General features: G+C 70.7%; 201 protein-coding genes and 5 tRNA genes (2 of these 206 running past the window's edge). 93 read left to right on the forward strand and 113 right to left on the reverse strand.

The features are described from left to right. Nucleotides 1–32 (forward strand) — tRNA-Arg (locus tag GXW74_RS00825); it begins 45 nt to the left of the window's first position. Between the two features lie 349 nt (nt 33–381). On the opposite strand, the gene GXW74_RS00830 is transcribed toward GXW74_RS00825, so the two are convergent. The 8 genes from GXW74_RS00830 to GXW74_RS00865 form a co-directional block, all read right to left on the reverse strand. Then, the gene (locus GXW74_RS00830; RefSeq protein ID WP_211844369.1) at nt 382–852 is read right to left on the reverse strand and encodes a hypothetical protein; all 471 of its coding nucleotides are present in this window, start codon (nt 850–852) and stop codon (nt 382–384) included. A 16-nt stretch (nt 853–868) separates the two neighbouring features. Beyond that, on the reverse strand, nt 869–1,192 hold the full coding sequence (locus tag GXW74_RS00835; protein WP_211844370.1) for a hypothetical protein: 324 nt from the start codon (nt 1,190–1,192) through the stop codon (nt 869–871). Further along, nucleotides 1,189–1,839 carry a hypothetical protein gene (locus tag GXW74_RS00840; RefSeq protein WP_211844371.1) on the reverse strand — a complete coding sequence of 217 codons (651 nt, stop codon included), beginning with the start codon at nt 1,837–1,839 and terminating at the stop codon, nt 1,189–1,191. Before GXW74_RS00840 ends, GXW74_RS00835 begins: the two co-directional genes overlap by 4 nt. 19 nt (nt 1,840–1,858) lie before the next feature. Further along, nucleotides 1,859–2,644: a C39 family peptidase gene (locus GXW74_RS00845; protein WP_211844372.1), complete on the reverse strand. Its 786-nt coding sequence runs from the start codon at nt 2,642–2,644 to the stop codon at nt 1,859–1,861. Nucleotides 2,645–2,649: 5 nt separating this feature from the next. Next, nucleotides 2,650–2,985 (reverse strand): hypothetical protein, encoded by a 336-nt coding sequence (locus GXW74_RS00850; protein ID WP_211844373.1) that lies wholly within the window; start codon nt 2,983–2,985, stop codon nt 2,650–2,652. Between the two features lie 86 nt (nt 2,986–3,071). Then, the gene (locus GXW74_RS00855; protein WP_211844374.1) at nt 3,072–4,427 is read right to left on the reverse strand and encodes a hypothetical protein; all 1,356 of its coding nucleotides are present in this window, start codon (nt 4,425–4,427) and stop codon (nt 3,072–3,074) included. 571 nt (nt 4,428–4,998) lie between these two features. Continuing rightward, entirely contained in the window at nt 4,999–6,366 is a 1,368-nt protein-coding gene (locus tag GXW74_RS00860) for a transporter (protein ID WP_211844375.1), read from the reverse strand. A 44-nt stretch (nt 6,367–6,410) separates the two neighbouring features. Beyond that, on the reverse strand, nt 6,411–7,460 hold the full coding sequence (locus GXW74_RS00865) for a sigma-54 interaction domain-containing protein (RefSeq protein WP_246522708.1): 1,050 nt from the start codon (nt 7,458–7,460) through the stop codon (nt 6,411–6,413). A 700-nt stretch (nt 7,461–8,160) separates the two neighbouring features. Between GXW74_RS00865 and GXW74_RS00870 the strand changes: the two genes are divergently transcribed. From GXW74_RS00870 to GXW74_RS00880, 3 genes are all read left to right on the forward strand, one after another. Further along, nucleotides 8,161–8,790 carry a Hint domain-containing protein gene (locus GXW74_RS00870; protein ID WP_211844376.1) on the forward strand — a complete coding sequence of 210 codons (630 nt, stop codon included), beginning with the start codon at nt 8,161–8,163 and terminating at the stop codon, nt 8,788–8,790. Nucleotides 8,791–8,856: 66 nt separating this feature from the next. After that, the gene (locus GXW74_RS00875) at nt 8,857–10,029 is read left to right on the forward strand and encodes an acetyl-CoA acetyltransferase (RefSeq protein ID WP_211844377.1); all 1,173 of its coding nucleotides are present in this window, start codon (nt 8,857–8,859) and stop codon (nt 10,027–10,029) included. Nucleotides 10,030–10,274: 245 nt separating this feature from the next. After that, complete coding sequence (locus GXW74_RS00880) at nt 10,275–11,966, forward strand: putative bifunctional diguanylate cyclase/phosphodiesterase (protein ID WP_211844378.1); 1,692 nt, start codon at nt 10,275–10,277, stop codon at nt 11,964–11,966. A gap of 254 nt (nt 11,967–12,220) precedes the next feature. On the opposite strand, the gene GXW74_RS00885 is transcribed toward GXW74_RS00880, so the two are convergent. The 3 genes from GXW74_RS00885 to GXW74_RS00895 all read right to left on the reverse strand — a co-directional run bounded on the left by GXW74_RS00885 (nt 12,221) and on the right by GXW74_RS00895 (nt 14,595). After that, a complete protein-coding gene (locus tag GXW74_RS00885) occupies nt 12,221–12,919 on the reverse strand; it encodes an HD-GYP domain-containing protein (RefSeq protein ID WP_211844379.1) in 699 nt (232 codons plus the stop codon). Nucleotides 12,920–13,011: 92 nt separating this feature from the next. Further along, nucleotides 13,012–14,169, reverse strand: coding sequence for a bifunctional 2-C-methyl-D-erythritol 4-phosphate cytidylyltransferase/2-C-methyl-D-erythritol 2,4-cyclodiphosphate synthase (locus tag GXW74_RS00890; RefSeq protein ID WP_211844380.1), 1,158 nt, complete (start codon nt 14,167–14,169; stop codon nt 13,012–13,014). Between the two features lie 36 nt (nt 14,170–14,205). Next, complete coding sequence (locus tag GXW74_RS00895) at nt 14,206–14,595, reverse strand: DoxX family protein (protein WP_211844381.1); 390 nt, start codon at nt 14,593–14,595, stop codon at nt 14,206–14,208. 144 nt (nt 14,596–14,739) lie between these two features. Here GXW74_RS00895 and dusB point away from each other — a divergent pair, with 144 nt between their 5' ends. The 14 genes from dusB to GXW74_RS00965 all read left to right on the forward strand — a co-directional run bounded on the left by dusB (nt 14,740) and on the right by GXW74_RS00965 (nt 29,628). Next, complete coding sequence (dusB, locus tag GXW74_RS00900; protein WP_211844382.1) at nt 14,740–15,816, forward strand: tRNA dihydrouridine synthase DusB; 1,077 nt, start codon at nt 14,740–14,742, stop codon at nt 15,814–15,816. Continuing rightward, on the forward strand, nt 15,813–16,949 hold the full coding sequence (locus GXW74_RS00905; protein ID WP_211844383.1) for a two-component system sensor histidine kinase NtrB: 1,137 nt from the start codon (nt 15,813–15,815) through the stop codon (nt 16,947–16,949). The genes dusB and GXW74_RS00905 overlap by 4 nt, the downstream gene beginning before the upstream one ends. Beyond that, a complete protein-coding gene (gene ntrC / locus GXW74_RS00910) occupies nt 16,946–18,388 on the forward strand; it encodes a nitrogen regulation protein NR(I) (protein ID WP_211844384.1) in 1,443 nt (480 codons plus the stop codon). The genes GXW74_RS00905 and ntrC overlap by 4 nt, the downstream gene beginning before the upstream one ends. An 18-nt stretch (nt 18,389–18,406) precedes the next feature. After that, nucleotides 18,407–20,731, forward strand: coding sequence for a sensor histidine kinase NtrY-like (locus GXW74_RS00915; RefSeq protein ID WP_211844385.1), 2,325 nt, complete (start codon nt 18,407–18,409; stop codon nt 20,729–20,731). After that, entirely contained in the window at nt 20,721–22,139 is a 1,419-nt protein-coding gene (ntrX, locus tag GXW74_RS00920) for a nitrogen assimilation response regulator NtrX (RefSeq protein ID WP_211844386.1), read from the forward strand. The genes GXW74_RS00915 and ntrX overlap by 11 nt, the downstream gene beginning before the upstream one ends. Nucleotides 22,140–22,149: 10 nt before the next feature. Continuing rightward, nucleotides 22,150–23,022, forward strand: coding sequence for a D-amino-acid transaminase (locus GXW74_RS00925; RefSeq protein WP_211844387.1), 873 nt, complete (start codon nt 22,150–22,152; stop codon nt 23,020–23,022). Beyond that, nucleotides 23,019–23,435: an ester cyclase gene (locus GXW74_RS00930; protein WP_211844388.1), complete on the forward strand. Its 417-nt coding sequence runs from the start codon at nt 23,019–23,021 to the stop codon at nt 23,433–23,435. The genes GXW74_RS00925 and GXW74_RS00930 overlap by 4 nt, the downstream gene beginning before the upstream one ends. Then, nucleotides 23,432–24,091 (forward strand): HAD family hydrolase, encoded by a 660-nt coding sequence (locus GXW74_RS00935; RefSeq protein WP_211844389.1) that lies wholly within the window; start codon nt 23,432–23,434, stop codon nt 24,089–24,091. The genes GXW74_RS00930 and GXW74_RS00935 overlap by 4 nt, the downstream gene beginning before the upstream one ends. Before the next feature lie 91 nt (nt 24,092–24,182). After that, nucleotides 24,183–24,500 (forward strand): RNA chaperone Hfq, encoded by a 318-nt coding sequence (hfq, locus tag GXW74_RS00940; protein ID WP_211844390.1) that lies wholly within the window; start codon nt 24,183–24,185, stop codon nt 24,498–24,500. Further along, a complete protein-coding gene (gene hflX, locus GXW74_RS00945) occupies nt 24,472–25,800 on the forward strand; it encodes a GTPase HflX (protein WP_338148102.1) in 1,329 nt (442 codons plus the stop codon). The genes hfq and hflX overlap by 29 nt, the downstream gene beginning before the upstream one ends. Beyond that, nucleotides 25,797–26,624: an inositol monophosphatase family protein gene (locus GXW74_RS00950; protein WP_211844391.1), complete on the forward strand. Its 828-nt coding sequence runs from the start codon at nt 25,797–25,799 to the stop codon at nt 26,622–26,624. Before hflX ends, GXW74_RS00950 begins: the two co-directional genes overlap by 4 nt. Continuing rightward, the gene (gene greB / locus GXW74_RS00955) at nt 26,621–27,178 is read left to right on the forward strand and encodes a transcription elongation factor GreB (protein ID WP_211844392.1); all 558 of its coding nucleotides are present in this window, start codon (nt 26,621–26,623) and stop codon (nt 27,176–27,178) included. Before GXW74_RS00950 ends, greB begins: the two co-directional genes overlap by 4 nt. Before the next feature lie 383 nt (nt 27,179–27,561). Next, nucleotides 27,562–28,770 (forward strand): hypothetical protein, encoded by a 1,209-nt coding sequence (locus GXW74_RS00960; RefSeq protein ID WP_211844393.1) that lies wholly within the window; start codon nt 27,562–27,564, stop codon nt 28,768–28,770. A gap of 126 nt (nt 28,771–28,896) precedes the next feature. Beyond that, complete coding sequence (locus tag GXW74_RS00965; protein WP_211844394.1) at nt 28,897–29,628, forward strand: class I SAM-dependent methyltransferase; 732 nt, start codon at nt 28,897–28,899, stop codon at nt 29,626–29,628. A gap of 49 nt (nt 29,629–29,677) precedes the next feature. On the opposite strand, the gene GXW74_RS00970 is transcribed toward GXW74_RS00965, so the two are convergent. The 3 genes from GXW74_RS00970 to GXW74_RS00980 form a co-directional block, all read right to left on the reverse strand. Continuing rightward, on the reverse strand, nt 29,678–30,775 hold the full coding sequence (locus tag GXW74_RS00970; protein WP_211844395.1) for an acyltransferase family protein: 1,098 nt from the start codon (nt 30,773–30,775) through the stop codon (nt 29,678–29,680). A gap of 326 nt (nt 30,776–31,101) precedes the next feature. After that, nucleotides 31,102–32,400 (reverse strand): outer membrane beta-barrel protein, encoded by a 1,299-nt coding sequence (locus GXW74_RS00975; protein ID WP_211844396.1) that lies wholly within the window; start codon nt 32,398–32,400, stop codon nt 31,102–31,104. Continuing rightward, nucleotides 32,387–33,892 (reverse strand): sensor histidine kinase, encoded by a 1,506-nt coding sequence (locus GXW74_RS00980; protein WP_211844397.1) that lies wholly within the window; start codon nt 33,890–33,892, stop codon nt 32,387–32,389. The genes GXW74_RS00975 and GXW74_RS00980 overlap by 14 nt, the downstream gene beginning before the upstream one ends. A 405-nt stretch (nt 33,893–34,297) precedes the next feature. Here GXW74_RS00980 and GXW74_RS00985 point away from each other — a divergent pair, with 405 nt between their 5' ends. Beyond that, entirely contained in the window at nt 34,298–34,948 is a 651-nt protein-coding gene (locus GXW74_RS00985; protein ID WP_211844398.1) for a response regulator transcription factor, read from the forward strand. A 109-nt stretch (nt 34,949–35,057) separates the two neighbouring features. Next, complete coding sequence (locus GXW74_RS00990; protein WP_211844399.1) at nt 35,058–35,696, forward strand: helix-turn-helix domain-containing protein; 639 nt, start codon at nt 35,058–35,060, stop codon at nt 35,694–35,696. Here the strand turns inward: GXW74_RS00990 and GXW74_RS00995 are convergent. The 4 genes from GXW74_RS00995 to GXW74_RS01010 are packed head-to-tail and all read right to left on the reverse strand — an operon-like array spanning nt 35,683 to nt 41,688. After that, on the reverse strand, nt 35,683–37,131 hold the full coding sequence (locus tag GXW74_RS00995) for a hypothetical protein (RefSeq protein ID WP_211844400.1): 1,449 nt from the start codon (nt 37,129–37,131) through the stop codon (nt 35,683–35,685). The genes GXW74_RS00990 and GXW74_RS00995 overlap by 14 nt on opposite strands. Continuing rightward, a complete protein-coding gene (locus GXW74_RS01000; protein ID WP_211844401.1) occupies nt 37,128–39,368 on the reverse strand; it encodes a GumC family protein in 2,241 nt (746 codons plus the stop codon). Before GXW74_RS01000 ends, GXW74_RS00995 begins: the two co-directional genes overlap by 4 nt. After that, nucleotides 39,365–40,426 carry a glycosyltransferase family 2 protein gene (locus tag GXW74_RS01005; RefSeq protein WP_211844402.1) on the reverse strand — a complete coding sequence of 354 codons (1,062 nt, stop codon included), beginning with the start codon at nt 40,424–40,426 and terminating at the stop codon, nt 39,365–39,367. The genes GXW74_RS01000 and GXW74_RS01005 overlap by 4 nt, the downstream gene beginning before the upstream one ends. Beyond that, nucleotides 40,423–41,688, reverse strand: coding sequence for a glycosyltransferase family 4 protein (locus GXW74_RS01010; protein WP_211844403.1), 1,266 nt, complete (start codon nt 41,686–41,688; stop codon nt 40,423–40,425). Before GXW74_RS01010 ends, GXW74_RS01005 begins: the two co-directional genes overlap by 4 nt. 279 nt (nt 41,689–41,967) lie before the next feature. On the opposite strand from GXW74_RS01010, the gene GXW74_RS01015 reads away from it, so the two are divergent. Then, on the forward strand, nt 41,968–42,534 hold the full coding sequence (locus GXW74_RS01015; protein WP_211844404.1) for a polysaccharide biosynthesis/export family protein: 567 nt from the start codon (nt 41,968–41,970) through the stop codon (nt 42,532–42,534). A 138-nt stretch (nt 42,535–42,672) separates the two neighbouring features. Next, complete coding sequence (locus GXW74_RS01020; protein ID WP_211844405.1) at nt 42,673–43,410, forward strand: sugar transferase; 738 nt, start codon at nt 42,673–42,675, stop codon at nt 43,408–43,410. A 13-nt stretch (nt 43,411–43,423) separates the two neighbouring features. Here GXW74_RS01020 and GXW74_RS01025 read toward each other — a convergent pair whose 3' ends face one another. Together GXW74_RS01025 and GXW74_RS01030 are read right to left on the reverse strand one after the other, a co-directional pair. Continuing rightward, on the reverse strand, nt 43,424–44,737 hold the full coding sequence (locus GXW74_RS01025) for a DUF4910 domain-containing protein (RefSeq protein ID WP_246522709.1): 1,314 nt from the start codon (nt 44,735–44,737) through the stop codon (nt 43,424–43,426). After that, a complete protein-coding gene (locus GXW74_RS01030; RefSeq protein ID WP_211844406.1) occupies nt 44,734–45,807 on the reverse strand; it encodes an NAD-dependent epimerase/dehydratase family protein in 1,074 nt (357 codons plus the stop codon). The genes GXW74_RS01025 and GXW74_RS01030 overlap by 4 nt, the downstream gene beginning before the upstream one ends. Nucleotides 45,808–46,182: 375 nt before the next feature. On the opposite strand from GXW74_RS01030, the gene GXW74_RS01035 reads away from it, so the two are divergent. From GXW74_RS01035 to GXW74_RS01065, 7 genes are all read left to right on the forward strand, one after another. Further along, nucleotides 46,183–47,076: a helix-turn-helix domain-containing protein gene (locus GXW74_RS01035; RefSeq protein WP_211844407.1), complete on the forward strand. Its 894-nt coding sequence runs from the start codon at nt 46,183–46,185 to the stop codon at nt 47,074–47,076. Between the two features lie 10 nt (nt 47,077–47,086). Then, entirely contained in the window at nt 47,087–48,454 is a 1,368-nt protein-coding gene (locus GXW74_RS01040) for a glutamate-1-semialdehyde 2,1-aminomutase (protein ID WP_211844408.1), read from the forward strand. Next, nucleotides 48,451–49,809, forward strand: a complete 1,359-nt coding sequence (locus GXW74_RS01045; RefSeq protein WP_211844409.1) for an apiosidase-like domain-containing protein — start codon at nt 48,451–48,453, stop codon at nt 49,807–49,809. The genes GXW74_RS01040 and GXW74_RS01045 overlap by 4 nt, the downstream gene beginning before the upstream one ends. Continuing rightward, nucleotides 49,799–51,094 carry a polysaccharide pyruvyl transferase family protein gene (locus GXW74_RS01050; RefSeq protein ID WP_211844410.1) on the forward strand — a complete coding sequence of 432 codons (1,296 nt, stop codon included), beginning with the start codon at nt 49,799–49,801 and terminating at the stop codon, nt 51,092–51,094. The genes GXW74_RS01045 and GXW74_RS01050 overlap by 11 nt, the downstream gene beginning before the upstream one ends. After that, nucleotides 51,091–52,551, forward strand: coding sequence for an oligosaccharide flippase family protein (locus tag GXW74_RS01055; protein WP_211844411.1), 1,461 nt, complete (start codon nt 51,091–51,093; stop codon nt 52,549–52,551). Before GXW74_RS01050 ends, GXW74_RS01055 begins: the two co-directional genes overlap by 4 nt. Continuing rightward, nucleotides 52,548–53,678, forward strand: coding sequence for a glycosyltransferase family 4 protein (locus GXW74_RS28550; RefSeq protein ID WP_211844412.1), 1,131 nt, complete (start codon nt 52,548–52,550; stop codon nt 53,676–53,678). The genes GXW74_RS01055 and GXW74_RS28550 overlap by 4 nt, the downstream gene beginning before the upstream one ends. Nucleotides 53,679–54,001: 323 nt before the next feature. Further along, the gene (locus GXW74_RS01065; RefSeq protein WP_211844413.1) at nt 54,002–54,967 is read left to right on the forward strand and encodes a glycosyltransferase family 2 protein; all 966 of its coding nucleotides are present in this window, start codon (nt 54,002–54,004) and stop codon (nt 54,965–54,967) included. A 58-nt stretch (nt 54,968–55,025) separates the two neighbouring features. On the opposite strand, the gene GXW74_RS01070 is transcribed toward GXW74_RS01065, so the two are convergent. Beyond that, nucleotides 55,026–56,024, reverse strand: a complete 999-nt coding sequence (locus tag GXW74_RS01070) for a glycosyltransferase (RefSeq protein WP_211844414.1) — start codon at nt 56,022–56,024, stop codon at nt 55,026–55,028. 89 nt (nt 56,025–56,113) lie between these two features. Further along, nucleotides 56,114–56,656: a dTDP-4-dehydrorhamnose 3,5-epimerase gene (rfbC, locus tag GXW74_RS01075; protein ID WP_211844415.1), complete on the reverse strand. Its 543-nt coding sequence runs from the start codon at nt 56,654–56,656 to the stop codon at nt 56,114–56,116. Between the two features lie 179 nt (nt 56,657–56,835). Here rfbC and GXW74_RS01080 point away from each other — a divergent pair, with 179 nt between their 5' ends. The 5 genes from GXW74_RS01080 to GXW74_RS01100 all read left to right on the forward strand — a co-directional run bounded on the left by GXW74_RS01080 (nt 56,836) and on the right by GXW74_RS01100 (nt 60,891). Then, nucleotides 56,836–57,009 (forward strand): MBT domain-containing protein, encoded by a 174-nt coding sequence (locus GXW74_RS01080; protein ID WP_211844416.1) that lies wholly within the window; start codon nt 56,836–56,838, stop codon nt 57,007–57,009. A 45-nt stretch (nt 57,010–57,054) separates the two neighbouring features. Next, nucleotides 57,055–58,347 carry a class I SAM-dependent methyltransferase gene (locus GXW74_RS01085; protein WP_211844417.1) on the forward strand — a complete coding sequence of 431 codons (1,293 nt, stop codon included), beginning with the start codon at nt 57,055–57,057 and terminating at the stop codon, nt 58,345–58,347. After that, a complete protein-coding gene (locus tag GXW74_RS01090; protein ID WP_211844418.1) occupies nt 58,344–59,156 on the forward strand; it encodes a glucose-1-phosphate cytidylyltransferase in 813 nt (270 codons plus the stop codon). The genes GXW74_RS01085 and GXW74_RS01090 overlap by 4 nt, the downstream gene beginning before the upstream one ends. Next, nucleotides 59,153–59,806 carry a PIG-L deacetylase family protein gene (locus GXW74_RS01095; RefSeq protein ID WP_211844419.1) on the forward strand — a complete coding sequence of 218 codons (654 nt, stop codon included), beginning with the start codon at nt 59,153–59,155 and terminating at the stop codon, nt 59,804–59,806. The genes GXW74_RS01090 and GXW74_RS01095 overlap by 4 nt, the downstream gene beginning before the upstream one ends. Before the next feature lie 134 nt (nt 59,807–59,940). After that, nucleotides 59,941–60,891, forward strand: a complete 951-nt coding sequence (locus GXW74_RS01100; RefSeq protein WP_211844420.1) for a pirin family protein — start codon at nt 59,941–59,943, stop codon at nt 60,889–60,891. Nucleotides 60,892–61,158: 267 nt separating this feature from the next. On the opposite strand, the gene GXW74_RS01105 is transcribed toward GXW74_RS01100, so the two are convergent. Beyond that, the gene (locus tag GXW74_RS01105) at nt 61,159–62,112 is read right to left on the reverse strand and encodes a hypothetical protein (RefSeq protein ID WP_211844421.1); all 954 of its coding nucleotides are present in this window, start codon (nt 62,110–62,112) and stop codon (nt 61,159–61,161) included. A gap of 6 nt (nt 62,113–62,118) precedes the next feature. Then, a complete protein-coding gene (gene mazG, locus GXW74_RS01110; RefSeq protein WP_211844422.1) occupies nt 62,119–62,934 on the reverse strand; it encodes a nucleoside triphosphate pyrophosphohydrolase in 816 nt (271 codons plus the stop codon). A 143-nt stretch (nt 62,935–63,077) separates the two neighbouring features. Between mazG and GXW74_RS01115 the strand changes: the two genes are divergently transcribed. The 4 genes from GXW74_RS01115 (at nt 63,078) to GXW74_RS01130 (ending at nt 68,704) form a co-directional block, all read left to right on the forward strand. Continuing rightward, a complete protein-coding gene (locus GXW74_RS01115) occupies nt 63,078–65,111 on the forward strand; it encodes a molybdopterin-containing oxidoreductase family protein (RefSeq protein ID WP_211844423.1) in 2,034 nt (677 codons plus the stop codon). Then, nucleotides 65,111–66,511 (forward strand): amidase family protein, encoded by a 1,401-nt coding sequence (locus tag GXW74_RS01120; protein WP_211844424.1) that lies wholly within the window; start codon nt 65,111–65,113, stop codon nt 66,509–66,511. Before GXW74_RS01115 ends, GXW74_RS01120 begins: the two co-directional genes overlap by 1 nt. A 408-nt stretch (nt 66,512–66,919) precedes the next feature. After that, nucleotides 66,920–67,282, forward strand: coding sequence for an effector-associated constant component EACC1 (locus GXW74_RS01125; RefSeq protein ID WP_211844425.1), 363 nt, complete (start codon nt 66,920–66,922; stop codon nt 67,280–67,282). Nucleotides 67,283–67,294: 12 nt separating this feature from the next. After that, complete coding sequence (locus tag GXW74_RS01130; RefSeq protein ID WP_211844426.1) at nt 67,295–68,704, forward strand: caspase family protein; 1,410 nt, start codon at nt 67,295–67,297, stop codon at nt 68,702–68,704. A gap of 82 nt (nt 68,705–68,786) precedes the next feature. Here the strand turns inward: GXW74_RS01130 and dnaE are convergent, their stop codons facing one another. Further along, nucleotides 68,787–72,248: a DNA polymerase III subunit alpha gene (gene dnaE, locus GXW74_RS01135; protein WP_211844427.1), complete on the reverse strand. Its 3,462-nt coding sequence runs from the start codon at nt 72,246–72,248 to the stop codon at nt 68,787–68,789. Between the two features lie 219 nt (nt 72,249–72,467). Here dnaE and GXW74_RS01140 point away from each other — a divergent pair, with 219 nt between their 5' ends. Beyond that, nucleotides 72,468–73,040, forward strand: a complete 573-nt coding sequence (locus GXW74_RS01140; protein WP_211844428.1) for a HupE/UreJ family protein — start codon at nt 72,468–72,470, stop codon at nt 73,038–73,040. A gap of 110 nt (nt 73,041–73,150) precedes the next feature. Here GXW74_RS01140 and GXW74_RS01145 read toward each other — a convergent pair whose 3' ends face one another. Then, on the reverse strand, nt 73,151–73,939 hold the full coding sequence (locus GXW74_RS01145; protein ID WP_211844429.1) for a class I SAM-dependent methyltransferase: 789 nt from the start codon (nt 73,937–73,939) through the stop codon (nt 73,151–73,153). 104 nt (nt 73,940–74,043) lie between these two features. Next, nucleotides 74,044–74,415 (reverse strand): winged helix-turn-helix transcriptional regulator, encoded by a 372-nt coding sequence (locus tag GXW74_RS01150; RefSeq protein ID WP_211844430.1) that lies wholly within the window; start codon nt 74,413–74,415, stop codon nt 74,044–74,046. Nucleotides 74,416–74,519: 104 nt separating this feature from the next. On the opposite strand from GXW74_RS01150, the gene GXW74_RS01155 reads away from it, so the two are divergent. Then, complete coding sequence (locus tag GXW74_RS01155) at nt 74,520–75,140, forward strand: NAD(P)-dependent oxidoreductase (protein WP_211844431.1); 621 nt, start codon at nt 74,520–74,522, stop codon at nt 75,138–75,140. A gap of 382 nt (nt 75,141–75,522) precedes the next feature. Here the strand turns inward: GXW74_RS01155 and GXW74_RS01160 are convergent, their stop codons facing one another. From GXW74_RS01160 to GXW74_RS01180, 5 genes are all read right to left on the reverse strand, one after another. Then, a complete protein-coding gene (locus tag GXW74_RS01160; protein WP_211844432.1) occupies nt 75,523–76,215 on the reverse strand; it encodes an ABC transporter ATP-binding protein in 693 nt (230 codons plus the stop codon). Beyond that, nucleotides 76,208–77,455 (reverse strand): lipoprotein-releasing ABC transporter permease subunit, encoded by a 1,248-nt coding sequence (locus GXW74_RS01165; RefSeq protein WP_211844665.1) that lies wholly within the window; start codon nt 77,453–77,455, stop codon nt 76,208–76,210. Before GXW74_RS01165 ends, GXW74_RS01160 begins: the two co-directional genes overlap by 8 nt. Before the next feature lie 7 nt (nt 77,456–77,462). Then, nucleotides 77,463–78,716: a lipoprotein-releasing ABC transporter permease subunit gene (locus GXW74_RS01170; protein WP_211844433.1), complete on the reverse strand. Its 1,254-nt coding sequence runs from the start codon at nt 78,714–78,716 to the stop codon at nt 77,463–77,465. Between the two features lie 8 nt (nt 78,717–78,724). Continuing rightward, nucleotides 78,725–80,041, reverse strand: coding sequence for a proline--tRNA ligase (gene proS, locus GXW74_RS01175; RefSeq protein WP_211844434.1), 1,317 nt, complete (start codon nt 80,039–80,041; stop codon nt 78,725–78,727). Between the two features lie 402 nt (nt 80,042–80,443). Beyond that, nucleotides 80,444–80,707, reverse strand: a complete 264-nt coding sequence (locus tag GXW74_RS01180; protein ID WP_211844435.1) for a DUF1467 family protein — start codon at nt 80,705–80,707, stop codon at nt 80,444–80,446. Between the two features lie 455 nt (nt 80,708–81,162). On the opposite strand from GXW74_RS01180, the gene GXW74_RS01185 reads away from it, so the two are divergent. Beyond that, nucleotides 81,163–81,900 (forward strand): hypothetical protein, encoded by a 738-nt coding sequence (locus GXW74_RS01185; RefSeq protein ID WP_211844673.1) that lies wholly within the window; start codon nt 81,163–81,165, stop codon nt 81,898–81,900. A gap of 41 nt (nt 81,901–81,941) precedes the next feature. Here GXW74_RS01185 and GXW74_RS01190 read toward each other — a convergent pair whose 3' ends face one another. From GXW74_RS01190 to GXW74_RS01355, 34 genes are all read right to left on the reverse strand, one after another. After that, entirely contained in the window at nt 81,942–82,853 is a 912-nt protein-coding gene (locus tag GXW74_RS01190) for a tetratricopeptide repeat protein (RefSeq protein WP_211844436.1), read from the reverse strand. Nucleotides 82,854–83,328: 475 nt separating this feature from the next. Beyond that, nucleotides 83,329–84,975, reverse strand: a complete 1,647-nt coding sequence (locus GXW74_RS01195; RefSeq protein WP_211844437.1) for a ribonuclease J — start codon at nt 84,973–84,975, stop codon at nt 83,329–83,331. 5 nt (nt 84,976–84,980) lie between these two features. After that, nucleotides 84,981–85,799, reverse strand: coding sequence for a type III pantothenate kinase (locus GXW74_RS01200; protein WP_211844438.1), 819 nt, complete (start codon nt 85,797–85,799; stop codon nt 84,981–84,983). Nucleotides 85,800–85,802: 3 nt separating this feature from the next. Next, nucleotides 85,803–86,534 carry a biotin--[acetyl-CoA-carboxylase] ligase gene (locus GXW74_RS01205; protein ID WP_211844439.1) on the reverse strand — a complete coding sequence of 244 codons (732 nt, stop codon included), beginning with the start codon at nt 86,532–86,534 and terminating at the stop codon, nt 85,803–85,805. After that, on the reverse strand, nt 86,531–87,952 hold the full coding sequence (gene nuoN / locus GXW74_RS01210) for an NADH-quinone oxidoreductase subunit NuoN (RefSeq protein WP_211844440.1): 1,422 nt from the start codon (nt 87,950–87,952) through the stop codon (nt 86,531–86,533). The genes GXW74_RS01205 and nuoN overlap by 4 nt, the downstream gene beginning before the upstream one ends. Nucleotides 87,953–87,956: 4 nt before the next feature. Beyond that, nucleotides 87,957–89,468, reverse strand: coding sequence for an NADH-quinone oxidoreductase subunit M (locus GXW74_RS01215; RefSeq protein ID WP_211844441.1), 1,512 nt, complete (start codon nt 89,466–89,468; stop codon nt 87,957–87,959). Continuing rightward, nucleotides 89,465–91,381, reverse strand: coding sequence for an NADH-quinone oxidoreductase subunit L (nuoL, locus tag GXW74_RS01220; RefSeq protein WP_211844442.1), 1,917 nt, complete (start codon nt 91,379–91,381; stop codon nt 89,465–89,467). The genes GXW74_RS01215 and nuoL overlap by 4 nt, the downstream gene beginning before the upstream one ends. A 4-nt stretch (nt 91,382–91,385) precedes the next feature. After that, nucleotides 91,386–91,694: an NADH-quinone oxidoreductase subunit NuoK gene (gene nuoK, locus GXW74_RS01225; RefSeq protein ID WP_211844443.1), complete on the reverse strand. Its 309-nt coding sequence runs from the start codon at nt 91,692–91,694 to the stop codon at nt 91,386–91,388. Nucleotide 91,695: 1 nt separating this feature from the next. Further along, on the reverse strand, nt 91,696–92,382 hold the full coding sequence (locus tag GXW74_RS01230) for an NADH-quinone oxidoreductase subunit J (protein WP_211844444.1): 687 nt from the start codon (nt 92,380–92,382) through the stop codon (nt 91,696–91,698). 58 nt (nt 92,383–92,440) lie between these two features. Continuing rightward, the gene (gene nuoI / locus GXW74_RS01235) at nt 92,441–92,929 is read right to left on the reverse strand and encodes an NADH-quinone oxidoreductase subunit NuoI (RefSeq protein ID WP_211844445.1); all 489 of its coding nucleotides are present in this window, start codon (nt 92,927–92,929) and stop codon (nt 92,441–92,443) included. 13 nt (nt 92,930–92,942) lie between these two features. Further along, a complete protein-coding gene (nuoH, locus tag GXW74_RS01240) occupies nt 92,943–93,953 on the reverse strand; it encodes an NADH-quinone oxidoreductase subunit NuoH (protein WP_211844446.1) in 1,011 nt (336 codons plus the stop codon). Nucleotides 93,954–93,957: 4 nt separating this feature from the next. Next, nucleotides 93,958–96,003: an NADH-quinone oxidoreductase subunit NuoG gene (gene nuoG, locus GXW74_RS01245; RefSeq protein WP_211844447.1), complete on the reverse strand. Its 2,046-nt coding sequence runs from the start codon at nt 96,001–96,003 to the stop codon at nt 93,958–93,960. A gap of 6 nt (nt 96,004–96,009) precedes the next feature. Continuing rightward, complete coding sequence (gene nuoF, locus GXW74_RS01250; protein WP_211844448.1) at nt 96,010–97,305, reverse strand: NADH-quinone oxidoreductase subunit NuoF; 1,296 nt, start codon at nt 97,303–97,305, stop codon at nt 96,010–96,012. A 3-nt stretch (nt 97,306–97,308) separates the two neighbouring features. After that, entirely contained in the window at nt 97,309–97,932 is a 624-nt protein-coding gene (locus GXW74_RS01255; protein ID WP_211844449.1) for a complex I 24 kDa subunit family protein, read from the reverse strand. After that, complete coding sequence (locus GXW74_RS01260; RefSeq protein ID WP_211844450.1) at nt 97,929–99,155, reverse strand: NADH-quinone oxidoreductase subunit D; 1,227 nt, start codon at nt 99,153–99,155, stop codon at nt 97,929–97,931. Before GXW74_RS01260 ends, GXW74_RS01255 begins: the two co-directional genes overlap by 4 nt. Further along, a complete protein-coding gene (locus GXW74_RS01265) occupies nt 99,152–99,817 on the reverse strand; it encodes an NADH-quinone oxidoreductase subunit C (protein ID WP_408903854.1) in 666 nt (221 codons plus the stop codon). The genes GXW74_RS01260 and GXW74_RS01265 overlap by 4 nt, the downstream gene beginning before the upstream one ends. Continuing rightward, nucleotides 99,810–100,364, reverse strand: coding sequence for a NuoB/complex I 20 kDa subunit family protein (locus GXW74_RS01270; protein ID WP_211844452.1), 555 nt, complete (start codon nt 100,362–100,364; stop codon nt 99,810–99,812). Before GXW74_RS01270 ends, GXW74_RS01265 begins: the two co-directional genes overlap by 8 nt. 8 nt (nt 100,365–100,372) lie before the next feature. After that, nucleotides 100,373–100,741, reverse strand: a complete 369-nt coding sequence (locus GXW74_RS01275) for an NADH-quinone oxidoreductase subunit A (protein ID WP_211844453.1) — start codon at nt 100,739–100,741, stop codon at nt 100,373–100,375. Nucleotides 100,742–100,968: 227 nt separating this feature from the next. Then, a tRNA-Asp gene (locus tag GXW74_RS01280) sits at nt 100,969–101,045 on the reverse strand. A 168-nt stretch (nt 101,046–101,213) separates the two neighbouring features. After that, nucleotides 101,214–101,594 carry a TfoX/Sxy family protein gene (locus tag GXW74_RS01285; RefSeq protein ID WP_211844454.1) on the reverse strand — a complete coding sequence of 127 codons (381 nt, stop codon included), beginning with the start codon at nt 101,592–101,594 and terminating at the stop codon, nt 101,214–101,216. A 122-nt stretch (nt 101,595–101,716) separates the two neighbouring features. Beyond that, nucleotides 101,717–101,788 (reverse strand) — tRNA-Val (locus GXW74_RS01290). Between the two features lie 69 nt (nt 101,789–101,857). Continuing rightward, nucleotides 101,858–102,130: an HU family DNA-binding protein gene (locus tag GXW74_RS01295; protein WP_211844046.1), complete on the reverse strand. Its 273-nt coding sequence runs from the start codon at nt 102,128–102,130 to the stop codon at nt 101,858–101,860. Nucleotides 102,131–102,374: 244 nt separating this feature from the next. Then, nucleotides 102,375–104,780: an endopeptidase La gene (gene lon / locus GXW74_RS01300; RefSeq protein ID WP_211844455.1), complete on the reverse strand. Its 2,406-nt coding sequence runs from the start codon at nt 104,778–104,780 to the stop codon at nt 102,375–102,377. Between the two features lie 140 nt (nt 104,781–104,920). Further along, nucleotides 104,921–106,177: an ATP-dependent Clp protease ATP-binding subunit ClpX gene (gene clpX, locus GXW74_RS01305; RefSeq protein ID WP_211844456.1), complete on the reverse strand. Its 1,257-nt coding sequence runs from the start codon at nt 106,175–106,177 to the stop codon at nt 104,921–104,923. 100 nt (nt 106,178–106,277) lie between these two features. Continuing rightward, nucleotides 106,278–106,925: an ATP-dependent Clp endopeptidase proteolytic subunit ClpP gene (clpP, locus tag GXW74_RS01310; protein WP_211844457.1), complete on the reverse strand. Its 648-nt coding sequence runs from the start codon at nt 106,923–106,925 to the stop codon at nt 106,278–106,280. A gap of 111 nt (nt 106,926–107,036) precedes the next feature. Continuing rightward, the gene (locus GXW74_RS01315; RefSeq protein WP_211844666.1) at nt 107,037–107,828 is read right to left on the reverse strand and encodes an MBL fold metallo-hydrolase; all 792 of its coding nucleotides are present in this window, start codon (nt 107,826–107,828) and stop codon (nt 107,037–107,039) included. Then, the gene (locus GXW74_RS01320) at nt 107,825–109,045 is read right to left on the reverse strand and encodes a hypothetical protein (protein WP_211844458.1); all 1,221 of its coding nucleotides are present in this window, start codon (nt 109,043–109,045) and stop codon (nt 107,825–107,827) included. The genes GXW74_RS01315 and GXW74_RS01320 overlap by 4 nt, the downstream gene beginning before the upstream one ends. After that, on the reverse strand, nt 109,042–109,821 hold the full coding sequence (locus GXW74_RS01325; RefSeq protein WP_211844459.1) for a TatD family hydrolase: 780 nt from the start codon (nt 109,819–109,821) through the stop codon (nt 109,042–109,044). Before GXW74_RS01325 ends, GXW74_RS01320 begins: the two co-directional genes overlap by 4 nt. A 5-nt stretch (nt 109,822–109,826) precedes the next feature. Then, nucleotides 109,827–111,401, reverse strand: a complete 1,575-nt coding sequence (metG, locus tag GXW74_RS01330) for a methionine--tRNA ligase (protein ID WP_211844460.1) — start codon at nt 111,399–111,401, stop codon at nt 109,827–109,829. A gap of 133 nt (nt 111,402–111,534) precedes the next feature. Further along, nucleotides 111,535–112,542 (reverse strand): DNA polymerase III subunit delta', encoded by a 1,008-nt coding sequence (locus tag GXW74_RS01335; protein ID WP_211844461.1) that lies wholly within the window; start codon nt 112,540–112,542, stop codon nt 111,535–111,537. A 325-nt stretch (nt 112,543–112,867) separates the two neighbouring features. Then, on the reverse strand, nt 112,868–113,494 hold the full coding sequence (gene tmk, locus GXW74_RS01340; RefSeq protein ID WP_211844462.1) for a dTMP kinase: 627 nt from the start codon (nt 113,492–113,494) through the stop codon (nt 112,868–112,870). A gap of 43 nt (nt 113,495–113,537) precedes the next feature. Then, nucleotides 113,538–114,746 (reverse strand): D-alanyl-D-alanine carboxypeptidase family protein, encoded by a 1,209-nt coding sequence (locus GXW74_RS01345; protein WP_211844463.1) that lies wholly within the window; start codon nt 114,744–114,746, stop codon nt 113,538–113,540. A gap of 30 nt (nt 114,747–114,776) precedes the next feature. Beyond that, nucleotides 114,777–115,646: a septal ring lytic transglycosylase RlpA family protein gene (locus tag GXW74_RS01350; protein WP_338148103.1), complete on the reverse strand. Its 870-nt coding sequence runs from the start codon at nt 115,644–115,646 to the stop codon at nt 114,777–114,779. Continuing rightward, nucleotides 115,643–116,668 carry a lytic murein transglycosylase gene (locus GXW74_RS01355; protein WP_211844464.1) on the reverse strand — a complete coding sequence of 342 codons (1,026 nt, stop codon included), beginning with the start codon at nt 116,666–116,668 and terminating at the stop codon, nt 115,643–115,645. Before GXW74_RS01355 ends, GXW74_RS01350 begins: the two co-directional genes overlap by 4 nt. Nucleotides 116,669–116,774: 106 nt before the next feature. Here GXW74_RS01355 and GXW74_RS01360 point away from each other — a divergent pair, with 106 nt between their 5' ends. The 4 genes from GXW74_RS01360 (at nt 116,775) to GXW74_RS01375 (ending at nt 119,810) form a co-directional block, all read left to right on the forward strand. Further along, complete coding sequence (locus tag GXW74_RS01360) at nt 116,775–118,175, forward strand: MmgE/PrpD family protein (RefSeq protein WP_211844465.1); 1,401 nt, start codon at nt 116,775–116,777, stop codon at nt 118,173–118,175. Nucleotides 118,176–118,295: 120 nt separating this feature from the next. Continuing rightward, nucleotides 118,296–118,385, forward strand: a tRNA-Ser gene (locus GXW74_RS01365). Nucleotides 118,386–119,379: 994 nt separating this feature from the next. Further along, the gene (locus tag GXW74_RS01370) at nt 119,380–119,646 is read left to right on the forward strand and encodes a hypothetical protein (protein WP_211844466.1); all 267 of its coding nucleotides are present in this window, start codon (nt 119,380–119,382) and stop codon (nt 119,644–119,646) included. Further along, complete coding sequence (locus tag GXW74_RS01375) at nt 119,643–119,810, forward strand: hypothetical protein (RefSeq protein WP_211844467.1); 168 nt, start codon at nt 119,643–119,645, stop codon at nt 119,808–119,810. Before GXW74_RS01370 ends, GXW74_RS01375 begins: the two co-directional genes overlap by 4 nt. 118 nt (nt 119,811–119,928) lie before the next feature. On the opposite strand, the gene GXW74_RS01380 is transcribed toward GXW74_RS01375, so the two are convergent. From GXW74_RS01380 to GXW74_RS01395, 4 genes are all read right to left on the reverse strand, one after another. Further along, nucleotides 119,929–120,180, reverse strand: a complete 252-nt coding sequence (locus GXW74_RS01380) for a GlsB/YeaQ/YmgE family stress response membrane protein (protein ID WP_211844468.1) — start codon at nt 120,178–120,180, stop codon at nt 119,929–119,931. 1 nt (nt 120,181) lies between these two features. Next, nucleotides 120,182–120,940, reverse strand: coding sequence for a hypothetical protein (locus tag GXW74_RS01385; RefSeq protein ID WP_211844469.1), 759 nt, complete (start codon nt 120,938–120,940; stop codon nt 120,182–120,184). 66 nt (nt 120,941–121,006) lie between these two features. Next, complete coding sequence (locus GXW74_RS01390) at nt 121,007–121,336, reverse strand: hypothetical protein (RefSeq protein ID WP_211844470.1); 330 nt, start codon at nt 121,334–121,336, stop codon at nt 121,007–121,009. Between the two features lie 222 nt (nt 121,337–121,558). Next, nucleotides 121,559–122,488 (reverse strand): AraC family transcriptional regulator, encoded by a 930-nt coding sequence (locus GXW74_RS01395; RefSeq protein WP_211844471.1) that lies wholly within the window; start codon nt 122,486–122,488, stop codon nt 121,559–121,561. Nucleotides 122,489–122,758: 270 nt separating this feature from the next. Between GXW74_RS01395 and GXW74_RS01400 the strand changes: the two genes are divergently transcribed. Next, nucleotides 122,759–125,392: an autotransporter family protein gene (locus tag GXW74_RS01400; RefSeq protein WP_211844472.1), complete on the forward strand. Its 2,634-nt coding sequence runs from the start codon at nt 122,759–122,761 to the stop codon at nt 125,390–125,392. Here GXW74_RS01400 and GXW74_RS01405 read toward each other — a convergent pair. Together GXW74_RS01405 and GXW74_RS01410 are read right to left on the reverse strand one after the other, a co-directional pair. Continuing rightward, on the reverse strand, nt 125,295–125,921 hold the full coding sequence (locus GXW74_RS01405) for an NAD(P)-dependent oxidoreductase (protein ID WP_211844473.1): 627 nt from the start codon (nt 125,919–125,921) through the stop codon (nt 125,295–125,297). The two genes, GXW74_RS01400 and GXW74_RS01405, sit on opposite strands and share 98 nt — an antisense overlap. Next, nucleotides 125,921–126,205: a GNAT family N-acetyltransferase gene (locus tag GXW74_RS01410; protein ID WP_211844474.1), complete on the reverse strand. Its 285-nt coding sequence runs from the start codon at nt 126,203–126,205 to the stop codon at nt 125,921–125,923. Before GXW74_RS01410 ends, GXW74_RS01405 begins: the two co-directional genes overlap by 1 nt. A gap of 564 nt (nt 126,206–126,769) precedes the next feature. Between GXW74_RS01410 and GXW74_RS01415 the strand changes: the two genes are divergently transcribed. The 4 genes from GXW74_RS01415 (at nt 126,770) to GXW74_RS01430 (ending at nt 129,778) form a co-directional block, all read left to right on the forward strand. Beyond that, nucleotides 126,770–126,943, forward strand: a complete 174-nt coding sequence (locus GXW74_RS01415) for a hypothetical protein (protein WP_211844475.1) — start codon at nt 126,770–126,772, stop codon at nt 126,941–126,943. Nucleotides 126,944–127,914: 971 nt separating this feature from the next. Next, nucleotides 127,915–128,757 (forward strand): GGDEF domain-containing protein, encoded by an 843-nt coding sequence (locus GXW74_RS01420; protein WP_211844476.1) that lies wholly within the window; start codon nt 127,915–127,917, stop codon nt 128,755–128,757. A gap of 224 nt (nt 128,758–128,981) precedes the next feature. Next, nucleotides 128,982–129,641, forward strand: coding sequence for a DsbA family oxidoreductase (locus GXW74_RS01425; RefSeq protein WP_211844477.1), 660 nt, complete (start codon nt 128,982–128,984; stop codon nt 129,639–129,641). A gap of 61 nt (nt 129,642–129,702) precedes the next feature. Further along, nucleotides 129,703–129,778: transfer RNA gene (locus GXW74_RS01430), tRNA-Val, on the forward strand. Between the two features lie 174 nt (nt 129,779–129,952). Here GXW74_RS01430 and GXW74_RS28555 read toward each other — a convergent pair. The 4 genes from GXW74_RS28555 to GXW74_RS01450 form a co-directional block, all read right to left on the reverse strand. Beyond that, nucleotides 129,953–130,489 carry an ester cyclase gene (locus GXW74_RS28555; RefSeq protein ID WP_338148112.1) on the reverse strand — a complete coding sequence of 179 codons (537 nt, stop codon included), beginning with the start codon at nt 130,487–130,489 and terminating at the stop codon, nt 129,953–129,955. Beyond that, nucleotides 130,374–131,147: a hypothetical protein gene (locus GXW74_RS01440; protein ID WP_211844479.1), complete on the reverse strand. Its 774-nt coding sequence runs from the start codon at nt 131,145–131,147 to the stop codon at nt 130,374–130,376. Before GXW74_RS01440 ends, GXW74_RS28555 begins: the two co-directional genes overlap by 116 nt. A gap of 96 nt (nt 131,148–131,243) precedes the next feature. Further along, complete coding sequence (mfd, locus tag GXW74_RS01445; protein WP_211844480.1) at nt 131,244–134,732, reverse strand: transcription-repair coupling factor; 3,489 nt, start codon at nt 134,730–134,732, stop codon at nt 131,244–131,246. Next, the gene (locus tag GXW74_RS01450) at nt 134,687–134,986 is read right to left on the reverse strand and encodes an FAD assembly factor SdhE (protein ID WP_211844481.1); all 300 of its coding nucleotides are present in this window, start codon (nt 134,984–134,986) and stop codon (nt 134,687–134,689) included. The genes mfd and GXW74_RS01450 overlap by 46 nt, the downstream gene beginning before the upstream one ends. Nucleotides 134,987–135,023: 37 nt before the next feature. On the opposite strand from GXW74_RS01450, the gene recG reads away from it, so the two are divergent. The 7 genes from recG to GXW74_RS01485 all read left to right on the forward strand — a co-directional run bounded on the left by recG (nt 135,024) and on the right by GXW74_RS01485 (nt 143,887). Then, entirely contained in the window at nt 135,024–137,144 is a 2,121-nt protein-coding gene (gene recG / locus GXW74_RS01455) for an ATP-dependent DNA helicase RecG (protein WP_211844482.1), read from the forward strand. Between the two features lie 277 nt (nt 137,145–137,421). Further along, nucleotides 137,422–138,153 (forward strand): ABC transporter ATP-binding protein, encoded by a 732-nt coding sequence (locus GXW74_RS01460; RefSeq protein WP_211844483.1) that lies wholly within the window; start codon nt 137,422–137,424, stop codon nt 138,151–138,153. Beyond that, entirely contained in the window at nt 138,153–138,881 is a 729-nt protein-coding gene (locus GXW74_RS01465) for an ABC transporter permease (RefSeq protein ID WP_246522712.1), read from the forward strand. The genes GXW74_RS01460 and GXW74_RS01465 overlap by 1 nt, the downstream gene beginning before the upstream one ends. A gap of 12 nt (nt 138,882–138,893) precedes the next feature. Continuing rightward, complete coding sequence (locus GXW74_RS01470) at nt 138,894–140,825, forward strand: GldG family protein (RefSeq protein WP_246522713.1); 1,932 nt, start codon at nt 138,894–138,896, stop codon at nt 140,823–140,825. 10 nt (nt 140,826–140,835) lie between these two features. Next, the gene (locus GXW74_RS01475) at nt 140,836–141,906 is read left to right on the forward strand and encodes a DUF4340 domain-containing protein (RefSeq protein ID WP_211844486.1); all 1,071 of its coding nucleotides are present in this window, start codon (nt 140,836–140,838) and stop codon (nt 141,904–141,906) included. After that, a complete protein-coding gene (locus GXW74_RS01480; protein WP_211844487.1) occupies nt 141,903–142,337 on the forward strand; it encodes an NUDIX hydrolase in 435 nt (144 codons plus the stop codon). Before GXW74_RS01475 ends, GXW74_RS01480 begins: the two co-directional genes overlap by 4 nt. A 536-nt stretch (nt 142,338–142,873) precedes the next feature. After that, nucleotides 142,874–143,887: a Bug family tripartite tricarboxylate transporter substrate binding protein gene (locus GXW74_RS01485; protein ID WP_211844488.1), complete on the forward strand. Its 1,014-nt coding sequence runs from the start codon at nt 142,874–142,876 to the stop codon at nt 143,885–143,887. A gap of 146 nt (nt 143,888–144,033) precedes the next feature. Here the strand turns inward: GXW74_RS01485 and GXW74_RS01490 are convergent, their stop codons facing one another. Continuing rightward, on the reverse strand, nt 144,034–144,987 hold the full coding sequence (locus GXW74_RS01490; protein WP_211844489.1) for a Gfo/Idh/MocA family protein: 954 nt from the start codon (nt 144,985–144,987) through the stop codon (nt 144,034–144,036). Nucleotides 144,988–145,207: 220 nt separating this feature from the next. Between GXW74_RS01490 and secD the strand changes: the two genes are divergently transcribed. After that, nucleotides 145,208–147,778: a protein translocase subunit SecD gene (gene secD / locus GXW74_RS01495; protein ID WP_211844490.1), complete on the forward strand. Its 2,571-nt coding sequence runs from the start codon at nt 145,208–145,210 to the stop codon at nt 147,776–147,778. A 98-nt stretch (nt 147,779–147,876) separates the two neighbouring features. On the opposite strand, the gene GXW74_RS01500 is transcribed toward secD, so the two are convergent. The 13 genes from GXW74_RS01500 to GXW74_RS01560 all read right to left on the reverse strand — a co-directional run bounded on the left by GXW74_RS01500 (nt 147,877) and on the right by GXW74_RS01560 (nt 166,318). After that, on the reverse strand, nt 147,877–149,046 hold the full coding sequence (locus GXW74_RS01500) for an iron-containing alcohol dehydrogenase (protein WP_211844491.1): 1,170 nt from the start codon (nt 149,044–149,046) through the stop codon (nt 147,877–147,879). Further along, nucleotides 149,046–149,924 (reverse strand): 3-hydroxyisobutyrate dehydrogenase, encoded by an 879-nt coding sequence (gene mmsB, locus GXW74_RS01505; RefSeq protein WP_211844492.1) that lies wholly within the window; start codon nt 149,922–149,924, stop codon nt 149,046–149,048. The genes GXW74_RS01500 and mmsB overlap by 1 nt, the downstream gene beginning before the upstream one ends. Before the next feature lie 173 nt (nt 149,925–150,097). Next, nucleotides 150,098–151,159 (reverse strand): ABC transporter ATP-binding protein, encoded by a 1,062-nt coding sequence (locus tag GXW74_RS01510; protein WP_211844493.1) that lies wholly within the window; start codon nt 151,157–151,159, stop codon nt 150,098–150,100. Then, nucleotides 151,156–152,151, reverse strand: a complete 996-nt coding sequence (locus GXW74_RS01515) for an ABC transporter ATP-binding protein (RefSeq protein ID WP_211844494.1) — start codon at nt 152,149–152,151, stop codon at nt 151,156–151,158. The genes GXW74_RS01510 and GXW74_RS01515 overlap by 4 nt, the downstream gene beginning before the upstream one ends. Before the next feature lie 52 nt (nt 152,152–152,203). Then, the gene (locus tag GXW74_RS01520; RefSeq protein WP_211844495.1) at nt 152,204–153,637 is read right to left on the reverse strand and encodes an amidohydrolase family protein; all 1,434 of its coding nucleotides are present in this window, start codon (nt 153,635–153,637) and stop codon (nt 152,204–152,206) included. Between the two features lie 14 nt (nt 153,638–153,651). After that, entirely contained in the window at nt 153,652–155,247 is a 1,596-nt protein-coding gene (locus GXW74_RS01525; RefSeq protein ID WP_211844496.1) for an ABC transporter substrate-binding protein, read from the reverse strand. Between the two features lie 26 nt (nt 155,248–155,273). After that, nucleotides 155,274–156,149, reverse strand: coding sequence for an ABC transporter permease (locus tag GXW74_RS01530; protein WP_211844497.1), 876 nt, complete (start codon nt 156,147–156,149; stop codon nt 155,274–155,276). After that, nucleotides 156,146–157,087, reverse strand: coding sequence for an ABC transporter permease (locus tag GXW74_RS01535; protein ID WP_211844498.1), 942 nt, complete (start codon nt 157,085–157,087; stop codon nt 156,146–156,148). The genes GXW74_RS01530 and GXW74_RS01535 overlap by 4 nt, the downstream gene beginning before the upstream one ends. Before the next feature lie 7 nt (nt 157,088–157,094). Continuing rightward, the gene (locus GXW74_RS01540) at nt 157,095–158,732 is read right to left on the reverse strand and encodes an amidohydrolase (protein ID WP_211844499.1); all 1,638 of its coding nucleotides are present in this window, start codon (nt 158,730–158,732) and stop codon (nt 157,095–157,097) included. Then, nucleotides 158,729–159,502 carry a class II aldolase/adducin family protein gene (locus tag GXW74_RS01545; protein WP_211844500.1) on the reverse strand — a complete coding sequence of 258 codons (774 nt, stop codon included), beginning with the start codon at nt 159,500–159,502 and terminating at the stop codon, nt 158,729–158,731. The genes GXW74_RS01540 and GXW74_RS01545 overlap by 4 nt, the downstream gene beginning before the upstream one ends. A gap of 132 nt (nt 159,503–159,634) precedes the next feature. Next, nucleotides 159,635–160,513 (reverse strand): transglutaminase family protein, encoded by an 879-nt coding sequence (locus tag GXW74_RS01550; protein WP_211844501.1) that lies wholly within the window; start codon nt 160,511–160,513, stop codon nt 159,635–159,637. Next, a complete protein-coding gene (locus tag GXW74_RS01555) occupies nt 160,510–162,951 on the reverse strand; it encodes a circularly permuted type 2 ATP-grasp protein (protein WP_211844502.1) in 2,442 nt (813 codons plus the stop codon). The genes GXW74_RS01550 and GXW74_RS01555 overlap by 4 nt, the downstream gene beginning before the upstream one ends. Continuing rightward, entirely contained in the window at nt 162,944–166,318 is a 3,375-nt protein-coding gene (locus GXW74_RS01560) for a transglutaminase family protein (protein WP_211844503.1), read from the reverse strand. Before GXW74_RS01560 ends, GXW74_RS01555 begins: the two co-directional genes overlap by 8 nt. 147 nt (nt 166,319–166,465) lie before the next feature. On the opposite strand from GXW74_RS01560, the gene GXW74_RS01565 reads away from it, so the two are divergent. The 3 genes from GXW74_RS01565 (at nt 166,466) to GXW74_RS01575 (ending at nt 170,081) form a co-directional block, all read left to right on the forward strand. Further along, on the forward strand, nt 166,466–167,770 hold the full coding sequence (locus tag GXW74_RS01565; RefSeq protein WP_211844504.1) for a ferredoxin reductase family protein: 1,305 nt from the start codon (nt 166,466–166,468) through the stop codon (nt 167,768–167,770). A 53-nt stretch (nt 167,771–167,823) separates the two neighbouring features. Continuing rightward, entirely contained in the window at nt 167,824–169,530 is a 1,707-nt protein-coding gene (locus GXW74_RS01570) for an N-acyl-D-amino-acid deacylase family protein (RefSeq protein WP_211844505.1), read from the forward strand. A 290-nt stretch (nt 169,531–169,820) separates the two neighbouring features. After that, on the forward strand, nt 169,821–170,081 hold the full coding sequence (locus tag GXW74_RS01575) for a hypothetical protein (protein WP_211844506.1): 261 nt from the start codon (nt 169,821–169,823) through the stop codon (nt 170,079–170,081). Nucleotides 170,082–170,090: 9 nt separating this feature from the next. On the opposite strand, the gene GXW74_RS01580 is transcribed toward GXW74_RS01575, so the two are convergent. Continuing rightward, the gene (locus tag GXW74_RS01580; protein ID WP_211844507.1) at nt 170,091–171,032 is read right to left on the reverse strand and encodes a 3-hydroxyacyl-CoA dehydrogenase NAD-binding domain-containing protein; all 942 of its coding nucleotides are present in this window, start codon (nt 171,030–171,032) and stop codon (nt 170,091–170,093) included. 100 nt (nt 171,033–171,132) lie between these two features. On the opposite strand from GXW74_RS01580, the gene GXW74_RS01585 reads away from it, so the two are divergent. Genes GXW74_RS01585 through GXW74_RS01595 form a run of 3 tightly spaced genes read left to right on the forward strand, consistent with a single transcriptional unit; the run spans nt 171,133 to nt 173,716 of the window. After that, nucleotides 171,133–171,975: a serine hydrolase gene (locus GXW74_RS01585; RefSeq protein ID WP_211844508.1), complete on the forward strand. Its 843-nt coding sequence runs from the start codon at nt 171,133–171,135 to the stop codon at nt 171,973–171,975. Further along, a complete protein-coding gene (locus tag GXW74_RS01590) occupies nt 171,975–172,850 on the forward strand; it encodes a hypothetical protein (protein WP_211844509.1) in 876 nt (291 codons plus the stop codon). Before GXW74_RS01585 ends, GXW74_RS01590 begins: the two co-directional genes overlap by 1 nt. Continuing rightward, nucleotides 172,847–173,716, forward strand: a complete 870-nt coding sequence (locus tag GXW74_RS01595) for an HpcH/HpaI aldolase/citrate lyase family protein (protein WP_211844510.1) — start codon at nt 172,847–172,849, stop codon at nt 173,714–173,716. Before GXW74_RS01590 ends, GXW74_RS01595 begins: the two co-directional genes overlap by 4 nt. Before the next feature lie 144 nt (nt 173,717–173,860). On the opposite strand, the gene GXW74_RS01600 is transcribed toward GXW74_RS01595, so the two are convergent. Together GXW74_RS01600 and GXW74_RS01605 are read right to left on the reverse strand one after the other, a co-directional pair. Beyond that, a complete protein-coding gene (locus GXW74_RS01600) occupies nt 173,861–174,163 on the reverse strand; it encodes a putative quinol monooxygenase (protein WP_211844511.1) in 303 nt (100 codons plus the stop codon). A 59-nt stretch (nt 174,164–174,222) separates the two neighbouring features. Then, nucleotides 174,223–175,548, reverse strand: a complete 1,326-nt coding sequence (locus GXW74_RS01605) for a D-amino acid dehydrogenase (RefSeq protein ID WP_272877208.1) — start codon at nt 175,546–175,548, stop codon at nt 174,223–174,225. A 74-nt stretch (nt 175,549–175,622) separates the two neighbouring features. On the opposite strand from GXW74_RS01605, the gene GXW74_RS01610 reads away from it, so the two are divergent. Continuing rightward, the gene (locus tag GXW74_RS01610; RefSeq protein ID WP_211844513.1) at nt 175,623–176,075 is read left to right on the forward strand and encodes an Lrp/AsnC family transcriptional regulator; all 453 of its coding nucleotides are present in this window, start codon (nt 175,623–175,625) and stop codon (nt 176,073–176,075) included. Here the strand turns inward: GXW74_RS01610 and GXW74_RS01615 are convergent. Beyond that, nucleotides 176,072–176,995, reverse strand: coding sequence for a dihydrodipicolinate synthase family protein (locus GXW74_RS01615; RefSeq protein WP_246522714.1), 924 nt, complete (start codon nt 176,993–176,995; stop codon nt 176,072–176,074). The two genes, GXW74_RS01610 and GXW74_RS01615, sit on opposite strands and share 4 nt — an antisense overlap. Before the next feature lie 60 nt (nt 176,996–177,055). Between GXW74_RS01615 and GXW74_RS01620 the strand changes: the two genes are divergently transcribed. Genes GXW74_RS01620 through GXW74_RS01660 form a run of 9 tightly spaced genes read left to right on the forward strand, consistent with a single transcriptional unit; the run spans nt 177,056 to nt 184,760 of the window. Further along, nucleotides 177,056–178,198: a 2-methylaconitate cis-trans isomerase PrpF family protein gene (locus GXW74_RS01620; protein WP_211844515.1), complete on the forward strand. Its 1,143-nt coding sequence runs from the start codon at nt 177,056–177,058 to the stop codon at nt 178,196–178,198. 60 nt (nt 178,199–178,258) lie between these two features. Next, on the forward strand, nt 178,259–179,239 hold the full coding sequence (locus tag GXW74_RS01625) for a Bug family tripartite tricarboxylate transporter substrate binding protein (protein WP_211844516.1): 981 nt from the start codon (nt 178,259–178,261) through the stop codon (nt 179,237–179,239). Further along, on the forward strand, nt 179,236–180,087 hold the full coding sequence (locus GXW74_RS01630; RefSeq protein WP_211844517.1) for an amidohydrolase family protein: 852 nt from the start codon (nt 179,236–179,238) through the stop codon (nt 180,085–180,087). Before GXW74_RS01625 ends, GXW74_RS01630 begins: the two co-directional genes overlap by 4 nt. Before the next feature lie 2 nt (nt 180,088–180,089). Continuing rightward, entirely contained in the window at nt 180,090–180,929 is an 840-nt protein-coding gene (locus tag GXW74_RS01635) for an amidohydrolase family protein (RefSeq protein ID WP_211844518.1), read from the forward strand. Then, entirely contained in the window at nt 180,926–181,774 is an 849-nt protein-coding gene (locus GXW74_RS01640; RefSeq protein ID WP_211844519.1) for an FAS1-like dehydratase domain-containing protein, read from the forward strand. Before GXW74_RS01635 ends, GXW74_RS01640 begins: the two co-directional genes overlap by 4 nt. Beyond that, nucleotides 181,771–182,973 carry a CaiB/BaiF CoA transferase family protein gene (locus GXW74_RS01645; protein ID WP_211844520.1) on the forward strand — a complete coding sequence of 401 codons (1,203 nt, stop codon included), beginning with the start codon at nt 181,771–181,773 and terminating at the stop codon, nt 182,971–182,973. Before GXW74_RS01640 ends, GXW74_RS01645 begins: the two co-directional genes overlap by 4 nt. Further along, nucleotides 182,970–183,119 (forward strand): hypothetical protein, encoded by a 150-nt coding sequence (locus GXW74_RS01650; protein WP_211844521.1) that lies wholly within the window; start codon nt 182,970–182,972, stop codon nt 183,117–183,119. The genes GXW74_RS01645 and GXW74_RS01650 overlap by 4 nt, the downstream gene beginning before the upstream one ends. Nucleotides 183,120–183,132: 13 nt before the next feature. Then, complete coding sequence (locus GXW74_RS01655) at nt 183,133–183,507, forward strand: VOC family protein (protein ID WP_211844522.1); 375 nt, start codon at nt 183,133–183,135, stop codon at nt 183,505–183,507. Then, entirely contained in the window at nt 183,504–184,760 is a 1,257-nt protein-coding gene (locus tag GXW74_RS01660) for a BaiN/RdsA family NAD(P)/FAD-dependent oxidoreductase (RefSeq protein ID WP_272877214.1), read from the forward strand. The genes GXW74_RS01655 and GXW74_RS01660 overlap by 4 nt, the downstream gene beginning before the upstream one ends. Here GXW74_RS01660 and GXW74_RS01665 read toward each other — a convergent pair. Genes GXW74_RS01665 through GXW74_RS01685 form a run of 5 tightly spaced genes read right to left on the reverse strand, consistent with a single transcriptional unit; the run spans nt 184,741 to nt 190,663 of the window. After that, on the reverse strand, nt 184,741–187,041 hold the full coding sequence (locus tag GXW74_RS01665) for a xanthine dehydrogenase family protein molybdopterin-binding subunit (protein ID WP_338148104.1): 2,301 nt from the start codon (nt 187,039–187,041) through the stop codon (nt 184,741–184,743). The two genes, GXW74_RS01660 and GXW74_RS01665, sit on opposite strands and share 20 nt — an antisense overlap. Further along, nucleotides 187,038–188,639 carry a zinc-binding metallopeptidase family protein gene (locus tag GXW74_RS01670; RefSeq protein WP_211844525.1) on the reverse strand — a complete coding sequence of 534 codons (1,602 nt, stop codon included), beginning with the start codon at nt 188,637–188,639 and terminating at the stop codon, nt 187,038–187,040. The genes GXW74_RS01665 and GXW74_RS01670 overlap by 4 nt, the downstream gene beginning before the upstream one ends. Nucleotides 188,640–188,683: 44 nt before the next feature. After that, on the reverse strand, nt 188,684–189,289 hold the full coding sequence (locus GXW74_RS01675; RefSeq protein ID WP_211844526.1) for a 2-hydroxychromene-2-carboxylate isomerase: 606 nt from the start codon (nt 189,287–189,289) through the stop codon (nt 188,684–188,686). A 7-nt stretch (nt 189,290–189,296) separates the two neighbouring features. Continuing rightward, complete coding sequence (locus GXW74_RS01680) at nt 189,297–189,926, reverse strand: 3-oxoacid CoA-transferase subunit B (protein WP_211844527.1); 630 nt, start codon at nt 189,924–189,926, stop codon at nt 189,297–189,299. Next, a complete protein-coding gene (locus GXW74_RS01685) occupies nt 189,923–190,663 on the reverse strand; it encodes a CoA transferase subunit A (protein ID WP_211844528.1) in 741 nt (246 codons plus the stop codon). Before GXW74_RS01685 ends, GXW74_RS01680 begins: the two co-directional genes overlap by 4 nt. A 308-nt stretch (nt 190,664–190,971) precedes the next feature. Between GXW74_RS01685 and GXW74_RS01690 the strand changes: the two genes are divergently transcribed. The 8 genes from GXW74_RS01690 (at nt 190,972) to rpmG (ending at nt 201,996) form a co-directional block, all read left to right on the forward strand. Beyond that, nucleotides 190,972–191,181, forward strand: coding sequence for a hypothetical protein (locus tag GXW74_RS01690; RefSeq protein ID WP_211844529.1), 210 nt, complete (start codon nt 190,972–190,974; stop codon nt 191,179–191,181). Nucleotides 191,182–191,377: 196 nt separating this feature from the next. Next, a complete protein-coding gene (locus tag GXW74_RS01695) occupies nt 191,378–192,655 on the forward strand; it encodes a dihydroorotase (RefSeq protein WP_211844530.1) in 1,278 nt (425 codons plus the stop codon). Then, on the forward strand, nt 192,652–193,257 hold the full coding sequence (plsY, locus tag GXW74_RS01700) for a glycerol-3-phosphate 1-O-acyltransferase PlsY (RefSeq protein WP_456306950.1): 606 nt from the start codon (nt 192,652–192,654) through the stop codon (nt 193,255–193,257). The genes GXW74_RS01695 and plsY overlap by 4 nt, the downstream gene beginning before the upstream one ends. Before the next feature lie 514 nt (nt 193,258–193,771). Then, on the forward strand, nt 193,772–194,878 hold the full coding sequence (dprA, locus tag GXW74_RS01705; protein WP_211844532.1) for a DNA-processing protein DprA: 1,107 nt from the start codon (nt 193,772–193,774) through the stop codon (nt 194,876–194,878). Nucleotides 194,879–194,889: 11 nt separating this feature from the next. Continuing rightward, the gene (gene topA / locus GXW74_RS01710) at nt 194,890–197,622 is read left to right on the forward strand and encodes a type I DNA topoisomerase (RefSeq protein WP_211844533.1); all 2,733 of its coding nucleotides are present in this window, start codon (nt 194,890–194,892) and stop codon (nt 197,620–197,622) included. Between the two features lie 419 nt (nt 197,623–198,041). After that, nucleotides 198,042–200,198, forward strand: a complete 2,157-nt coding sequence (rnr, locus tag GXW74_RS01715) for a ribonuclease R (RefSeq protein WP_246522766.1) — start codon at nt 198,042–198,044, stop codon at nt 200,196–200,198. 29 nt (nt 200,199–200,227) lie between these two features. Beyond that, a complete protein-coding gene (locus GXW74_RS01720) occupies nt 200,228–201,709 on the forward strand; it encodes a S41 family peptidase (RefSeq protein ID WP_211844535.1) in 1,482 nt (493 codons plus the stop codon). A 119-nt stretch (nt 201,710–201,828) separates the two neighbouring features. Further along, complete coding sequence (gene rpmG / locus GXW74_RS01725) at nt 201,829–201,996, forward strand: 50S ribosomal protein L33 (protein ID WP_168041378.1); 168 nt, start codon at nt 201,829–201,831, stop codon at nt 201,994–201,996. A 357-nt stretch (nt 201,997–202,353) separates the two neighbouring features. On the opposite strand, the gene GXW74_RS01730 is transcribed toward rpmG, so the two are convergent. Then, nucleotides 202,354–203,727, reverse strand: a complete 1,374-nt coding sequence (locus GXW74_RS01730; RefSeq protein ID WP_211844536.1) for a PleD family two-component system response regulator — start codon at nt 203,725–203,727, stop codon at nt 202,354–202,356. Between the two features lie 116 nt (nt 203,728–203,843). Here GXW74_RS01730 and GXW74_RS01735 point away from each other — a divergent pair, with 116 nt between their 5' ends. Further along, nucleotides 203,844–204,443, forward strand: coding sequence for a class I SAM-dependent methyltransferase (locus GXW74_RS01735; protein WP_211844537.1), 600 nt, complete (start codon nt 203,844–203,846; stop codon nt 204,441–204,443). Between the two features lie 101 nt (nt 204,444–204,544). On the opposite strand, the gene GXW74_RS01740 is transcribed toward GXW74_RS01735, so the two are convergent. Both GXW74_RS01740 and GXW74_RS01745 read right to left on the reverse strand, forming a co-directional pair. Then, nucleotides 204,545–205,186, reverse strand: a complete 642-nt coding sequence (locus tag GXW74_RS01740) for a VOC family protein (RefSeq protein ID WP_211844538.1) — start codon at nt 205,184–205,186, stop codon at nt 204,545–204,547. A gap of 35 nt (nt 205,187–205,221) precedes the next feature. Next, nucleotides 205,222–205,944 (reverse strand): glutathione S-transferase N-terminal domain-containing protein, encoded by a 723-nt coding sequence (locus tag GXW74_RS01745; protein ID WP_211844539.1) that lies wholly within the window; start codon nt 205,942–205,944, stop codon nt 205,222–205,224. Nucleotides 205,945–206,155: 211 nt separating this feature from the next. On the opposite strand from GXW74_RS01745, the gene GXW74_RS01750 reads away from it, so the two are divergent. Then, nucleotides 206,156–206,797 (forward strand): DapH/DapD/GlmU-related protein, encoded by a 642-nt coding sequence (locus GXW74_RS01750; protein ID WP_246522715.1) that lies wholly within the window; start codon nt 206,156–206,158, stop codon nt 206,795–206,797. 13 nt (nt 206,798–206,810) lie between these two features. Here GXW74_RS01750 and GXW74_RS01755 read toward each other — a convergent pair whose 3' ends face one another. The 3 genes from GXW74_RS01755 to GXW74_RS01765 all read right to left on the reverse strand — a co-directional run bounded on the left by GXW74_RS01755 (nt 206,811) and on the right by GXW74_RS01765 (nt 210,119). Further along, a complete protein-coding gene (locus GXW74_RS01755) occupies nt 206,811–207,107 on the reverse strand; it encodes a hypothetical protein (RefSeq protein WP_211844540.1) in 297 nt (98 codons plus the stop codon). Nucleotides 207,108–207,167: 60 nt separating this feature from the next. Next, nucleotides 207,168–208,505, reverse strand: coding sequence for an NAD(P)/FAD-dependent oxidoreductase (locus tag GXW74_RS01760; RefSeq protein ID WP_211844541.1), 1,338 nt, complete (start codon nt 208,503–208,505; stop codon nt 207,168–207,170). Nucleotides 208,506–208,934: 429 nt separating this feature from the next. Further along, the gene (locus GXW74_RS01765) at nt 208,935–210,119 is read right to left on the reverse strand and encodes a pyridoxal-phosphate-dependent aminotransferase family protein (RefSeq protein WP_211844542.1); all 1,185 of its coding nucleotides are present in this window, start codon (nt 210,117–210,119) and stop codon (nt 208,935–208,937) included. 158 nt (nt 210,120–210,277) lie between these two features. Here GXW74_RS01765 and GXW74_RS01770 point away from each other — a divergent pair, with 158 nt between their 5' ends. The 3 genes from GXW74_RS01770 to GXW74_RS01780 are packed head-to-tail and all read left to right on the forward strand — an operon-like array spanning nt 210,278 to nt 214,778. Beyond that, on the forward strand, nt 210,278–211,264 hold the full coding sequence (locus GXW74_RS01770) for a quinone oxidoreductase family protein (protein WP_211844543.1): 987 nt from the start codon (nt 210,278–210,280) through the stop codon (nt 211,262–211,264). After that, nucleotides 211,264–214,209: an FAD-binding and (Fe-S)-binding domain-containing protein gene (locus tag GXW74_RS01775; protein ID WP_211844544.1), complete on the forward strand. Its 2,946-nt coding sequence runs from the start codon at nt 211,264–211,266 to the stop codon at nt 214,207–214,209. The genes GXW74_RS01770 and GXW74_RS01775 overlap by 1 nt, the downstream gene beginning before the upstream one ends. Then, the gene (locus GXW74_RS01780; protein WP_211844545.1) at nt 214,206–214,778 is read left to right on the forward strand and encodes a DUF924 family protein; all 573 of its coding nucleotides are present in this window, start codon (nt 214,206–214,208) and stop codon (nt 214,776–214,778) included. Before GXW74_RS01775 ends, GXW74_RS01780 begins: the two co-directional genes overlap by 4 nt. A 42-nt stretch (nt 214,779–214,820) precedes the next feature. On the opposite strand, the gene GXW74_RS01785 is transcribed toward GXW74_RS01780, so the two are convergent. Further along, nucleotides 214,821–216,413, reverse strand: coding sequence for a tetratricopeptide repeat protein (locus GXW74_RS01785; protein WP_211844546.1), 1,593 nt, complete (start codon nt 216,411–216,413; stop codon nt 214,821–214,823). Nucleotides 216,414–216,757: 344 nt separating this feature from the next. Here GXW74_RS01785 and GXW74_RS01790 point away from each other — a divergent pair, with 344 nt between their 5' ends. The 5 genes from GXW74_RS01790 (at nt 216,758) to GXW74_RS01810 (ending at nt 220,825) form a co-directional block, all read left to right on the forward strand. Continuing rightward, complete coding sequence (locus tag GXW74_RS01790; RefSeq protein ID WP_211844547.1) at nt 216,758–217,507, forward strand: DUF1194 domain-containing protein; 750 nt, start codon at nt 216,758–216,760, stop codon at nt 217,505–217,507. Nucleotides 217,508–217,781: 274 nt separating this feature from the next. After that, complete coding sequence (locus GXW74_RS01795) at nt 217,782–218,357, forward strand: pyridoxamine 5'-phosphate oxidase family protein (RefSeq protein WP_211844548.1); 576 nt, start codon at nt 217,782–217,784, stop codon at nt 218,355–218,357. Further along, entirely contained in the window at nt 218,354–218,602 is a 249-nt protein-coding gene (locus GXW74_RS01800) for a DUF3253 domain-containing protein (protein WP_211844549.1), read from the forward strand. The genes GXW74_RS01795 and GXW74_RS01800 overlap by 4 nt, the downstream gene beginning before the upstream one ends. A gap of 5 nt (nt 218,603–218,607) precedes the next feature. Further along, nucleotides 218,608–219,039 (forward strand): DUF1499 domain-containing protein, encoded by a 432-nt coding sequence (locus GXW74_RS01805; protein WP_246522768.1) that lies wholly within the window; start codon nt 218,608–218,610, stop codon nt 219,037–219,039. Between the two features lie 10 nt (nt 219,040–219,049). After that, nucleotides 219,050–220,825 carry an ABC transporter ATP-binding protein/permease gene (locus GXW74_RS01810; RefSeq protein WP_211844551.1) on the forward strand — a complete coding sequence of 592 codons (1,776 nt, stop codon included), beginning with the start codon at nt 219,050–219,052 and terminating at the stop codon, nt 220,823–220,825. An 80-nt stretch (nt 220,826–220,905) separates the two neighbouring features. On the opposite strand, the gene GXW74_RS01815 is transcribed toward GXW74_RS01810, so the two are convergent. Then, nucleotides 220,906–221,892 (reverse strand): Bug family tripartite tricarboxylate transporter substrate binding protein, encoded by a 987-nt coding sequence (locus GXW74_RS01815; protein WP_211844552.1) that lies wholly within the window; start codon nt 221,890–221,892, stop codon nt 220,906–220,908. Between the two features lie 66 nt (nt 221,893–221,958). On the opposite strand from GXW74_RS01815, the gene GXW74_RS01820 reads away from it, so the two are divergent. Further along, entirely contained in the window at nt 221,959–222,708 is a 750-nt protein-coding gene (locus tag GXW74_RS01820) for an aspartate/glutamate racemase family protein (RefSeq protein ID WP_211844553.1), read from the forward strand. A 268-nt stretch (nt 222,709–222,976) separates the two neighbouring features. Here the strand turns inward: GXW74_RS01820 and GXW74_RS01825 are convergent, their stop codons facing one another. From GXW74_RS01825 to GXW74_RS01850, 6 genes are all read right to left on the reverse strand, one after another. Next, nucleotides 222,977–223,810 (reverse strand): flagellin, encoded by an 834-nt coding sequence (locus GXW74_RS01825; RefSeq protein ID WP_211844554.1) that lies wholly within the window; start codon nt 223,808–223,810, stop codon nt 222,977–222,979. A 155-nt stretch (nt 223,811–223,965) separates the two neighbouring features. Beyond that, nucleotides 223,966–224,721 (reverse strand): cold-shock protein, encoded by a 756-nt coding sequence (locus GXW74_RS27810; protein ID WP_338148106.1) that lies wholly within the window; start codon nt 224,719–224,721, stop codon nt 223,966–223,968. A 108-nt stretch (nt 224,722–224,829) separates the two neighbouring features. After that, the gene (locus tag GXW74_RS01835; RefSeq protein ID WP_211844555.1) at nt 224,830–226,092 is read right to left on the reverse strand and encodes an NAD(P)/FAD-dependent oxidoreductase; all 1,263 of its coding nucleotides are present in this window, start codon (nt 226,090–226,092) and stop codon (nt 224,830–224,832) included. Beyond that, nucleotides 226,089–226,739, reverse strand: a complete 651-nt coding sequence (locus tag GXW74_RS01840) for a 2-hydroxychromene-2-carboxylate isomerase (protein WP_211844556.1) — start codon at nt 226,737–226,739, stop codon at nt 226,089–226,091. The genes GXW74_RS01835 and GXW74_RS01840 overlap by 4 nt, the downstream gene beginning before the upstream one ends. A gap of 5 nt (nt 226,740–226,744) precedes the next feature. Continuing rightward, on the reverse strand, nt 226,745–227,149 hold the full coding sequence (locus tag GXW74_RS01845) for an AtzH-like domain-containing protein (protein WP_211844557.1): 405 nt from the start codon (nt 227,147–227,149) through the stop codon (nt 226,745–226,747). 87 nt (nt 227,150–227,236) lie between these two features. After that, nucleotides 227,237–227,493: the end of a class I SAM-dependent methyltransferase gene (locus GXW74_RS01850; protein WP_211844558.1), read on the reverse strand. It continues 460 nt past the right edge of the window; only the last 257 of its 717 coding nucleotides appear in the window; its start codon lies beyond the right edge, outside the window; the stop codon is at nt 227,237–227,239.

Below are 227,493 nucleotides of genomic sequence, written 5' to 3' on the forward strand. Positions count from 1 at the left end.
GGTCGGGGGTTCGAATCCCTCAGGGCGCGCCAATTCATGCGGCTCATCTATTGAATTCACAAAATGGTCCCGTCGGAGCCTCGTCCGGCTCCGAGGATGGCTCCCACACCGTGCGGGTTCGTCCGATTCCCGGATGGGCTTGGCCGCGTTCGCCACGTGGAAGGTCGTTGTCCCCGTTGTCCCGCCCGGCGGCGCGCCCCGGCGAGGCGACTCCATGGGGCCGGCTCGGCCTCCTGCCGGTTGCCGGGCGATCCGAAGCCGCCCCATTGCCCTGATTCCGAAGTCCGGCGGGCATTGTTCCCGGGCCACTTGGCCTTGTTCTCCGTGGCCCGCCTGTCGGCTTCCTTCACAGCAGATGCAGCAGGCCTCGCGGGCAGGACGCTATACGCCTTCCGGATTGCCGCGCTGCAGTTCGAAGCGCGTCGGGGAGATCTCGCCCTCGACGTCGATCGCCACCAGGGACTGGCCGAGCTGGAAATAGGCGAAGCAGGTGTCCCGCCCGCCGGCGATCCGTTCCCAGCGGGAGCAGACCTCGTCGCCGCGGATGGAAACCGTGCCGCGATCGCTTGCGCGTTGGCCCTGCACCCCGGTGAGGCGGAGCCGTTGGGACCCGTCCGCGGCGATGTACACGAGCAGCCGGCTGCCATTCGGAAGCCGTCGGTCGAGCGTATTGCCGAACACCATTTGTCGGAACTCGGCGCCGGTCAGGCGCCGGCCACCGACCACCTGCGGCACGTCGCGCGATGCGGCGGCACCGGGCGCAGGCGCGCTTGCCGGCTCCGGCACGGCGGCGCAGCCCGCGACCAGGAGAAGCAGGAAGCCGGCGGGAAAGGCTGCGATGTTCGTTCTCACGGATTCCTGGCTCCGTTCACTTCGACGCGCGGGAGGTGGAGGTGACTATTCCGTCCTGCGGCAGCGGCGGGCGCGGCGGCCGGGCGATCTCGTCCCACAGCCTGATGCTGGGCCCGGTGCGCGGCGCCGTGGTCGATGGGTGCGTCAGCTGGCCACCGCGCATGCTGCGCAGCGTCAGCGGATCCAGCGGGACCAATCCTTCAAGCCCGCTGATCGGCAGCACGGAGCGATCCGCATCCTGCGCGCGCGCCGGGCCGGCCTGGACCAGCCCGGCGGCGAGCAGCATCAGCGCGGCCATGCCGCGCAGCAGGTCGAGCGTCGAGGTGATCCGGCCCTTCATCGGCCGAATCTCTCGCGCCGGTTAAGTCCGCTCTGCAGCATCGTCCGCGTGGATGCATTGTTCAGCATCCCGCGCAGGCCGGTGACGTCGATGCCGATTTCCGTCCGCCGCTGCACGACCTGGCTGTCGGCGCTGTTCTGCAGGATGCCGACGACGCCGCCGCCACCGCCGATCTGCGTCGTCACGCGCGTCGCGCCGGCATTCAGCACATCCGTGACGACCGTCGGCGTCGCCTGGCTGAGGGAAAGTGCGCCGGTATGGCCATGCGCATCGGTCACCTGCACGACCGGCGTCGGGCCGCCGCCCGTGATCATCGTTTGCGGCAGGGTCAGGCGCTGCACGATCGCGCCGCCGAGCCGCGTTTCGATGTCGAAGCCGAAGGCCACGCTGAGCCCGCCGGGCAGGGCGAAGCCGCCGCGCATCTCCTCAAGTTCGCTTGCGGCAAGCGGCGCGGCGGCCAGGGTGAGCGCCGGCGCAGCGGGCGCGAGGTCCGGTGCCGGCTGCTGCCCGAGTCCGAGGCCGAGACCACCCGCGTAGAACGCGAAGAGATCGCGCGGCCCCTCGCCGGGGCTTCCCGCCGAGGCCGGGACGGTGCCGGTCAGCGCCAGACTGAAGGCGGCAGCGCCGAAGAGGCGTGATGTCCACATCGATCGCTCTCCTTCCGGGTCAGAAGAACCAGCGTACGGGTGGCTGGCCGCTATTATAGAGGATCGGCGGCGGCATGCCGAATCCCCGTTGATTGAGGTCCATCGCGTCGCGCACCAGTTCGCCCGGCGCCCGGGGCCGCACACCCCAGTCCTGCGCGAGATTGAAGCTGGCCTGGCCGACTTCCGGACGGTCGAGAATGACGAAGAGGACGCCGTTCCAGCTCTCTTCGAAACGGACGCGCGGCATGCTCCGCGTGCCGAGGTTGGGATCGGCGAGCAACACCCGGTCTCCGCTGACGCCGCGCACAACGACGAAATGGCGGTAGCCGTTGGTGTCAATCAGCGCGATCGCCGGCACACCCGCCTGCGCCAGGCGATCGAGCGGCAGGCGGTAGCCGTTGGAGCGCAGGCCTATGCCGGTAAGGTAGTTCTGCATGTCGAGCAGGGAGAAGCCGGCGGTACGGATCCGCTCGGTATCCCCTCGATCGATCATGCTCCGCAGCACCTCGTCCTCGGTCGTCGGCACGCCGTAGTGGTAGGTGAGCAGCGTGGCGAGCGCGGCCGAGCCGCAGGAGAAGTCGAAGCGCTGCCGGATGGTGCGGGCGAAGCGGCGCGCCCGGATGCTGGCCATCGGAACGGCAAGGTTCGGGCCACCTGTCGTCGCTTCGGTAAGTGGAACGCCGATCGGTGCCGTGCCGGTGGCGTCCGTGGCCGGCGTGCGCGCCGCCCCGCAGCCGAGCAGCAGCAGCGGCAAGCCGAGCAAGGCCGCAATGAACCGCATGGCTCGCGCCCGTTCGCGCCGCATCGCCGTCAGCGGACGGAAATGCTGATGCTGGTCGCGGCCTGGAACACCGTGTTGTTGCCGGTGTTCTGGAACACGGTCGTGACGCCGGCGTTGCCGTTCAGCGAGCCGGAGATGGTGTTGCCTCCGGTGACGCTGTTGGCGCCGACCTGGTTGCCCTGCAGCAGCGCCTGGTTGGCGGCTTCGGCGTCGAGCCCGGCGCGTCCCGTGGCGGCGGCGAGTTCCTCGGCGCCGAGCGGGGCAAGGCCGGCGAAGCGGTCGGGCAGGCGCGCTGGTTCGGAGGCGATGGCCTGCCCGGCAAATACCGCGACGGTCAGCGTCGCTGCCGCGATGGCCTTGATCATGGAATTCCTCCCTCCGGAGATGCACTCGGTCACTGCACGCAGGTCGCGCCGGCGGCCGAAGCCGCCGGCGCGTTCATGCCGAAGGATCAGCGGTTGTAGATCGCGCCGATCGCGACCGCGTTCTGGCCAAGGCTGTTGGCACCGGCGTTCTGGTTCACCTGCGCCACGCCCGTCAGGCCGTTGAAGGAATTGGTCAGGCTGACCCGGGCGGCACCGCCGCTCGCGCCAGCATGGTTGTACGCGACGCTGCCGAAGTTGCCGGCCGCGGCGATGGTGGTGGAGAGGTCTTCCTGCGCGCAGTTGCAGTACGTGATGGCGGCCAGGCCCGTCGCGTTCTGCTGGGCGCTGTTCGCCCCTGCGTTCTGGTTGACGTTGGCCGCGCCGATGAAGCCCCGGAAGGCGCCATCCATGGTGGCCGCGGCACGGTGTTCATAGTCGCGCGAAGAGTTGCCAACCACGGCGCCGATATTCGCGGCGATCGCCCAGGCGTCGCGGTCCTGCCGCTGGCCCTGGATCTGATCCACGGCCGCCACGGCGGTCGCGTTCTGTTGCAGGCTGTTGGCGCCGGCGTTCTGGTTCACCTGCACCACGCCCGTCGCAGTGGCGAAGGAGCCATCCATGTCGACGGTGGCCACGCCGCCGCCGCCGCCACCGTGGCCATGGCCGCCACGACGGCTCGGACCATCATGATGCCCGCGCCGGCCTTCCTCGCCGTTCTGGCTGCTGTTGCCCCCCACCGTGCCGACATTGGCGGCGACGGCATTGGCGTTCGCGTCACCGAAGCTGCCGCCACGACCGTGGCCATGGCCGTTCCGCGGGGTTTCCTGCACGACGCATTCGCAGCCTTCGATGTAGGCCACCGCGACCGCGTTCTGTTGTGCGCTGTTGGCGCCGGCATTCTGGTTCACGTTGGCGACGCCGCGCATGCCGCTGAAGCCGCCGGTCATGTTGACCCGTGCGCCATGATCATCGCGGGTGCCCGCGCGGTTGCGGCTGACGTCGCCGATGTTCACCGCGAGCGCCGCGGCGTAGTAGTCCTCGATCGTCCGCTGGCTGTGATGGCCGCCACGGCGGTCATCCCGCCGGTTCCCCTCCGCATAGGCGCCGCCGCTCACGACGAGCAGGCCCGCGGTGGCCAGAAGAAGCTTGCGCATGCCGTTTACCCCTTCGATCGATTGTTGTGGGCGGCCACCCGCCGGCGCGGATCGACCGTCGCGTGGCGGCAGGGCGGGGGAACGACGCATTCCGCATCGCTGCAAAGGGCTGACGTTCTCCCGCACGCCTCCGGCGCGCAGGCATGGGCAACGCAACGCCTGTGCCACGGGGTGCAGCGCCAGGGCGCGGTCCGCGAAGGCCAGGTTTTCCGGGGGTTTGCGGGAGGCGCCGCGTCGCCACGGCGGCGCCTGGAAACCACGGCGCGAGAAACCGGCCGGGATCATCATCGGCCTGGGCGAAAAGCGTAAACACGAAGTTGTCAGCGTTAACGTATCATTTACGAATTAATCACGCAGCGCAGGCGGCGCTCGTTTTCACAAATTGGTGATCTCAGGCCTCTCGTCGCAGGCCGCGCCTGCCGGCCTGACACCGGCCCCGCAGCGGCCATGCGCGCTTGCGCCGGTCGTCGCCGCGGCGCCGAGCGGGCCACAGTCTTCCACGCTTGGTTCGCCGTGGCCGCGCCGCCCCGACCGGTGCCGGCCCCTGTCTGCCTCGCCGGGTCTCGTACCGGCCAGCCTGTCGGCTGATCCGGCATGAGGGTCCTGGTCTGGCGCGCAGCCGCCACACCAGCCCTGCGCGCGCTGATCGGCGCGCAGCCGCCACACCAGCCCTGCGCGCGATGCCGTTCGCCTTGCTGATGTCCTCATCGGCAAGGCTCGGCGATATCGGGCGAGGCTGCGGGGGCGGCGGACGTGCGCGAACAGCCTTCGGCGCCCTGTGTGGCGCGCAGGCCCGCCGCGGCGCCGCGACGCGCCGCAGGCCCGGCTCCGTGGAGGCCGCTGCCTCGCGCGGCCGCCCTCAGAGGCTGAAGCGGATCGGCACGCGGAAGATGAGCCGTGCCGCCGGGGCGCTTTCCGTCGTGCCGATCTGCACACCGAGGTTGAAGCTGACCCGCTCGGAGGCCCGGTAGGACAGGCCGAAATTGAAGCTGCCGATATCGAGGCCAGAACCTGCGATCCGGCTGCCGCCGGCGCTGGAGGAGAACACCCAGACCTGTTCGTAGCCGAGGCTCAGCGAGGTGCGCTCGTTGAGCGCGAAACCGACGCCGAAATTCATCCCGATGCCGTCGCCCGGATCGAGGTCGGTGGGGGTCGAGGGTCCGCCCGCCGGATCCTGCACGTCCACGGTCCGCCCGATGTTCCAGATGTAGCGCAACCCGCCGAAGAACACCGCGGGGTCGGTGGCCCATGCGACGGTGACCCCCGGCTCGACCGACCAGAAGCCTGTTCCTGTCGGCAGTTCCCGCGCGAGCCCGCGCAGGAAGGCGCCTTGCGGGTCGTTGACGGTGTAGATCGGCACCTCGAACGGGCTGCGGCCGGTGTCGCTCTTGACCCGGAGGTTGGCGATGAAGATCGGCCAGTCCTGCTGCCCCGCGTTGATCTGGTAGCTGGCGCCGAACTCGATGTCGCCGATGCCGCTGCCCGTCGGGCCGACGGTGATCGGGGAGGCGGTGATGTCCGCCGGCGCGGTCTGGATCGTGCTGCTGCGGTAGACGTAGGGGAAGCGCGCGTTCACCTCCAGCCGGTCGGTGATGCCGTAGCGCAGCGTGAGCGCCGCGACGGTCGCGCGTTCTATGTCGCGGCGGATGTCGACGGTGCCGAAGGTGATGCCGGGGATGATGGAGAAGCCGTTCACCGCCGCCACGGTGTTCTGCGAGTAGAGGTAGTTGATCTCCGGTTCGAGCGAGATCGAGCCGCGCGGCGTCAGGATGCCGCCCACGCGCGCGAGCGTCGGGTCGGTGGCGAGGACGCGCTGCTGCTCCTGCCGGCGTGCCGCCTCGGCCTCGGCGGCGGTCGAAGGGCGCTGGCCGTCGCGCGCCGCGGCGGGCCCTCCGGTCGGCGGCGGGGCGGGTGCCGGCTGCACCACGGCCTGGTCCTCGCCCGCCGGTCGCGCGGCGGTCGGGCGGGGCGGGCGCCGCGGAGCGCCCACCGCTTGGCGCAGCCCGTCGATTTCCCGCGCCTGGGTGTCGATCAGCCGCTGCTGCCGGGAGAGCTGGTTGGCCTGCTCCTGGATCTGGCGCTGCTGGCGCTCGAACATCTCCCGCAACTGTCGCAGTTCGTCGGCCGAGGCGCCCTGGGCGAGAGCCCCCGGCGGTTGAAGCATCAGCGCGCCGGCGATCAGTGTCGCGGCACCGGGCCAGCCCGGCCGAATCCCCGTGGTCGCCATTCCCGCCGTCCTCCTCACCCCCGCTCGGCCCCTTGCCGGCACCGTCAGCGGCGCGCGGCGAGTCCGTTGCGTTCCAGCATACGGTAAAGCGTCACGCGCGAAACCTTGAGACGGCGTGCACACTGGGCGACGCAGTGCCCGCTCTGCGAGAGCGCCTCGATCAGCCCCTCGCGTTCCTCGGGCGAACCCGGGCGCGGGCGGCCGCGGCGCGGCGGCATCGCCGGGCGCTCCGCGATGGCGTCCTCCGGCATCGGGTCCAGCACGAGGTCCTCGCGGCGCACGATCCGGCCCTGCGACATCACGACCGCGCGGCGGATCACGGCGATGAGCTGGCGCACATTGCCCGGCCAGGCGTAGTCGCGCATCGCCTGCAATGCGGCCGGCTCGTAGCCTTCGACGTTCCGCCCGAAGTCGCGCGCCACGCGGTCGAGAAAGACCCGCGCAAGCAGGTCGATGTCACCGCTCCGGGCACGCAGCGGCGGCATTTCCACGGTCAGCACGGCGAGGCGATAGAAGAGGTCCTCCCGGAAATGATGGGCCTGCATGGCCGAATGCAGCGGGACATGAGTCGCCGAGACGATGCGCGTATCGACCGGGATCGGCTTGCGGCCGCCGAGGCGGGTGATCGTGCGGTCCTGGAGGAAGCGCAGCAGGTGCCCCTGGATCTCCGCAGGCAGGTCGCCGATCTCGTCGAGGAACAGGGTTCCGCCCTGCGCGAGCTCGATGTGCCCGATCCGACGGTCCACCGCGCCGGTGAAGGCGCCCTTCTCGTGGCCGAAGAGTTCCGAGTTCACGAGGCTGAGGGGCAGGGCCGCGCAGTTGATCGCGATGAAGGGACCGGCGGCGCGCGCCGAGCGTTCGTGGATCGCACGGGCCGCGAGTTCCTTGCCCGTGCCGCTCTCCCCGGTGATGAGGACGGGCGCGTCCACGGTGGCGAAGCGGCGCAGGCGTTCGAAGACCTCGAGCATGGCGGGGCTCGAGCCCACCATGAAGTTGTCGCCCCCGACGGGCTCGGCCTCGGTGGGGTAGAGGCCCGGTGCGCCGGTCGCCGCCTCCTGCCGCCGCGTCTCGAGCGCCCTGACCAGGGCGCCCATCAGCGCGCGATCGCGGGATGCTGCTCCGACAAGAAGCTCCGCCAGCTCTGCCCGGGGGAGCTGGGCGACAAGCGCGGCGTCGAGGTGCGCCGACCCGGCACCCTCACGCGGTGTAGCGAACGACCTTGCTTCGTTCGTCGGCATCGACGGCGTCTCCGTCCCCGATGGCGCGGGTTGTCATCAATCGCATGTGAACCTGTGCGACGCCGTGAGGTGCGACACAGCACGCGGACGACCAGACCGAGACCATCCCGGTACGATTTCCGGGAGCAGATCACCTCAAGGCGACGTGATGCAACCATCAAAAAAAAGACTGGTTCGTTTGAGAGAGATGACAAGCGTTGTGAGATAATTGCGTAGTCGGGTGAGGCACGCATTCCAGGCGTCTTGGCGGATTTCAAGGAGCAACGCGAAGGCGCCATATCTATTCTTGAGGCATATCATGTAATTTCGCCTAAGAGTTTATGTTGCTTCCACTAGCGCCCGCGGCAGGGCTTCGGCCGCGGGGTTCCTCGATGGCCGCACTGGCAAGGTGGGGCGCCATGCAGGCTGCCGCTGCGCCGCCCCGCCCGTGGGCTCCAAGGGTGATCGCAATGGCGGCGCGATGCACGGCGCATCGCCGGCGACCGGCTGGACCGGTTGACCCGCGCCCGGCTCCGCCCGACCCTGCCGGCAGGTTGCCCCGCCGCGAGGAGAACACGTGACCGACGCTTCGCCCCCTCGCGGCCTGCCGATCGGGACCCTGGTGCTCACGCCGTCCGGCCCCACGGCGGTGGAGGACCTGGCGCCGGGGGCCGTGGTGCTGGCCGTCTCAGGGGGGGCGGCCCCATTCCAGACCGTGGTCGAGGTCAGGCGCGTCCGGATCGAGGGGCCGGTCATCCGCATCCGCGCGAGCGCGCTCACGGACGGCGCACCGCACGAGGACCTGCTGCTGCCGCCGCGCCACGCCCTGCTGCTGGACGGCACGCTGATCGCGGCCGGAAAGCTGGTGGACGGATACGGGATCCTGTGGGAGGCGCCCGACGCACCGCTCGAGGCGATCGACCTCGTGCTCGCCGCCCACGATGCCGTGCTGGCCGGAGGGGCCGCGGTGGAAACCGCGCCGGCGGCGGATGCGCCGCCCTGCGCCCCGCGCAGAGAGCCCGACGGCGCACTGCGCGCCTTGCTGTCCTGGCGGGCGGAGGTGCTCGGCCTGGCTCCGTTGCCCGCGCCGCCCGCTGCCGCCGCGGCGCTGGTATCCGTCGCGGCGGGCACGCTGCGCGACCGCCTCGCCGGATCGCCGCTCGCTCCGGTGACGCCGCCCGCGCCACCGCTGCCCGAACCCGGCTGACGCCGCGCGCATGGCGGCGGCGCGCGGGCCTGCCTACATTGCCCTCGTCCAACCGGAGGATCCGCCATGACCGAGGCTTGCATCGTGGGCTGGGCCCACAGCCCCTTCGGCAAGCGCGAGGACGCGCCCGACCTCGAGACCCTGATCGCCGGCGTCGCGCGCGCCGCCATCGAGGATGCCGGCATCGCGCCGGAGGATGTCGATGCCGGTTTCGTCGGCGTCTTCGGCGAAGGGTTCACCCCCCAGGGCTTCCCGGCCTCGCTCGTGCTGCAATCCGTGCCCGAGCTCCGCTTCAGGCCGATCACCCGCTACGAGAATGCCTGCGCGACCGGCAGCGCCGCGATCCATGGCGCGCGGGATTTCCTCGCCGCCGGCCGCGGCCGCTTCGCGCTGGTCGTCGGGGCCGAGAAGATGACCTCGACCCCCGGGCCGAAGGTGGGCGACATCCTGCTGACGGCGTCCTACCGCAAGACCGAGCAGGACATCGACGGCGGCTTCGCCGGCGTCTTCGGACGCATCGCGGAGGCCTATTTCCAGCGCCACGGCGACCAGTCCGACGCGCTCGCCGCGATCGCGGCGAAGAACCACCGGAACGGCGTGGACAATCCCTGGGCCCAGATGCGCAAGGATCTCGGCTACGAGTTCTGCCGCACCGAGAGCGAGAAGAACCCCTATGTCGCCCGCCCGCTGAAGCGGACCGACTGCTCGCTCGTCTCCGACGGCGCCGCCGCGCTGGTGATGACCGATGCCGAGACGGCGACGGCCATGGCCAAGGCGGTGCGCTTCCGCGCCGCGGTGCAGGTCAACGACTTCCTCCCGATCGCCGCGCGCGACATCATCCGCTTCGAGGGCGCGCGCACGGCCTGGGCGCGGGCCTATGAGCAGGCGGGCATCGCGCTGTCCGACCTTTCCTTCGTCGAGACGCATGACTGCTTCACCATCGCCGAGCTCATCGAATACGAGGCGATGGGCCTGACGCCCGAAGGGCAGGGCGCGCGGGCCGCGCTGGAAGGCTGGACCCGCGCAGACGGCCGGCTGCCGGTGAACCGCTCGGGCGGGCTCAAGTCGAAGGGCCACCCGATCGGCGCGACGGGCGTGTCCATGCACGTGCTGGCGGCGATGCAGCTTACCGGCAGCGCGGGCGCCATGCAGCTTCCGAAGGCGGAACTCGGCGGCGTGTTCAACATGGGCGGCGCGGCCGTGGCCAACTACGTCTCGGTGCTCGAGCGGGCGAAGTAGCCGTCCCGCGCCGGCAGGCATCGCGACGCGCCCGGGAGCGCCGTTCCGGGCCGGTGGGGTCGGCGCGGCGGCTGGTCCGGCCGCGGGGCCGTCGGGTGCCGCCGGGCGCGTTGTGCCGCCGCCGAATGCAGGCGCCGGCATCCATCTTTTGTTCACTTCCCTGCCGCCAGAGTGACGCCTCGGACCAGGGTCGGCAGCGCCGATCCCTGCGTTCCCCGGGCCCGGATGGAGGCGGACGGATCGCGATGGACGGGATGGCGGAGGCGGGCACCGCGACGCGGACCCCACGGGCGCCCGGCAAGGAGCAACTCGCCGCGGCCGCGCTCGAAACCCTGCCCGAGGGCGTCCTCAGCTTCGATTCCAACCTTCGCATCGGGCTGGTGAGCGGGCGCGCCAGCGTGCTGCTCGGCCTCGCCCGCACCGGCCGCCAGGCGCGCGGCCTCGCCGAGATGCTGGAGGCGAGCCCGCGGCTCGACCGCGATGCGGTCGCGGCGCTGATGGCCGCCTGCCTCGACGCCACCACGCCGGACGGGGATCGGGAGGCGAATCTCCGCCTCGAGGGCGCGCCGGGGCTGCGCTTCGGCATCCGTCGCGCGACGCCCGGCACCTGGATCCTCAGCATCGTCCCCGATACGGCGCTGGCTGGTGGAGGCGGGACGGACCCGCTCACCGGGCTTGCCGACCGCGCCATGTTCGAGGCGCGGCTCGCTGCCGCGCTCGACCGTCCGTCGCGCCGGCGCGGCGGCTGCGCCGTGCTGCTGTGCGACCTCGAAGGCATCCGCGCCGTCAACCAGGTGCTCGGCCACGCGATCGGGGAGGACCTGCTGCGCGCCGCCGCGCGCCGCCTGCAGGCCGCGGTGCGCGACGGAGACCTCGTCGCCCGCATGGCCGGGGAGGAATTCGCCGTGCTGCAGAGCGAGGTCGCCGATCCCTCCCAGGCCGCGTCGCTCGCAGGGCGGCTCGTGGACCTGCTCGGCCGCCCCTACCTCATCGCCGGGGAAACCGTCGTCGTGGCGCCGCGCGTCGGCATTGCCGTGGCGCCCTCCGACGGGAGCGAGGCGCCGCTGCTGCTGCGCCGCGCCGCCATGGCCCGGCACGAAACCCCGCTCGACAGCGACGGTGCCTGGCGCCGCTTCAGCCCGGAGATGGACACGCGCTGGCAGGAGACCCGCGCCCTGGAGGCGGCGCTCCGCCGGGCCGCCGCCGAAGGCGAGTTCGAGCTCCATTTCCAGCCGCAGGTTGCCCTGCCCGGCGCCCGCCTCACCGGCTTCGAGGCGCTGATCCGCTGGCGCCATCCGGAGCGCGGGCTGCTGACCCCGGTGATCTTCCTGCCGGTGGCCGAACGGCTCGGCCTGATGCGCCGCATCGGCGCCTGGGTACTGCGGGAGGCCTGCCGCGCCGCCGCCACCTGGCCGGCGGAGCTGCGGGTCGCGGTCAACATCTCACCCTGCCAGTTCGAGGACGGGATGCTGCCGGCGACGGTGGCAGCCGCGCTGGAGGCGAGCGGCCTGCCGCCGGGGCGGCTCGAACTCGAGGTGACCGAGACGGTGCTGCTGGCCAGCGCCGATTCCGCGCTCGGTCAGTTGCAGGCGCTGCGGGAACGCGGCGTCGGCATCGCCATGGACGATTTCGGTACCGGTCATTCCTCCCTGACGCAGTTGCGCGTCTTTCCCTTCGACCGGCTGAAGATCGACCGCTCCTTCGTCAAGGATCTGCCCTGCGGCAGCGATGCGATGGCGATCGTGCGCGCGGTGACGGGACTCGGGCGCAGCCTTGGCATGGCCGTGACGGCCGAAGGGGTCGAGACGCCCGCGCAGCTCAGCGCCCTGCTCAACGAGGGCTGCGATGCCGCCCAGGGCTATCTGTTCGGCCGGCCGGTGCCGGAAGCCCAGGTGGGGACGGCGATCGAGGCGCTCTCGGCCGGCGCGGCGGCGTGATGCCGGGTGCGCGCAGCCGGATCGGCTGCCATTCGCCCTGGCTCACGGCATCCCCCCGGATCCTCTGCTCTGGCGGGCATCTTCACCCGATCAGGTGATTCCACCTGATCGGGAACTGCTCCGACGTCCGGACATTGCTTTCGGCGGACCGGCTGTCCGGCCGCTTTCCCGCACAGCGGCGGGCGCGGCCACGCGCCGCGGCGAAGACCGGCCGCGCAAGGGCTACGCTCTGATGCGTCCGGCCCGACGCCGGCTCAACGCGGCATCGCGGCAACCGCCGCCGCCTGGTCGCGCAGCGCCTTGAGCACGCAAGGATCGAACTGCGCCGGGCTGATGCGGCCATCGCCCTCGAGCATCCGGCCGAGTGCCTCGTCGTGGTCCTGCGCGTCCTTGTAGGGGCGCTCGGAGCGCAGGGCGTCGTAGACATCGGCCACCGCCACCAAGCGCGCGGCGAGCGGGATCTTCTCGCCGGCCAGCCCGGACGGGTAGCCGCTGCCGTCCCACCGTTCGTGGTGCGCGAGCGCGATGGTGGCCGCGAGACGCATCCACGGGCTGGTGGCATAGGCGAGGATGCTGGCGCCGAGCAAGGTGTGGCGCTCCATCACGCGGCGCGCCTCGGGGTCGAGCACGTGGCGGTGACCGAGCACGCCCTCCGGCAGCGACATCTTGCCGATGTCATGCAGCGCGGCGGCGCGTTCCAGCAGTGCCTGCTGTTCCTCGGAGATGCCGAGCGCGGCCGCGAGCATCGCCGCGAGGCGCCCCACTCGGAAGGGATGCTCCCGGCCTTCCGGGTCGCTCGCGAGGCTGCGCCAGACGAGACCTTCCAATGCCTCGTCATGGGCGGAACAGACGCAGGCCAGCCGGTCCGGCGCCTTGACTGCGGGTGCGTATCCCCGTCCGCAGCGCGGACAGATCGAGGGCGTCTCGACCGGGACCAGGGAAATCGCGTTCATGCCTGCCGCCATCGGGCAACTCTGCCCTGATCGATGCTGCAACTTAGGCATCCCGAATGTCTCGGAAAAGACGCAGGCTCACGAAATTTCGCTCATGACGCGGATATCACAGGCACCAGCACCACGGCCGCCGCCTGGGCGGCGATGCCCTCGCCGCGGCCTGCGAACCCAAGGCGCTCCGTCGTGGTCGCCTTGACCGAGACGGCATCGAGCGAGGCGCCGAGAAGCTCTGCAAGCCGCGCCCGCATCGCCGGGGCGTGGGGCGCGATCTTCGGCCGTTCGCAGATCAGCGTGACGTCGGCATTGACGAGCACGCCGCCGCGCGCGGCGATACGACCCGCGGCGTGGCGCAGGAAGCGCGCGCTGTCGGCGTCCTTCCATTCGGCCTCGGAGGGCGGGAACCAGCGGCCGATGTCGCCTTCCGCCAGCGCGCCGTAGATCGCGTCGCACAGCGCATGGATGCCGACATCCGCGTCCGAATGGCCGGAAAGACCGAGCGGGAAGGGGATGGTGACGCCGCAGAGGATCAGCGGCCGGTCCTCGACCAGGCGGTGCACGTCGAAGCCCGTGCCCATGCGCGGGATGAGGCGGGCGGCGAGCTGGGCTTCCACGCGGGCGAGGTCCTCGGGCCAGGTGATCTTCACATTGCTCTCGCCGCCCGGCACCAGGACGACGGGCGCCCCTGTCGCCTCCAGCAAGGCGGCATCGTCGGTGGCGCTGCCGTCGCCCTGCCGATGGGCGGCGAGCAGCGCCGCGAACCGGAAGGCCTGCGGAGTCTGGGCGCGGAACAGGCCCTCGCGCGGCACGGTCTCGACGATGTGGCCCGCGCTGCCGCGCTTCAGCGTGTCCGTCACCGGCTGGGCGGGAATCGCGCCCGGGGCGGCCTCCAGCGCCGCGCGCAGGGCCGCCAGCGTGCCGGGCGGGATGACCGGGCGGGCGGCGTCGTGCACCAGCACCGCTTCGGGCGGGTCGGCGGTGAGCGCCTCAAGCCCCGCGCGCACGCTCGCCGCCCGGGTTGCACCGCCGGCGACCGGCGGCAGCACGGGCAGGCCGGCGAGCAGGGCAGCGACGCGCGCTTCCTCGCCATCGGCGACCACCGGCAGGACGCGCCGCACCAGACCGTCGCGCAGCAGCGCCTCGGCGGCGTGGCGGATCACGGGGCGGCCGAGCAGCGGCAGGTACTGCTTCGGCACCGGCGACCCGAATCGGGTGCCGGTGCCGGCGGCCATCAGCAGGGCGTCCATCGTCATCGGCGGTTCCGGCCCGGGAAGGGGCCGCGCGATAGACTATTTCCGCCGGTTGTCCAATGCGAAAGCGCCGCCGCCGGCGAACACCAGGTAGAGGAAGAGGAAGCAGTAGAGGATGGCGGCATCGCCGCCGTTCAGCACCGGGAAGACGCTGCGCGGCGCGTGGGAGATCCAGTAGGCGGCGGCCATCAGCCCCGAAAGCACGAAGGCGACCGGCCGGACATAGAGCCCGACGACGAGCAGCGCCCCGCCCGCGATCTCGAGCAGCCCGGCGACGCCATACATCGAAAGCAGCGCGGGGCCCGCCCCGCCATTGGGGCGCGCCGGGAAGCCGAAGAGCTTCTGCGTCCCGTGCTCGAAGAAGATCAGCGCCGCGACGATGCGGAGCAGGCCCAGCGCATGGGGCGCCCAGCGGTCGAGAGAAGGCATGGAAGGATGGCATCCCGGTCTTGTTGCAGATCAACACATGACTTCTCATTTGCCGCCCTTCAATACGTGCCGTGTCCGTTTCGGCGGCAGCGCCGGCCGGCCGGAGTTGCCGGATGGGCGTGCAGAGCCTATTTTGCTCAAATCATGAGCAACGCATCCGAGGCCGGGATTCCCCCGGCCGGCCTGACGCCGATCGAGCTCGGCGGCGCCGCCATTCCTGCCCCGGTGATCCTCGCCCCGATGTCGGGGGTGACGGACCTGCCCTTCCGGCGGCTCGCCCGCGCCCTCGGCGCGCCGATGGTGGTCAGCGAAATGATCGCGTCCCAGGCCATGGTGCGCACCAACCGGCAGACCCTGAAGATGGCGGAGGTGGACGGATTCGGCGGCCCGGCCTCGGTGCAGCTCGCCGGCTGCGACCCCGCGACCATGGCCGAGGCGGCGCGGCTGGTGGTCGACCGGGGGGCCGCGATCGTCGACATCAATTTCGGCTGCCCGGTGAAGAAGGTGGCGGTCGGACAGAGCGCCGGCTCGGCGCTGATGCGCGATGAGATCGCCGCCGCCCGCATCCTGGAGGCGACCGTGCGCGCGGTGGCCGTGCCGGTGACGCTCAAGATGCGCATGGGCTGGGACCACAACAGCCTGAATGCGCCGCGCCTCGCGCGCATCGCCGAGGAGTCGGGCATCCGCCTCGTCACCGTGCACGGCCGCACGCGGCAGATGTTCTACTCCGGCACGGCCGACTGGGACTTCATCCGCCAGGTGAAGGAGGCGGTGCGCATCCCGGTCATCGCCAATGGCGACATCGTCACGGTCGAGCACGCCGAGGAGGCGCTGCGACGTTCCGGCGCCGACGGGGTGATGATCGGCCGCGGCTGCTACGGGCGGCCATGGTTCCCGGCCGTGGTGGCGGCGCGGCTCGCCGGCCGCGCGGCAGAGGAGCCGCAGCTTGCCGAGCAGAAGCGCATCCTTCTCGAACACTACGAGGACATGCTGCTGCATCACGGCCGCGACCCCGGGGTGCGGCTCGCGCGCAAGCATGTCGCCTGGTACTCGAAGGGTCTGCCGGGATCGGCCGAGTTCCGTGTCCAGGTGAACCGCTGCGAAACGCCCGAGGCGGTGCGCGAACTCGTCCATGCCTTCTACGACCCGCTGGTCGAGCGCGGCGTCGAAGTCGTGCGCGACGCCTTCCGGGAGGCCGGCGAGGACCGGATGGCGGCATGAAGGGCGGGCTGCTGCGCCGCGCCGCGCGCCCTTCGACCTGGCGCGGCCGCGCCGCGCCGGACGCGGCGGCGATCCTCGGCGCCATCCCGGTGCCGGTGGTGGTGCTCGACGCGGCGAACCGCTTCATCAGCGTCAACGCGGCGGCCGAGCAGTTCTTCAGCAGCTCGGCCGCCTCCCTCGCGCAGCTCGGGCTGGCGGAACTGCTGCCGGCGGACAGCCGTCTCTTCGCGCTGATCGAGCAGGTGCGACGGCTCGATGCGCGCGTCTCCGACCACGACCTGGCGCTGGAAAGCCCGCGCCTTGCGCGGCGTGGCGTCAGCGTGCATGCCGCACCGCTGCCGGAACTGGCCGGTGCCGTGGTGCTGACGCTGCAGGATGGCTCGACGGCGCAGATGCTCGACCGCCAGCTCAATTTCCGCGGCGCGGCGCGTGGCGCCTCGGCGATGGCGGCGATGCTGGCGCATGAGGTGAAGAACCCGCTCTCGGGCATCCGCGGGGCGGCGCAGCTCCTGGAACAGAATGCCGGGGAGGGCGACAGGGAGCTCTGCCAGCTCATCCAGGACGAAGCGGACCGCATCCGCGGCCTGGTCGACCGCTTCGACATGTTCTCCGAGCGGCCGGTCGAACTCGGGCCGGTGAACATCCACCGGGTGCTCGACCATGTGCGGCGGATCGCCGAGAGCGGCTTCGCCTCCCATCTGCGGATCACCGAGGAATACGACCCTTCCCTGCCGGCGGTCTGGGGCAATCGGGACCTGCTTGTGCAAATTCTGCTCAATCTGGTGAAGAATGCGGCAGAAGCTGTCGATCCGGTGGGCGGTGAAATCGTGCTCTCCACTGCCTACCATCATGGCGTGCGCATTGCGGTGCCCGGTTCTGCCGACCGTGTGCACCTGCCACTGCAGATGAGCGTGCGCGACAACGGCCCTGGAATCGCCGAGGAAGTCCGCGGCACACTTTTTGAACCCTTCGTCAGCACGAAGCGGGGTGGGCAGGGGCTCGGCCTCGCTCTCGTCGCGAAGCTGGTCGCGGACCAGGGCGGGCTGATCGAGTGCGACAGCAGGCCCGGGCGGACCGTGTTCCGGCTTTCGATGCCCACGCCACCGCCGGGAAGCCTCGGGACCGCGCAATGACTGACGCCCGTACCATCCTCATCGCCGATGACGACCGCGCCATCCGCACCGTGCTGAGCCAGGCGCTCGGCCGGTCCGGCTACCAGGTGCGGGCGACGTCATCGGCTGCCACCCTCTGGCGCTGGGTGGAGGATGGGGAAGGGGACCTTGTGATCACCGACGTGGTGATGCCGGACGAGAACGGCCTCGACCTCGTCCCCCGCATCCGCCGCGTGCGCCCCGAGCTGCGCGTGGTGGTGATGAGCGCGCAATCGACCTTCGCGACGGCGGTGAAGGCGACCCAGCGCGGCGCCTTCGAATACCTGCCCAAGCCCTTCGACCTGAAGGAGCTGCTCGCGGTGGTGGAGCGCGCCCTCGCCGCCCCGGCCGAGCCGGTCGTGCCGGTGCAGGAGGGAGAGGGCGAGAAGCTCCCCCTGGTCGGCCGGTCCCAGGCGATGCAGGAGATCTACCGCACCGTCGCACGCCTCACGACCACCGACCTCACGGTGATGATCACGGGCGAGAGCGGCACCGGCAAGGAACTGGTCGCCCGCGCGCTGCACGACTACGGCAAGCGCCGCACCGGGCCCTTCGTCGCCATCAACATGGCGGCGATCCCGCGCGAGCTGATCGAGGCGGAACTCTTCGGCCATGAGCGCGGCGCCTTCACCGGCGCGCTCAACCGCGGCATCGGGCGCTTCGAGCAGGCGGCCGGCGGCACGCTGTTCCTCGACGAGATCGGCGACATGCCGCCGGAGGCGCAGACCCGTCTGCTGCGCGTGCTGCAGGAGGGCGAGTTCACCACCGTGGGCGGCCGCCAGCCGATCAAGGCGAATGTGCGCATCGTCGCGGCGACGCATCGTGACCTGCGCCAGCTCATCCGGCAGGGGTTGTTCCGCGAGGATCTCTTCTACCGCCTCAACGTCGTACCCATCCGCCTGCCGCCGCTGCGCGAGCGCATGGAGGACATCCCGCTGCTGGCGCGCCACTTCCTCGACCGCGCCAAGGCGGCCGGGCTGCCGGGCAAGCAGCTTTCGACCGAGGCGATGGATGCGCTCAAGGGCCACGCCTGGCCGGGCAATGCGCGCGAGCTCGAGAACCTCATGCGCCGCCTCGCGGCCCTGTATCCGCAGGAGGTGATCGGCGCCGACGCCGTGGCGGCCGAGCTCGCGGAGGCCGTGCAGCCGGCCGGCCCGGACGGCCAGGCGCAGCCGGCGACGCTCGAACAGGCGGTGGAACGCCATCTCCAGACCTTCATGGCGGCGCACAAGGACGGCATGCCGGTGCGCGACCTCTATGAGCGTGTCCTCGCCGAGGTGGAGCGGCCATTGCTGCGCCTCGCCCTGGGTGCGACAAGGGGCAACCAGATCAAGGCGGCGGCGATGCTTGGCCTCAACCGGAACACGCTGCGCAAGAAGATCCGCGAGCTCGAGCTGCCCGTGGTGCGCGGCCTGTCCTGACCATGCCCGGGCCCTGACATGCTGGGCCTGTTCCGCAACCGCGGCGCGCGGCCGGCCGCGCGCACCCAGAGGCACCCCAAGGAGGTGGAGCCCGCCGCCTCCTCCTGGGTCCGGCGCGCGGGGGAGCTGCTGCAGGGCGGCGGCATGACGATCGGCCTGGCGCTGGTGGCGCTGGGGCTGGGGCTTGCGACCTTCGCCGTGCTGTCGGGCGGCACGCCGCTCGGGCCGACCGGCCCGGGGCAGGTGGTCGGCGTCATCCTGGCGAACCTCGCCGTGCTGCTGATGCTGGTCGCCTCGCTGGCGGCGCGGCTGGTGCGCATGTGGGTGGAGCGCCGGCGGGGCTCCGCCGGGTCGCGCCTGCACGTGCGCCTGGTGCTGCTGTTCGGCGTGGTGGCGGTGGGGCCGTCGATCCTGGTGGCGGGCTTCGCGGCGCTGTTCTTCAACCTCGGCATCCAGTCCTGGTTCAGCGACCGGGTGCGCGACACGCTGGAGGCCTCCCTCGTCGCCTCGCGCGCCTATCTCGAGGAGCACCGCAACACCATCCGCGCCGATATCCTGGCGATGGCGAACGACCTCAACCGCGCGGCGCAGATCTACCTGCCCGACAACGGCCTCGCCTTCGCGCGGCTGCTGGCGACCCACACGGCGATCCGCGGGCTGACGGAATCGGTCGTCTTCGAACCGACGCTCGGCCAGGTGATGGCGACGGCGGGGCTGACCACCGGGGCGGTGGTGGACCCGCCGCCCTCCTGGGCGCTGGAGCAGGCGCGCGCCGGCGAGGTCGCGGTGCTGCCGGGCGAGGCCGGCGAAGGGCGGGTGCGCGCCATGGTCGCGCTCAACATCCCGCCGGGCCTGATGCTGATGATCAGCCGTCCGCTCGACCCCGGCGTGCTCGATCACATGCGCACGACGGAGCTGGCCTTCCAGGAATACGACCGGCTCGACCGCAACCGCGGTGACCTGCAGATCACCTTCTTCCTGATCTTCGCGATCGCGACGCTGCTGGTGCTGCTCGGCGCCGTGCTGCTCGGGCTGCTCATCGCCAACCGCATCGCGCGGCCGATCTCGCGCCTGATCACGGCGGCGGAAAGGGTGCGCGCGGGGGACCTCTCGACCCGCGTGCAGGAAGGCGAGGCGGATGACGAGGTCGCCAGCCTGTCGCGCGCCTTCAACCGGATGACGAGCCAGCTCGGCGCGCAGCGCGCGGAGCTGATGGAAGCCTACCGGCAGATCGACGAGCGGCGCCGCTTCACCGAGACGGTGCTCTCGGGTGTCACCGCCGGCGTCATCGGGCTCGATGCCGAGGGGCGGGTGAACCTGCCCAACCGTTCCGCCTCGGCGCTGCTCGGCGTCGATCTCGACGCGGCGATCGGGCTGCCGCTGCAGGGGGTCGCGCCGGAATTCGCGTCCCTGCTCGCCGACGCAAGGGCGCAGCCGGACCGCGCGCACACCGCGGAGATCCGTACCGGCCCGCCGGCGGCGCGGCGCACCCTGATCGTGCGCCTCGGCGCGGAGACGCAGGGCGGGCGCGTCGAGGGCTACGTCCTCACCTTCGACGACATCACCGAATTGCTGTCGGCGCAGCGCAAGGCGGCCTGGGCGGATGTCGCGCGGCGCATCGCGCACGAGATCAAGAATCCGCTGACGCCGATCCAGCTTTCCGCGGAGCGGCTGAAGCGGCGCTACCTCAAGCAGATCACCGACGATCCCGATACCTTCCGCCAGTGCACCGACACCATCGTGCGGCAGGTCGGCGACATCGGGCGCATGGTGGACGAGTTCTCCGCCTTCGCACGCATGCCGCAGCCGGTGATCCGGCCGGAAGACCCGAACCGGCTCCTGCGTGAGGCGCTGGTGCTGCAGCGCGACGCGCATCCCGAAATCACCTACGGGACGACCTATGCGGACCCGGCGCCGACGGTGCCCTGCGACCGCCGGCTGATCGGCCAGGCGCTGACCAACCTGCTGCAGAACGCGGCTGACGCGGTTGCCTCCCGTGCCGCCGAGGGGGCGGGGTGCATCGAGACACGGGTGGAGGCGACCCCCGATCATGTGATCATCACCGTCACCGATGACGGAGTCGGGCTGCCGAAGGAGGAGGACAGGGACCGCCTGACCGAGCCCTATGTCACTCACAAGCCGAAGGGAACCGGGCTTGGCCTTGCCATCGTGAAGAAGATCATGGAGGACCATGGGGGGCGGCTGGCGCTGGAGGACCGGGAAGACGGCCCCGGCGCGCGGGTCGCGCTGATCCTGCCGCTGCGCGCCGCCGGCGCGGGGGGCGAGGCCTCGGCCGATTCGTCGAGGGCCGGCGAGGGAGCGAAGGTTGCGCATGGCGCATGAGATCCTGATCGTCGACGACGAGCCGGACATCCGGGCGCTCATCGAGGGCATCCTCTCGGATGAGGGCTACGAGACGCGGCAGGCGCACAATTCCGATGCGGCGATCGCGGCCTTCCGGGCGCGGCGGCCGTCGCTCGTCGTCCTCGACATCTGGCTGCAGAACTCGCGGCTGGACGGGCTCGGCATTCTCGAGGCGCTGCACAGCGAGGAACCGCAGGTGCCGGTGGTGATGATCTCCGGCCACGGCACCATCGAGACCGCGGTGCAGGCGATCCAGCAGGGCGCCTACGACTTCATCGAGAAGCCGTTCAAGTCCGACCGGCTGCTGCTGATCGTCTCCCGCGCGCTGGAGGCGGCGCGGCTGCGGCGCGAGAACAGCGAATTGCGCCTGCGCGCGGGACCGGAGACGGAGCTGGTCGGCGGATCGGCGCCGCTGTCGCAACTGCGGGGCGCGATCGAGAAGGTGGCGCCGACCGGATCGCGCGTGCTGATCACCGGGCCCGCCGGCGCAGGCAAGGAGGTGGCGGCGCGGATGATCCATGCGCGCTCCCGCCGCGCCGACGGCCCCTTCCTGGTGCTGAACTGCGCCACGCTGAATCCCTCGCGCTTCGAGGAGGAGCTGTTCGGCGTCGAGGCCGGCGCCGACCCGCTGGCGCATCCGCGCCGCGCCGGCGTGCTGGAACGCGCCCATGGCGGGACGCTGCTGCTGGACGAGATCGCCGACATGCCGCTGGAGACCCAGGGCAAGATCGTGCGCGCGCTGCAGGAACAGGGCTTCGAGCGCATCGGCGGCGGCACGCGGGTGAAGGTGGATGTGCGCGTGCTCTCCACCACCAACCGCGACCTCGCTGCGGAGATCGCCGCCGGACGCTTCCGCGAGGATCTGTACTACCGCCTCGCCGTGGTGCCGTTGCGCGTGCCCGCGCTGCGCGAGCGGCGGGAGGACGTGCCGGTGCTGGCGCGCCATTTCATGGGCCGTTCAGCCGAGACCACCGGCATGGCCTCGCGCGAACTCTCGGAAGACGCGCTCGCCGCCATGCAGGCCTATGACTGGCCGGGCAATGTGCGGGAGCTGCGCAACCTCATCGACTGGCTGCTGATCATGGCGCCGGGCGAGGCGAGGGAAGCGATCCGCGCCGACATGCTGCCCCCGCAGGTGGGCGCGGCCGCGCCCGCGGTGCTGAAGCTCGACCGCTCCAGCGAGATCATGACCCTGCCGCTGCGCGAGGCGCGCGAATTGTTCGAGCGGCAGTACCTGGAGGCGCAGCTCCTGCGGTTCGGCGGCAATATCAGCCGCACGGCGAATTTCGTCGGCATGGAGCGCAGCGCGCTGCATCGCAAGCTGAAGTTCCTCGGCGTCCAGGCCGAGGACCGGGCGAGCCCGGTCGGCTCGGTCGGCAACGCCTGAAGGATCCCGGATGTCCCGCATCGCCTACGTCAACGGCCGCTACCTGCCGCAGCCCGAAGCCAGCGTGAACGTCGAGGATCGCGGCTACCAGTTCGGCGACGGCATCTACGAGGTCGTCCATATCTACGACGGCCGCACCATCGATGAGGACCGCCATCTCGACCGGCTGGAACGCAGCCTGCGCGAGATCAGGCTGCCCATGCCGATGTCCCGCGCGGCGCTTCGGCTGGTGCTGCGGGAGGTCGCGCGGCGCAACCGCGTGACCGAAGGGCTGCTCTACATGCAGGTGACGCGCGGCGTGGCGCGGCGCGACCATGCCTTCCCCTCGAAGCCGGTGCCCCCGGCGATCGTGGTCACCATCAAGCGCATCCCGCCCTATCCGGCGGCGGTCGATCACTGGGGCGGCAGCGCCATCACCCATCCCGACCTGCGCTGGGCGCGGCGCGACATCAAGACGGTGAATCTCCTGCCCAACTGCCTGGCGCGCCAGGCCGCGCGCGAGCAGGGCGCGATCGAGGCGGTGCTCTACGACGAGGCGACCGGGATGGTGACGGAAGGGGCGGCGACCTCCTTCTGGATCGTGGACGAGCACGGCGTCATTCGCGCGCGGCCGCTCGGCCACGAGATCCTGCCCGGCTGCACGCGCGCCGCGCTGCTCGCCGAACTCGCCGAGGCCGGCATCGGCATCGAGGAGCGCGCCTTCTCGCTCGACGAGATGCGCCGGGCGCGGGAGGCCTTCATCACTTCCGCGACGTCCTTCGTGAGGCCGATCGTGAAGATCGACGGCGCGCCGGTCGGGGACGGCAAGGTCGGGCCCGTGGTGCGGCGGCTGTTCGACATCTTTGCCCGCCACGTGAAGGGCGGGCTGAAGAACGCGGCGTGAGCGAGCGGGCCGCCAGCAACGCCGAGGTCGTCCGCGCCTTCTACGCGGAACTGTGGGAGAAGGCGGACCTCGCCCGCCTGCCGGCGCTGATGCATGACGACGTCGCCTTCCAGGGCACCTTCGGGCAGACCATGCATGGCCACGATGCCTTCGCGGCCTATGTGCGGAGCGTGCGCCATGCCTTCTCCACCTACCGCTGCGAGGTGGTGGACCTGCTGTGCGACGGCGAGCGCGTCGCCGCGCGCGTGCGATTCTCCGGGCGGCACGATGCGGGCTCCTTCCTGGATTTCGCCCCGACCGGCCGGGACCTGGCCTGGGAGGGCGTCGGCTTCTTCACCCTGGGAGCCGGGCGCATCCGGCATCTCTGGGTGATGGGAGACATGCTCGGCCTGCTCGGGCAGTTGCGGACGTGAGCATCGCGCGACGCCCCACCGCGATCCTGTGGGACTGGGACAACACGCTGGTCGATGGCTGGGCGGCGATCGAGGCCGGGCTGAACGCCGCCTTCCGCGCCTTCGGCCTGCCGGAATGGGACCGCGCCCAGGTGTTGGGCAACGTACGGAAGTCGCTGCGCGAATCCTTCCCAGCCCTGTTCGGCGCCGAGTGGGAGAGGGCGAGGGACATCTTCTACGCCGAGGTCCGCGCGCGGCACCTCGCGGTCGTCGCGCCGATGCCGGGCGCCGCGGCGGCGCTTGTCGCGGCGGGGCGGGTCGCGCCGCAGGGGGTTGTCTCCAACAAGCAGGGGCCGCTGCTGCGGGCGGAGGCCGCGCATCTCGGCTGGGCGGGACATTTCGGCGCGCTGGTGGGCGCCGGCGACGCGGCACGGGACAAGCCCGACGCGGCGCCGCTGATGATGGCGCTCGAAGCCCTCGGCGTGCCGCCCTCCCCGGAAGTCTGGTACGTGGGCGATACCATGCTCGACATGCAGGCGGCGCGCGCCGCGGGCTGCCGCGCCGTGCTGCTCGGCGACGCGGCGCATGACGGGGGCATTGCCGCGGCGGCGCCGGATGACTCCTTCGCGGACGGCCATGCGCTGGAGGCAGTGCTTCTTTCCCTTGCCAATCGCTGACGGCGCGGCGAAAACTGCCGCGCCGGCGGCCGGAAATGGTTTTCGCCGGTCCGCCCCTGGTCGGTGACCAGCAAGAAGAAGGACCGGTCAGATGGCCGCCGAGAAGTCCCAGAACGTGCAGGACGTGTTCCTGAACCACGTTCGCAAATCCAAGACCCCCGTGACGATCTTCCTGGTGAACGGCGTGAAGCTGCAGGGGATCATCACCTGGTTCGACAATTTCTCCGTGCTGCTGCGGCGGGACGGGCATACGCAGCTCGTCTACAAGCACGCGATCTCCACCGTGATGCCCGGCGCGCCGATCATGCTCTTCGACGCCACCGCGCAGGCCGGGGCGCAGCCCGCCGCGCCGGTTTCGGAAACCCGCATGACGTTGACGCGTGAGGTGGCTCCTGGCGGCAACGACTGAGGCCGACGGCGGCCAGCCGACGCGGGCCGCCGTCATCCTGCCTTTCGAGAAGCCCAGCCGCGTCGCCATCGGCGACGCGGGCGGGCACCGTGCGGCCGAGGCCCGGCTGGCCGAGGCCGTCGGCCTCGCCGCCTCGATCGGCGTCGCCATCGTCCATTCGGCGATCCATCCGCTGCGCGAGCGCCGGCCCTCGACCCTGCTGGGGGAGGGCCAGGTGGCGATGGCGGGCGAGGCGCTGAAGGCGCAGGACGTCGAGCTCGTCGTCGTCGACGCGGCGCTGACCCCGGTGCAGCAGCGCAACCTCGAAAGGGCCTGGGGCTGCAAGGTCATCGACCGCACCGGCCTGATCCTCGAGATCTTCGGCGAGCGCGCGCGCACCAAGGAGGGCGCGCTGCAGGTCGAGCTCGCGCATCTCGAATACCAGCGCACGCGGCTGGTGCGGTCCTGGACCCACCTGGAGCGCCAGCGGGGCGGCTTCGGCTTCCTCGGCGGCCCGGGCGAATCGCAGATCGAGATCGACCGCCGGCTGATCGGCGACCGCATCGTCAAGCTGAAGCGGGAGCTGGACCAGGTGCGCCGGACCCGCGGCCTGCACCGCAAGGCGCGGGAACGCGTGCCGTATCCGGTGGTCGCGCTGGTCGGCTACACCAATGCCGGCAAGTCGACCTTGTTCAACGCGCTGACCGGCGCGGGCGTCTATGCGCAGGACCAGCTCTTCGCGACGCTCGATCCGACCATGCGCGCCATCCGCCTGCCCTCGGGGCGGACGGCGATTCTGTCGGATACGGTCGGATTCATCTCCGACCTGCCGACGCAGCTCGTGGAAGCCTTCCGCGCGACGCTCGAGGAGGTCGCCGCCGCCGACATCATCCTGCATGTGCGCGACATCGCCCATCCCGACAGCGCGGCGCAGCGCGCCGATGTGCTCGGCGTGATGGAGGAGATGGCCGAAGGGCCGAATGCGAGCCTCGATGCCGACTGGCAGTCGCGCGTGCTGGAGGTGCTGAACAAGGCCGACCTGCTGGGCGGCATCGACTCCGTCGCTCGGCGCGCGCCCGGCGCGGTGCCGGTCTCGGCACTGACCGGGGAGGGGCTCGAGGAGCTGCGCCGCGCCATCGACGCCCGCCTCGCCGCCGGGCTCGAAACCGTGGAGGTGACGGTGCCGCCGGCGGATGGCGCGCGCCTCGCCTGGCTCTACGCGCATGGCGAGGTGCTGACGCGCCAGGACGCCGAGGACGGCATCCATCTGACGGTACGGCTTTCGCCCGCCAACCGCGCCCGCTTCGAGGAACGCGCATGATCGGCGCATCCCGCGCCGCCGATGTCGCCGCGCTGCTGCGGGAGGCGGCGCGGGCGGAGATCCTGCCGCGCTTCCGTCGCCTGGCGCAGGGGGCGGTGCGCGCCAAGTCCGGCCCGCTCGATCTGGTGACGGATGCCGACGAGGCCGCCGAGCGCGTGATCGAGGCGGGGCTGGCGAAGCTCTTCCCCGGCTGCGCGGTTGTCGGCGAGGAAGCGGCTGCGGCGGATCCGGCGGTGATCGACCGGCTCGCCTCGGCGGATCTCGCTTTCGTGGTGGACCCGGTGGACGGCACGGCGAACTTCGCCGCCGGCCTGCCGGTCTTCGGCACCATGGCGGCCGCGGTCGCCGGCGGCGAGGTGATCGCCGCCTGGATCCACGACCCGCTCGGCGACGACACGGCCATCGCGCTGCGGGGGGAGGGGGCCTGGATCGCCGACGGCGAGGGGCGGCACATGGCCGACCTCCGCGTCGCCGCGCCGGCGCCGCTGGAGCGCATGCTGGGTGCCATTTCCTGGACCTTCCTGCCGCCGTCCCTGCGCGGCCAGGTGACGTCGCGGTTTCCGCTCTTCGCCGGCGTCGTCGGCTACCGCTGCGCTGCGCATGAATACCGCTGGTGCGCCGGCGGGCACGGCCATGTGCTGTTCTACAACCGCCTGATGCCTTGGGACCACCTGCCGGGCTGGCTGATCCACCGCGAGGCCGGCGGCCATTCCGCGCGCTTCGACGGGTCCGCCTACCTGCCGGTGCATCGCGACGGCGGGCTGATCTGCGCCCCCGACCGTGCCTCCTGGGAAGAGGTGCGGCACGCCCTGCTCGACCCGTGAGCGAGGATGACGAGGACGGGGATGACGGGCCGCCCGGCCTGCCCCCCGGCACGCCCTTCTACATGACACCCGAGGGTGCCGCCGCCCTGCGCGAGGAACTGCGCGCCCTGTGGGAGGATGAACGGCCCAAGGTGGTGGAGGTGGTCTCCTGGGCTGCCTCGCTCGGCGACCGGTCCGAGAATGCGGACTACCAGTACGGCAAGCGCCGGTTGCGGCAGATCGACGGGCGCGTGCGCTTCCTGCGCAAGCGGCTGGAGCGCGTCCAGGTGGTCGATCCGGCGGCGCAGGCGAAGCGCGACCGGGTCTTCTTCGGCGCGACCGTGACCTATGCGCGGCTGTCCGACGACGCCGAGGTGACCATCCGCATCGTCGGGGTGGACGAGGCGGATGCGGAGCGTGGCGATATCTCCTGGGTGGCGCCCGTGGCCCGCGCGCTGCTCGGCGCACGCGTCGGCGACCTCCGCAGGCTGCGCATACCAGGTGGCAACGAGGAGATCGAAGTGGTGGCGATCGCCTACCCCGTGCGGGGTGAGCCGCCGGAGCGGCTTCCGTAGGCTCCGGCTCGCTGCGACCTTCCCGCCTCTTCTTCCTGCGAGCATCTTCACCCGATCGGGTGCGTCCACCTGATACCAGCGGCACGAGTTCTTGACTCGTGCCGAGGCCGCGAACGCGGCCCGCCGGCAGTCCGGCGAAGCCAAGCAAACCGGAGGTTTGCGCCCGGCGTCTGAGGGCACGAAACGGCCGATGCCAGCGGTCGCGAATAGCGGCCGTTGGTATGATCGGAATCGGCTCTGGCCGCAGGACCGCCGGCCTGCTGCGGCGGCTGCCCGCCGCGGTGGAGGCGAAGCATCGACAAGTTTTCGCCGGACGTGACGGCGGCCGGATCGGGCCGCCTCTAGAACGATCCTGCGTCCCACCGTGGCCGGAGGATCGAACCGTGTCGAGCCAGCCTCTGCCTCGCCTGGCCGCGCTGCATCGCCTTCGGACCCTTCTCCCCTCCGACGAGCAGCTGGTCTGGCTGACGTCGCTCGGCCTTGGCCTGCTAGCGGTGGTTGCTCTTCTTGAGCGCCATGTCTGGGGCGATACCAGTCCGATCTTCTGGGACCTGCCGGTCTATGTCGCGACGAGCGAGGCGCAGGCGCGCGGCCTCGATCCCTATGCGCCAGAGGTGATGCGGCTGCTGGGGCTGCCGGACTACCTCTTCGTGAACTCGCCGCCGATCGCGACCTGGCTGCTCGGGCTGGCCGGCGGAACGCCGCTGCGACCGCATCTCGGTGCGCTGCTCGCGCTCGCGCATGTCGGCGCCTTGCTGGCGATGCCGCTGGTGCTCGGGCGGGTGTTCTTCGGGCACGGCATGGCGGGCTTCGCCCTTGCCGCAGCCGCCTTCCTCACGATGTTCGCGGGCGCAGGCATCACCTCGGTCAGCGCCGCGAACCTCGGCACGGTCCTGCACGCGGTCATCCTGCTCGCCCTCGCGCCCGGGCTGCTGCGCGGCCGGTGGGCGGCCTTCTTCGTCGCGGTTGCGCTCGCGTCGCTCTTCAAGCCCTTCTACCTCGCCTATTGCCTGCTGCCGGCGGCAGCGAACGGCTGGAACTGGCGCCATGCGCTCGTCGGGGCGGGCATCTCGGCAACGGTGCTGGTCGCCCATGCGGCCTCGGCCCTGATCGCTCCCGAGGCCTTCTCCGGCTGGATCGCCAATCTCCGGGCGGCCATCCTCGTGCAGGGCGATACGGGCACCAACCTTCTCGGGGCGCGCGCGTTGCGCGATGGCGGCGCTCTCCGCTACCTGGTTCAGGCGGCCGTCATCGTCGCCTTCCTCGCCGTGGCGCTGCTCGGCAGGATCCGGGGCCGCGCGCTTTGGGCGGCGCTCCTGATCGTCGTGCAGTTCGTCAACCCGCGCATGATGGTCTACGATCTCGCGGTTGCCGCGATCCCATTCGCCTTCCTCGCGGCCCCGTTCATCCCCGCAGGCCGCGGCCCGCTGGCGCGGATCGGCATCGCCGTCGGGGCGGTGTCGGTCGTGCAGTTCGCCGCCTACAACGGACGATTGCTCGACGGATCTCTGCTGTTTCCGTTGATGGCGCTGGCCCTCGTCCTCGCCGCGTGTTGCGCGGGCAGAGCGGCAGAGGAACGCGCTGGCAGCTGAGGCGAGCCCGGCCGATCGGAGCCGGTCCCGCGGCGAAGGACCGACAAGTTTTCCTCGCTCGCCTCGGCGACCGAGGGGTCCCCAGCCTACAAGGAGCGGGCCTCTCCGCCATGGAAGGATCGCGCCGTGACGAGCCCGCCCATCCCTGACACCGCCTTGCAGCAGGGGTTCTGGAACCGTTGGAATACCGAGACGCGGGAACAGCGCCGCGACGAGGTTTCGTGGCGCCAGCAGCGCGAGGTCCTTGGCTGGCTGCAGGCCCTCGACCGGCGTGACCTCGACATCATCGATGTCGGTTGCGGCGCCGGATGGCTGACCGAGCATCTGCTCCCCTTCGGCCGGGTCACCGGCACCGACCTGTCGGACCAGGTGCTGGCGCGCGCGGCGACGCGCATCCCCCAGGCCAGGTTCGTGCCGGGCGACTTCATGGCGCTCGACTTCGGCGAGGCAGCCTTCGACGTGGCGGTGAGCCTCGAGGTGCTGTCCCATGTCGCCGACCAGCAGGGCTTCCTGCGGCGCGTGGCGCGGCTTCTGCGCCCGGGCGGTCACCTCATGCTGGCGACCCAGAACAGGCCCATCCTCGAACGCAACCGGATCCCGCCGCCCGAACCGGGGCAGTTGCGCAGATGGGTGGACCGGCGCGAACTGCGCGCCCTGCTCGAGCCGGAGTTCGAGGTATTGCGGATCCACACCGTGACGCCGCGCGCCGACCGGGGCCTGCTGCGCATCGCGAATTCATACAAGCTGAACCGGATGGCGAGGCTGGTCGCAGGCGACGGTTTCGAGCGGCTGAAAGAGCGATGCGGGCTCGGCTGGACGATCATGGCCTTGGGCCGGCGCCGCCCCTCCGCCCATTGACCGCGCGACCGGACAGATCGGGAAGCGTTCTCGCGCCGCGACCGAGCGTTCACGGCAGCGTGGCCGAGCCCTGGGCCATGCCGACGCGCGGTGCACGCGGCGCCTCGGAGGGGCTGGCAGGGGCCGGGGCGCGCCGGGCGCGCAGCGCCGCCTGGATCGGCATGTCCACCCGGTGATGGAAGACGGCACCGAGGATCAAGGCCACGGCCGCGCACATCAGCGCCGCCCAGTTGCCGAGTGCCAGGTCGAGACGCGCGATGGCGATGACGAGGATCGTGATCACCGAGAAGTGGGTCAGGAACAGCGAGTACGAGATGCTGCCGATCGCTGCGAGCGCGCTCGGCCCGCGCCATCTGCCCGCGCCCTCGAGGGTCGTCGCGGCGACCAGCATGACGCCGGCGGCGAGGTCGAGCAGCGGGATCGGCACGCCGCGGGTGTCGCGCTCGCCGGTTCCTTCCCAGATCACGCCGGCGGCGAAGAGAGCGGCGGCCGCCACGAAGACGAAGGACATCCCTCTCTCCCGCGACAATGCCGCCATGCGCCGCTGGGCGAGCGCGAAGATCATGCCGATGCCGAGGCCCAGGCTGCGGGAGTTGAGATAGTTCGGCACCTCCGACGGCCCGGCATCGTGGCCCGCCAGCATCATCGCCAGGACCGTGCCCTGCCAGGCGATGATCATGCCGAAGCCGAGCCGGCGATGGACAAGCACGAGCGCGACCAGAAGGCAGAACAGCGCCTCATGGACGAGGAACCAGCTGACGTTGAGCAGCGGCCGGTTGTCCTGCGGCAGAAGCAGCAGGCTCGCGAGGATCCGATGCGGCTCCAGCTTGGCTGCCTTGTCCGCCCCGCCGAAGCCGGCGAGGTAGACGGCCAGCGCCATGAGGCTGACGATCCAGAAGGCCGGAAGCAGGCGACGCGCGCGCTGGCCGAGGAACGCCGCGGCGCTGCGCCGCTCCACGCCATCGAGCAGGTAGAGGCGCGTCATCACGTAGCCGCTCAGGACGAAGAGGAAATCGACACCGCGGGCGCCGCCATGGAACAGGCCGCCGAACGGTGCCGCGGCGCTTCGCGCCACGAAGACGTCATCGACATGATAAAGGAGCACCATCAGGCTCACGATGCCGCGCATGGCATCGAGCGTGGTCAACCGCCCCGGCCGCACAGATGCGCTCCTGCGATCTTCCGCCAGCATTGCCGTTTGCCCCCGGCCCCGCCTGCCAAGGCACCTTAACGAGGAACGCAGGCACAACCGACGTCGCCGTGGAAAACTAATCCGGGCACCGGCGGGAGATGACGGCAGGCATGCACGCAGCGGGAGCGCCCATGCGGCGCGCGACGCAGGCCGCGCAACAATCCTCGTCAACGCGCAGCCAGAGGTCACATGCCATGCCATGCGACCTTCGGAGGCGCCGACGCCGATCCGACGGGCGACCTGCTCCGGCCGCCACAGCCTCGGCACCTGTGCCGGAGGCCCTACAGCGCCACCCGCATGCGCAGGAACACCACATTCTCCTGGTATTCGGCGAGCCCGCCGGTGTGCTGCACGCGGTTGACGTACTGGTAGTCCAGCGTCAACGCCAGGTTCCGGTTCATCAACCACATCGCCTGGGCTCCGAGGACGAGGTCCGTCCCGCGTTGCGTCGGCTGCTGGTACTCCTGGCCATTCAGCCCGACGATCCCGGAGATCACGATGTTGCGGTAGAGCTCGTGGTCGACGCGGAGTTGGCCATAGTTGCTGACGTAGCTCGCGGTGTTCGAGCGGATCGATTCCTGGATGCTGCGGCTGGCTGAAAGGTTCACCGTCGTCAGCGCTGTGACATTCCAGGTGACCGCGATGTCGACCGCCGGGCTGTCGAGCGGCTTGAACTGGGCGCCCGAGTATTCGCGCCGTGCATAGCCAACCGCGATGCGGGCCGACCAGACGCCGTCGAAATCGTACTTGAAGCCGACGAGCGCGGCGTAGGTCTGGCTTTCCCGGTCGCTCGCCTCGGCGGCCCTGTAGTCTATGTCCTGGTAGCGCAAGCCGAGGGTCAGGCTGCGACCCTGGACGAATTCGTAGGCGGTGTCGAAGCGGACCGTCAGGCTGTCGTAGTCGGAGCCGGAGGCGTTCCCGCCCGGTCCCGAGACGTTGTCGTAGCGGTACATGCCGTAGGAGGCGGAGAGGCCGAGCGTCACGCGATTGAGCGTGGTCGTGCCGCCGAGGCTGAGCTCGTCCACATTGTACGGGACCGGCTGCACCAGGCCGGCCTGCTGCACGTCGACGCTCTGGGGATCGAGGTGCAGCCGACGATGCGCGTAGCCGGCGGAAAGCGATGCGTTGGCGGCGAGGTCGTAGCGCCCGGAAACTCCGACGTTCCAGTCGGTCCAGTCGAAATTGCCCTCGTTGAAGTAGGTCCGGTTCAGGATGCCGGCCTCGACGCCGAGATGGTGCTGCGTCCATTCGCTGACGATCGCGCCCTGTGCGCCGAATTCGGCGAACCCGTCCGCGAGCCGCGATGTGCTGGTGCCGAGCAGGTTGTCGTCGTAGCCGACCCCGGTCGTGGCCGAAGCATCGAAGCGGAAGCTGCCGAGCCTGACGCCGGCCGGATCGACCTCCGGTCGCGACCGCCCCATGACGGTCGAGCCGCGGTCGGGTGTCGGGCCCATGCTCGCCTCATCCTGCGCCGAGGCGGTTGCCGACCAGGCGAACAGCGCCAGCAGGGCCGGGATGACGGCGGCAACGCGGCCTTGCGCCGGGGCAGGCGGGCGCATGGCGGGGCTAGCGCTGCGCATCCATGCTTCCGCGCGACAATGCCCCGCCCTTGGGAGCGCCTGGCTCGGCCGGAGTGGCAGGTGAGTCGGCATCGGGGGGCACCTTTCCGTCCGAGGCGGGGTGGAGAAACAGGCTCGCGCGCGTACCGCTGCCGACGGCGCTCTCGATCCGCAGTATGCCGCCGGAACGCTCGGCGAACTCGCGCGCCAGGGCAAGACCCAGACCGGTGCCGCGTCCGCGCGGCTTGGTCGTGAAGAAGGGCTCCATCGCCCGCGCCAGGGTCTCCGCATCCATCCCGACGCCAGTGTCCGTGATGTCGATGCGGATCCACTCGCCGCCCGGCAGGTCGTTGGCGACATTCGACGCATCAGGGCTTCCGACCAGCGCGGCGGAGATGGAGAGCACGCCGGACCCCGCCTGCGCCATGGCGTCGCGGGAATTGGTCGCGAGGTTGATCAGCATCGCCTCAAGGTCGCTGGAATCGGCCAGCACGGGCGGCAGGCAGGGCGGCAGGTCGAGGCGCACGGTGAAGGTCTCGCCGATGAGTTCCTGCATCACGTCGGCGATCTCGGTCAGCAGCGGGACCACGTCGATCGGCACGGGCTGCCGCGCGCTGCCGCGGGCGAGGGCGAGAAGGCCCCGCGCGCCGGTCGCCCCGCGCCGCGCCGCCGCGCGGGCACGCTCGATCAGCCGGGCGAGCGTGGCCTTGTCACTGAGCGAGTCAGGCATGGCGCGCAGGTAGAATTCCACGGCCTGCATCACGTTGCCGACCTCGTGCGCGACCCCGGCGGTCAGCCGGCCGAGCGTCTCGAGGCCCTGACGCTCGGCGAGGGTCCGGATGGCCGCGTCATGGTCCCGCCGCGCACGGGCAAGTGCCGCATCGAGGTATCGCCGCTCCGCCGCGCCGCGAAGAACGAGCGCAACCAGCGCCCCCAGGACCCCGCCGAGCAGGGCAACCAGCCAGGGCAGCAGCGAGCCCCCAGCAACGACCGGCACGGGGACCGCGGCCAATGCCGTGAAGCGTGTCGTCCCCACCGGCCGCCACGCCAGAGCCGTGGCGAGGCCGCCGACAGTCGCTGCCACGACGGTCCGCCCGCTTGGTGCCTGGCCCGCCGGAACCTCGCCGAAGGGCCATGGCGCGCCGGCCGGCGTACCCGAGAGCGGCAGAACCTCGGCGGGCCGCGAGCCGGTCAGGCCGATCGCAGATGGCAGCGGCTGCGCCGCCAGGATGTCGATCGGCAGGCCGGCATTCATCGCCGAGCCCTCGGGCCCGGCGGCGCCCGGCAGGGCCCGCTGAAGCAGCAGGCGCAGGCGCGGGGCCTGCTCCGGCGCAGGCGGCATGTCCGCATGTCCGATGGCTTCATCGAGGAGCTGGGCCGCCGTCGCCGCCGTCCGTTCCGCCTCGGCAAGCGCGACCGCGCGGGCGATGGCGCCGCGATGTTCGTTCACATATGCGTGGACAAGGATGAAAGCGAGCAGGGCGCCTCCGCCGGCGGCGAGCCCGACGGCCATCCACCGCCACCGCGGCCGGCGGGGCTGAGGTCGCGGCCTGGGCATCAGGCCCCCACCTCGGGGGCGAGGTGCGGGTCGGCGAGGTCAGCGCGCGGGACCATCCAGAAAATACGAATTTGCCCGAAAATTCGGCACGATGCGGCGCATGGAGGCAGGCGCGTCTCGCCGAGGCCGCCGAGGATGCCTTTGCAGGTGTGGAGGATAGTTCCAGCCTTCGTCATTGCCTCGTCAGGTGCTCACAATTCGTTTACCGATTAAAATGACACCGCCTCCTTGCTCGGGGCAAGGCAATCGTCCAAACAAACCTGCACCAAATCCTGGCCAAATGCCAAAAAAAATGGATAATAGACGGCAGGATTTCATTCGCTTTCATGGCTATCTAGCCAAGTTGTCGAGGGTTTTGTCATGGACACAACCAAGACAGTACATGTTATTGATGACGATGATCTTTTGTGCGAATCGGTGGCCAGGTTACTCGCGCTAAACGGGTATTCGGTCCATCAACACTCCTCTGCGGATGCGTTCCTCGCCTTCCAGGCCCAATGCGATCCCGCCACGCCGGCCATCGTTGTCAGCGACGTCCGCATGCCGGGATGCAGCGGCGTGGGCCTTCTCAAGGAGTTGCGCCGGCGCGCCGCAGGCAATGGCCGCACCCTGCCGGTTATCCTGGTGACCGGTCATGCGAGCGTCCCGCTGGCGGTGGAAGCCATGCGCGACGGCGCGGCGCATTTCCTCGAGAAGCCGGTCGATCCGGATCTGTTGCTGGCGACCGTCCGTGCCGCCTGCGAAAGCCTCGTGCAGGAACGGCCGCATGACGATGCGGCCCAGGCGCGCCTGAAGGACCTGACGCCACGCGAGCGCCAGGTTCTTGCCGCCTTTGTCGCGCGCGGGTCGAACAAGGCGGTGGCCAACGCTCTCCGCATGAGCCCCCGCACCGTCGAGGTCCATCGCACGCGCATCTTCCGCAAATCGGGCGCCACCTCGGTGACCGAGCTGGTGCGGATCGCGATCGAGGCCGGTGTCGTCGATCCCTTGCCCGGACCCGCTCACCAATGAGACGGGGTGAGCGAAATCACGCTGCATTCACGTCCGGGATATCCCGTATGGCGGTGCAGCATCGCAATGACTACCGTCCATTTGCTCGCAAGAGCGACCCCATCCCCCAATGGAGGCCGCCGTGCTGATCCGTCAGGATGTCACCGCAATCCCGCGCGATACGCGCACTTCCACGCGCACAATCGCCGTCGAACGGCGGTTGCGCCGTAGCGAAGCACTGCGGCCGCCCGAACGGGGCGACCTGGTCGCGCTGCGTGTCCTGGAGGGGTGCCTGCGCGTCTGCCATCCGCTGCTCGACGGGCGCCGGCAGATCACCGACTTCCTGTTCCCCCAGGACCGGATCAGCCTGATGGAAGTACGATGCCACAATGGCAGTATCGAGGCGGTCACATCTGCGCGCGTCAGCCTCTTCCCCTCGGACGGGCTGGACGGCGACGACGGCATGCACGCCGATCACTATCGGGCACGCCTCGGCGCCATGCAGGCACGCCTCTTCATGCTTGGGCACAAGAATGCGCGGGAGAAGCTCGCGGCCTTCCTGCTCGAGATGTCCGACCGCATCGGGGGAGGGGAGGACACCTTCCGCCTCGCGATGTCCCGCTACGACATCGCCGACTATCTCTGCCTCTCGCCGGAGACCGTGTGCCGCAACTTCACGCTGATGGTCTCGGACGGGCTCCTCGCCCTTCCGGACTCCCAGACGGTGCGGATCCTCCACCGCGCGCCGCTCGAATTCATCGGCCGCTGATCAGCCCCGGTTCCATGTAGCCGGGAGGCACCGCGCCCTGTGCCGCCACGCGGCGGCGGGCGGCGGTGTCGAGCCGCATCCGGATCACGGCAGCCGTCATCGCCCCGATCTGGGCGAAGAAGATCGGCGTCGTGATCATCGGTGCCGAGAGCAGCGCGGCAAGCAACTGCCCGGCCAAGGCCGCGCCGAAGGCATCGACGACGACGCGCGCGGGGTGGTCGGCCGGCGCCGTGGCACGCGCCAGGCGGGCGGCCCGGCGGAGCCGTGCGACGAACCAGACCGTGGCGATGGCGCCGAGCACCCCCGCGCCCGAGAGCAGCCCCGGGACAGCGCTGGAGGCGCGCGTGCTGCCCCAGCCGATCCCGAGCCCGCCGCTTTCGAGGAAGGCGCTCCAGGCGGCCTGGTTCATGGCCCCGCGCTCCGCGTAGGACTCGCTCTCTCCCTTGTTCAGCGTCATGACCACGACCTGCTCGACGACATCGAGCAACTGCGGCCGCATGGCCAGCAGGCCGGCCGCCAGCACCACGAAGGCCACTCCCGGCAGGGCGAGCCGGCGCAGCAGCCGCCTCAGCTCCACCTTCCGCCCGCGGAGCGCCGCCGAGCCCAGCAGGGCCGGCAGCCCCAGCACCAGCGCAGCGATGCCGGTGGTCGAGGTGCAAAGGAAGGCGGTGACGAGCACCAGGACCAGCAGCACGTCGGCGCGCATCACCCGGTGCCCGCGCAGGCACAGCGCGACACAGGCGAAGGCGACGCCCACCAGGTAGAAGGCGAAGGCGGAGGGCTCGGCGAAGGAGGATTGCAGCCGCGGCAGGGAGCCGAGGCTCTGTTCCACGATCCCCCAGCTCGGATTCGATTGCAGGAGCTCCTTCGGATAGGGGACGCCCACGGTGCGCGATGCGAACTCCCAGGCGGCGATACCCACCGCCAGGTAGCCGCCGAAGAGGTAGGCGCGCACGACCGCATTCCAGACCGCCCCGGCGCGCCCCAGGGCGAGGGCCGTCCCGCAGGCGAGCGCGACATTCGCCGCGAGATAGAGCACCTGATTGGTATTGCCCTGGCCGGGCGCCAGCGGCAGGGGTTCCGGAATCGGGCCGCGGAACTTCTGCGGCCAGACGATGATCCGTCCGGCGAAGGCATCGGGCAGCAGGACCGCCGTCACCGCGGCGTAGGCGAAGAGCAGCAGCAGCGGCGCCATGAGGTACAGCGTCGGAAGCTCCGCGACGCTGCGCCGGCCCGTGAGGTATTGCGCGCCCACCAGCGCCACCAGCATGGCCGCCGGAACAAGCCCGGGCTGCAGGCCGAAACCTCCCAGGATGAAGGCCGCCGCCGCCTCGAAGATGCCCGCGACCAGCACCAGCTGGATGAGCCGGCCGGCATCCCCGGCCCAGCGCAGGCAGAGCGCGAGGACGGTGAGCCCGACCAGCGTCGCGCTCACACCCGCCCGTCCTCCGGGTGGCCGTAGTAGCCCTGGTGGTGGCGGAACAGGTAGCCAAGGCCGTCATTCGACTGCCGCGCGAAGTGCCTCATCTTGACCTGTGTCATGACGGCGCCGATGACATGCGCCCCGCTGCCGCGCAGCAGCCGCAGGGCGTCGCGCGCCGCCGCGCGCGGCGTCCGCTCCCAGCGCACCGCGAGGATGGTCGCATCGGCGATCCGCGAAACCAGCAGCGCATCCGCGGCAGGCAGGACGGGCGGCGTATCGACCACGACGAGGTCGAAGGTCTTCGCCGACCATTCGAGAAGCTGCGACAGCCGCGGCGAGGCGAGGAGTTCCTGCGCGTCTCCCCTCCAGGTGCCGGCCGGCAGCACGTGCAGTCCCTTCTCAACCTCCCGCACCACGTCCCGACCGTCGCCGACGAGGTTGCCGGCCAGGATCTCCGACAGCCCCGGCCCCCGGCCAAGGGAGACCTCGCTCGTCTCCAGCGGATTGCGCAGGTCGGCGCCGACCAGCAGCACGCGCGCGCCGCTGCGCGCGGTGTTGCGCGCCAGGCTGAGGGCAAGGGCCGACTTGCCCTCCCGCGGCAGCGCGGAGGTGACCGTCACGATCCGCGTGCGACGGTCGTTGCCGAGGACCTGGAGCACGCCGCGCAACCGCGATACGGAAGCGTTGTACTGCGCCGCCGCGACGCTCGACCCGCGGAGCAGCGCGCGCTCGCTGATCTGCGGCATGACGCCGATCGAGGCCACGCCGAGAGCCGATTCCAGCGCATCCGGGGTGGAGAACCCCTCGCGCAGGCGCTCGAGCAGGAAGACCAGCGCGCAGCCGAGGATCAGCGACCCGCCGAAGGCGAGGACGAGCATCCGCCCACGTCGCGGCCCGCTCGGCGTGCCCGAGGGGATCGCTTCGGACACGAGCTCGGCGTCCGCCTCCTGGATGCCCTGTGCATTGGCGAGCTGCGTCGCGCGCGTGAGGAAGCTCTCGTAAATGGCGCGATTGGCCTGGGCCTCCGCCTGCATGCTCTGCAGCCGGACCTCGGCCACGTTGTCCTGCGCCACCACGCTGCGGAGCGCGGCGAGGCGCTCGCGCAGCGAGGCTTCCTGCGCGCGGGCGGCGGCGACCTCGCTGCGCAGCCCGGCCAGTGCGTTCGCCATCTCCTCCCGCAGCCGGCGTTGCAGTCCGGCGCGCTGCGAGCGCGCGGCCATCAGGTCCGGCGCCCGCGGCCCGAGCGAGGAGGCGAGCTGCGCCTCCCGCGCCGAGGCCTGTGCCTCCTGGTCGCGCAGGGTGCGGATGATCGGCGAGTTCATCACCTCGGGCAGGGCATCGGCGCGGCCACCGCTGCGCACCGCCGCCTCGGCCTCGGCGAGCTGGCCCTCCTTGCGCAACCGCTCGGTCTCGGCCGTGACGAGCTGGCGCGCGATGTCGTCGAGCTGCTGGCGATTGATCGTCTGCGACGGCGCGGTGCCGCTGCGCGTGCCGATCATCTCCGTCAGCCCGTGCTCGATCCGATAGGATTCGATGGCGCGCTCGGAGGCGCGCATCCGGTCGGCAAGCTCGGCGAGGCGGGCGCTGAACCAGGAATGCGCGCGCTCCATCGCCGCCGCCTTCTGCCTGCGACGGAACTCGAGGAGTTCCTCGGCCAGCGCGTTCACGATGCGGGCGCTGAGCTCGGGCGAACGCGTCTCGATCCAGATGATCAGGACATGCGATCGGGATTCGTTCTGAACGCCGATGCGCGCGCTCAGGATCGCCGCCGCGGTCTCCTTCGGGTCGTTCGACTCAGGCCACTGGACGGCGTCCGGGAAGAGCCCGAAATTCTCGTTCAGCACCCTCGCCAGCCTCGCGAAGCGCCCCGGTCCGCCCTGGAACTCTGGATCCGTCGCAAGGTCGAGCCGCTCCACGATCCGGCGCGAGATGGCGGGCGAGCGCAGGATGTCGATCTGCGTCCGTATGACGTTCTGGCTGCTCGCATCCGGGGATATGGCCTGCAGGTCGCTCACCTGCGTGTTCCGCGGCTCGATGAGCACGGAGGCCTCGCCGCGATAGGTCGGCGCCGCGCGGCTCAGCCAGACGAACATCGCGCCCATGCCGAGGCAGACGATCACGATGATGATCCAGGCGCGCCGCCAGAGCACTGCCATCAGACGGCGCGCGGGCGCGCCGAGCGGCTCCTGCTCCTGCACCAGCTCGGGCAGCGGACCAAACGGCACGAGGCGTGTTTCAGGCAGGTTCATCGGCGGCCGGCTCGCTGGTTCGTGGCGTCGCCTGGCTCGAATCCGTCCCGCATGCCGCCATGGGTGATTCCGTGGCCTGCGCCCCGCGCGACGCCCTGAGCGCGCTCCGCCGGCTGTTGCGGCCCGTCGCGCCCCGGCCGGCGAAGCCTGACGGAGTCCACGGAGGGGTTCTCCAGCGCGGTGCCGAGGAGCAGCATGCGCTCCGGGAAGGCCCGGCCGCGCATCACGTCGAGGAGGCCGACCATGTTGCCGCGCAGCCGGCCTCGCCGGTCGACCCAGGGTTCGGGCCACAGCACGCGTACCAGGTTCGCCGCGATGTTGCGCGCCGTCTGGCTGATGGCGCGGCGGATCGTGTAGGCGGGAACGCGTCGCGCGACGTAGAGCGGGTTCACCACCTGCGAATAGCCGAGGCGCACGCCGGCGGTGCGCCCGCCCTTGGTGCCGAGGTGCACGCCGCGCGCTCCGTCGAGCCGGAGCACCTTGCCGTGGGCACCGAGCCGGCAGCAGAACTCCGCATCCTCCTGCCAGCCATAGAGCGGCAGCCGCTCGTCGAAGCGCAGCCGGTGTCGCTCGACCGTGGCCAAGCGCAGCGCCATGTTGCAGCCGTATGCGTTGGCGATCGGGCTGGTCGCGTGCGGGTCGCCCGCGAAGTGATCCTCGGCGAGAATCCTCCGGCCGTCCGCCACCGTCAGGCCGGGCGTGGTGGCGCCGTCGCTGAGCACGACGCCGGTCGCCGCGACGACTTCCGGATCCGCGCCGAAGAGGTTCTCCATGGCCGCGAGGTAGTCGCGCCGCATCAGGAAGTCGTCGTCGAGGAAGACGAGCAGATCGCAGCCGCGGGCGTGGTCGATGATCCGGTTGCGCTGCCGCGTCAGGCCCGGTTCCGACTGCACGAACTCGACGTGCGGGAGTTGCCTCGGGGCGTGCCCGGCGTCTTCCGGGCGCGCGCAGCAGACGATGATACGCTCCGGCTGGCGGGTCTGCATCGCGAGATCGTTCAGCGTCTCGAGAAGGATCGGCGCGCGTCCGCTTGTCGGGATACCCAGGGCGATCCTCATCGGCGGTCTCCTTCGACGTGTTGCCAGGCTGTGGCTACGCCGGCGGGCATCGCTGTCGGCGGCGCGGAGGGGCCGTGCAGCCTGGCGCCCTGGATGCGGGCGGCGACCACGGCGCGCAGCTGCTCGCGCCGCCGGCACAGTTGCGTCACCGCCGCCGGGGAGCGGCGGGAGAGGGCGAGTGCGGCCTCGTGCGCCGCGACCGAGAGCCGTTCCCAGCGCGCCGGATCCTCGGCGAGGCCGCGCAGCGCCGCCGCCGCGACCTCGATGTCCGGATCGGCCCAGACGCTGCCCTGATAGATGCCGGCGCCGTCGGCCACCGGGACCAGGCGCGCAGGCACGAGCACGGCGTTCGCGTTGGTCATGAAGTCGAGATTGCCGGACCAGCCGGTCGCGACGACGGGAATGCCATGGCCCATCGCCTCGAGCATCGGCAGGCCGAAGCCCTCCGCCCGGTGCAGGGAGAGCAGCACGTCCGCCGATCGGTACAGGCCGGCAAGCGCCGCCGGGGTCAGGAAGTCGCGCAGGATGGAGACATTGGCGCAGCCCGCGGCCGCACGCTCGATCGCGCCATGCTCGCCCGGCGGGCCTCCGAGCTTGAGGACCAGGCGCGCCCGCGGCGAATCCCCGAAGGCCGCGCGGAAGGCGGCGAGGGCACCGGCAGGGTTCTTGCGCTCAAGGCTCGATCGGCTGTCGCCGAAGCTGAGGACGGTGAAGACCCTCGTCGCGTCGCGCCGCCGGCGCGGGGCGGGCAGCACGACGTGCGGCACCACCTCGATCGGGCGGCCACTCAGGCGGCGCAGGCTCTCCTGCGCGAACCTGCTCGGCGTCCAGATCTCGTTGAGCACTCTGTCGAAGCCGTTCCAGTCGGACGGCGGATCCGGCAGCTCCCACGCCCAGTAGCCGATCCGCCAGGCATGCGCGGCAGCGGGCAGCACGGCGGAGAGGAGTTGCGGCGTCTGCGGCCCGCCGCAGTGCACGATGTACGCCGTGGCCGCGTCGTGGCGCACGCGGAAGAGCGGATTGCGCAGCGCCGGGCTCGCGTCCACCAGCTCGGCGTCGATCCCCATGCGCCGCAGCATCTCGCACTGCAGCCGGGCGCCGTTGGCGATGCCGTTCTGGCGCCCGAGGGCCGCGACCACAGCGACGCGGTGGAAGGAGCGTTCCGGCTCCCGCCGTGCGATCGCCATCTGCACGACGGTCGCGCAGGCCTGCGAATAGGCCTGCACCAGCACCGGCTTCAGTGCGTCGCGCCAGCCGCTCATGGCGATGCCCGATCCGAGTGCCTGCCCACCGCCATCACCTTCGAAGCGATCCTGCGCATTGATGGCGTCGCGGCCTGCGCGGCATCAAACCATGCGATGGAAAACTCTTGTCGCGATGTGGGCGAAGGACGCGCGCGGCGACATCCGGCGGTTGTCCGGCGGCCGATGTACGCGCGCCGACGAAGACCTTGGCGCCGCCCATGGATTGCGTTCTATGCTTCGTGATCGGTTCGGCTTGGCCGCCCTTGCCAGCGAGTGTGTGGGAGACGCGCAACCGTGATGCAGAAGCTCTTCAGTGCAGCCCTCCTCGCGGCGAGCCTGCTCCTCTCCGCCTGTGAAGGGCCGGCGGCCGATCTGCCGCCTCTGCCCACGGGCGGGGCCGGCCCCTATCGCCTCGCTGCCGAGGACCAGATCCGGGTGACGGTCTTCGAGGACACGCGCCTCTCCGGCGAGTTCCGGGTCAGCGACTCCGGGACGGTCGCCATACCGCTGCTCGGGCCGGTCCAGGTGCGCGGTCTTACCGTCAGCGAGGCGGAAGCACGCATCCGGCGCGAATTCCAGCGGCGACAGCTGCTCCAGGATCCGGGAGTGGCGGTCCAGATCACCGAGTATCGGCCGATCTTCGTGCTCGGGATGGTCCAGCGTGGCGGTCAGTTCCCGTTCCAGCCGAACATGACGGTGCTCTCCGCCGTCGCGCTCGCCGGCGGGTTCAACTACCGGGCCGTGCAGGACGAGGTGTCGGTCACCCGCGTCGATTCCAATGGCACGAGCCGCGAATACAGGGCCGAACGCCCGTCGCTGCTTCAGCCCGGCGACGTCGTGATGGTGTTCGAGCGCCGCTTCTGACGAAGCACCCGCATCGCGCCGACGCGGCGCGGACAACCAGCGGGTGAGAGTGACGCGAAGTGAGTCGCGCCACTGCCTGGAAGATTTTTCGCCGCGCGACTTTGATGCCTTGGGGTGGTGCAAAGCAGCATCCCTTCCATGGACGGCATCCCCAATACCCCCACGGCGGCGGAACTCGAACGTTCGGTCGCGGCGCCCGCGAATGCTGACCGGCTCGGCACATTCGGCTTGCGCCAGGCGGGGCTTGCGGGCACGCAGAGATCCGAAGGCGCCAAGCGCGCGATGGATGTCGTGCTGACCGGCGGCTTGCTGCTGTTCCTGCTGCCGGTGATGGGCGTTGTCGCCCTGCTCATCCGCCTGGTGTCCGGGCCGCAGGTCATGGTCAGCCACCTACGTGTCGGACGCGGCGGCGCCTTGTTCCGCTGCCTCAAGTTCCGCAGCATGGTCCGCGACGCCGACCGCGTGCTGGCGGAGCACCTGGAACGCGACCCGGCCGCGTGCGCCGAGTGGCGCGAACGGCGCAAGCTGGCGCGTGACCCGCGCGTGACGCGGCTCGGGAACTTCCTTCGCCGCAGTTCGCTCGACGAATTGCCGCAGTTGTTCAACGTGCTGCGCGGCGAGATGAGCCTGGTCGGGCCCCGGCCCGTGGTCGCCGCGGAACTCGCCGAGCACTACCAGGGCGAGGCCGCGGTACTCTATTGCCGCGTGCGGCCGGGACTGACGGGGCTGTGGCAGGTCAGCGGCCGCAGCGGGCTTTCCTACGGCGATCGCGTGCAGCTCGACATGGAGTATGTGCGCCACGGTTCGATCATGATGGACCTGCGCATCCTGGGCCTCACTCCCTGGGCGGTGATCCGCGCGCGCGGCGCCTGCTGACGACACCGCGCCGTCAGGCGGGAACGAGCAATCCCTCCCGTTCCAGGACCTCCGCCGTCGCGGCGATGGTGCCGAAGGGCAGCCGGGCACGATCGGCGATGTCGAGCAGGCTCCTCGATCCGTCCGACTGGTTCAGCAGCCACAGCATCGCGAGGTTGCGCTTCGCCGCATTCGCATCGCCGCCGAGGGCGCCGTAGAGGCCGCGACGACCGAGCTGCGGCTCGCAGAAGGGCAGGGCGTTCCTCAGGCAGCGGTCCTTCTCGATCACCTCGATCGCAGCCTCGATCAGCTCGAGCGAGTGGGCGAGCATCTCCGGCCGCACGAAGTCGAGGTTGTCGGCCGAGGTGTGGTATTCGGGGAACTCGCCGAAAGGGCTCCTCTGCAGCATGCCGACAGGCAGGTCGAAGCCGGGCGAGCAGTACTGCCTTTCGTCATAGCCGTAGGGCGAGAAGTCCCGCACCTGCGCATCGGGCGCGAGGTGGCGCAGCACATGCGCCATCGCGACGTCGATCCCCGCGTCGCCGCGGCGGCTCCGCTTGTAGGTCGGCGCTCCGCAGTCGCCGACGCCGGCGATGACCAGCCCATGGCGGATCCGATCCGTCCGCTCCCGGTTGCGCGCGAGCCAGGTGATGGCACCGATGGTCCCGGGTGCGAAGAGGAAGCGATAGCTGAACCGCGTCCGCCGTCCGGCCATGCGCTCAGCCAGCCGCGCCAGCACCGCCATGCCGGAGCAATTGTCGTTGGCGAGCGAGGGGTGGCAGGAATGGGCGGACAGCAGCACCTCCTCCTCGGTCGCGCCGATATGGAGATGTTCGCCGTAGGTCAGGCTGCCGTCGACGAGCTCGCTGTCGATCCGCGCGTGGTAGGCGCCCTCCGGCAACGCCTCGAGCGCGTCATGCGACATGCAGAAGCCCCAGTTCTCGGCGTAGTAGGAGGTGCGGTAGGGAATGAGGCCGGGCTGGTCCGGCAGGGTGTGGATGTGCCGGCGCAGCTCGTGCAGCGGCAGCACCGCATCGACCGGGCCGCTGTAGCTGACGACGTGCAGCGTGCTGTCGCGCAGGCTCAGCACGCGCCGGCCAAGCGCATCCTCGATGAAGGCGTCGCGGATCCGCCACTCGCGGGGAACGGTCCAGTCGAAGACCTGCGTGCCGCTCGGCACTTCGTGGATGTCGAGCGGCAGGTGACGCGACAGGATCGCGAGGCTGCGCCGCACCCCGTCGCCGGTGATGCTGCGGCAGATCGGAAACAGCTCCGCCACCAGCGCATGAAGTGCCGCGCCGAGGGCCTCCGCCGCAGGCGAGGCCGAGGCGCAGGCCCTGTCGGTCATTCGGCGGCGAGAGGGGCCGCCTGCGCCTGCCCGTCCCCCTGCTGGCGACGCCGCAGGTCAGGCCCCAGCACGCCTTCGGCCACCAGCATGCGGATATGGCCGATGCGCTGGTAGCGTGGCCCCTCGAAGGCCTCGAGGTCGAGGTCGGAGGAACTGTAGGCGGCGTAGAGCTGCTCGGCGCCGCGGCGGACATCCCATTGCGGACGGAAATCCGGCAGGTGCCGAGTGATCTTCGAGAAGTCCACGCGGTAGGAGCGGAGGTCCGGGCCGGCATCGGGCGCGATCTCGATGCGGCAGCCGGGGACGACCTCGGCGACGACCTCGGCGATCTCCCGGATGCGGTAGTTGTGCGCCGTCTGACCGACGTTGAAGGCCTGGTTGAACACGGCCTCCTCGGGCGCGGCGAGGGCCGCGATGAAGGCGCGCGAGATGTCCTCGATATGCACGATGGGCCGCCAGGGCGAGCCATCCGACTTGAGCAGGATGCTCCCCGTCGTCACCGCCCAGGCCACGAGGTTGTTGAGCACGATGTCGAAGCGGATGCGCGGCGACAGTCCATAGGCGGTGGCAGGGCGCAGGAAGCTCGGGCAGAATCCGTCGCCGGCAAGCGCCGAGATTCCCTGTTCCGACAGGACCTTCGAACGGCCATAGGCGGTCACGGGATTCAGCGCGCCGGTCTCGTCCAGCATGCCCTCGCCGGCCTTGCCGTAGTTCGAGCAGGAGGAGGCGAAGAGAAAGCGGCGCACGCCGGCGCGCTTCGCGAGATCGGCCAGCCGCACGCTGCCGCGATGGTTGATCGCGTAGGTGCATTCCTCGTCGAGGTTGCCGAGGGGGTCGTTCGAGAGGGCGGCGAGATGGATCACCGCATCGAAGCCCGCCAGATCGTCCGCCTCCACGTCGCGCACGTCCCTGGCGATGGTCGGGACAGGGACGATCGGCCCGCCGGCCTCGTAGGTGCAGCGCTCGTACAGCCCGCTGTCGAGACCGGTCACGTCATGCCCGGCGTCGAGCAGCATGGGCGTCATCACGGTGCCGATGTAGCCGAGATGACCCGTGATGAGGACCTTCATGATGCCACTCCTCGGGCTTGCGTTGGCTGCAGAGTGCTGCCCGCCGGGGCGCCGGGAGAACGGCCCGATGCAAGAAAGATTTCGCTGGATCGCGTTGTGCTGCCGCTTCGTGGCGTGAACCGCGCCGTGCAAGCCGGGTGCGGCGACAGCCGCAGGTAGAAATTCGCCGCGCCGAACGGCGATGTGGCCGCGTGAGAAGCGCGGCGTGCGCAGCGAACGGGGTCTCTGCGTGCGCAGGATGCAGCCGCGCATCGCTGTTCAACCCTGCGGCAATGACGGATGTCAGTGTCGCCGGCGAGCACTGCGAAGATGGTCCCCTTGCACCGCGCGATGGCTCGATGAGCCGGCGCAGGGGTGCGAGGAGATGGGACGGCCATGGTCCAAGCAGGTCCGGAAACGGGAGTCCGAGGCACCTCCGAGAGCGGCGGCGCCTCCCAGCAGGAGCGCGACGCCCGCTTCAGGACCTTCCGCGAAGGCGCCTTCGTCTCGGCCTTCCTCCGCAACGCGCCGATGCAGCGCTTCTGGCTGTCGGATCTGAGGCGATCCTACCTATTCCTCTATCTCATCCGGGAGTCCGCCTGGATGCGCGGCGGGCAGGTGGGCCGCTTCCCCTTCGCGCTCGTGGCGATGCGCTCGCATCTCTCGATCGCGCGCGCCTCCCAGCTGCTCGAGATCGGCTGCGCCACCGGCGACTTCCGGCGGCAGCGCGACCCGCGGGATGCGCGGCAGTATGTCTTCGAGCCGAGCGAGAAGGCGATCGCGCTCTTCGAGCAACTCGTCGCCGACTTTCACGCGGAGGCGCCCGCGCTGATCGGGCGGCCGCGCCTGCAGGGTTCGGCGAGCCTCGACCGGCGCGCGCAGATGCAGTTCATCGATTCCGTGCTGCGCTTCCTCGGCGGTCTCAACCTCGGGGATCGCGGCGTCGGCAGTCTCAGCTTCATGCTCGCGATGCTCGACCTCCATCTGCACAGCCCCCTCGCCACGACCGACCTGATCCGGCGCGAGGCCGATCGGCTGAACGTGACCTGCGTCACCATCCGCAACCTGCTGCGGCGCGCCGAGGAGCGCGACTGGTTGCGGCGTGACCGGCGCATGCTCTCGCTGAGCGAGCAGGGGAAGCGGCGCATTGCTGCGGCCATGGATGCCTTCGAGTGCCTCGTCGAGGAGGTTCTCGACATCGCCGCGCCGCCTGCCGCGCCAGGGCTGGAGCGGCCGCTCGGATGGCGGCGGGCACCGGGCGCCTGGCGGCGCCTCGACCAGGGAAGGTAAGGACGTGGAGATGGACACCCAGTATCGCAGCTTCGCGACGTCGAGGCGGCTCCGGCGAACCGCGCACCGCCTTGTCCCTGGTGGCTGCCACACCTATGCGAAGGGCGACGACCAGTATCCGGTGCTCGCGCCGGGATTCATCGCGCGCGGATCGGGCTGCCGCGTCTGGGATGCGGACGGCAACCAGTACATCGAATACGGCATGGGCAATCGCGCAGTGGGGCTCGGCCACGCCTGGCCGGAGGTGGTGGAGGCCGCGCGTGAATGGCTCGCGCACGGGGCGAATTTCACGCGCCCGGCTGCGATCGAGGTGGAGTGCGCCGAGCAGTTCCTCGAGCTGATCGCCGGCGCCGAGATGGTCAAGTTCTGCAAGGACGGTTCGGACGCGACGTCCGGCGCCATGCGCCTCGCGCGGGCATGGACGGGCCGGGATCTCATCGCCATCTGCACCGACCATCCGTTCTTCTCCACCGACGACTGGTTCATCGGCACCACCCCGGTCGATGCCGGCATCCCGGAGGTGGTGAAGCGCCTCACGCTCGGCTTCCGCTACAACGACATCGCGAGCGTCGAGACCCTGTTCCGCGACCACCCGGGCCAGATCGCCGCGCTCATCCTGGAGCCGTCCCGGGGCGAGGATCCGGTCGACGACTTCCTGCACCATGTCCGCCGTCTCTGCACGCAGCACGGCGCTCTGCTCGTGCTGGACGAGATGATCACCGGCTTCCGCTGGCACCTCGCCGGCGCCCAGAAGCTCTATGGCGTGGAGCCGGACCTCAGCACCTTCGGCAAGGCCATGGGCAACGGCTTCTCGATTTCCGCGCTCGCCGGCAAGCGGGAGATCATGAGCCTCGGTGGCCTCGAACAGACCGAGCGGCCGCGCGTCTTCCTGCTCTCGACCACGCATGGCGCGGAAACCCACGCCATGGCCGCGGCCATCGCGAACATGCAGATCTACCGGCGCGAGCCGGTGATCGAGCATCTGCACCGGCAGGGCGCCGCCCTGCGCGCCCATGCCGAGCAGGCGATCCGGCGCCACGGGCTGCAGGACCATGTCCGCATCGTCGGCCGCAGCTGCTGCCTCGCCTATGCCACACTCGATGCCGATGGGAGGCCGTCCCAGGCCTTCCGCTCGCTCTTCCTGCAGGAGACGATCCGGCGCGGTGTGCTCATGCCCTCGCTCGTCGTCAGCTACGCGCACCAGGACGAGGACATCGTGCGCACGGTCGATGCCATCGACGGCGCCCTCGGCGTCTATCGCAGGGCGCTGGAGGACGGTGTCGAGCACCACCTGATCGGCCGGCCTTCGCAGGTCGTCTACCGGCGGTTCAACACGCCCGGGGCCGTGCCGGCGGATCTCGGCGCCGCGCGCGCATGATGGCCGTGTTCGGCCGCCGCGCCGCGCTGGGCAGTGCACTCGGCATCGCCGTGTCGCCGGCGGCCCATGCCGAGCCGGCGCCGCCGGCGCCCGCCTTCCCCCTGCGCGTTGCGGCCAGCCGCCGCCACATCGAGGACAGCAACGGACAGCCTTTCCTGCTGCACGGTGACACCGCCTGGTCCATCATTGTCCAGCTGCGGATCGAGGAGGCGGAGGAGTACCTGCGCGATCGGCGTGCGCGCGGCTTCAACACCATCCTGGTCAACCTGATCGAGCACAAATACGCTGCGCGCGCGCCGGCCAACATCTATGGCGATCCGCCCTTCCGTCGCCCCGGGGATTTCGGAAGCCCGAACGAGGCGTATTTCGCGCACGCGGACCGCGTGCTCGAAAGGGCCGCGGCACACGGCTTCCTTGTCCTGCTGGCGCCTGCCTACATCGGCTATCGCGGTGGGGACGAAGGATGGTATCGCGCGATGCTGTCTGCCGGCGAGGCGCGGCTGCGCGCCTATGGCGAATTTGTGGGCCGGCGCTACGGAAACCGCGGCAACATCATGTGGGTACATGCCGGTGACTTCGATCCGCCGGAGCGTGCGTCCGTCCTTGCAGTCGCCGATGGCATCCGGCGGCACGAGCGCATCGCCCTGCACACGGCCCATTGCGCGCCCGAGACCGCCGCGGCCGAGTTCTGGGGCGACATGCCATGGCTCGATGTCGACACCCTCTACACCTATCGCGCGGTCTACCGCGCCGCGCTGCGGGCCGAGCTGCGACGGCCACGCCGCCCCTTCTTCCTCATCGAGAGCACCTACGAGCATGAGCACGGCGTGAATGAGGAAGGGCTACGGACCCAGGCCTACCAGGCCCTGCTCGGCGGCGCATTCGGCCAGGTCTTCGGCAACAACCCGATCTGGCACTTCGGCACGCCTGGCGCACGTGATGCGCCGGTGACCTGGCGCCAGGCGCTGGGCGGCACTGGCACGCGCGGCATGGAACATCTGCTGCGCTTCTTCGCCCGCATCCCGTGGTGGCTTCTGGAGCCGGACATTGCGAATGCCCTGCTGCCCGAGCCCGCCGGCGCTGACGGCTCGCGGCAGACGGCGGCCCGGACGCGGGACGGCACATTGGCCCTGGTGCACGTGCCTTCCGGGGCGGCGGCGACGCTCGCCCCGGGCCGCATGGCAGGACCGGCGCTCACCGGCAGGTGGTTCGACCCGTCGGACGGCACCTACACGGGATCGATGGAGGCACGGGTCCAGGGCGGCGGAGGCGGACGCATCCGCTTCGGGCCCCCGGGACGCAATCGTTCGGGTTTCAGGGACTGGGTTCTGGAGGTGTCGAGCCATGCCGGGTGAAGCTCTCGACACTGCGGGGAACAGCATCGGCCGGAGGGCCGGAGCCAGCACCGGCATCGCTTCGGGGCGCCGCCCGAGGATCGCGCTGCTAGGGCAGTTCGGCGCCGGCAATCTCGGCAACGACGCATCGCTCGAAGCGATGCTCCGGATGATCCGGACGCGCATTCCCGGCGCGGGCGTGACGGTCATCTGCAGCCGGCCGGATATCGTCTCCGAGACATTCGGCCTGCCGGCCGTCGCATGGATCGGTACGCCGCCGCAGAGCAGGCTCCTGCAGCGGCTGAACGGGCTTCTCCTGAAGGTTCCGCACAAGCTTCTCGCGCCGTCGCGGGCGGCCGGCGCGCTCCGTGGCTGCGATGTGCTGGTCGTGCCCGGCACCGGCTTCCTGGACGATTTCGGCGAACGTGCCGCGGGCGGTCCCTTTGCCATCCTCAGCTGGGTCCTTGCCGCGCGGCTGATGCGATGCAGGGTCGTGATGGCCAGCATCGGCGCCGGTCCCATCCATTCGCGCGCGAGCCGGATCCTCATGATGGCCGCTGCACGGCTGGCGCATCACCTGACCTTCCGCGATGCGGCCTCGCGCGACTTCGTGGTCCGCCACGCGCATGTGCGGCGTCCGCTTGCGGTCTATCCCGACCTTGCCTTTGCGCTCCCGGCCGAGTTGCAGGAGCCGCCCGCCGGGGCGCGGCCGCTCGCGCTCGGCGTCATGCGCTACCGCGGGTGGGGCAACGAGGACGGCAGCATCTATCGCACCTACATCGCGAAGCTGGCGCGCTTCGCCCGCGGCGCGATCGAAGGCGGGCGACGGGTTCGCCTGGTCATCGGCGAGGCGGGTGACGAGGAGGCCGTGCGCGACCTTCGCTCCGCGCTTGCCGCAGCCGGCGGCGAGCGCCTGCTCGATGCCACGGAATACGCTGCCGCGCATGACATCCACGATGTCATCCGCCAGATGGCGGGCGCGGAACTCGCCGTCGCGACGCGCTTCCACAACGTCGTCGGCGCCCTGATGGCCGGAACGCCCGTCATCTCGTTGAGCTACGGGGCCAAGAACGACATCCTGCTGACCGACATGGGGCTCGGCGCCTTCTGCGCCCATGTCGAGACCTTCGATCCGGACTGGCTGGCCGAACGTGTCATGGCGCTCGCCGCGGAGCGGGAACGGCACGCCGCCATCATCCGCGAGCGCACGGCGGCGTATCGCACGGCGCTCTCGGAACAGAGCGACGTGCTCTGCGCCCTGATCGGGGGCGGCGGCGCCAATGGCGCGCCGGGACCGACGCGATGAGGCTACGGCGCGCCCTCGCGCTCTCGGCGGCGGATCGATATGTCTCGATGGTGATCGGCGCACTCGTCATCGCGGCGGTCTCGCGCATCCTCTCCCCGGAGGAGGTGGGCGTCACCGTCCTCGGCATGACGCTGTTTGCGCTCGTGGACCTCGTCCGGGACATTCCCACCACCTACCTGGTCCAGCGCCATGAGGTGACCGGCGCAACCACGCGCGCCGCCTTCACCGTCATGCTGGGCATCTCCGCCGTGGCAGCGGCGATCGTCTTCCTCGCCGCTCCCGCCCTGGCGGCGTACCAGGGAGAAGAGGGCCTCACCGGCTTCTTCAGGGTGCTGGCCCTCGCGCTGCTTCTCGGCCCCTTCGAGCGCCCGTTGACCGCGTTGCTCCGCCGTGAGCTGGCCTTCGGCCGCGTCGCCCTGGTCAATGTCACGAGCGTCGTGGCGAACGCTGTCCTGATGGTCGGACTGGCGCTGCTTGGCTTCAGCTACATGGCCTTTGCCTGGGCGCTGGTCGGGTCGGGCCTGGTGACGCTGGTGGTCGCGCACGCTGTCGGCGATCGGCGACACGTGATCGGACTGACGCGCCGCGGATGGACCGAGGCGCTGCGGATCGGGGGAGCCTCGGGCCTCTGGGGCCTGATCTCCCGGCTCACCGATACTGTCCCGCACATCGTCTTCGGCGCGCATGGAATGCTTGCGACAGTGGGCCTGTACGGACGTGCGCAGACCGTGGCCGACATGCCCGGAAAGCTGCTCCTCGCGGCCATCTGGCCGGTCGCACTGCCTGCGCTGGCTGCGCGGCAGAGGGGTGGGGAGGGCCTCAAGGGCCCGGTTCTCAATGCCATCGGCCTGTTGAGCGCCGTGCAATGGCCGGCGCTGCTCGTGCTCGCATGCCTGGCCCATCCGGCGACGCTGATCCTTCTCGGCCCGCAGTGGCTGTCCGTCGTGCCGGTGGTCCAGGTCATGCTGGTCGCGAGGCTCCTCGCGCCGATCGATGTCGTCGTCTATCCCGTTCTCATGGCGCAGGGCAGGACGCTGCGGCTGCTGATGTCGGTCGTGCTTCCGATGCCGGTCTACGTGATGGTGATCGTGCTTGCGGCACCGCACGGGCTGATGGCTGTGGCGCTGTCCTTCCTCGTGCTGGTGCCGCTCTATTCGGTCGTCGGGTACGTCTGCATCCGCGGGCCGCTCGCGCTCGGCCTGGCGGATCTGGCGAGGGCACTGGGCAAGAGCGCGGTGGCCGCGGGCGGCGCCGTCGCCGGACCTGCCGTGGTGCTGGCGATGGAAGGGTTCCGTTTCGACATCTCGATCCCCATGGCGATGCTGTCGGGGATCCTCGCCTGCGCCGGATGGAGTGCGGCGCTCGCCGCGACGGGGCACCCGCTGTGGGCCGAGCTGAAGCGCTCCTTCGACGTCGTGCGGCATCGGACTGCCCCCCACTTCGGAGCAAGACCGTGAACCACATCGCGACGGGATCATGCCCCGAAACCGCGCTGCGCAGCCCGCTCGTTGCGGACATGTCGCTGGCTCTCATCAACCGGACCGGCGCCTACCATGTCTGCCGCGAGATCGCCGACGGCTGCGCCGACCTGATCAGCGCGAGGCGGTTCTGGCGGTTGCGGCGCCAACTGGCACCGGAGCGCAATTTCCGCCGCGTCCTCGCTCGGCTCATGCTCTTCGAGATCGGCCATCCATCGCTGGGAAGCTGGCTGCCGGCGCGGCGGCGGCCGGACGAGGCCGTGCTCTACATGGATCCGCTCTACGTCATGAGCGAGGTGCCCCGGGCGAGCGACATCGTCCTGTGCCACGACATGGGTCCGGTGACCCATCCGGAGCTCTTCGGCGCGCCGACCGAGGAGAGCTACCGGAAGGCGTTCGAACTCATCCGCCTCGGCCGCCCGGGCATGGTGTTCGTGAGCGAGGCGTCGAAGGACGCCTTCACCACTCTCTACGGCACGGACTACCCGTTCCTCGAGGTCATCCCGCTGTTCGTCAGGACCTTGGACAGATCGGATGAAGGGCGGCCGCCGCAGGGGGTGACGAAGCCGTTCCTGCTGACTGTCGGCGCCTTGGACCGCCGCAAGAACCATGTGCGGAGCCTGCGGGCCTTCACCGCTGCCGGCCTCGCCCGGGAGGGCTATTCCTACGTCTTCTGCGGACCGCGCGGCAATGCGGCGGAGGAGGTCCTCGCCGAGGCCCGCGAAACACCGGGCACCATCCGCCTTGGCTATGTCGACGACGCGGAGTTGCACTGGCTCTACCGCAATGCCGCCGGCTTTGTCCTGCCCAGCCTTCTCGAAGGCTTCGGCATGCCCGCGCTGGAAGCGGCCCAGCATGGCCTGCTCTCCGTCGTCGGCACCGGCGCTGCGCAGCGCGAAGCGGTCGGGGAGGGGGCGATCTTCGTCGATGCCTCATCGGTCGACGGCATAGCCGAGGGACTGCGCCAGCTCACGCACATGGATGCCGCCGAGCGCGAAAGGCGCGTCGCCCTGGCGCGGGATCATGCGCGCGCGCTGACGCGGGAACGCTTCATCACATCGTGGCGGAGCCTGCTTGGGGCCACGCCTGCCCACAGCCAGGGGTGACATGGAATGCCGCGGTCGCAGAGCCGTAGGGATACGAAGGCAATGGCCACGCCGCCCGCCCGCCGCACGAATGCGACGGCCATGGAGGCGCGCATCTCCGCGTGCGAGACGCCTGCCACGCGGTCCGCGCCGGCGGGCAGCCCACGCCGCGGCGCCTGCCGGCCTCTCCCACGCCCCGCGGCATGGGCGGAGCCAGCCGTCGCACACCCTGGTCCGCCGAATCGTGCGGGCGCGGATCGCTTTCCATACCTGTTGCGCGCGCGTCGGCTGGAGTCGATCCGGGGCTGCTGGCCCGCACCTGGTGCCCGCGAGGACGACACGCCATGCTGAGCATCGCCATCTGCACGCATGACCGCTCGGCCGATGTGCGCATCTGTCTCGAGCACCTTCATCCCCAGATCGACTTCGCCGCCGCGGAGCTTCTGATCATCGACAGCGGCTGCTCCGCCGCCGAGGCATCCGCACTTGCCCGCGCGACGGAGGCATTCCCCGGCGCCCGTCTCATTCGGATCGCCGTGCCGGGCCTGTCCCGCGCGCGCAACGCCGCGGTGGGCGCCGCGCGTGGCGAGTGGGTCGCCTTCCTGGACGACGACGCCGTTCCCGAGGCCGGTTGGTTCGGCCATGCCATGCGCCTCGTTGCGGCTGCCCCTGACCGCTGCGGGATCATCGGCGGGACCGTCTTGCCCCTGTTTCCCGAGGGCTCAGACCCGCGGATCGGCCGGCGCTGGCGCCAATACCTATCGCTGGTCGAGCAGCCGGATGAGGCTCTGCTGGCGGCGGACGTATCGGTGTGTGGCGCCAATGCGATCTACCGACGCGCTTGCCTCGCCGACTGCGGCGGCTTTCCCGAATCGCTGGGACGGGTCGGAACCCGGCTGCTGAGCGGGGAGGAAAAGCTCGTCCAGGAGATCGCCATGCGTCGCGGCTGGACGGCGGCGCGATCGCACCTGCTGCGGGCCGGACACCGGATCCCGGTCGACCGCCTCGGACGGGACTGGGCCGCGCGCAGGGCCTATTGGGATGGTCTCAGCGACGAACGCATCAGCTTCCTCATCGGCCCCCGTACGACGGGAACCGAGGCAGCCGCGCTTGCGGCCCGCGCCGCGATCCTTGGACTCCTCTATCCCATCGCGCCGGCTGGGCAGGAATTCGACCTGCGCTTCTGGTATGCCATCGGACGCCTGCGCGAATGGCTGAACGGTCCCCCGCGGCAGACCGCAGGTTCCGATGACCCGGTCATCGCGGTCGCGGTGCCTGCGGGGCGCGAGGCCGGCGGCAAGCTGCGCTGAGCGCGGATGGTGACAGGCCCGCTCGCGATGAACTGCCGAGGGTGCCAGGCAGCAACGATCAGATCTTTGCCCGTGACGTCCCGAGGCCGGCCGCGGCATCGGGGAACCGACGACGCGGTGCGCCGACATGCGCGCGGCGGCCCCGTACGGCATGGAGCACCCAATCGGCCAGCGCGGCCGCGAAATCGGGAAGGCCGGCTTCGTCGCCGCGCAGGCGCAGTGCGCGGAGGTGCCGGTCGCAGATCTCCTTGCCGCCGGGCCTGATCCGCAGCATGAGCAGCCGGCGCAGGAAATGGCGCCGGAATGCATCCCTGCAATGCAGGTATTCCCGATGGCCCAGCGCATGGGAGAAGTGCCGGTCCAGCAGGAGCAGCCATTCCGCGTGGTACGAGAGATCACGCCCGCTCACGGTCTGCGTCGTGCTGCCCTCATGCTGTCGCCAGTAGAGCAGCTCCTCGTGGACGAACCCGTACTTGCCGAGCGCACAGGCGCGGATGTTGGCATCCGTGTCGAAGGATATGATCGTCGGATCGTAGAAATCCGCGTCCGGGCGGATGAGCGACCGCCGGAACAGGACGTTCATGCCCGAGAGAACCATGGTCTCCCGGCGGAAGTAGCGCCGGAGCATCTCGTCGCCGGCAAAGATGCTCCGCTCCTTCGGCAACTCCTCGCCGCACAGCCCGTCCGCGCGCCACTGGCAGCCGACGAGCTGCACATCGGGGCTCGACTGGGCCACCTCCACCAGGCGGCCGATCGCATGCGGGGCGAGGATGTCGTCCGCGCAGAGGAGCCAGAAATAGCTCGCCTCCTCGGGGACGCGGCGGACCACGGCGTTCCAGTTGTCGGCCATCGGCCGGGTCGTCGCGGAACGCTCGCTCAGGACCGGCACGCGCCGGCCCTCGAAGCGCGCGATGATGTCCGGCGTCGCGTCCGTGCTGGCATTGTCCTGCACGACGTGAACGAGGTTCGGATAGTCCAGGGCCTGGACGCATTCCATCGTCTTCGCGAGGTACTTCTCGCCGTTGAAGACGGGCGTGGCGATGGCCACCAGCGGCATGGAGGGATCGCAGTCCTCGTGCGCCCAGCCCGGCGACGTCTGGGCAGATCGGCCGGTCCTGCCGCTGGCCGTTCTTGAAGTTCCGACGTTCACGTGTGCACCGCCTCGGCAAAGTCCCGCCAGTTCCGGTCCTTCTCCGAGATCTCGGTGATCGGCAGCGGCCATGCGATGCCGAAGGCCGGATCGTCGTGCCGAACGCCCGTCGCCGCGGCCGGCGCATGGAACTCGGATATCAGGTAGGAAACCTCGGTATCCGGCTCGAGCGTCTGGAAGCCGTGCGCGAAGCCTTTCGGCACGTAGAGGGACCGGCGGTTCGCTGCCGTCAGGTCATAGCCCTCCCAGCGACGATAGGTCGGGGAGCGCGGCCGGAGGTCGATCAGCACGTCGCGGACCGCGCCCTTCGTGCAGGTGACAACCTTCACCTCGGCGTAGGGACCTCGCTGGAAGTGCATGCCGCGCAGGGTTCCGCGTGCCGCCGAGTGGGACAGGCTGTGCTGGACGAAGGCGGTCTCCAGGCCCTGCGCGCCGAACTCGCGCACGCAGAAGGTGCGCGCGAAGAAACCACGCGAATCATGCGCGGGTTCGGGCTCGACGATCACCACGCCGTCGAGAGCGGTCGGGATGAACCGCATGCAGGCCTCTTCGAATGTCCGGCAGGATCCTACGGGTCGCGGGCCGAAGCAGGCCGTGCACTGCGCGAAAACTTCTTCGCCATTCCCCGAGGTTCACCCGTCGCTGCCGGCTGCGGCGCATGCTTCGTCATCGCCGCGACGCGACGAGGCGCGACGACCCCTGCGCGAGGATCGCCGGCATGGTGCCCGAGCAGGTGGTGGCGGGAATGGCCGCAGGCCGCGGCGCGCGTGATGTCACGTCGTGCTGCCGCGCGTGGGTGGTCGGCGCGCTGCAGCCCTCAGCGCGCCTCCGCCCGGAAGGCGGAAAAGTTTTCGGCTGCCGGGCGGGCATCGGGCGCGCCTCTTCGCTCTGATGCTGCAGGCGCGTCGCGCCATCCGAGGCATGTCGAGGCTGCACAATGAACATCGAGACGCGACGGTTCACCATCGACGGGAGCAGCAACGCCCAGGGCTCCTGCCGTCTCTGCGGCATGCCGCTGCGCCGCAGCATGGTGGACCTCGGCATGTCGCCGCTGTGCGAGAGCTTCCGGCGGCCCGAGGAACGCGACACCATGGAGGCGCATTTCCCGCTTCATGCGCTGGTCTGCGAGACCTGCCTGCTCGTGCAGTTGAAGGCGTACGTGACGCCGGAGCACATCTTCCACGAGTACGCCTACTTCTCATCCTACTCCACAAGCTGGGTCGCGCACGCCAAGGCCTATTGCCACGCCATCGCCGCGCGCCTCGGCCTCGGCGCGAACAGCCTGGTCGTCGAGCTCGCGAGCAATGACGGCTACCTGCTCCAGCACTTCCTGCCGATGGGTATCCCCGTGCTCGGCGTCGAGCCGGCGGCCAACGTCGCCGCGGTCGCGCAGGCCAAGGGCATCCCGACGCTGGTGGAGTTCTTCGGCGTCGCCATGGCGAAGCGGATGCTCGAGGAAGGCCGCCAGGCGGACCTCGTCGCCGGCAACAACGTGCTGGCGCAGGTGCCCGACCTCAACGACTTCGTCGGCGGCATCCGCATCCTGCTGAAGCCGGAAGGCGTCTGCACGCTGGAATTCCCGCACCTCGAACGGCTGATCGAGGAGAACCAGTTCGACACGATCTACCACGAGCACTTCTCCTACTTCTCCTTCCACACCATCCTGCGCATGGCCGAGCAGCACCGGCTGAAGGTCGTGGATGTGGAGGAGCTGCGCACGCATGGCGGCTCGCTGCGCGTTCATCTCGCGCGCATCGAATCCACCCGGCCCGTGGCCCCCGCAGTCGCCGCCCTGCGCGCGCGGGAAGAGGCGGGCGGCGTGCGCGACATCGCGACCTACGAGGCCTTCGCCGAGAAGGTGAGGCGCACCAAGCGGCGCCTGCTCTCCTTCCTCATCGCCGCGAAGGAGGACGGCAGGCGCATCTGCGGCTACGGCGCGCCGGGCAAGGGCAACACGCTGCTCAACTACTGCGGCATCGGCACCGACTTCCTGGACTTCACCGTCGACCGCAACCCATACAAGCACGGGCTCTTCACCCCGGGCATGCACATTCCGATCCTGCCCGTCGAGGCGATCGACGAGGCGCGGCCCGACTACGTCCTGATCCTCCCCTGGAACCTGCGCGACGAGATCGTCGCCCAGATGCGCCACATCGGCGACTGGGGCGGGAAATTCGTGGTGCCAATCCCGGAAACGACGATCATCGACCCGAAGGAGATGCCGGCATGAAGGTCGTTCTCTTCTGCGGTGGCCTCGGCACGCGCATCCGCGAATATTCCGAGAACATCCCCAAGCCGATGATCCCGATCGGCCAGCAGCCGATCATGTGGCACGTGATGCAGTACTACAGCCACCACGGGCACAGGGATTTCGTGCTCTGCCTTGGCTACAAGGCGAACGTGGTGAAGGAGTTCTTCCTCAACCACCGCCACGAGACCTTCGCGGACTGCGTCGTCACCGGCGGCGGCGCGCAGGTCGAAACCCTCGGCCGCAAGCGTGACGACTGGCGCGTCACGATGATCGACACCGGCATCTGGCGGAACATCGGCGAGCGGCTCTGGGCGGTGCGCGAGCACGTCCGCGGGGAGGAGATGTTCCTCGCCAACTACAGCGACGGCCTGACCGATCTCGACCTCGGGGAGGTCGTCGCGCGCTTCAAGGCGAGCGACAAGATCGGTTGCTTCGTGGCCGTGCGCCCGCCGCTGACCTACCACCTGGCCGATATAGGCGAGAACGGCGAGGTGCAGGCCTTCCGCAGCTCGAACCGCGCGGACATCTGGATCAACGGCGGCTACTTCGTCTTCCGCAAGGAGATCTTCGACTACATGCGCGACGGCGAGGAACTCGTCCTCGAACCCTTCGACCGGCTGATCCGCGAGGGCAAGCTCATGGCCTACAAGCATGAAGGCTTCTGGCGCTCGATGGACACGCTGCGCGACCGCCAGGTGCTCGAGGACATGGTCGAGCGCGGCGAGATGCCCTGGCTGCCCGGCGACTACGCCGGCAAGCGCCAGCCGAGGCTCGTCGCCGCGGAATGAAGGGGCTGCGCCTCGCCGGGGCAGGGGAGGGGCTCCGGGTCCTCTGCCTCGGCGCCCATTCGGACGACATCGAGATCGGCGCCGGCGGCACCCTGTTGGAATGGCAGGCGCAGGGCATGCGCCTCGATGTCCATTGGTGCGTCCTCAGCGCCATCGGGCCGCGCGCCGAGGAGGCCTCCGCCTCGGCCGCAGCCTTCCTGGCCGGCGCCGCGGCGAGCAAGGTCGAACTGCTGGAATTCCGCGACGGCTATTTCCCCGCGCAGCGGGAGGCGATCAAGGAATGGATGCAGGACCTTGCCCGTCGCCTGCGCCCGGATGTGGTGCTGACCCACAAGGAGGATGACGCGCACCAGGATCACCGCCTGGTGCGCGAGCTGACCTGGAACGCCTTCCGCGACCAGGTCGTGCTGGAATACGAGATCCCGAAATGGGATGGCGATCTCGGCCGTTCCAACCTCTACGTGCCGATCTCCGCCGCGGCGATGGAACGGAAGCTCGCGCTGCTCGACGAGCATTTCGCGACCCAGCGGAGCAAGGACTGGTTCGACCGGGAGACCTTCCTCGGCCTCGCCCGGCTGCGCGGGATGGAATGCCGCGCGCCGGACCGCTACGCGGAAGGCTTCGTGGCCCGGAAGCTGCTGCTCGCGTGAAGGTGCCTGAAGGCGTCTGCGACAGCGCCTGAAGGCGGCGGCCAATCGGGTCTGGTGATGGGGGCCATCAGCACGCCGCCATGGCGGCCGCGGCGCGCCATGCCGATACTCCTGCCCGAGCCAGGAGAGCCGCCATGAGCACCCTCGACGAAGCCGATCCGACCTGCCCCGAGCCGCCGCCGGGCCTCGAGCATGTCATCATCCCCCGTGCCCATGACGTCGGCGGCTTCGAGGTGCGCCGCGCCTTGCCGGCGAAGGAACGGCAGATGGTCGGCCCCTTCATCTTCTTCGACCAGATGGGGCCGGGCGAGTTCCTCTCCGGCAAGGGTCTCGATGTCCGGCCGCACCCGCATATCGGGCTGTCGACCGTCACCTACCTCTTCGAGGGCGAGATCCTGCACCGCGACAGCCTCGGCAGCGCGCAGCCGATCCGCCCCGGGGAACTCAATTGGATGACCGCCGGACGCGGCATCGTGCATTCCGAGCGGACCGATCCGGCGCAGCGCAGCCAGAAGCGGCGGATGTTCGGCATCCAGTCCTGGGTGGCGCTGCCGAAGCATGCCGAGGGCACGACGCCTGGCTTCGCCCACCACGAGGCCGGCGAGCTGCCGCTGGTCGATGACCAGGGCGTGCGCATGCGCCTGATCGCCGGGGAAGGGTGGGGGCTGCGCGCGCCGGTCGCCGTCTCCTCGCCGCTCTTCTACGCCGATGCCGCGCTGTCCGCGGGGGCGCGGCTGCCGTTGCCCGAGGGCCACGATGAGCGCGGCGCCTACGTCGTCGAGGGCAGCGTCGAGGTGGCGGGAACGCAGTTCGAGGCCGGGCGGATGCTCGTCTTCCACGCCGGAGATGCGCTGGCGCTGACCGCCGGGCCCGGCGGTGCGCGGCTGCTCATGCTGGGCGGCGCCGCCATGGACGGGCCGCGCTACCTCTACTGGAACTTCGTCGCGTCCTCGCGGGAGAGGCTCGAACAGGCCAAGGCCGACTGGAAGGCGGGTCGCTTCCCGAAGGTGCCGGGGGACGAGAAGGAGTTCATCCCGCTCCCCGAGGAACGCATCGCGGTGCGGGCGGAAACCCGCCCGGCCTGAGGGACCGTTGAAAAGTCAGGCACCGGCCCGCACCCCGACCCGGCCACCCATTCCCGCATACTGGCATGGGTGCCCGGCTGGGGGTGCGGGCCGATGCCGGACATGGAAAGGCGCCGCAGGGCGCTTTTCCAGGCGGACTTTGAGGGCGCCTGGTGTCCCGGCTCCGACGTCCTGGCCACTCCGGAATCAGGACACTGGCCGCTGTCTTAGGCGGCCTGCTTGTCCGCTTCGCTCGCTGGAGATCCGGCGAACCGCCCAGGCAGGAGACTAGCGCCAGCCGAGGGCGAAGACGGCGGTCTGATCCGGCCCGTTGCGCCGGCACCGGGCGCCGAGGAAAGGCGCCCCGGTCGCGTTGACCGCGCGCACCGCGTCACGGAAGGGGCTGCAGGCCAGCCGGCCGGCGATCTGCCGTTCGGTTTCCGGCAGCCCCGCGGCCCCCTCCGGCCAGACGGCGCGCAACAGCCGCCGGGCCTCGTCGGCGTGGCCGGCATAGATCAGGCAGACGGCGATCCGGGCGGCCTCGACACCCGGATGGCGGGCCCGCCCGCCGGGGCGCGCCGCCCAGTCGGCCGCACGCAGCGCGGTGATGGCCGCCGCACTGTCCGGGTAGGTGGCGAAGCGTTGCTCCGGCGGCGGCTGATCCTCCGGCGCCGCCATGTCGGTGCAGGCGGTGCCGAGCGCCGCCGTGACCGGGCGCCGCATGGCCGCCGTGTCAGGCTCCAGGGCTCGGCCCGTCCATCGGAAGGGGACCGTAGGGCTGAGGTCTGCCGCGAGGCTGACCGGGGCCTCCCAGAAGTCGAAGACCGCATCGGAGAGCAGGATTGCCGGCCCGCCCGGCGGCGAGAGCCGGACCTCCTCCGGCTCCCGCTTGCCGAAAGGCAGGGATGCGACATGTGCCAGCCCCTGCGCGCCCTGCCGGAACAGGTGCAGGGTCCAGCAGCAATAGGCGCCGCCGGTCCAGCCGGTAACGCCGAGGGCGGTCTCGTTCTCTCCGATCGGGACTGGCGCGCCGTCCCGGAAGGTCTCGAAGCGCTGGGCGCGGGCCTGCCAGGGTGTTCGGCCGCGGCGCGAAAGGCGCAGCACTTCGCCGTCCATCGCCTGGGGCACCACCAGGACCCGGCCGGCGGCGCCGGCATCGATCAGCGTGCGCCGCGGCTGGGCGGAAGCCTCAATCAGTGAGAAAAGCCCCAGGAACAGGCAGAAAGCGACCGCAAGGCGCATCTGATCTCAAGCCTTCCGGCGCTCAGCACGCTTGGCTGCCAGCCACAGATCCTCCATCCGACTCAGATCCGTATCCGCAGGAGTCTTTCCTTCAGAAACCAAGTATTGCTCAATGTATCCGAAGCGTCGGACGAATTTACGGTTGGCCCCGCGCAGGCATTCCTCAGGGTCCAGGTCGAGCTTCCGCGCCAGGTTCGCCAGCACGAAAAGCAGATCCCCGACTTCGTCCCGCAACGCCGCAGGATCCGCATCCTTGGCATGTTCTTTCAACTCGGCCCTCAGCTCGGCCGCTTCCTCCTCGAGCTTGTCGAGCACCGAGGCAGCATCCGGCCAGTCGAAGCCGACCCGCCCCGCGCGCTTCGTCAGTTTGGCCGCGCGGGTCAGCGCCGGCAGGCCAACCGGGATGCCCGCCAGGGTGCCTCCCTCGGCCCGCGCAACGCGCTCGGCCGCCTTCTGAACTTCCCAGGCGGCGTTCTGCTGATCCGTGGTGCGCGCCTCTTCCTCGCCGAAGACATGCGGATGGCGCCGGATCATCTTGTCCGCAATGGCGCCGGCGACCTCCCCGAAGGCGAACCAGCCGCGCTCTTCGGCCATGCGCGCGTGATAGACGACCTGAAACAGCAGGTCCCCGAGTTCGTCCAGGAGCCTCGCGGGGTCGCCGGAGGCGATGGCCTCCTCCACCTCATAGGCTTCCTCGATGGTGTAGGGGGCGATGGTCGGGAAGTCCTGCTCCTGGTCCCAGGGGCATCCGGTCTCGGGGTGGCGGAGCCGGGCCATCACCTCCAGCAGGCGGGCGAGGGCGGCTTCGGGGTCCTGCGGCATTGCGGCTCCGTGGGGCTGATCCTGCCTGTCCTCACCCGGCCGCCGCCGTTCGGCAAGCCCGCGGGGTGGTGTTGCAACGCCGCAAGCCACGGCGGAGAGTGACGCCCCGAAGCATGCCGCGCCGAGGAAGGACCCTGCGCCCGATGTCGAAGGTTCGTGTCGTCTGTGGGCATGACTGCCCGGACATGTGTTCCCTGCTGGCGGAGGTTGAGGACGGCCGCATCACCCGGATCCAGGGCGACCCCGAGGACCCCTACACGGCCGGATTCGCCTGCGCCAAGGTCAACCGGGACATGGAGACGGTGCATTCCCCGGATCGCCTCCGCACCCCGCTGCGCCGCACCGGGCCCAAGGGCAGCGGGCAGTTCGCCCCCATCACCTGGGATTCGGCGCTCGATGAGATCACCACCCGGTGGAAGGCCATCATCGCCGAAAGCGGGCCGCAGGCGCTGCTCGGCTATGCCTATTCCGCCCATCAGGGGCAGATGAACCGGCGGCTGGTCGGCGGTCTCTTCCACGCTCTGGGCGCCAGCCGGCTGCAGGCGGGCACGGTCTGCGACACCTGCTGCGAGACCGCCTGGGACCTGACGCTCGGCCCGGTCGGCGGGACGGACCCGGAAAGCGTGGTCCATTCCGACCTGGTCATCGCCTGGGGCTGCGACCTGATGGCGGTGAACGTCCATTTCTGGGCGCTGCTCGAGAAGGTGCGCAGGACCGGCGTGAAGCTGGTGGTGATCGACCCGCGCCGCAGCCAGACCGCCGCGCGCGCCGACTGGCACCTGCCGATCCGCATCGGCACGGATGCCGCGCTCGCCTGCGGCATTGCCCATATCCTGCTGCGCGACGGCAAGCTGGACCGCGACTACATCGCCGCGAACACGCTCGGCTTCGACCGCTGGGCGGCGGAGGTGCTGCCCGATTTCCCGCCGGCACGGGTGGCCGGGATCACCGGCCTGCCGGTGGAGGACGTCGAGCGGCTCGCCGCCATGTACGGCGCGGCGAAGGCCTCGCTGATCCGCCTGGGCGAGGGCATGACGCGCCTTGCCCGCGGCGGCCAGGCACTGCGCGCGGTCGCGACCCTGCCGGCGCTGACCGGCGCCTATGGGCGGGAAGGGGGCGGGGCGCTGCTGCTCGCCGCCGCCTCGATGGATTTCCGGTTCGGCTTCGTGGCCAAGCCCTCCGGCCCGGAAACCTCGCGCATGGTCAACCACCTGGCGCTGGGCGAGGCGCTGGAGGAGATGGCCGACCCGCCCATCCGCGGCCTGTTCATCGCCGCCAACAACCCGGCGGTGACCAACCCCGACGTGAACCGGCTGCGGCGGGCGCTGACGCGCGAGGACCTCTTCACCGTGGTCCACGACCCCTTCATGACCGACACGGCGCGCTACGCCGACATCGTGCTGCCGGCCACGACCTATCTGGAAACCGAGGATTTCTACCGCTCCTACGGCAGCTATCGGATGCAGTACGCCCCGGCCGCCGTACCGCCGCAGCACGAAGCCCGATCGAACTTCCGCCTGGCGCAGGAACTCGGGCAGCGCATGGGCCTGACCGACCCGGCCTTCACCATGGCGCCGAAGGAGATCGTCCCGCACTTCTTCCGCGGGGCCACCGGCATCATCGCCGATGTCGATCCCGCGCAGGTCTTCGAGCGGACGGTGAAGGTGAAGCCGCCGGCGGCCCAGGACTTCCGCACGCCCTCCGGCCGGCTGGAGATCTGGTCGGAGGCGCTGGCGCAGCAGGGCGTGCCGGCCATGCCGGTCTGGCAGGAGGACGCGGCCGAGGCCGCCGACGCCGCCCGCTGGCCGCTGCGGCTGCTGACGGCGCCTGGCTACTTCCAGGCACATACGGCCTATGCCGCCTCGCCCTTCCTGCGCAGGCGGGAAGGCGCCCCCTGCGCCATACTGCACCCGCAGGACGCCGCACGCCGCGGCCTCGCGGACGGGCAGCGCGTGCGCCTGTTCAACGACCGCGGGGCGGTCGGGCTGGTGCTGAAGGTGAGCGACGAGGTCCAGCCCGGCGTCGTGCTCGTCCCCGGCCAGCGCCCTGATTCCGAAGCAGTGAACGGTACGGTGAACATGCTCTGCGACGAACGACGGACGGATATCGGGGAGGGGGCCTGCTACCAGTCGACCTTCCTCGACATCGCCCCCTGGACCGCGACGGAGGCCGCCTGATGACCGACCTCGCGACGCTGTCCGCCGTTGAGCAGGCCAGCCTGATCCGTCGCCGCCAGGCTTCCCCGGTCGAGGTCACCCGGGCGGTGCTGGACCGCATCAAGGCCTGGGAACCGCGGATCAACGCCATGGTGGTGCTCGACGAGGAGCGCGCCATGGAAACCGCCCGCGCGGCGGAGACGGCGGCGATGGGCGATGGGCCGCTCGGCCCTCTGCACGGCGTGCCGGTGTCGGTGAAGGACATCACCGCGGTCGCCGGGCTGCCGACGCGGCGCGGCTCCCGCCTGTCCAGCCCCGCGCCGCTCGAGCATGATTCGCCCATGGTTGCGCGCCTCAAGGCGGCCGGTGCGGTCATCCTCGGCAAGACCACCTCGACCGAGCAGGGCTGGACCGCGGTCAGTTCCAACCCATTGACTGGCCATACGCACAATCCGTGGAAGCACGGGCGGACGGCGGGCGGGTCCTCCTCCGGCGCGGCGGCGCTCGCCGGGGCAGGGTGCGGGGCGCTGCACATCGGCACGGACGGGGCGGGGTCGATCCGCCTGCCGGCGCATTTCTGCGGCGCGGTCGGGCACAAGCCGACCTTCGGCCTGGTGCCCTATGCGCCGGTGTCGAACAACGGCTCGCTCTCCCATGCCGGCCCGATCACCCGGAACGTGCCCGATGCCGCGCTCATGTTGGAAGTGATCTCCGGCCTTCATCCATCTGATCATACGACATTACCTGGCAGATTCAGCGCCGCCGATGCCACGGTCACGGACCTGCGCGGCCTGCGCATCGCCTATAGCCCGGACCTCGGCCATGCCCGGGTGGACCCGGAGGTCGTCGAAGCCGTCCATGCCGCCATCCCGGTCTTCGAGGCCCTCGGCGCCCGGGTCGAGGAAGTCACCCCGCCCTGGGGCCCCAAGGGGCCGGGTCTCGAACGCGACCTCTGGGGCCTTGCCATGCTGCCCTTCCTCGAGACCGATCCGGCGCGCCGGGCGGAGCAGGATCCCGGACTGGCGGCCTGCCTCGACGACTATGCCGGCATGACGCTGCAGCAGGCGATCTCGGCCCAGGCGCGGCGCATCGCCTATGCCGCCGAGATCGGCGACTGGTTCGCCTCCGGCTGGGACCTGTTGCTCACGCCGGCGGCCTCGGTCGCCGCCTTTGAAGTCGGCCGGCAGCGCCCGGCGGATTGGCCCCAGCACGCATGGGATTGGCTGGTCTGGGCGGAGTTTTCCTATCCCTTCGACCTCTCGCACGGGGCCGCGGTTTCGATTCCGTGCGGGCGGACCGGGGAGGGGCTGCCGATCGGCCTGCAACTCGCCGGACCGCGCTGCGCCGATGCGCTGGTGCTGCGGGCGGCGGGCGCCTTCCTCGAAGCCCAGCCTTTCGCGCCGGGCTTCGCGACCCTGTGATGCCGGGCAGCGCACCGCCGCGCGGCGGTGCGGCCCGCTCCGGCGGAGGCTCCGGGGGCGACGCATCGATGGCCTGCCCGCACTCGCCCTGACGGCTGCACGGGCCCGGCGCTTCCTCGAAGCCGTCTGGCCCGCCCGGCACGGCGCCGATGGCGGCGTCCCTCCGGCCATCCCCTCGGCCGGGACCTGTGGCCGTTCGAGCCGTTTCCTACGGCGCGTCATCGATGAGGAGGGCGTGGGCGCCGTGCCGGGCGTGGGGGCGGTGCGGTGGTGCCGGCAGTGTCCTGGCATGCCGAAATGCCGCATAAGATGTATTATGGAATTTTTGTGATGCCCGCCGAAGGTTGGCGTTGAAGCGGATCGATAGGACGCCGTATCGTTCCCCACGTCGATGCTGCGGAGGCTGCCGTGCATCCAGATCACGCCCTCACGCTCTCCGTCGAGGCCGATCTGCCGGATACCGGCCTCGCCCGCCTCACCAGGGATCTCCTGCGGGATCTCGCGCGCGCCGGGGTCGATGGCCACACCGCCACAGGAATCGCTGGCCCGGGCGAACGCGGTGCCGTGGCCGATCTCACCGGCATCGTCCTGGACCGTCTCGCCGGCGGCACCGTGACCGCGATCGTCGAATGCCTGAAGGCCTATTTCATACGCGAACCGAGTTTCAGCCTCACCATCCGGCGCCCCGACGGCGCCGAGGTCAAGGTGGAAGCCCGCAACGTCGCCAGCGCCGAAGTGGCCGAGCTGTTCCGCGCCGCCGGGGCGCGGTGATGCGGCACGATCATGGCCCGCCGCCTCGCCTGCCTGATCGGGAACCAGACCTTCCGGCCGGAATCCGGCCTGGAGCCGCTGAAGGGCCCGCGCAACGATGTGGAGGCCCTGGCCAGGGTTCTCGGTGATCCTGACAGCGGCGGCTTCACGATCGAGACCTTCCTCGATCGCCCCAGCGCCGAGATCAAGCGCGCGCTCAACCGCACCCTCAACGGCGCCGAGCGGGGCGACACGATCCTCATCTTCTATGCCGGCCACGGCAAGCTGGACCGCCTGGGCAAGCTCTGCCTCGCCACCGCCGATACCGAGGAAGAGGCGCTCTACGCCACCTCGATCCCGGCGCAGAACCTGCGCGACATGGTGGACCACGCCCGGGCCGACTGCACCGTGCTGCTGCTCGACTGCTGCTACAGTGGCGCCTTCGGGGGCCATCGCGGCGACGTCTCGAGCGAGATCGCCAGCCTCGCGCGCGAAGCGAGCGGCCTCTACGTGCTCACGGCCTCGACCGCGGTGCAGACCGCGAAGGAAGGCGAGACGATCGCCGGCGGCATCACCCTCGGCCGCTTCACCGCCGCGATCGTCGGGGGCATCGAGAACGGCACGGCGGACCGCGACGGGGATGGCCGGATCTCGCTCTCGGACCTGAACCGGCATCTGCGCGACACCCTGCGGGAGCAGACGCCGCAGTTCTGGGCGCAGGAGGCCTCCGGCGATCCGGTCATCGCCCGGGTGCGGATCCTCGAGACGCCCGAGGAGAAGCGCCTCCGCCGGCTCGGCGCCTGGTTCGCCGAGGGCGGAATTCCCGACGCCCTGTTCCCCCGCATGGTGGATGCGGTCCAGGGGACGGGCGAGCCGCACCTGACGGCGCTGGTACGGCGGCTGCTCGATCAGGCGGACGCCAAGCCGGCTGCCCTGGTCGTTGCCTGGAGGGGCGCGACCGAGCCGAGGAAGAGCGATCCCCGGCCGGACCTGCCGCCCCCGGAAACCCCCATGCAGCGGCGCCGGAGCCTGCTCGACCGCTGGTATGCCGAAGGCGCCCTGCGCGAAGGCGAGTACTCCGTCTTCCTCTCTGCCGTCCGCGGCGAAGGGGACCCCGCCCAGGTCGCGCTCGTGCAACGGCAGCTCGACCGGGACGGCGCGAGCGCCAAGGCGCTCCGCGCGGCGTGGACGGCGGCTGCCGCGCCCGTGGCGAAACCGGTGCAGGCCCCGACGGCGGAGCCTGCACCCTTCGCCGCCGCGGCCCCGCCGGCCGAGGCGGCGGTGGCCCGCAGCCGCGGGCGGGACATCCTGATCGCCGTGGGCGCGGGTTTCGCTGCCGCGGTGGTGCTGATGCTGTTCGGGATCATCAGCAGCGATCCGGCCTTCCTGCTCGTTGCCATCCTTGCGGGCGCCGCGACCTACGGCGTGCGGCGCAGCCGCTAGAGAAGATCCCGGCCAATTTGCGCCCGGCGCCTGAGGGCACCAAAAGGCCGATGCCAGCGGTCGCGAATAGCGGCCGTTGGTATCAGATCTCCTCGACCTGCGAGACCCCCGGCAGCACCTTCATCGCCTGCATCACCTTCGGACCGATGTTGAAGCCGCCGGGCAGCGCGACCTCGACCTCCTGGCCGGGGCCCGTCCGCGGCACCAGCACCACCCGGCCACGGCCCCGGCCCTCGCGGGCCAGGATGGCGCGGATCGGCTCCACTGCCTCGGTCTGCTCCAGCCACAGCCGGATGCCGCCGGCGACGCCGTTCGCCGCCTTCTCCAGGGCCTCGACGTCATTGGCGGTCAGGCGCAGCGCCTCGCCCTCCATCCGCGCCTCGGCCGTGACCAGCACGGCGCTGCCTTCCGCCAGCAGCTCGCGTGACCGGTTCAGCACCTCGGAAAAGCAGGTCACCTCAAAGGAGCCCTGGGCGTCCGAGAGCCGCACCCAGGCCATCCGGCTGCCGGTCTTGGTCGTCCGCTCCTTGGCGTTCACCACCGTCCCGGCGAGCTTCAGCCGCGCCGAGCCCGCCCGCGCCCGATCCGCGATCTGCGCCGAGGGCGTCACGCCCAGCCGCTGCAGCGCCTTGCGGTAGGTGTCGAGCGGATGCGCCGAGAGATGGAAGCCGACCGCCTCGGCTTCATGGGCCAGCCGGTCCAGCAGCGGCCAATCCGGCACATCCGGCAGCCGCAACGGCTCATTTCGTTGCGCGTCCGCCCCGAACAGCCCGATCTGGCCGGAGCCGCGCTCCTCGGCCGTGGCCTGGGCACGGCGCAGGATCGTTTCGGCCCCGGCCATCACCTTGGCGCGGTTCTTCTCCAGGCTCTCGAAGGCGCCGGCGCGGGCCAGGTTCTCGATCTGCATCTTGTTGAGCAGCTTCGGATCGACCCGCGCCGCCAGGTCGGCCAGGGATTCGAACGGCCCGCCGCCGTCGCGCGCCTTCACCAGGTCCCGCATGGCGCCCTCGCCCACCCGCTTCACCGCGGCGAGCGCGAAGCGGATCGCCTGCTTGCCCTCCGCCGTCGTCTCCACGCGGAACTCGGCGCCGCTGCGGTTGATGTCCGGCGACAGCACGGGGATGCCGAGCCGCGCCGCCTCCTGCATATGCCCCGCGAGCTTGTCGGTGTTGGACAGGTCGAGCGTCATCGACGCCGCCAGGAAGGCGACCGGATGGTTCGCCTTCAGCCAGGCCGTCTGGTAGCTCACTAGCGCATAGGCCGCCGCGTGCGACTTGTTGAAGCCGTAGTCGGCGAAGCGCTCCATCAGGTCGAAGATCTCGGCCGCCTTGGCGGCGTCGATGCCGCGCTTCTCGGCGCCCTCGCAGAAGATCTTGCGCTGCGCCTCCATCTCGGAGCGGATCTTCTTGCCCATGGCGCGGCGCAGCAGGTCGGCGCCGCCGAGCGAATACCCCGCCAGGTCCTGCGCGATCTGCATGACCTGCTCCTGGTAGACCATGATGCCATAGGTCTCGGACAGGATGTGCATGATCGCCGGGTGCGGCGGCTCCCAGGGCTCGCCGAGCTTGCGCGCGCAATAGGCCGGGATGTTCGCCATCGGCCCCGGGCGGTAGAGCGCCACGGCGGCGACCAGGTCCTCGAAGCGGGAGGCGCGCATCTGCCTGAGGCAGTCCCGCATCCCCTGCCCTTCGAACTGGAAGACGCCGGCCGCGTCGCCCTTGGCCAGCATGGCGTAGGTCTTCGGATCGTCGAGCGGGATCGCCGAGATGTCCACCTCGATCCCCTGCTCGTGCAGGATGCCGAGGGCGCGCTCGATCACCGTCAGCGTCTTGAGGCCGAGGAAGTCGAACTTCACCAGGCTCGCCGCTTCCGCGTACTTCATCGAGTACTGCGTCACCAGCATCGGCGAGCGCGGATCGCGGTAGAGAGGCACGATCTCGACCAGCGGCCTGCGCCCGATCACCACGCCGGCGGCATGGGTCGAGGCATTGCGGTACAGCCCCTCCACCTGCTGCGCGATGTCGAGCAGGCGCGCGACCTGCTCGTCATTGTCGCGCATCTCCTGCAGCTTCGGCTCGCCCTCGATCGCCTGGGCGAGCGTCACCGGCTTGGCCGGGTTGAACGGGATCAGCGAGGCGATCTTGTCCACCTGCCCATAGGGCATGCCGAGCACGCGCCCGACATCGCGCACCGCTGCCTTCGCCTGCAGCTTGCCGAAGGTGATGATCTGCGCGACGCGGTCGGCGCCGTATTCGCGCACCACGTACTGGATCACCTCGTCGCGCCGGTCCTGGCAGAAATCGATGTCGAAGTCGGGCATCGACACGCGCTCGGGGTTCAGGAAGCGCTCGAACAGGAGCCCGAAGCGCAGCGGGTCGAGATCCGTGATCAGCAACGCCCAGGCGGCGACGGACCCGGCGCCCGATCCGCGCCCCGGCCCCACCGGGATGGGCGGCGTCTGCGCCTTCGCCCATTGGATGAAGTCCGCGACGATCAGGAAGTAGCCCGGGAAGCCCATCTTCTCGATGACGCCGAGCTCGTAGTCGAGCCGGTCGCGATAGACCTGCCGCTTCGCCTCGTCCGGTGCGGGGATCATGGCGTCGAGGCGCCGCTCCAGCCCCTCCTTCGCCATGGCGCGCACTGTCTCGGCTTCGGTCATGCCCTCCTTCACCTTGGGGCAGACCGGCAGTTCCGGCTTCTTGCTCTCCGCCATCACCGCGCACAGGCGGGCGATGGCGAGGGTGTTGTCGCAGGCATCGGGCAGGTCGGCGAACAACTCACGCATCGTCGCCGCCGGCTTGAACCAGTGCTCGGGCGTGACGCGGCGGCGGTCGCGCTCGGCCATGGTGCGGCCCTCGGCGATGCAGAGCAGCGCGTCGTGCGCCTCGTACATCTCGCGCCTGGCGAAGTAGACGTCGTTGGTGGCGACGATGGGCAGGTCGCGGCGTTGCGCGAGCGCGAGCAGCCCGCTTTCGATCACCTTCTCCTGCGGCAGGCCGTGGCGGTGCAGTTCGACCGCGAGCCGGTCCGGGAAGGCTTCCCGCAGCGCATCCAGGATGCGCGCCGCCGCATCACGCCGCCCGTCGCCGATCAGCCGGGCCACCGGCCCGAGCGTCCCGCCCGTCAGCAGGAAGATGCCCTGCGCATGTTCCCGCAGGAGGTCGAGCGTGATCGCCGGCCGTCCCGAGGGATCGTCCCGCAGGTAGCCCTTCGACGACAGCTTCTGCAGGTTCTCGAGCCCGGCCGCGTCCATCGCCAGTGCCACCAGCGGGTCGGGGTTCTGCCGCGCGACGTCCGGGCGGTCCGGATCGGCCTCCGCGCGCGTGAGGAACAGCCGGCAGCCCATGATCGGCTGCACGCCCTTCTTCGCGCAGTACTCGGCGAATTCCAGCGCGCCGAACATGTTGGCGCTGTCGGTCAGCGCCACGGCCGGCATGCCGTTGTCCTTCGCCAGGCTGGCGAGCTTGTCCGCCTTGATCGCCCCTTCGCTCAGCGAATAGGCGGAATGGACGTGCAGATGGATGAAGGCGGCGGCTTCGGACATCACATGACTCGCTTGAGCCGCCAGCCTAGCCCAGCGGCGGCCGCGGCGGAACGCGATGGCGCGCCGCGCCGCGCGCAAGCCGATGCTCCCCGCCGGGCCTTGCCTGGCAGGAACATGCTCGCCACCCGCCCTTCGCGGCACGTGGCTTGCTCGCCTTGCGCTGGTGTGGCGCCGCCCTCAGGATCGGCGCCGCACCCGCGCCTGTCCATGGAGCCTGCGATGACCCTGCGCCTGCTGCGCGCCTGCGCGCTGATCCTTCCCACGCTGGCCGCCGGTCCGGCCTTCGCCCACGGCGTCCATACCGAGGGCCTCGGCGCCGGCTTCGCGCATCCGCTGCTCGGCCTGGACCACCTGGTCGCCATGATCGCGATCGGCCTCTGGGCGGCGCAGTCGGACTTCGCGCGCGCCTGGGCGCTGCCGGCGGCCTTCCTCGGCGGCATGGCGGCGGGCATCGGGCTCGGCCTGTTGACGGAGCTGCCGGCCTGGATCGAGCCGGGCGTCGCCGCCACGGTGCTGGTGCTCGGCCTGGTGGTCGCGCTGGCGGTGCCGATGGGCGCGACGATCGCCCTGCCGCTCGCCGCCGCCTTCGGCCTGCTGCACGGCGCCGCGCATGGCGGGGAGATCGGCGGATCGGTGCTGCCGACCGCGCTCGGCATGCTGGCGGCTTCGGCGGTGCTGCATGCGGCGGGCTTCGCGATGGGCCGCGTCGCGGCGGGGCGCGTGGCGGTGCTGCGCGTCGGGGGCGCCGCGATCGCGGCATCGGGCGTGGCGCTGATCATCGCCGCCGGGTGATGCCGCGGCGCCGATCAGGGCCAGGGGCGGCGCCGCGCTCCGGGTCGTCGCCGCTCCTGCAAGGCGGGTCTGCGCCGGCGGCGAGAGGCCTGCGCCCTCCGGTCGGAGGCTCAGGGCTTCAACCCCTTCACCGCATTGGCCGTCGCGGTCGCGGTGATGCCGCCCGCGGGATCGATGGGCAGCCGGCTGCGGACGCGCTCCTTCAACGCCTCCGCCTCGGCGGCCGGAATGCCGGCCATGACCGCGCTCAACGCCGGGCCCTGCACGCTGGTGGTCCAGTAGGTGTCGAAATCCGCGAAGTGCCGCGAGACGGTGATCGGCCGCAGCGCGACGTCGCGCAGGCCGGCGGCCGACCAGAGCGCCCGCATGCTCTCCCGCCGTGACGCCTCGACGGATGGCGGCAACGGCACCGGCAGGCCGGATTCCCGCATCACATCCTGGATCACCGCGATGGGAAACCCCCCGCCCAGCATGTCCCAGGCATAGGCCGCGACCGTGCCGCCGGATGCGACCACCCGCGTCATCTCCGCCACGCCGCGGGCGGGGTCGGGCACGAAGAACAGGACCAGGGCCATGACCGCGGCATCGAAGCTGCCATCGGCGTAGGGCAGGTCCATGGCGCTGCCCTGCCGGAAACGGGCGGGCCGACCGGCGAGCCGATCGCGCGCGTAGGCAAGCTGGTCCGGCGAAGGGTCGATGCCCTCGACCAGCGCCGGTGCGCAACGGTCGAGCAGCAATTCGGTCGAGGCGCCGTTGCCGCAGCCGATATCGGCCCAGCGCAGGCCGGGGGCCGGCGCCACCCAATCGAGGAAGACATCCCCCGCCAGGCGGCTCCAGATCCCCATGAAGCGTTCATAGGCGGCGCCGTCGTTGAAGAGGATCTGGGGAGTCTCGGACATCGCCGCCCTCCTGTGCTGGCGGAGCGTCGCGGCGGCCAGCGTCCGGGATACGAGATGGGGACGGCGCAACCGCCTTCAACGCGTCGTGGTTTCCGGGCAGCGCATCAGGCCGCGGCTGCCTGTGCGGCCTCGAAGGCGGCCCGCGATTCACGGATCGCCTGCTGGTGCCGCGCCGCCCAATCGGCCAGCGGCGCCAGGGCCGCATGCAGCGAGACGCCCCGCGGCGTCAGCGCGTAGGTGACCTGCGGCGGGCGCCCATCGGTCACCCGGCGCGTCACCAGCCCGTCGCGTTCCAGCTGCCGCAATGTCACGGCCAGCATGCGCTGCGAAACCCCGTCGATCACCCGCCGCAGCGCGTTGAAGCGGCACGGGGCCTTGTCGAGCTCGGCGATCACCAGGACCGACCAGGCGTCGCCGACGCGATCGAGCACATCCCGGATCGGACAGTCGTGATTGACGGTGCGCGGGGCGGGCATCGGGTTCCCTCCGGGTAACCATGTGACGCGGAAATGGATCTATCGGAACCAGGTTACCAATCGTAATTGCCCTGCCCGCAACATTCCTGGCAAGGGCAAACCACATGGACATCCTGGTGATCGGCGCGAGCGGCATGATCGGCAGCCGGCTGGCGACGGAGGCGCTCTCCCGCGGCCACCGCGTCACCGCCGCGGCGCGCAACCCCGAGAAGATCGGGGCCCGTCCCGGCCTCACGCCGATGAAGCTCGAGGTGACGGACATCCCGGCGTTGTCCGCCGCCGCCGCGTCGGCCGATGTGGTGATCGCCGCCGCCAGCCCGCGCAGCACCGGCAATCCGGCGGCGGAGGCAATGGGCTACGCCGAAGCGCTGATCGCAGGCCTCGACGGCAAGCGCCTGGTGCTGGTGGGCGGCGCGGGCTCGCTGAACCTGGCCGACGGCAGCCCGGTCGCCGACCACGTGCCCGAGCCCTACAACGCCGAGGCCCGCGCCATGCGCGCCGCCTTCGAGCGCATCGCGGCGAGCGGCATCGACTTCACCGTGCTCGCCCCGGCGGGGATGGTCGCGCCGGGCGAGCGGACCGGGACCTTCCGCCTCGGCGGCCGCACGTTGCTGACGGATGCGGAAGGGCAGAGCCGCATCAGCGCCGAGGACTATGCGGTGGCGCTGCTCGATGAGGTGGAACGGCCGGCGCATCGCGGGATGATCTTCACCGCGGCGTACTGATACGGCGGGCCGGGCATTGTTGGAGGGGTGCTGACACATGGGCGCGAACACCCATGGCGCTGGTGATCGGAGAGGGGCTCTGCCCCTCTCCAAGCCTCACCCCGCCAGGGTGCAGTGCACCCTGGACCGGCCAGTAGCTGGTCCCGGCGTGACTGCCCCTCCGGCACGAAGAAGGGCGCTGCGAGCATGACGCCCGCGGGATATCCCGGGCGCCGGGCAAGGTGCTTCCTTCGTCGCCGCGGAATTCCTCCTCTGCCCGACACCGGGTGATGGTTCCCAAAGGCCTTTCGGCCTTTGGTGGGGTGAGGTCCGGAGAGGGGCAAAGCCTCTCTCCGGCTCCCACCTTCGCGCCAATGGCGCCAGGCCCCTCCGGCTGACGCCTTCAATCGGCCGGCTGTGCCGCCACGACCCGCCCCTCGCTCAGCGTCACGATCCGATCCATCCGCCCCGCGAGGTCCGGGTTGTGCGTCGCCACCAGCGCCGCGACGCCATGTCCGCGCACCTGGTCCAGCAGTTCCGCGAAGACCCGGTCCGAAGTCCCGACATCGAGGTTCCCCGTCGGCTCGTCCGCCAGCAGGATCCGTGGCCGGTTCGCCAGCGCCCGCGCGATCGCGACACGCTGCTGCTCGCCCCCCGAGAGCTTCCCCGGCCGGTGCCCCTCCCGCCCCGTCAGCCCGAAGGCCGCGAGCAGTTCCCGCGCCCGCGTCCTCGCCGCGCCGCGCGCCACGCCGGCGGCCATCTGCGGCAAGGCGATGTTCTCCTCCGCCGTGAATTCCGGCAGCAGGTGATGGAACTGGTAGACGAAGCCGATCGTCGTCCGCCGGATCGCCGTGCGGGCATCGTCCGACAGCGACCCCGCGGCGCGGCCTTCGACGAAGACCTCGCCGCCATCGGGCCTTTCCAGCAGCCCGGCGAGGTGCAGCAGCGTGGATTTGCCGGTGCCCGAGGGCGCCACCAGCGCGACGATCTCGCCCGCCGCCAGGGCCAGGTCGGCGCCGCGCAGCACCGCGAGGTCGCCGGCCCCGGATCGGTAGCGCCGTTCCACGGCGGCCAGCCGCAGCGGGAGTTCACTCATCGCGCAGCGCCTCCACGGGATCCGTCCTCGCCGCGCGCCAGGAGGGATAGAGCGTCGCCAGCAGCGACAGCAGCAGCCCGAGGCCGACCACCTGGGCCACGTCCCAGGGGTCCACCACGGCCGGAATATGGGTGAGGAAGTAGATCTGCGGATCGAAGATCGTGGTGCCCGTCAGCCGCATCAGTGCCTGGCGGATGGTTTCGAGATTGGCGCAGAAGGCGAGGCCGAGCCCGAGCCCGGCCAGCGTGCCGAGCCCGCCCACCGTCGCCCCGCAGAGCAGGAAGATGCGCAGGATCGCCCCCCTGCCCGCGCCCATGGTGCGCAGGACGGCGATGTCCTTCCCCTTGTCCTTCACCAGCATGATGAGGGAGGAGACGATGTTGAACGCCGCGACCAGGATGATCAGCGCGAGGATGAGGAACATCACGTTCCGCTGGACCTCGACGATCTCGAAGAAGCCGCTGTTCGCACCCTGCCAGTCGAGGATGGTGATGCGCCGTCCGGCCAGCGCGCGGCGGATCGCCGATGCGGCGTCCTCCGCCGCGGCCGGGTCGCGCAGATGGACCTCGATCTGGCTCGCCGCGCCGGGTCGCTGGAAGAAGAGCTGCGCGGCCGGCAGCGGCAGGAACAGGAAGCCGCCGTCGTACTCCTGCATCCCGGCCTCGAAGAGCGCGACGATGCGATAGGGGCGCAGCCGCGGCACCGTGCCGAAGACCGTGGTCCGCCCTTCCGGGGAGACCACCGTGATCCGGTCACCCACGCCGAGATCGAGCCGCCGCGCGAGGACGGTGCCGATGACGATCGCATCCTCTCCGCCGAAATCGGCGAGGCTCCCGGCGCGGATATTGTCGGCGATGATGCCGCGCGCGCGCAGGTCCTCCGGTGCGATGCCGCGCACCAGGCCGCCGGCGGACAGCCCCGCGTCCGTCGTCAGCAGCACCTGCCCCTCGAGCACCGGGGTCGCCTGCGCGACCTGCGGCAGGGCGCGGATGCGCGCGGCCGCCTCGGGGTAGTCACGCATCGGGCCTTCCGCGGCGACCACGCCGAGATGCCCGTTCACCGCCAGGATCCGCCCGAGCAGCTCCTGCCGGAAACCGCCCATCACCGCGAGCACGACGATCAGCGTGCCGACGCCGAGCGCGATGCCGAGCAGCGAGAAGCCTGCGATCAGCGACACCGCGCCCTCTCCGCGCGCGCGCAGGTAGCGCGCCGCCACGGCACGCTCGAAGGCGCCGAAGATGCGGGCCTCAGCCATGGCGCAGCGCCTCGGCCGGGTCGATCCGCGCGGCGCGCCAGCTCGGGTACAGCGTCGCCAGCAGCGACAGGCCGAAGCCGGTCGCGACGATCACCGCGACGTCGCGCACCTCGATGACGGAGGGCAGTTGCATGAGGAAGCGCAGCTCGGCGCCGAACAGGCCGGTTTCCTCGAGCCAGGCGAGGCCGCGGCGCAGCGCGGGGAAATTGGCGGCGACGCCGAGGCCGAGGGCGAAGCCCGCCAGCGTCCCGCCGCAGCCGATCGTCGCGCCGCAGAGGATGAAGATGCGCAGCACGGCACCGCGCGGCGCGCCCATCGTGCGCAGGATGGCGATGTCCCGCCCCTTGTCCTTCACCAGCATGGTCAGGGAGGAGACGATGTTGAAGGCCGCCACCACCACGATCAGCGTCAGGATCAGGAACATCACCTGCCGCTCCACCAGCACCGCAGCGTAGATGGAGCTGTTGGCGTTCTGCCAGTCGGCGACGCGCAGCCCCTGCCCCGCGAGGGCCGCGCGCAGTTCCGCCGTGACCGGCGCGACGCGGGACGGGTCGGCGAGCAGGATCTCGACCTGGTTCACCGCCTCCCCGAGGCCGAACAGCGACTGCGCGGTGGCGAGCGGCACGAAGATCGTGCGCCCGTCATATTCCGGCATGCCCATGTCGAAGGAGGCGACCATGCGCAGGCTGCGCTGGCGCGGCGCGGCGGTGAAATCCCCGCCGCGCGCCTGCGGCAGCACGACGGTCAGCGTGTCCCCCGGCATCAGGCGCAGCCGCGCCGCGAGCCGGGCGCCGACCACCACGGTATCCTCCGCCCCGAACTCGGCGAGGTCGCCGAGGCGGAGCCCGCGCCGGATGACAGGACGCGCGCGCAGCGCCTCCGGAGGCAGGCCGCGAAGCTGTGCCGCGGCTGCGCCGCCGCCCGGGCCTGTCACCAGCACCTGGCCTTCCACCGCCGGCGCGGCCTGCACGAGCCCCGCGATCCCGTTCAAGCGGGCCAGGATCGCCTGGGGGTCCTCCAGCGTGCGGCCGCGTTCGGGCTGCACGGTGAGGTGCCCGTTCAGCCCGATGATCCGCGCCATCAGGTCCTGCCGGAAGCCGTTCATCACCGAGGTGACGATGATCAGCGTCGCGACGCCGAGGGTGATCCCGACCAGGGAGAACAGCGCGGTGATCGAGACGAAGCGTTCGCCCTTGCGCGTGCGCAGATAGCGGAAGGCGACGGCGCGCTCGAAGGCGTTGAACATCGGGCCGTTCAGGCCCCGCGGATCTTCGCGATGGCGTCCTCGAGCGAGACCTCGATACGTTCGCCGGTGGCGCGGCGCTTCAGCTCCACCTTGCCGGCGGCGGCGCCGCGCGGGCCGATGATGGCCTGCCAGGGGAAGCCCATCAGGTCGGCATCGGCGAACTTCTCGCCCGCCCGTGCGCTGCGGTCGTCATAGACCGCCTCGTCGCCGAGCTTCGCGTAGAGGTCCTCGCACATCGCATCCGTCGCGGCGTCGCCCGGGCGCAGGTTCAGGATGGCGGCAGCCCAGGGCGCCACCGCGTCGGGCCAGCGGATGCCGGCCTCGTCGTGGTTCGCCTCGATCAGCGCGCCGACCAGGCGCGAGACGCCGATGCCGTAGGAGCCCATCTCCGGGATCACCGGCATGCCGTCCTGGCCCGCGACGGACAGGCCGAGCGGGGCGGAATACTTGGTGCCGAAGAAGAAGATGTGGCCGACCTCGATGCCCCTGCCCTCGCGGCGACGGGCTTCCGGAACCTCCGCCCAGGCGGCCGCGTCATGCATCTCGTCCGTCGCGGCGTAGTTGGTGGTCACGCGCTCGAAGAAGGCCTTCAGCCCCTCGACATCATCATTATCCACATCGGCGCCCGCCCAGTCCGTCGTCTCATAGGCCGCGTCGTAGAAGACGCCGCTCTCTCCGGTCTCGGCGAGGATGATGAACTCGTGCGAGAGCTTGCCGCCGATCGGCCCGGTATCCGCGCGCATCGGCACCGCTGTCAGCCCCATGCGCTGGAAGGTGCGCAGGTAGGCAAGGAACATCTGGCGGTAGGAGTGCTCGCCACCTTCCTTGTCGAGGTCGAAGGAATAGGCGTCTTTCATCAGGAATTCGCGGCCGCGCATCACGCCGAAGCGGGGGCGGACCTCGTCACGGAACTTCCACTGGATGTGATAGAGGTTGCGCGGCAGGTCCCGGTACGACTTGGCGAAGGACTTGAAGATGTCGGTGACCATTTCCTCGTTGGTCGGGCCGAACAGCATCTCGCGCTCGTGCCGGTCGCGGATGCGCAGCATCTCCTTGCCGTAGTCGTCGTAGCGGCCGGATTCCTTCCACAACTCGGCCGGCTGGATGGTCGGCATCAGGATTTCCTGCGCGCCAGCGCGGTCCTGTTCCTCGCGCACGATCTGCTCGACGCGGCGCAGCACGCGCAGCCCGGCCGGCAGCCATGCGTAGATGCCGGCCGAGGTCTGGCGGATCAGACCGGCGCGCAGCATCAGCCGGTGGGAGGCGATCTGCGCCTCGGCGGGGGTCTCTTTCAGCGTCGGCAGGAAAGCGCGGGAGAGGCGCACGGGCGGTCCTTTGCGGCGGGAATCGCCGGGGAACCTAACGGCGGAGGGCCCGGGCCGGAAGGGGCGCCGGCGCTTCCGGTGATTCGGAAGAAGCCTACGTGCAGGGCATGCATCACGACATTTTCGTGCGTCTCTGGGCGGAAGGCGCTAATTTCTGCTTGAGATGCATGCAGGCGCAGCCTAAAAAAAGGGGCCGCGCCCGAGAAGGTCGCGGCCCAAGTTTAGGGAGGAAACGCCAGTCACACGGCAGGAAGAGAACCAATCTCTTCCTGAGGCCAAGGATGGCCGGCCGGGGCATGGCGAACAATGAGATTCAGGCCGACGCAAGGGTGAAAAAAGCGGCGATGAGCCGCTTTTAGCCTTTTCTGTGTGCATTTTACATATTCTCTGCCGATTTTTTGCTCAATCGGACGGCAGCGCGAGCCAGCCCGAGCGGAAGGAGAGCCAATCGCTCTCCACCAGGAACCAGATCCCGACCCAGATCACCACCGTCAGCGCCGTGGTGGCGAGCACCTTCCACCCGAGATTCGCGGCGACCGGCGCCCCCCGCCAGCCGCCCGCCGCGGGGTCGCCCTCCGGATCGGGGCGCGCGCCGATGGGCAGGATGCAGAAAAGCGCCGTCCACCAGACGAGAAGGAAGACGACGATGCCCGTGAACCATGTCATGGAAGATGTATCTGCCCTGGAAGTTGTTGCGTTTCAGGCCGGCATTGCCCGGCTGTCCCGCGGAGCGCATTCGGAGCCGAGGAGTGCCCGATGCCAGGGAACACGTCCATGCCGCTGAGGACTGGTTATCCCGGTCCTGGCCGGAGTCACCGCCCGTGTGGCGCCTGCCGCGGGGCAAGCGGCCTCGCGGCGAACCGGTCGCACCTGTGTCATTTCGCATCGCTTGCAGCGGCCACCCATCGCGCCGCATTCCTTGGCCGCCCGCACCCTACGACGACCTGCCGACGGGCGCGACCCGCGGATCGCCGTGCCAGGCTGACTGACATGCTCCATTCGCGACATCCCGCCGCTTCGCACGGATGCTGCATGATAGGATGCTGAAGAAGGTGGGGTAGCCGCGGCTGGTTTCGGCGCGGAGAGGCCGCCCGCAACTTGAGGAGAAGGAGATCGCCAACATGGCTATCACTCGCAACGCCACGCGGGGCCTGCTGCTCGTCGGGGCCATGACCTTCACTGTTCTGCCCTGTCTCGTGCCGGTTCTCGACGCGGCTGCACATGCCCGCGGTGGTGGCGGCGGTGGTGGCGGCGGCGGCGGTGGCGGCGGCGGCGGTGGCGGTGGTGGCGGTGGTGCCGGCGGCGGTGGTGGTGGCGGTCCAGGTTCCGGTAGCGCCGGCGCCAGCGCTGACAATGGCCACGGCGGTGGCGGCCAGGGAAGCGGTCACGGAAACAGCGGCGGGCATGGCGGTGGCGGCCAGGGTGGCGGCGTTGCCGGCGGGCCAGGTCCAGGCAGCGGCCGCGGCGGTTCCGCAACCGGGATCGGCGGCCGCGGTCCCTCGGAATCCCCGGGGCGCGGCGTTGCCGGAAGTTTCGGCCGGGACACCGATCGCGGCGCGGTCGCCAGCGCGCTTGGCGCCCTCAATGCCGCGCATGCTTCGCCAACGGCCCGTGCCAATGCCGCGCCCAATTCACGCGTCGGGCAGATTGCATCCTATGAGCGGGCGATGCTCGGCGCCTTGGCCATGCCGGCGCGCACGCCGGCGGAAGCGGCCCTGCGTGATCGGGCCATCGCCGATGCGCGAGCCCGGGAACTCGCCGCCGCGGCCAACCGCCCGGTCAGCAGCGTGGTCGTCTCGCGGGTCGACTCCTTGCTCGGACTCCCGCCGAGCGACCCGACGCTTGGTGTCCCGCGATAGGGCTATGCGGCCGGCCGCATAGCCGGCGCGGGGGGAGTGGTTCAGCCTGGTCTGAGACGCTCCCGCAGCCGGGTGATGATCGCCGGATCGTACGGCATCGCGGCCGGGATGCCTTCGCGTCGGGCAAACGCCGTCAGGGCGGCGCGTGTCTGGGGTCCATCGCGGCCGTTCACCGGGGCCGTCCAGAGCCCTTGGGTGGCGAGGCCTGACTGGGCGAAGCGCGCAATCGGCCGATCCACCGGCGGGACAGGGCCGCGCGAAGTTTCACCTGCGAGGCGGCTTTCGGCATGCCTGGCCGCCACGGCAGGAACGCGCCGCTGCAGCGCCTCGCGGTATCGCCTTGCCGCCGCAACGCCGCGTCTCTCGGAGATCCGCAACCGCGCAAGCGCCTCGGCGTCATCCTGCGCCGTGCCCTCCCCGGCCACCTGCAGCAGCGCCATGGCGAAATGCGCTTCGGGATGGCCACGTTCGGCGGCTCGCTGGAACCAGACCGCGGCCCAGGCAGGTTCTCTCGACGTGCCATCGCCGGCTTCGATCAGTTGTCCAAGCCGGAACTGCGCCTCGGCCGTACCCTGTTGCGCCGATCGGTGCAGCCATGGGATCGCCGCCGCGGCATCGCGCCCGCCGTCGGGCCGGAACAGGTGGCTGCTGCCCACCATCAGCTGAGCATCGGGATCACCGAGCGCGGCGGCGGCCTCGATCAGGATCGCGGCGCGCCCAGGATCAGGAACGCCACCACGGGACGGGTTGAGTGCCCGGATTCCGTCACGGTAGAGGCCGGCGCCACGGGAACGCTCCTGCGGCGATGTCGGCGGCGGCGGTGCACTTGGCACCTCGGTCCCGCCACCCATCGAACCGCATCCGACCAGGAGCAGGCCAGCGGCCATGCAGGCCGAAATGATCGACAGACGCGGTGCGGTCATGGCGCGATCCCTGGTCTGATCAAGGATCATGTTGCAGTACGATCCGGAACAGCAACCAGCGGCTCGCTGCTTGCCCGGATCCGCCGGTCGCGTTCGCCAACTGCCGGAAGGCGCAGATGAAGGACGCCGCCGCCCCCCGAACTCCCCATCAAGGGAGACGGCCCTCAGAGACCGTTTGGAAGGTCCGGCAGCGGCCCGCCCCCCCATCCGGCCACCCATTCCAGGATACTGGCGTGGGTGGCCGGGTGGGGGGGCTGGTGCTGGACATGGAAAAGCGCCGCACGGCGCGGTTCCAAACTGATGCGGTGGACTCTCAGCACTCATCATGACCCGGGTATCGGGTTCCAGCGGCCTTTCGGCCTTTGGCTGGGAGCGCCCGAGAGGGGCGGCGTCCCTCCCGGAACCGTCTGCAAGCCATCCGCGCAGACCTGCCGGAACCGCAGCTGTACGCATTGGCCGGCGGCGACGGCTCCGGTCTGCCGATGCCGCAAGGATCTCCGCGGCATCAGACCCGCAGCAGATGGATCTCGACCGTCGGCCGCTTGCGCAGCCGGCGGCCGAGCGCCTTGCGCAGCGCGCTGCGCGCCGTCTCCCGCAACTGGTCATCCTCCCGCCGCAGCGCCACGGGCAGTTCCGAGACGACGCGGCGAAGCTCGGCGGCGATCAGCGCGGGCTCCGGGTCGCCGGTCTCGAACAGGCCGGGGGCGGAGACCTGCGGTTCCCCGAGCACCCGCCCCTGCCCATCCACCGCCAGCGAGGCCATCACCACGCCGTTGAACATCATCCGCCGGCGCGCAGCGATGATCGAGCCATCGAAGGGCAGCAGCCGGTCGCCATCCACCGCGAGCCGCCCGGCGGGCACGCCTTCCACCACCTCCGGACGGTTGCCGGAAAGCCGCAGCACGTCGCCATCCTCGACCAGGAAGGGGATGGCGCCGCATTCGGTGGCGAGCGCGGCGTGTTCCTGCATGTGGCGCCACTCGCCATGCACCGGCACGGAATAGCGCGGCTTCACCAGGGCATAGAGGCGCTTCAGCTCATCCCGCGCCGGGTGGCCGGAGACATGGACCATGTGGTCCTCATCCGTCATCACGCGGCAGCCGCGGCGCACCAGCCCGTCCTGGATGCGCTGGATCGCGCGCTCATTCCCGGGGATGCGGCGGGAGGAGAAGATGACCGTGTCCCCCTCCCCGAGCGCGATGTTGGGGTGGGTGTCCTCGGCGATCTTGGCCATGGCGGAGCGTGGTTCGCCCTGGCTGCCGGTGCAGATCAACAGGAGTTCGTCATCGGGCAGGTAGCCGGCCTCGTCCTCCGGCACGAAGGGCGGGATGGACTTCAGGTAGCCGCATTCCCGCGCCGCCGCCTCGATGTTGCGCAGCGACCGCCCGAACAACGCGACCTGCCGCCCCGCCGCGCGGCCGGCGAGCGCGATCGATTCCATCCGCGCCACGTTGGAGGCGAAGCCGGTGACGGCGACGCGCCCCTTCATCCCGCGGATCAGCGCGGCAAGGTTGCGCCGGACCTCGGCCTCGCTGCCCGAATGGCCTTCCACCATGGCGTTGGTGGAATCGCAGACCATGGCGAGCACGCCCTCCTCGCCCAGCGCGGCGAAGGCGGCTTCGTCCGTGCGGGGACCGACCAGCGGGTCGGGGTCAAGCTTCCAGTCGCCGGTGTGCAGCACCGTGCCGTGCCGGGTGCGCAGCACCAGCGCCTGGGATTCCGGCACCGAATGCGCGACCGGCAGGTACTGCAGGTCGAAGGGCCCAAGGGCGAAGCGTGCCCGCGGCTGCGTCACCACCAGCGGGACCTCCTGGATCATCCCGGCTTCGGTGAGCTTGCGCGTCAGCACGGCCGCGGCGAAGGGCGTCGCGTAGACCGGGCAGCGGAACTGCCGCCAGAGATGCACGACGGCGCCGAGATGGTCCTCATGCGCATGAGTGATCACCAGGCCCACCAGGCGGTCGCGGCGTTCCGCGAGCCAGACCGGGTCGGGAACCATGACGTCCACCTCCGGGTTGTCGCGCCCGGCGAAGCCGATGCCGCAATCGACCGCGAGCAGCGCGCCGTCACAGCGATAGACGTTGAGGTTCATGCCGATCTCGCCGGTCCCGCCCAGCGGGAGGAAGGCGAGGTCGCCGGAAACGGCGTTCATCTGGTTCAGTCGGAATCCGATCGGAGGGGGTCGCGCAATGCGCTGTGGTGGAAGACGGGGGGCGGGTTGCGGTCCGCGAGCAGCCGCAGGCCTTCCAATGTGATGTCGGGGTCTGTCTTTTCTATGACAAGGGTGCCCTCGGCAAAGAGCGGCGCCAGGCCGCCGGTGCCGATCACCTTCAGCGGCCCGCCATATTCGGCCTTGATGCGGGCGACGATGCCCTCGATCAGGCCGACATAGCCCCAATAGATGCCCGACTGCATGGCCGGCACGGTCGAGCGGCCGATGACGGCCTGCGGCCGGCCGATGCCGATGCGCGGCAGACGGGCGGCGGCACGGTGCAGCGCCTCGATCGAGAGGTTGATGCCCGGGGCGATGACGCCGCCCAGATAGGCGCCGTCGGAATCCACCACGTCGAAGGTTGTGGCGGTGCCGAAGTCGATCACCACCAGCGGGCCGCCGTAATGCGTGTGGCTCGCAAGCGCATTGAGCAGGCGGTCGGCGCCGACCTCGTTCGGCTGGTCGACGCGGATGTCGAAGCCCCAGTTGAGCGGCGCGCGGGCGATCAGCGGCTCGGTGTCGAACCAGTCGCGGCAGAGCCGGCGCAGGTTGTACAGCGCCGCCGGCACCACGGTGCCGATCACGCAGCGCAGGATCTGGTTCGGGTTGAGCCCGACATGCTGCAGCAGCGCGAGCAGCCAGACGGCGTATTCGTCCGAGGTGCGGTCGGCACGCGTCGCGATGCGCCAGCGGCCACGCCATTCCTTCCCGTCATGGACGGCGAAGACGACATTGGTGTTGCCGGCGTCGATGGCGAGCAGCATGGGTCAGGCGACCTCTCCGGAAACGATGGCGCGCAGGCGGCCATCGCTGGTGAGCAGCAGGCCGCCATCCTCGGCGAGCCCTGCGAAACGGCCGGTGATCACGTCGGCGCCACGGCGGACGACAAGTTCGGCATCCGGCGCCGGTCCGCGGGCGAGCCAGGCAGCACGGATCGCCGCGAAGCCTTCGGCCTGTTGCCGGTCGCGCCAATGGTCGAGGGCGGCGAGCAGGTCGCCGGCGAAGGCCTCGGGCGCCGGCACCGGACCGCCCAGATCGGCCAGGCAGGCCGTGGCGCGGCCCGGGACCTGTGGCGCATGCGCGAGATTCACGCCGATGCCGAGGGAGAGCCAGGCGATGCCGCCACGCTGGTCGGCCGTCGCCTCGGCGAGAATGCCGGCCATCTTGGCGCCGTTCAGCAGCAGGTCGTTCGGCCACTTCAGCCGGAGCGAAGCGGGGTCCGGCAGCAGCGGCGCGACGGCATCGGCCAGCGCCACGGCCGCGAGCAGCGCCCATTGCGGCGCGTCCCGCAGGGAGCCCGATGGGCGCAGCAGGATCGAGAGGTGCAGATTGCCGACGCGGCTGTCCCAGGCCCTGCCCTGGGTACCGCGACCAGCGGTCTGGCGCCGCGCGAGCACGGCCGCCCCGTCCGGCTCCCCGGCCTCGGCGAGCTGCGCAACCAGGTCCGAGGTGCTCGATAGCTCCTCGTGGACGCGCAGCCGGAAGCGAGGCGGAATCACCCCAGCAGGGCGGCGACGGCCGCCTGCGCGGCGGCGACCAGCGGCGCCGGGTAGAGGAAGAACAGCGTGGTGAAGAGCCCCGAGGCCGCCATCACGAAGGATGTGCTCGCCGGGCGCGCATCGAGCGCCCCGGCGGGCTCGTCGAAGAACATCACCTTCACGATGCGCAGGTAATAGAAGGCCGAGACGACCGAGGACAGCACCCCGACGATGGCGAGCGTCCACAGCCCTGCATCGACCGCCGCCTTGAAGACGAACATCTTGCCGAAGAAGCCCGCCAGCGGCGGGATGCCTGCCATCGAGAACATGAAGACCGCCATCCAGACCGCCATCGACAGGTCGGTCCTGGCCAGGCCGGCGAGGTCGGAGACCTTCTCGACCGCCCTGCCCTGCCGGCGCATTGCCACCAGCACCGCGAAGGCGCCAAGGTTCATCAGCAGGTAGATCGCCATGTAAATGAGCAGGCCGCGCATGCCGGCCTCCGACGCGCTGGCGAGGCCCACGAGCGCGTAGCCGACATGGCCGATCGAGGAATAGGCCATCAGTCGCTTGATGTTCTGCTGCCCGATGGCGGCGAAGGCACCCAGCACCATCGAGAGCAGCGAGGCCAGCACGATCACCTGCTGCCACTGGCCGGCGAGATCCCCGAAGGGGCCGCCCAGCACGCGGGCGAACAGGGCAATGGCGGCAACCTTCGGCGCGGCGGCGAAGAAGGCGGTGACCGGGGTCGGCGCACCCTCATAGACATCGGGCGTCCACATGTGGAACGGCACGGCCGAAACCTTGAAGGCGAGGCCGACGATCACGAAGACCAGGCCGACCACGACGCCGGCGGAGGCCCTGGCCGGATCCGACAGGGCATCGGCGATGCGATCGAAGGACGTCGTGCCGGCGAAGCCGTAGACCAGCGAGGAGCCATAGAGCAGCAACCCCGATGCCAGCGCACCGAGCACGAAGTACTTGAGGCCGGCTTCCGCCGAACGCTCGTCATCGCGATTGAAGGCGGCGACGACATAGAGGCTGAGCGAGAGCAGCTCGAGCCCGATGTAGAGCGTCATCAGGTCGTTGGCCGAGACCATGACCATCATGCCGAGCGTGGCGAAGAGCAGCAGCACCGGATACTCGAACCGGTCCAGCCCCTCCTTTTCGTTGTAGTCGAGCGAGAGCACGACGCCTGCCGCCGCGCCCAGCAGCACCAGCACCTTGGCGAAGCGGGAGAAGGCGTCGGAGACGAACTGCCCGCCGAAGGCGGTGCCTTCCGGGGCGCCGAGCACCAGCACCGCGGTCACCAGGAAGGCGCCCACCGTCGCCATGGCGCTGGCGAAGAAGGCGTTGCGCTTCGGCACGACGCCGACCCCGAGGATGGCGAGGCCCGAAAGCGCCAGGACGAGTTCCGGCAGGGCGAGGGTCCAGTTCATCGGGTCACATCCCCGCCAGGCGGGCCGCGCCGAGCGCGGCTTCGTGCCGTGCCACGAGCGCAGTCACCGAGGCTTCGAAGAAGGAAAGGAAGGATTGCGGCGACACGCCCATCCACACCGCCAGGATAACCAGCGGCGCGAAGACCGCGTGCTCCCGCGGCGACATGTCGAGCAGCCCGAGGAGGTCGTCCTTCGTGACGCGCCCGAAGGCGACGCGCTTGTAGAGGTAGAGCATGTAGGCCGCACCCAGGATCATGCCGAGTGCCGCCCCGAACGCGACCCAGGGGTTCACCTTCCAGGCCGAGACGATCACCAGCAGTTCGCCCGGGAAGCCGGCGAGGCCCGGCAGCGCGACCGAGGCCATGGTGAAGAGCATGAAGATCACGCCGTAGGCCGGCATGATCTTCGCGACCCCGCCATAGCGCGCGATCTCGCGGCTGTGCACGCGGTCGTAGAGCACGCCGACGCAGAGGAAGAGCGCGCCCGAGACCACGCCGTGGGAGAGCATCTGGAACAGTGCCCCCGACAGCCCCTGCACGTTGAAGGTGAAGATGCCGAGGGTGACGATGCCCATGTGGGCCACCGAGGAATAGGCGATCAGCTTCTTCATGTCCTCCTGCGCCAGCGCCACCAGGGAGGTGTAGACGACGGCGACGATGGACAGGACGTAGATGAAGGGCGCGAAATCGGCCGAGGCCTGCGGCAGCATCGGCAGACTGAAGCGCAGGAAGCCATAGGCACCCATCTTCAGCAGCACGCCCGCCAGGATGACCGAGCCCGCCGTCGGCGCTTCCACGTGCGCGTCCGGCAGCCAGGTGTGGAAGGGCCACATCGGCACCTTCACCGCGAAGGACGCGAAGAAGGCGAGGAAGATCCAGGTCTGCAGCGCCGGCGGGATGGCATGCTGGAACAGCGCGGGGATGTCGGTCGTGCCGGCGCGGTACCACAGCAGCAGGATCGCCAGCAGCATCAGCACCGAGCCGAGCAGCGTGTAGAGGAAGAACTTGAAGGAGGCATAGACCCGCCGCTTGCCGCCCCAGACCCCGATGATCAGGAACATCGGGATCAGCACGCCTTCGAAGAAGACGTAGAAGACGATGAAGTCGAGGGCTGCGAACATGCCGACCATCATCGTCTCGAGGACGAGGAAGGCGACCATGTACTCGCGCACGCGAACCTGCACCGACTCCCAGGACGCGAGGATGCAGATCGGCGTCAGCAGGGTGGAGAGCAGGACGAACAGCACCGAGATGCCGTCCACCCCCATGTGGTAGGTGATGCCGAACTCCGACATCCAGTCGAGCCGCTCCACGAACTGGAAGCCGGCATCGGCCTTGTCGAACTGGAACCACAGGATCAGCGACAGCGCGAAGACGATCAGGCTGGTCCAGAGGGCGGTCCAGCGCGCGTTCTCGGCGACGACCTTGTCATCCCCGCGCAGCGCCAGGATGAAGGCCGCCCCTGCCAATGGCAGGAAGGTGAGCAGGCTGAGCAGCGGAAAGCCGGCGGCGTTCATCGTGCGGCACCGAAGACGAGGATGGAGACGAAGACCGCGAGACCCGCGATCATGACGAAGGCGTAGTTGGCGACGCGCCCGGTCTGGATGCGCACCGCGCCCTGCGCCACGTCGGTGGCAAGCGAGGCCGCGCCGTTGGGCACGCCGTCGATGATGCGGGCATCCGCCGTCTGCCACAGCACGCGGGCGAGCGCGCGGGCGGGACGGACGAAGATCGCGTCATACAGTTCGTCGAAGTACCACTTGTTCAGCAGGAAACGGTACACGCCACCGAAAGTCTCGGCGAGCTTTCCGGGCACGCTCGGCAGCAGCATGTAGAGGATGTAGGCGAGCGCGATGCCCGCCAGCCCCACCACGGTCGGCGCGAGCGGCACCCAGGACGGGACCTCGTGCGCGTCGTGCATGATGTGGTTGTGCGGGGCGTTGACGATGGCGCCGTTCCAGAACTGCTCCCAGTGGTGGCCGACGAAGTTCTCGGCGAACAGCGCACCGATGCCGATGGCGCCGGCCGCCAGCACCAGCAGCGGGACCAGCATCACGGCCGGGCTCTCGTGCACGTGCTGCATCGTGTGGTGGTCGGCGCGCGGCTTGCCGTGGAAGGTCAGGATGATCAGGCGCCAGGAGTAGAAGGCGGTGAGGAAGGCGGCGATGATGCCGCAGGCGAAGGCGTACATGCCAACGCCGGAATGCGACGCGAAGGCGGCCTCCAGCACGAAGTCCTTCGAGAAGTAGCCGGCGAAGAAGGGTACGCCCGCGAGCGCCAGGGAGCCGACCCACATCACTGCGTAGGTGACCGGGATCTTCCGCCAGATGCCGCCCATCCTGCGGATGTCCTGCTCGTCCGACATCGCATGGATGACGGAACCCGCGCCCAGGAACAGCAGCGCCTTGAAGAAGGCGTGGGTGAAGAGGTGGAAGATCGCGCCCTGGTAGGCCCCCACCCCGGCGGCGAAGAACATGTAGCCGAGCTGCGAGCAGGTCGAATAGGCGATGATGCGCTTGATGTCGTTCTGCACGCAGCCGATCGTCGCCGCGAAGAGCGCGGTGGAGGCACCGACCACGGTGACCAGCGCGAGCGCCATCGGCGCGTATTCGAACACCGGCGACATGCGCGCCACCAGGAAGACCCCCGCCGTCACCATGGTCGCCGCATGGATCAGCGCGGAGACCGGCGTCGGACCTTCCATCGCATCCGGCAGCCAGGTGTGCAGGCCAAGCTGCGCCGACTTGCCGCAGGCACCGAGGAACAGCAGCACGCAGATCACCTCGTAGGCCGGCAGGCCCGCGAAGGTCGCGTCCTTGTGCTGATCGATGCTGCCGAAGATGGTGGCGAACTCGACCGAACCGAAGGTCCAGAAGGTCAATGCCAGGCCGAGCATGAAGAAGAGGTCGCCGACGCGGTTGACGATGAAGGCCTTGATCGCCGCGGCGCAGGCGCTCTCCTTCTCGTACCAGTAGCCGATCAGCAGGTAGCTCGCGAGGCCGACGCCTTCCCAGCCGAAGAAGAGCTGCACCAGGTTGTCCGCCGTCACCAGCATGAGCATCATGAAGGTGAAGAGCGAGAGATAGGCGAAGAAGCGCGGCGTTGTCGGATCGTGCGACATGTAGCCGACGCTGTAGATGTGGATCAGCGTCGATATCAGCGTCACCATGCCGACCATCACGGCCGACAGCGTGTCATAGCGCAGCGCCCAGGACACCTCGAACCCGCCCACGTCGAGGAAGGTGAAGATATCCACGGTCTGCGGTGCGTGGCCGAGCGCAACCTGGTAGAAGGCGGCCAGGCCGCAGATCGCGGCGAGCACCATGCAGATGACCGTGGTCATCTGCGCGGCCCTGTCGCCCATCCAGCGGCCGAAGAAGCCGGCGATCGCGGAACCCAGCAGCGGGAAGAAGACGGCGCCTGCGAACATCGCTTCAACCCTTCAGGGTCGAGATATCCTCGACCTCGATCGTTCCGCGGTTGCGGAAGTAGATGACCACGATGGCGAGCCCGATCGCCGCCTCGGCGGCTGCCACCGTCAGGATGAACATCGCGAAGACCTGGCCCGTCAGGTCGCCGAGCGCGGCGGAGAAGGCCACCAGGTTCAGGTTCACGGCGAGCAGGATCAGTTCCACCGACATCAGGATGACGATGACGTTCTTCCTGTTCAGGAAGATGCCGAACACCCCGAGGACCAGCAGGATCGCCGAGACGGTCAGGAAATGCGCGAGAGAGACGGCCATCTCAGTGGTGCCCCCCGTGTCCGTGGTGGTGCTCCACCTGCTTCGGCTTCGCCTCCTCGGGCGCCGGCGGGCGGGCGATGCCGATCTCCTTCAGTCCCGCGCCCAGCGGCACGGCGCGGAGGGAAACGGAGCCCGCGCGCGCGACCTGCTCGGCGATGTTCTGCCGGCGCGTGCCCGGCCGCGTCCGGTGCGTCAGCACGATCGCGCCGATCATCGCCACCAGCAGGATCAGGCCGCAGGCCTGAAACAGGTAGACGTAGTCCGTGTAGAGGATCTGCCCGAGCGCCTCGGCATTCGTCACCCCGGCCGGCGCGGGGTTCACCCGCAGCGCCGCCGCCTCCGGCGCGAAGCGCCAGGCGCCGACGACCATCACCAGTTCGAGGAACAGGATGCCGCCGACCACGGCCCCGATCGGCGCGTAGCGCTGGAAGCCCTCGCGCAACTGCGCGAAGTCGATGTCCAGCATCATCACGACGAAGAGGAAGAGCACCGCGACCGCACCGACGTAGACGATGACCAGGATCATCGCCAGGAATTCCGCCCCTGCGATCAGGAACAGCGCCGCGGCGTTGAAGAAGGCCAGGATCAGGAACAGCACGCTGTGCACGGGGTTGCGGCTGGTCACCACCATGACGGCGGATGCGATCAGGATGGCGGCGAAGACGTAGAAGGCGAGAGCGGCGATCACGGGCTCTCTCCTTCCTGGGGCAGTCGGGTCATGGTCGGGTCCTGCTGGGCCGCGGTGGTCAGCGGTACGGGGCGTCGAGGCGGAGCCGCTCGGCGAGCATCGGCTCCCAGCGGTCGCCGTTATCGAGCAGCTTCTCCTTGGTGTAGATCAGCTCCTCGCGGGTCTCGGCGGCGAACTCCATGTTCGGGCCTTCGACGATGGCATCGACCGGGCAGGCCTCCTCGCAGAGGCCGCAGTAGATGCACTTCGTCATGTCGATGTCGTAGCGCGTGGTGCGGCGGGATCCGTCCTCGCGCGGCTCGGCCTCGATGGTGATGGCCTGGGCGGGGCAGACGGCCTCGCACAGCTTGCAGGCGATGCAGCGCTCCTCCCCGTTGGGGTAGCGGCGCAGCGCGTGCTCCCCCTTGAAGCGGGGCCCGAGCGGCCCGCGCTCATACGGGTAGTTCAGCGTCGCCTTCTTCTTGAAGAAGTACTTCAGCGTCAGCGCCATCCCCGAGACGAGCTCGGAGAGCAGGAGGCTGCGTGCGGCGCGGTCGAGGGTTGCCATGGTCAGAGCCCCATCAAGCCGGCAGCCAGCCGGTCAGCTTCAGCACCGCCGCCGTGATGACCAGCCACACCAGGCTGAAAGGCAGGAACACCTTCCAGCCCAGGCGCATGAGCTGGTCGTAGCGGTAGCGCGGGAAGGTCGCGCGGACCCAGATGAACGTGAACAGGCAGAGGCAGATCTTGGCCACGAACCAGATCGGCCCCGGCACCCAGTTGAAAGGCGCGATGTCGATCGGCGGCAGCCACCCGCCCAGGAACAGGATCGTCGTCAGCGACGACATCAGGATCATGTTCGCGTATTCGCCGAGGAAGAACAGCGCGAAGGACATCGAGCTGTATTCGACGAAGAAGCCGGCGACGAGCTCGGACTCGCCTTCCGGCAGGTCGAAGGGCGCGCGGTTGGTCTCCGCCAGCGTCGAGATGAAGAAGATGATGAACATCGGGAACAGCGGAATGGCGAACCACACATTCTGCTGCGCCCGGACCACCTCGGTCAGGTTGAGCGAGCCGACGCAGAGCAGCACGGTCACGATCACGAAGCCCATCGAGACTTCGTAGGAGACCATCTGCGCGGCCGAACGCAGCGCGCCGAGGAAGGCGTATTTCGAGTTCGACGCCCAGCCCGCGATGATCACGCCGTAGACGCCGAGCGAGCTGATCGCGAAGAGGTACAGCACGCCGACATTGATGTCGGCGATCGCCCAGCCGTCGTTCACCGGGATGACCGCCCAGGCCAGCATCGCCAGCGTGAAGGTCAGCATCGGCGCCAGCAGGAAGAGGACCCGGTTCGCGCCAGCGGGCACGATGGTCTCCTTCATCAGCATCTTGATGGCATCGGCGAAGGGCTGCAGCAGGCCGAAGGGACCGACCACGTTCGGCCCCTTCCGCATCTGCATCGCCGCCAACACCTTGCGTTCCGCATAGGTGAGGTAGGCGACGCCGATCAGCAGCGGCACCAGCAGCGCCAGCGCCTTCACGACGGTCAGGATCAGGATCCCGATCGGGTGGGTGAAGAAGAAGTCCATCACGTCACTCCGCCGCCAGCGCCGGTGCCGGCCCGTAGACCGCGGCGCATTGCGCCATCACGTCCGACGCCCGGCTGATCACGTCCGCCAGGTGATAGACCGGGATCGGCAGCGCGAAGGCCATGGTGTTGACCGCGCCGGCATCGCCTGCCGGGCCGGTCGCGTCGGTGCAGCCGCCGCGCGCCACCTCCCCCACTCGCGAGAAGACCGCGCTTGCTTCCGCCAGCCGCGCGCGCAGGGCATCCGCATCGGCATAGGGCAGTGTCTTGCCGACGCCCTCGCTGAAGGCGCGGATGATGCGCCAGTCCTCCTTCGCCTCGCCCGGCGGGAAGATCGCCAGGCGCCCGCGCTGCGCACGACCTTCGGTGTTCACCCAGGTCGCGTCCTTCTCGGTATAGGCTGCGCCGGGAAGGATGACGTCGGCGCGCGCCGCCATCGCATCGCCGTGGTGCCCCTGGTAGATCACGAAGGTGCCCGCGGGGATGCGCGCCGGGTCGAAGCCGTCCGCATTCAGCAGCCACATCGCATCGACGCCGCCGGCCAGCATCGCCTTGAGGTCCTTGCCGCCCTGCCCCGGCACGAAGCCGAGTTCCAGCGCGCCGGCCTGCCCGCCGAACAGGTGCAGCAGGTTGAAGCCGTGCCAGTCGGGCGTCAGCATCCCGGTCTCGGCGGCGATCTTCCAGGCCGCGGCCAGCACCGCCGCGCCATCCGGCCGCTGCAGCGCGCCGCGGCCGAGGATCAGCATCGGCTTCCGCGCCGCCTTCAGCGTCTCGAGGAAGGCCGAACCTTCCAGCGCCGCCAGGTTCCCGCCCAGATGCTGCGCCGGGTAGGTCAGGTCCACGCCACGCGGGCCGACGAAGCCCACGGGGAATCCGCCCGCCGTCCAGCGCTTGCGGATGCGCGCATTCAGCACAGGCGCCTCGCGGCGCACGTCGCAGCCGATGATCAGCAGCGCATCCGCCTCGTCGATGCCGGCGATGGTGGTGTTGAAGCGCCAGAAATCCGGCCGGCTCGCATCGATCGCCGCGAAATCGTCGCGGCAGTCGAGGTTCGCCGAGCCATAGGCCGCCATCAGATCTTTCAGCGCGATGGTGCTTTCCGCATCCGCCAGCGCGCCGGCCACCGCGCCGATCCGCTCACCCGGCAGGGCGGACAGCCTGTTGGCGATCGCCGCGAAGGCTTCCGGCCAGGTCGCCGGCGTCAGCTTGCCGTCCTTCCTCACCCAGGGCCGGTCCAGCCGCCGCCGCTTCAGCCCGTCGAAGGAGAATCGGCCGCGATCGGCCATCCATTCCTCGTTCACCGCCTCATTGACGCGGGGGATGATGCGCAGCACCTCCGGCCCGCGCGCATCGACGCGGATATTCGCGCCGACCGCGTCCAGCACGTCGATGCTGTCGGTCTTCTTCAGCTCCCACGGCCGTGACACATAGGCATAGGGCCGCGAGGTCAGCGCGCCGACCGGACAGATGTCGATCAGGTTGCCGGAGAGCTCGGAGGTCAGCGCCTTCTCGACATAGGTGCCGATCTCGAGGTTCTCGCCACGGTTGGTCCCGCCCAGTTCCGGCGTGCCGGCCACCTCCGCCGAGAAGCGGACGCAGCGCGTGCACTGGATGCAGCGCGTCATCACCGTCTTGATGAGAGGACCGATATCCTTGTCCTTCACCGCCCGCTTGGGTTCCTGGTAGCGCGACCTGTCCGAGCCATAGGCATAGGCCTGGTCCTGCAGGTCGCACTCGCCGCCCTGGTCGCAGATCGGGCAGTCGAGCGGGTGGTTGATCAGCAGGAATTCCATCACGCCGCGGCGCGCATTGCGCACCACCGGCGTGTCGGTGAACACCTTCATCCCGTCCATGACGGGATAGGCGCAGGAGGCGACGGGCTTCGGCGCCTTCTCCACCTCGACCAGGCACATGCGGCAATTGCCCGCGACGGACAGCCGCTCATGGTAGCAGAAGCGCGGGATCTCCTTCCCCGCCGCCTCGCAGGCCTGCAGCACGGAGGCGCCGTTCGGCACCTCGACCTCGATACCGTCAACCGTGACCTTCGCCATCGCCGCTTACTCCGCGGCCATGCGCGTGTGCCGCGCCTTGTAGGCCATGATGCGTTCTTCCATCAGCGGCCGGAAATGCCGGATCAGCCCCTGCACCGGCCAGACGCCGCCATCGGCGAGCGCGCAGATCGTGTTGCCCTCGATGCGCCGCGTGACGTTCTCGAGCAGGTCGATCTCCTCGATCTCCGCATTGCCTTCGACCATGCGGTTCATCAGGCGCATCTGCCAGCCCATGCCTTCGCGGCAGGGCGTGCATTGGCCGCAGCTCTCATGCTTGTAGAAGGCCGCGAGCCGCGCGATCGCCTTGATGATGTCGGTGGACTTGTCCATCACGATCACCGCCGCGGTGCCAAGACCCGACTTGTGCTCGCGCAGCGCGTCGAAATCCATCAGCACGTCGTCGCAGATGTGCTTCGGCAGCAGTGGCGTGGACGACCCGCCCGGGATCACGCAGAGCAGGTTGTCCCACCCGCCCCGCACCCCGCCGGCGTGCCGCTCGATGAGCTCCCGCATCGGGATGCTCATCTCCTCCTCGACATTGCAGGGCTTGTTCACATGGCCCTGGATGCAGAAGAGCTTGGTGCCCGAGTTCTTCGGCCGCCCGAAGGAGCTGAACCAGGAGGCGCCGCGCCGCAGGATGGTCGGCACCACGGCGATGGTCTCGACGTTGTTCACCGTGGTCGGGCAGCCATAGAGCCCGACGGCCGCCGGGAATGGCGGCTTCAGCCGCGGCATGCCCTTCTTGCCTTCGAGGCTCTCGATCAGCGCCGTCTCTTCGCCGCAGATGTAGGCCCCTGCCCCGCGATGCAGGTACAGGTCGAAATCCCATCCCGAACCGGCGGCATTCCTGCCGAGCAGTCCCGCCTCATAGGCCTCGTCGATCGCGGCCTGGAGCACGACGCTCTCGTTGTAGAACTCGCCGCGGATGTAGATGTAGGCCGCATGGGCGCCCATGCCGAAGGCCGCCAGCAGGCAGCCCTCAATCAGCGTGTGCGGGTCGTGGCGGACGATGTCCCTGTCCTTGCAGGTGCCGGGCTCGGATTCGTCGCAGTTCACGACCAGATAGGACGGCCGGCCATCCGACTGCTTCGGCATGAAGGACCACTTCATGCCGGTCGGGAAGCCGGCGCCGCCGCGCCCGCGCAGGCCGGAACTCTTCATCTCCTCGACGATCCAGTCGCGGCCCTTGGCGATGATGCCGGCCGTGCCGTCCCAATTGCCGCGCCTGCGCGCCGCTTCGAGGTTCCAGGGCTGCGCACCGTAGAGATTGGTGAAGATGCGATCCTTGTCGGCCAGAGCCATCGCTTATTCCCCCGCCGCCGGCACGTCGGTCAGCACCAGCGGCCCGCCTTCCGGTGCGCTGTTCAGCCGCCCGATGGAACTGCCCGGCTTCGGCCGCTCGCCGCGCTTGAGCGCCTCGATCAGCGCGACCGTGCGCTCATAGTCGAGGTCCTCGTAGAAATCGTCGTCGACCTGCAGGATCGGAGCGTTCACGCAGGCGCCGAGGCATTCCACCTCGGTCATGGTGAACATCCCGTCCTCGCTGGTGTCGCCATAGTGCTTCACGCCGCCGGCGTCCTTGCAGGCGCGCAGCACCTCGTCCGATCCGCGCAGCCAGCACGGCGTCGTGCCGCACACCTGCAGGTGGTACTTGCCCACCGGCCTGGTGTTGAACATGAAGTAGAAGGTCGCGACCTCGTAGACGCGGATGGGCGGCATGCCGAGGCGTTCGGCCACCGCATCCATGCCCACCCGCGGCACCCAGCCGCTGTCGGTCTGCCGCTTCATCTGCTTCTGCACGACATAGAGCAGCGGGATCACCGCGCTCGCCTGCTTCCCTTCCGGATAGCGGGCGACGATCTTGGCGATCTGCGCCTCGCTCTCCGCGTCGAAGGCGAAGCTCGTCGGCTCCTCATGATGCGTAGTCACCGGTCGATCTCCCCGAACACCACGTCGAGCGAACCGATGATCGCCACGGCGTCGGCCAGCATGTGCCCCTTGGACAGCACCTCCATCGCCTGGAGATGCGCGTAACCCGGCGAGCGGATCTTGCAGCGGTACGGCCTGTTCGTGCCGTCCGCCACGAGATAGACGCCGAACTCGCCCTTCGGCGCCTCCGTCACCGTGTAGGTCGCGCCTTCCGGCACGTGATACCCTTCGGTGTAGAGCTTGAAGTGATGGATGAGCGCCTCCATCGAGCGCTTCATCTCGGAACGCTTCGGCGGCGCGATCTTGTTGTCCTGCACCTTCACCGGACCCGGCTTCATCTGAGCGAGGCACTGGTGAACGATCTTCAGGCTTTCCTTCATCTCGAGCATGCGCACGAGATAGCGGTCGTAGCAGTCGCCGCGCGTGCCGACGGGCACGTCGAACTCCATGCGGTCATAGACGTCGTAGGGCTGCGCCTTGCGCAGGTCCCATGCGCAACCGGAGGCGCGCAGGCAGGGCCCCGAGAACCCCCACTCGATCGCCTGCTCCGCCGTCATCACGCCGATATCGACCGTGCGCTGCTTGAAGATGCGGTTCTCGCTCAGCAGCCGCTCGAGATCGTCCATGAAGGCCGGGAACTTGACGGCCCAGTCCTTGATCCTGCCCTCGAGGCCCGCCGGCAGGTCCTTCGCCACCCCGCCCGGACGGAAGTAGTTCGCATGGTAGTGGCTGCCCGAGACGTTCTCGTAGAATTCCAGCAGCGTCTCGCGCTGCTCGAAGCCCCAGAGCGCCGGCGTGATGGCGCCGCAGTCCAGCGCGTAGGTGGTGATGTTGAGCAGGTGGTTCAGCAGCCGCGACAACTCGGCGAAGAGTACGCGGATGTACTGCGCGCGCTCCGGCACCTCGATGCCGAGCAGGCGCTCCGTCGCGATGGCGAAGGAATGCTCCATGCTCATCGGCGCGACGTAGTCGAGTCGGTCGAAATACGGCAGCGCCTGGATGTAGGTCTTGTGCTCGATCAGCTTCTCGGTGCCGCGATGCAGCAGGCCGACATGCGGATCGGCGCGCTCCACCACCTCGCCCTTCATCTCCAGCACCAGGCGAAGCACGCCGTGCGCGGCCGGATGCTGCGGGCCGAAATTGATGGTGTGGCTGTCGACCTCTATGGCCCGCGTCACGGACTCGGCGGCCTCGCCGGCGGGGATGATCGCCTGGCTGCTCATTCCTTCGGCCCCTCCAGACGGTTGAGGTGAACCTTCTCATCGCCGGGAAGCGTGGTCATGCCTTCCCAGGGGCTGAGGTAGTCGAAGTTGCGGAATTCCTGCGTGAGCTGCACCGGGCCATAGGCCACGCGCTTCAGCTCCTCGTCGTAGCGCAATTCGACGAAGCCGGTCAGCGGGAAGTCCTTGCGCAGCGGATGCCCCTCGAAGCCGTAATCCGTCAGGATGCGGCGCAGGTCCGGCTGGCCTTCGAAGACCACGCCGTACATGTCCCAGGTCTCGCGCTCGAACCAGGTGGCGCTCGGCCAGATGCCGACGACGGAAGGCACGCTTGCCACGCCGTCCGTCGTCACGATCACGCGGACGCGGTGGTTATGGGACAGGCTGAGCAGGTTGTAGACGACCTCGAAGCGCTCGGGCTTCTCCGGCCAATCGACGCCGCAGAGCTCCATGCACTGCTCGAAGGCGAAGCGCGGGTCGTCGCGCAGCAGCAGCATCAGCGGGATCAGCGAGTCGCGCCGTGCGCGCAGCACCAGCTCGGCGCCCCCGCGGGCGAGTTCGACCTCGGTCACCGCGCCGCCGGCAGCGGCGGCGATCGCCAGCCCCAGCGTGCGCAGCGGGTTCTCGGGCGCGGCCTCCGCGGCCGCGATCTCGTTCTCAGCCACGCAGGATGGTCCCCGTCCGCCGGATCTTCTTCTGCAGCTGCAGGATGCCGTACACGAGCGCCTCGGCGGTCGGCGGGCAGCCCGGAACATAGACATCCACCGGCACGATGCGGTCGCAGCCGCGCACCACGCTGTAGGAGTAGTGGTAGTACCCGCCGCCGTTCGCGCAGGACCCCATCGAGATCACCCAGCGCGGCTCCGACATCTGGTCGTAGACCTTGCGCAGCGCGGGGGCCATCTTGTTGGTCAGCGTGCCGGCGACGATCATCACGTCCGACTGCCGCGGCGACCCGCGCGGGATCACGCCGAACCGGTCGAGGTCGTAGCGCGCCATGTAGGCGTGGATCATCGGCACCGCGCAGCAGGCCAGGCCGAAGGTCATCGGCCACAGGCTGCCCGTGCGCGCCCAGTTCACCACCTTGTCGATGTTCGCGACGACGAAGCCCTTGTCCGTCATCTCGTCCGTCACCGCCTTCACCACCGCGTCCTGCGCGGGGCCGGGGGGCAGCGCGTCCTTGTTCCAGGCGATCTCGCCGGTGCCGCTCATCTGCAGCGTCACTCCCAGTCCAGGGCGCCTTTGCGCCACTCATAGACGAAGCCGACGGTCAGCACGAAGAGGAAGCCCATCATCGAGCCGAAGCCAAGCCAGCCGATATCCCCGAGCGCGATCGCCCAGGGGAACAGGAACGCCACCTCGAGGTCGAAGATGATGAAGAGGATGGCGACCAGGTAGAATCGCACGTCGAAGCGGTGGCGCGTGTCCTCGAAGGGCGCGAAGCCGCATTCGTAGGCCGACAGCTTCTCCGCATAGGGCTTCTGCCGCGCCGCGAGGAAGGCGCCGCCGACCATGGCGATAGCGATGCCGCCGGCGATGCCGAGGAAGACGAGGATCGGGAAATAGTCTGCCAGCAAGGGCTGGGTCATGTGCGCCTCGGTTCTCCCCTGCCCTATTCCGGGCATGACAGCGCGGCGCCCGGCCTCATGCCGCAGCGCAGCGCGGCCGGACATTAGCCCTGCTCGCGGCGCTTCGCCATAGGCCGCGGAAGGGTGTTTTCAACCTGACTTGCGATCGAGGCGCGTGGGCCATTGGCGGAAACGAAAGCGGCGCCCGGGTTGCCCCGAGGCGCCGCTTTTCCTTCGTTTCCGTCGCGTGGCGCGAGTGACGGGGCTCGAACCCGCGACCTCCGGCGTGACAGGCCGGCGCTCTAACCAACTGAGCTACACCCGCGTGCCCGCGACAGGTGGCGGGGGATACGGGCTGGCACGGGGATAGTCAAGCGGGTGATTGCGGTGATTCCGCAGGGGGATGGAGATTGTTCGGGCAGCCACGAAAGGCGCTTCCCGGATGGCCTGACAAGCGATGGCCGGCAGCTGGCCATGTCGCCCGCCGCCGCGCTCATCGGCGAGGCCGGCCCTTGCGCCCCGACGCCGGCCGCTGCCGCGCCGCGGCGACGCGCCGAGCGGCTGCCAACGCCGCCCTGGCCCAGGCGACGAGCTCCTCCGGATCGTCCAGCAACCGCTCCGGGACCTGCCAGAAGGAGAGGTCGATACTGTCGCTCCCCTTCTCGTAGCTGAGGGGCGGCGAGGCGGCCGCCTCCGCGAACATCTCCCGGTTGCCGTCGTCGACGCGAAGGTAGAGCACGTCATCGCTGACCATCGCGAGCATTGCGCCTTCGCAGAAGACGCCGCTCTTGCCGAACATGCGCCGCATGGTGAGGCGGCCGAGCGGGGCGAGCTGCTCCCGCAGGAAGGCGGCAAAACTGTCGCTGGCGACCATGGGCGCCTCCGCGGGTGGTGTCGCCTGCGCTGGGCCGCAGCGCGGCGAAGTCCGACGGGTGCAGCTTCCCCACGCCTCCGGGGAGGGAGATTGTCTCCGCGCCCGTGCGGGCGCGGAGACAATGGGCGCTGACGGGTTCGAACCGCCGACATCCTGTGTGTAAGACAGGCGCTCTACCGCTGAGCTAAGCGCCCTCTGCGAGCCCTATAGCACGAAGGGCCGGCCCTTGCGGACCGGCCCTCGCATCGTCCCTGCGGACGAAATCAGTTCACGGCGTCCTTCAGGCCCTTGCCGGCCTTGAAGCGCACCGTCGTGCTGGCGGGGATCTTGATCTCCTCGCCCGTGCGCGGGTTGCGGCCCTTGCCGGCCTTGCGCTTGGAGGTCGAGAAGGTGCCGAAGCCCACCAGGCGGACTTCCTGCTTCTTCTTCAGGGACTTCTGGATCGCCTCGAACACGGCGTCCACGACGTCCCCGGCCTTCGCCTTCGGCAGATCGGCCGCCTCGGCGACGGCGGTGATGAGATCCTGCTTGTTCACCTGGGTATCCCCCTCCGTTGGTGCGCGGATGACAGGTCGGCGAGTCGGCCGACCGGGTCGGGGCGGAGAGTAGGAGCGGCGTTTTCGCACCGTCAACGAGAGACCATCCGATTCGCCGCAGAAAACCGCCATTTTCCGCGCGCCATGCGGCAGGGATGCAACGCTGGCCTGGGTTTTCCACAGAAAACCCCGGCGAAGCCATGCTCCGCCGGGGCTTTTCAGACCTCGCCGAGGTCGCGGCGCGTCAGTGCGGCAGCGCCGATCCGACCGCCCCCTGCTCGCCCCCGCGCGGCGCCGGGCTTTCCTCCGGCTCCGCCCAGGTGATCGGCTCGGGCTTCGTCACCAGCGCCCGGCTGATCACGTCGTCCACGTGGGAGACGGGCACGAGTTCGAGCCCCTTCTTCACGTTGTCCGGGATCTCGGCGAGATCCTTCTCGTTCTCCTTCGGGATGAAGACCGTCTTGATGCCCGCGCGCAGCGCGGCCAGCAGCTTCTCCTTCAGCCCGCCGATCGGCAGCACCCGCCCGCGCAGCGTGATCTCGCCGGTCATGGCGATGTCCCGGCGCACCGGGATTCCGGTGAGAACGGAGACGATCGAGGTCGCCATGGCAATGCCCGCGGACGGCCCATCCTTCGGTGTCGCGCCTTCCGGCACGTGCACATGGATGTCCCGCATCTCGAACATCGTCGGCTTCAGGCCGAAGGTGGTCGCCCGGCTGCGCACGTAGGACATCGCCGCCGAGACGCTCTCCTGCATGACGTCGCCGAGCTTGCCGGTGGTCTTCACATTGCCCTTGCCGGGCAGCATGACCGACTCGATGGTCAGGATCTCGCCGCCCACCTCTGTCCAGGCGAGGCCGGTGACCACGCCCACCATGTCCTCGGCCTCGGCCTCGCCGTAGCGGAACTTCCGCACGCCGGCGAACTTCTCGAGGTTGCGGGCGGTGATCGCGACCTTCTTCGACTTCTTGGAGACGATCTCCTTCACCGCCTTGCGCGCCAGGCCGGCGATCTCGCGCTCGAGGTTCCGCACGCCCGCCTCGCGCGTGTAGTAGCGGATCAGGTCGCGCATCGCCTCGTCGGAGAGCGACCACTCGCCCTCCTTGAGACCGTTCGCCTCGCTCACCTTCTTCATCAGGTGTCGCTTGGCGATCTCGACCTTCTCATCCTCGGTGTAGCCGGGGATGCGGATGATCTCCATGCGGTCGAGCAGCGGCTGCGGCATGCGGAGCGAGTTCGCGGTGGTCACGAACATCACGTCCGACAGGTCGTAGTCGACCTCCAGGTAGTGGTCGTTGAAGGTCGAGTTCTGCTCCGGGTCCAGCACCTCCAGCAGCGCGCTCGACGGATCCCCGCGCCAGTCGGCGCCGAGCTTGTCGATCTCGTCCAGCAGGAAGAGCGGATTGGACGTCTTCGCCTTCTTCATGCCCTGGATCACCTTGCCGGGCATGGAGCCGATATAGGTCCGCCGATGGCCGCGCACCTCGGCCTCGTCCCGCACGCCGCCGAGCGACATGCGCACGAAGTTGCGCCCCGTCGCCTTGGCGATGGACTTGCCGAGCGAGGTCTTGCCGACGCCGGGCGGGCCCACCAGGCACAGGATCGGCCCGCGGATCTTCGGCGAGCGCGACTGCACCGCCAGGTACTCGATGATCCGTTCCTTGACCTTCTCCAGGCCGTAGTGGTCGGCCTCGAGCACCTTCTCGGCCTCGACGATGTCGTTGCGGACCTTGGAGCGCTTCTTCCAGGGGATCGACAGCATCCAGTCGAGGTAGTTGCGCACCACCGTCGCCTCGGCGCTCATCGGCGACATGGTGCGGAGCTTCTTCAGCTCCTGCATCGCCTTCTCGCGCGCTTCCTTCGACAGCTTGGTGGCCTTGATCTTGGCCTCGAGCTCGGCGGTCTCGTCCTTGCCGTCCTCGCCCTCGCCGAGCTCCTTCTGGATCGCCTTGAGCTGCTCGTTCAGGTAGTACTCGCGCTGCGTCTTCTCCATCTGCCGCTTGACGCGGTTGCGGATGCGCTTCTCCACCTGCAGCACGCCGATCTCGCCCTCCATATGGGCGAAGACGCGCTCGAGCCGCTGGGTGACGGACGGCGTCTCCAGCAGTTCCTGCTTCTCGGGGATCTTGAGGCCGAGATGCGAGGCGACGGTGTCGGCGAGCTTCGCCGGCTCCTCGATCTGGTTGATCGAGACCAGCACCTCGGGGGCGATCTTCTTGTTGAGCTTGATATACTGCTCGAACTGGGAAACCACGGTGCGCGCGAGCGCCTCGGCCTCGCGCGGTTCGGCGGTGGTCTCCTCGATCGGCTCGGCGAAGGCCTCGAAGTAGTTCGCGGTCTCCTTGAAGGCGGCGATCCTGGCGCGGCGGCCGCCTTCGACCAGCACCTTCACCGTGCCGTCCGGCAGCTTCAGCAGCTGCAGCACCGTCGAGACGGTGCCGATCTGGTACAGGTCATCGGCGCCAGGGTCGTCCTGGGCGGCGTTCTTCTGCGCGACGAGCAGGATCTGCTTGTCGTCCTTCATCACCGCCTCGAGCGCGCGGACCGACTTCTCGCGGCCGACGAAGAGGGGGACGATCATGTGCGGGAACACCACGATGTCCCTCAGGGGGAGCACCGGGAGGAGTTCGCCGCGGATGGTATCCGTCATGTGACCTCACTGGGGACAGTCGGCACCCGGCCCGCCCAAGGGGCGGCACGGGCGGGGCGCCACGGCATTCCAGGGGATGTTGGGGCCCCGGGGCGCCCGCTCAAGATCTTGACAGGGCGCCGTTGCGCGCCCCGCCGGGTTCATGCCGAGGTCTGTTCGGCCGGCCGCTCGCCGTAGATGAACAGCGGCTGGGCGCGGCTTTCCGCGACCTCCCGGTTCACCACGACCTCCTCGACAGCTTCCAGCCCGGGCAGGTCGAACATGGTCGACAGCAGGATGGCTTCCATGATGGAGCGCAGGCCGCGCGCGCCGGTCTTGCGCTGAATGGCACGGGTGGCCACCGCCTTCAGCGCGTCCTCGGTGAAGGTGAGCTTCGCCCCCTCCATCTCGAACAGCCGGGCGTACTGCTTGACCAGGGCGTTCTTCGGCTTGGTCAGGATCTCGATCAGCGCCTTCTCGTCCAGGTCGTCGAGCGTCGCGACGACCGGCAGGCGGCCGATGAATTCCGGGATCAGGCCGAACTTCAGCAGGTCCTCGGGCTCGACCTCCTTGAGGATGGCGCCGGTGCGGCGTTCATCCGGGTCGCGCACCTCGGCGCCGAAGCCCATGCCTGAGCCCTTGCCGCGCGCGCCGATGATCCGTTCCAGCCCGGCGAAGGCGCCGCCGCAGATGAACAGGATGTTGGAGGTATCCACCTGCAGGAATTCCTGCTGCGGATGCTTCCGCCCACCCTGCGGCGGCACGGAGGCGACGGTGCCCTCCATGATCTTCAGCAGCGCCTGCTGGACGCCCTCCCCGCTCACGTCGCGGGTGATCGAGGGGTTGTCCGACTTGCGGCTGATCTTGTCGACCTCGTCGATGTAGACGATGCCGCGCTGGGCGCGCTCCACGTTGTAGTCCGCGGCCTGCAGCAGCTTGAGGATGATGTTCTCGACATCCTCGCCGACATAGCCGGCCTCGGTCAGCGTGGTCGCATCCGCCATGGTGAAGGGCACGTCGAGGATGCGCGCGAGCGTCTGCGCGAGCAGCGTCTTGCCCGACCCGGTCGGCCCCACCAGCAGGATGTTCGACTTGGCGATCTCGATGTCCGGGTTCTTTCCCCCGTGCGCCAGCCGCTTGTAGTGGTTGTGGACGGCGACGGAGAGCACCTTCTTCGCGTGGTCCTGGCCGATCACGTAGTCGTCCAGGACCTTGCAGATCTCCTTGGGCGTCGGGACGCCGTCGCGCGACTTCACGAGGTGCGTCTTGTGCTCCTCGCGGATGATGTCCATGCAGAGTTCGACGCACTCGTCGCAGATGAAGACCGTCGGCCCGGCGATGAGCTTCCGGACCTCGTGCTGCGACTTGCCGCAGAACGAGCAGTAGAGGGTGTTCTTGGAATCGCCGGACTTGCTCATGCGGTCTCCGTGTTCCCCGGAAGTGCGGGAAACTGCAACAAGAATGTAGCCCCCGAAGGCCCCGGGGAAAAGCGAAAGCCGCCCCGGAGGGCGGGCCCCGTCAAGTCTTTGCCGCCTCCGCGGCCGGCACCGGGCGCTGTTCGACGACGTGGTCGACCAGGCCGAAATCGCGGGCCTCCTCGGCCGACATGTAGCTGTCGCGGTCGAGCTTGCGCTCGATCGCCTCGATCGGCTGGGCGGTGTGCTTGACGTAGATCTCGTTCAGCCGCTGGCGCAGCTTCAGGATCTCGCGGGCCTGGATCTCGATGTCGGCCGCCTGGCCCTGGGCGCCGCCGGAGGGCTGGTGGACCATGATCCGGCTGTTGGGCAGCGCGTAGCGCTTCCCATTGGCCCCGGCACAGAGCAGCAGCGACCCCATCGAGGCCGCCTGCCCGATGCAGACCGTGGAAACCGGGGAACGGATGTACTGCATGGTGTCGTACATCGCGAGCCCGGCCGATACCACGCCGCCTGGAGAATTGATGTAGAAGGCGATGTCCTTCGAAGGGTTCTCGCTTTCCAGGAACAGCAGCTGGGCGCAGATCAGCGAAGAAACCTGATCGAAGACAGGACCGGTGAGGAAGATGATCCGTTCCTTGAGCAGGCGCGAATAGATGTCGAATGCCCGTTCGCCCCGTGCCGTCTGCTCGACGACCATCGGCACCAGGGTGTTGTTGTAGACTTCGACCGGGTCACGATCCCGAAACATGGCGCGTCCTTTCGTCCCGACGGTGCCGAATCAGCCCGCCGTCTTCATGGCGAATGTGGGGCATCCCCCGCGGCCGGGAAAGACCCGCCCGGCGATCCTTCCGGCCCCGCGTCAGACCGGCACCTCGATCCGCATCCCGTCGAAGCCCGGTTCCACTTCCGGCGGCAGGTTGGCGCGCAGCCAGTCATGGTCGAGGTCCGGGCTCATATGCGTCAGCACCGTCCGCCGCGGCCGCAGGCGCCCCACCCAGTCCAGGACCTGGTCCAGGTTGGCGTGCACCTTGTGCGGCCGCCGCTGGAAGCATCCCACGATCCAGGTATCCAGGCCGTGAAGCTGCGCCAGGCTCTCCTCCGGCAGATGCACGAGGTCCGTCGAATAGGCGAAGCCATCGATCCTGAAGCCGAGCGTATCCATCACCGCATGATCCTGGCGGAAGGTCTGCACCCGGTGCCCGGCCATGGTCGCGGCATCCCCGGCACGCAGCGGCATCGGTTCCACTGCCGGCCGGTAGAAGATCGGCCCGGTCGAGGGCAGGAAGGCATAGTCGAAGCGCTGCTTCAGGATGGTCAGCGTCCGTTCCGTCCCGAAGGCCTCGAGCGGCCGCCCGGCGATGCGGTTGAGGATCCGCACCTCGTCCATGCCCATGATATGGTCGGCATGGTCGTGGGTATAGAGGATCGCGTCCACGGTGGGTACGCCGCAGGCGAGCATCTGCGCCCGCAGATCGGGGCCGGTGTCCACCAGCAGCCGCCCGCCCCCGCCGCCTTCGACGACGATGGAAGACCGGGTCCGCCGGTTCAGCGGGTTCGCGGGATCGCAGGCGCCCCACCAGCCGCGCCCGTCCTCGCCCCCGATCTGAGGAACGCCGCCGGACCCGCCGCAGCCGAGAATGGTGACGGTCAGCCCCATGAGGATCCTTGGCCCACCCGGCCGGGTGCCCGTGCCATGGCCGCGATCGCGGCATGGACGGCCTGGTCCTCCAGCGCAAGCCGCGCCGGCAGGCCGGTCCGGAACCAGGCCATGTTGTGTTCCAGCAGGGGGCGCATCTCCCGCAGCATCGCGGCCAGTTCCGACGCGGGCATGGCCATCAATCGATCGAACTCGGCGAGCACGGCATCCATCCGCAGGGCGGGATCCTCGATCGAATCGTAGTCTTCCCGAAGATACGGAGCGAAACTCCTGAAACCCAGGTCTCGCAGCAAGGCGAGGGTACCGGGCTGCCCTGCCACCAGCATCGGCTGCCCCACCACCAACGGCTTCAGGGACTTCTCCGTGAACCGCCGGATCGAAGGACCCACGAATTCGGATTCGGTCACCAGGGAGAAGGCGGTATCACGATACCACTCATCCTCCCAGCCGATGATGTAGTCCCTGCCGGGCGTCTCCGGCAGGGTGAGCGGAAGGGCGGGCCGCAGCGCCTGGAAGGCGGCCAGCCGCTCCGCATGCGTCCGCTGCCAGCGGGCAGGAACCCGTCCTTCGGGCGGGGCCCGGTGGGCGGAGACCAATCCCCGCGCGATCGCCCCACAGGCCTGCAGATGCCCGAGCACGACGATCCGATGCGCGGCATAGCGATGGTTGAGGCACAGGAAGCGCGCGGCTGCCTCCTCCCCCGTCCAGTCGAGCGCGGCCGGCGCGCGATCGGCCGGAAGGCGCTGCGCCTGCCGGGCCATGCGGCGCAGCAGCGCATGCAGCGGCCGGACCTGGATCGGGTTGTCGACGCCCTGCTTTGCCGTCCAATCAAGATAATGTACCGCGTAGTTCATGTTCTGCGTCAATTTGATGCAGCGGCCACTGTCCACGCCCGCGGCGGCGAGCATCCTATGCAACTGCCCGGCGAGCTCGGCATCGAAGGCGCGCCCTTCCAGGGTGCTGTCCAGCACCAGGGCCGCCCCGCCCCGCAGCGCCGCCGCCGTCGCCGGATCGGCGAGCGCCTGGGCGAGGTTCGTGGGCAGGCGCTCGGTGAAGCCAGCTTCCACCGCGATGACCTCGGGCCCGTCGGATGCCGCGACCAGCGCATAGAGGTGCGGCAGGCCGGCCGCATGGCCGGTGAAGCCGCCATGGGGGGCACGGGCATGCACCCTGATCGGCCGGTCTTCCGCGGGGCCGGCGCCCAGCCTCACGCCGGGCGCGCCTTCCTGAACAGCCGGTGGAAATTGTCGGTGGTCAGCGCCTCCAGCTCGGCAATTCCCATCCCGCGCACCTCCGCCAGCACCTTGGCCGTGTGCGCCACCATCCCCGGCTCGCAGCGCTTGCCCCGGAAGGGGACGGGCGCGAGGTAGGGTGAATCCGTCTCCACCAGCAGCCTGTCCGCCGGCATGTCGCGGGCGATGTCGCGGATGTCCTGGCTCCTCGGAAAGGTCAGGATGCCCGAGAAGGAGACATATCCGCCCAGTTCCACCGACTTTTCAGCGAGTTCCCGTCCGCTGCTGAAGCAATGCAGGAGGAAGTCGAAATCACCCCCCTGCTCCCGCTCCTGCCGCAGGATGGCGAGGATGTCCTCATCCGCCTGCCGCGCATGGATGGCGAGCGGCAGCCCGGCCAGCCGGGCGGCGCGTATGTGGCGGCGGAAATTCTCCGCCTGCGCATCGCGCGGTGCCTTGTCATAGAAGTAGTCGAGGCCGCTCTCGCCGATGCCGATGATGCGCGGATGGTCGGCCTCGGCCGCGATCTCCTCCGGCGTGGGCAGCGGACCCTCCCCGGCATTGTGCGGGTGGATGCCGACCGTGCCCCAGACCTCGGGGAAGCGCTCGGTCAGTTCCTTGACCTTGGCGGCCTGGGACATGCGGACGCCGATGGTGACCAAGCGGCCCACCCCGGCCTCCCTGGCGCGGGCGATCACCTGCTCGATCTCGGCCTCGACATAGTAGTCGAGGTGGCAATGGCTATCGACGAGCATCGGTCTCAGGCGGCCTTCGTCTCGATCTTGCGGAACAGCGGCGCCGGCGGCGGCAGGGGCGTGCCCCCCGGCAGCGGCGCCTCCAGCGCGGCGATGTCGCGCGCCTCGGCCGGCACCGCGAGCTGGTCGAGCAGCGCCGACATGGTTTCCGGCATGAAGGGCTGCAACAGCGTCGCCTGGCAGCGCAGGGCGGTGTGCAGGTGCCGCAGCACCGCGGCCATCCGCACCGGATCGGTCTTCTTCAGCGCCCAGGGGGCCTCCTGGGTGATGTAACCATTAGCGTCCCGCACCGAGGCCATGATCGCCTCCAGCGCCAGGTGGAATTCCTGGCGGTCCAGCCGGTCCCGCACCTGGCCCGGCAGGGCCTGCACGCCGGCCAGCAGCGCGCCGCCGACCGCGGCATCGCCTTCGGCCGGCAGCTTCCCCTCGCAGTTCCGCTGGATCAGCGAGAGGGTCCGGTTGGCGAGGTTCCCCAGCGCATCCGCCAGTTCCCCGTTCAGCCGGTTGATCAGGGCCTTGCGGGAAAAGTCTCCGTCCTGTCCGAAGGGCACTTCCCGCAGCAGGAAGTAGCGCACGGGGTCGAGCCCGTACTCCTCCACCAGCGTCACCGGATCGATCACATTGCCCAGCGACTTGCTGATCTTCTGGCCCTCGTTCGTCCACCAGCCATGGGCGAAGACGCGCTTCGCCGCCGGCAGCCCCGCCGCGAGCAGCATCGCCGGCCAGTAGATCGTGTGGAAGCGGACGATGTCCTTGCCCACGAAATGCACATCCGCCGGCCAGAAGGCCCAGCGCGGGTTCGACGTGTCGGGATAGCCCGCGGCCGTGATGTAGTTCGTCAGGGCGTCGACCCAGACATACATCACGTGCTTCTCGTCCCCCGGCACCTTCACCCCCCAGGTGAAGGAGGTGCGCGAGACGGAAAGATCGAGCTTCGGGGATCCTTCGCCGAATTCCCTGAGACCCTGCGCGACGAAGGCGCGGACCTCGTTGCGGCGGCTTTCCGGCTCGATGTCGATGCGCTCCGGATGCCCTTCCGGCAGGTCGTAGCGGCGCAGCAGTTCCGGCAGCCACTTCGACAGGCGGAAGAAGTAGGAGGGTTCCTTCACCCACTCCACCGGTGCACCGGTCGGTGCATACCTCACGCCGTCGCGTTCGGTCAGCTCGTCCGGGCCGTAGAATGCTTCATCGCGAACCGCGTACCAGCCTTCGTAGTCACCGAGGTAGATCTCGCCGCGCTCCGCCAGCACCTTCCACAGCGCGACGCAGGCCGCCTTGTGGCGCGGCTCGGTCGTGCGGATGAAGTCGTCGTTGGAGAAGCCCATCGTGACGGTCAGGTCGCGGAAGGCCTGGCTGACGCGGTCGGTGAAGGCCTGCGGGTCCTCCCCCGCGTCCTTCGCCGCCTTCTCCACCTTCTGTCCGTGCTCGTCCGTGCCGGTCAGGAAGAAGACCTCGTGCCCGTCCAGCCGCCTGAAGCGCGCCAGCACATCGGTCGCGAGCGAGGTGTAGGCATGCCCGATATGGGGCTTGTCGTTGACGTAGTAGATCGGGGTCGTGAGGTAGGTTCTGGGCTTCGCCATCGCTGTCCGGTCCGGACCGGAGAGCTTCCGCTCTGCCCCTGCAGGCCGGCGCCGCTCCGGAACATTGTCTTGTCGCGCTTCCCTGGTCGTCAGGCGCGCCCGCCCGACCCGAAAACGCTCCGCAGCGCTCCGCTCAGGGTCGCGCGAGCCAGGAAAGGCCCGTCAGCACGGCCTGCTTGCGGTCGAGATTCAACCGCTCGGTGTCGTCCGCGAGGTGGCCGAGCCTATCCCACAGCGCGGCCCACACGGCAAGCGGATGGCGGGCGAGCCAGGGCGGCGCCGGCCTGCCGCGCGCGGCCTCGCGCAGCGCCGCGGCGATCGCCCCCCGCAACAGCCCCATGAAGATGCCGAAGGCGCCCCCCGTGCGGTCGAAGGCAAGCCGGTCGGCCAGTGCATGGTCACGCGGCGGCTCGGGCATCTGCAGCGCGTCAAGCGTCGTCTCCACCATCGCCTGCAGTTCGAGGCCGCCGGCCTCGACCAGCGCCACCGCGCGCCCCGGCGAGCCCTGCGCCACCGTCGCCAGCCGCTCGCGCTCGCCCCTCGGCATGTCGGGCAGCAACCGGGCGAGCAGTTGCGCCATCTCCGCCGGTGGCAGCGGGTTGAGGTCGAGCCGCCGGCAGCGGCTCCGAATCGTCGGCAGCAACCGCTGCGGCGCCGAGCAGACCACCAGCAGCACCGTCTTCGGCGGTGGTTCCTCCAGCGTCTTGAGCAGCGTGTTCTGCACCGCCGCCTGGTCGGCGCGCTCCGCCTCGTCCAGCACGACCACGCGCCAGCCGCCCTCGGCGGCGGTCTGGGTCAGGAAGCGCACGGCCTCCCGCGCATCCTCGACGCGCAGGATGCGCTTGGTGCCGCGCTCGCCGGTGTTCGGTTCGAGCGTGAAGCAGTCGGCATGGGTGTCGGCGGCGACGCGGCGGAAGACAGCGCTCGACGGGTCCACGAAGAGCGGCGGGGCGCCCGCCGGCATCCCTGCCAGCAGCCAGCGCGCGAAGCGCCATGCGAGCGTCGCCTTGCCGATGCCGGGCGGGCCGCAGAACAGCCAGGCATGATGCAGGCGGCCGGACCGGGCGGCGGCCTCCAGGGTGCGGGCAGCGTCCTCGTGGCCGACGAGATCAGGGTTGGCGCGCGGTTCCGGCGCGGTCATGGCATGACCGGGATGGCTGGCGCGCCGGTCCTCGATGAAGGCCGCAGGGGCCTTGCCCCTCCGCACCACCCCACCAAAGGCCGGAAGGCCTCTGGGAACCATGACCTGGCGCCGGACGGGAAGGCCATTCCGGACCGGCACGGCCCGCGTCGTGCGCGGGGGCGGGCTTCGACGCTCCTTCCGACCCTGCCGCGCGGTGCCAGGTGACGGTTCCCAAAGGCCTTTCGGCCTTTGGCGGGGTGGCTTGGAGGGGCAGAGCCCCTCCAATACCCTCGCCGATCGCCGAGCCGACGCAGCGCCGCCCCTCCTCGCAACCGCCGCACCATCACAGCCTTGCCCCGACGCGCTCGCGCAGCAGCCCGACCATGTCGTCAAACACCACATCCGCCGCGCGCGACGCGTCCACCACCGCGCAACGCGCGGGCTCGGCGGCCGCGATCGCCAGGAAGCCCTCGCGGACGCGCGCATGGAACGCCTCGTCCATCCGCTCGTAGCGATCGGCGCCGCTGCGTGCCGCCGCGCGCGCCATCCCCGCCGCCACCGGCAGGTCCAGCACCAGCGTCACGTCCGGCGCGAATCCTTCGAGCGCCACCTCCGCCAGCCGCGCCCAGACCTCGCGCTTCAGACCCTGCGCGCCCTGGTAGGCGAGCGTCGAATCCGCGAAGCGGTCGCACACCACCCAGCCGCCGGATTCGAGGAACGGCCGGATCGTGCCGACCAGGTGTTCCCGCCGCGCGGCGAAATGCAGCATCGCCTCCGCCACGCTGTCCCACGGCCCATGGCCGAGCAGCAGGTCGCGAATGCGCTCGGCCCCCGGGGTGCCGCCCGGCTCGCGGGTGCGCAGCACCGGCAGGCCCGCCGCCGCCAGCGCCGCGGCCAGCCGCTTCGCCTGGGTGGACTTCCCCGCCCCCTCCCCGCCTTCGAGGGTGATGAACCTGCCGCGTTGCGTCATGCCGCGAGGATCGCCCGCTCCGCCTCCGGACGGAAGCCGCCACTCAGGAGCCGAAGACCCAGCGCCCGACCACCGCGGGGATGCGGGAGACGATACCGAGCCGCTCGACATCCGCCCCGGCCATGAGCGGTATGGTCATCTCCGGCACGCCCTGCCCGCCCACCAGCATTTCGCCGATCTGCTGGCCGCGCGCCACCGGCGCGGTCAGCGGCGACTGGTAGCGCAGCCGCACCTGGAGGTTGCGCCGCCACTGGCGCGGCAGGGTCAGCACCAGGTCGCGCCCGCCGACCATCGGCACCTTCGACCGCTCGCCGAGATAGACCGGCACGTCCTCGATCGTGTCCTGGGCACGGAACAGCACCACCGCCTCGAACTCGCGGAAGGCCCATTCCATCAGGCGCTCGCTCTCCTCGGCACGGGCGCGCATGGAGGTGAGCCCGTTGACCACCAGGATGACGCGGCGGTCGCCGCGCCTGGCGCTGCCGGTCAGGCCGTAGCCCGCTTCCTCCGTGTGGCCGGTCTTGAGCCCATCGGCCCCGGCAACGCGCGCCAGCAGCGGGTTGCGGTTCTCCTGGGTGATGTTGTTGAAGCGGAAGGAGCGCTCGTTGTAGTAGCTGTAGTAGTCGGGGAAATCGGTGATGATGCGCCGCGCGAGGATCCCGAGGTCGCGCGCGGTCATCCGGTGCTCGGGGTCCGGCCATCCGGTCGCGTTGCGGAACGTGCTGTTCTGCAGGCCGATCCGCCGCCCGGTTTCGTTCAGCAATTCTGCGAACTGGGTCTCGCTGCCGCTGATCGCCTCGGCGAGCACGATGCAGGCGTCGTTGCCCGACTGCACGATGACGCCGCGGATCAGGTCCTCGACCCGGATCTGGGACCCGAGGTCGACGAACATCTTGGAGCCGCCCATGCGCCAGGCGCGCTCGCTCACCGGCAGCGACTGGTCGAGCTGCAGCCGCCCGGCCTTCAACTGCTCGAAGACCACGTACATGGTCATCAGCTTGGACATGGAGGAAGGCGGCATCCGCTCGTCCGCGTTCTTCTCGAGCAGCACCGCGCCGGTGGCGAAGTCGATGACCAGCGCCTGCCGCGCCGCCACGTCGAGCGGGCCGAGCGGCGTATCGGCCGGCGCGCCGGGCGGGCGCGCTGGGGCGGCCGGCCGGCGCGGCTGGCGTTGTGCCAGAGCGGGGGCCGGCAGCGCCGGCGCCAGCACCGCCACGACGGCGCCACCCAGCAGGGCTCGGCGATCGGTCATGTCCGCAACTCCCTCGAATCGGCGGCCATGTCAGTCCACCAGGATGCGCGCACCGGATACGCCGGCGGCCAGAGTCCGCTCAAGCGCGGCGTCGGCCGAAGCAGCATCGGCGAAGGGACCGAGGCGCACGCGGTACTGCTGGTCCCGCCGCGGCCCGAAGGCCTCGACCCGCGCCCCCGGCACCCGGGCCGCCAGCCGCGCCGCAGCATCGGGGCGGGAGAGCGTGCCGGCCTCGACGTACAGCCGCCCGGGATGGGGGGCGCCCTGGGTCACCGTTTCGGGCAACGCGAGGTCGGCAGCGGCGACGGGCGTCACCTCCGCCGCGGCCTGGCGCACCGGGACCGCGGCGGCCACCGTGCCGGCCGCACGGGCGCCGGGCGGCGGAGCCAGGCTCTCGCTCGCCACCGCGGCGCGCGGCGCCGTCTCGATCGGAACCGTCGTCGCCGCGCGGCCGGGCACCGCCTCGGACAGCGCGCGGCTGCGGTCGCCATCCACCGCGACGCGCACCTGTGCCGTGCCGCCCTCCGGCACGCCGAGCAGCGCCGCGGCGCGGGACGAGAGCCCGATCACCCGTCCGGGCTGGACGGGTCCGCGATCGTTCACCCGCACCGCGAGCGACCGCCCGTTCTCGAGGTTGGTCACCAGCACCACCGCGGGCAGTTGCAGCGTGCGGTGGGCGGCGAGCGCGCGACCGTCGCTCCAGGCTTCGCCGTTCGCCGTCTGGCCGCCCCAGCCCGGCCCCGCATGCCGCGCGGCGAGCCCGGTCTCGACCAGCGAAAAATCCTCGCGCGGGTAGGACCAGACGCCGCCCATGCGATAGGGCTCGCCGACCGTGTAGCGCGCGGCCCCGCCCCCGCAGCCTGCCAGCAGCAGCGCGAGGAGGAATGCGGCCCCCCTCACCCCACCCGGTCCGACAGCAGCCCGACCGCAAGGCCGTAGTTCACCGGCGAGTTGTAGCGGCGGATGACGCGCAGGTTGTGATGGCCGAGGAAGACCTGGCCGCTGCCCCGGCTCGGCAGGACGATGCTCGCCTCCGGCCCGTCGGCCGGCAGCGGGTTGCCGTTGGCGTCGCGGAAGCCCATGCGGGCGAAGTCGCGCAGCGGGCGGCGGCTTTCGGTGTCGGCGCCGGAGAGGCTGAAGCCCGGCGGCGGGCGCACTTCCCGCCCCCAGGGCTCGCCGTCCCGCCAGCCGTTGCGCTGGAAATAGTGGGCGATGGAGCCGAGCGCATCGGCCCGGCTGTCCCAGATGTCACGCCGCCCGTCGCCGTCGAAATCCACCGCCAGCCGCTCGAAGTTGGAGGGCATGAATTGCGGCTGCCCCATCGCGCCGGCCCAGGACCCGCGCATGCGATCGGGGCGGATGTGCCCGTCCTCGAGGATCTTCAGCGCGGCGAAGAGCTCGTTGCGGAAATAGGAGGCGCGGCGGCCCTCCCAGGCCAGCGTCGCCAGCGCCTCGACCACGCCGAAGCCGCCGGTATTGCCGCCGAAATTGGTCTCCACGCCCCAGATCGCGACGATGACGCGGGGCGAGACGCGGTAGCGGCCCTCGATCCGGCGCAGCAGCTCGGCATTCTCGCGATAGAGCCGCTGGCCGTTCTGGATCCGCGTCGGCGTCACCATGATGCGGTCGCGGTAATCCTCCCAGGGCAGGCCGCCTTCCGCCTGGCGCCGGTCGAGCTCGATGACGCGGGAGTTGGGCCGTACGCCCGCGAAGGCGGCGGCCAGGGTGGTCTGGGAGACGCCGCGGCGGCGCGCCTCGGTCTTCACCCCTTCCACGAAGCGGTCGAAGGGGACGGAGGAGACCGGTTCCACCATCGGCGCCGGTTCGGGTGCCGGGGCGGTCGCGACCGGCGCGGCCGGCGGATTGGCGGCGGCGCAGCCGGCGAGCGGCGCAGCGGCGAGGAAGAGGCGGCGCGGGATCATGGGCGGTGGGTGCCATGCGCGCGGGGCGGATGCAAACGGCAGATGCATGCCTTGGCGCCTTCGTCCGGGATGTTAAGGTCCGTCGCATACCCGGAGGAACAACGCCATGGCCGCCGTCACGCGCGAACTCGCCGCCTTCACCGCCGCGATCCGCCTCGAATCCCTGCCCTCCGAAGTGCAGGAACGGACCCGTTTCCTGGTGCTCGACCTGGTCGGCAACATGCTGCGCGGACGTCACGATGCCGAGAGCACGGCGCCGCTGCTCGCCGCGGTGCGGGCCCTGGGCCTCGCGGCCGGCTCCGCCGCGGTGTTCGGCGATTCGGCCCGCTACACCCCGGCCGGGGCCGCGCTGGTCAATGGCACCACGGCGCATTCGCTCGACTTCGACGATACCCACGCGGCAGGCACGCTGCATCCCGGCGCGCCGGTCATTCCGGCCGCGCTCGCCGCCGCCGAGATGGTCGGCGCGGATGGCCGCACCGTGCTGGCGGCGATCGTCGCGGGCTATGAGGTGACCTGCCGGCTCGCCCTCTCCCTGCCCGGCGGCGACCACTACGAGCGCGGCTACCACCCGACCGCGACCTGCGGCGCCTTCGGCGCGGCGGCGGCGGCGGCGCGGGTCTTCGGGCTTTCGGCGGCGCAGGTCGAGGACGCCTTCGGCATCGCCCTGTCCCAGGCGGCGGGCAGCCTCCAGTTCCTCAACAACGGCGCATGGACGAAGCGCTTCCAGGTCGGCTGGTCGGCGCTGAACGGGCTGACCGCCGCCTCGCTCGCGCGCGAGGGCTTCCGCGGCGCCGGCGAGGCGCTGGAAGGCCGCGCCGGCTTCCTGCGCGCCTATGCCCCCAATCCGAAGCCCGAGCGCGCGCTGCAGGATCTCGGCACGGCATGGGAGCTGATGGAGACGGCGGTGAAGCCCTATCCGTCCTGCCGCTACGGCCACGCCAACGTGGACGCGGCGCTGGCGCTGCGCGCCGAGCTCGGCCTGAAGACCGAGGAGATCGAGTCCGTGACCATGGGCCTGCCCAACAAGGGCATGCTGCTGGTGGGCGCGCCGACGCAGTACAAGCAGAACCCGCAGAACATCGTGGACGGCCAGTTCAGCGGCCCCTTCGTGGTGGCCTGCGCCCTGGCGCGCGGGCATTTCGGCTGGGACAGCTACGCCTGGCTGCAGGATGCCGACCTGCGCGGGCTGATGAAGAAGATCCTGCCGCAGGAGGATGCCGAGGTGGAGGCCGACTTCCCCGCCTTCATGTCCGGCAAGCTGACGGTGAAGGCGCGCGGCCAGACCTTCGTGAAGAAGGTGAACATCCCGAAGGGCGAGCCGGCGAACTTCCTGACCGAGGCGGAGCTGCGCGCGAAGTTCCATGGCCTCGCCGATGCGGTGCTCGGGGCGGATCGCGCGAGACAACTTGCCGATGCGGTGCTGAACCTCGACAAGGCCGCGGACGTGCATGGCATGCTGCGGCTCGGCGCGCCGATGATGGCGGCACGCCTCGCCGGCGAGTAAGGGGTAAGGGGGAGCGCCCGGCCGGAGGGGAGCAACTCCGGCCGCCCGGGTTGCCGGGAGGTCCGGAGCGGCGATCCTGATGCCCCGCTTGCGGGCCAGGACCGCACGCCCAGGGCACGTGGAGCGGTGGCCGAGTGGTTGAAGGCACCAGTCTTGAAAACTGGCGAACTCGCAAGGGTTTCGTGGGTTCGAATCCCACCCGCTCCGCCATTTTAGCTAGCGAAATCACCGGATTGGACCGAGGTCGCTCGGCCATTCCCACGGTAGTTCCCACATTCGATGCGAGGTGGGGCACGGTCACGTCCGAAGGCAGGCCCCTGCCCTTCGGGCAAGGCTTGCGGCACCATCCTCCCTCCCCCCCCCCCGTTACACGTTGCGTCTTGACCGTGACCAAGCGCCTGAAAGCCCCGGTGGAGCCGGCCGTCCTCGCATGGTGACGGAAGACCACTCCCGCACAGATCGCAGCCACATGCAGCCGGTCGGGGTTGCGGGGGCCCGGAGCGGGTGATGCCGCTGCGCCAGCCACGCGAAGCGGCAGGCGCCGTGCAGGGCTCCCCGGGCATGCACGGCTGGATTCGCCGGCCGCGCTCGGACGGCGGCTCACGGTCCGTCCTATTGCCGCCCTCGCGGAGGAACGCCGGTGCAATACCGCGTACGGCGAGATCGGAATGCTATGCGTAGAACGCCAGCTCAGACCGTCAGGACGCATTGCTGGAAGCCGGTGAACCGACCTCGGCGGCCGGTTTCGGCCGGATCAGCCGCCGCGGCATCGGCTTGTGGCGGGGTATAGACTCGCACGGGTTTGGCGCTCGTCCGGATGCGCGGTGGCCGGAGCCTCAAATCCGGACGCCTGTGGCCGAACCTCGGCCGTGCCCTGACCGTTGCCGCATTCGGGCCCCTCGCCATTTGCTCGCGCGTGCCATGGCGGTGCCGCCCGGCGCCGCATCGCGGCGGGAGCGGCGCGGAGACCTTGGCGCCCGGCTCGCCCTGGCGGCGAGCGCGCCGATGCGAGTGGCAGTCGAGATGCGCGCGTCTCGGCAGGACGGCTGGGGATGCTCTGCGCTGGCGTAAGGACTCGGGGGGTCAGATGGCGGCACGCTGAAGTTGGAGTTGACCCGGTTTCGCGGACACCCCGAGGCTTGAGACGGAGGTGTCCAAGATGCCGAAATTCAGGGTGCCCTAGCCGCCGGAGTTCGGGCGGCAGATGGTGGAGTTGGTCCGATCGGGGCGAACGCCGGAGGACCTCCCGCGCGAGTTCGAGCCGACGGCGCAGTCGATCTGGAACTGGGTGCGGCCGGCCGAGCGCGATGGCGTCGCCCGCAAGGACGGCGGCGTGAGCAGTCCGGAGCGCGAGGAACTGGCGAAGCTCCAGCGTGCGAACCATCGCCTGCGCCAGGAGCGTGACATCTTGGCAAAGGCGGCGGCCTGGTTCGCGAGGGAGAGGACCCCGAACGGGTCTTCGAGTTCATGAGCGCGCACCAGGCCGATTTCCCGATCGCCACCATGGCCCGTGTGCTCGGCGTCTCGTCCTCCGGCTACGACGCGTGGCGCAGCCGGCCGGCCTCGGCTCATGGCAACCGTCGTCTGGCCCCCACCTTGCGGCGTGGGTTTGTGATGGTGCGCTGCCGCGGCTGAAATGGCGGCGGGGTGCTGGATGGATATCCAGGCGGAGGCTGCGAGCACTCCTACGAGAAGTCGTAGGAGCGCAGGCAGCGAGGTGGTGGAGGTGGTGACACTGTGAAGCGGGAGAATCTCATCGCGGCACGATCCGGATGACGACCAGGACCAATACCGCGCCGAGCGTCGCTGCCAGGACCACGCCCAGCATTCCGCTTCCCAGGCCGACCCCGACGGCCGGCAAAAGCCATCCCGCCACCACCGCGCCGAGGATGCCGACGACGATATTGCCTATCAGCCCCAGCGAGCCGCCTCGGACCAGCGTGCTCGCCAGGAACCCGGCCACACCTCCGATCACGATCCAGACGAGGATGGTCAAGAGATCCATCTCAGCCTCCCGTGATGACAGCTTCAGGGATCACGAATCGCTGCCCACCGATGCGGATGTGGAAGTCGTCGCCCTGGCGCCCGACTGTCATGCGCGCACCGGCATCGGCCTGTGATTCATCGTAACGCACCGGTGTCATATCCTCGAAGTAGATCACCCGGCTGCCCCCGTCTGGCCAGAACACCGTCACCTGGCCATTGCCACGCCCGCGCGTACGCTCGACACCGAACCGGCACTGCGCGACCGGCTGGCCTGCATGGCGGGCGCAAGGGATGTGGCCCGTGGCATGGAAGGTCGTGCCCGGCACCGTCGCGTCGTGAGGCCGGGTCGGCGCGGTCGCGGCGCCACCGGTCGCCGAGACCTCGATCCGGTAGTTCGCCCTCTCCCCGCGCCGCGCGGCGGCGCGGTTGAGGAACACCTGGATCAGGTAGTCGCCGTTATGCGCCGTGCGCACTTCCATCCGCGGTCCGCCGGTCTCGCCGATGTAGAGCGCGCTGTCACGCCCCGGCACATGGCCTGGTTCGAAGACGTTGAAGGCGACGGCGTCGTTCCCGGTATGGAGAACGACCCGCAGCATCTGCCCGGACGAGAGCCCGAGAAGGTAGTGCACCGCCTCCCGCCCCGCGACATGGCCCGAGAGGGTCGCCCCGCTCGCGCCATGGGCGAAGTGGACATGGACCACCCGCACCTCGGCCGCCCACGCCGCCGGGGCGAGTGCAACGAGGCTGACCAGCACGGCGAGCCAGATCTTCCGCATCATGGAGCTTCCCTTCCAGCATCGCATCCGCAGGCCGGCCTCGCGCGCGCGGCGAGGCCGGCGTCACCGTCAGGTCGGGCAGTTCGTCATCGGCACCTGGGTGACCGATGTGTAGCGCCCTCCGCCGGTCACCGTGCGCACGCAGGTGCGCGAGCCTTCATGCAGCCAGAACTGGGTGAGGCCTTGCCGGCGCGCGAGGCTGAAGCCGCGCCGCTCCATCTCGCCCTCGCCGCTGGACGCGCGCGCGCCCTGCAGATCGGCGAACTGCGGTGCCGGCGCCGGCGCCGGCGCGGACGCGGCGGGCGGCGGCGTGTGGGCGGGGGGCGGCGAGCCGCCGCAGGCCGAAAGGCCGAGCAGAGCAAGAAGCGTCGGCGCAGCGAGAACGACACGGAGGCTCATGGATGATCCCTTCGGTATGTAACGCCGCGACATGGTGCCCACTCTCGGGCGTATTCGCGATCCGGATCGCGAAAGAAACATCCGATCTGCGATGCACTCCGTGAAGATCGGCGGGCGTCAGCAATCCGGATCGCGAAGACCCCATCCGATCCGCGACGCATGCGGCGAACATCGCAGCCAGGACGCGCCCGCCCGCGTGGCACGCGTGGCGCCCCGGTCGGCCTATCCCCGCCGGCGCCGCAGCGTCTCGGACGGCGTCTCGCCGAACTGGCCTCGATAAGCGGCCGCGAACCGACCGAGATGGACGAAGCCGCTGAGAAACGCAGCGGCCGCCACGCTCGGCACCGGATGATCGAGCAGCAGTCGCTCCCGCGCGCGTTCGAGCCGCGTCGCAGTCAACATCGCCCGCGGCGTCGTGCCCCGGCGGTCGTGGAAGGCCGCCTGCAGGGCACGCAGACCCACGCCGACCTCGAGCGCGAGGCCGTCGAGCGTCAGCGGCTCGTCCGATCGGGCGCGGATGATCTCCTCCGCGCGGCGGACATGCGCCTCGGAGGTGGAAACGCGACGCACGCCGGCAAAGCCGGGAGACAGATCGAATTCGGCGAGAAGATTCAGGATCAGCGCTTCCGAGGCGCGCACGGCCCCCTTGCCGTGCAGCGGACTGTCGTTAGATGCGAGTTCCCCGAGCAGGAAGCGCATGTAGCCCTCCAGGGCCCTGGCACGGGCATCCGCCGCGGCGGAGGGGAACAGGACGCCCGGCGGGCTTTCGCTGCCGGCAGCCCGCCGGTCGCCGCGGGGGGCCACCACGCCGATCGCCTCGAAGGTGGCGGCGCCGGGCGGGCGGACCATCGCGACGCGACGCCCGGGCCGGAAGTAGGATGCCGCGCCGGCCCGCGTTTCGAGAACCCTGCCGCCGGCTTCGACCGACAGCGTGCCGCGGATCGGGGCAATGAAGGCGACGACGCCGCTGTTGCGGGAGACGATGTCGTGGCCGGTCGAGCGCACCCGGGCGATGGTGACCTCGCCCAGCCTCGCCGAGCGGATACCGAGGCGGCCCCGGAGGCCGTCGAGGAGTTGGAACCGCTCGACGCTCTCGGTCAGGACGCCCGTCCCGCCGGGGACAACCATGGTCGTGGTCACGTGGCTCGGCATGGCGGCACCTTAGGCGGGACGATGGGTCCGTATCCACCTCCGTGCGCGTCGGGCGGGCGCGCTTCGCGGCGGCGGCCCTATCGCGTCCAGCTCCGCGAGCCATGGTTCTTCGCGAAGTGGATTGCTGGATCGCGAAACGGATCGCGCGCCGCGATTCCCGCCGATAGGTTGATCGACGACGGCGACGGACCACCGTGGCGCGCCCTCTATGTCGTGCATCGGTTGGGCCGAAGCGCGGCGCGAGGGCACGAAGTTGTGTAGGGGGATTGCATGAACCGCGTGGGACGCCGCGAGCCGTGGTGGTCGGGGTTGCGCCGGCTGGTCCTCGCCAGTTCGGCGCTGGTCGCGCTGCCCATGCTCGCAGCGGCGCAGGATGCGACCTGGACCGGCCCCGGCACCTCGATGCTGGATGCCGCGAACTGGTCGACCGGCGCGGTCCCGACAGGCACCGCGACCTTCGCCGGTGCGTTACCCGTCGTCCCCACCATCGTCGCGTTGACCCCCCTCAGACTGGGCGAGATACGTTTCGCGGCTGGCGCCGGGGCCTACGTCGTCACCCTCGGGACGCTGGGCCCACCCACCTCGGACGGCACGCTCAGGCTGAACGGCGCCGGCATCACCGACCTTTCGGGCCAGGCCAGCTTCGACCTCGCGGCCGGCCTGATCGTGGCGGAGGGCCAGGCGAGCCTCGGGTCGGTGCGCATCGCCAGCGGCACCAACACTGGGCTGCGGCGCGAAATCGATCTCCAGGACAATGCCCGAGGCGGCACGGCGGGACTCGTCAATGTGACCCTGAGCCTGCGCGGCAATGCCTCTGCCGAGCGTCTCACGCTGTTTGGCGAGTTGGTCGCTCGGGATAACGCCACGTTGGGAGATGCGACGATCAACATCATCGCGCTCAACGGCACGACCCGCCCGTCCGTGGTGGCGGGCAACGCCAGCCTTGGCGCCGCGCGCATCACCATCGAGGACGGCCCCAACAACATGCTGCGCGTGGCCCAGAATGCCACGGGCGGCACGGCCGCGGTGACCGTGCGGGGGGCGGGGCAATTCGATCTGAGCCTGATGACGGCTCCGAGCTTCACGATCGGCAGCCTCGCGGGCGATGGCCGCGTCCTGATCGGCACGCACCCCCGTTTCGGGCTGATCATCGACGGTCCCGGCGGCACCTTCGGCGGCACCTTCGAAGGCGGTACGGGCACGACGGCAGAGCAGGTCATCTTCCAGACCGGCACCTACAGGCTTACGGGCACCAGCCCGTTCAGCGGGGCCTACGTCGTCGGCAATAACGGCACCCTGATCGTGAACGGCGATATTAGCGCCGGCGCGCAGTTGCTCGCCGGCTCCGGTACTACGCTTCGTGGCACCGGAACCCTGCCCGCAGCCGTCGTCGGCGGCACGCTGGCCCCCGGGGATGGCGGGATCGGCACCCTGTCGGTCGCGGGGCGCCTGTTGTATGGAACCCAGGCGGTCACCGAGATCGAGGTCAACCCGGCCACCTCGGCCGCCGACCGCATCAACGTCTCCGCAGTCGCGGTCTTGGCCGGCGGGCTCCAGGTCACCTCGCTCGGCGCCGCGCTCCCGACGAATGGCCAGACCTTCACCATCCTTCAGGCCAGCGCGGTGCAGAACACCTACATCGCCGTCGCCGACAACCTCACCTTCTTCGACTTCACGCCGGTCTACACCGCGACGCAGGTCGACCTGGTCGCGACGCAGCTTCCCTTCGCGATCCCCACGGTCACCAACAACGTGCGGAACGTGACGTCGCAGGCCACGGCCCTCGACACCTATACCGCCGCGGTGGCGACCACGCCGCCGTCGGTCGCGCCGCCGGCCAATGCCGGGGTGCCTCAGCGCAATTCGGATTTCGACACCGTCCTGACGGAACTGCTTCGCATCCCGACCGCCGCGCAGGCGACGAATGCGCTGCATTCGATGACGGGCGAGGTCTATGCGTCGTTCACCACGGTCGGGCTCGAGCAGCTCGACCGCTTCCGCTACGCCGCCTTCGACGCGGCGGGCAGCTGCGAGGGCCGTGGCGGCGAGATGCGCGGGCGGTACTGCGCCTGGGCCGATGCCTACTACGTCAGCGCAAGCCTGGACGGGGAAGGCGATCTCGCGGGCTTCGACTACACGCTGGGGGGTATCCAGGGCGGCGTCGAGATGCGGGTGCAGCCCGATGCGGTGGTCGGCTTCACGGTCGGCTATGGCGAACAGCGGATGCGCAACTTCGACTTCGCCTCCCGCCGGCTGACCGGCGATGCGCTGTTCGCCGGCGTCTACGGCAGCTACGGCGTCGGCCCGTGGCAGGCGGTCGGCCTGGTCGGCTACACGCGCTTCGACGTGGATGGCGAGCGTGACATCGCGGTCGGCAGCATCGCGCGGCAGGCGCGCTCCAACTTCGGCGCCGATGGCGTGAACGCGGCGGTGGCGCTGCGCTACCGCGCGGATCTCGGGGGCTTCCGCCTCGAGCCGGAAGTGCTGCTCGCCTTCACCCAGTACTGGCAGGAGGGGTTCACCGAGACCGGCGCGGGCTCGCTGAACCTGCGCGTCAACGGCACGGACGCCAATTCCTTCGTCACCGGCATCGGCGTGCGGGCGTCGACCGAGTTCACCGTCGAGGGCCGCATGGTGCGGCCCTTCGCGGTGCTGCGCTACGAACACGACTGGTTGGCGGGGGAGAAGGAGGACCATCGCGTGAACGCGTCCTTCGCCGCGGTGCCCGAGGCCGGATCCTGGACGGTGTTCGGGCAGAACCGCGGGCGGGAGAACCTGATCGGGCGGCTCGGCGTGGTCGGGGAGTTCACATCCAACGTCGCTTTGTTCGCCACTGCCGGCGGACAGTTGAACTCGAACGGAACCGAATGGGGCGTGGGTGGCGGGTTACGCGTGACCTTCTAGCCCGCCGTAGGCGGGCCCGGGCGACGCGCCGGCGCCGGCGGAACGGATGCAGTCGGGCGCTTGCCACGGCCACGACGCCCTTCGTCGCGCTCCCGATCTCCGGAAACCACGCCGCGGACGGCGGCACCCGTGCGAAGCAGCGCAAATCGAGGTGAAACGCGCGCTGGTTGAGAGTGCGCCTCGACGGCAGTGAACTCCACCACCCCGAGAGCCGCGCGCCAATCGCGCCATAGCCGAGGATGCCGAGCGTCGTGCCCTCGGCGTCGCGGGCGATGCGCGTCGTCTTCTCCCACGCGCCGCCGGCCATGGCGGCGCCGACCGCGGGAAGATCCTTGAGCAGCGGCATCATCAGCGCGAAGGCGTGTTCCGCGATGGCGCGCGCATTGGCGCCGGCGGCACGCGTCACCGCGAGGCCGCGTGCCTCGGCGGCGGTGAGGTCGATGCCGTCCACGCCGGCGCCGTGCCGCGCGGTGACGCGCAGGCTGGGTGCGGCCGCGGTCGCCTGCGGTCGGCGGAGGGCCTCTGCCATCAGGGCAGTGCCGATACCTTGCGCTGCCTCGACGGCAAAACGACAAGCGGGCCGATCAGAGCCCAGCCGTCCTGCGTCCCGATCCGCGCCGCCGAGGCAGCCAGATAGCCAATCACCTCGCCCTCTTCCTCGGCCACGAGCGAGAGGGCGAGAGCGCCCTCTGCGCACAGCTTCTCAACGATGCCCGCCTCGGTTCCGGTGGATTGCGCACGCGTCAGGAGGGCTTCCGTGACAAGCCGGCTGATCGCCGGGATGTCATTGGCGGCTTCGTTGCGGATCAGCATGTCATGCCCCCTGATTGTCGTGTTGCATGCGAAAGGAGGTGCGGCTGCGCTTCGAGATCCGGTACGGACTGCCCGACCGGGAATTCGATCGGCCGTTTCCGCCACAATCGGGCGCAGACAGTCGGGTCGGGGCCGGCAAGGACCAACCGCGCGTCCTCCCGCTCCGGCTCCTTCAGCCGCTTCACCTGGTCCAGCTCCGGCCCACCGAACTCCGCCGCGAGCATGGCAGGTCCGCCCCGTCACCGCGATCGACCGCACCGCTTCGGCCACCGTCCTTTCCTGGCCAGCCAGCACGTCCGCCCGCCGCGGCTTCGCCGCGATGTGCTCCTGCGTGCGCGCCTTCCTGCGCACCATCCCAAATCTCTCCTTGCTGCCGCCGGGCTGCATCACCGGCGGGCCGCTTCTACGGGGCCGGGGCAGTCTTCGCCGGGCGCTGCCCACCAGGCCGGATCCGCGGGATGTTGAAGCACCCGGCCGGGTAAACTCGATCCATTTTGACGCGCTATTCACGCGTCAGAATCGAAGAGCTTGGCTAACTGAATCCCTGGACGCAGGAGGCCAATCGTGGGCGCTGTCGGCACCATCATCAAAGCCCTTGGCGATGACTCGCAGCAGTCGGCGATTTCGGTGCGGGCGGCCGTGCGGATCTATGCCGATACCTCCGATGACGCCAGCCGCGAGGCCCTGCAGCACCTCCACGCCGTCGTCGCGCTGCTGCATCGCATCGACAACCGCTAGGTCAGGGATCGCGCACTCCGGGCTCAACGGCCCGCGACCCGCCGGCAAGGCCGCCCCCTTCGGGCGGGTTCCTGCAGAGTGCCGACGCACGGAGGGCCACCTCGGCGAGACCCCGCGCGCCAATGCCGCGCAGCGCCAGGCGATGGCACGGGGGATCATATCCGGCCTCAGCCTCCGGGCCGATCCGCGAGGTCTGCACCTGCGGCTCACCTTGCCCGAGCACTGTTCGGACGGCGCCTTCACCGCGGCGGCGAAAGGGCCGGCGTGATATCGCAGCCAGCAGGCACCTTCGCCGTCGTCGCATCGCGAGCACCCCCCGCCGCGCGCCTGTGTCTCAGTCATGAACCCGCGGCCGAGCGGGTCGCGCGCGGCCAGGCTGCGGTGGTGCAATCGGCCGGGCGGCGCGGCAGCGACGACGCGCTGGTCCCGTGAGGCGCCCCCACCGGCATCGGCGGATGCGGCTGCACGGAAAGCTCGATTGACGAGCCCGCAGCTTCGGCCCCCGCGACGATGCCGGCACCCCGTCCGGCGCTGCGGTGGAGGGCCGATTCGGTGACCTCGTCCCGGCTGTCCGCGCCCCGGCGAACAACGGCGCCTTCGGCGACGCCGGCGCGCGTCTGCGCCTGATCGAACTGAGTTCATCGACACCGGGGCCAGTGCCCGCAATGCTGCCGCCGTCCAGGACGCTGCGACGCCCGGCGGCATGGACCGGCGATCCGACACCCACTGCGACGCTGCGGACGGCCCGGCGATCCGGCCCCGCGCCTTGTCGTCGACCCGTCCGGCCCTGACCCACGGCTGGAAGGCCAGCGAGGGGACCGCGACGCAACGCCGCTGGAAGGATTGCATGCGCCGGCTACATTCGACCGGCGGCGCCATGCGACCGCTGATCGGGGCTTCCGGGACCGATGCCGCCGCATCGCGGACATGCTGGCCTGCGCCGACAACATTGCTGGGGACGTGACACGACCGTGAGTCTGATTGCCGCGCTTCTGCTCCTACTCCGCCTGATCATCCTGACGACGGCCCTGGCTGTCGCCGCGGTCACCCTCCGCGCCGGCTCGAAATGGCGCCATGACCGGCGGCGCTTCGGGCTCTGCCTGCTCGGCGGCGTCGCGACCATCATCGTGGCGCTGCGGACCTTGGTCGCGCTGGCCGGCACGGCGCCGGCGGACTGGAGCGACTGGCTCCAACTGCTCCCCGATGCGACGCTGCCGGTGCTGCTCCTCGCGCTGCTGGGCAGCATGCGGCGGCAGGAGGCGGCGCGCCGCTCCGCGGCCGCGACCGCGCCCATCAACCCGGACACGGGGTTGCCCAACCGGCCTGCCCTGCTGCACCAGGTCATGCCCGCCGTGGCGCGCTGCCGGCGGGAGGCCGTGCCGTGCTCGGTCATCACCGCCGCGCTCGACGGGACGGCGGAAATCGAAGCCGCGCGCGGCCCCGCCGTCGCGGCGGACCTGCTGCGCGACTTCGCCACGGTCTTCCGCCAGGCCATGCGGGCCGGCGACCTGCCCGGCCATGTCCGCGGGGAGGTGCTGGGCGCGCTGCTGCCGGGCGCATCGGCCGAGGCGGCCGGCGCGCTCGCGGCCAGGCTGCGGGAGGAGGCCTCCGCCAGGCTGCCCCATCCCGCGATGGATGGGCGGATCCTGACGGTGAGCGTCGGCGTCGCCCTGGTCGGCGGCGGGCCCGTCTCGGCGGCCCTGGATGAGGCCTTCGCGGGCAGCGAGAGCGCCCTGGCGGCCGCCCGCGCATCAGGCGGGGACTCCGTGATGACGGCCGATCCGCCGCCGCCGCGCTCCGCGGCTCTTGCATGAGCGGCCGCGGCCGGCGCCGGTGGCCTCGTCCGGCAACCCGGCCGGCTGCCTGGAGCAGATCCCGTCCGGTTCGAATTGCCCTGACGGGTGAAGATGCCCGCTCAACCGGGGCCGGACCGCCCCCCCAGGGGGCGGGCGAGACCTCTCTAGCGTCTTGTTTTTGCGCGCATCTTCCCCGAGCCCGGTGATTCCACCCCGACCGGATCTGCTCTAGTATCGGCTGCGTGAACCTCCTCGCCCCACCGCGCGCCCGGCTACAGATCGAGGTCGTCTTCGACCTCGTCTGTCCCTGGTGCTACCTCGGCACGCGCCGCCTGCGGCGGGCGCTGCGGGCACGGCCCGACATCCTGGCCGAGATCGTCTGGCGACCCTTCCTGCTGAACCCCGACATCCCCGCGAGCGGCCTGCCGCGGCAGGATTTCCTCACGCGCAAATTCGGCGGGGAGGAGCGCGCGCGGCGCCTGCATGCGACGATCACCGAGCTCGGTCGCGTCGAGGGCGTGCCCTTCCGCTTCGAACGCATCCTGCGCATGCCCTCGAGCCTCGACGCCCACCGGCTGGTGCGCTTCGCGGCACGGGAGGGGCTGGCGCAGGCGATGGTAGACACGCTCTTCCACGCGCATTTCGCCGAGGGCGCCGACCTCGGCCACACCGACACGCTGACGCGGCTGGCCGCGCGCCTCGGACTGGATGTCGCCGCCGTACACCGCTTCCTCGATTCGGGGGCGGAGGCGGACGCGGTGCATTCGGAAAACCTCCGCGCCCACCGCCTCGGCATCAACGGCGTGCCCTGCTTCGTCATTGCGGGCCGCCACGCCATCGCCGGCGCGCAGGAACCTGAGGTGCTCGAGCGGCTGATCGACGTCGCCCTGGTCGAGGAATGAACATGCGGGGCCTTGCGCGTCACGCCCACCGCGTCTAAGGAGGCGGCCCCGCCGGGACGGGGGGCGCATAGCTCAGTGGTATGAGCGCCTGCTTGACACGCAGGAGGTCCGTGGTTCGATCCCACGTGCGCCCACCATTTTCCACGCCCCTGGATGGCGGGCGCGGGACCTGCGCTCCCTCTTCACCCTCGCACATCCAGCAGCCTGCCTGCGGCGGCTGCTCGCCACCCGTGCACGCTCCCGGCCCGGTGCCGGTGCCCTGGCCGCCCGCGCGATCCTGCCGACTGCGCTGTGCCTTGCCGGCGCTGCCGTCAGCCGGCGCCCTGCCTGATCTGCTGGAAGAAGGCGAGATCGTCGATCAGGCACCATTGCTCGGCAATGCGGCCGTCAGCGATGCGGAAGATCGAGATCCCGTCGACGCGCACCTTGGCCCCGCTCGGCGGACGATCGAGGAAGGGCCCGTCCTGCGTGCCCGTCGAGACGTAGCGCACGACGATGCGGTCGGCTTCGAACACCACCTCCTCGATCTCCTCCCGCCAATCGGGGAAGGCCGCGCGGATGCGCGCCATGGCGGCGGCGTGCCCGTCGCGATGGCCGGGCGGCTCGCCCAGCCCTTCGGCATGCGGGCGGCGAAGTCCGCGGCGTGGATCTACGGGATCGCCGCGGTGTCCCCGCTGCTCCAGGCCGCGTGCAGGCGCCGCACCAGCGCCAGGGCGGCGTCGCGCGTCATGCTCAGAACCGGTAGCGGAGGCCGAGCACGAAGGAGTTCGCGCCTTCGTACACGCCGTTGTAGGTGCCGAAGATGCCGCTGCGATGCATGTAGCGGAAGGCGACTTCGTATTGCGGATGCTCGGGCAGCGCGAAGGTGAGCTCCGGCGAGAAGAAGTTCAGCCAGCGCGACTGGTTCTCCTCGGGCCGCAGGTCGGTGCCGCGTTCGACGCGCGGCAGCCGGGTCACGTAGTCCGGGCCCATCGACAGGCCGAAGGTCGTGTAGACGTAATCCGTCCAGGGGAAGCCATCGTAGCGCAGATAGACCGCGGCCCAGAACTCGCCGCCTTCGGTGTCGCCGAAGCGGTAGGCGCCGCCGGCCTCCAGGTCGACCATGAAGAAGCGCCAGAAGCGCCCGACCCGGTAGGAGACGGCGCCGCCCGCCAGGGTGTCGTCGCCCCAGGACCCCGACCAGGGCGCGACCATCAGGTCGCGCAGCTTTCCATCCGCCACCGAGGAGCCGACGAAGAGCGTGCCCGCCCAGCGCCGCGCATCGGCCAGGGCGCGCGCACGGTCGGCAGGGGAAAGCCCCGACAGATCGGGCGCTGCGACGGTCGCCGCGACCGGCGCCGCCGGTCCCGGACCCGGCACCGGCGCGGGTTCCGGGACGGGCTGCGCCGGCAGCACCTGCTCGCGCGGCACGGCGCGCCGTTCGGGCGGCGGGCCACCGGCAACGAGCAGGACTGCGGCGGCCGCCAGGGAAGCCAGGCGGACCGCCGGGCGGAATGCGAAGGACATGCGCACGCACCTCGGTCGGAAAGAGGTCCCGCTTAGGGCCCAGCCACTCCGCTGGCAACTGCTCCCGAAACGGTCGGCGCAAACCCCCGCGCGCCGTCAGGCGGCGCGGGCCTGCCGCGCGACGCGCGCCAGGGCGGCCAGCAGGTCGCGCGCGGCCTTCACCCGCTGGGCCAGGTCCATGTCGCGCAGCAGGGCCAGCTTGTGGTCGGGGCGGAGCTTCACCGCCCCCTTCTGCGACGTCACCCAGGCGACGAGCCCGCCGGGGTTGGCGAAGCGATTGCCGCGGAAGGACAGCACCACACCCTTCGGGCCGGCATCGAGCTTCTCCACCCCCGCTTCCCGGCACAGCCGCTTGATGGCGACCACCTGGAGCAGGTTCTCGACCTCGCCCGGCAGCGGCCCGAAGCGGTCGACCAGTTCCGCCGCCATGGCATCGTTCTCGCCATCCGTGGCGAGCGCGCCGATGCGGCGGTAGAGTCCGAGGCGCACCGGCAGGTCGGCGACATAATTGTCCGGAATGAGCACCGGCAACCCGAGGTTGATCTGCGGCGTCCAGTCACGCTCCGATTCCGCGCCGCCCTTCCCTTGCCCCGCCTTGATGTCGGCGACCGCTTCCTCGAGCATCTGCTGATACAGCTCGATGCCGACCTCGCGGATCTGGCCGGATTGCTCCTCGCCGAGCAGGTTGCCGGCGCCGCGGATGTCGAGGTCGTGCGAGGCGAGGGTGAAGCCCGCGCCGAGATTGTCCAGCGTCTGCATCACTTCCAGCCGCTTCTCGGCGGCGGCGGACAGCCGGTGCGACTGCGGCCAGGTCAGGTAGGCATAGCCGCGCAGCTTGCCGCGCCCGACGCGGCCGCGAAGCTGGTAGAGCTGTGCGAGGCCGAACATGTCCGCGCGATGGATCAGCAGCGTGTTCACCGCCGGCATGTCGAGCCCGCTCTCGACGATGTTCGTCGCCAGCAGCACGTCGTGCTTGCCGTCGCCGAACTCGGTCATGATGCGTTCGAGCTCGGTCGGGCTGACGCGGCCATGCGCCTGCACGACGCGAGCCTCCGGCACGATCTCGGCGAGTCGCTCGGCGACCTTCGCCATGTCCTCGATGCGCGGCACCACGCAGAAGACCTGGCCGCCGCGGAAGCGCTCGCGCTGGATCGCCTCGCGCAGCACCACCGGGTCCCAGGGCATGATGAAGGTGCGGACCGCAAGGCGATCGACCGGCGGCGTCGCGATCACGCTCATCTCCCGCACGCCGGTCAGCGCGAGTTGCAGCGTGCGCGGGATGGGCGTGGCGGTCAGCGTCAGCACATGGACGTCGGCCTTGAGCGACTTCAGCGCCTCCTTGTGCTTGACGCCGAAATGCTGCTCCTCATCGACGATGACGAGGCCGAGATTGTCGAACTCGATGCCCTTCGCCAGCAGCGCATGGGTGCCGACGACGATGTTGACGGACCCGTCCTTGAGGCCCGCGCGGACCTCGGCGGCCTCCTTCGCGGTGACCATGCGGGAGAGTTGCGCGATGCGGACCGGGAAGCCCTGGAAGCGCGCGGCGAAGGTGCGCGCATGCTGGCGCGCGAGCAGCGTCGTCGGCACCACCACGGCGACCTGGGATCCGCTCATCGCCGCGACGAAGGCGGCGCGCAGCGCGACCTCGGTCTTGCCGAAGCCGACATCGCCGCAGATCAGCCGGTCCATCGGGCGGCCGGCGGACAGGTCCTCCAGCACATCGGCGATGGCGCGGGCCTGGTCCTCGGTCTCGGCGAAGGGGAAGCGGGCGCAGAACTCGTCCCACAGCCCTTCCGGCGGGGTGGCCAGCGTGCCGTCCTTCATCCGGCGCAGGGCGGCGGTGCGGATCAGTTCGCCCGCCATGTCGCGTATGCGCGACTTGGCCTTGGCCTTGCGGTTCTGCCAGGAGACGCCGCCGAGCTTGTCGAGCGCGACGCCCGCCGTCTCGGTGCCGAAGCGCGACAGGATCTCGATGTTCTCGACCGGCACGAAGAGCCGGTCGCCGCCGTCATAGGTCAGCCGCAGGCAGTCATGCGGCGCACCGCTGACCTCGATGGTGGTCAGGCCCTCGTAGCGCCCGATGCCGTGATCCTGGTGGACGACCAGATCGCCCTCCGCGATCTCGGTGGCGTCGGCGATGAACTGGTCGGCGCGCCGGCGACGGCGCGGCGGGCGGGCGATACGCTCGCCGAGCAGGTCCTGCTCGGCGGTGACCGCGACGCCCTCGGCGACGAAGCCGCGCTCGAGGCCCATGACCACCAGGGCGACCACGCCATCCGGAAGCTTGCGGGCGGATTTCCAGTCCTCGGCCGGGGCGGCGGCGACGCCGTTCTCCCGCAGCAGGTTGGCCATGCGCTCGCGCGAGCCCTTGGTCCAGGCGGCGAGCAGCGGCCGCCGCCCGGCCTTCACCTGCCCCGCCACGAGCACGGCGTAGGCGGCGAAGACGTTCTCGCCGGCCGTGCGCGCATCCGTCAGCAGCGGCCCGGGCCGGCCGCCGGCCTCGATGCCCTCCGCGCCGTCAGCCTTGGTGAAGGGCGAGAATTGCAGCACCGGCCCGGCCGAGAGCATCTCCTCCCAGTCCTCGCGGTCGAGATGCAGGGTCGCCGGCGGCGCGGGGCGATAGGGCACCTCCCCTTCCGCGACGCGCACCGGCACGCGGCGCGCCTGGTAATGGTCGGCCACCATCTCGAATCGGGCGGCCGCGACATCCTCCGCCTGGTGGTCGAGGCTGACCGAGGCGCCCGGGACATAATCCAGCAGCGTCGCCATGCTCTCGTGGAACAGGCCGGCCCAGTGCTCCATGCCCGGATGCTTCCGGCCGGCGCTGACCGAGACGTAGAGCGGGTCCTCCGCCGCCGCGGCGCCGAACAGCTCGCGATAGGCGGAACGGAAGCGGGCGCGCGAGGCCTCGTCGAGAAACACCTCGCCGACCGGGCGCAGGCGCAGTTCGGGCACCACCTTGCCGCTGCGCTGCGTCGCCGTGTCGAAGCGGCGCATGTCCTCGATCTCGTCGCCGAACAGGTCGAGCCGGACCGGGTCGGGCTCGCCGGCCGGATAGAGGTCCACGATGCCGCCGCGCACGGCGTATTCGCCGTGCTCCATCACCGTGCCCGTGCGGTGGTAGCCATTGGCTTCCAGGAATGTGGTCAGCGCCTCCGGTTCCACCCGGCCGCCCTTCTTCAGGTGCAGCGTGGCCCCCTGGAAGGTGGCCGGCGGCGGCACCTTCTGCGCCAGCGCATTGACCGTGGTCAGCAGGATGCGCGGACGCGTCGGCGTCTCGAGCAGCCGCGTCAGGGTCGCGACGCGCTCGGCGACGATCTCGGGGTTGGGGGAGACGCGGTCGTAGGGCAGGCAGTCCCAGGCCGGGAAGCGCAGCACCTCGACCTCGGGGGCGAAGAAGCCGATCGCCTCGGCCATGCGGGCCATGCGCGCGTCGTCGCGGCAGACATGGACCACCGGGGCGTCGGTCTCCGCCCGGCGGCGGCACAGGAGAAGGGCGTCGAAGCCTTCGGGGGCGCCGTGGACCGGAACCGCCCTCACCGTTCCGCCCCCGGCGGCACGCCGGCGCCACTGCGGCCGCATTCCGCCGCCATGCGGCGCAGCATCGGGGTATCCGCCTCGGGCGGGATCGGCCGGCGCCCCGAGAGCCAGTCGGCCAGGTCCACGTCCCAATGTTCCAGCACCGCCTCGATCTCATCGAGCTCGGCGTCGGAGAAGCCCGCCACGTTGCGGGCGACGAAGCCGCCGATCATCAGGTCGGCTTCCTTGGTGCCGCGGTGCAGCGCTCGGAAGACGAGGCGGCGGCGGCGCGGGTCGAGATCCTGGGTGTCTGTCATGTCGGCGCGATCGGTCAAGGCTGGCATATAGAGGCCGATGGGAATCGTGTCAGCCCGCGCAGAGGAGACATCGCCGCAGGTCCCGGATGCGCTGGCGCCGCTGCTGGCGCCGCTCGCCGGGCTGCGCGGCGTGAAGGAGGCCGAGGCCAGGCTGCTCGCCAAGGTCGCGGGTGGCGCGCGGGTGCTCGACCTGCTGCTGCACCTGCCGGAACGCTACCTGGTGCGCCGTCGGATCGAGCGCCCGTCCCAGGCGCTGCCGGACAGCGAGGCACTGATCCCGGTCCTCGTCTCCTCCCACAAGGCGGCGCGGTCGGCGCAGGGCCGGCCCTATGTCCGCGTCCGCTGCGAGGCGGGCGGCGAGCCGCTGACCGCCTTCCTGATGAACTGGCAGAAGGCCTGGGCGGAAAAGGCCCTGCCGGTGGGCACGACACGCTGGTTCGCCGGCACGCTGCGGGAGGAAGGCGAGGAATGGGTGGTGGTCAACCCGCAGGTTTCCTTGCGGGAGGACGGCATTCCGCTGATCCAGCCGGTCTGGCCGCTGACCGGCAAGCTGACCCTGCCGCAGGTGACGCGGGCGATGGGCGCCGCGCTGGCCCTGCTGCCCGACCTGCCGGAATGGCAGGACGCACCCCTGCTGCGGCGGGAGAAATGGCCCGGCTTCGCCCCTGCCCTGCGCAGCATCCAGGCGCCGGAGGCCGATCCGGGCGAGGCCCCGCGCCGCCGGCTGGCCTATGACGAGTTGCTCTCCGGCCAGGTGGCGCTGGGCCTGGTGCGGCGGCGGTCGCGGGTGCGGCCCGGACGAAGCCTGACCGGCGACGGCGCCCTGCGCGCCAGGGCCCTCGCCGCCTTCGGCCACCGCCCGACCGAGGCGCAGCGCCAGGCGATCGCCGAGATCGATGCCGACCTCGCCGCCCCCCACCGCATGCTGCGCCTGCTGCAGGGCGATGTCGGCGCCGGCAAGACGCTGGTCGCCGCCATGGCCATGCTGCGCGCGGCGGAAGCCGGCGCCCAGGCGGCGCTGATGGCACCGACCGAGCTGCTGGCGCGGCAGCATCTGCGGACCTTCCGGCCGCTCTGCGAGGCCGCCGGCGTGCCGGTGGCCCTGCTGACCGGCCATGTGAAGGGCGCGGAACGCCGGCGCGTGCTGAAGGGGCTTTCGGACGGCACGATCCCGCTGGTGCTCGGCACCCATGCGCTGTTCCAGGAGGGTGTCGCCTTCCGCGACCTCGGCCTCGCGGTGGTGGACGAGCAGCACCGCTTCGGCGTGGCCCAGCGCCTGATGCTCGCCGAGAAGGGCGAGGCGGTGGACATGCTGGTCATGACCGCGACCCCCATCCCCCGCACCCTGCTGCTGACGCAATGGGGGGAGATGGCGGTCAGCCGCCTCGCCGGGAAGCCGCCGGGCCGCCAGCCGATCACCACCCGCGTCGTCAGCCAGGACCGCCTGCCGGAGATCGTCGCGCGCCTCGGCGAGGCGATCGCGCGGGAGGAACGCGCCTATTGGGTGGTGCGGGCGATCACCGGCTCCGAGCGGGACGATTCGGTCGCCGCCGAGGACCGCTTCGCGGATCTCTCCGCCCGCTTCCCGGGCCAGGTCGGACTCGCCCACGGCTTGCAGGACATCGCGGTGCGGGAAGCGGCACTCGCCGATTTCGCCGCCGGGCGGACGAAGGTCCTGGTCGCCACCACCGTCGTCGAGGTCGGCGTGGACGTGCCCGAGGCGACCATCATGCTGATCGAGCAGGCCGAGCGCTTCGGCCTCGCCGCCCTGCACCAGTTGCGCGGCCGGGTCGGGCGCGGGTCGCGGCCTTCCTCGTGCCTGCTGGTGCATTCGCCGGGGCTGACGGAAGGCGAGAAGCGCCGGTTGCTGGTGCTGCGCGACTCCGATGACGGCTTCGAGATCGCCGAGGAGGATTTGCGCGCGCGCGGCGGTGGCGATGCGCTCGGCGCGCGCCAGGCCGGGCTGCCGGGGGCGCGGCTGCTCGACCCGCGGGAGGACCCGGAGGAATACGCCCGGCTGGTCGACATCGCCCATGACGACGCCGAGGTGCTGCTGCAGCGGGATCCGGAGCTGACGGGCCCCCGCGGCCAGGCAGCGCGGCTGCTGCTCGCGATCTTCGGCCACGACATCAGCATGGCGCCGCTCGACGCCGGCTAGACGCCGGCTAGACGCCGCAGAGCGGATAGCCGCGGTCGAAGATGCCGCAGCGGCCGCCGCAGCCGGCCGCGGCAAGGAGGATGCCGAGCACCGCGAGTCGCAGGATGGTGGCGCGCATGGCGGTTCCTCCGGGGGCGGACATCATCGATCCGGCGGCGCACCGTCAGCAACCCGGATCGCACGCGCGGGGGGTTGCATCCCGCCTCCGCACGGGTCAAATCGCCCGCCGCCCGAGATGGCTTCCGACCGGACTGCTGCACCACAGGGGAGACCGGCATTGGCCGCGTTGATCGAGATCGAGCGCCTGACCAAGCGCTTCGGCGCCTTCACGGCCGTGGACGACGTGTCGTTCGCGGTCGATCGCGGGGAGGTCGTGGGCTTCCTCGGCCCCAACGGCGCCGGCAAGTCCACGACGATGAAGATGCTGGCCGGCTTCGTGACGCCGACCTCCGGCACCGCGCGCATCTGCGGCGACGACGTGGTGGACCGGCCGGTCGCGGCGAAGCGCCACCTCGGCTACCTGCCGGAAGGCGCGCCGACCTATCCCGAGATGACGGTGACGGCCTTCCTCGGCTTCGTCGCCAGCATCCGCGGCTATCGCGGCTCCGAAGCGACGGACCGCGTGGCGCATGCCATGGGCCTGACGCAGCTCGAAGGCGTGCGGCTGCAACCGATCGAGACGCTGTCGAAGGGCTTCAAGCGCCGCGTCGGCCTGGCGCAATCCCTGCTGCACGACCCGCCCGTGCTGGTGCTGGACGAGCCGACCGACGGCCTCGATCCGAACCAGAAGCACGAGGTCCGCGAACTGATCCGCAAGATGGCGCCGGAGAAGGCGATCGTGATCTCGACCCATATCCTCGAGGAAGTGGACGCCGTCTGCACCCGCGCGATCATCATCGCCCGCGGCAAGGTGCTGGCCGATTCCACCCCCAAGGCGCTGGAGGCCCCGGGCCGGACGCTGGAGCAGGTCTTCCGCGACCTCACCATGCCGACGCCGGAGGCCGCGTGATGGCCGCCCTCACCGTCGCCCGCCGCGAGCTCGCGGGCTATTTCGCCACCCCGGTCGCCTATGTCTTCATCGTCATCTTCCTGATGATGGCGGGCGCGCTGACCTTCACCCTCGGCGGCTTCTTCCAGCGCGGGCAGGCCGATCTCGGGCCGTTCTTCACCTTCGTGCCCTGGCTGTTCCTCTTCCTGGTGCCGGCGCTGACCATGCGGCTCTGGGCCGAGGAACGGCGGCTCGGCACCATCGAGCTGCTGCTGACCCTGCCGCTGCCGCAATGGCAGGCGGTGCTGGGCAAGTTCCTCGCCGCCTGGGCCTTCTGCGCCATCGCGCTGCTGCTGACCTTCCCGCTGGTCCTGACGGTCAACTACCTCGGCAACCCCGACAACGGCGTGATCGCTGCGGGCTATGTCGGCTGCCTGCTGGTCGCCGGGGCCTATCTCGCGGTCGGCGCGGCGATGTCGGCGATGACGAAGAACCAGGTCATCGCCTTCGTGCTCGCCGTCGCCGTGTGCTTCCTGTTCGCCGCCGCCGGCAGCCCGGTGGTGACGGAGTTCCTGTCGCAGCGCATCCCCATGCTGGCGGAGGTCGCGCGCGGCCTGTCCATCACCGAGCGCTTCAACAGCCTGACGCGCGGCGTCATCGCGCTGCGGGACGTGGTGTTCTTCCTCTCCTTCATGGGCTTCTTCCTGTTTGTGAACGCGGTGGTGATCGACCACCGGAAGGCGGACTGAGCGATGAGCGGCATGTCCTCCCCTCGCGCCGGCTCGCGCCGGCTGTGGTCCTCGGCGCTCGGCGTGCTGGCGGCGGCCGCGCTCGCCGTCGGCGTCAACATGCTGGTGGACCGCCTGGCGCCGCGCGCGCGCGTGGATCTCACGCAGCAGCACCTCTACACCCTGTCGGAAGGCACGCGTTCCGTCCTGCAGGGCCTGCAGGACCCGGTCACGCTGCGGCTGTTCTATTCCCGCCGTCTCGGTTCCGCCGTGCCCGCCTACGGCTCCTATGCCGAGCGCGTGCGCGCGATGCTCGAGGAATACGTCGCCATCTCCGGCGGCCGCGTGCGGCTCGAGGTCTTCGACCCCGAGCCCTTCAGCGAGACCGAGGACCGCGCGCTGGCCCTCGGCCTCCAGGGCGTGCCGGTCGACCAGTCCGGCGAGCAGATCTATTTCGGCCTCGCCGGCGTGAACCTGCTCGATGACGAGCGGACCATCCCCTTCTTCCAGCCGGAGCGCGAGCGCTTCCTGGAATTCGACCTGACGCGGCTGGTCTACGAGCTGTCCAACCCGCGCCGTCCGGTCGTCGGCGTCATGTCCTCCCTGCCGCTCAACGGCGACCCGCGCATGATGATGATGATGCGCGGCAGCCCGCAGGCGCAGCCCTATGCGGTGATGCAGACGCTGCGGCAGTTCTTCACCGTGCAGGACGTGCCGCTCGACACCCAGCGCATCCCGGGCGAGGTCCAGGTGCTGATGGTCGTGCACCCGCAGAACCTCTCGGATGCGGCGCAATACGCCATCGACCAGTTCGTGATGCGCGGCGGCAAGCTGATCGTCTTCGTCGATCCGCATTCCGAAGGCCAGGCGATGCGTCCCGGCCCGGGCGGGCAGCCGCCGGCCAACGCGTCCTCCAGCCTCGACCGGCTGCTGAACGCCTGGGGTGTCGAGACGCCGCACGACCAGGTGGTGCTCGACCTGCGTGGCGCCTGGCGCGTGCGCGCCAACCCGACCGACCGCGTGCAGGCGGTGGACTACGTCGCCTGGTTCAACATGCAGGGCGATTCCATCAACCCTGCAGAGGTCGCGACGGCGCAGCTCAACCAGGTGACCGTCGCCTCGGCCGGCCCGGTGCGCCAGCGGGACGGCGCCAACATCGAGTTCGTCCCGCTGCTCACCAGCAGCGACCGCAGCATGCTCGCCAATGTCGGGCGTGTGCGGGAGAACCCGGACCCCGCCCGCATCCTCGCCGAGTTCCGCCCCGACGGGAACCGGCGGGTGATCGCGGCGCGCATCCGTGGCGAGCTCGCTTCCGCCTTCCCCGACGGCGCGCCCCCCGCACCCGAGGGTGCGGAGCGCCCGGCCGACTTCCCCGCCCATCGCGCGCGCAGCGAGGGCGCGGCCAACCTCGTCGTCTTCGCCGATGCCGACGTGCTGGAGGACCGCTTCTGGGTCCGCGTGCAGGACTTCTTCGGCCAGCAGGTCGCCACGCCCTTCAGCGACAATGGCGCGCTGGTGGCCAACATCGTGGACACCTTCTCGGGCGGGGACGCGCTGATCTCGCTGCGCTCGCGCGGCGAATCCCTGCGCCCCTTCACGGTGGTGGACGACATCCGCCGCGGCGCCGATGCGCGCTTCCGCCAGACGGAGCGCGAGCTGACCGAACGCCTGCAGCAGACCGAACGCCGCCTGCGGGAGCTTCGCCAGGGCCAGGGCGGCGAGCGCGGCCAGGGCAGCGCCGTCATCACCCCGGAGCAGCGCGCCGAGATCGACGCGGCACGCGCGCAGATCCTTCAGACCCGCCAGCAGCTCCGCGCCGTGCAGCTCGACCTGCGGCGGGACATCGAGGGCATGGAGACCTGGCTGAAGGTGCTGAACATCGCCGCCGTGCCGCTGCTGCTCGCGGTCTTCGCCATCGGCCTCGGCGTGGCGCGGTCGCGCCGGCGCGCCGCGGCGCGGTCCTGAGGAGGGCGGCATGAACCGTCGCACGCTTCTCCTGCTCAGCGGCGCCGCGGTCGTGGCGGTCGGCGGCGCGCTGCTGCTGAAGCCTTCCGAGGCGCCTCCGCCCTCCCCCGCCGGCGCGGCGCTTGCCTTTCCCGGCCTCGCGCAGCGGCTGCAGGCCGCGGCGAGGATCGTGGCCACGCGCCATGACGGCACGCTCGAGATCGCCCGCCGCGGCGAGACCTGGGTTCTGCCCGCCAAGGGCGGATATCCGGTGCGGCAGGAGAAGGTGCGCGAGCTGCTCACCGGCCTGACCGAGCTGCGCCTGACCGAACAGCGCACCGCGAACCCGGACATGCTGGACCGGCTCGGGCTGGAAGACCCGACGCGCCAGGGCGCCACTTCCACCCTGCTCCGCGTGCTGGATGCGCAGGGCGGCGTGATCGCCGAACTGGTGATCGGCCGGCGCCGCGTGCGCACCCAGGGCAACGTGCCGGAAAGCGCCTATGTGCGCCGCCCGGACGAAAGCCAGGCCTGGCTCGCGGAAGGCCGCATCCCGGTCGATGCCGACCCGCAGCTCTGGCTCGACCGCGACATCGCCAACCTGCCGCGCGAGCGCGTCCGCCGCGTCGCGATTGCCCGTGCCGGCCAGCCGCCGCTGGTGCTGGCCCGCAGCGCCGACCCGGACGGCAAGCTCCAGGTGACCGAGCCGGCCGAGGCGCCGCCCACCGAGGAGACCGCGCTCGACGAGGTCGGCCGCGCCTTCGAGTTCCTCACCTTCCTCGACGTGAAGCCCGAAGCCGAGATGCCCGGCGAGGCGCTTGGCGAGACGCGCTTCGAACTGACGGACAACCTCGCCATCGTGGTCCGCCCGCGCAAGGAGGGCGAGGCGATCTGGATCGCCCTCGCCGCCGAGGGCGACGACGAGGCGGCGCGCCTCAATGCCCGCTGGCGCGGCTGGGCCTACCAGGTCGGCCAATGGAAGGAGAAGTCCTTCGTGCCGCTGCTCTCCGACCTGCGGCGGCAGGAGGAAGCGCCGGCCGAGCCGCCCGAAGCACCTGCCGGAACCGCGGAGACGCCCACCGAGCCGCCGCGCCCGCAGTGACCGGGCGCGAATACCCCGACCGCCCCTGGGTCGGCATCGGCTGCGTCGTCTTCCGGGGCGAGCAGGTGTTGCTGGTCCGGCGCGGCAAGCCGCCGCGTCTCGGCCAATGGTCCCTGCCCGGCGGGGCGCAGCATGTCGGGGAGCGGGCGGAGGAAGCGGCGCGGCGCGAGTTGCACGAGGAAGCGGGGATCGAGGTCGGGCGCATGGCGCTCGCCATCGTCGTCGATGCGATCTCCCGCGATGCCGAGGGGCGCGCGCTCTACCACTACACGATCATCGACTTCGCGGCGGAATGGATCGCCGGCGAGGCCCGCGCCGGCGACGATGTCAGCGAGGTGGCCTGGGCGCTGCCGGCGGAACTGGACAGCTATGCGCTGACGCCGGAGACGCACCGCGCGATCGCGGCGGCACGGCAGGCGCTCGGCGTGTAGGGGGCCTGGGGGCGCAGAGGGGCCCTGCCCCCCACCGAACCACCCCGCCAAAGGCCGAAGGGCCTTTGGAAACCATCGCGCGACGCCGCGCGCCCCGGTCGGCAATGCGCCCCGGAAGCCGGTCCCGTGCACGACGCGGGTTGCGGCGTCTCCTCGAAGCCGCCAGCGGGGGCTTCAGGGCTGGAGCGGTTTCCGTTCGCCTTCGCTCACGGCAACCGCTCCAGCCATTGTTTTGGCGAGCATCTTTGCCCGATTGGGTGATTCTACCTGATCGGGATCTGCTCTAGGACGCCGAAACCTCGGTCGTTGGCTTTCGGAGGCCTATCGGCCAAAGGTTGGCAATGGCCGGTGCCATGCGCCGACCGCACCGCTCCCGCACCGATCCTGCGTCTGCCGCATCCCGCGGCAGCCCGGGCCGAGCCGTGCCGGCAGGCCGGGCAAAGATGCGCGGCACGACGCCGGCAAAGCTCACGGCAGGCTTTCCTCCGCTCCCTTCAAGCGGCAGGTTGCGCCCCCTCAGCCTGCCGGAGTCTCCCATGACCAATACCCCTCGCCTGCCACGCCGAACCGCCCTTCTGTCATCCGCCGGCCTTCTCGCCGCGCCCGCCGTCGCCGATGCCCAGCCGGTCGCCGGCGGTCGCCCCGTGCGCATGATCGTCCCCTTCCCGCCCGGTGGCGCGGTGGACATCACCAGTCGCCTGCTCGCGGAGCGGCTCGGCCCCGTGCTCGGCCAGACCGTGGTGGTGGAGAACCGCGCCGGCGCCGGCGGCCTGATCGGCGCGGATGCCATCGCCAAGGGTGACAGGGACGGCAGCGTGATCGGCCTGATCGGCGTCACCACCTTCTGCGCCCTGCCCTTCATGCACAGCCGCATGCCGTTCGACCCGCAGAAGGACCTCACGCCGATCACGCAGATCACGGACGGCGCGCTGCTCTGCGTGGTGAACGCCGAAACGGCGCGCCGTCGCGGCTGGACGGATTTCCGCGCCCTGATCACCTGGTCCCGCGCGCATCCCGAGGAGGTGCGGATGGGCTCCTCCGGGACCGGCACCTCCTCCCACCTCAACATCGAGGCGATCAACCGCTTCGCGCAGGCCAAGATCCTGCACGTGCCCTATCGCGGCGGCGGCCCGGCCATCAACGACCTGCTGGCCGGCAACATCGACATGATGTTCGACGTGATGCCGGCGCTGATGCCGCATGTGGAAAGCGGGAAGTTCAAGGCGATGGCCGTCTCCAGCGGCAACCGCCTGTCCCTCCTGCCCGAGATCCCGGGCATGAAGGACTTCGCGGATCTCGGCCTCGGCAACCACTCGGTCGAGACCTGGAACGCGGTGGCGACCGCGGGCGGCACCCCGGCCCCGATCGTGCAGCGCCTGTTCGAGGCCATCCGTACCGTCGGCCAGCAGCGCGAGTTCATCGAACGGCTCCGCCCGCTCGGCTATGGCAGCGTGCTCAGCGAGAGCCCGGCCGCGATCGCCCGGCTGATCCAGGAGGAGACGCCGCGCTGGCGGCAGCTCGTGGAGATCTCGGGCGCGCGGGTGGACTGATATCCGCGGTCGCCAGCCGCGACCGCTGGCATGACACAGAGCCTGGCCGGCCCCCGCGCAAGCCGGGGCTGGCCGCTCAGAGACCGTTCGGAAACGCGCCTCGCGGCGCGTTTCCGGGGCCGGTGCCGGACTTTCCAAACGGTCTCTCAGCCGGCGCGGATCGCCGCCTCCACCGCCAGCGCCACCTTGAGCGCCCGGCGCCCCGCAGCGCCGTCCACAACCACCGGCGCGCCGTCCAGGCAGGCAGCGACGAAGGCAGCCTGCTCGGCTTCCAGGCTGTCGTGGTCGGTCCAGGTAGCACGGTCGATGCCGCTGCCCGGCATGGCCGCGACCGCCTCCGCGCCGCCCCGCCGCAGCACGGCGAGCGAACGGGCCAGGAAATCCACCGCCATCTCCCCTTCCGTGCCGAGCACGCGCAGCCGCCGCTCCATCGCCAGGGAGACGCGGGAGGCGGTAAGCACCGCCGCCCGTCTGCCCGGGAAGACCAGCCGCGCCACCGCGAAATCCGGATGCTCCGAGGCGACGGCCGCACCCACCGCTTCGACCCGCTCCGGCTCCCCTCCCGCCAACTCCATCACCAGGTCGAGGTCGTGGATCATCAGGTCCAGCACGACCGAGACGTCCAGGCTGCGCGGCCGGAACGGCGCGGCACGCACCGCATCCCAGGACAGCGCCCGGCCGCCGGTCTCCGCCCCCGTCACCGCACGGAAAGCGGCCGAGAAGCGTTCGATATGCCCGACCTGCAGCACCCGGCCGCGCGCAGCGGCAAGGGCGATCAGCGCATCGGCCTGATCGAGCGTCGCCGCGATCGGCTTCTCGATGAAGACATGCCGGCCGGCGGCCAGGGCCGTTTCGGCGAGCGCGAAATGGAACCGCGTCGGCGCGGCAACGATCAGCGCATCGGCGGCCGCGATCAGCGCGGCGGCCTCCATCGGCACGGTGCCGACCTCCGCCCCGACCGTTGCGGCGCGTGCGGCGTCGGCATCGTGCAGCCCGACCAGGCGCAGGCGCGGATTGGCCGCCGCCTTCAGGGCATGGAAACGGCCGAAATGCCCGACCCCGAGGATGCCGAGGGCGAGTCTGCTGTCCGTGGCGCTCATGCCGGGCCTCCTAGAGCAGATCCTGCCCAGGTGGAATCACCCGATCGGGTGAAGATGCTCGCAAGAACAAGAGGCGGGAGGCGTTGCCGTGGCCCAGGGCGAACGGAAGCCGCTCCAGACCGGAATGCCGGGCATGAAAATCGGCCAGCCCGGCGGGGTTGCATCCCCTGCCCCCCCTCGCCATTGTCCGCCGCCTGAAACCCTGGGGTACTGCCTGCCCATGCTTCACTTCGCCCGCTGGAAAACGGCCGGGATCCTGTTGGTCTGCCTGCTCGGGATACTGGTCAGCGTCCCGAACCTGCTGCCGCGTTCCGCCTTCCCGGACTGGTTCCCTGTCCGGCAGGTGAATCTCGGGCTCGACCTCAGGGGCGGCTCCTACCTCCTGCTCGAGGTGGACCTGAACACGGTGGTCCGCGAGCGCCTGGATGGCATGGTGGACGGTGCTCGCACCCGGCTGCGCGCGGCCAATGTCCGCTACGTGAACCTCTCCGCGGATGCGGCGAACCGGCGCATGGGGCTGCGGGTGCTGGACGCCGCGCAGGTGCCCGCGGCGGTGACGGCGCTGCGCGAGCTGGCGAACCCGGTGACGCTCTCGACCGGCCAATCCGTGCCCGACATCGACATCACCAGCGCCCCGGACGGCACGGTGACCGCGACGCTCACGGAATCCGGCCTGCGCGCCAAGGCGACCGCCGCGGTCGAGCAGTCGATCGAGATCGTCCGCCGCCGCATCGACGAAACCGGCGTGGCCGAGGCGTTGATCGCCCGCCAGGGCCAGTCCCGCATCCTGGTGACCCTGCCTGGTGTCGAGGACCCCAACCGCATCAAGGACCTGCTCGGCCGCACGGCCCGCATGACCTTCCACCTGGTGGACGAGACCGCCGCCATGGCCGCGACGCCCCCGCCCGGCGTCATGTTCCTGCCCGGCGAGCGCGACGGCGAGCGCTATGCCATCCGTCGCCGCGTCGAGGTGGACGGCGCCAACCTGACCAACGCCCGCGCCGGCCAGGACAGCCGCACCGGCGAATGGGTGGTGAACTTCCAGTTCGATTCCGTCGGCACCCGCCGCTTCGCCCAGATCACGCGCGAGAATGTCGGCCGACCCTTCGCCGTCGTGCTCGACGAGAAGGTGATCACCGCCCCGGTCATCCGCGAGCCGATCATCGGCGGCCAGGGCCAGATCAGCGGCAGCTTCAACGCGCGTTCGGCCAACGACCTCGCCGTGCTGCTGCGGGCCGGCGCCCTGCCCGCGCCGCTGACCGTGGTGGAGGAACGCACCGTCGGACCCGAACTCGGCGCGGATGCGATCAGGGCCGGCACCATCGCGCTGGCGGCGGGCACCCTCTTCGTCTTCCTCTACATGGGCCTCGCCTACGGGTTGTTCGGCTGGTTCGCCAATGTCGCGTTGCTGTTCAACCTCGTCCTGATGATCGCCTCGATGTCGCTGATCGAGGCGACGCTGACGCTGCCGGGCATCGCCGGCATCGTGCTGACGCTGGGCACCGCGCTCGACGCCAATATCCTGATCAGCGAGCGCATACGCGAGGAAGTCCGCAACGGACGAACCCCGATCAGCGCGCTCGAGGCCGGCTACACCAAGGCCTCGGGGACGATTCTCGACTCGAACCTGACCAACCTCATCGCCATGGCCTGCCTCTACGGCTTCGGCTCCGGCCCGGTGAAGGGCTTCGCCGTGACCGTCGCGATCGGCACCGTGGTGCAGATGTGGACGGCGACGGTGCTGACGCGCCTGTTCTCCTCCTGGTGGTACCGCCGCACCCGCCCGAAGGAGCTTCCGGTGTTCCAGCGCGCGGGACTCAGCCTGTACGAGCGCCTGCGCCGCCCGCTCTTCCGCATCTTCCCCGACGGCACGCGCATTCCCTTCATGCGGGCGGCGCGGATGGGGCTGATCGTCTCGGCGCTGCTCTCCACCGCCTCGGTGGCGATCGCCTTCAAGCCCGGGCTCGAGAAGGGCATCGACTTCAAGGGCGGCATCGAGATGGAGCTGCGCACGCCGGCCGCCGGCGACATCGCGGCGCTGCGCAACGCGATGGGGGCGCTCAACCTCGGCGACGTCACCCTGCTGCAGTTCGGCGATGCCTCGACCTTCGCGCTGCGCCTGCCCGCCCAGGGCGACGAAGGCGCGGTGCAGAGCGCGGTGAACCGGGTCCGCACGGCGCTCGAGGAAGTCGCGCCCGGCACCCGCATCCTGCGGGTGGAGGCGGTGGGCAACCGCGTCTCCGACGAGCTCTTCGTCGGCGGGATGATGGCGCTCGCCCTCTCCTTCCTGGCGATGCTGATCTACATCTGGTTCCGCTTCGAATGGCAGTTCGGCATCGCCGGCGTGGCGACGCTCGTGCTCGACGTCACCAAGACGATCGGCCTGATGGTGCTGTTCCAGATCGAGTTCAACCTGACGACCATCGCCGGCATCCTCACGGTCATCGGCTTCAGCGCCAACGACAAGGTCGTGGTGTTCGACCGCATGCGGGAGAACCTGCGCAAGTTCAAGACGATGCCGCTCGACCAGCTGGTGGATCTGTCGATCAACGAGACCATGAACCGAACCCTCGGCACCTCCATGACGCTGCTGCTCTCGGCCCTGCCGCTGGCACTGTTCGGCGGGGATACGCTGTCGGGCTTCGCCTGGGTGATGGTCGCCGGCATCGTGATCTCGGCCGGCTCGTCGGTGTTCATCGCCGCGCCCATCGTGCTGTACACGGGGCGGACGCAGTTGCGGCGGGCAGATGCGGAAGCCGCGCCGCCGGCGGGCGGCAAGGCGGTACGGTAGAAGAAGGCCCGGGGGAGAGAACTCCCCCGGGAACCCCCTCCTTCTTTGCCTGTCGGCAGGGCCTGGCCGGCGCGACAGGCCGGCCCATCCTGCGGTGGTCAGCCCGACCAGGCGCGGCGGTAGAGGGCGACGATCGTCTCCGCATCCGGCACCGCCGGGTTGTTCGCGGGGCTGCCCGAGGCCAGAGCCTGGGCGGCCATGGTCGGCAGCAGGCCATCCCACTTCGCGGGGTCGATGCCGTAGGCGGCGGGCGTCGGCACGGCCAGGTCGCGATTCAGGTCGCGCAACTCCTGCAGCAGCTTCGCGCCGGCGGACTGGTCGCCTTCGGCGGCGGTTGCGACGCCCATCGCGCGGGCGGCCTCCGCGTAGCGCGGCAGCGCGGCGTTCAGGCTGTACTCCGTCACCGCCGGCAGCAGCATGGCGTTCGACAACCCGTGCGGCACGTGGAAATGCGCACCGATCGGCCGCGACATGCCATGCACCAGCGCCACCGAGGAATTGCTGAAGGCGATGCCCGCCAGCGTCGCGCCCTTCATCATCGCGGCCCGCGCGACGGCGTTGGCGGGTTCGCGATAGACCATGCGCAGGTTCGGCGCGATCAGGCGCATCGCGCGCAATGCGTATTCGTCGGCCTCGTCGTTCGCGCGCTTGCTGACGAAGGCCTCCAGCGCATGCGTCAGGCTGTCGATGCCGGTATCCGCGGTGGTGCGCGGCGGCACGCTGAAGGTCAGCTCGAAATCCACCACCGCAGCGAGCGGCAGCGCGCCCAGGCCCGCGATCAGCATCTTCTCGTCGCGCTCGGTGTCGGTGATGACGGTGAAGCGCGTCGCCTCGCTGCCCGTGCCCGCCGTGGTGGGAATGCAGATCACCGGCAGCGCGGCGCGGTTGGCCTGCGCCGGCACCTTGAAGTCGCGCATCTTCGCCCCCGCCGGCGCCGCGCCGAGGATGGCCATCGCCTTCGCCGTATCCATCGGGCTGCCGCCACCGAAACCGACCAGGCAGTCGTAGTCACCGGCTCTCATCGCCGCGACGCCGGCCTCGATCACGGTATCGGTCGGGTCCGGCACCGTGTCGGAGAAGACGCCAGGCGCCATGCCGGCGGCACGCAGCGGCGCCAGCGCCTTGTCCACCGTGCCGGAGGACACCATCCACGGATCCGTCACCACCAGCGGCTTCGACAGGCCGAACTGACCCAACACCTCGGCCAGCTTCCCGACCGCGCCACCACCGATCATCAGCAGGCGCGGCGAGACGAAACTCGTGGTCATCAGGCTTTCCCTTCGCGAAGCATGGCGATGATTCCCGAAAAATCCTTGCCCGCCCCGCCGTGCTCCACGAAGCGGCGGAACAGGTCGAGCGCATGCGCGCCGAGCGGCGTCGACGCCCCGACATCCTTCGCCGATGTCTGCGCGAGGCCGAGATCCTTCAGCATCAGCGCGGCGGAGAAGCCGGGCTTGTAGTCGCGATTGGCGGGGCTGGCCGGCACCGGGCCGGGCACCGGGCAATAGGTCGTCAGCGCCCAGGACTGCGCCGAGGATTTCGACGCCACGTCGAACAGCGCCTGGTGGGAAAGGCCGAGCTTCTCGGCCAGCACGAAGGCCTCGCAGGTCACCGTCATGGTCGCGGCGAGGATCATGTTGTTGCACAGCTTCGCCGCCTGCCCGGCGCCGGCCTCGCCGCAATGGACGATGGTGCGCCCCATGGCCTCGAGGATCGGCTTGATCTTCGCGAAGGCGTCGGCCGGGCCGCCCACCATGAAGGTGAGCGTGCCGGCCTCGGCCCCCATCACGCCGCCCGAGACCGGCGCGTCGAGGAAGGGACGTCCGGCGGCCGCCGCGACCTCCCGCGCCGTGGTGACGTCGATGGTGGAGCAGTCGATCAGGGTGGCATCCGCGCGCGCAGCCTTCGCCATGCCGCCCGCACCGAGCCAGGCATCGCGGACATGCGTGCTGGCCGGCAGCATGGTGATGACGAAGTCGGCGCCGGTCGCGGCATCGGCAGCGGAGGCGGCATGGCGGGCGCCGGGCACGGCCTCGATCGCGGCCGGCATGATGTCGAAGGCGGCGACGGCATGGCCGGCCTTGATCAGGTTGCGCGCCATGGGCGCACCCATGTTGCCGAGGCCGACGAAGCCGATGCTGGCCATGAGGTTTCCTCCACGTTTCTGGTGCGGAGGGTAGGCGGGCGAAAGGTCGGGGGGAAGAGAACTTCCCCCCGAGCCCCCCAACCTTCTTTGTCCTTTGGGACCAACTTCGGAAGTCAGTTCCCAAGTGACAAAAAAGGGAGGGGGTTCGGGGGAGGTTCACCCTCCCCCGACCTTCAGGCAGCCCGTGCCTTCGCGTACAGCGCCAACCGCCGCGCCGCGATCTCCGACAGCCCGCCCGCGAAGTCGAGCCCTGCGGCCGGCAGCGTCTCGGCGAAGTGGCAGGCCGCTTCATGCCCGGGCGCGAGGCGTCGCAGCGTCGGAACTTCCTGTCGGCACCGCTCCTGCGCGAAGGGGCAGCGCGTGTGGAAGCGGCAGCCGGCTGGCGGGTTGAGCGGGCTCGGCAGGTCGCCGCCGAGCGGCTTCACCTGGCCGCGCCGCGCCGGGTCGGGATGCGGGATCGCGGCGAGCAGAGCCCGCGTATACGGGTGCCGCGGCGCGGCGAAGAGATCCCGCTTCGGCGCCGTCTCGACGATCTGGCCGAGATACATCACGGCGACCCGGTCGGCGACGTGCTTCACCACCGCGAGATCGTGCGCGATGAACAGGTAGGCAAGCCCGAAGCGCCGCTGCAGGTCCTTCAGCAGGTTCACCACCTGCGCCTGGATCGAGACATCGAGCGCGGAAACCGGCTCGTCGCACACCACGAGCTCGGGCTGCACGGACAAGGCACGCGCGATGCCGATGCGCTGCCGCTGCCCGCCCGAGAACTCATGGGGGTAGCGCTGCGCATGGAAGGGCCGCAACCCGACGAGCGACAGCAGCTCCTCGACCCGCGTGCGGCGGGAGACGGCGTCGCCGATGCCGTGCACCTGCATCGGCTCGGCGATGGTGTCCGCCACGGTCAGGCGGGGGTTCAGGCTGGCATAGGGGTCCTGGAAGACGATCTGCATGCGCCGGCGCATGGCGCGCAGCGCGCTGCCGCCGATGCCGGTGATGTCGTCGCCCCCGAAGCGCAGCGTGCCGGCGGAAGGCTCGATCAGCCGCAGCACCAGCCGCGCGGTGGTCGACTTGCCGCAGCCGGATTCACCGACGAGCGCCAGCGTCTCCCCGCGGTTCAGGGTGAAGGAGACACCGTCCACCGCGCGCACCGTGCCGACCTGCTTCGCGAGGATCAGCCCCTTGCGGACAGGGTAGTGCTTGGCGAGGCCGTTCACCTCGAGCAGCGGCGCGGTCATGCGGCGAAGGCTTCCACGGGGGCACGCAGGCAGGCGGCGGAATGGCCGGAAACGATCTCGCGCAGCGGCGGCTGTTCGGTCCTGCATTCCGCCGTCGCGAAGGGGCAGCGCGGGTGAAAGCGGCAACCCCTGGGCAGCGCGAAGGGCGGCGGCACGCTGCCATCGATGGCGAGCAGGCTCTCGCGCTCCTCATCCAGCCGCGGCACGGAGCCGAGCAGGCCGAGCGTGTAGGGATGCATCGGGTCATTGAACAGCGCGCCGGCGGGGGCGCGTTCCACCACGCGGCCGGCGTACATGACGGCGACCTCGTCCGCCATCTCCGCCACCACGCCGAGGTCGTGGGTGATGAGGATGATGGACATCCCCGTCTCCTGCTGCAGGTCGCGCAGCAGGTCGAGGATCTGCGCCTGCACCGTCACGTCGAGCGCGGTGGTCGGTTCATCGGCGATCAGCAGCTTCGGCCGGCAGGCCAGCGCCATCGCGATCATCACGCGCTGGCGCATGCCGCCCGAAAGCTGGTGCGGGTACTCGTCGAAGCGGCGCTCCGGCGCAGGGATGCGCACGCGGTTCAGCGCCTCGATCGCGCGCTCGCGCAGCTCGGCGGCGGAAGCGCGGGCATCGTGGGCGCGCATCGCCTCGGTGATCTGGAAGCCTACCGTATGGACCGGGTTCAGGCTGGTCATCGGCTCCTGGAAGATCATCGCGACCTGGCTGCCGCGGACGTCGCGCATCTCGCCCGCCGGCAACTGCACCAGGTCGCGCCCGTCCAGCATCACACGCCCCGCCGCGACACGGCCCGGATGCGCGATCAGGCGCATGACCGACAGCGAGAGCACGGACTTGCCGCAGCCGCTCTCGCCGACAATGCCGAGCGTGCGGCCGCGGGGGACCGAGAGGTCCACCCCGTCCACCGCGGCGATCTCCCCGCCATGGGTGCGGAAGACCGTGCGCAGACCCTCGATGCTGAGGAGGCCGTCATTGGTTGCGGACATGCGCGTCAGCCCTCCGGCGCCCAAAGGCCGCGACCTGCGAATATGGGCTGCATCACGACCAATGGAATGTCGGCGGGGCGATCTTCTCGGCGGAGCGGTGCGCCCAGTCCTGCTGCGGCACGCGGCCGACCACGCGCTTCTGCGCCTCGTGCAGATGCGCCGCGGCCTGGCGGTAGTCCATGGTCAGCACTTCGCCATCCTCGACCACCTTGTTGCCGTCGACATAGAGCGCCTTCAGCGCGCGGTCGCCGGCCGCGTAGATCAGGCTGCGCACCGGGTCGTAGGCCGGGCGGATCATCGGGTGGGTGATGTCCACCAGCGAGAAGTCCGCCTTGCAACCCACCGCCAGCCGCCCGATGTCGTCGCGGCCGAGCGCCGTGGCGCCGCCGATCGTCGCGGCGTTGAACAGGTCCGTCGTCGTCATGGTGCGCGGATTGCCGGCCTGGGTGCGGGCGATGTGCGCGGCCAGCCGCATCTCGTCCAGCATGTTGTGCGGATAGGTGTCGGTGCCGATGCCCATGTTCACCCCGCTCCGCACGTAGCGGCCGAGATCCTTCATGGCGATGCCGCGGCGCGCGAAGACGGTCGGGCAATGGGCGACGGTGGTGCCGGTCTCCGCCAGGCGCTTGAGGTCCGTCTCGGTATGCCAGCGCGTCGAGGGATGGTCGTCGAGGAAGATGCCATGCCCGATGATGGCGCGCTCGCCGAGCAGGCCCATGGAATCCAGCCAGCCGATCGGCGTCATGCCGTGGCGGCGGGTGATCTCGTGGAACTCCACCACCGACTGCGCGGCATGGATCTGCCAGGACAGGCCGCGGGCATTCGCTTCCTGCCGCGATTCCTTCAGCAGGCCGGCGGAGCAGGTGTCGATCTGCGCCGGCACCACCATGCCGAAGAGGCGGCCGCATTCGTGCTGCTCGGCACGCTCGATCAGGCGGAGGGCTTCCTCCATCGCCTTCTCGCCCGCCTTCTCGTCCCACTCGTATTCCACGACGTGGCCGTTCCTGGTGTACCAGCGCGCCGAGCGGAACATCGGCGCGACGCAGACGCGCATGCCCGCCTCGGCGAGCAGGTCGAGCCAACCCGGATGCGCCATCGACAGGTCCGCAAGGGTGGTCACGCCGGAGAGCAACAGTTCCGACAGCGCCACGCGCACGCAATGCGGCACCGCTTCCGCATCGGCGCGGAAGATCGGCATGTATTCGTAGAGCGAGGAATTGTAGAGGCCCGGCGAGCCGATCTCGTCGAGGAACCCCTTGTTCAGCGGTTCGCTCGACGGATGGGAGTGGATGTTGACGAGGCCCGGCATGACCATCAGCCCACGCCCGTCGACCACTGTCTCGGCCGCGCCCTCGTAGCCGCGGCCGACGAAGGTGAGCGTGCCGTCCGCGAAGGCGACATCCGCGTCGGGCATGTAGGTGTGCGCCTTGGCGCTGCCGTCCCAGGCGACGACGAGCTCGGCGTTCCTGATGAGCGTGGTGGTCATGCCGGCCTCCTCCCTTATCGCGTCAGCCGGATGTCGAGGCCCTTGTAGAGCCCCGCACCGTAGATGCCGTGGGCACGCACGCCCTCCACGCGCTGCGCGGAGGCGACCCAGATCTGCTCATGTGCCATCGGCAGCCAGACATTGTTCTCGGCGATGATGCGCTGCGCCTGGGCGATGGCATTCGCCCGCACCTGCGGGTCGACCGCCGTGCGGGACTGCACCAGCGCCTCGTCCGTCGTCGGATCGACCCAGTTCATGCGGTTCGGCGTCGGCCGGTTGCCGCTCGCGAAGTAGAGCGAGAAGGCGTCCGAGGCCGTCACATAGGGGTAGGACATCAGGAAGGCGTCGAACTCCTGCGTCGCCAGACGGCCCCACACCACCGTGCCGTCCCAGAGCTGGATGCGCATCTCGATGCCGATGCGCCGCAGGTCGGCCTGCATCGCCTCGAGCATCTGGCGGTTCACCTCGCCCTGGCTCGCGTACATCAGGAAGGAGGCGCGCTGGCCGTCCTTCACGCGCACGCCGTCAGGCCCGGGCACCCAGCCCGCCGCGTCGAGCACGCGTCGCGCCTCATCCGCGTTGTATTGCGGCACCATGTCGGCGGCCTGCCGGTCGAAGCCCGCGACATTGGGGTTGAGGTAACCGCGCATCGGCGAGGCCGCGCCGAAGAAGGTTGCCTGCACCAGCGCCTGGCGGTTCACGCCGAGATTGATGGCGCGGCGGATCGTCGGGTCGCTCACCACCGGCTTGTCCACCTTGAAGCCGACGAAGTAGTCCCAGAAGTAGTTCTCCTGCGTCGACATGCGGATGTTCGGCATGCGGCGGAGCTGGTTCACGGCGATGTGCGGGATGTACTGCGTCACGTCGCCCTGCCCGGTCTGCAGCGCGGCGAGCCGCGTCTGGCTTTCCGGGATCATGCGCCAGATCACGCGTTCCACCTGCGGCGACGGGTTCTGGTAGATGGGCGGGCCCCAGGTGTAGCGGGGGTGGCGCTGCAGCACCATCTCCTGCCGCGGCGTCCAGGACACCCAGCAATAGGGACCGGTGCCGTTGAAGCCCTGCACGCCGAAATTCTGTCCGAGGCGTTCCACCGTCGCCTGATCGATGATCGAGGAGAAGGACAGGGTGAGCTGGTACAGCAGCTCGCCATAGGGCGCGTTCAGTTCGTATCGCACCGTGTAGTCATCGACCGCGGTCACCTCCCGCACCGGGCCGGCGCGCCAGCGCACCGGGCTGCGCGTCGCGGGGTCGAGCCAGCGGTTGATGGTGTAGACCACGTCGCGCGCGGTGAAGGGCTTGCCGTCGCAGAAGGTGACGTCGCGGCGCAGGTGGAAGGTGTAGGTCTTGCCGTCCTCGCTGACGTCCCAGCGCTCGGCGAGGCCGGGGCGGACGGTCTTCATGTCCCAGTCGAGCGACACCAGCGTGTCGCTCATCATGTAGAGCACCTCGCTCGCGGAGCGGGCGGTCGAACGCGGCGGGTCGTAGTTGTCCGCTTCGAGGAAGCGCAGCACGACCAGCGTGTTGCGCGGATTGGCCTGCGCCGCCGCCTGCTGCGCCGGCATCGCAGCGGCAAGCGCCAGCGCCACGGCGCCGATCGTCTTCCTGATCATGAGCATTCTCCCGAACACGGTTCGCATCAGAAGCGGAGCCTGGGGTCGAGCGCGTCGCGCAATGCATCCCCGAGCACATTGAAGGCCAGCACGATCACGAAGATCACCACGCAGGGGATCACCGCGATATGCGGCGCGAAGAAGAGGAAGTTGCGCCCTTCCGACGCCATGGCGCCGAGTTCCGGCACCGGCGGCTGCGCCCCGAGGCCCAGGAAGGACAACGCCGAGCCGAGCAGGATCACCTGCCCGAAGCGCAGCGTGACGAAGACGAAGATCGCCGACAGGCAATTGGGTGCGAGGTGCCGCAGGATCAGCCGCGCATCCGTCATGCCGGTGGCCCGCGCCGCCTCGATGTAGTCGAGCCGCATCACCACCATCGCCGAGCCGCGCACGATGCGCGCCATCAGCGGCACCGTCGCGACCGAGAGCGCGATGACCACGGACAGGATCCCCGGCCCGAAGATCGCCGCGATGGCGAGCCCGACCAGGATCGCCGGGAAGGACAGCATGATGTCGACGAGCCGCATGATCGGCCCGTCCAGCCAGCGGTGGTAGAAGGCCGCGAGGAAGCCGAGCAGCGCGCCGAGCCCGCCGCCCAGCAGCACCGCCGCGAATCCCATCAGCAACGAGACGCGCAGCCCGTAGAGCAGCCGCGTGATCATGTTGCGTCCCTGGGCGTCGGCGCCGAGGGGCAGGCCCTCGCTGCCCGGCGGCTGCATCGCCTTCGACAGGTCGTTGTCGAAGGGGTCGGTCGGTGCCAGCAGCGGCGCGAGAAGCGCCGCGGCGATCAGCAGCACCACCAGGGCCAGCGACACGGCCGCCGCCGGTTCCCGCAGCAGCCGCGCGAGCACGCCGGGACGCGGCGGCGCGATCGGCTCGTCGGTTTCGATCGCGGCACTCATGCGCCGCGGATCCGCGGATCGAGGGCGGCGTAGAGCACGTCCACCGTCAGGTTGATCACGATGAAACCCATGGAAAGGACGATGATGGTGCCCTGCGCCATCGGGAAGTCGGAGGACAGGATGGCGCCGACCGCGAGGCGCCCGACGCCCGGCCAGGAGAACACCGTCTCCGTCACCACCGCGCCGCCGAGCAGGAAGCCGATCTGCAACCCGATCAGCGTCACCACCGGCACCAGCGCGTTGCGCAGCGCGTGGCGCTGCACCACCAGCCGCTCCGTCAGCCCCTTGGCGCGCGCGGTGCGCACGTGGTCGGCGGACAGCACGTCGAGCAGCGCCGTGCGCGTCATGCGCGCGACCGGCCCGACGAAGACGCCGCCGAGTGTCACCGCCGGCAGGATGAGCGACATGATGCCGTCCATCGTCCACAGCGGCCCGCCGCGTCCGGTGAAGGGCAGCAACTGCCATTGGAAGCCGACGAACCAGATCAGCACCAGGCCGAGGAAGAACACCGGCACCGACACGCCGGCGACCGAGAAGGCCATGATGGCGCGATCGATCAGCGACCCGCGCCAGTACCCCGCCAGCGTGCCGAGCAGGATGCCGAGCGGGATGGACCAGAACAGGCTGGCGAACATCAGCTCGAGCGTCGGCACGATGGTCGCGCCGAGTTCCTGCACGACCGGCACGTTGTTGATGATGGAGGTGCCGAGATCCCCCTGCAGCAGCCGCCACAGATAGAGGCCGAACTGCACGGTGAGCGGCCGGTCCAGGCCGAGATCGGCCCGGATCGCCGCGATCACGTCAGGCGTGGCCGTCGGCCCGGCGCGCACCGTCGCCGGATCCGTCGGCACCACCTGCATCAGCAGGAAGCCGATCAGCAGCACCCCGAACATCACCGGAACGGCGAGGATCAGGCGATGCAGCGCATGCCGCAACATGGCGGAGCTACTGTGCCGCCACGGCGCCCGCGGCTTCGCCGTGGCGGTCGTAGATCGGGCTGCCGTCGCGGAAGGTCAGATCGGCCTGCGTCCTCAGCACGGCCTCGGGCTCGATCGCGAAGATATCGGCCGAGAGCACGGCGATGTCGGCCTGCATCCCCGGCTCCAGCGTGCCGCGGCGATCCTCGGCGAACTGCGTGAAGGCGCCGCACCAGGTGTAGCAGTGCACCGCTTCCTCGGCCGTCAGCCGCTCCTCCGGCCCCAACACCGTGCCGCGGTTGGTCCTGCGCGTGATCATGGTGAACAGGTTGACGAAGGGATCGACCGTGCAGACGGGGCAATCCGACGACGCCGCCGGGTTGTGCCCCTCGTCGAGCCAGGTCTTCATCGGATAGGCGCGCAGCGACCGCTCCGGCCCGAGGTTCTTCACGTAGAGATCGCCGAACTCGTACATGAAGGTCGGCTGGGGCACGGGCAGGATGCCGCGCGCCTTCATCCGCCGGCGCTGGTCGCGCGTGAGGAACCCGCAATGCTCGATGCGGTGGCGGCGACCGGCGAAGGGGTGCGCCTCGCTGTCGGCCGCTTCCATGCCGAGCAGCACCTGCTCGATCGCCGCATCGCCGATGGCGTGGATATCGAGCTGCCAGCCCTGCTCGTGATAGAGCTTCAGCAGCGCGTGGATCTTGTCGTCCGGGAAGGTGAAGACACCGGTGCCGCCGCCCACGCTGTCCAGATAGGGGTCGAAGAAGGCCGCCGTCAGCCCGCCGGCGGAGCCGTCGGCGAAGACCTTCACCGCGCCCCAGCGCAGGGAATCGTCGCCCTGCATCGGGCGCATCCCGGCCTCCCAGGCCTCCTGCGCGATGCCTTCGGGGTTGCCCGCCAGCACCTGCCACATGCGCAGAGGCAGCCGCCCCTGCGCGCGCGCCGCGTCATAGGCCGCGATCTCCGCCAGGCCCGCCGTCATGCCGACATTCATGTCGGTCGCCGAAGCGAAGCCGAGCGAGGCGAGATGGTCGCAGGCCGCGCCGATCCCTTCCACCATGCGCGCCTGGTCCGGTTCCGGCATCACGTCCTTCACCAGGCGCATGGCGCGTTCCTGGAACTCGCCGGTCAGCGCGCCGCCCTTGCGCACGATCACGCCGCCTTCCGGGTTCGGCGTGTTGTGGCCGACGCCGGCGAGCTTCATCGCCGCGGAATTCGCGACGCCGACATGCCCGCAGGTGCGGATGATGAAGACAGGATTGTCCGGCGCGGCGGAATCCAGTTCGGCCGCCGTCGGCTGGCGCTGCACGTCGAGCTCGCCATGATCGTAGCCGCGCCCGAGCACCCAGGCGCCCTTCGGCAGCGCCTGCGCCGCGACGCGGATGCGGCGCAGCACCTCGTCCAGCGTGCGCACCTCCTCGGCGCGCAGGTTCACCTGCGACAGGCCGAGCCCATAGGGCAGCAGGTGCATATGCGCTTCGTTGAAGGCCGGGATGGCGACGCGGCCGCCGAGGTCGATCCTCCGCGTCCCCGCGCCCGCTGCCGCCAGCGCATCAGCGCCGAGGGCGAGCACGCGGCCGTCCTTCACGGCAACCGCATCGGTGAATCCATGCGCGAGGCCGCGGAAGACGCGGCCCCCGGAGATCAGCAGGTCAGCAGTCACGAGCGGTAGTCCGGCTTTCCGTCTTCGATCAGCCGCAGCGCGGCACCCCAGGCCATGGCGAAACCCTCCTCCGCGCGCGGCCGGTTGAACTGGTCGGCGGTGTGCAGGCGCACGCTCTCGGGCGGCAGCACCAGTTCAGCCCCGCCGGCCATGGCGGAGATCTGCGCCTGGCAGGCGCGTTCCAGGTAGTAGATGTTGAGGAAGGCCTCGGCGACATTGCGCCCGCAGACCAGCAGCCCGTGGTTGCGCAGGATCATCGCATTGTGGGTGCCGAGGTCCTTCACCAGCCGCTCGCGCTCGTCGAGGTCCAGCGCGATGCCCTCGTAGTCGTGATAGGCGAGGTGGCCGTAGAACTTCAGCGCGTGCTGGCTGATCGGCAGCAGGCCCTGGCGCTGCGCCGAGACGGCGATGCCGGCCTCGGTGTGGGTGTGGATGACGACGCTCGCATCCTCGCGCGCCATGTGGATCGCGGAGTGGATGGTGAAGCCCGCGGCGTTGACCGGCTTCGATTCCGCACCTTCCTCGATGACGTTGCCGTCGAGGTCGATCTTCACCAGGTCGGAAGCGCGCATCTCATGGAACAGCACGCCGTACTTGTTGATCAGGAAGTGGTGCTCCGGCCCCGGCAGGCGCGCGCTGATGTGGGTGTAGATGAAGTCCGTCATGCGGAAATGCGCGACGAGGCGATACAGCGCCGCGAGGTCGCAGCGGATCTTCCATTCCTCTTCGCTGATGCCGCGCAGGGCGGCAGGCGGGCTGACGACGTTCATGACGATCTCTCCGGCCGGGATGGACGGACTGTCATCATCGCCCGGGCGTGCGTCAACCCGGGTTCCGCTCATCTTCTGCGCAACGTTCCCGCATCTGCCGCCATCGCGGGCAGCGGATCCATGCCGCTGCACTTACGCGGGCACGGGGCCCTCCGCCTCCTCGAGGTCCACGCCCACCCAGAGCCCGTGCTCCCCGCCGCCCAGGATCACGCCCCGCAGCGGGCTCACATCGGCGAAGTCGCGGCCCCAGGCGAGCACGACATGCTCGTCCCGCACGACGATGTCGTTGGTGGGGTCGAGCCCGACCCAACCGTGCACGGGGCCAAGCCACGCCTCGATCCAGGCATGGGACTGGTCGGCGCCGCGCCGCGCCACGCCGCCCGGCGGCGGCCTGGTGCGCACATAGCCCGAGACGTAGCGCGCCGGCAGGCCGAGCCCGCGAAGCGCGCTGATCATCACATGCGCGAAGTCCTGGCAGACGCCGCTGCGCCCTTCCAGCACCTCGGCGACCTGGGTGTTCGGGCCGGTGATGCCCGGCCGATAGGCGAAATCGCGGCGGATGCGCCCGGTCAGCTCCAGCAGCCCCGCCAGCACCGGACGTCCCGCCGGGAAGGAGGCCGCGGCGTAGCCCGTTGCGGCCGCGACCAGCGGCGCGAGCGGGCTCGGCAGGGCGAATTCCGCCGCAGACGGCGTGCGCGCCGCCGCAGCCGCCACCGCTTCCCAGGGTGTTGTCGCCGCGGCCGGCGGCGGGGCGGGGAAGCACACCTCGACCAGAGCCTCGGCCACCACCTCGAAACGCTCATGCGGCACGTCGAGGAAGGCGCGCGTCGCCTCATTGCCGAAATGGTCGCGCGACTGCGTCAGATGCGTAGGCGCCGGCGTGATCGCGAGGCTCGTCCGCGCCACCTGCTGGTGCGGCAGCCGGCGCGGCGTCAGCAGCAGGAGATGCGCCGCGAGATCGACGGGATGCGCATAGGCATAGGTGGTGACGTGACGCAGCCGGTAGATCACGCAGCCCCCTTCAGCACCGGCTCGGCCCCTTCGATGCCGAGCGTCTGCGCCGCCGGCAGCAGCGCGAAGTAGCGCCGCGTCACCGCATCCGACAGCGCCGCGATGCGCGCCGCGACCGCCTCCAGCCGCGGCGGCAGGCCTGCGGCGGCGAGGGCCTGGTCCGGTGCCGAGATCACCTCGGCGACCATCGCCTCGGCCTCCGCGAGCAACGCGGCGGCCTCGTCCGGCAGCGCGCGGTCGGCGTCGGAGGCGACCTCCGACAGGCTGCGGCTGATCGCCGTGAGCTGGAAGGCGAGCGCGCGCGGATTGCTCTCGTCCGCCAGCACGAGGTCGAGCGCCGGCGCCGGCTGCAACACCGAAAGATAGCGGCTGCGGTAGGTGATGACGCTGTCGCACAGCTCCAGCACCAGCCGCAGCCCGCCCTCGATGCGCGCCGGCGGCTGGTCGAGCGCGAAGCCGACCTCGGAGGCGACCGCCTGCGCGCGCTCCACCCGCCGACCAAGGTCGAGGAACAGCCAGGCACCGCCGCGCACCATGCTCTCGGCGGCCACGCCGGCAACGGCGGTGGCGAAGCGCAGCACCGAGATCATGGCGCGCGAGATCGCCTCCAGCCCGTCCCCGGCCTGCGCCATCTCCGCCCGCGCGGTGCGCAGCGTCAGGGTGAAGGTGGCATGCATGTCCGCCGTCAGCCGGTCCCGCACCATGGCGGTCAGCGTCGCGATGCGGTCGGCGAGCGCGGGCAGCGGGCCGCCCTCGCGCATCGCCGCAGCGATGATGCCGGGCAGCGCCTGCGCGGCGCTGGACCCGGCGACCTCCTCGGCCCCCGCGAAGCCGGCCTGGCCGAGGCAGCGGGCGAGGGCCGCGACCTCCGCCGCCTCCCGCGGCAGCACCACGCCGCGGGAGATGCGCGCCTGGGTCGCGCGCACCAGCCGCGCCGCGCGCTCCAGCCGTTCGGTGTAGCGGCCGAGCCAGAACAGGTTGTCCGCCACGCGTGACGGCAGCGCGCCGGGGGCGCGGCGGATCGGCAGCGGCGGCAGCTTGAGCGCGGCAGGGCCGATGATGTCGGCCCCTTCCTCGGCAAGCACCCAGACATCCTTGGCGAGGCCCTCGCTCGGCAGCGCGCCGCCGACGGCCGCGGCCTCCCCGATGCGGGCGAGGCCACCCGGCATGACGCGCCACGCCGCCCCGTCGAACACCGCGAACAGGCGCAGCGTGAGCGGCCGCGGCTCCAGCCGGTCGCCCACCACGCAGGGCACGACGGAGGCGACGGGCAGCCGCCGCGCGGCGAGCACCGCCGAGGGCGCGCGGGGATCGTTCGCCTCGCCCTGTCCTCCACCGCGCACGGCCCAACCCGTCTCGGTGGCGGCCTGCCTCCGGGCGGCCTCCTCGCCAAGCCAGAGCGTCTCCACCGAAGGCAGCAGCAGCGGCGCGCCGAGCAGGCGCTGCGCCACCGCCGGCAGGAAGGCCGCCAATGCCGGCGCCTCGACGAGCCCGACGCCCGGCGCGTTGAGGATCCGCACCGCGCCGTGGCGCGCCGCGTCGAGCAGCCCGGGCACGCCGCCGGTGCCGGCCTCGGCGCATTCCAGCGGGTCGAGCAGCGCGCCGTCGAGGCGGGAGAGCAGTACGTCCACCCGCTGCAGCCCCTGCAGCGTCTTGAGGTAGAGCACGCCCGCGCGGACGCTGAGGTCGCCGCACTCCACCAGCGCGCAGGAGAGTTCGCGCGACAGCAGCATGTCCTCGAACCAGCGGCGGTTGCGCGTGCCGCGCGTCAGCAGGGCGACGGCGGGATCGCCGCGCTCGGGCGGCGCAAGGCGCTGCAGCGCATCCTGCCAGAGGTCGAAGAAGGGCCGCATCGAGCGCACCGGCGCGCCCCGGAAGGCCTCCGGCATGACGCGCGCCAGCAGGCGGCGGTTCTCGCGTGCGAGGCCGGGGCCGGCGGGGGCCGTGGTGCGGTCGGCGATCACGCGCCAGGCGCCGTCCGGCCCGCGCAGCAGGTCCACCGCATAGAGGTGCAGCAGCGGCCCGGAAGGCGCCGTGCCCTCCTGCCGGCAAGCTCGCAGGAAGCCCGGATTGGCGAAGACCAGGCCGGGCGGGATCAGCCCTTCCGCCAGCAGGCGCTGCGGGCCGTAGAGATCGGCGAGCACGGCCTCCAGCAACTGCGCGCGCTGGGCGATGCCGGCTTCGAGCGCGGCGAACTCGGCGGCCGGCAGCAGCATGGGCAGCGGGTCGCAGCGCCAGGCGACCTCCCGCTTGGCGCCGGGAAGCACGGCGGCCATGCCCTCGTCCTCGAAGGCACGGTCGAGGCGGCGGGCGCGCTCGGCGAGCGCCCCTTCCCCCATGCCGCCGAGCAGGCCGAGCAGGGTGCGCCAATGCGGGCGTACGCCGCCCCTGCCGTCGACCATCTCGTCGAGGGGCGGGACGGCGGCGGAATCAGGCATGACGTCTCAGGTCTAGCGTGCAGGGCAGGTCGAGGCCGGCCGGCGGCTCGGGCGGCGCCATCGGCCCCGGCGTGTGGCCGAAGGGGAAGAAGCGGGCGCGGCGTCGGGCCTCCGCCTCGTTGGCGTTGACCGGGTAGCGTTCGTAGTTGCGCCCGCCCGGATGGGCGACATGGTAGGTCAGGCCGCCGAGGCTGCGCCCGGTCCAGCGGTCGTGGATGTCGAGGATGAGCGGCGTCTGCGGTCGGATCGTCGGGTGCAGGGAGGATGGCGGGTTCCACGCCTTGAAACGGATGCCGGCGAGGTATTCTCCGGCGCGCTCGGTCGCGCGCAGCGGCACGCCGATGCCGTTGACGGCGAGCGAGTAGCGGTCCGCGACCCAGTTGGAAACCCGCGCCTGGACACGCTCGGCGCTGCTGTCCACGTAGCGCGCGGTGCCGCCCGCCACCTGGTCCTCGGCAAGGACATGCCAGGGCTCCAGCGCATGACGCAGCTCGAGCCCGACATCGTGCACCGTCACCTCGCCGATCTTCGGGAAGCGGAAGGCGAGATGGGGCGCGAACCAGTCCGGGTCGATCGGCGCGCCCATGTTGCGCAGCTCGTCGATGGCGTCGCGGAAATCCTGCTCGCAGTAGTGCGGCAGCATGAACTGGTCGTGCAGCCGCGTGCCCCAGCGCACCAGCCGGCGCTCATAGGGGCGTTCCCAGAAGGCGGCCAGCGCCGCGCGCATCAGCAGCATCTGCACGGCCGACATCTCGGCATGCGGCGGCATCTCGAAGCCGCGGAACTCCACCAGGCCGCGGCGGCCGCTGGTGCTGCCCGGATCGTACATCTTGTCGATGCAGAACTCCGTGCGATGGGTGTTGCCGGTCATGTCCGCGAGCAGGTTGCGGAACAGCCGGTCGGTCATCCAGGGCGGCACCTCCTGCCAGGCATGCACCTTGGAGAAGGCGATCTCGAGTTCATGGATCGCATCCATCCGCGCCTCGTCGATGCGCGGATGCTGGCTGGTCGGGCCGATGAACAGCCCGCTGAACAGGTAGGACAGCGAGGGGTGGTTGTGCCAGAAGCCGACCAGCGACTTCAGCAGGTCCGGCCGGCGCAGGAAGGGGCTTTCCGCGACCGTCTCTCCGCCCATCACCACATGGTTGCCGCCGCCGGTGCCGACATGGCGGCCATCGGTCATGAACTTCTCGGCGGCGAGGCCGATCCGGCGGGCTTCCTCATAGAGCTGGCCCGTGCGCTCGACCACCTCGCCCCAATGGATGGCGGGGTGGATGTTCACCTCGATCACGCCCGGATCGGGGGTGACGGAGAAATGCAGCAGGCGCGGGTCGGAGGGCGGCAGATAGCCTTCCAGCACGACCTTGCGCCCCATCTCGGCGGCGGTGCCCTCGACCGCGGCGATCATCTCCAGCCAGTCCTCGGCGGCGAAGAGCGGCGGGAAGAAGACGTGCAGCTTGCCGTCGCGCGCTTCCACCGTGAGCGCGGTGCGCACCACGGCGGGATCGGATTCGCCGACCACCGGGATGTCCTGCGGCTGGGGGCGGAAATCCTCGATGGAGGAGGCGGTGCCCTCGCCGGGAAGCGGGCTTCGCAGGGCGCGCTGGGCCAGGCCGTCCGGCTGCATCTGCGCGCGCATCGCCCGCTGCGCCATCAGCGCGGCATGCGGCGGCAGGTCGTCGCGCCAGGCGAAGGGGTCGGCCTCGTGCTCCTGCACGCGGCGGGCGTCATCCGGGCTCATCCAGGGCAATGAGGCGAGCGGCAGGCGCAGCCCGATCGGGCTGTCGCCCGGTATCAGGAACAGGTGCTCGCCGCGGAAGAACCAGCGGCCGGACTGCCAGCGCCGCACGCCATCCTGGATCACGCGGCGGATCGGCAGCACCGAGCCGACTTCCGCCGAGAGTCCCTGGCCGAAGACGCGGGCGAGGCGCTTGCGTTCCAGGTCGTCGGCGAGCCTCGCGTCCTCGACCACCACATTGGCGGGCAGGCGCTGTTCCTTCCACAGATAGTAGTGGATGTCCTCATGCGCGCCCTGCACCAGGTCCGGATCGACCTGCAGGCGTTCGGCGAGCAGCCGGGCGAAGCGGGCGGCATCGGCCGCGGTCGCATTGTCCCTGTCGTCGTCGGAGGCGAGCAGCGCGGGGTCGGTCCAGACCGGCTCCCCATCCGCGCGCCAGTGGGAATAGAGCGCCCAGCGCGGCAGCTGCTCGCCGGGATAGTGCTTGCCCATGGCGTATTGCAGCGCCGCCCCCGGCGACCAGAGGTCCTTCAGGCGCCGCAGCAGCCGCCCGGCATAGGCGCGCTTGGTCGGGCCAAGCGCATCGGTGTTCCATTCCGCCGCGTCGCGGTCGGAGGCGGCGACGAAGGTCGGCTCGCCGCCCATGGTCAGGCGCACCCCCAGCGCCTTGAGCTTGCGGTCCACCGCCTCCCCCGCGGCGCGGATCGCCTGCCACTGCTCCGGGGCATAGGGCTTGGTAACGCGCGGCGTCTCCCGCACGCGGGTCACCTGCATCTCGAAGGAGAACGCGGTTTCGACCTCCTCCAGCCCACCCGAGATCGGCGCCGCCGATTGCGGCTCCGGCGTCGCGGCGAGCGGGATATGGCCTTCCCCGGTCATCAGGCCGGAGGTGGCGTCGAGCCCGATCCAGCCGGCGCCGGGCAGGTAGACCTCGGCCCAGGCGTGCAGGTCGGTGAAGTCGGCGGTCGGGCCCTCCGGGCCTTCCAGCGGCTTCTGGTCGGCGACGAGCTGGATCAGGTAGCCGGAGACGAAGCGTGCCGCGAAGCCCAGGCGCCGCAGGAGCTGCACCAGCAGCCAGGCGGAGTCGCGGCAGGACCCGCGCCCCTCCTCCAGCGTCTGGTCGGGTGACCACACACCGGGCTCCATGCGCACGACATAGGCGATCCGCTCCTGGACCATCTGGTTGAGGGCCACCAGCATGTCCACCGTGCGCTGCTCCACGCGGGGCACCTGCGCCAGCAGCGCCTCGAGGAGCGGACCGGAAGGATCGATCCGGCGGAACGGCGCCAGTTCCTGTTCCAGGCCCGGATCGTAGGCGAAGGGCCAGGTCTCCGCCTGGGGTTCCAGGAAGAAGTCGAAGGGGTTGATCGTCGCCATGTCGGCGACGAGGTCCACGGTGACGTCGAAATGGGTCACCCGCTCGGGAAAGACGATCCGGGCCAGGAAGTTGCCCTGCGGGTCCTGCTGCCAGTTCAGGAAGTGCGGCTGCGGTTCCACCTTCAGCGCATAGGAGAGCACCGGCGTCCGGCTGTGCGGCGCCGGCCGCAGCCGGATGGTCTGCGGGCCGAGGCTCGCCGGTCGGGCGTAGCGGTAGGTCGTGCGGTGCGTCAGCGCGACATGGAGGGACATGGCCGGTCCTGGCTGGGGTGGTTCCTGTTTTCCATGGATGCAAGCCCCGGTCCACCGGAAGCGTCGACCGCAGCCGTTGCGCCGCATCAAGGCCGGGGCCGCGCAGGGCATCCTACGTGGGACGCAAGGAACCGGGAGGAATGCCGCATGCCCGCCACGCTGGTCGTCGCCACCTATGTCCTGCTCGTCCTGCTGCCGGTCGGGTTGGGCTGGGTCCTGGTGAAACCGGGGCGGCCCTGGCTCGATGAGGTGTCTTCGGCCCTCGCCATGGCGGGATTCGCGGCGCTCCTGCTGGAATTCCTGCTCTCCGGGCGCTTCCGGGCGATCAGTGGTGGAATCGGGATCGACCGGACCATGCGCTGGCATCAGCACTTCGCCAGGGTGCTCACCGTCGCGCTGCTGCTCCATCCCTTCCTCTACACCACGCCGACCGGGGCGCAGTTCCTGCGGCCCGACGACCTGACGCATGCGGGCGCGCTGAAGCTCGGGTCCGACACCGTCCTGACGGGCCTGGTGGCATGGCTGCTGCTCGGGGTGCTGACCATCACGGCGATCGGGCGGGACCTGCTGCCCTGGCGCTACGAGGCCTGGCGGCTGACGCACGGGCTCGGCGCGGCGGCGATCGCGGTGCTCGGCCTCTGGCACACGCTCGGTGCCGGGCGCTATGCGGCGCACCCGGTGCTGGCCGGCTATTGGGTCGCGATGTTCGCGCTGGCGCTGGTCGCGCTGGCCTCGGTCTATCTGGTCCGGCCGTTTCGGCTGTGGCGCAGGCCCTGGCGCGTCGCGGCCGTCGGCCCGGCGGCCGAGCGTATCTGGGAGGTGGTGCTGGAACCGATGGGCCATGCCGGGCTGCGCTTCCGCGCTGGGCAGTTCGCCTGGATCCGCCTCGACCGCGGGCCCTTCTCGATGCGGGAACATCCCTTCTCCATCGCCTCGGCCCCCGGCGCCGGCAGGCGGCTCTCCTTCCTCATCAAGGAAGCCGGGGATTTCACCAGCACCATCGGCAGGCTGCCCGTTGGCGCGCGAGCCTTCGTCGAGGGCCCGCACGGGAACCTCGTGGTGGATGGGCGGAGCGAGCCGGGGCTCTGCCTGATCGGCGGCGGGGCGGGCATCGCGCCGCTGCTGTCCATCCTGCGCTCGGAAGGAGGCGCCCGGCCGGCGCTGGTCATCTACGGCAACCGGCACCAAGGCCAGATCCTGGCCAGGGAGGACCTGGACGCCTCGGGTGCGGAGGTCGTCCATGTGCTGCAGGAGCCTCCGCCGGGTTGGGCGGGGCCAACCGGGCTCGTCAGCCGCGACCTGGTGCGCGAACGCTGCACCGCGGCGGCGCGGGCGGGCTGGCTGTTCGCGCTCTGCGGCCCGCCGCCGATGATGCGGGAGGTCCGCGCCGGGCTGCAGGCGCTGGGCGTGCCCGCCTCCCGCATCCTGGAGGAGCGCTTCGTCTACGATTGACCCCCCGGCGGCTCGGCCTAGGCTGGACCGGTCCGGGAAAGGGAAGAACGCACATGGCCGAACTGGTCATCCGCGGCGGCACGGTGGTGGACGGCACGGGCGCGGCGCCCGTCGAGGCCGATATCGCCATCGCCGGGGGCCGCATCGTCGAGATCGGCCGCGTCGCCGGCCGCGGGCGGGAGGAGATCGACGCGCGCGGCCGCATCGTCTGCCCCGGCTTCGTCGACATCCACACCCACTACGACGGCCAGGCGGTGTGGGATTCCCACCTCGCGCCCTCCGCCTGGCATGGCGTGACCACTGCGGTGATGGGCAATTGCGGCGTCGGCTTCGCCCCCTGCCGCGCCGCAGATCGCGACAAGCTGATCGAGTTGATGGAGGGCGTGGAGGACATCCCCGGGCCGATCCTGCATGAGGGCCTCGACTGGCGCTGGGAAACCTTTCCCGAATACCTCGACGCGCTGGACGCCCGGCCGCGCGACATCGACATCTGCGCCCTGCTGCCGCACGCCGCGCTGCGCGTGCACGTGATGGGCGGGCGCGGCCTGGACCTGGAGAACGCCAACCAGGCCGACATCGCGGCGATGCGCGCCCTGGTCGCCGAGGCGGTGCGCGCCGGTGCCTTCGGCGTCTCCACCTCCCGCACCATCAGCCACAAGACGCTGGCCGGCGACCCGACGCCGACCCTGCGCGCGCAGGAGGAAGAGCTCCTCGGCCTCGCCGAGGGGCTGCGCGATGCCGGCGGCGGGCTGCTGGAACTGGTTTCCGACTGGAACACCCCGGACCCTGCGACGGAGTTCGGCATCGTCCGCCGCGTGGTCGAGGCGACCGGGCAGCCCGTCCTGTTCTCCCTCACCGCGCGGCACGACCGGACGGAGGCGTGGAAGGAGCTCCTCGCCCTGTCCGACGCGGCCGCGGCGCGGGGCCTGCCGATCCGCCCGGTCTTCCCGCCGCGGCCGATCGGCATCCTGCTCGGCTTGCAGGGCAGCCAGAATCCCTTCGCCGGCTGCCCCTCCTACAAGGAGATCGCGCACCTGCCCGCGCCGCAGCGCGCCGCCGCCATGCGCGACCCCGCCTTCCGCGCGCGCATCCTGTCGGAGGACCGGATCAGCGGCAGCAGCTTCCCGCTGATCACCCGCCTGTCCTTCGAGCGCATGTTCCCCTTCGGCGATCCGCCGGACTACGCGCCGCCCAAGGAGGCCTCGATCGCCGCCATCGCCGCGCGCGAGGGGCGCAGCGCGGAGGAGGTCGCCTATGACATCCTGACGGCGCATGACGGCGCCGACTTCATCTTCGCGCCGCTGACCAATTTTCATGACTATTCGCTCTCCGCCAGCGCCGAATGCCTGCGGCACCCGAACGCCATCGCCGGGCTGTCGGATGGCGGGGCGCATGTCGGCTTCATCTCCGACGGGTCCTTCCCGACCTTCCTGCTGGCCTATTGGGCGCGCGACGCGAAGGAACAGGTCTTCGCGCTGCCCGAGATCGTGCGCCGCCTGACCTCCGACACCGCGCGCGCCGCCGGGCTGGCCGATCGCGGCGTGCTGAAGCCGGGGATGAAGGCGGATGTGAACGTCTTCGACTTCAACGCCCTGTCGCTGGACGCGCCGCGCATGGTGAACGACCTGCCGGCCGGCGGGCGGCGACTGCTGCAACGCGCGAAGGGATACGTCGCGACGGTGGTGAACGGCGTCGTCACCTACCGCGACGGAGAGGCGACCGGGGCCTTGCCCGGTCGGCTGGTGCGCGCCGGGCGATGAGGCGGATCGCCCGCGGCGCCGTGGGCCGTGCGGGCGACGACGCACGCGCTGCGAAGGCGCGGCCGGTTCCACGCGGGCAGGACCGCGCCTGCCCCCCGCCGCATCCACCTGTGATCCACTTCACTGACTTTCGCCGGACAGCGCCGATACTTCACGGGCTGTGGCCGAAGCTCCGCTCGCATTCCCGATGCCCGGCACCTGACGGGCGGTCTCCGCTCCCTGTGCCGTGCGGGCTACCCAGGCTGAACGGACGGCGACGGAGGAGGCCACCGCGAACCGGAGTGTTCCGCATGGCCAGCAATGGGAGCCTTCGACGCCGCCTGGCGCCGCTCGCGATGGTCGCCGCCTTTTCGAACCCCGGCGGACCGGGCCTCGCCCCCGGCCGCGGCGACCACCACGTGTCGCTGCGCTACGTCGAGGGCGGCTGCCGCATCCTCGGCCCCTTCGCCACCACCCGGCGTGCCATCGCGGTCGCCAACGAGGCCCGCAGCCACGCGTCCAGCGTGATCGCCTTCCACGACGGCGAGGGCTACTACGTCCGCGTCTGCTGAACCGCTCGTTCAGCCGGAGGAGCGCCGCGCCTCCAGCAGCCGCACCAGCGCAGCGTCCCGGCGGCGCGCGAGTTCCGCCGGGGTCGCGCCGCCGGTGCCTTCCGCGACGCCTTCCACCAGCATCTGCTGCACCGCCGCGTTCACCTTCGGGTCGCCGAGGTCCATCCACCAGCTTTCCAGCGCCGGCAGCAGGTGGTGCAGGAAATGCTCCATGCCGCCTTCCCCGCCCGCCAGGTGAAAGGTCGTGTGCGGACCCATCAGCGCCCAGCGCAGGCCCGGGCCTTCGCTGATCGCGGCATCGACATCGGCGACTGAGGCCACGCCCTCCGCCACGAGGTGCACCGCCTCCCGCCACAGCGCCGCCTGCAGGCGGTTGGCGAGATGCCCCGGCACCTCCTTGCGGATCTCGATCGGGTGCTTGCCGATGGAGCGATAGAAGGCCATCGCCGCGGCCACCGCCTCGGGGCTGCCCTTGGCGCCGCCCACCACCTCGACCAGCGGGATCAGGTGCGGCGGGTTGAAGGGATGGCCGATCAGGACGCGCTCCGGATGCCGGCAGGTCTCCGACAGCCGGCTCGCCAGCAGGCCGGAGGTGGAGGAGGAGATCACCACATCCGCCGGCAGCACAGCATCGATGCGCGACAGCAGTTCCTGCTTGATCGGCAGGCGTTCCGGCGCGCTCTCCTGCACGAAATCGGCGCCGGCGACGGCGGCGGCGGGGTCGGCCTCGAACCGCCAGGCCGCCGGGTCGGCATCCGGCCTGCCGCCGAGCCGCGCCAGGATCGGCCAGGCCTCCTCCACCATGCGGCGGATCAGGTCGGGTGCGCCGGGGGACGGATCGCTGGCCACCACCTCCAGCCCTCGGCTGAGGAAAAACGCCGCCCAGGACGCCCCGATCGTACCCGCCCCGATCACCGCGACGCGCTTCACCGTGCCCGCTTCACCCCGCATGCCGGTCCCTCCCATGCTTCCGGCGCAGGCTACATCGCCCGTCCCGCCCTGGCCACGCGGCGGCACCGGGGCTAGCGTCCGCCGGAAACGGAGGACGCCCATGCAGGATCTCGTCGGCAGGCTGAACGCCATCTGCGATGCCCAGCCCTTCACCACCACCTGGTACGTGAAGGACCTCGTGACCGGTTGGGAGGCCGACCGCGGCGGCGACGTGGTCGTACCGTCCGCCAGCACACGCAAGACCTCGATCCTGATGCACGCGCTGTCGAAGGTGCATGAGGGCCGGCTGCGCCTCGACGAGCCCTGCACCATCGAGGCCCGCCTGCAGGAAGGCGTGGACAGCGGCACCTACCAGTACATGACGCCCGGCTGCGTCATTCCGCTGCGCGATGCCCTCGTGAACATGATCATCACCAGCGACAACGTCTGCACGCAGATCGTGCTCGAACGCCTCGACCGCGACGAGCTGAACGCCTGGTGCCGGCGCATCGGCATGACGGGCACGACGCACCGAGTGAATTTCCCGCCGCCCGGCCTGCCGTGGGACCACCCGGTCGACGCCGTCGCGAGCACCACCGCGCGCGACCAGGGCCTATTGCTGGATCGCATGGTGAAGGGTGCCGCCGACGCAACCGAAGCGGCCGCCCTCGGCGCGACGCCGGAACTCTGCGGATTGGCGCTCGACATCCTCTCCTGGCAGCGGCTGCGCAACCTGATCCCGTCGCTGCTGCCGCAGAAGGCGAAGGTCGCCAACAAGACCGGCCGCGGCCCGCGCGGCCGCATGGATGCCGGCGTCGTCTACAAGGACGACGCGCCGCGCTTCATCATCACCGTCTACATGGACCGGGTGCCCGACACCCTGCCGGACGGGCTGCCCGGCTACACCGCAGCCTATGCCACCGCCGGGCGACTGACCCGTGCCTGCTGGGATGCGATGACCTGATGACGACCGACGCCGAATTCGAAGCCGCGATCGCGGCGCTGCAAGACTGGGTGGGCCGCGAGCGGATCGTGGAGGACGAGATCGGCCTGTCCTCCGCCCGCCGCATCGCGGGGATGCTGGACATCGACCCCGCATCCCTGAAGCAGGGCGACGAGCTGCCGCCGCACTGGTTCACCATGTTCTTCCCCGACATCGCGAAGCAGAGCGACATCGGCCCCGACGGCCATCCCAACAAGGGGGTCTTCCTGCCGCCGATCCCCCTGCCCCGCCGCATGGGCGCCGGCCGCCGCGTGACGATCGACGGCTGCTTGCGCATCGGCGAGCCGGCGATCAAGCGCGCCATCGTCGCCCAGGTCCTGCCCAAGATCGGCCGCACCGGGCGCATGGCGATCCTGACCATGCGCCACGTCATCGAGACCCGCGGCCAGGTGATCGCGGTCGACGAGTTCGACGCCATGTACCGGGAAGCCCCGCCGCCGGGCCAGCCCAGCGCCTCCACCCCGCCGGTTCCGGCGCCGGACGACGCCGCCTGGAAGGACACGGCGCTGCTCTCCTCCCCGCTGGTGTTCCGCTATTCCTCGGTGACCTGGAACGCGCACCGCATCCACTACGACGCGGACTATGCGCGGCAGGAGGAAGGCTACCCCGCGACGGTGCAGAATGGCGGCCTGACCATGCAGCTCATGCTCGACGCCGCGCTCAGGCGCGCGCCGGGGCGGCTGAAGGGCTTCACCGCGCGGCTCGCCCGCCCGCTCTGGGTCGGCGACACCGTGACGCTCTGCGGCGCCGCGCCGGCGAACGGCAAGATGGAGTGCTGGGCCGCCGACAAGGACGGCCATCTCTGCGCGAAGATGGAGCTGGAGTTCGCGGCATGACGCGCGCCTCCCCCGCCACCTGGCGGTCGCTGATGTTCGTGCCGGCGACCGGTGAGAAGTTCGTCGCCAAGGCGCACACCCGCGGCGCCGATGTGGTCATCCTCGACCTCGAGGATTCCATCCCGCCGGGCGAGAAGCCGGCGGCGCGCGCGGCGCTGCCCGCCGCCTCCGTGATCGTCAGCCAGGCGGGCGCCGAGGTCGCGGTGCGCATCAATCGCGCGCTCGACCTCGCCGTCGCGGACATCGCCGCCGCCGTGATGCCCTCCGTCGGCACGCTGATGCTGCCGAAGGTGATGGGGCCGGAGCATATCCGCCTGCTCTCCGAGGTCGTCGCGGCGCGCGAGGCGGCGCAGGGCATGACGCCCGGCCATACGCGCTTCGTGGCGGTGGTGGAGACGCCGGACGCGCTGCCGCTGCTCGGCGCCATCGCGACGGCCGATCCGCGCGTGGTGGCGATCGGCGTCGGCGCGGAGGACCTCTCGACCGAGATGGAGGCCGTGCCGGGCGCGGACCTGCTCTATGTCTTCGCGATGATGGTCGTCGCGGCGGCGCGGGCGGCGAGGATCCAGCCGATGGGCTCGGTCGGGCCCTTCGCGGATTTCTCGGACCTCGCGGGCTATCGCGCCTCGCTGCGGCGCTCCCGCGCGCTGGGCTTCGCCTGCCAGGCCTGCATCCACCCGGCGCAGGTGCCGATCATCAACGAGGAATACGGACCTTCCCCGGCGGAGGTGGAACGCGCGCGACGGCTGATCGCGGCTTTCGACGCGGCGCTGGCCGAAGGCAAGGGCGCCGTCGCCTTCGAGGGGCAGATGATCGACCTGCCGGTGGTGGAACGGGCACGGCGGCTGCTGGCGCGGGCGAAGTAAGGTTGGGGGAGGAGAACCTCCCCCAAACCCCCCTCCCTTCTTTGTCCTTTGGAGACTGACTTCCGAAGTCAGTTCCCAAAAGACAAAGAAGGTTGAGGGGGGGCCAGGGGGGGAGAAGTTCCCTTCTCCCCCCCCCCCCCCCTCTCACATCTCGCACATCGTGAGGATGCGTTCGTCGATCAGCGGCGTGTAGGCTTCGCGCACCTTGGGCATGCGCGGGTTCTGCGTATGCGCCTTCACCGCGTCGCGGTCGGTGTAGACCTCGACCAGCATGATGCGCCCTTCGTCCCTGGTGCCGTCCGCCTTGAGCGGCTGCAGCACCTCGAAGCGCTCGCAGCCGGGTTCCTCGGCGACGGTCAGCTTCGCGTGCTCGCGGATCAGCGCGTCGAAGGCGGCGTGGCAGCCGGGCTTCGGGCGGAATTCGACGTGGATGGCGATCTTCGGCATGGCGGTTCCTTCCCTTGCGGATGACCGCAGGGTGGCGCGGAACCGCCGCGCCGGGAAGATCAGGCGGCCGCGTAGCGGGACAGCGCCAGGTCCGCGGTGTCGATCTCAGGCTTCCTGCCGGTGACGAGGTCCGCCAGCACGCGCCCCGACCCGCAGGCCATGGTCCAGCCCAGCGTGCCGTGCCCGGTGTTGAGGTGCATGTTGCGGAAGCGCGTCGGCCCGACCACCGGCGTGCCGTCCGGCGTCATCGGGCGCAGGCCGGTCCAGAACTGCGCCTCGGCCACGTCGCCACCGCGGGGGAAGAGGTCGGTGACGGAGTGTTCCAGCGTCTCCCGCCGCGGCTTGCGCAGCTTCAGCGAGAAGCCGGCGAGTTCCGCCGTGCCGCCGACGCGGATGCGGTCGCCGAGACGGGTGATGGCGACCTTGTAGGTCTCGTCCATCACGGTCGAGACCGGGGCGCCGGCCTCCTCGCGGATCGGGATGGTGAGCGAGTAGCCCTTCACCGGATAGACCGGCACGCGCACACCGAGCGGCGCGAGCAGCTCCGGCGTGAAGCTGCCGAGCGCCACCACGTAGCTGTCGGCCGTCTCGACGCCGGTCTCCGTCACCACGCCGGTGATGCGGTCGCCCTCGGACTGCAGCCCGCGGATGGTCACGCCGTAGCGGAACTTGACGCCGATCGCCTCGGCCATGCCGGCCAGGCGCTGGGTGAAGATGTGGGCATCGCCGGTCTCGTCGCCCGGCAGGCGCAGGCCGCCGACGAACTTGCCCTGAACGTGCTTCAGCGCCGGTTCGGCGGCGATGCAGGCGGCGGGGTCGAGCACCTCGTAGGGCACCTTGAAGGTGTCGAGCACCGCGGTGTCGTCGCCGACATGGTCGAGCTGCTTCTGCGTGCGGAAGAGCTGCAGCGTGCCCATGCTGCGCCCGTCATAGGCGATGCCGGTCTCGCGCCGGAGGTCGCCCAGGCAGTCGCGGGAGTATTCGGCCAGCCGCACCATGCGCGACTTGTTGAGGCGGTAGGCGGCCTCGGTGCAGTTCGCGAGCATCATCGCCAGCCAGGAATAGAGGCGGCGATCGGCGCGCGGCCAGAGCACCAGCGGGCGATGGCGCATCATCAGCCACTTCAGCGCCTTCACCGGGATGCCCGGCCCGGCCCAGGGAGCGGAATAGGCGTAGGAGAGCTGCCCGGCATTGGCGAAGGAGGTCTCCATGCCCGCGGCAGGCTGCCGGTCGAGCACGGTCACCTCATGCCCCGCACGGGCCAGGTACCAGGCGCTGGTCACGCCGACGACGCCGCTGCCAAGGACGATGACGCGCATGGGGGGGGCACCCTTTGCCGGAGGAATGCTGCGATGCGTCAATGGTGTGACGGTTGCAGGTCGCATGTGCTGCGGAAGAGGCACAGAAGATGCCACATGGCTGGCATTCGGTCGCAGAATCTGCGAAATGATCGCAGATCATGCCAAGCCTCGATGACGCCGACCTGCGGATCCTCCGTGCCCTGCGCCAGGACGGGCGCATGACCAATGCCGCGCTGGCGGAGGTCGTGGGCCTGTCGCCATCCGCCTGCCTGCGCCGGCTGCGGCTGCTCGAACGCAGCGGGGTGATCCGCGGCTACACCGCCATTGTCGATGAACCTGAGGCGCGGGAGACGGTGACGGTGATCGTGCAGATCACGCTCGACCGGCAGACCGAGGAACACCTGTCGCGCTTCGAGGCCGCGGTGCGACGCCTACCGGAGGTGCACGAGTGCTACCTGATGACCGGCATGTCGGACTACCTGCTGCGGGTCGAGGCACGCGACGCCGCGGACTACGAGCGCATCCACAAGGAGCAGCTCTCGCGCCTGCCAGGGGTGGCGCGGATCCAGTCGTCCTTCGCGATCCGCCGCGTGATCGGCAGCCGCGGCTAGGCCGCGGCGGCGAGCTTCTCCGTCCGTGCGAGCCGCCCGAGCAGGTAGTCCACCTCCCCCGCCGTCTCCGCCGTCAGCTTCGGCCCCGGTGCGCGCAGCGTGTCATGCGCGATGATGCCGCGCTTCTTCAGCACGTACTTCCGGATGGCGAGGCCAAGCCCCGGCTGCACCTCGGTGCGGATCAGCGGCAGGTGCGTGTCGAACAGATCCTGCGCCGCATCCCGCTGGCCGGCCCACATCAGCGCGCAGACCTTCACCAGCATTTCCGGGAAGGCGTACCCCGTCATGATGCCGTCCGCGCCGCGCGCCAGTTCCTCCGGCAGGAACTGCCCGCCGACGCCGCCGAGGATGGAGACACGCGGCATCTTCCCCTCCGCTTCCATCCGCCGAATCGCCGTCAGCTTGTCGAGGCCGGGCCAATCCTCCGCCTTCAGCATCACCATGCGCGGATCGGCCGCCATGCGCGCGATCATCGGCGCCGTCATGGTGATGCCCGTAAGCTGCGGATAGTCCTGCAGCACGAAGGGCGCGTCCACCGCATCCATCGCCTGGGCGATGTAGGAGACCACCGCCTCATCCCCCTTCAGCCCCGGCGGCGGGGAGACCATGATCCCCGCCGCGCCGAGATCGAGCACCGCGCGCGACAGCGCCTTCATCTGCGCGAAGCCGGGCGCGGAGGCGCCGACCACCACCGGCACCCGCCCGGCCGCGCGCTTCAGCACGCGCGCGACGAAGGCGACGCTTTCCTCCTGCGTCAGCTTCGGCGCCTCCCCCATCACGCCGAGCAGCGTCAGCCCCGAGGCGCCGGCCGCGAGGAAGGCATCGGTCATGCGATCGGCGCTGTCGAGGTCGAGCGACCCGTCAGGCAGGAACGGCGTCGGCGCGATGACGAAAACGCCCTTGGCGGAACGGTCGAGCATGGGCATCCCTCCCGGCTGGAAACTCCGCGCCACCATAGCGCCGACACAAGGAACCGCCATATGGACCAGGCCTTCATCCCCGCCGTCTTCCTGCGCGGCGGCTCCTCCAAGGGCGTGTTCTTCCATGCGAAGGACCTGCCGCGGGACCGCGCGCGGCAGGATGCCATCTTCCTGTCGGTGCTCGGCAGCCCCGATCCCTACGGGCGGCAGCTCGACGGCATGGGCGGGGGCATCTCCTCCCTGTCCAAGGCCGTGATCATCGGCCCGCCCACGCACCCGGACGCGGATGTGGACTACACCTTCGCCCAGGTCGCAGTGGATCGCCCGTTGGTGGACTGGAGCGGCAACTGCGGCAACCTCTCCTCCGCGGTCGGCCCTTTCGCCGTGGATGAGGGCCTGGTGCGCGCGAGCGATGGCGAAGCGCTGATCCGCATCCATCAGGTCAATACGAAGCGCATCATCCATGCGCGCTTCCTGGTGCGCGGCCGCCGGGCGGCGACGGAGGGCGACTTCGCCATGGCCGGCGTCGCCGGCACCGGCGCCCGCATCCGGCTGGATTTCCTGAGCCCCGGCGGCGGCGCCACCGGGCGGCTGCTGCCGACCGGCAACGCGCAGGACGTACTGGAGCATGCCGGCCGCCGCTACCGCGCGACGCTGATCGACGCCGCCAATGCCTGCGTCTTCCTCGACGCGCGGGAAGTCGGCCTGACCGGCACGGAAAGCCCCGAGGCGATCGAGGCCGACCCCGCCCGCATGGCGCTGCTGGACGCGCTGCGCCGGCAGGCGGCGGTGCGCATGGGGCTGGCCGCGACGCCCGAGGCCGCACCGCTCGCCATCCCGAAGGTCGCGGTCGTCGCCGCGCCCGCCGCCTATCGCGCGCTCGATGGCGCCGCCATCGCCGCCGACACGCATGAGATCGCGGTGCGCATGATCTCGATGGAGCGCGCGCACCGCGCGGTACCGCTGACCGGCGGCATGGCGCTCGGCGTCGCCTGCCGCATCGAGGGTTCGCTGCCGCATGCGCTGGCCGCGCCGCCGGCGCGCGCGGAGGAAGTGCGCCTCGCCAATCCCTCCGGCCTGCTCTCGGTCGGCGCGGAGGTCCGCCGCACCGAGGCCGGTTGGCACGCCGACAGCGCCGTGGTGTTCCGCACCGCGCGCCGGCTGATGCAGGGTGCCGTCGCGGTGCCGACCCGCCTGCTTTGACGCCGGGCGGCGGCGTGCCATCCTCCCGCCGTCCAGGAACGACGCGAGGGAACCCCGCACATGACCAGCCGCCGTCAGCTGCTGGCAGTCGCCGCGGCGATCGCCGCCGCACGCGCCGCACAGGCACAGACCGCCTGGCCCGACCGCCCGATCCGCGTCATCGTCCCCTTCGCCGCCGGCGGCAATGCCGACACCGTGGGGCGCCTGCTGCAGCCGCGGCTGCAGGACCGCCTCGGCCAGCCGGTGGTGGTGGAGAACCGCCCCGGCGCCGGCGGCAGCGTGGGCGCCGAGGCCGTCGCCCGCGCGCGGCCGGATGGATACACGCTGCTCATCGGCTCCAACGGGCCGCTCAGCGTCAATCCGGTGGTGCAGTCCCGCCTGCCCTATGACGCGGTGAGGGACTTCGCGCCGATCGGCATGGCGATGCAGGTGCCGCACTGCCTGATGGTGCAGGCCAATGCGCCCTACCGCACCGTCGCCGACGTCGTCGCGGCCTCCCGAGCGCAGGCGGATGCCATCGGCATCGGCACTGCGGGCGTCGCGAGCGCGACCCACCTGGCCCTCGAATCCTTCAAGGCGGTGAGCGGCGCGCGGCTGCTGCACGTCCCCTATCGCGGCGGCGGCGCGGCGGTGCCGGATTTCGTCGCGGGCAACCTGCCCATGCTGTTCACCGAATTCTCGACCGCGCTGCCGCTGCACAACGACCGCAAGGGGCGGATCATCGCCGTCGCCTCCGCCGCGCGCCTGCCCGCGCTGCCCGAGGTGCCGACGATGATCGAGCAGGGTGTCGCGGACTTCACCGCCGCCTCCTATGTCGGGCTGGTCGCGACGGCGGGCACGCCACCCGAAGCGATGCGCGCCCTCGGTGCCGCGCTGGCGGCGATCGTCGCCGAACCCGACTTCCGCAGCCGCATGGCGGCCATGGGCGGCGAGGCGGCCAGCGGCGCCCTCGCCACCCCCGCCGGCTTCGCCGCCTTCATCGCGACGGATCTGGAAAGGTCGCGCGCCGCCGCGCAAGCCGCAGGAATCCGCCCCGAATGACGCTTCGAGAAACCCCGCCCGGCGCCACCGACTGCCACTGCCACATCTTCGGCCCGGCGGCGACATTCCCCTATGCCGAGCCGCGTTCCTACACGCCGGAGGACGAGACGCTCGAGGACTACCTCGCGTTGCTGGATCGCCTGGACCTGGATCGTGGCGTGATCGTGCAGCCCTCGGCCTATGACCGCGACAATGCCTGCACGCTGGATGCGCTGCGCCGCGCGCCGGACCGCCTGCGCGGCGTCGCCGTGGTCGGGTCGGAGGCGACGGCCGACACGCTGCGCGCCATGCATCGCGACGGCATCCGCGGCCTGCGCGCCAACGAGTACCGGCGCGACGGCGTCGCCGCCTATCACGGCGGGGTGCGGCTCGCGGAGATCGAGCCCTTCATGCCGCTGATGGCGGAACTCGGCTGGCACCTGCAGCTCTGGATCGACGCGCGGCACCTGCCGGAGCTCGAACCGCGGCTTGCGAAGCTGCCGGTGCCGATCGTGGTGGACCACATGGGACGCATGCACCACAGCCACGGCATCAACGACCCGGGCTTCCAGGCGCTGGTGCGCAGCGTGGGCGAAGGCCGCTACATGGCGAAACTGTCCGGCACCTATCGCCTCGGCGCGACGAAGCCGGACTACCTCGAAGCCAAGCCCTTCCATGACGCGCTGGTGGCCGCGAACCCCGAGGCGCTGGTCTGGGGTACGGACTGGCCGCATCCCCGCCCCGATGGCGGGCGCCCGGACGCCGCTCGGCTGCTGCGCGTCTTCCTCGACTGGACGACCGATCCGGTGGTGCGGAAGAAGATCCTGACCGACACGCCCGCGCGGCTCTACGACTTCCCGGCGGTCTGACCATGGCTTCCGCGCGCCGTCCGACCTTCCTCCTGCCGCCGGGCACCTGCGACACGCATGTGCACATCTGGGGGCCTTTCGACCGCTATCCCGTCGCCAAGGGCGCCCCCTATACGCCGCCCGAGCGCAACCGGGACGATCTGGTGGCGCTGCATGCGCGGCTCGGCGTGCAGCGCGCGGTGATCGTGCAGACCACGGTGTACAAGTCCGACAATCGGGCGATGCTGGACGCCATCGCGACGAGCAACGGGGCCTGGCGCGGCGTGGCGCTGGTGGACGAAACCTTCGGCGACGCCGAGTACAAGGTGCTGCACGATGGCGGCGTGCGTGGCGTGCGCTTCGGCTTCGTGAAGCATCTCGGCGGCGTGCCGGACCTCGCGCTGGTGCGGCGCACCACCGACCGGATCGCGGAGATGGGCTGGCACCTGGTGCTGCACCTCGATGCGGCGAACATCCCGGAATTCGAGGAGCTGCTGCGCTCCTTCACCCTGCCGGTGGTGATCGACCACATGGGCCGCGTGCCGGTGCAGGACGGGCTGGAGCAGGCGCCGTTCCGCATCCTGCTCGACCTGATGCGGCGGCCGAACTTCTGGGTGAAGGTCTCGGGCAGCGAGCGCATCTCCGCCGCCGGCCCGCCCTTCCGCGACGCCATCCCCTTCGCGCGGAAACTGATCGAGGCCGCGCCCGACCGCACCCTCTGGGGCACCGACTGGCCGCATCCTAACGTCCGGTGGGAGCCGGACGAGGCGGACCTCGTGGACCTGCTGCCGGAATTCGGCGACGCCGTCGCGCTCAGGCGCCTGCTGGTCGACAACCCCGCACGACTCTACGGTTTCGCATGACCGGCGATCTTCATTCCTGGCTCGGACGCAAGCGTCGCGTCACCGACGAGATGGCAGCGCCGCTGGTGCGCCGCATGGCCGCCTTGACCGACCGCGCCGATGTCGCGCTCGATCGCGGCGCGCCGGTGCCGAACCACTGGCTCTGCATGCTGTTCGACGACGCCGCGCCGCAATCCCAGCTCGGCCCGGACGGGCATCCGGCGAAGGGAGACTTCCTGCCGCCCGTCCCCCTGCCCCGTCGCATGCTCGGCGGCCGGCGCCTGACCTATCACGCGCCGGTGCGCGTCGGCGATACGCTCGAACGCGAGACGGAGATCGCCGCCATCACACCCAAGGTCGGCCGCAGCGGCGCGATGATACTCGTCATGCTCCGCCATACCATCGCGGGGCCCGATGGCCTGGTGGCGGTGGAGGAGCAGGACATCGCCTATCTCGAACCCAAGCGCGATGCCCCGGCACCGAAGGCGCCGCCAGCCGAAGCGCCCGTCGCCGCGTGGCGCGATCCCTTCGCGCCGGACCCGGTGATGCTGTTCCGCTATTCGGCGCTCGCCTTCAATGGTCATCGCATCCACTACGACGCCGACTACGCGCGGGACGTGGAGGGATACCCGGCGCTGGTGGTCAATGGCGGCGTGACGACGCTTTTCCTGCTGGAAGCGGCACTGCGCCATGCGCCCGGCGCCCAGGTCCGCAGCTACGACGCCCGTACGCTGAAGCCGCTGTTCTGCGGCCGCCCCGCGGAGCTCTGCGCCGGCACTCCGGACAAGGCCGGCCGCTGCACCCTCTGGGCCGAGGACGAGACAGGTGCCATCGCGCTGCGCATCCAGGCGAGGCTCGCGCCATGAGCGGCCCGCTCGACGGCATCCGCGTGCTCGACCTTTCCGCGGTCGTGGTCGGCCCGCTCTGCACCGGCGTGCTGGCGGAACACGGCGCCGAGGTCATCAAGATCGAGAGCCCCGGCGGCGACCTGCTGCGCACCCTCGCCGGCAAGGGCCGCAGCCCGGGGATGAACGGCAAGTTCCTCAACTTCAACCGCGGCAAGAAGTCGCTTGCGATCGACCTGAAGCGGCCGGCGGGCACTGCGGCGCTGAAGCGCCTGGCCGCGACCGTGGATGTGTTCGTGACGAACATCCGCCCCGATGCACAGGCCCGCCTCGGCGTCGATGCGGACAGCCTGCGCGCCGCCGCGCCGCGGCTGATCCATTGTTCCATCACCGGCTTCGGCAGCGGCGGCCCCTATGCCGGGCGGCCGGCCTACGACACGGTGATCCAGGGCGTCTCCGGCGTCGCCGGCTGCTTCGAGGCCTCGACCGGCGAGCCGCGCTACGTGCCCTTCCTGGTCGCCGACCACACGGTCGGGCTGATCGCCGCGCAGATGATCGGCTTCGCGCTGTTCCGCCGCGAGAAGACCGGCCTCGGCGAAGCGATCGAGGTGCCGATGTTCGAGAACATGGCCGCCTACGTCATGCAGGAGCATCTCGGCGCGCATTCCTTCCGCCCCCCGCTCGGCCCGCCCGGCGACCACCGCGTGCTGAGCCCTGACGGCAAGCCGCTGCCGACCAGGGACGGCTACATCTGCATCTCCGCCAACACCGACGCGCAGGCGCATGCCTTCTTCGACGCCATCGGCCGGCCGGAGCTGAAGACCGATCCGCGCTTCGCCAGGGTCGCGCAGCGCGTGCAGCACACGAAGGAGTATTTCCACATCCGCGCCACCTCCCTCGGCGGCCGCACCACCGCGGAATGGCTCGAAATCTTCGACCGCGTGGACGTGCCGGCCTCCCCCTACAACACCATCGCCTCGCTGATCGACGACCCGCATCTGCGCGCCGTGGGCATGGTGCGGGAGGAGGACCACCCGACCGAAGGCGCGACCTGGGCGATCGGCGCACCGAACCGGCTTTCCGGCGGCACGGCGCCGCCGCGGCCGCCGGCGCCGCGCCTCGGGGCGGATGGCGCCGGGGTGCTGGCGGCGGCCGGGCTGACGCAGGACGAGATCGAGGCCCTGCGCCGCGACGGCGTGCTGATCGAGCCACCGCCATGACCCGGCGGGCGCGCGGCACCGCCATCCCCGGCACGACGCCCGCCGAGCCGGCCGGCCATGACGTGCGCCCGGCCGGCCGCTATACCGCTGTGCAACGCGCACGCCGAGGCGCGCCGATCCGCCGCGCCAACCTCGCCCTCGGCTGAACCGGAGAACACCATGGCCGCCTTCACCTTCGACCACATCCACCTGCGCAGCCCGGACCCGGAGGCGACCGCCGCCTTCTACGCCCGCGTCTTCGGCGCCGAGCTCAAGCACGGCCCGCAGCGCATCGACATCAACCTCGGCGGCCAGGCGATCTTCGTCTCGCCGATCAACGAAACCACGACCGGCGATGCGCCCTCCGCGCCCTATCGCGGGCTCGAGCATATCGGCCTGGCGGTGACGGACATCGACGCGGTGGTGGCGGAGATGAAGACGAAGGGCGTGACCTTCACCATGGAGCCGACCACCATCCGCCCAGGCGTGCGCATCGCCTTCCTGCGCGGGCCGGAGAATGTCTCGATCGAGCTGCTCGAACGGAGCGCGGCCTGAGCGCCTCCGACGGGCGCAGCACCGAAGGACCGGACCGGCCGCGCCATGGCGCGGACGTCGTCGTCATCGGCGCCGGCCCCGCCGGGCTGATGGCGGCGGAGGCGGCGGCCGAGGCCGGCACGCGCGTCACGGTGCTGGACCACATGCCCTCCCCGGCGCGCAAGCTGCTGATCGCCGGGCGCGGCGGGCTGAACCTGACGCATTCGGAGCCGCTCGATCGCTTCCTCGATCGCTACGGCGAGGCGCGGGCGCGGCTCGCACCGTCCATCCGTGCCTTTCCGCCGGAGGCGCTGGTCGCGTGGTGCGAAGCGCTGGGGCAGGAGACCTTCGTCGGCTCCTCCGGGCGCATCTTCCCGAAGGCGATGAAGGCGTCGCCGCTGCTGAGAGCGTGGATGGCGCGGCTCGCGGCGCTCGGCGTCACGCTGCGGCCACGGCATCGCTGGCTGGGCTTCGCGCCGGATGATGCGCTGCGCTTCGACGCGCCGGCTGGCGAGATGCTGCTGCGGCCGCGCGCGACGGTGCTGGCGCTCGGCGGCGCCTCCTGGCCGCGGCTCGGGTCGGACGGCACCTGGCCGGCGCTGCTGCCGGGCTGCGAGGTCGTGCCGCTGCGCCCCGCCAACATGGGCTTCGCCGTCGCCTGGTCGGAGCATCTGCGCAGGCGCTTCGCCGGCACGCCGCTGAAGCGCATCGCCGTGAGCTTCGCGGGCATCACCCTGCGCGGCGAAGCGATGATCACCGAGCAGGGCATCGAAGGCGGCGCGATTTACGCGCTCTCCGCGCCGCTGCGGGAGGCGATCACGGCGCAGGGCGATGCGACGCTGTTCATCGACTTGCGGCCCGACATCGACCTGCCGGAGCTGGCGAGGCGCCTCGCGCCGCGGCCGGCGGCGGTGTCGCTCTCCAACCATCTGCGCCGCGCGGGCGGGCTTCCGCCCGTCGCCGTCGCGCTGGTGCAGGAGGCGCTGCACGGCGGCGCCGCGCGCGACGATCTCGCGATGCTGGTCAAGGCGCTGCCGCTGCGTCTGACGGCGCCCTTCCCCATCGCGCGCGCCATCTCCTCGGCCGGCGGCCTGGCCTGGAGCGCGGTGGACGACGCGCTCATGCTGAAGCGCCACCCCGGCGTCTTCGCCTGCGGCGAGATGCTCGACTGGGAAGCACCGACCGGCGGCTACCTGCTGCAGGCCTGCTTCGCCACTGGCCGCGCGGCGGGGCGCGCGGCCGCGTCCTGGGCGGTCAGCCAGAAGCCGCGCTGATCGCGCGCCACAGCTTCTCCGGCGTCGCCGGCATGTCGGGCGCGGTCGCGCCGATCTGGGCCAGCGCGTCGGCGACGGCGTTCATCACCACCTGCGGCGCGGCGATGGCGCCGGCCTGCCCGACGCCCTTCACGCCAAGCGGGTTCGCCGCCGTCGGCGTGCCTTCCAGCAGCACGTCGAGGTCGGGCAGGTCATCCGCGCGCGGCAGCGCGTAGTCCATCAGCGATCCCGTCACGATCTGCCCGGAGTCCGCGTCATAGGCGACGTTCTCCAGCAGCGCCTGGCCGATGCCCTGGGCCAGCCCGCCCTGCACCTGCCCCGCCGTCAGCAGCGGGTTCACCAGGCGCCCGTAGTCGTCCACCGCGGTGTAGCGCCGCAGCGTGGCGAGGCCGGTGTCGCGGTCGATCTCGACCTCGGCGGCCTGGCAGCCATTGGGGAAGGTGACGAGGTCATTGGCGTTGTAGGCCTCGGCCGACAGCCCGGGTGCCACGCCCTCGGGCAGGCTGGCGGGGTCCTCGGCGGCGCGGGCGATGCCGGGCAGGTCCACGAAGCGATCCGTGCCGCGCACGGTGAAGCGGGCTTCGGCGAAGTCGAGTTCCGCCGCATCGGCTTGCAGCAGATGCGCGGCGATGGTCCGCGCCTTGGTGAGCAGCGCCTCCACCGCCAGCACCAGCGCGTGCCCGCCCATGTGCAGGGACCGCGCACCGCCATGGCCGTGGCCGTTCGCGATCAGGTCGGTGTCGGCCTGGCGGTAGCGGATGGCTTCCACCGGCAGGCCCAGCCGGTCGGCGGCGACCTGCGGGAAGGACGTCTCGTGCCCCTGTCCGTTCGAATGCGAGCCGACCACGATGGTCGCGCTGCCATCGGGCGCGATGCTCGCAGTCGCCCATTCGCCCGGCGCGCCGCGCGCCGTCTCCAGGAAGCAGGCGACGCCGCGCCCGAGCAGCGCGCCGCGCGCGGCGGCCTCGGCGCGCCGCGCGGCGAAGCCGGCGGCATCCGAGGCGCGCGCCAGCACGTCGAGATTCGCCGCGAAGCGCCCGCCATCCACCGCCATGCCCATCGCCGTGCGCCGCGGCGCCTCGGGCAGCAGGTTGAGCGCGCGCAGCGCGGCGGGGTCGGCGCCGGCCTCGCGCGCGGCGGCATCGACCAGGCGCTCGATGATGTAGTTCGCCTCCGGCTTGCCGGCGCCGCGATAGGCGTCGATCGGCACGGTGTTGGTGAAGGCGCCGCGCACCGTCAGATGCATCGCCGGGATGGCGTAGACGCCGCCCATCGCCGTGCTGAAGGCATTGGTCGGGCAATGCGGCCCGACGGCCGAGAGATAGGCGCCCATGTCGGCCACCGTCTCGACATCGAGGGCGAGGAAGCGTCCTTCCCCATCCAGCGCGAGCCGCGCCGTACCGCGCAGGTCGCGGCCATGCACGGCGCCGGCGAACTCCTCGCTGGCCTCGGCGACCCACCGGATCGATCGGCCGAGCCGCCGCGCGGCGACCAGCGCCAGCACGTAGTCCGGGAAGAGCAGGTTCTTCAGCCCGAAGCCGCCGCCGACATCCGGGCAGGAGAGATGGAAGGCGTCCTCCGGCAGGCCGAAGACGGTGGCGAGCTGCCGACGCACGCCATGCACGCCCATGCCGGTGAAGACCAGGTCGAAGCCGCCCCCGGCGAAGCGCGCGAGGCAGGCACGCGGTTCCAGCGGCAGCGCATGGACGCGGTTGTTGAAGAGATCCAGCGAGACGATGCGCGCGGCGCGCGCGAAGGCGGCATCGGTCGCGGCGCGGTCGCCCTTCTCGAAGCGGAAGACCTCGTTGCCCGGTGCCTGCGGCCAGATCTGCGGCGCGCCGGGCGCGAGCGCCGCCGCGCCGTCCACCACCGCGGGCAGCGGTTCGTAGTCGACCTCGATCAGTTCGGCGGCGTCGCGCGCGGCGGCCTCGCTCTCCGCCACCACGAAGGCGACGGGCTGGCCGACATGGCGCACGCGGTCGCGCGCCAGCACCGGGCGCTCGGGCACGACCATCGGCTTCACCGAGGCGAGCACGCTGGTGCAGGGCAGCGGGCGGATGCCTTCGGCGTCGAGCTCCGCCGCGGTCAGCACCGCCACGACGCCGGGCGCGGCGCGCGCCGCGCTCACCTCCAGCGCGCGGATCTCCGCATGCGCGTGCGGGGAACGCAGCACCACGGCATGCAGCGCGCCCGGCGCATCGAGATCGGCGACGTAGCGGCCGCGCCCGGTCAGGAAGCGGGTATCCTCGAAGCGCCGCAGGGGCTGGCCACTGTAGGTCACAGCGCTTCCCCGGCGCCGAGCCCGTCCAGCGGCGTCGGCACGCACCATTCGTCGCCGCGCGCGGTGGTCACGTATTCCGGCCAGCGCAGGTCGACGGGCGCGGCGAAATCCTTCGGCAGCAGCGGCGCGACCCAGTTCGACCCGCCCATGCCGCCGCCGGTGCGGTCCCGCCACTCGGCCTGCGCGGCCTCCAGCAGGCCCGGCTTGGCGGCGAGGTCGAGCAGCGTCAGCGCCATGGTCTTCGCCGCGACGAACATGCCCGGGTCGATCGCCGCCGGCAGGCCGCCGAGCGCGTTGTAGGACCACATCGGGTAGTCGAAATCCGCATCCGGCGCGCGCAGGCGCGGGCGCGCGGTCAGCAGCCGCACCGTCGGGCAGTGCCAGCAGAACTCGACATAGTCGTCCGCCGAGAGATGCATCTGCCAGGGCGGCAGGAAGTGGCGCATGCCGGCCTCGAATTCCGCCGGCGTCGTCAGCTTCGTATTGGCCGCGGCGAAGGGGTCCTCCATCGGCGCGAGACCCAGGTTGGACTGGATCTCCCGCGCGAAGGCCTTGGCCGTCTCGGAGTACGCGGGCGGGCCGACCTCCTGCAGGTTGGCCCAGGTGGCGTCGGTCAGCACCGTATTGGCGAGGCCGACGCGCGTCCTGGTCACCCAGCGCAGATGTGCCGTGCAGGCGGTCGCCGCGGCGGCGGAACGCGCGTTGTTCATCAGCACATTGGCGATCTGCTGCGCCATCGGCAGCGACGGCGTGCGCCAGGAATACTGGATCTGCGTGAAGCGTGGCGCCAGATTGTCCGAGGTCGCGTCACCGCCGTGCAGGATGCACTCGTTCAGCGTCCAGGCGCCGGCATGCGGGAACATCGCCTCCTTGGTGTACTTGGTCGTCGTGTACATCAGGCACAGAGCGTCGGTCGCGCCCGGCGCGCGCGCCGCGGCGTGGCCGACATCGCGGATCGGCAGCAGGGACTTGTCGATCCAGGTCTCGGGACTGTCGCAGGTGAAGGTGATGACGGCCGACCAATAGGCGCCGAACTGCGTCTCCGCCGTCACCGTGTTCTGCATGTGCGGGTGGTAGACGACGGCCGCATCCAGCCCGTCGTAGTAGCCCTTCGCGGCGTGCACGGGCTTCGATCCGCAGACCTTCTCCGCCGGCTCGCCGAACAGGACCAGGCGGCCCGGCGTGCCCGTGGCCTCCAGAGCCGCCTTGGCGGCGAGGATCGAGGTCAGCGCCGCGGTGCCGAGCGAGGAATGCGGATCGGTATGCCCGGCCGCATAGGGGTGCATGCCCGCGCGCGGTTCCCGCCGCGGCACCACCGCCTGGCAGTTGCCCGGCACCGCATCGTATTCGGAGAAGGAGGCGAGCAACGGCCCGCCCTTGCCCCAGCGCGCGCAGAAGGCAGTCGGCATGCCGCCGGAGCCTTCCTCGACCTCGAAGCCCTCGGCGCGCAGAACCTCCACATAGGCCCTGGCGCTGCGGTATTCGCGCCAGGCCGGTTCCGCGAAGTGCCAGATGCGCTCGTTGAAGGCGGACATCCGCGCCTCGTTCGCGGAGATCCAGTCGAGCGCCGTCCGGCGCAGGGCGGAAAGATCGGTCATGCGGAATCCCCGGTGTCCAAGCCGGGCGCATGATGCGACGGGGGCTATCCCCGCGCCAGACGCCGCGCCACGAAGTCGAGCCGGTCCTGGCCCCAGAAGATGTCGTCCCCGATCACATAGCTCGGCGCGCCGAAGACGCCCCGGGCCAGCGCCGCCTGGGTGTCGGCCATGCGGCGCTCGGGCCAGCGGGGTTCGGCGCCGAGGGCCATGACCTTCTCGGCATCGAGGCCACAGTCGCGGATCAGCGCCGCCAGCGTCGCGGGGTCGGCGGGGTCCTTCTCTTCCTCCCACAGGGCCTTCAGCACGCGGTGGGCGAGGCGGATCGCCGGCGCGTCGCCGATCGTCTCCCGCACGGCGATGACGCAGGCGGCGGTCGGCAATTCATTGTGCGGAAAGTGCTTCGGCTGGATGGCGATGGGGATGCCCAGCGCCTCCCGCCAGCGCGCCAGCTCCTGCAGGCGATAGGCTTGGCGCTGCGGCGAGCGCTTCGGCAGCGGCAGGCCGCCGGAGCCGGCGAAGATGGTGCCGAAATCGACCGGAAAGATGCGCAGGCCGGCGCCGTGCTGCGCGGCGAGCGCCTCGATCCGCGCCGCGCCGAGATGCGTCCAGGGCGAGTTCAGCGAGGCGTAGTAGTCGATGTGCAGGGCCATGGCGTTCCTACTCGGTCACGGGGCAGGCGGTGGCGGCGCGGACTTCGTCGAGCGTCACGCCGGGGGCGAGGTCGCGCACGGCGAAGCCCTCCCCGGTCGGCGCGAAGAGGCCGAGGTCGGTGGCGACCAGCGTCACCACGCCGCGCGCGGTGATCGGCAGGGTGCATCTCGGCAGCAGGCGCGGCGAGCCATCCCGCGTGCGGTGTTCCAGCATCAGGAAGACGCGCTTCGCCGAGGCCGCGAGGTCCATCGCCCCGCCGATGCCACCCCCCTTGGCGCCCTTCACCTTCCAGTTGGCGAAGTCGCCGTTCGCCGCGGCCTCGTAGGCGCCCATCACCGTCACGTCCATGCGGCCGCCGCGGATCAGCGCGAAGCTGTCGGCGTGATGGACGATGGCGGCGCCCGGCAGCAACGTGACGTTCTGGCCGCCGGCATTGACCAGGTGCAGGTCCTCCTGCCCCGGCGGCGTCACCGGGCCGTAGCCGATGACGCCGTTCTCGGAATGGAACACCACTTCGCGGTCGCCGAGCGGCACGTCGGCGATCAGCGTCGGCATGCCGACGCCGAGATTGACGATCCAGCCATCCTCGAATTCGCGCGCCAGGCGTTCGGCCATCTGCATGCGGGTCCAGCTCATCGCGCGGGCACCTCCCGCCTGACCGGCCATATCCCGTGCGGCGGTGGCGGGATGGCGACGAGACGCTGCACCAGGATGCCCGGCGTGTGCACGTCATCGGGGTCGATCGCGCCGGCGGGGAGGATCGGTTCCTCCACCTCGACGATCACGGTCTTCGCGGCCATCGCCATGAGCGGCGCGAAGTTGCGCTGGCTGCGGCGGAAGCGGAGATTGCCGGCCTCGTCCGCCTGGTGCGCGCGCAGCAGCGCGACGTCGACGGGCAGCGCGTATTCCAGCAGGACTTCGCGGCCGTTGATGACGCGGGTCTCGCGGCCCTCGGCGAGTTCCGTGCCGACCGCAGTCGGCGTGTAGAAGGCGGGGATGCCGGCGCCGGCGGCGCGCAGGCGCTCGGCCAGCGTGCCCTGGGGGACGATCTCGGCCTCGACCTCGCCGCGTTCGTAGTAGGGCGTGAAGGGCAGCATGTCCGAGGCGCGGGTCGCCGCGGTGAAGGAGCAGACCACCTTCGCCACCTGCCCGTTCTCCACCAGCATGCCGATGTCGGGCATGCGCGGCTTGTGGGCGCCGCCGGTGGTGTTGGCGATGCAGGTCAGGCGCTTCGCCCCCTGGCGGCCGAGCGCCGCGATCAGGTTGAACGGCACGCCAGGCTGCGCGAAGCCGCCGAAGGCGATCGTCGCGCCGTCCGGAATGCCCGCCACCGCTGCGTCGAAATCCGCCACGACCTTGTTGCGTCGCGTCATGCTTCCGTCCCCGTCCCTTTCCGCCATGGTCCGGCGCCCTGGGGCGGCTGTCCAGGGGAGGAGAAGGCGCGTTCCGGGGCAGCAGATGCATGCCTTCTCCGGCATCTCCGGCAGCATCGTTAGACGCCTGTGAAAGCCTCATCAAAACCGCAAACCAGTATCAAAAATGCGTTGCGGCGCTTCACGATCCCGCCTCACCTTCCTCATGAGCACGGGCCCTGCGACCAGGCGGTCCGGCCGCAGCGAAACCGGCCCTGGTCCTTGCCGGCAGAGGAGCGGAGGTGATGAAGGTATTCGGAAACCGTCCGATGACCGAAGCGCCACGCGCTTCGACCCCGATCGCGACGGATCGCAAGCCGCCGATCGAGGCTGCGGCATCGGCGGTGGAACAGGCGTTGGCCGAGGCGCATGAGGCCGGCGACCTGGCTGCGGTGCGGCTGCTGCATGCGGTTCTCGGCCTGCTCTGCGTCTCGGCCTCGGCCCCGGCCCCGGCTTCGGCCGAACCACATATGCACTGAGGCCGGCCGGCATCGCGGCGGGCCGTGCCCGCGCCGCCGGGCCAGCCGTGCGATCCGCCGCGAGGTTGAAGGACGGGTGCGACCTCCCGGCCCGCCCGGAGGAACCCGGGGCGAAGCCTTCGCGGGTGTCCGGTGCGGTCGATCCGCCCGCGTGGCCCGCTGGCAGGACTCGCCCGCCCGTCTATAACCCCACCCGATGCGCGACCTGCTGATCACCAATGCCCGCCTGCTCGACCCCGCTTCCGGCCTCGACGCGCCTGGCGCGTTGCTGGCGCGCGACGGGGCCATCGCCGATCTCGGCCCCGGCCTGACGGCGCCCGAGGGCGCCGAGACGCTCGACGCGGGCGGCGCCTGCCTCGCCCCCGGGCTGGTGGATCTGCGCGCCAATCTCGGCGAGCCGGGCGCCGAGCACCGCGAGACCATCGCCTCGGCCGCCGCGGCGGCGGCCGCGGGCGGCATCACCACGCTCTGCGTGTTGCCGGATACCGATCCGGCGCTCGACGACCCCGCGCTGCTGTCCTTCATGATCCGGCGCGGGGAAGCCACGGGCTCGGTTGCCCTGCTGCCCTACGGCGCGGCCACCGCCGGCTGCGCCGGCAAGGAGCTTGCGGAGTTCGGCCTGCTGCGCGAGGCCGGCGCCATCGCCTTCACCGACGGCGCGCACGCCATCGGCTCGGCGCGCACCATGCGGCTCGCGCTGTCCTACGCGCGGGCCTTCGGCACCTTCGTCGTGCAGCACCCGGAAGAGCCTTCGCTCGCCGCAGGGGGCGCGGCGACCGAGGGCGAGCTCGCCACCCGGCTCGGCCTGCCCGCCATCCCGCCGGCCGCCGAGGCGATGATGGTCGCGCGCGACATCGCCCTGGCGCGCCTCACCGGCGGCCACGTGCATTTCGCCCATGTCAGCACGGCGGCGGCACTCGACCTGATCCGCGCCGCCAAGGCGGAGGGCCTTGCTGTCACCGCCGATACCGCGCCGCCCTATTTCGACCTGAACGAGACGGCGATCGGCGACTACCGGACCTATGCGAAGCTGTCGCCGCCGCTGCGCACGGAGGCCGACCGCCAGGCGGTGGTGGTGGCGCTGTCGGACGGGACGCTCGATGCCGTCGCCTCCGACCACCAGCCGCGGGACGCGGATGACAAGCGCCTGCCCTTCGCCCAGGCCGAGGCCGGGGGCGCCGGGCTCGCGACGCTGCTGGGGGTGACGCTGGCGCGGGTGCATGGGGGCGACCTGCCGATGCTGACCGCACTCGGGCTGCTGACGGCGAAGCCGGCGGCGCTGCTCGGGCTTGCCTGCGGGCGGCTGGCCAAGGGCGCACCGGCGGACCTGGTGCTGTTCCACCCGGATCGCGGCTGGAAGGTCGAGGCCGGGAAGCTGCCGGGCAAGGCGCAGAACTCGCCCTTCGACGGGCGCGCGCTGGAAGGCCGCGTGCTCGGCACCTGGAAAGCCGGGCGACGGGTGTTCGGAGGCTGACGGCGGTGGAGGATCCGGGCCTTGCCTTTCTCGCCGCTCTGGTCGGCGGCTACCTGATCGGCTCCATTCCCTTCGGGCTGATCCTGACGCAGGCCGCGGGGCTCGGGGATATCCGCGCGATCGGATCGGGCAATATCGGCGCGACCAATGTGCTGCGGACCGGCAGGAAGGGCCTGGCGGCGGCAACGCTGCTGCTCGATGGCCTGAAGGGCGCGCTGTCGGTGCTGCTGCTGCGCTGGCTGGCCGGCGACCAGGACCTGGTCGCCGGGACGGCGGCCGTGCTGGGGCACACCTTTCCGGTCTGGCTCGGGTTCAGGGGCGGCAAGGGCGTGGCCACGGGGCTCGGCGTCTATCTGGCGGCGATGTGGCCAGTGGGCCTGGGCTGCTGCGCGGTGTGGCTGGCCGCGGCGAAGCTGACGCGACGATCCTCGGCGGCGGCGCTCACCGCGGTCGCGGCGGCGCCGCTGCTGGCGCTGCTGCTGGTGGACGGGGAGCACGCGCTGCTCGCCCTGCTGGTCGGCGTGCTGATCTTCTGGCGGCATGAGGGCAACATCCGGCGACTGCTGGCAGGGACCGAGCCGCGGATCGGCGAGAAGGGGTAAGGCCGGGCGCCGGAGAAGGCCTCGGCCGCCGGAAACCGCTCCAGCCCGCGCAACGACGGCGCGTTCCGGACGAATGCGCTGAAGGCCCCGGGGGGGCAGGCACCGGGGCGTGGCTCCCGCTCGGGCGCTGTCGGGATGGCGACATCCTCGCGTCAAGGATTGACCAAATCAAAGGGCGACTGAGAACATATTGCAAACATTCGCAGGAATCGGGCGGATCGCATGGCCAGGGCGAGCCATGGCTCCGCAGGCAGGTTTGCGCCGGCGCGCGATTGTCGGAGGTGGCCGGTGCCTGGCGGCGACGGGTGCCTGATCAGCGCGTGATCGGCCAGCCGGCCGCGGCCCGGCGCGCGTCGCCGCCCAGGAGGAAGGCGGCAAGGATATCGCGACGGCCGATATCGACCAGGAGTTGAATTTCCGTACAATCACCTCGGTGAATCCGATCATGCCCCTCCCCCCGGATCCTGTCCCCCGTCCTGGCGGAGGCGTGGGGGCGGCGCCCCCACGGACTGCGATGACCCTCGCCCTCCTTCGCCTCGCCCGCACCGACGGCATTGGCCCGCTGACCTTCCGTCGCCTGCTGGCCCGCCACCGCGACCCGGAGGCGGCGCTGGCGGCGCTGCCTGCGCTTTCCGCGAAGCGCAGCACGCCCTACGTGCCCCAGCCGGAATCCGAAGCCCGCCGCGAGATCGCCGCGCTGGCGAAGCGTGGTGGCCGCTTCGTCTTTCTCGACGACCCGCTGTATCCGCCGCTGCTGGCGCTGCTGCCCGATGCCCCGCCGGTGCTCGCCGTCCTCGGCGATGCCTCTCTGCTGGCCGCGCCGGCGGTGGCGATCGTCGGCGCGCGCAATGCCTCCTCCGCCGGCCGGCGCGTCGCCGAGGAACTGGCCGAGGCCCTGGCCGCGAAGGGCCTGACCATCGTCTCCGGCCTGGCGCGCGGCATCGACACGGCGGCGCATGAGGGCGCGCTGCGCGGCGGGCCGACGATCGCGGTGCTGCCGGGCGGCCTCGATGTGCCCTACCCGCCTGAGAACGCCGGGCTCGCCGGGCGAATCGCCGAACGCGGCGCGGTCATCGCCGAAAGCCCGCTCGGCACCGCGCCGCTGAACCGGCATTTCCCGCGCCGCAACCGCATCGTCGCCGGCCTGTCGCTCGGCGTGGTGGTGGTGGAGGCGGCGCACCGTTCCGGCACGCTGATCACCGCGCGGCTCGCGCTCGAACATGGGCGGGAGGTCTTCGCGGTGCCCGGCAGCCCGCTCGACCCGCGCTGCCGCGGCGCCAACGACCTGATCCGGCAGGGCGCGCACCTCACCGAAACGGCGGAGGATGTGCTGGAGCACCTGCCGGAATCCCCCCGTGCCGCCCCCTTGTTCGACCCCGCCCGGATGGCTTCCGCCGCCCCGGAAGCGGCCGGCGATGGCTCCGACCCCCTCGGCCCGCCCCTGGAAGGGGCATCCGAAGTGCTTGAACTGATTGGATTGTCGCCAGTATCGGTTGACGAGGTGCTGCGGCGCTGCCACCTGACGGCTCCCGAACTCCAGGCCGTGCTGACTGAACTGGAGCTCGAAGGCCGGGTGGAACTGCTGCCCGGCCACCGCGTCATGCGCAGTGCGAACGGGTGATCCTGGAAAAGATGTCCGACGTCGTCGTCGTTGAATCTCCGGCCAAGGCCAAGACGATCGAGAAGTATCTCGGGCGCGACTTCACCGTGCTCGCGAGCTTCGGCCATGTCCGCGACCTGGAGGAGAAGGACGGCGCCGTCCTGCCCGACCAGGACTTCGCCATGGTCTGGGGCAAGGATGGGCGCGGGGAGGCGCAGGTCGGCAAGATCGCGCAGGCGCTGAAGGGGGCGAAGCGGCTCTACCTCGCCACCGACCCCGATCGCGAAGGCGAGGCGATCTCCTGGCACGTGAAGGACATGCTCGGCCAGCGCGGGGCGCTGAAGGGCAAGGACGTCCGGCGCATCACCTTCAACGAGATCACCAGGCGCGCCGTGCAGCACGCGGTGGCGCATCCGCGCGACCTCGACGTGCCGCTGATCGACGCGTACCTGGCGCGCCGGGCGCTCGACTACCTGGTGGGCTACACGCTGTCGCCGCTGCTGTGGCGCAAGCTGCCGGGGTCGCGGTCGGCGGGGCGCGTGCAGTCGGTCGCGCTGCGGCTGATCTGCGAGCGCGAGGCCGAGATCGAAGCCTTCAAGGCGCGCGAATACTGGTCCATCGAGGGCAAGTTCCAGACCCCGGCCGGCGCGCCCTTCACGGCGCGGATGACGCATCTGGACGGCAGGAAGCTCGACCAGTTCGACCTGCCGGATGCGGCGACGGCGGCCCGCGCCAAGGCGCTGGCGGAGGCCGGCAGCTACACCGTCGCCGCGGTCGAGAAGAAGCGCACGCGGCGCAACCCGCCGCCGCCCTTCATGACCTCGACGCTGCAGATGGAGGCCTCCCGCAAGCTCGGCATGGGCGCGCAGCAGGCGATGCGCACGGCGCAGCAGCTCTACGAGGCCGGCCACATCACCTACATGCGGACCGACGGTGTCACCATGGCGCGGGAGGCGGTCTTCGCCATCCGCGACCATGTGAAGGACGCGTTCGGCCCCGACTACCTGCCGAGCGCGCCGCGCGAATACCAGTCCAAGGCGAAGAACGCTCAGGAAGCACACGAGGCGATCCGCCCGACCGACGTCACCCGTACGCCGGAGAGCATGCAGGGCGAGCTGGAAGGCGCGCAGGCACGGCTCTACGAACTGATCTGGAAGCGTGCCGTCGCCTCCCAGATGGCGGCGGCGGAGCTCGACCAGACGGCGGTGGACATCGCCTCGGCGGACGGGAAGATCCGTTTCCGGGCAACGGGTTCCGTCGTGGCCTTCGATGGCTTCCTGAAGCTGTATCGGGAAGACGAGGACGATCGCGCGGCGGATGCCCGCGCCGGCATCGCCGCGCCGCCGAACGGCGCCGAGGCCGAGGACGACACCCGCATCCTCCCGCCGATGAAGGAACACGACCCGCTCAAGCGCGGCGAGATCACGGCGAGCCAGCACTTCACCCAGCCGCCGCCACGCTATTCCGAGGCGTCGCTGGTCAAGCGGCTGGAGGAGCTCGGGATCGGGCGGCCCTCGACCTATGCCTCCATCCTGCAGCGGCTGCAGGACCTGAAATACGTCACGCTCGAAAAGCGCCGCTTTGTGGCGCAGGACCTCGGGCGGATGGTCACCACCTTCCTGGTCCGCTTCTTCGAGAAATACGTGGACACCGGCTTCACCTCCCAGATGGAGGAGAAGCTCGACGAGATCTCCGAGGGCCGCGCCGAATGGCGCGCGGTGATGCGCGCCTTCTGGAAGGAATTCTCGGCGGCGGTGGAGGCGACCAAGGATCTCAAGATCCGCGACGTCATCGACGCGCTGGACGAGGATCTCGGCCCGCACATCTTCCCCGAGCGGCCGGACGGGACCGACCCGCGGCTCTGCCCGACCTGCGGCAAGGGGCGGCTGGGGCTGCGGCTGGGGCGGACGGGGGCCTTCATCGGCTGCTCGAACTATCCGGAATGCCGCTACACGCGGCCCTTCGGCGTCGATTCGGGCGAGGGCGAAGGCGCAGCACCGGCCGAACAGGAACTCGGCGTCGATCCGGCGACCGGCCAGGCGGTGACGCTGAAGCGCGGGCCCTATGGCTTCTACATCCAGCTCGGCGAGCCTGGGACGGATGCCAAGGGCAAGCCGACCAAGCCCAAAAGAACCAGCCTTCCCAATGGTGTGTCGCCCGATACTGTCACGTTGGATCAGGCAATCGGGCTGCTCTCCCTGCCGCGCACGATCGGCTTCGATCCGGAGACGGGGGAGGAGATCACCGCCGGGCTCGGCCGCTTCGGGCCCTATGTCCGCTGCGGGTCGGTCTTCAAGTCGCTCGACAAGGACGACGACGTGCTGACGGTGGGGATGAACCGCGCGCTGGCGCTGCTCGCCGATGCGCGGGCGCGGGTGCGCGAACTTGGCCCGCACCCGAAGGACCAGGAGCCCGTCGTGGTGCGGAAGGGTCGCTTCGGACCCTATGCGCAGCACGGCAAGACGGTCGCCAACCTGCCGCGTGACGTGGCGATGGAGGACCTCACCCTCGCCGAGGCCGTCGCGCTGCTCGAGGAGAAGGGCAAGGCGCTGAAGCCGCGCGGTGCCGCCGGGCGCAGGGGCGCGGCCGGCAAGGCGGCCCCGCGCAAGGCCGCGGCGGCAAGCGAGGGCACCGCCACGCGCAAGCCGGCCGCCGCCAAGGCTCCGGCGCGCAAGGCGGCGGCCAAGCCCGCGGCGAAGAAGCCCGCGGCCAAGGCGCCCGCCAAGGCCAAGGCCGCGCCCCGCGCCGGCAAGACCGCCCGCTGATGCCCCGGCGCGGGCCGCCCGTGAAGGGCCACAAGGCTCGCACCCGGAAGGGAAGCGCCGCGGCGTCCGGTGCGGGGCCGCGCAAGGGCAAGCCCGCGCCGGGCGGCGCCGTTCGCGACGCCGGGCCGTCCGGGCAGGTCCCGAAGGGCCGTGGCGCGCACGCTGCCGGCGACGACCGCCCCCGGCGCCCGCGCGCGCCGGACGACCAGGGCGCCGCGCCATCCCGCGAGCCCGACCCCGCGCACCGTGGCGTCGAATCCGGCGAGGAGGCGGCACCTGCGCGCCGCAGTCATCGCGATGCCGGCCCGCGGGGCGCCAAGCCCGCCGCGAAGCCCCACCGCAGCACCGCCAAGGCCGCGGCGGGCCCGCGCGCCAGTGCCAAGCGCCGCGCCGCCGCGCGAACCGAAGGCCCCGCGCCGCTGCCCGGCAAGGCGGAACTGCGCGCCTTCCTCGCCGAGGCCACCGGCCGCGTCACCAAATCCGACATCGCCCGCGCCTTCGGCCTCTCCTCCGACCAGCGGGCGGCGCTGCGCGCCCTGTTGCGCGAGCTGGCGGCGGAGGGCGGCTCCGCCCCGGCGGGCAAGCGTGCCGTCATCGCCCCCTCCCGCCTGCCGGAGATCACGCCGGTCGAGATCACCGGCACCGACCCCGATGGCGACCCGATCGCGCGCCCGGTCGGCTGGCAGGGCGAAGGCCGACCGCCAATCATCTACATGCGCCCCGAACCCGCCGGCCGCCCGGCGCTGACCGCCGGGGAACGGGTGCTCGCCCGGCTGAAGGCCATCGGGCCGGGCAAATACGAAGGCCGTACCTTCAAGCGCATCGGCGGCGCGCCGCCGGCCCGCATCCTCGGCGTCTTCGAGGAAGGCCGCATCATCCCGACCGACCGGCGCCAGAAGGGCATCTGGCAGGTCCCGCCGGGCGAAGAGGGCGGCGCCAGGCCGGGCGAGATCGTGCTCGCCGAACCCCTGCCTTCCACCCGCCACCTCGGGCCCAAGCCGGCGCGGATCACCGAACGGCTCGGGGTGATGGGGGAACCGCGCTCGGTCTCCCTCGTCTGCATCCATGCCCACGGCATCCCGGACGTCTTCCCGGCCGAGGCGGTGCAGCAGGCGGAGCGAGCGAAGGGTGTCGCCGTCCGCGGCCGCACCGATCTGCGCGACATCCCGCTGGTGACGATCGACGGCGCGGACGCGCGCGACTTCGACGACGCCGTCTTCGCCGAGCCGGAGGGCGAAGGCTGGCGCATCCTCGTCGCCATCGCCGATGTCGCCCACTACGTCACGCCCGGCAGCCACCTGGACCGGGAAGCCTGGGCGCGCGGCAATTCGGTCTATTTCCCCGACCGCGTCGTGCCGATGCTGCCAGAGGCGCTGTCCAACGGCTGGTGCAGCCTGCGCCCGGCCGAGGATCGCGGCTGCCTCTTCGTCGAGATGCGCTTCGATGCCCATGGCCGCAAGCACGGCCATACCTTCGGGCGCGGCATCATGCGCTCCGCCGCGCGGCTGACCTACGAGCAGGTACAGGAAGCCGCCGATGCCGGCGCCGACCACGGCACCCTGCCCCCCGGGCACATCGCGCGGCTCTATGGCGCCTACCGCGCCCTGCTCGGCGCGCGGGAGAAGCGCGGCACGCTCGACCTCGACATGCCGGAGCGCAAGGTCGACCTCGACAGCCATGGCCGCGTCACCGGCGTCAGCCCGCGGCCGCGGCTCGATTCGCACCGGCTGATCGAGGAATTCATGGTCGCCGCCAATGTCTGCGCGGCCGAGGAACTGGAACGCCTCACCCAGCCCTGCATGTACCGCGTGCACGACCGCCCCTCGGACCAGAAGCTGGAAGGGCTGCGGCAGTTCCTCGCGACCTTCGAGATCACCCTGCCGCCATCCGACCGCCTGCATCCGCGCGACTTCGCCGGCGTGCTGGGCAAGGTGCGCGGGACGCCGCATGAGCGCCTGGTCAACGAGGCGGTGCTGCGCGGCCAGTCCCAGGCGGCCTACGCGCCCGACAACATCGGCCATTTCGGCCTCGCGCTCGCGCGCTACGCGCATTTCACCTCGCCGATCCGCCGCTATGCGGACCTGCTGGTGCACCGCGCGCTCATCCGCGGCCTCAAGCTCGGCAAGGACGGGCTGGAGGAAACCGAGGCAGCCCGCTTCCCCGACACGGCGGAGCACATCACCTCCACCGAACGCCGCGCCGCCGCCGCCGAGCGCGACGCCGTCGACCGCTACCTCGCAGCCTTTATGGCACAACGAGTCGGAGAGTCGTTCGAAGCACGAATTTCCGGGGTGACTCGCTTCGGTCTCTTCGTCACGCTGGAAGAGAACGGGGCGAGCGGAATCGTCCCCCTCGGATCACTGCCGGACGACAGATGGGACTTGGACGAGGCCACGCAGACGCTGGCCGGTCGCAGGACGAGATTGACCTTCAGCCTGGGCCAGGCGGTCGAGGCCCGGCTTGTGGAGGCCACGCCCCGGACCGGCGGGATGGTCTTCCACATCATGCAGGGGCTGCCCTCGCGCGGCCGCGGGCGCCCTGCGCCCAAGGGACGCCAGCGCGAGCGTCGCCGCTGATCCTGCTGTTCCTGCTGCTGCTGCCCGGCATGGCGGTGGCGCAGGAGGCAGCGCGCAACGCGCCCTATCCGCGCGACGAGATGCGCCTGGTGATCGGCACCGGCTTCGCCGCCGTCCTCGAGCGCCATCTCGAAGCGGCGACGCCTGCCGACCTGCTGGTCTGGGGGCTCGCCGGTCTCACGGATGTCGATCCGGCCCTCACCGTCCATCGCAGCGACCGCGAGGTGCGGCTCGCCCTCGGCGGGCACACGCTGTTGACGCGCCCCGCCCCGCCGGCCGTCGGCCGGGAGGGCCCGGCGGCGGCCGGCGGGGCTGCGGCGGATGCGCTCACCCTTTTCCAGCAGGCGGCCTGGGCGGCCTCCCCGGCCCTGCGCAGCGCCGGGGCGCCGCGGCTGATCCGCGAATCCTTCGAGGCGGTCTTCGCCCATCTCGACCCGTTCAGCCGCTACGTGACGCCGGAGGAGGCGCAGGCCGCGCGCGAGCGCCGCACCGGCGAGGCCGGGCTCGGGCTGCGGCTCGCGCCGGGGCGCGGCGCCGGGGCAGTGATCGCCGCCCTCGCTCATGACGGGCCGGCCGCGGCGGCCGGGCTCGAGGTGGGCGACCGCGTGCTGGCGATCGACGGCGTGCCGCTGCGCACCCGCGATGCCGGTACCGCCGCGGGGCTGCTCGAAGGCCCCGCCGGATCCGAGGTGCGGCTGCTGGTCCAGCAGGGCCGCCGGCGGCGGGAGGTGACGCTGCTGCGCACCCTGCCGGTCGGCACGCCGGTCACCGCCGAGCGCCAGGAGGAGGTGCTGATCATCCGCGTGCCCGGCTTCTCGGCGCAGACCGAACGGCAGGCGGCAGCGGCATTGCTCGCCGCGCTGGCACAGGGCGCGCCGCAGGCCGTGCTGCTCGACCTGCGCGGCAACCGAGGCGGTCTGCTCTCCCAGGCGGCGGCGGTGGCCGACATCTTCCTGGGCGACGGGGAGGCCTTCCGCACCCTCGGCCGCCACCCGGAGGCGAGCCGCATCTACGTCACGGCGCGGCCTGACCTTTCGGAAGGCGTACCCCTGGTCGTGCTGGTGGACGGCCGCACGGCGTCCTCGGCCGAGATCGTCGCGGCGAGCCTCGGCGACCGGGGGCGCGCCGCCATCGTCGGCACCGTGACGACCGGCAAGGGGCTGGTGCAGCTCGTCGTCCCCCTGCCCGACGGCGGCGAGCTCCTGATGTCCTGGTCGCGCCTGATCATGCCGGCCGGCTGGCCGCTGCAGGGCGTCGGCGTGCTGCCCGGGCTCTGCACCTATGGCGGGGCCGAGGCGGCGGGGCGCAACCTCGCCGCGCTGCGCGCCGGGGCGCGCCCGATGGGACCGGCCCAGGCGCGGCAGCGTGCGCTGCGGCACCCGGTTCCTGCTGCGGCGGCGGAGGAGCTCCGCGCCACCTGCCCGCCCGGCGAGGGGCAGGATTCGGACCTCGCCCTCGCGCGCAGCCTCGCCCTCGATCCGCTGGCATTGGCGGCGGCGACGGCGCGATGAGATCGCTGGCGGCTTCGCGCCGCCGGATGCGCTCTTTCGCTTGACGCCGGCGCCGCGGTCGCTAGTTTCCGGCCTCTCGCGCCCGGGGCCCACTCGCCCACGGGCCATGGAGTCGTGACATGGCCAAGTCGAATACCATCCTCATCCGCCTCGTGAGCAGCGCCGATACGGGCTACTTCTACGTGACGAAGAAGAACACCCGGACGATGACCTCCAAGATGGAGAAGAAGAAGTACGATCCGGTGGCGCGCAAGCACGTCGTCTTCCGCGAAGCCAAGATCAAGTAGATCTCGCATCGCGTGGCTGCCGCGCGTCCTCGGCGCGCGGTGATTCCGATCGACAATACCTGCCGGGTGCATGGCCAGGGGCGCTATCGCGCGCCCTTGTGGTTTCTGCGCTGTGGCGTTGCCGGACCCGAACACCCGTCGTGAGCGCGACCCGGGCGCCTGCTTGCGGCGTCCTCGCGCGGCGCCGGCCCGCCGGTCCCAACCGCTGCCGGAAGCTTCGGCGCAAGGGTAGGCCCCTGGCGAGGCAGGCATCGCCAGAAACCGAAGTCCCACGCACCAAACCCGGGAGCTTCGTCGAGCGCGAGTGAACACGTATCCTCGCCCGATCACGGCAGGCGAGGCGACCCAGGCTCCCTCCTATTCCGCCACCGCGCCCCAGTCCTCCGCCGTCGCCATCTCGACACGGTTCCGCCCGCGTTCCTTGGCGCGGTACAGCGCCGCATCGGCGGCGGCGATCAGCCGGTCGGCATCGAGGTCCCCGCGCGCGACGGCGGTGCCGATGCTCACCGTGACCGGCAGGAGCAGGCCGGGCGCCGGGACCGGCCGGTCGGCGATGGCCGCGCGCAGACGCTCGGCGACCGCGGCGGCCTCCTCGTCGCCCGCGCCGGTCATCACCACCAGGAACTCCTCCCCGCCATAGCGCGCGACGACGTCGACGGCGCGCAGATGCTCGCGCAGCCGTGCCGCGACCTCCTTCAGCGCGACATCGCCCGCGGCGTGCCCGTGGCGGTCGTTGAGCGGCTTGAAGCGGTCCACGTCGAGCAGCAGCACCGTCGCCGCGGCGCCGCTGCGCAGCAGCGAATCGAGGTGGCGGCGAACGTAGCGGCGGTTGCGCAACCCGGTCAGCGGGTCCGTCACGGCGAGTTCGAGCGAACGGTCCAGGCTTTCGCGCAGCAGGTCCTGGAAGCGCCGGCGGCGGAGCTGGTTGCGCACCCGCGCGCGCAGCTCCGGCGGGTCGACCGGGCGCATGACATGGTCGCTCGCACCGAGGTCGAAGGCGCGCAGCACCGCCTGCCGCTGGTCCTCCGCCGCCAGCAGGATCAGCGGCATGTCGCGACTCTCGTTGCGCGCGCGCAGGCGCGAGGCGAGCCGCAGCGCATCCCCGCCGGGAAGCGGCAGGCTCAGCAGGACCAGGTCGTGCAGCTCGTCCTGCAGGATCTCCCAGGCGCTGGCCTCGTCCGCGGCGTGGTCGACCACCAGGCCGTCGGCGGCGAGCGCCTCGGTGACGGTGCCGGCCTCCAGGGCGTGGCCGCCGGCAAGCAGGATCCGGGCGCCGACCCAGGCGTCCGTCGGCGCCTCTCCCGCGTCGAAGCCGAATTCGCGCGCGGTCTCCGCCCGCAGCCGCCATGCATCGAGCACCTGCTTGACGCGCAGCAGGGCACGCAGCCGGGCGAAGAGCAGCGCGGTGTCCACCGGCTTCGAGATGAAGTCGTCCGCCCCGGCCTCGAGGCCGCGCACCCGCTCGGCCTGCTCGGTCAGGGCCGTGACCATGACGACCGGGATGTGGGCGGTGGCGGGCTGCGCCTTGAGGCGCTGGCACACCTCGTAGCCGCCCATGCCCGGCATCATCACGTCAAGCAGCACGACGTCGGGCGACCAGGCGGCGGAGAGGGCGAGGGCCTCCGGCCCGGAGGCGGCGAGCGCCACCTCGAAATACTCGGCCCGCAGCTTCGCTTCGAGCAGGCGCAGGTTCGCCGGAACGTCGTCGACGACAAGAACGCGCGCAGTCACGAAAGCCCCCCCTGGCCGGCGCCATCGAACCGTAACTGGCCCGCCCCGTCCACAGCACCTATCACCCGAAGAATGACAAGCCCTTGAATTGTCAGAAATTTGTCACGGAGCGATAGATGTCCGGCATCACCCTTGGCGACCGCAGCGCCCCGCGTCCGGCGGGTGGCTTCAGCCTCTTCCTGCGCCGCTGGATGGCGAATCCGTTGCAGATGGGGTCGGTGGTGCCGTCCTCCCCGGCGCTGGGCAGGCGCGTCGCGGCACTGGTGGAGCGGCAGGGCGATGAAGTGGTGGTCGAACTGGGCGCCGGCACGGGCGCGATCTCCCGCGCGCTGCTGGCCGGCGGCGTGCCGCCGGAGCGGCTGGTGGTGGTCGAGATCGTCCCCGAGATGGCCCGCCACCTGGCGCGCAGCCTGCCCGGCGTGACAGTGATCGAGGGCGACGCCTTCGCGCTCTCCGAGGCGCTGCCGGCGGCCCTTCACGGCAAGGTCGGCACCGCGATCTGCGGCATCCCGCTGGTGCTGCTGCCGACCGAGCAGCAGCGGCGCTTCGTGGCAGCGGTCGAGTCGGTGGCGCCGGGGCGCGGCTTCCTGCTCTACACCTACTGCGCGACCTCCCCGCTGCCATACCGGAAGCTCGGCCTGACGGCGCGGCGCGAGGCCTGGACGCCGCTCAACCTGCCGCCCGCGAGCGTGTGGCGGTATCGTCCCGCCGGATAACTGCCGCATACGGACCCTCACGCGCCGCGGCCCTCGCGCCGCGGCGGAATGCTACACGCGCAACCTCGCAAATACATAGAATCCAACGGTGGCGCTTTGCGTCAGGCGCTTGTCAGGGTGACCTCGCGCCCGTCCCGGTGGCGGAGACGGGCGACGAGTCGCGGATGCGGGCTCGGGCGGACCTTCACTGCATCCGCGAGGCCACGGTCGGTGAGCGAGGCGCGGAGCGCCGTGGCATCCGGGTGTTCGGCTTCCAGCGATGCCAGGCGCCAGCCGGAATCCCGCAGGTGCTTCGCTGCGCGTTCCCCGTTCCACTGGATCAATGGCGGAATCAGGTTGTCCATGTCCTGCCGCTGCGGCGGGAATGCCATCCGCCAGGACAGGTTGCCGCGCGACATCTCCCGGATCTCCCCGGCCTGGGAGGGGCCGAGGCGCGCCACGACGGCATCGAGCGCCGGGGTGGAGGCGACATAGGCGATCAGCCGCGGCTCGGCCTCCAGCGCTGTCCTGAGCGAGGCGTCGTCGAGGTCGAAGGGGCGCGGATGCGGCGGGTCCGGCTGGGCCGGATCGGGGGCGATGAGTTCGAGGTAGCAGTTGGCGCCCATGCCGAGCAGCATGTTGTGGGTGCCGAAGCCCGGATGCGCGCCGCCCTTGGTCGGCTTCACGCCGAGCAGTTCCTCGATGTGGCGCGCACCCTCCTCGAGCGTGCGCGCCCCGATCACGATGTGGTCAATCTCGGCCATGCGTTGCTGGTGTTCCTGTTGGTCCCGGCGCCCGGTCAGCGCGCCGCGAACTGGGTCTTGCCGAACATGATGTCCCGTTCGGCGTCGGTCATCGTGCCTTGGCGCTGGTGCTCCGCGAGCACGGCGACGCCGCGCCGCACGGCGGGCCGCGCGGCGATGGCATCGTGCCAACGCCGTACGTTCGGATATAGATCGAGATCAACGTTCCGGCGGCCCGGATTGCGGATCCAGGGGAAGGTCGCGATGTCGGCGATGGTGTAGTCGGTCCCCGCGAGATAGGCGCTTTCGCCCAGCCGCTTGTCGAGCACGCGGTGCAGGCGGGCGACCTCGTTGGAGTAGCGTTCGATGGCGTAGGGCAGCTTCTCCGCCGCGTAGTTCGCGAAATGATTGTACTGCCCGAACATCGGCCCGACGCCACCCATCTGGAACATCACCCATTGCAGGCACCGATAGCGGGTGGCGGGGTCCTTCGGCCAGAGATCGCTGCCGGCCTTCTCGGCCAGGTAGATCAGGATCGCGCCGCTCTCGAAGAGGCTGAAGCGCTCGCCGCCCGGGCCGTCGGGGTCGACGATCGCGGGGATGCGGTGGTTCGGTGTGATGGCGAGGAACTCGGCGCGGAACTGCTCGCCCTTGCCGATGGCGACGGGCACCACCTCATAGGGCAGGCCGAGTTCCTCCAGCAGGATGTGCACCTTGTGGCCGTTCGGGGTCGGCCAGGTCCACACCTGAAGCTTCCGGCGCGCCTCCGAAGCGGGCATGACGTTCTCCCTGCGGTGTATGCAACCATGGGGAGAGGCCGGGACGGGCGCAAGCCTGCTGCGACGGATGAATGCTCCATGACGGGCGCGGCGCGAAGGCGGCGGCGATCCGCGCCGCATCGCCGGAGGAGCGGATGGCGGAACCTGTCCTCCGCCTTGACCCAGCGCAACCGGCCTGCCGTGGTGCCGGCCCCGTCACCGGACCCTGCCCATGGACCAACCCGCCCCCCGCCCGAAGATCGCCGAGACCTTCATCCACCCGAGCGCGAAGCTGCGCGAGGCGACGATCGGGGCGCGCTGCGAGATCCTCGAACGCTGCGGCATCGAATACGCGACGATCGGGGATGCGTCCTATCTGGGGCATGACTGCCAGGTGGCCGATGCGGAGATCGGCAAGTTCTGCGCCATCGCGGCGCATGTGCGGATCGGACCGCCCAACCATCCGATGGAGCGGCCGTCCCAGCACCGCTTCACCTACGTGCCCGAATACTACGACCTGGCGCAGCGGCGGGACGACGCCTTCTTCGCCGCCCGCCGCGCCGCACGCACGCGCATCGGCCACGATGTCTGGATCGGCCACGGCGTGACGGTGCTGGCGGGGGTGACGGTGGGGGACGGCGCGGTGCTCGCCGCCGGCTGCGTGGTGGCGAAGGATGTCGCGCCCTACACCATCGTCGGCGGCGTGCCCGCGAAGCCGATCCGCGAGCGCTTCAGCCGCGAGATCGCCGCGCGGCTGCAGCGCATCGCATGGTGGGACTGGCCCTTCGAGACCATCATGGCGCGGCTCGCGAGCTTCCGGTCGGAGGACGTCGCAGCCTTCTGCGACAGCTGGGAGACGGCGACGGAGGCGTGATCCGCCGGCGCGGTCAGCCCCCTGCCCGCAGCAACTCGGCGGCGATCGCCGCCCATTCCCCGTCGAGCGGCCCCGCCGCCGGAGACCGTCCGGCGCGGCGGTACCAGTAGCCGGCATTGGCGAGGTCGCCTTCCCTGCGATGGAGGTAGGCGTGCACCCACGCGCCGGCGGCATCCTCCACCGCCTGGGCGTGGCCGTGGGCGCGGTCCCAGTCGCCGCGCGCATCCCACCACAACGCCAGCAGCGGCTCGGTGAGGCCGGCCGGCGGGGTGGGCTCTCGGGTGCTGCGCTCGAATTCCTCGAAGGTCATGCGCCGTCCCTCCCGTGGCGTTTCGTCCCGTCGGACCGCTGCCACAGCCGGGCGCCGATGTCAGATCCCGCCCGGCGAACGGATCGGGCTGCCATCCACGAGCCGCGCCAGCGCGAAGGGCGTGGCGTCCACCACCGGCGGCGCGCCGGTCGCGAGGTCGGCCGCCAGCCGCCCCGCGCCCGGGCCGATGCCGAAGCCGTGGCCGCTGAAGCCCGCCGCCACCACCAGGCCCGGCAGGGCATCGACACGGGAGATCACCGGCACCGCATCCGGCGTCGAATCGATCCAGCCCGCCCAGAGCCGCGCCGCCCGGATGCCGGCAAGTTCCGGATAGGCGGCGACGATCTGGCGCAGCGCCGGCTCGACGATGCTGGTCTTGGGCTTCGCCTCCAGCACGCGGATCTTCTCGAATACCGTCGGCCGGTCGAAGGACCACCTGCCATGCCAGGCGTCCGGTCCCTCGAAGAACGAACGGCCCAGCCGCAGTTCCACCACCTTCCAGTTCTTCCGCAGGCTCGGCAGGAACTTGCGCGCGTAGCGGATGCCGGCGGGCGTGAGTTCCAGCCGCCCGCGCGCGTTGGCGGCGACGATGTAGCCGCCATCCAGCAGCGGCGTCAGGATGAAGTCCGGCGTGAACAGCCCGCCGGGGCTGACCTGCTTCGCCGGCGTCGTGGCGAAGACGGTCGAGTGCACCGAGGATTGCGGCATGTCGATGCCGTGGCGGCGCAGGAACATCGATGCCCAGGCGCCGGCGGCGAGGATCACCGCCTGGCTGCGGATGCGCCCCTTCTCGGTGAAGACGCCGCTGATCCGCCCGCCCGTCGTGTCCAGGCCGCGCACGGCGCAGGTCTGGTGCAGCGTCACACCGAGGGCGCGCGCCGCCTTCGCCAGGGCCGGCGCGGCCATCGCCGGCTCGGCCCGGCCGTCGCGCGGCGAGACGACGCCGCCGATCCAGTCCTGCTCGTTGCCGGGCGTCAGGCGCTTCGCCTCGGCGCCGTCGATCATGCGCACCGGCGCCTGGTAGGCCGCGGCCATCTCGGCCCATTCCTGCCAGCGGGCGAGCTGCGCCGGGTCCTTGGTGGCATAGACCAGGCCGTTGCGGCGAAAGCCCATGTCGGCGCCGATCTCGGCCGGCAGCCGGTCCCACAGCTCGTGGCTGTGCTGCATGAGCGGGATCTCCCGCTCGTCGCGGTTCAGCAGCCGGCACCAGCCCCAGTTGCGGCTCGACTGCTCCCCGGCCACCACGCCCTTCTCCAGCAGGGCGACGGAATGGCCGGCCTTCGCCAGGGCGTAGGCCGCGGAGACGCCGACGATGCCGGCGCCGATCACCACGACATCCGCTGCCTCGGGCAGCGTCGCGTCGCCCTCGACCGTGTCGAGCAGCCTGGTGCCGACCATCAGGCGGCAGAGCCCCGAGGCGCCCCACGCAACCGCAGGAGGGACCGGCGTCGGGCCGCGGCGGCATGCCTGCGCGATGGGGCGGAGGAAGGCGTCTGCACGGCGGGGAAGCCGTGACTCGGCTGCGCGGTCATGACCCGAGTCATCACCGCGCGGCTTGCCCCTGTCCAGATCCGTTCAGGCATTTCGCGCCGCAGGCCCGGGCGGTCATGCCGCGCGCTGGCCATGCGGGCGCGGAAACGGCGCCTGGACACCCGCGATCGGGCAATGCCGCGAGGAGCGGAGCGCCTCCCCTCCCCTTCGCGGTGTCATACCGCGGAGCCCTGTGACCTCATCGTCCAGGCTCGGCGGTATGGCGCGCGGAGCGGGGGGGCAGCCGCGCGCGAAACCAAGGCGCTGATACCGAGTCAGCCGAAAGGCCGGCCGGTATCAGGCATTGCCCGACAGGTATTCCATCGCCGCCTGCACGCCGCCGGCCTTGTGCGGCACGTCCGCGGCGCGCAGCCCCATCTCGACGCCCCCCAGCGTGCCGATGAGCTGCAGGTCGCCGAAATCGCCGAGATGGCCGATGCGGAACACCCGGTCGTTCAACGGACCGAGTCCGTTGCCGAGGGACATGTTGAACTTCTCCAGGATGGTCGCCCGCAGCGCATTGGCGGAATGGCCCTCCGGCAGGCGCACCGCCGTCAGCGACGACGAGTAGTGCCGCGGCTCCGCGCACTGGACCTCGAAGCCCCAGTGGCGCACGGCGCGGCGCGTCGCCTCGGCGTGGCGGTCGTGGCGGGCGAAGACGTTGTCGAGGCCTTCCTCCATCAGCATGTCGACGGCGGCGTCGAGGCCGTAGAGCAGGTTCGTCGCCGGCGTATAGGGGAAGTAGCCGGTGGCGTTGGCCGCCAGCATCGGCTTCCAGTCCCAGAAGGAACGCGGCAGCTTCGCCGTCTCGCTCGCCTTCAGCGCCTTCTGCGAGATGGCGTTGAAGGACAGGCCCGGCGGCAGCATCAGACCCTTCTGGGAGCCCGCCACCGTGACGTCCACGCCCCATTCGTCATGCCGGTAGTCGATCGAGCCGAGCGAGGAGATGGTGTCCACCAGCAGCAGCGCCGGATGGCCGGCGGCGTCCATGGCGCGCCGCACCTCGTCGATGCGGGAGGTGCAGCCGGTGCTCGTCTCGTTGTGCACGACGCAGACCGCCTTGATGGCATGCGTCCTGTCGTCGCGCAGGCGCTGTTCGATCTGCGCGACATCGGCGCCCCGGCGCCAGTCGGTCTTCACGAAGTCGGTGACGATGCCGAGGCGGCCGGCCATCTCGTGCCAGAGATGGGCGAACCAGCCGGTCTCGCACATCAGCACGCGGTCGCCGGGGGAGAGCGTGTTGGTCAGCGCCGCTTCCCAGGCCCCGGTGCCGGAGGCCGGGTAGATCACGACCGGGCCTTCGGTCCTGAAGACGTGCCGCACCTTTTCCAGCAGGGCCTTTCCGAGCTTGCCGAAATCCGGCCCACGATGGTCCATGGTAGGGTTGTCCATCGCCCGCAGCACGCGGTCCGGCACGTTGGTCGGCCCCGGGATCTGCAGGAAATGGCGGCCGGCGACCGGCTTGGACTGGAAATAGGCCATGGGCGGCTCCTCTCTTCGGGGCGCTTCATGCGACAGGCGCGGCCCTGGCGCCAATGAGTTCGGCTTGTCGCTGCGATGAACATTATGGATCGGACAGCGCGGCGCTTCGCGGCTAGGGTCCGGCCACGAGAAAGGACCGGCCGGAGACGCCCGAGACGATGCCCGAAGCCATCATGCTGCGCGACCATGGCGGACCGGAGGCGCTGCGGGCGGAGAAGGTCGCCGTGCCGCCGCCCGGCCCCGGCGAGCTCCGCCTGCGCCAGACCGCCGTCGGCGTGAACTTCCACGATTGCTACGTGCGTTCGGGCCTCTACCGCACCCTGCCCCTGCCCGGCGTGCCGGGCATCGAGGCGGCCGGGGTGGTCGAGGCCGTCGGCCCCGGCGTGACCGGCTTCGCGCCGGGCGATCGCGTCGGCTACGTCACCGGCGGCTATGGCGCCTATGCGTCGCACCGCGTGCTGCCGGCGGCGCTGGCGCTGCGCCTGCCGGGCTGGATGGACGAACGGCTTGCCGCCAGCGTGCTGCTCAAGGGGCTGACGGCTGAGATGCTGCTGCGCCAGGTGCATCGCGTCGAGGCCGGCCAGACCATCCTGGTGCATGCCGCGGCGGGCGGCGTCGGGCGGCTGCTCTGCCAATGGGCGGCGCATCTCGGCGCGACGGTGATCGGCACGGCGGGGTCGGCGGCGAAGGCCGAGGCCGCGCGCGCCGCCGGCTGCGCGCATGTCGTCCTGTATCGCGAGCAGGATTTCGTGGCCGAGGTGAAGCGCATCACCGGCGGGCGCGGCGTCGATGCCGCCTATGATTCGGTGGGCAAGGACACCTTCGACGGATCGCTGGACTGCCTCGCGCCACGGGGGCACCTGGTGAATTTCGGGCAGGCATCCGGGCCGGTCCCGCCCTTCCAGGTGCAGCGGTTGGCGGCGAAGTCGAACAGCCTGACGCGGCCGATCGTCTTCCACTACCTCGCCGGGCGGACCGCGCTGGAGGCGATGGCGGCGTCGCTCTTCGCGGTGCTGGAGAACGGCGCCGTGCGCGCCGAACCCGGCGCCACGCTGCCGCTGGCCGAAGCCGCGCGCGCCCACCACCTCCTCGAATCCCGGCAGGCCGAGGCGCCCCTCGTCCTGCTGCCGCAGGAACAGGCCTGATGAACGTCACCACCCGCCCGAGCCTCGGCGACAGCCGCCTGGCCGACCGCCTGCGCCGCGAGACGCGCGGCGAGGTCCTCTTCTCCGCCTCCGACCGCGGCCGCTACGCCACCGATGCGAGCATCTACCAGATCGAACCCTATGGCGTTCTGGTGCCGCGCGGGATCGAGGACGTGCAGGCCGCGATGGCAATCTGCCGCGAGGAAGGCATCCCCGTCCTGCCGCGCGGCGGCGGCACCTCGCAATGCGGGCAGACGGTGAACCGGGCGCTGGTGCTGGACTGCACGAAGTACCTGCGCAACCTCGTCAGCGTCGATCCGGCGGCGCGTACGGCACGGGTGGAGCCCGGCATCACGCTCGGCGCGCTGAACGATGCGCTGAAGGCCCACGGGCTGTTCTTCCCGGTGGATCCCTCCACCTGGCAGCGCTGCACCATCGGCGGCATGGCGGGGAACAATTCCTGCGGGTCGAAATCCATCCGCTACGGACTGATGGCGGACAACGTGACGGCGATCGACGCGCTGCTGGCGGACGGGTCGCGCTTCACCTTCGGCGACCTGCCGGACAATCTCGGCGGCGACATCCCGGCGCCGGCGGCGGAGCTCATCCAGCGGCTGCGCGCGCTCGGGGCGCGCGAGGCGGAGGAGATCGCCGCGCGCTTCCCGCACCAGCTCCGCCGCGTCGGCGGCTACAACATCGAAAGCCTGACGCCGGCGGCACGCGCGGAAGGGCGCGGCAATCTCGCACGGCTGCTGGTGGGCTCGGAAGGCACGCTCGCCTTCTCCGCCGCGCTGGATCTGAAGCTGTGGCCGATCAAGCCGCGCAAGATGCTCGGCATCTGCCAGTTCCCGACCTTCCGCGCGGCGATGGCGGCCTCCCAGCACCTCGTCACGCTGGACCCGGAAGCGGTGGAGCTGGTGGACCGCACGATGATCGACCTCGGGCGGTCGATCCCGATCTACCGCGCCACCATCGACCGGATGGTGACCACCCCAGCGGGCAAGCCCGCCGGGGGCCCCGGCCAGGGCGAACCGGACAGCCTGCTGATCGTCGAGTTCCACGGGCATGAGGACGCGCCGCTGCTCGCCGCGCTCGATCGGCTGGAGGAGATGATGGCCGATCTCGGCTATCCGGACGCCGTGGTGCGTGCGACGGATGCCGGCTTCCAGGCCGCGATCGCCGAGGTGCGCGAGGCCGGCCTCAACATCATGATGTCGATGAAGGGCGACGGGAAGCCGGTTTCCTTCATCGAGGATTGCGCGGTGGGTCTGGAAGACCTCGCCGACTACACGGAACGGCTGAACGACGTCTTCGCGAAGCACGGCACCAGGGGCACCTGGTATGCCCACGCCTCGGTCGGCTGCCTGCATGTCCGTCCGGTGCTGAACATGAAGGACGGCGAGGACGTGCGGAAGATGCGCGCGATCGCCGAGGAATGCTTCGCCCTGGTGCGCGAATACAAGGGAAGCCATTCCGGCGAGCATGGCGACGGCATCGTCCGCTCCGAGTTCAACGAGCCGATGTTCGGCAGCCGCATCGCCCGCGCCTTCGAGGAGGTGAAGGATGCCTTCGACCCCAAGGCGCTGCTCAACCCCGGCCGCGTCGTTCGCCCGCCGAGGATGGATGACCGCTCGCTGTTCCGCTACGCGCCCGGCTATGCGGCGGATCAGGCCGTCACCCCGACGCTCGACTGGTCGGAGCATCCCGGCCCCCTCGGCGGCCTGCTCGGCGCCGTCGAGATGTGCAACAACAACGGCACCTGCCGGAAATTCGACGCCAACGTCATGTGCCCGTCCTACCGCGTCACGCGGGACGAGCAGCACCTGACGCGCGGCCGCGCCAATACGCTGCGGCTCGCCGTGACCGGGCAGCTCGGGCCGGATGCGCTGGCCTCGGACGAGGTCGCGGCGGCGATGCGGCTCTGCGTCTCCTGCAAGGGCTGCAAGCGCGAATGCCCGACCGGGGTGGACATGGCGCGGATGAAGATCGAGGTGCTCGCCGCGCGCGCCAGGGCGCGGGGCATCGGCTGGCGGGAACGCATCATCGCGACGCTGCCGCGCTGGGCGCCCTTCGCGGCGATGGCGCCTTTCGTCGCCAATGCGCGCAACACCGTTCCCGGGCTCGCATGGCTGTCCGAACGCCTGCTCGGCCTCGCCGCCGAACGTTCCCTGCCGCGCTTCCGCGGCGATGCCTTTCACGATGCCGAGCTGCGCGCGCCGGACGGGCGGGAGGGCGAGGTCATCCTGCTGCCGGACGCCTTCAACCGCTACTTCGAGCCGGAGAACCTGCGCGCCGCCATCGCCGTGCTCCGGGCCGCCGGCTACGATCCCGCCGTGGCGCGCCCGCCGCGGGGCGCGCGGCCGCTCGACGAAGGCCGCACGCTGCTCGCCGCCGGGCTGGTGGAGGAAGCGCGCGCCGAGGCATGGCGAACCATCGGGGCGCTGGCGCCCTTCTCCGCCCCCGTGGTCGGCATCGAGCCTTCGTCGCTGACCACGCTGCGCGACGAGTTCCTCGCCCTGCTGCCCGGCGAAGCTGCCCGCGCGCTCGCCGCCCGCGCCTTCCTGCTGTCGGAATTCCTGGAGCGTGAGAAGGCGGTGCTGCCGCTGAAGCCGATCACGGCCGAGGCGCATATCCACGGCCATTGCCACCAGAAGGCCTTCCACGCCTTCCCGCAGGCGGTCGCGCTGCTGAAGCGCATCCCGGGGCTGAAGGTCACGCCGATCGCGTCGTCCTGCTGCGGCATGGCCGGCGCCTTCGGCTATCAGGCGGAGACGCTGGCGACGTCGAAGGCGATGGCGGAACTCTCGCTGCTGCCGGCCGTGCGCGCGGCGGCGCCGGACGCGCTGATCATTGCCGACGGCACCTCCTGCCGGCATCAGATCAAGGACCTGTCGGGCCGCACGGCCCAGCATTCGGTGCGCATCCTGGAGATGGCCCTCGCATGACCACGCCCGCCGACATCCTTGCCTTCTGGTTCACCGAGGGCCCCGACAGCTTCCGCGAGGCCTGGTTCCGCAAGGACGAGGCCTTCGACACCGCCATCCGCGACCGCTTCGGCGCCGCGACCATCGCGGCCCGCGACGGCGGACTCGATGCCTGGGCGGCGCTGCCGGATAGCGCGCTGGCGCTGCTGATCCTGCTCGACCAGTTCCCGCGCAACCTGCACCGCGGCAGCGCCGAGGCCTTCGCCTCCGACGCGCATGCCCGCGCCGTCGCGCGGGACGTCGTGCTGCGCCGCCGCTTCGACCTGGCGCTGACGCCGACCGAACGCTGCTTCCTCTACCTGCCCTTCGAGCATTCGGAGGCGATGGCCGACCAGGATCTCTCGGTCGCGCTGTTCGAGGGGCTGCGCGACGATCCGCGCTTCGCCAGGCCCGGCGGCACGATCGACTATGCCTGGCGGCACCATGCGGTGATCGCCCGCTTCGGCCGCTTCCCGCACCGCAACGCGGCGCTGGGGCGGGCGAGCACCGCCGAGGAAGAGGCCTGGCTCACCGCAGGCGGGGGATTCTGAAGGAGCAAGCGCCGGGGACGCAGGAGGCGCGAGGCCGACGGGCTACCTCTCATTCCTGTTCCTGGCGTGCCTCAGATGAAAATCCATCCTCCTGGCATAGCTATCCCCTTCATATGCCAGAAGTATTTCGGAGTGGCTTATCGCTTCCTCGATCCGGTCCAGCGCCTCCAGCGCAAACACCAATCGGCGCCTGTCCATCAGCCTTCCTTGGTTTATGTTGTATATATCCGTCAGGTTCGCATCATTTATGCTGCGCTGGACGGGGACGCCCCGATTCCTGTTCAGCGCATGTATTGAATTTCTGACCACGAAGCTGACTGCATTTTCATTTATTCTTACCGCTTCTGCATAGTAGTGACGGGCCATATCGAAGGCGTCGAAATCCCCCCTGGAAGAAAACATCCTCTCGACCCAAACATCCGCGTAGAAATTCGCGAGATTCAGGGCCACTTCCAGGTTGTTCTGCGACAGCCTGCCCGATTGGATATATGCCTCCTCCGCCCGCTGGAACTCGCCGCGTCGCTCATGGATCAGTCCCTCTGCCATGAAGATCACATGGTTGTTGGCATTGATGGACTTCGCCACGCCGATCTCGCGGATGGCGTCCTGATATCTATGCATATAGGAATATGCTATTGCCAGATTTATGACGATCTGAAAATTTTTTTCCGAACGATCGAGCGCGGCGATGTAATTACTCTCCGCCTCTCTGTAGTTTGCCATGGAAAAATATGCGTTTCCTCGATTTGCATAGACATGATAAGATTCATTATTGTATTGTAACGCCCTGTCGAATTCCCGTATGGCCGCCTGCGGATCCTGCATTTTCAGCAGATATATAATTCCCTGCAGATTTATCGCCCGCCAGCGTTCCGGCCTTGATATGAGCCTGCTTTCCGCCTCCCTCGCCAACCTCATCAACTCATCAGGGCTGCGACTCGCATCGGAATACTCCGCCGCTGCGACATGAAATGGAGATATCTCCATCAGGATGCGGACAGCCGCCCGTCGCAGCGCCTCGTCCAGCGCATCGTCGCCATTGATCTGAACATTGTGTATTCTGTTGCTTCCTTCGGTCATGCGAACGCGCAGGAAGCTGCCGCCCTCCTGCTCGACGATCTCGCCGAAGATTCGCGGGCGCGGGCGTGCCAGGGCGTGGCGAACCAGTTCCACCACGCCCGAGATCGACATGCCGGTCCCAGGAACGCTGAAATCGGGAAAATCCCGCCCCACGCCACCCGCGCGGGGCGCGAGATCGGTCGGCGCACGTCTCTGCAATCCTTCTATTTCGTCCAGAAGGCGCCGGGCCAATACATCCGATGTGAGCCCGCGGTTCGCCAGGGATGGCGGAACCGATATGGGCTGTATCAACACGACTGTCGTGTCGATTTCGTTCTTCACGATCCAGAAGCCCAGCAGCGTCACGGCTGCCAGCAGAACCGCGCCGATCGAAGCGGTGATGAAGGTGGGTATCCGGGCCAGAAATCCTGCCAGCCAGACGATCGCGTTCCCGATGCCGCGAATGATCGCCTTGACCTTGCTCTTCCATGTCGAAGGTGCCTCCGCCTCTCCGATGGGCGGCGGGGCCGGATCGGGGTGAATGGTCACCGGGAATTCGACGGGCCATTGCGCCATCGACACAGAAAATCGAATCCCCATGTGCCGCGCAATTCAATTCTTGTCTCACGCACCCAGCGTCCCGGCCGCCGCCGAACGCCGACAGGGCGAGGACGAATGCGGCGCCACCGGCGGCTGCGGCCAAGCCCTGCCCACCGCCTGGCGATGACGCTGCGGGCGAAGCCGCCTGCCTCACCGTGCCCGGAACAGCGGCCGGGCATCTCCACCGCAAGCTTGCTGCACCGCACAAAATTCTTGTTGCATCGCACAATGCGGTTCGCTATTTGTCCCCGTAAGACCTTCGGGGACGAAGGCAACGGGAAGGATCAGCCCCCGACGCACGGCCCCACAGGAGGGTTCCGATGTCGCGTCTGCTGTCCCGTCGCTTCATTCTCGCCACCGGCCTCGCCGCCCCGGCGCTGATCCAGGCTCGCAGCGCCAGCGCCTCCGAGGAAGTGGACGTCGAGCTCATCCTCGCCGTCGATGTCTCCCGCTCCGTCGATACCGAGGAGATGGAGATGCAGATGCGCGGCTATGCCGAGGCCTTCCGTGACCCGCGCCTGGCCGAGGGCATCGCCGGCGGGCCGCTCGGCGCGATCGCCGTCACCCTCTTCGTCTGGTCCGACTGGAACATCCAGCAGACCCTGGTCCCCTGGATGCGCCTCGACGGCGGGCCGAGCTGCGAGCGCTTCGCCCGCGCGATCGACGGCGCCTCCCGCGAGACCTACCTCTACACCTCGATCTCCGGCGCGATCGACTACGCCGGCAACCAGTTCGGCCAGCGCTATACCGGGCTGCGCCAGGTGGTCGACATCTCGGGCGACGGGGTGAACAATTCCGGCCGACCGCTCGCCGCCGCCCGGGCGGAGGCGCTGGAGAAGGGGATCGTGCTGAACGGTCTTGCCGTGCTGGACCGCACGCCGCCGCCCTCCACCCTGCTCGCCGGCCTTCCGCCGGTGGACGAATACTACCGCGACGAGGTGATCGGCGGACCCGGCGCCTTCCTCATGGTCGCCGAGGGATATGAATCCTTCGCCGACGCGGTGCGGCGCAAGCTGATCCGCGAGATCGCCGGCCTGTCCGGGCCGCTGGTGGAACGCGCGACAGCCTAGAGCGGTTTCCGTTCGCCTTGGCTCACGGCAACCGCTCCAGCCTTCTGCTTTCGCGAGCATCTTCACCCGATCAGGTCGACAATCTGATCGGGTGAAGATGCCCCCGACAACAGGAGGCTGGCGTGGCTGCGGTGAGCCCGGTCGAACGGGGACCGCTCCGGGCCGCGCCCCGCACGGGGGGGCTTGCGCCGCCGCGGCGGCACGCCATACCGGCGGTGATGACCCAGATTGCCACCATCATCGGGGGCAGGCCGGCCTCCCGCCGCCCGCCCGCATGACCCCGCCCCCCGAACGGGTCGAGGACGCCCTCGCTGATGCCTTCGCGCGGCTGTCGCGCGGCGCGGCCGACAGCGGCAGCCCCTTCCACACCCCGGCGCTGGCGACGCTCGGCCTGGACGGCGCACCGAACCTGCGCACCGTCGTGCTGCGTGCCGTCGATCCGGTCGCGCGCAGGCTGCGAATCCATACCGACCGGCGCAGCGCCAAGGCCGCCGAGATCCTCCGCGATGGACGCGCGATGCTGCATGGTTACGATCCCTCCGCGCTGGTCCAGATCCGGCTCTCCGGCCACGCGACCCTGCATCTGGAGGACGACATCGCCGAGGCCGCCTGGGCCGACAGCCGGGAGACGAGCCGCATGCTCTACGCCGCCGGGCACGCCCCCGGCACCCCCCTCCCCGCGCCGCCGCAAGCGCCGAGCGACGCCGAGGCGGGCCGCGCCAACTTCGCCGCCGTCACGCTGCGGATCGAGACGCTCGACTGGCTGCTGCTGGCCCCCGCCGGCCATTGCCGCGCGCGCTTCGCCTGGGGGACGGACGGGGCGCTCGCCGCCGGCTGGATCGCGCCATGAGCGAGCCTGCCATCCGCGAGGCCATCCTCGCCCAGGCCGCCGCGTGCGGGGCCGGGAAGAGCATCTGCCCCTCCGACGTCGCCCGCGCCCTCGCACCCGAGCAGTGGCGGCCGTTGATGACGCGCGTGCGCCGGGAAGCGATCCTGCTGGCGCGCGAAGGCCGGCTCGACATCCTGCGCAAGGGCAAGCCGGTGGATCCCGCCGAGGAGATCCGCGGCGTGATCCGACTGAGGATCCGGCCGTGATCTCCATGCTGTTCTCGCGCGGCGCCGATGGCGTGCCGGCGCCGTCGCCGCTCGATTTCGCGACCCTGGCCCTGCCGGCCACCCCCAACACCTGCCTGCTGACGCCGAGCACGGCGCCGGGCGCGGGCCACCTGCACCGCGACCCATTCCCCGTGCCGGTCGACGACGCCTTCGCCGCCATCCGCGCGGTCGCAGCCGCCCAGCCGCGCACCTTTCCGCTCGCCGACTACCCGGAGCGTCGCCAGGCGCAATGGGTCGTGCGCTCGCGGCTGATGAACTACCCCGACATCGTGGTGGCCGAGGTCGCGCCCGCCGGCGACGGCACCGGCCTCTGGCTCTATTCCCGCAGCCTGATCGGACGGTCGGATTTCGGGGTGAACCGGGCGCGCGTGCTGGCGTGGCTGACGGAATTCGAGGCGCGGCTGCGCCGCGGTTGAGGAGACAAGCATGCGCCGCCTCGGTCCCTTCCTGCGCGACGCCTGGGCGCTCGCCCGGCCCTACTGGTCCAGCGAGGATCGCTGGCGCGCACGCGGGCTGCTCGCCGTCGTCGTCGCGCTGAACCTTTCGCTGGTCGGCATGACGGTGCTGCTGACCTACTGGCAGCGCGCCTTCTACAACACGCTCGAGGCCAAGGACTGGGACGGCTTCATCGCCCTGCTCTTCACCTGGCACACCACCGAGGCGGAAGGCTGGCTGCCCGGCTTCTCCATCGTCGCGGCGGCCTACATCCTGATCGCGGTCTATCAGCTCTATCTGCGCCAGGCGCTGCAGATCCGCTGGCGGCGCTGGCTGACCGAGATCTACCTGACGCAATGGCTGGAAGGCCGTGCCTATTACCGCATGGCGCTGACCGACCCGGTGACCGACAACCCGGACCAGCGCATCGCGGAAGACGCGCGCATGTTCGTGGACGACACGCTCTCGCTCGGCCTCGGGCTGATGAACTCGGTCGTGACGCTGGCCTCCTTCATCATCGTGCTGTGGTCGCTCTCGGGGCCGCTGAACGTGCTGGGCGTCGAGATCCCGGGCTATATGGTGTGGGTGGCGCTGATCTATGCCCTGCTCGGCACCTGGCTCGCGCATCTCATCGGGCGGCCGCTGATCGCGCTGAACTTCACCCAGCAGAAGGTCGAGGCGGATTTCCGCTTCGCCCTGGTGCGCTTCCGCGAGAACAGCGAAGGCATCGCCCTCTATGGCGGCGAGGCCGACGAGCAGCGCGGCCTGACGCAGCGCTTCCGCGCGCTGATGGAGAACTGGTGGGCGATCATGACGGCCACCAAGCGGCTCACCTTCTTCACCGCGGGCTATACGCAGGTGGCGATCGTCTTCCCCATCGTGGTGGCGGCGCCGGCCTATTTCGCCGGGCGCATCCCGCTCGGCGGGCTGATCCAGACCTCCTCCGCCTTCGGGCAGGTGCAGGGCGCGCTGTCCTGGTTCGTCGACAACTACGCGCGGCTGACCGAATGGCGCGCGACGGTGGAGCGCCTCACCGGCTTCACCCGCGCGGTCCGCGCGGCACGCGGCGCCGATGCGGGGCCGGTCGTGGCGAAGGGCACGGCGCCCGCGCTGTCGCTGCGCGGCGTGACGCTGGAACTGCCGGACGGGCGCGTGCTGCTCGACCGCGGGGAGGCAGAGATCGCGCCAGGCGAGGCGGTGGTGATCACCGGCGCCTCGGGCTCCGGCAAGTCGACCCTGTTCCGCGCCATCGCCGGCATCTGGCCCTTCGGCAGCGGACGCATCGACCTGCCGGCCACCGGCCGCGCGCTGTTCCTGCCGCAGCGGCCCTATATCCCGCTCGGCACGCTCAAGCGGGCGGTCTGCTACCCGGAGGACGAGGCCGGCTTCACCGACGCGGCGGTGGCCGAGGCGCTGGAGGCAGCCGAACTCGGCCATCTCATGTCCCGGCTGCACGAGGCCGATGCCTGGGACAAGCGGCTCTCGGGCGGGGAACAGCAGCGCATCGCGCTCGCCCGCGCGCTGCTGCTGAAGCCGGACTGGCTGTTCCTGGACGAGGCGACGGCGAGCCTCGATCCGGGGGCCGAGGAACGGCTCTATCGGCGGCTGAAGGAAAGGCTGCCGGGCACGGCGCTGATCTCCATCGCACACCGCCCGGCGGTGGCGAGGTTCCACGGCCGCGCGATGAGGATCGAAGGGCAGAAGCTGAAGGTCGGGGGAGGAGAACCTCCCCCGAACCCCCTCCCTTCTCTTTCACCTGGAGACTGACCTTCGAAGTCAGCTCCCAGGTGACAAGGAAGGTTGAGGGGGGTCCGGGGGGAGAAGTTCCCTTCTCCCCCCCGCCTTCTTCAATCCACCGTGGCCCCGGACCGCCGCACCACCTCCGCCCAGCGCGCCACGTCCGCCCGCTGCGTCTCGCGGAACTGCTCCGGCGTATTCGGCGCGGCCGGCGGGCTGATCGCCTGGTTCTCGACCAGCCAGGCGCGGAACTCGGGCGTCGAGATGATGCGGTTCACCTCGGTGTTCATCCGCCGCACGATCGGCTCGGGCAGGTTCGCCGGACCGAGGATGCCGTACCAGGTCGAGGTGTCCATCGCCGGCAGGCCGCAGGCCTCGGCGACGGTCGGCACCTCCGGCAGGGCAGCGAGGCGTTCCCGCGTCAGCACGAAGAGCGGGCGGACCTGGCCCTGGCGGATCGGCCCCATGGCGGCGCCGGTCTGGTTGAAGAACAGGTCGGTGTCGCCGGCGAGCAGCGACGCGACCGCGCCGGGCTGACCACGGAAGGGCACGTGCAGCAGTTCGAGCCGGGCGGCGGTCGCGAATTGCGCGCCGGCAAGATGCGTCGATGCGCCGTTGCCCGTCGAGGCGTAGGACAGCGCCTGCGGCCGCGCGCGCGCCGCGGTCAGCACATCCTGGCAGGACCGCAGGTTCGGCCGCTTCTCCGGGTTCACGAGCAGCACGTTCGGCACGTCCCCGAGCAGGACGACAGGCGTGAAGTCGCGCATCACGTCGAACGGCAGGTTGCGGTACAGCGCCGCGTTGATCGCGTGCGTCCCGGCCGTGCCGAAGTAGAAGGTGTAGCCGTCCGGCCGCGCCTTCGCGACGTAGTCCGACCCGATATTGCCGCCGGCACCGGTGCGGTTGTCCACCACCACCGGCTGGCCCAGGGCGCGGGACAGCGGCTCGGCGAGGCGCCGGGCGTAGATGTCCGTCCCCGCGCCGTTCGGGAAGCCGCCCATCAGGGTGACGGGCCGGCTCGGCCAGGCGTCCTGCGCGAGGGCCGGCAGGGAAGTGGCGGCAGCAATCGCCGCGGCGAAAAGGGTACGACGCATCATGATCCCGGTCTCCTTGTATGACGTGCGGCTGGGCCGGCATGCGCGAAGGCGCTAGGCTGCCCGGCCATGAACGTCTCCTCCCCGGCCCCGAACCTCGCGCGGATCGCGCGCGGCGGGAAGTCCATCTATGGCGCGCCGCTCGGCATCCTCATGCTCGAGGCGCGCTTCCCCCGCATCCCCGGCGACATGGGGAATGGCGAAACCTGGCCCTTCCCGGTGCTGTTCCGCGTGGTGCGCGGGGCGACGCCGGAGAAGGTCGTTCTGAATGGCGCGCGCGGCCTGCTGCCGGAATTCATCGCCGCAGCGCAGGACCTGGTCGATCTCGGTGCCGAGGCGATCACCACCAACTGCGGCTTCCTCTCCCTGTTCCAGAAGGAGCTGGCGGCGGCGGTCGGCGTGCCGGTGGCGACCTCCTCCCTCATGCAGGTGCCCTGGGTGCAGGCGACGCTGCCGCCCGGAAAGCGCGTCGGCGTGGTGACGGTGAGCAAGGGGGCCCTCACGCCGGCGCACCTGGAGGCGGCCGGCGTGCCGCTCGACACCCCGGTCATGGGCACGGAGGGCGGTCGCGAATTCTTCCGCGTGCTGATCTCCGCGGCGAAGAACGACCTCGACGTGGCGCTCGCCGAGCAGGACATCCTGGACGCCGGGCGCGCGCTGGTGGCGGCGCATCCGGAGGTCGGCGCGATCGTGCTGGAATGCACCAACATGCCGCCCTATGCGGCAGCACTGCAGGCGGCGGTCGGGCTGCCGGTCTACGACATCTACTCGATGGTTTCGTATTTCCACGCCGGGCTGCGGCCGCGGTCTTTTGGTTGAGCCCTCGGGCACCGCGCATCCGCGCGGCTTGGCTTCGCGGCCGCGGGGCGCGCCGGCGGCGGCTGACGGTGGTGCGCGGTCGCGCTGTGCGCTCCCGGCTCGAGGCGGGGCCTCGGGCCGAAGGCGGGCCTGCCTCGAAGGCTGACGCGGTTCGTCCACCCGATGGGTGTCGCGCGTCCGGGGCGCTCCGACGGCAGCCGACGGGCGCGCGCGGTCGGACCGCGCGCGCCCGGCGAGCCGGCAGCGCGCCGCCATGCGCCGACGCGGCTCAGCCCTGGAAGAGGCTGAGCAGGCTCTGCGGCGCCTGGTTGGCGATGGAGAGCGACTGCGTGCCGAGCTGCTGGCGGATCTGCAATGCCTGCAGCCGCGCCGATTCCTTCGCCAGGTCGGCGTCGATCAGCGCGCCGAGGCCGCCGTCGAGCGCGTCGAGCTTGTCGCGGTTGTAGGCGATCTGGGCATCGACATAGCGCGAGTCCGAGCCGTACTGGTTCAGCGCATTGGCGATGACGGTGTTGACATTGCCCCAGTCGCCGCCGGCGGCAATGGCGGCCTGGGCCGTCGCCGCATCGGTCGGCGCGGCCGCGATCACCATGGTGCCAAGCCCGTCCACCGAGGTCAGGGTGTAGGTCGTACCGGCCTCGTTGCGGGTGGTCGTGATGTCGCCGCCCGCCGGCGCGGTGGTGGAGAGCAGCGTGCGCCCGTTGTAGGTGGCATCCGTGATGAAGTTCTGGATCTGGGTGCGCAGCGCCTCGTACTGGGCTTCGTATTGCGCACGCTGGTCGGTGTTGAGCGTGTCGTCGGCGAGGCGCACCAGGGTTTCGCGCACCTTCACCATGGTCTCGGACACCTTGTTGAGGCCGGAGAGCGCGGTGTCGAGAATGCCCTTCACGCCGCCGAGCTGCTCGTTCGCGGCGGTCAGGCCGGCGACGTCGGCGCGCACCGATTGCGCCACGGCGAAGGCCGCGCCGTCATCCTTCGCGTCCGAGACGCGGTAGCCGGTCGAGACGCGCTTCTGCGTGGTGTTCAGCGCCTCATTCGTGCGGTTCAGCGACTGCAGCGCCACCATGGCGCCCATATTGGTGTTGACGGAATTGAGGCTCATCGGGTTCTTCCCTTCGCAATGACGGGATATTCCCGTCGGCGTCGAAGTCTTGCGCAGGAAGGTGAAAGAACCGCTAACCGCGCCGTCGGGGGCGGGCAAGAAAAAGCCCCGCGGCCTTTCGGCGGCGGGGCTTTCACGGACCATCCCCGAAGGGATCAGTCCTTCATGTTCACGGCCTGGCGACCGCGCTGGCCGTCGCGCACCTCGAGCGAAACCTTCTCGCCCTGCTGCACGTCCTGCTTGCCGGCGCGCTGCAGGACGGAGGAGTGCAGGAACACATCCTGACCGCCATCGTCCGGCGTCACGAAACCGAAGCCGCGGACCTGGTCGAACCACTTGACCGTGCCGTTGATGTCGTAGGTCGGCCCGCCCTCATCGCGGCCGAATTCGCGCCGCGGCGGACGGTCGCCGAAAGCGCGCGGCGGACGGTCGCCGAAGCCGCCGCCACCGAAGCCGCCGCCACCGAAATCGCGGCGCGGGGGACGGTCCCCGAAGTCGCGCCGCGGCGGACGGTCGCCGAAGCCACCGCCACCGAAGCCACCGCCGCCGCCGAAGTCACGGCGCGGGGGGCGATCGCCGAAATCGCGCCGCGGGGGACGGTCCCCGAAGCCACCGCCGCCGCCGAAATCGCGACGCGGCGGGCGCGCACCGGCGCCGCCGCCCTCGCCGCGCTTCAGTTCGACGATCCGCGTCACCAGACGCCGGCCCTGCCGGTCCGTGCCGATCTCGCAGACGAGCTTGTCGCCGGTGTCCGGCGGCTCGATCCCCGCCTCGGTCAGCGCCGAGGCATGGAAGAAGACGTCGTTGCCGTCCGGCCCGAGCACGAACCCGAAGCCTTTACGACCATTGTACCATTTCACCTCGGCCTCGATCGGCCCGGCGCCACCCTGGTTATCGATATCGGAAGACACGTTCCTGCAGTTCCACGAATAACAGGCGATCCTGCGGGATGCAGGACCGCTGAGTGTCAGGATGGCACCGCCAACACCCGAAAGCGAGAAAAATTCGGGGCCGCCTCTTCAGGCGAATCGCCGGGGATCGAAGGACGCGATCGGGATCTCCGGCGGGCGGCCGGAGAGCAGGTCCGCCACCACCCTGCCCGTCCGCGCCCCGGCCACCAGGCCGGTATGGCCGTGGCCGAAGGCATGGATCACGTCCGGCGTCGCGCTCGACGGGCCGAGGCAGGGCATGCCGTCCGGCATCGACGGACGATGTCCCATCCACACCTTCACGCGGCTGGTCGGCAGGTCCCGCGGCAGGCCCGGGAAGCAGCGCAGCAGGTGGTCGCGCAGGATCTCCGCCCGCTTCCAGTTGGGCTCGGCCTCGAGGCCGGCGATCTCCACCTGGCCGGCGCAACGCAGCCCGTTCCGGGTCCGCATCACCGACATCTTGCCATCCGAGGGCATCAGCCCGTGACGGGGGGCGACCTCGGGGTCCGCGACCTCGGCGTGGTAGCCGCGCTCGGTTTCGAGCGGCACGTTGTCCCCCGCCGCCGCGGCGAGCGGCTTGGCATGCGCCCCGGCGGCGATGATCGCGGCATCGGCCAGGATGTCGCCCTGGGTCGTGCGCACGGCGGTCAGCCGCCCGCCCTCGATGGCGAAGCCGGTGGCGGCGGCGCGGCGGAGGTCCGCCCCCTGCCTGACGGCATGCGCCACCAGCGCGGCGGTGTAGGCGCCGGGGTCGGTGCAGTGCCCGCCCTCCTCCACCAGCACGCCGAAGGTGTAGCGGCGGTCGAGCTCCGGTTCCCGCTGCCGCAGGTCGTTGGCGTCGAGTTCGATCCAGCGTACGCCGACCCTGTGCCGGATCTCCCAGGCCATGGCCTCGGCCTCGAAATCGGCGCGCGAAGGGTAGACGTAGATCAGGCCGCGGCGCTCGATCAGGTGGCCGACGCCAGCTTCCTCCGCCAGCGCCTTGTGCAGCGCGGGCGCATCGACCACCAGCGGGCGCAGCGCGCGGGCGGCGGCCTCGACACGGTCCCAGGTCCAGCCGGCGCGCAGGTAGCGGATCAGCCACGGCGCGACGCGCGGGAAGTAGGACCAGCGGATCGCCAGCGGCCCGAGCGGGTCCGCGAGGAACTTCGGCACCTTCTTCCACAGGCCGGGCACCGCCGGCGGGATGACCGACATCGGGCTGAGCCAGCAGCCATTGCCGTAGGAGGCGGCCTGTTCGCCGCCCGGCTCGGCCGGATCGACAATGGTGACGCGGAAGCCGCGGCGAAGCGCCTCCACGGCCGAGCAGGCGCCGACGATGCCGGCGCCGATCACCGCCACATGGCGTGTCATGATGCGCGTATTTTCCCGATCGTTTTCGAGGGGCCGGACTGCACCTGCTTGCCCGCCAGATGCTGGTCGAGGAAGAAGAGGCGGTCCTGGCCCCAGAGCCAAAGGTCGTCACAGAAATAGGTCGGCGCGCCGAAGACGCCGCGGTGCACCGCCTCCAGGTTGTTGCGGTCCCATTCCGCCATCACGGAAGGGCTTTCCTCCTCCCGGTGCAGGGCTTCGCCGGGCAGTCCTTCCTCCTCGGCGATGGCGACGCGCACGCGCGGGTCGGCGATGTCGCGTTCCTCGAGCCACAGCGCGCGCAGCAGCGCGTGGGAGAGCGACATGGCGTCCATGCCACGCGCCTGCGCCGCCATCACCATGCGGCCCGCCGGGCGCTGGTCGGTCGGCGGGTAGTGCTTCGGCTTCAGCCTCAGCGGCAGGCCGAGATGACGCGACCAGCGGTCGAGTTCCAGCGCGTGGTAGTCCTGCCGTGGCTCCGGCCGCGAGCGCAGCGGGATGCCGCCGGTGTGCTTGATGACCAGGCGGAAGTCATAGGGCCTGAGGAGGAGCGTCGCGCCGTGGCGCTTCACGATGTCCTGCAACTGCGGCCCGCCGAGATACATCCACGGCGAGGAGAGGGTGTAGAAGCACTCCACCGTCTGGCCCATGGCGGTCACCCCTTCTGGGTGCGGCCGGGATCGGCCGCGGCGAGCAGCGAGACATGGGCGGAGACGACGCGCCAGCCATGCCCCGGCAGGCGCGCCATGATCTTCGTCTCGCGCCCGATCAGGCCGGTGCCGACACGCTCGTACTCCAGATGGGTGCAGGCGAAGTCGCGGCCGAAGCTGGTGATGTGGATACGCTTCTGCATGCGGGGCGCGTAGGATCTCACGGTGGCGCGGAAGGCGCGGATGGCGTCGATGCCGTAGAGGATCTCGGTGATGCCGAAGCGGACGGTGCGCGGGTCCGGCCAGAAGGAGGCATCGAGCACCGCGGTGTCATTGGCCGCGATAGCGGTCTCGTAGCGGTCGAAGACCGCGCGGACCTCGGCGATGATGTCTGGGTCGTCGATCTCCACGGTCCGGCTCCCGATCCTGCGGAAAGATGCCGCGCGGCGCCCCGCTTGGCGAGGGCCGAGTTCAGGCCGCCGCGCAGGCCGCAGGTGTCAGGGCAAGGGCCGCCAGCTCCAGCACGCGCCCGCGAGTCGCAGGGAGAGCCAGCCGCCCAGGCCCTCGGGCAGGATGCGGCCGAGCGACGCGCCCGGCAGCCTGTCGCGCAGCCAGGCTGCCTCGTGCCGGCCATGCAGCCGGAAGGCGGTGCCGAAGATGCGCCGCCATTCCGCTTCGCTGCGGTAGAAGGTCGCGCGGCGGACATGCGCGCATTCCTCGGCCGCCGCCGCGTCCGTGACCGGACGCCCGCGCA

The sequence above is a fragment of the Neoroseomonas eburnea genome, assembly GCF_018129005.1.
Lineage (GTDB): Bacteria > Pseudomonadota > Alphaproteobacteria > Acetobacterales > Acetobacteraceae > Neoroseomonas > Neoroseomonas eburnea.

Bases quoted from the DNA above. Each gene is read 5' to 3' on its own strand.
- GXW74_RS01120 (WP_211844424.1), top strand. From the start codon at position 65,111: ATGACCGACCTCGCGACGCTGTCCGCCGTTGAGCAGGCCAGCCTGATC.
- hfq (WP_211844390.1), top strand. From the start codon at position 24,183: ATGGCCGCCGAGAAGTCCCAGAACGTGCAGGACGTGTTCCTGAACCAC.
- mfd (WP_211844480.1), bottom strand. From the start codon at position 134,732: ATGCGGCCGCAGTGGCGCCGGCGTGCCGCCGGGGGCGGAACGGTGAGG.
- GXW74_RS01530 (WP_211844497.1), bottom strand. From the start codon at position 156,149: ATGAGTGCCGCGATCGAAACCGACGAGCCGATCGCGCCGCCGCGTCCC.
- GXW74_RS01020 (WP_211844405.1), top strand. From the start codon at position 42,673: ATGGACGGCATCCCCAATACCCCCACGGCGGCGGAACTCGAACGTTCG.
- GXW74_RS01740 (WP_211844538.1), bottom strand. From the start codon at position 205,186: ATGGCCGAGATTGACCACATCGTGATCGGGGCGCGCACGCTCGAGGAG.
- nuoF (WP_211844448.1), bottom strand. From the start codon at position 97,305: ATGGCTCTGGCCGACAAGGATCGCATCTTCACCAATCTCTACGGTGCG.
- GXW74_RS00850 (WP_211844373.1), bottom strand. From the start codon at position 2,985: ATGATCAAGGCCATCGCGGCAGCGACGCTGACCGTCGCGGTATTTGCC.
- GXW74_RS01570 (WP_211844505.1), top strand. From the start codon at position 167,824: ATGGCCGAACTGGTCATCCGCGGCGGCACGGTGGTGGACGGCACGGGC.
- recG (WP_211844482.1), top strand. From the start codon at position 135,024: ATGGGAATCGTGTCAGCCCGCGCAGAGGAGACATCGCCGCAGGTCCCG.
- GXW74_RS01760 (WP_211844541.1), bottom strand. From the start codon at position 208,505: ATGGTCGGCACCAGGCTGCTCGACACGGTCGAGGGCGACGCGACGCTG.
- rpmG (WP_168041378.1), top strand. From the start codon at position 201,829: ATGGCCAAGTCGAATACCATCCTCATCCGCCTCGTGAGCAGCGCCGAT.
- GXW74_RS01375 (WP_211844467.1), top strand. From the start codon at position 119,643: ATGAGCGCGCACCAGGCCGATTTCCCGATCGCCACCATGGCCCGTGTG.
- GXW74_RS01100 (WP_211844420.1), top strand. From the start codon at position 59,941: ATGAGCACCCTCGACGAAGCCGATCCGACCTGCCCCGAGCCGCCGCCG.
- GXW74_RS01335 (WP_211844461.1), bottom strand. From the start codon at position 112,542: ATGACCGCGCCGGAACCGCGCGCCAACCCTGATCTCGTCGGCCACGAG.
- nuoN (WP_211844440.1), bottom strand. From the start codon at position 87,952: ATGAACTGGACCCTCGCCCTGCCGGAACTCGTCCTGGCGCTTTCGGGC.
- GXW74_RS00860 (WP_211844375.1), bottom strand. From the start codon at position 6,366: ATGGCGACCACGGGGATTCGGCCGGGCTGGCCCGGTGCCGCGACACTG.
- GXW74_RS01410 (WP_211844474.1), bottom strand. From the start codon at position 126,205: ATGCTGATCCGCAACGAAGCCGCCAATGACATCCCGGCGATCAGCCGG.
- GXW74_RS01285 (WP_211844454.1), bottom strand. From the start codon at position 101,594: ATGGTCGCCAGCGACAGTTTTGCCGCCTTCCTGCGGGAGCAGCTCGCC.
- GXW74_RS01390 (WP_211844470.1), bottom strand. From the start codon at position 121,336: ATGAGCCTCCGTGTCGTTCTCGCTGCGCCGACGCTTCTTGCTCTGCTC.
- GXW74_RS01035 (WP_211844407.1), top strand. From the start codon at position 46,183: ATGGTCCAAGCAGGTCCGGAAACGGGAGTCCGAGGCACCTCCGAGAGC.
- GXW74_RS01810 (WP_211844551.1), top strand. From the start codon at position 219,050: ATGCGCCGCCTCGGTCCCTTCCTGCGCGACGCCTGGGCGCTCGCCCGG.
- nuoH (WP_211844446.1), bottom strand. From the start codon at position 93,953: ATGGACTTCTTCTTCACCCACCCGATCGGGATCCTGATCCTGACCGTC.
- nuoL (WP_211844442.1), bottom strand. From the start codon at position 91,381: ATGTTCGCAGGCGCCGTCTTCTTCCCGCTGCTGGGTTCCGCGATCGCC.
- GXW74_RS01070 (WP_211844414.1), bottom strand. From the start codon at position 56,024: ATGCCGCTGGTGGCCATCGCCACGCCCGTCTTCAACGGCGAGAAGTAC.
- GXW74_RS01040 (WP_211844408.1), top strand. From the start codon at position 47,087: ATGGACACCCAGTATCGCAGCTTCGCGACGTCGAGGCGGCTCCGGCGA.
- GXW74_RS01000 (WP_211844401.1), bottom strand. From the start codon at position 39,368: ATGAACCTGCCTGAAACACGCCTCGTGCCGTTTGGTCCGCTGCCCGAG.
- GXW74_RS01490 (WP_211844489.1), bottom strand. From the start codon at position 144,987: ATGAGCGCCACGGACAGCAGACTCGCCCTCGGCATCCTCGGGGTCGGG.
- GXW74_RS01695 (WP_211844530.1), top strand. From the start codon at position 191,378: ATGCGCGACCTGCTGATCACCAATGCCCGCCTGCTCGACCCCGCTTCC.
- GXW74_RS01370 (WP_211844466.1), top strand. From the start codon at position 119,380: ATGGTGGAGTTGGTCCGATCGGGGCGAACGCCGGAGGACCTCCCGCGC.
- GXW74_RS01615 (WP_246522714.1), bottom strand. From the start codon at position 176,995: ATGCTCGACCGTTCCGCCAAGGGCGTTTTCGTCATCGCGCCGACGCCG.
- GXW74_RS01790 (WP_211844547.1), top strand. From the start codon at position 216,758: ATGTCGCGTCTGCTGTCCCGTCGCTTCATTCTCGCCACCGGCCTCGCC.
- topA (WP_211844533.1), top strand. From the start codon at position 194,890: ATGTCCGACGTCGTCGTCGTTGAATCTCCGGCCAAGGCCAAGACGATC.
- dusB (WP_211844382.1), top strand. From the start codon at position 14,740: ATGAGCAACGCATCCGAGGCCGGGATTCCCCCGGCCGGCCTGACGCCG.
- GXW74_RS01575 (WP_211844506.1), top strand. From the start codon at position 169,821: ATGGCCAGCAATGGGAGCCTTCGACGCCGCCTGGCGCCGCTCGCGATG.
- GXW74_RS01325 (WP_211844459.1), bottom strand. From the start codon at position 109,821: ATGCTCGTCGATAGCCATTGCCACCTCGACTACTATGTCGAGGCCGAG.
- GXW74_RS01190 (WP_211844436.1), bottom strand. From the start codon at position 82,853: ATGATCCTTGATCAGACCAGGGATCGCGCCATGACCGCACCGCGTCTG.
- GXW74_RS00990 (WP_211844399.1), top strand. From the start codon at position 35,058: ATGGAGGCCGCCGTGCTGATCCGTCAGGATGTCACCGCAATCCCGCGC.
- GXW74_RS01450 (WP_211844481.1), bottom strand. From the start codon at position 134,986: ATGACAGACACCCAGGATCTCGACCCGCGCCGCCGCCGCCTCGTCTTC.
- secD (WP_211844490.1), top strand. From the start codon at position 145,208: ATGCTTCACTTCGCCCGCTGGAAAACGGCCGGGATCCTGTTGGTCTGC.
- GXW74_RS01085 (WP_211844417.1), top strand. From the start codon at position 57,055: ATGAACATCGAGACGCGACGGTTCACCATCGACGGGAGCAGCAACGCC.
- GXW74_RS01155 (WP_211844431.1), top strand. From the start codon at position 74,520: ATGGACATCCTGGTGATCGGCGCGAGCGGCATGATCGGCAGCCGGCTG.
- GXW74_RS01160 (WP_211844432.1), bottom strand. From the start codon at position 76,215: ATGAGTGAACTCCCGCTGCGGCTGGCCGCCGTGGAACGGCGCTACCGA.
- GXW74_RS00905 (WP_211844383.1), top strand. From the start codon at position 15,813: ATGAAGGGCGGGCTGCTGCGCCGCGCCGCGCGCCCTTCGACCTGGCGC.
- GXW74_RS01485 (WP_211844488.1), top strand. From the start codon at position 142,874: ATGACCAATACCCCTCGCCTGCCACGCCGAACCGCCCTTCTGTCATCC.
- GXW74_RS01840 (WP_211844556.1), bottom strand. From the start codon at position 226,739: ATGGGCCAGACGGTGGAGTGCTTCTACACCCTCTCCTCGCCGTGGATG.
- GXW74_RS01555 (WP_211844502.1), bottom strand. From the start codon at position 162,951: ATGCCTGATTCCGCCGCCGTCCCGCCCCTCGACGAGATGGTCGACGGC.
- GXW74_RS01200 (WP_211844438.1), bottom strand. From the start codon at position 85,799: ATGCTGCTCGCCATCGACGCCGGCAACACCAATGTCGTCTTCGCCGTC.
- GXW74_RS01835 (WP_211844555.1), bottom strand. From the start codon at position 226,092: ATGACACGCCATGTGGCGGTGATCGGCGCCGGCATCGTCGGCGCCTGC.
- GXW74_RS00975 (WP_211844396.1), bottom strand. From the start codon at position 32,400: ATGCGCAGCGCTAGCCCCGCCATGCGCCCGCCTGCCCCGGCGCAAGGC.
- GXW74_RS01635 (WP_211844518.1), top strand. From the start codon at position 180,090: ATGGCTTCCGCGCGCCGTCCGACCTTCCTCCTGCCGCCGGGCACCTGC.
- GXW74_RS00985 (WP_211844398.1), top strand. From the start codon at position 34,298: ATGGACACAACCAAGACAGTACATGTTATTGATGACGATGATCTTTTG.
- GXW74_RS01620 (WP_211844515.1), top strand. From the start codon at position 177,056: ATGGACCAGGCCTTCATCCCCGCCGTCTTCCTGCGCGGCGGCTCCTCC.
- ntrC (WP_211844384.1), top strand. From the start codon at position 16,946: ATGACTGACGCCCGTACCATCCTCATCGCCGATGACGACCGCGCCATC.
- GXW74_RS01560 (WP_211844503.1), bottom strand. From the start codon at position 166,318: ATGTCCCTCCATGTCGCGCTGACGCACCGCACGACCTACCGCTACGCC.
- GXW74_RS01640 (WP_211844519.1), top strand. From the start codon at position 180,926: ATGACCGGCGATCTTCATTCCTGGCTCGGACGCAAGCGTCGCGTCACC.
- GXW74_RS01545 (WP_211844500.1), bottom strand. From the start codon at position 159,502: ATGAACGTCGTCAGCCCGCCTGCCGCCCTGCGCGGCATCAGCGAAGAG.
- GXW74_RS00865 (WP_246522708.1), bottom strand. From the start codon at position 7,460: ATGGGCGCCCTGGTCAGGGCGCTCGAGACGCGGCGGCAGGAGGCGGCG.
- GXW74_RS01050 (WP_211844410.1), top strand. From the start codon at position 49,799: ATGCCGGGTGAAGCTCTCGACACTGCGGGGAACAGCATCGGCCGGAGG.
- GXW74_RS01785 (WP_211844546.1), bottom strand. From the start codon at position 216,413: ATGGCGCAATGGCCCGTCGAATTCCCGGTGACCATTCACCCCGATCCG.
- GXW74_RS01510 (WP_211844493.1), bottom strand. From the start codon at position 151,159: ATGACCGCGCCGCTGCTCGAGGTGAACGGCCTCGCCAAGCACTACCCT.
- GXW74_RS01395 (WP_211844471.1), bottom strand. From the start codon at position 122,488: ATGCCGAGCCACGTGACCACGACCATGGTTGTCCCCGGCGGGACGGGC.
- GXW74_RS01755 (WP_211844540.1), bottom strand. From the start codon at position 207,107: ATGACCTTCGAGGAATTCGAGCGCAGCACCCGAGAGCCCACCCCGCCG.
- GXW74_RS01655 (WP_211844522.1), top strand. From the start codon at position 183,133: ATGGCCGCCTTCACCTTCGACCACATCCACCTGCGCAGCCCGGACCCG.
- GXW74_RS01520 (WP_211844495.1), bottom strand. From the start codon at position 153,637: ATGACCACCACGCTCATCAGGAACGCCGAGCTCGTCGTCGCCTGGGAC.
- clpP (WP_211844457.1), bottom strand. From the start codon at position 106,925: ATGTTTCGGGATCGTGACCCGGTCGAAGTCTACAACAACACCCTGGTG.
- GXW74_RS01405 (WP_211844473.1), bottom strand. From the start codon at position 125,921: ATGGCAGAGGCCCTCCGCCGACCGCAGGCGACCGCGGCCGCACCCAGC.
- GXW74_RS00925 (WP_211844387.1), top strand. From the start codon at position 22,150: ATGTCCCGCATCGCCTACGTCAACGGCCGCTACCTGCCGCAGCCCGAA.
- GXW74_RS01685 (WP_211844528.1), bottom strand. From the start codon at position 190,663: ATGACGCGACGCAACAAGGTCGTGGCGGATTTCGACGCAGCGGTGGCG.
- GXW74_RS01180 (WP_211844435.1), bottom strand. From the start codon at position 80,707: ATGACATGGTTCACGGGCATCGTCGTCTTCCTTCTCGTCTGGTGGACG.
- GXW74_RS01680 (WP_211844527.1), bottom strand. From the start codon at position 189,926: ATGAGCTGGACCCGCATGCAGATGGCCGAACGCCTGGCGCGCGAATTC.
- GXW74_RS01795 (WP_211844548.1), top strand. From the start codon at position 217,782: ATGACCCCGCCCCCCGAACGGGTCGAGGACGCCCTCGCTGATGCCTTC.
- nuoK (WP_211844443.1), bottom strand. From the start codon at position 91,694: ATGGCCGTCTCTCTCGCGCATTTCCTGACCGTCTCGGCGATCCTGCTG.
- GXW74_RS01400 (WP_211844472.1), top strand. From the start codon at position 122,759: ATGAACCGCGTGGGACGCCGCGAGCCGTGGTGGTCGGGGTTGCGCCGG.
- GXW74_RS01215 (WP_211844441.1), bottom strand. From the start codon at position 89,468: ATGAACGCCGCCGGCTTTCCGCTGCTCAGCCTGCTCACCTTCCTGCCA.
- GXW74_RS01115 (WP_211844423.1), top strand. From the start codon at position 63,078: ATGTCGAAGGTTCGTGTCGTCTGTGGGCATGACTGCCCGGACATGTGT.
- GXW74_RS01745 (WP_211844539.1), bottom strand. From the start codon at position 205,944: ATGCCCGCTTCGGAGGCGCGCCGGAAGCTTCAGGTGTGGACCTGGCCG.
- GXW74_RS01605 (WP_272877208.1), bottom strand. From the start codon at position 175,548: ATGCGACCTGCAACCGTCACACCATTGACGCATCGCAGCATTCCTCCG.
- GXW74_RS00880 (WP_211844378.1), top strand. From the start codon at position 10,275: ATGGACGGGATGGCGGAGGCGGGCACCGCGACGCGGACCCCACGGGCG.
- GXW74_RS01565 (WP_211844504.1), top strand. From the start codon at position 166,466: ATGCCCGCCACGCTGGTCGTCGCCACCTATGTCCTGCTCGTCCTGCTG.
- GXW74_RS01260 (WP_211844450.1), bottom strand. From the start codon at position 99,155: ATGAGCAGCCAGGCGATCATCCCCGCCGGCGAGGCCGCCGAGTCCGTG.
- GXW74_RS01440 (WP_211844479.1), bottom strand. From the start codon at position 131,147: ATGTCCTTCGCATTCCGCCCGGCGGTCCGCCTGGCTTCCCTGGCGGCC.
- GXW74_RS01145 (WP_211844429.1), bottom strand. From the start codon at position 73,939: ATGTCCGAGACTCCCCAGATCCTCTTCAACGACGGCGCCGCCTATGAA.
- mmsB (WP_211844492.1), bottom strand. From the start codon at position 149,924: ATGGCCAGCATCGGCTTCGTCGGCCTCGGCAACATGGGTGCGCCCATG.
- GXW74_RS00855 (WP_211844374.1), bottom strand. From the start codon at position 4,427: ATGATGATCCCGGCCGGTTTCTCGCGCCGTGGTTTCCAGGCGCCGCCG.
- GXW74_RS01580 (WP_211844507.1), bottom strand. From the start codon at position 171,032: ATGCGGGGTGAAGCGGGCACGGTGAAGCGCGTCGCGGTGATCGGGGCG.
- GXW74_RS01535 (WP_211844498.1), bottom strand. From the start codon at position 157,087: ATGTTGCGGCATGCGCTGCATCGCCTGATCCTCGCCGTTCCGGTGATG.
- ntrX (WP_211844386.1), top strand. From the start codon at position 20,721: ATGGCGCATGAGATCCTGATCGTCGACGACGAGCCGGACATCCGGGCG.
- dnaE (WP_211844427.1), bottom strand. From the start codon at position 72,248: ATGTCCGAAGCCGCCGCCTTCATCCATCTGCACGTCCATTCCGCCTAT.
- GXW74_RS01065 (WP_211844413.1), top strand. From the start codon at position 54,002: ATGCTGAGCATCGCCATCTGCACGCATGACCGCTCGGCCGATGTGCGC.
- GXW74_RS00895 (WP_211844381.1), bottom strand. From the start codon at position 14,595: ATGCCTTCTCTCGACCGCTGGGCGCCCCATGCGCTGGGCCTGCTCCGC.
- GXW74_RS01015 (WP_211844404.1), top strand. From the start codon at position 41,968: ATGCAGAAGCTCTTCAGTGCAGCCCTCCTCGCGGCGAGCCTGCTCCTC.
- rfbC (WP_211844415.1), bottom strand. From the start codon at position 56,656: ATGCGGTTCATCCCGACCGCTCTCGACGGCGTGGTGATCGTCGAGCCC.
- GXW74_RS01625 (WP_211844516.1), top strand. From the start codon at position 178,259: ATGACCAGCCGCCGTCAGCTGCTGGCAGTCGCCGCGGCGATCGCCGCC.
- nuoG (WP_211844447.1), bottom strand. From the start codon at position 96,003: ATGGCGAAGGTCACGGTTGACGGTATCGAGGTCGAGGTGCCGAACGGC.
- GXW74_RS01780 (WP_211844545.1), top strand. From the start codon at position 214,206: ATGACCACGCCCGCCGACATCCTTGCCTTCTGGTTCACCGAGGGCCCC.
- GXW74_RS01270 (WP_211844452.1), bottom strand. From the start codon at position 100,364: ATGAGCGGCACCGGCGAGATCGCCTGGAACAAGGACGCGCTGCCCCCC.
- GXW74_RS01005 (WP_211844402.1), bottom strand. From the start codon at position 40,426: ATGAGGATCGCCCTGGGTATCCCGACAAGCGGACGCGCGCCGATCCTT.
- GXW74_RS01825 (WP_211844554.1), bottom strand. From the start codon at position 223,810: ATGAGCCTCAATTCCGTCAACACCAATATGGGCGCCATGGTGGCGCTG.
- GXW74_RS01470 (WP_246522713.1), top strand. From the start codon at position 138,894: ATGTCCTCCCCTCGCGCCGGCTCGCGCCGGCTGTGGTCCTCGGCGCTC.
- GXW74_RS01670 (WP_211844525.1), bottom strand. From the start codon at position 188,639: ATGACCGATCTTTCCGCCCTGCGCCGGACGGCGCTCGACTGGATCTCC.
- GXW74_RS01675 (WP_211844526.1), bottom strand. From the start codon at position 189,289: ATGGCCCTGCACATCGACTACTACGCCTCGCTGAACTCGCCCTGGACG.
- GXW74_RS01600 (WP_211844511.1), bottom strand. From the start codon at position 174,163: ATGCCGAAGATCGCCATCCACGTCGAATTCCGCCCGAAGCCCGGCTGC.
- GXW74_RS01055 (WP_211844411.1), top strand. From the start codon at position 51,091: ATGAGGCTACGGCGCGCCCTCGCGCTCTCGGCGGCGGATCGATATGTC.
- GXW74_RS01690 (WP_211844529.1), top strand. From the start codon at position 190,972: ATGACCGAAGCGCCACGCGCTTCGACCCCGATCGCGACGGATCGCAAG.
- GXW74_RS01630 (WP_211844517.1), top strand. From the start codon at position 179,236: ATGACGCTTCGAGAAACCCCGCCCGGCGCCACCGACTGCCACTGCCAC.
- GXW74_RS01360 (WP_211844465.1), top strand. From the start codon at position 116,775: ATGGCCGCCGTCACGCGCGAACTCGCCGCCTTCACCGCCGCGATCCGC.
- GXW74_RS01775 (WP_211844544.1), top strand. From the start codon at position 211,264: ATGAACGTCACCACCCGCCCGAGCCTCGGCGACAGCCGCCTGGCCGAC.
- dprA (WP_211844532.1), top strand. From the start codon at position 193,772: ATGACCCTCGCCCTCCTTCGCCTCGCCCGCACCGACGGCATTGGCCCG.
- GXW74_RS00840 (WP_211844371.1), bottom strand. From the start codon at position 1,839: ATGTGGACATCACGCCTCTTCGGCGCTGCCGCCTTCAGTCTGGCGCTG.
- lon (WP_211844455.1), bottom strand. From the start codon at position 104,780: ATGACGGATACCATCCGCGGCGAACTCCTCCCGGTGCTCCCCCTGAGG.
- nuoI (WP_211844445.1), bottom strand. From the start codon at position 92,929: ATGGCAACCCTCGACCGCGCCGCACGCAGCCTCCTGCTCTCCGAGCTC.
- GXW74_RS01610 (WP_211844513.1), top strand. From the start codon at position 175,623: ATGCCAAGCCTCGATGACGCCGACCTGCGGATCCTCCGTGCCCTGCGC.
- GXW74_RS01770 (WP_211844543.1), top strand. From the start codon at position 210,278: ATGCCCGAAGCCATCATGCTGCGCGACCATGGCGGACCGGAGGCGCTG.
- GXW74_RS01380 (WP_211844468.1), bottom strand. From the start codon at position 120,180: ATGGATCTCTTGACCATCCTCGTCTGGATCGTGATCGGAGGTGTGGCC.
- GXW74_RS01735 (WP_211844537.1), top strand. From the start codon at position 203,844: ATGTCCGGCATCACCCTTGGCGACCGCAGCGCCCCGCGTCCGGCGGGT.
- GXW74_RS01170 (WP_211844433.1), bottom strand. From the start codon at position 78,716: ATGTTCAACGCCTTCGAGCGCGCCGTCGCCTTCCGCTATCTGCGCACG.
- GXW74_RS01590 (WP_211844509.1), top strand. From the start codon at position 171,975: ATGACGACCGACGCCGAATTCGAAGCCGCGATCGCGGCGCTGCAAGAC.
- GXW74_RS01275 (WP_211844453.1), bottom strand. From the start codon at position 100,741: ATGACCCAGCCCTTGCTGGCAGACTATTTCCCGATCCTCGTCTTCCTC.
- GXW74_RS01515 (WP_211844494.1), bottom strand. From the start codon at position 152,151: ATGTCCGCAACCAATGACGGCCTCCTCAGCATCGAGGGTCTGCGCACG.
- GXW74_RS00980 (WP_211844397.1), bottom strand. From the start codon at position 33,892: ATGGCCGTCGGGCTCGCCGCCGGCGGAGGCGCCCTGCTCGCTTTCATC.
- GXW74_RS01815 (WP_211844552.1), bottom strand. From the start codon at position 221,892: ATGATGCGTCGTACCCTTTTCGCCGCGGCGATTGCTGCCGCCACTTCC.
- GXW74_RS00915 (WP_211844385.1), top strand. From the start codon at position 18,407: ATGCTGGGCCTGTTCCGCAACCGCGGCGCGCGGCCGGCCGCGCGCACC.
- clpX (WP_211844456.1), bottom strand. From the start codon at position 106,177: ATGAGCAAGTCCGGCGATTCCAAGAACACCCTCTACTGCTCGTTCTGC.
- GXW74_RS01645 (WP_211844520.1), top strand. From the start codon at position 181,771: ATGAGCGGCCCGCTCGACGGCATCCGCGTGCTCGACCTTTCCGCGGTC.
- GXW74_RS01805 (WP_246522768.1), top strand. From the start codon at position 218,608: ATGCTGTTCTCGCGCGGCGCCGATGGCGTGCCGGCGCCGTCGCCGCTC.
- GXW74_RS00875 (WP_211844377.1), top strand. From the start codon at position 8,857: ATGACCGAGGCTTGCATCGTGGGCTGGGCCCACAGCCCCTTCGGCAAG.
- GXW74_RS01345 (WP_211844463.1), bottom strand. From the start codon at position 114,746: ATGACCGATCGCCGAGCCCTGCTGGGTGGCGCCGTCGTGGCGGTGCTG.
- GXW74_RS01720 (WP_211844535.1), top strand. From the start codon at position 200,228: ATGGCGGTGGCGCAGGAGGCAGCGCGCAACGCGCCCTATCCGCGCGAC.
- GXW74_RS01095 (WP_211844419.1), top strand. From the start codon at position 59,153: ATGAAGGGGCTGCGCCTCGCCGGGGCAGGGGAGGGGCTCCGGGTCCTC.
- GXW74_RS01800 (WP_211844549.1), top strand. From the start codon at position 218,354: ATGAGCGAGCCTGCCATCCGCGAGGCCATCCTCGCCCAGGCCGCCGCG.
- GXW74_RS01090 (WP_211844418.1), top strand. From the start codon at position 58,344: ATGAAGGTCGTTCTCTTCTGCGGTGGCCTCGGCACGCGCATCCGCGAA.
- GXW74_RS01030 (WP_211844406.1), bottom strand. From the start codon at position 45,807: ATGAAGGTCCTCATCACGGGTCATCTCGGCTACATCGGCACCGTGATG.
- GXW74_RS00835 (WP_211844370.1), bottom strand. From the start codon at position 1,192: ATGAAGGGCCGGATCACCTCGACGCTCGACCTGCTGCGCGGCATGGCC.
- GXW74_RS01650 (WP_211844521.1), top strand. From the start codon at position 182,970: ATGACCCGGCGGGCGCGCGGCACCGCCATCCCCGGCACGACGCCCGCC.
- GXW74_RS00890 (WP_211844380.1), bottom strand. From the start codon at position 14,169: ATGACGATGGACGCCCTGCTGATGGCCGCCGGCACCGGCACCCGATTC.
- GXW74_RS01010 (WP_211844403.1), bottom strand. From the start codon at position 41,688: ATGAGCGGCTGGCGCGACGCACTGAAGCCGGTGCTGGTGCAGGCCTAT.
- GXW74_RS01750 (WP_246522715.1), top strand. From the start codon at position 206,156: ATGGACCAACCCGCCCCCCGCCCGAAGATCGCCGAGACCTTCATCCAC.
- GXW74_RS01500 (WP_211844491.1), bottom strand. From the start codon at position 149,046: ATGACCACGAGTTTCGTCTCGCCGCGCCTGCTGATGATCGGTGGTGGC.
- GXW74_RS01150 (WP_211844430.1), bottom strand. From the start codon at position 74,415: ATGCCCGCCCCGCGCACCGTCAATCACGACTGTCCGATCCGGGATGTG.
- GXW74_RS01465 (WP_246522712.1), top strand. From the start codon at position 138,153: ATGGCCGCCCTCACCGTCGCCCGCCGCGAGCTCGCGGGCTATTTCGCC.
- GXW74_RS01025 (WP_246522709.1), bottom strand. From the start codon at position 44,737: ATGACCGACAGGGCCTGCGCCTCGGCCTCGCCTGCGGCGGAGGCCCTC.
- GXW74_RS01820 (WP_211844553.1), top strand. From the start codon at position 221,959: ATGAACGTCTCCTCCCCGGCCCCGAACCTCGCGCGGATCGCGCGCGGC.
- GXW74_RS01385 (WP_211844469.1), bottom strand. From the start codon at position 120,940: ATGATGCGGAAGATCTGGCTCGCCGTGCTGGTCAGCCTCGTTGCACTC.
- GXW74_RS01765 (WP_211844542.1), bottom strand. From the start codon at position 210,119: ATGGCCTATTTCCAGTCCAAGCCGGTCGCCGGCCGCCATTTCCTGCAG.
- GXW74_RS01045 (WP_211844409.1), top strand. From the start codon at position 48,451: ATGATGGCCGTGTTCGGCCGCCGCGCCGCGCTGGGCAGTGCACTCGGC.
- GXW74_RS00885 (WP_211844379.1), bottom strand. From the start codon at position 12,919: ATGAACGCGATTTCCCTGGTCCCGGTCGAGACGCCCTCGATCTGTCCG.
- GXW74_RS01140 (WP_211844428.1), top strand. From the start codon at position 72,468: ATGACCCTGCGCCTGCTGCGCGCCTGCGCGCTGATCCTTCCCACGCTG.
- GXW74_RS01185 (WP_211844673.1), top strand. From the start codon at position 81,163: ATGGCTATCACTCGCAACGCCACGCGGGGCCTGCTGCTCGTCGGGGCC.
- GXW74_RS01525 (WP_211844496.1), bottom strand. From the start codon at position 155,247: ATGATCAGGAAGACGATCGGCGCCGTGGCGCTGGCGCTTGCCGCTGCG.
- GXW74_RS01585 (WP_211844508.1), top strand. From the start codon at position 171,133: ATGCAGGATCTCGTCGGCAGGCTGAACGCCATCTGCGATGCCCAGCCC.
- GXW74_RS01355 (WP_211844464.1), bottom strand. From the start codon at position 116,668: ATGATCCCGCGCCGCCTCTTCCTCGCCGCTGCGCCGCTCGCCGGCTGC.
- GXW74_RS01130 (WP_211844426.1), top strand. From the start codon at position 67,295: ATGGCCCGCCGCCTCGCCTGCCTGATCGGGAACCAGACCTTCCGGCCG.
- mazG (WP_211844422.1), bottom strand. From the start codon at position 62,934: ATGCCGCAGGACCCCGAAGCCGCCCTCGCCCGCCTGCTGGAGGTGATG.
- tmk (WP_211844462.1), bottom strand. From the start codon at position 113,494: ATGACGCAACGCGGCAGGTTCATCACCCTCGAAGGCGGGGAGGGGGCG.
- GXW74_RS01105 (WP_211844421.1), bottom strand. From the start codon at position 62,112: ATGCGCCTTGCGGTCGCTTTCTGCCTGTTCCTGGGGCTTTTCTCACTG.
- GXW74_RS00845 (WP_211844372.1), bottom strand. From the start codon at position 2,644: ATGCGGCGCGAACGGGCGCGAGCCATGCGGTTCATTGCGGCCTTGCTC.
- GXW74_RS01595 (WP_211844510.1), top strand. From the start codon at position 172,847: ATGACGCGCGCCTCCCCCGCCACCTGGCGGTCGCTGATGTTCGTGCCG.
- GXW74_RS00950 (WP_211844391.1), top strand. From the start codon at position 25,797: ATGATCGGCGCATCCCGCGCCGCCGATGTCGCCGCGCTGCTGCGGGAG.
- GXW74_RS01195 (WP_211844437.1), bottom strand. From the start codon at position 84,975: ATGAACGCCGTTTCCGGCGACCTCGCCTTCCTCCCGCTGGGCGGGACC.
- GXW74_RS01080 (WP_211844416.1), top strand. From the start codon at position 56,836: ATGGTGCCCGAGCAGGTGGTGGCGGGAATGGCCGCAGGCCGCGGCGCG.
- GXW74_RS01475 (WP_211844486.1), top strand. From the start codon at position 140,836: ATGAACCGTCGCACGCTTCTCCTGCTCAGCGGCGCCGCGGTCGTGGCG.
- metG (WP_211844460.1), bottom strand. From the start codon at position 111,401: ATGGCGAAGCCCAGAACCTACCTCACGACCCCGATCTACTACGTCAAC.